General features: G+C 71.7%; 187 protein-coding genes, 1 tRNA gene, 3 rRNA genes, 1 pseudogene and 2 riboswitches (1 of these 194 cut by a window edge). Of the genes and pseudogenes, 71 read left to right on the top strand and 121 right to left on the bottom strand.

Translation table 11 applies throughout. The features are described 5' to 3' along the window. On the bottom strand, nucleotides 1-148 hold the 5' portion of the coding sequence (locus ACG83_RS14635) for a response regulator transcription factor (RefSeq protein ID WP_054566777.1). Its footprint begins 497 nt before the window's first position; 148 of the gene's 645 nt are visible here — the first part of the coding sequence; the start codon lies at nucleotides 146-148; its stop codon lies beyond the left edge, outside the window. Continuing rightward, nucleotides 145-1,386, bottom strand: a complete 1,242-nt coding sequence (locus ACG83_RS14630; protein ID WP_054566776.1) for a GAF domain-containing protein — start codon at nucleotides 1,384-1,386, stop codon at nucleotides 145-147. The genes ACG83_RS14635 and ACG83_RS14630 overlap by 4 nt, the downstream gene beginning before the upstream one ends. A gap of 208 nt (nucleotides 1,387-1,594) precedes the next feature. Here ACG83_RS14630 and ACG83_RS14625 point away from each other — a divergent pair, with 208 nt between their 5' ends. Then, the gene (locus ACG83_RS14625; RefSeq protein ID WP_054566775.1) at nucleotides 1,595-3,130 is read left to right on the top strand and encodes an alpha/beta hydrolase domain-containing protein; all 1,536 of its coding nucleotides are present in this window, start codon (nucleotides 1,595-1,597) and stop codon (nucleotides 3,128-3,130) included. A gap of 3 nt (nucleotides 3,131-3,133) precedes the next feature. Here the strand turns inward: ACG83_RS14625 and ACG83_RS14620 are convergent, their stop codons facing one another. The 3 genes from ACG83_RS14620 to ACG83_RS14610 form a co-directional block, all read right to left on the bottom strand. After that, complete coding sequence (locus ACG83_RS14620; protein WP_235497905.1) at nucleotides 3,134-3,625, bottom strand: TspO/MBR family protein; 492 nt, start codon at nucleotides 3,623-3,625, stop codon at nucleotides 3,134-3,136. Nucleotides 3,626-3,731: 106 nt separating this feature from the next. After that, nucleotides 3,732-4,148 (bottom strand): hypothetical protein, encoded by a 417-nt coding sequence (locus ACG83_RS14615; protein ID WP_054566773.1) that lies wholly within the window; start codon nucleotides 4,146-4,148, stop codon nucleotides 3,732-3,734. A 197-nt stretch (nucleotides 4,149-4,345) separates the two neighbouring features. Further along, nucleotides 4,346-6,763, bottom strand: a complete 2,418-nt coding sequence (locus ACG83_RS14610) for an efflux RND transporter permease subunit (protein ID WP_054566772.1) — start codon at nucleotides 6,761-6,763, stop codon at nucleotides 4,346-4,348. 253 nt (nucleotides 6,764-7,016) lie between these two features. Between ACG83_RS14610 and ACG83_RS14605 the strand changes: the two genes are divergently transcribed. Continuing rightward, complete coding sequence (locus tag ACG83_RS14605; protein ID WP_054566771.1) at nucleotides 7,017-7,895, top strand: dienelactone hydrolase family protein; 879 nt, start codon at nucleotides 7,017-7,019, stop codon at nucleotides 7,893-7,895. A 118-nt stretch (nucleotides 7,896-8,013) separates the two neighbouring features. On the opposite strand, the gene ACG83_RS14600 is transcribed toward ACG83_RS14605, so the two are convergent. Next, nucleotides 8,014-8,898 carry a helix-turn-helix transcriptional regulator gene (locus ACG83_RS14600; RefSeq protein ID WP_054566770.1) on the bottom strand — a complete coding sequence of 295 codons (885 nt, stop codon included), beginning with the start codon at nucleotides 8,896-8,898 and terminating at the stop codon, nucleotides 8,014-8,016. Nucleotides 8,899-9,074: 176 nt separating this feature from the next. On the opposite strand from ACG83_RS14600, the gene ACG83_RS14595 reads away from it, so the two are divergent. Beyond that, on the top strand, nucleotides 9,075-10,502 hold the full coding sequence (locus tag ACG83_RS14595) for an MFS transporter (protein ID WP_054567230.1): 1,428 nt from the start codon (nucleotides 9,075-9,077) through the stop codon (nucleotides 10,500-10,502). 141 nt (nucleotides 10,503-10,643) lie between these two features. On the opposite strand, the gene ACG83_RS14590 is transcribed toward ACG83_RS14595, so the two are convergent. Continuing rightward, the gene (locus ACG83_RS14590) at nucleotides 10,644-11,036 is read right to left on the bottom strand and encodes a nuclear transport factor 2 family protein (RefSeq protein ID WP_054566769.1); all 393 of its coding nucleotides are present in this window, start codon (nucleotides 11,034-11,036) and stop codon (nucleotides 10,644-10,646) included. Between the two features lie 190 nt (nucleotides 11,037-11,226). Between ACG83_RS14590 and ACG83_RS14585 the strand changes: the two genes are divergently transcribed. Continuing rightward, nucleotides 11,227-12,036, top strand: coding sequence for a helix-turn-helix domain-containing protein (locus ACG83_RS14585; RefSeq protein ID WP_054566768.1), 810 nt, complete (start codon nucleotides 11,227-11,229; stop codon nucleotides 12,034-12,036). A 64-nt stretch (nucleotides 12,037-12,100) separates the two neighbouring features. Here the strand turns inward: ACG83_RS14585 and ACG83_RS14580 are convergent, their stop codons facing one another. Continuing rightward, nucleotides 12,101-12,631 (bottom strand): DUF4232 domain-containing protein, encoded by a 531-nt coding sequence (locus ACG83_RS14580; protein WP_083473256.1) that lies wholly within the window; start codon nucleotides 12,629-12,631, stop codon nucleotides 12,101-12,103. A 1,309-nt stretch (nucleotides 12,632-13,940) separates the two neighbouring features. Between ACG83_RS14580 and ACG83_RS14575 the strand changes: the two genes are divergently transcribed. The 5 genes from ACG83_RS14575 (at nucleotide 13,941) to ACG83_RS14555 (ending at nucleotide 17,992) form a co-directional block, all read left to right on the top strand. Next, a complete protein-coding gene (locus ACG83_RS14575; protein ID WP_083473255.1) occupies nucleotides 13,941-14,996 on the top strand; it encodes a peptidoglycan-binding protein in 1,056 nt (351 codons plus the stop codon). A gap of 123 nt (nucleotides 14,997-15,119) precedes the next feature. Then, nucleotides 15,120-16,076 carry a hypothetical protein gene (locus tag ACG83_RS14570; protein WP_054566765.1) on the top strand — a complete coding sequence of 319 codons (957 nt, stop codon included), beginning with the start codon at nucleotides 15,120-15,122 and terminating at the stop codon, nucleotides 16,074-16,076. A gap of 87 nt (nucleotides 16,077-16,163) precedes the next feature. Then, complete coding sequence (locus ACG83_RS14565; protein ID WP_235497903.1) at nucleotides 16,164-16,493, top strand: PadR family transcriptional regulator; 330 nt, start codon at nucleotides 16,164-16,166, stop codon at nucleotides 16,491-16,493. Then, on the top strand, nucleotides 16,490-17,545 hold the full coding sequence (locus tag ACG83_RS14560) for a hypothetical protein (protein WP_054566763.1): 1,056 nt from the start codon (nucleotides 16,490-16,492) through the stop codon (nucleotides 17,543-17,545). The genes ACG83_RS14565 and ACG83_RS14560 overlap by 4 nt, the downstream gene beginning before the upstream one ends. Before the next feature lie 93 nt (nucleotides 17,546-17,638). Continuing rightward, nucleotides 17,639-17,992, top strand: coding sequence for a hypothetical protein (locus tag ACG83_RS14555; RefSeq protein WP_235497902.1), 354 nt, complete (start codon nucleotides 17,639-17,641; stop codon nucleotides 17,990-17,992). 19 nt (nucleotides 17,993-18,011) lie between these two features. On the opposite strand, the gene ACG83_RS45390 is transcribed toward ACG83_RS14555, so the two are convergent. The 6 genes and pseudogenes from ACG83_RS45390 to ACG83_RS45380 all read right to left on the bottom strand — a co-directional run bounded on the left by ACG83_RS45390 (nucleotide 18,012) and on the right by ACG83_RS45380 (nucleotide 24,223). Beyond that, a complete protein-coding gene (locus ACG83_RS45390) occupies nucleotides 18,012-18,503 on the bottom strand; it encodes a hypothetical protein (RefSeq protein WP_054566761.1) in 492 nt (163 codons plus the stop codon). Next, entirely contained in the window at nucleotides 18,463-19,740 is a 1,278-nt protein-coding gene (locus ACG83_RS45385; protein ID WP_054566760.1) for a hypothetical protein, read from the bottom strand. The genes ACG83_RS45390 and ACG83_RS45385 overlap by 41 nt, the downstream gene beginning before the upstream one ends. Before the next feature lie 35 nt (nucleotides 19,741-19,775). Then, a pseudogene (locus tag ACG83_RS47940) lies at nucleotides 19,776-19,871 on the bottom strand (hypothetical protein); the annotation flags it as partial. Nucleotides 19,872-20,850: 979 nt separating this feature from the next. Continuing rightward, nucleotides 20,851-23,121: an NACHT domain-containing NTPase gene (locus tag ACG83_RS46670; protein ID WP_235497900.1), complete on the bottom strand. Its 2,271-nt coding sequence runs from the start codon at nucleotides 23,119-23,121 to the stop codon at nucleotides 20,851-20,853. Nucleotides 23,122-23,551: 430 nt separating this feature from the next. Then, entirely contained in the window at nucleotides 23,552-23,929 is a 378-nt protein-coding gene (locus ACG83_RS44185; protein ID WP_152991384.1) for a hypothetical protein, read from the bottom strand. Nucleotides 23,930-24,085: 156 nt separating this feature from the next. Next, nucleotides 24,086-24,223, bottom strand: a complete 138-nt coding sequence (locus tag ACG83_RS45380; RefSeq protein ID WP_161934757.1) for a hypothetical protein — start codon at nucleotides 24,221-24,223, stop codon at nucleotides 24,086-24,088. 804 nt (nucleotides 24,224-25,027) lie between these two features. On the opposite strand from ACG83_RS45380, the gene ACG83_RS14535 reads away from it, so the two are divergent. The 3 genes from ACG83_RS14535 (at nucleotide 25,028) to ACG83_RS14525 (ending at nucleotide 30,210) form a co-directional block, all read left to right on the top strand. After that, the gene (locus ACG83_RS14535) at nucleotides 25,028-28,243 is read left to right on the top strand and encodes a tetratricopeptide repeat protein (protein WP_152991383.1); all 3,216 of its coding nucleotides are present in this window, start codon (nucleotides 25,028-25,030) and stop codon (nucleotides 28,241-28,243) included. A 497-nt stretch (nucleotides 28,244-28,740) separates the two neighbouring features. After that, nucleotides 28,741-29,181: a hypothetical protein gene (locus ACG83_RS14530; protein WP_200931323.1), complete on the top strand. Its 441-nt coding sequence runs from the start codon at nucleotides 28,741-28,743 to the stop codon at nucleotides 29,179-29,181. A gap of 102 nt (nucleotides 29,182-29,283) precedes the next feature. After that, the gene (locus ACG83_RS14525; RefSeq protein WP_235497899.1) at nucleotides 29,284-30,210 is read left to right on the top strand and encodes a phosphotransferase enzyme family protein; all 927 of its coding nucleotides are present in this window, start codon (nucleotides 29,284-29,286) and stop codon (nucleotides 30,208-30,210) included. Between the two features lie 13 nt (nucleotides 30,211-30,223). Here ACG83_RS14525 and ACG83_RS14520 read toward each other — a convergent pair whose 3' ends face one another. Continuing rightward, a complete protein-coding gene (locus ACG83_RS14520; protein ID WP_235497898.1) occupies nucleotides 30,224-31,663 on the bottom strand; it encodes a helix-turn-helix transcriptional regulator in 1,440 nt (479 codons plus the stop codon). A gap of 206 nt (nucleotides 31,664-31,869) precedes the next feature. Here ACG83_RS14520 and ACG83_RS14515 point away from each other — a divergent pair, with 206 nt between their 5' ends. Further along, a complete protein-coding gene (locus ACG83_RS14515) occupies nucleotides 31,870-32,154 on the top strand; it encodes a hypothetical protein (RefSeq protein WP_054566755.1) in 285 nt (94 codons plus the stop codon). 86 nt (nucleotides 32,155-32,240) lie between these two features. After that, entirely contained in the window at nucleotides 32,241-32,606 is a 366-nt protein-coding gene (locus tag ACG83_RS14510; protein WP_235497970.1) for a hypothetical protein, read from the top strand. 31 nt (nucleotides 32,607-32,637) lie between these two features. On the opposite strand, the gene ACG83_RS14505 is transcribed toward ACG83_RS14510, so the two are convergent. After that, nucleotides 32,638-33,063 (bottom strand): helix-turn-helix domain-containing protein, encoded by a 426-nt coding sequence (locus ACG83_RS14505; protein ID WP_054566753.1) that lies wholly within the window; start codon nucleotides 33,061-33,063, stop codon nucleotides 32,638-32,640. Between the two features lie 221 nt (nucleotides 33,064-33,284). Here ACG83_RS14505 and ACG83_RS14500 point away from each other — a divergent pair, with 221 nt between their 5' ends. The 8 genes from ACG83_RS14500 (at nucleotide 33,285) to ACG83_RS14465 (ending at nucleotide 39,718) form a co-directional block, all read left to right on the top strand. Beyond that, a complete protein-coding gene (locus tag ACG83_RS14500; protein ID WP_054566752.1) occupies nucleotides 33,285-33,689 on the top strand; it encodes a hypothetical protein in 405 nt (134 codons plus the stop codon). Next, entirely contained in the window at nucleotides 33,686-33,973 is a 288-nt protein-coding gene (locus ACG83_RS14495; RefSeq protein WP_054566751.1) for a hypothetical protein, read from the top strand. The genes ACG83_RS14500 and ACG83_RS14495 overlap by 4 nt, the downstream gene beginning before the upstream one ends. An 82-nt stretch (nucleotides 33,974-34,055) precedes the next feature. Further along, nucleotides 34,056-35,615: an FtsK/SpoIIIE domain-containing protein gene (locus ACG83_RS14490; RefSeq protein ID WP_054566750.1), complete on the top strand. Its 1,560-nt coding sequence runs from the start codon at nucleotides 34,056-34,058 to the stop codon at nucleotides 35,613-35,615. Next, on the top strand, nucleotides 35,612-35,845 hold the full coding sequence (locus ACG83_RS14485) for a hypothetical protein (RefSeq protein WP_054566749.1): 234 nt from the start codon (nucleotides 35,612-35,614) through the stop codon (nucleotides 35,843-35,845). The genes ACG83_RS14490 and ACG83_RS14485 overlap by 4 nt, the downstream gene beginning before the upstream one ends. Further along, nucleotides 35,842-37,563 (top strand): replication initiator, encoded by a 1,722-nt coding sequence (locus ACG83_RS14480; RefSeq protein ID WP_054566748.1) that lies wholly within the window; start codon nucleotides 35,842-35,844, stop codon nucleotides 37,561-37,563. Before ACG83_RS14485 ends, ACG83_RS14480 begins: the two co-directional genes overlap by 4 nt. Before the next feature lie 30 nt (nucleotides 37,564-37,593). Continuing rightward, a complete protein-coding gene (locus tag ACG83_RS14475) occupies nucleotides 37,594-37,779 on the top strand; it encodes a helix-turn-helix domain-containing protein (protein ID WP_054567228.1) in 186 nt (61 codons plus the stop codon). A gap of 135 nt (nucleotides 37,780-37,914) precedes the next feature. Continuing rightward, the gene (locus tag ACG83_RS14470; RefSeq protein ID WP_054566747.1) at nucleotides 37,915-38,214 is read left to right on the top strand and encodes a hypothetical protein; all 300 of its coding nucleotides are present in this window, start codon (nucleotides 37,915-37,917) and stop codon (nucleotides 38,212-38,214) included. 241 nt (nucleotides 38,215-38,455) lie between these two features. Then, nucleotides 38,456-39,718: a site-specific integrase gene (locus ACG83_RS14465; protein WP_054566746.1), complete on the top strand. Its 1,263-nt coding sequence runs from the start codon at nucleotides 38,456-38,458 to the stop codon at nucleotides 39,716-39,718. A 188-nt stretch (nucleotides 39,719-39,906) separates the two neighbouring features. On the opposite strand, the gene ACG83_RS14460 is transcribed toward ACG83_RS14465, so the two are convergent. After that, nucleotides 39,907-39,978: transfer RNA gene (locus ACG83_RS14460), tRNA-Val, on the bottom strand. Between the two features lie 836 nt (nucleotides 39,979-40,814). Next, entirely contained in the window at nucleotides 40,815-41,273 is a 459-nt protein-coding gene (locus tag ACG83_RS14450; protein ID WP_054566744.1) for a peroxiredoxin, read from the bottom strand. Nucleotides 41,274-41,972: 699 nt separating this feature from the next. On the opposite strand from ACG83_RS14450, the gene ACG83_RS14445 reads away from it, so the two are divergent. After that, on the top strand, nucleotides 41,973-42,665 hold the full coding sequence (locus ACG83_RS14445; RefSeq protein WP_235497896.1) for a DUF4234 domain-containing protein: 693 nt from the start codon (nucleotides 41,973-41,975) through the stop codon (nucleotides 42,663-42,665). A 329-nt stretch (nucleotides 42,666-42,994) separates the two neighbouring features. Here ACG83_RS14445 and ACG83_RS14440 read toward each other — a convergent pair whose 3' ends face one another. Together ACG83_RS14440 and ACG83_RS14435 are read right to left on the bottom strand one after the other, a co-directional pair. Then, nucleotides 42,995-43,432 carry a DUF3052 domain-containing protein gene (locus ACG83_RS14440; RefSeq protein ID WP_006543704.1) on the bottom strand — a complete coding sequence of 146 codons (438 nt, stop codon included), beginning with the start codon at nucleotides 43,430-43,432 and terminating at the stop codon, nucleotides 42,995-42,997. Between the two features lie 369 nt (nucleotides 43,433-43,801). Then, on the bottom strand, nucleotides 43,802-44,191 hold the full coding sequence (locus ACG83_RS14435) for a secondary thiamine-phosphate synthase enzyme YjbQ (protein ID WP_054566742.1): 390 nt from the start codon (nucleotides 44,189-44,191) through the stop codon (nucleotides 43,802-43,804). 633 nt (nucleotides 44,192-44,824) lie between these two features. Between ACG83_RS14435 and aceE the strand changes: the two genes are divergently transcribed. Together aceE and ACG83_RS14425 are read left to right on the top strand one after the other, a co-directional pair. Continuing rightward, nucleotides 44,825-47,641, top strand: a complete 2,817-nt coding sequence (gene aceE / locus ACG83_RS14430) for a pyruvate dehydrogenase (acetyl-transferring), homodimeric type (RefSeq protein WP_054566741.1) — start codon at nucleotides 44,825-44,827, stop codon at nucleotides 47,639-47,641. Between the two features lie 681 nt (nucleotides 47,642-48,322). Then, nucleotides 48,323-49,162, top strand: coding sequence for a hypothetical protein (locus ACG83_RS14425; RefSeq protein WP_054566740.1), 840 nt, complete (start codon nucleotides 48,323-48,325; stop codon nucleotides 49,160-49,162). A 23-nt stretch (nucleotides 49,163-49,185) separates the two neighbouring features. Here the strand turns inward: ACG83_RS14425 and ACG83_RS14420 are convergent, their stop codons facing one another. Together ACG83_RS14420 and ACG83_RS47600 are read right to left on the bottom strand one after the other, a co-directional pair. After that, a complete protein-coding gene (locus ACG83_RS14420; RefSeq protein ID WP_054566739.1) occupies nucleotides 49,186-50,760 on the bottom strand; it encodes a bifunctional phosphatase PAP2/diacylglycerol kinase family protein in 1,575 nt (524 codons plus the stop codon). 97 nt (nucleotides 50,761-50,857) lie between these two features. Continuing rightward, nucleotides 50,858-51,211, bottom strand: a complete 354-nt coding sequence (locus tag ACG83_RS47600; protein ID WP_255354748.1) for a DUF5999 family protein — start codon at nucleotides 51,209-51,211, stop codon at nucleotides 50,858-50,860. Nucleotides 51,212-51,554: 343 nt separating this feature from the next. Between ACG83_RS47600 and ACG83_RS14410 the strand changes: the two genes are divergently transcribed. Both ACG83_RS14410 and ACG83_RS14405 read left to right on the top strand, forming a co-directional pair. Beyond that, entirely contained in the window at nucleotides 51,555-53,126 is a 1,572-nt protein-coding gene (locus tag ACG83_RS14410) for a glycosyltransferase family 2 protein (RefSeq protein WP_054566738.1), read from the top strand. A gap of 568 nt (nucleotides 53,127-53,694) precedes the next feature. Further along, the gene (locus tag ACG83_RS14405) at nucleotides 53,695-55,845 is read left to right on the top strand and encodes a hypothetical protein (protein ID WP_054567226.1); all 2,151 of its coding nucleotides are present in this window, start codon (nucleotides 53,695-53,697) and stop codon (nucleotides 55,843-55,845) included. A 19-nt stretch (nucleotides 55,846-55,864) separates the two neighbouring features. Here the strand turns inward: ACG83_RS14405 and ACG83_RS14400 are convergent, their stop codons facing one another. Both ACG83_RS14400 and ACG83_RS14395 read right to left on the bottom strand, forming a co-directional pair. Then, the gene (locus ACG83_RS14400; RefSeq protein WP_054566737.1) at nucleotides 55,865-56,281 is read right to left on the bottom strand and encodes a CoA-binding protein; all 417 of its coding nucleotides are present in this window, start codon (nucleotides 56,279-56,281) and stop codon (nucleotides 55,865-55,867) included. 55 nt (nucleotides 56,282-56,336) lie between these two features. Further along, on the bottom strand, nucleotides 56,337-57,026 hold the full coding sequence (locus ACG83_RS14395) for an HAD family phosphatase (protein WP_054566736.1): 690 nt from the start codon (nucleotides 57,024-57,026) through the stop codon (nucleotides 56,337-56,339). Nucleotides 57,027-57,234: 208 nt separating this feature from the next. Here ACG83_RS14395 and ACG83_RS14390 point away from each other — a divergent pair, with 208 nt between their 5' ends. Continuing rightward, nucleotides 57,235-57,540 (top strand): type II toxin-antitoxin system RelE/ParE family toxin, encoded by a 306-nt coding sequence (locus ACG83_RS14390; protein WP_006543694.1) that lies wholly within the window; start codon nucleotides 57,235-57,237, stop codon nucleotides 57,538-57,540. 68 nt (nucleotides 57,541-57,608) lie between these two features. Here ACG83_RS14390 and ACG83_RS14385 read toward each other — a convergent pair whose 3' ends face one another. Both ACG83_RS14385 and ACG83_RS14380 read right to left on the bottom strand, forming a co-directional pair. Then, a complete protein-coding gene (locus ACG83_RS14385; RefSeq protein ID WP_054566735.1) occupies nucleotides 57,609-58,298 on the bottom strand; it encodes a sulfotransferase family protein in 690 nt (229 codons plus the stop codon). Between the two features lie 832 nt (nucleotides 58,299-59,130). After that, a complete protein-coding gene (locus tag ACG83_RS14380; protein WP_054566734.1) occupies nucleotides 59,131-59,712 on the bottom strand; it encodes a TerD family protein in 582 nt (193 codons plus the stop codon). Between the two features lie 276 nt (nucleotides 59,713-59,988). On the opposite strand from ACG83_RS14380, the gene ACG83_RS14375 reads away from it, so the two are divergent. From ACG83_RS14375 to ACG83_RS14365, 3 genes are all read left to right on the top strand, one after another. Next, nucleotides 59,989-61,497 (top strand): hypothetical protein, encoded by a 1,509-nt coding sequence (locus ACG83_RS14375; protein WP_054566733.1) that lies wholly within the window; start codon nucleotides 59,989-59,991, stop codon nucleotides 61,495-61,497. A 293-nt stretch (nucleotides 61,498-61,790) separates the two neighbouring features. Further along, a complete protein-coding gene (locus ACG83_RS14370; protein WP_235497969.1) occupies nucleotides 61,791-62,693 on the top strand; it encodes a hypothetical protein in 903 nt (300 codons plus the stop codon). Further along, nucleotides 62,686-67,899 (top strand): hypothetical protein, encoded by a 5,214-nt coding sequence (locus ACG83_RS14365; RefSeq protein ID WP_063793087.1) that lies wholly within the window; start codon nucleotides 62,686-62,688, stop codon nucleotides 67,897-67,899. The genes ACG83_RS14370 and ACG83_RS14365 overlap by 8 nt, the downstream gene beginning before the upstream one ends. Nucleotides 67,900-67,913: 14 nt before the next feature. Here the strand turns inward: ACG83_RS14365 and ACG83_RS14360 are convergent, their stop codons facing one another. The 10 genes from ACG83_RS14360 to ACG83_RS14315 all read right to left on the bottom strand — a co-directional run bounded on the left by ACG83_RS14360 (nucleotide 67,914) and on the right by ACG83_RS14315 (nucleotide 76,540). Continuing rightward, nucleotides 67,914-69,014 carry a hypothetical protein gene (locus ACG83_RS14360; RefSeq protein ID WP_054566732.1) on the bottom strand — a complete coding sequence of 367 codons (1,101 nt, stop codon included), beginning with the start codon at nucleotides 69,012-69,014 and terminating at the stop codon, nucleotides 67,914-67,916. A gap of 42 nt (nucleotides 69,015-69,056) precedes the next feature. Continuing rightward, complete coding sequence (locus ACG83_RS14355) at nucleotides 69,057-69,359, bottom strand: lycopene cyclase domain-containing protein (RefSeq protein ID WP_054566731.1); 303 nt, start codon at nucleotides 69,357-69,359, stop codon at nucleotides 69,057-69,059. Beyond that, complete coding sequence (locus tag ACG83_RS14350) at nucleotides 69,356-69,745, bottom strand: lycopene cyclase domain-containing protein (RefSeq protein ID WP_054566730.1); 390 nt, start codon at nucleotides 69,743-69,745, stop codon at nucleotides 69,356-69,358. Before ACG83_RS14350 ends, ACG83_RS14355 begins: the two co-directional genes overlap by 4 nt. Nucleotides 69,746-69,768: 23 nt before the next feature. After that, nucleotides 69,769-70,473 carry a thiamine phosphate synthase gene (locus ACG83_RS14345; RefSeq protein ID WP_054566729.1) on the bottom strand — a complete coding sequence of 235 codons (705 nt, stop codon included), beginning with the start codon at nucleotides 70,471-70,473 and terminating at the stop codon, nucleotides 69,769-69,771. Between the two features lie 4 nt (nucleotides 70,474-70,477). Then, nucleotides 70,478-70,705 (bottom strand): sulfur carrier protein ThiS, encoded by a 228-nt coding sequence (gene thiS, locus ACG83_RS14340; RefSeq protein ID WP_006545313.1) that lies wholly within the window; start codon nucleotides 70,703-70,705, stop codon nucleotides 70,478-70,480. Between the two features lie 140 nt (nucleotides 70,706-70,845). After that, nucleotides 70,846-71,169 carry an Rv2175c family DNA-binding protein gene (locus ACG83_RS14335; protein WP_054566728.1) on the bottom strand — a complete coding sequence of 108 codons (324 nt, stop codon included), beginning with the start codon at nucleotides 71,167-71,169 and terminating at the stop codon, nucleotides 70,846-70,848. A gap of 31 nt (nucleotides 71,170-71,200) precedes the next feature. Further along, nucleotides 71,201-72,733, bottom strand: a complete 1,533-nt coding sequence (locus tag ACG83_RS14330) for a Gfo/Idh/MocA family protein (protein WP_054566727.1) — start codon at nucleotides 72,731-72,733, stop codon at nucleotides 71,201-71,203. 189 nt (nucleotides 72,734-72,922) lie between these two features. Beyond that, nucleotides 72,923-74,185 carry an NAD(P)/FAD-dependent oxidoreductase gene (locus tag ACG83_RS14325; RefSeq protein ID WP_054566726.1) on the bottom strand — a complete coding sequence of 421 codons (1,263 nt, stop codon included), beginning with the start codon at nucleotides 74,183-74,185 and terminating at the stop codon, nucleotides 72,923-72,925. 127 nt (nucleotides 74,186-74,312) lie between these two features. Continuing rightward, nucleotides 74,313-75,494 (bottom strand): 2-iminoacetate synthase ThiH, encoded by a 1,182-nt coding sequence (thiH, locus tag ACG83_RS14320; protein WP_054566725.1) that lies wholly within the window; start codon nucleotides 75,492-75,494, stop codon nucleotides 74,313-74,315. Further along, nucleotides 75,494-76,540 carry a thiazole synthase gene (locus tag ACG83_RS14315; RefSeq protein ID WP_054566724.1) on the bottom strand — a complete coding sequence of 349 codons (1,047 nt, stop codon included), beginning with the start codon at nucleotides 76,538-76,540 and terminating at the stop codon, nucleotides 75,494-75,496. Before ACG83_RS14315 ends, thiH begins: the two co-directional genes overlap by 1 nt. After that, nucleotides 76,535-76,648: riboswitch (TPP riboswitch) on the bottom strand. It overlaps the preceding gene by 6 nt. A gap of 293 nt (nucleotides 76,649-76,941) precedes the next feature. Between ACG83_RS14315 and pknB the strand changes: the two genes are divergently transcribed. Then, nucleotides 76,942-78,933 (top strand): Stk1 family PASTA domain-containing Ser/Thr kinase, encoded by a 1,992-nt coding sequence (pknB, locus tag ACG83_RS14310; RefSeq protein WP_054566723.1) that lies wholly within the window; start codon nucleotides 76,942-76,944, stop codon nucleotides 78,931-78,933. A gap of 150 nt (nucleotides 78,934-79,083) precedes the next feature. Further along, on the top strand, nucleotides 79,084-81,156 hold the full coding sequence (locus ACG83_RS14305) for a DUF5667 domain-containing protein (protein ID WP_152991382.1): 2,073 nt from the start codon (nucleotides 79,084-79,086) through the stop codon (nucleotides 81,154-81,156). 51 nt (nucleotides 81,157-81,207) lie between these two features. Here the strand turns inward: ACG83_RS14305 and ACG83_RS14300 are convergent, their stop codons facing one another. The 5 genes from ACG83_RS14300 to ACG83_RS14280 form a co-directional block, all read right to left on the bottom strand. Next, nucleotides 81,208-82,569, bottom strand: coding sequence for a class II 3-deoxy-7-phosphoheptulonate synthase (locus ACG83_RS14300; RefSeq protein ID WP_054566721.1), 1,362 nt, complete (start codon nucleotides 82,567-82,569; stop codon nucleotides 81,208-81,210). Nucleotides 82,570-82,755: 186 nt separating this feature from the next. Continuing rightward, a complete protein-coding gene (locus ACG83_RS14295; RefSeq protein ID WP_054566720.1) occupies nucleotides 82,756-83,781 on the bottom strand; it encodes a 6-phosphofructokinase in 1,026 nt (341 codons plus the stop codon). A 307-nt stretch (nucleotides 83,782-84,088) separates the two neighbouring features. Next, nucleotides 84,089-84,616: a polyadenylate-specific 3'-exoribonuclease AS gene (locus ACG83_RS14290; RefSeq protein ID WP_054566719.1), complete on the bottom strand. Its 528-nt coding sequence runs from the start codon at nucleotides 84,614-84,616 to the stop codon at nucleotides 84,089-84,091. An 80-nt stretch (nucleotides 84,617-84,696) separates the two neighbouring features. After that, on the bottom strand, nucleotides 84,697-86,088 hold the full coding sequence (locus tag ACG83_RS14285) for a hypothetical protein (RefSeq protein WP_054566718.1): 1,392 nt from the start codon (nucleotides 86,086-86,088) through the stop codon (nucleotides 84,697-84,699). A gap of 178 nt (nucleotides 86,089-86,266) precedes the next feature. Then, nucleotides 86,267-87,097 carry a 1-acyl-sn-glycerol-3-phosphate acyltransferase gene (locus ACG83_RS14280; RefSeq protein WP_054566717.1) on the bottom strand — a complete coding sequence of 277 codons (831 nt, stop codon included), beginning with the start codon at nucleotides 87,095-87,097 and terminating at the stop codon, nucleotides 86,267-86,269. Between the two features lie 580 nt (nucleotides 87,098-87,677). Between ACG83_RS14280 and ACG83_RS14275 the strand changes: the two genes are divergently transcribed. The 3 genes from ACG83_RS14275 to ACG83_RS14265 all read left to right on the top strand — a co-directional run bounded on the left by ACG83_RS14275 (nucleotide 87,678) and on the right by ACG83_RS14265 (nucleotide 90,796). After that, nucleotides 87,678-88,502, top strand: coding sequence for a carboxylesterase (locus ACG83_RS14275; RefSeq protein WP_054566716.1), 825 nt, complete (start codon nucleotides 87,678-87,680; stop codon nucleotides 88,500-88,502). Continuing rightward, the gene (locus ACG83_RS14270) at nucleotides 88,499-89,416 is read left to right on the top strand and encodes a hypothetical protein (RefSeq protein ID WP_054566715.1); all 918 of its coding nucleotides are present in this window, start codon (nucleotides 88,499-88,501) and stop codon (nucleotides 89,414-89,416) included. Before ACG83_RS14275 ends, ACG83_RS14270 begins: the two co-directional genes overlap by 4 nt. 147 nt (nucleotides 89,417-89,563) lie before the next feature. Continuing rightward, nucleotides 89,564-90,796, top strand: a complete 1,233-nt coding sequence (locus ACG83_RS14265) for a hypothetical protein (protein WP_054566714.1) — start codon at nucleotides 89,564-89,566, stop codon at nucleotides 90,794-90,796. Nucleotides 90,797-90,926: 130 nt separating this feature from the next. On the opposite strand, the gene ACG83_RS14260 is transcribed toward ACG83_RS14265, so the two are convergent. The 5 genes from ACG83_RS14260 to ACG83_RS14240 all read right to left on the bottom strand — a co-directional run bounded on the left by ACG83_RS14260 (nucleotide 90,927) and on the right by ACG83_RS14240 (nucleotide 95,180). Beyond that, complete coding sequence (locus ACG83_RS14260) at nucleotides 90,927-91,898, bottom strand: ROK family glucokinase (protein ID WP_054566713.1); 972 nt, start codon at nucleotides 91,896-91,898, stop codon at nucleotides 90,927-90,929. A 7-nt stretch (nucleotides 91,899-91,905) separates the two neighbouring features. After that, entirely contained in the window at nucleotides 91,906-92,565 is a 660-nt protein-coding gene (locus ACG83_RS42325) for a hypothetical protein (protein WP_152991381.1), read from the bottom strand. After that, complete coding sequence (locus ACG83_RS14250) at nucleotides 92,562-93,794, bottom strand: ArsA family ATPase (protein ID WP_277872692.1); 1,233 nt, start codon at nucleotides 93,792-93,794, stop codon at nucleotides 92,562-92,564. Before ACG83_RS14250 ends, ACG83_RS42325 begins: the two co-directional genes overlap by 4 nt. Before the next feature lie 6 nt (nucleotides 93,795-93,800). Then, nucleotides 93,801-94,247 carry an SRPBCC family protein gene (locus ACG83_RS14245; protein WP_054566710.1) on the bottom strand — a complete coding sequence of 149 codons (447 nt, stop codon included), beginning with the start codon at nucleotides 94,245-94,247 and terminating at the stop codon, nucleotides 93,801-93,803. A gap of 165 nt (nucleotides 94,248-94,412) precedes the next feature. Continuing rightward, nucleotides 94,413-95,180: a metallophosphoesterase gene (locus tag ACG83_RS14240; protein WP_035956038.1), complete on the bottom strand. Its 768-nt coding sequence runs from the start codon at nucleotides 95,178-95,180 to the stop codon at nucleotides 94,413-94,415. 333 nt (nucleotides 95,181-95,513) lie between these two features. Between ACG83_RS14240 and ACG83_RS14235 the strand changes: the two genes are divergently transcribed. Next, nucleotides 95,514-97,328, top strand: coding sequence for a long-chain fatty acid--CoA ligase (locus tag ACG83_RS14235; protein WP_054566709.1), 1,815 nt, complete (start codon nucleotides 95,514-95,516; stop codon nucleotides 97,326-97,328). A gap of 82 nt (nucleotides 97,329-97,410) precedes the next feature. On the opposite strand, the gene ACG83_RS14230 is transcribed toward ACG83_RS14235, so the two are convergent. The 3 genes from ACG83_RS14230 to ACG83_RS14220 form a co-directional block, all read right to left on the bottom strand. Beyond that, nucleotides 97,411-98,532 (bottom strand): glycosyltransferase family 4 protein, encoded by a 1,122-nt coding sequence (locus ACG83_RS14230; protein ID WP_054567225.1) that lies wholly within the window; start codon nucleotides 98,530-98,532, stop codon nucleotides 97,411-97,413. 205 nt (nucleotides 98,533-98,737) lie between these two features. Next, nucleotides 98,738-98,917 (bottom strand): hypothetical protein, encoded by a 180-nt coding sequence (locus ACG83_RS14225; RefSeq protein WP_054566708.1) that lies wholly within the window; start codon nucleotides 98,915-98,917, stop codon nucleotides 98,738-98,740. Nucleotides 98,918-99,089: 172 nt separating this feature from the next. Beyond that, nucleotides 99,090-100,403: an NYN domain-containing protein gene (locus ACG83_RS14220; protein ID WP_054566707.1), complete on the bottom strand. Its 1,314-nt coding sequence runs from the start codon at nucleotides 100,401-100,403 to the stop codon at nucleotides 99,090-99,092. Nucleotides 100,404-101,158: 755 nt separating this feature from the next. On the opposite strand from ACG83_RS14220, the gene ACG83_RS14215 reads away from it, so the two are divergent. Beyond that, a complete protein-coding gene (locus tag ACG83_RS14215) occupies nucleotides 101,159-102,475 on the top strand; it encodes a DUF4352 domain-containing protein (RefSeq protein ID WP_054566706.1) in 1,317 nt (438 codons plus the stop codon). 340 nt (nucleotides 102,476-102,815) lie between these two features. Here the strand turns inward: ACG83_RS14215 and ACG83_RS14210 are convergent, their stop codons facing one another. Continuing rightward, entirely contained in the window at nucleotides 102,816-103,232 is a 417-nt protein-coding gene (locus tag ACG83_RS14210; RefSeq protein WP_054566705.1) for an HIT family protein, read from the bottom strand. Nucleotides 103,233-103,392: 160 nt separating this feature from the next. Here ACG83_RS14210 and ACG83_RS14205 point away from each other — a divergent pair, with 160 nt between their 5' ends. Next, a complete protein-coding gene (locus ACG83_RS14205; RefSeq protein ID WP_054566704.1) occupies nucleotides 103,393-103,860 on the top strand; it encodes a VOC family protein in 468 nt (155 codons plus the stop codon). 102 nt (nucleotides 103,861-103,962) lie between these two features. Next, nucleotides 103,963-105,660, top strand: coding sequence for a DEDD exonuclease domain-containing protein (locus tag ACG83_RS14200; RefSeq protein WP_054566703.1), 1,698 nt, complete (start codon nucleotides 103,963-103,965; stop codon nucleotides 105,658-105,660). Between the two features lie 169 nt (nucleotides 105,661-105,829). On the opposite strand, the gene ACG83_RS14195 is transcribed toward ACG83_RS14200, so the two are convergent. From ACG83_RS14195 to ACG83_RS14160, 8 genes are all read right to left on the bottom strand, one after another. Then, nucleotides 105,830-107,449: a ubiquinol-cytochrome c reductase cytochrome b subunit gene (locus ACG83_RS14195; RefSeq protein ID WP_054566702.1), complete on the bottom strand. Its 1,620-nt coding sequence runs from the start codon at nucleotides 107,447-107,449 to the stop codon at nucleotides 105,830-105,832. Further along, nucleotides 107,446-108,777: a ubiquinol-cytochrome c reductase iron-sulfur subunit gene (locus ACG83_RS14190; RefSeq protein WP_054566701.1), complete on the bottom strand. Its 1,332-nt coding sequence runs from the start codon at nucleotides 108,775-108,777 to the stop codon at nucleotides 107,446-107,448. The genes ACG83_RS14195 and ACG83_RS14190 overlap by 4 nt, the downstream gene beginning before the upstream one ends. Then, complete coding sequence (locus ACG83_RS14185) at nucleotides 108,774-109,652, bottom strand: c-type cytochrome (RefSeq protein ID WP_076825285.1); 879 nt, start codon at nucleotides 109,650-109,652, stop codon at nucleotides 108,774-108,776. The genes ACG83_RS14190 and ACG83_RS14185 overlap by 4 nt, the downstream gene beginning before the upstream one ends. Before the next feature lie 5 nt (nucleotides 109,653-109,657). Continuing rightward, the gene (locus ACG83_RS14180; protein WP_006543969.1) at nucleotides 109,658-110,296 is read right to left on the bottom strand and encodes a heme-copper oxidase subunit III; all 639 of its coding nucleotides are present in this window, start codon (nucleotides 110,294-110,296) and stop codon (nucleotides 109,658-109,660) included. Between the two features lie 247 nt (nucleotides 110,297-110,543). Beyond that, nucleotides 110,544-111,008 carry an SseB family protein gene (locus tag ACG83_RS14175; RefSeq protein WP_235497894.1) on the bottom strand — a complete coding sequence of 155 codons (465 nt, stop codon included), beginning with the start codon at nucleotides 111,006-111,008 and terminating at the stop codon, nucleotides 110,544-110,546. A 152-nt stretch (nucleotides 111,009-111,160) separates the two neighbouring features. Further along, the gene (locus tag ACG83_RS14170; protein WP_054566700.1) at nucleotides 111,161-111,760 is read right to left on the bottom strand and encodes a DUF3501 family protein; all 600 of its coding nucleotides are present in this window, start codon (nucleotides 111,758-111,760) and stop codon (nucleotides 111,161-111,163) included. 182 nt (nucleotides 111,761-111,942) lie between these two features. Beyond that, nucleotides 111,943-112,383 carry a rubrerythrin family protein gene (locus ACG83_RS14165; protein WP_054566699.1) on the bottom strand — a complete coding sequence of 147 codons (441 nt, stop codon included), beginning with the start codon at nucleotides 112,381-112,383 and terminating at the stop codon, nucleotides 111,943-111,945. Nucleotides 112,384-112,419: 36 nt separating this feature from the next. Next, the gene (locus ACG83_RS14160; RefSeq protein ID WP_006543965.1) at nucleotides 112,420-112,848 is read right to left on the bottom strand and encodes a Fur family transcriptional regulator; all 429 of its coding nucleotides are present in this window, start codon (nucleotides 112,846-112,848) and stop codon (nucleotides 112,420-112,422) included. 518 nt (nucleotides 112,849-113,366) lie between these two features. Here ACG83_RS14160 and ACG83_RS14155 point away from each other — a divergent pair. Both ACG83_RS14155 and trpD read left to right on the top strand, forming a co-directional pair. Beyond that, nucleotides 113,367-113,792, top strand: a complete 426-nt coding sequence (locus tag ACG83_RS14155; RefSeq protein ID WP_054567222.1) for a hypothetical protein — start codon at nucleotides 113,367-113,369, stop codon at nucleotides 113,790-113,792. A gap of 108 nt (nucleotides 113,793-113,900) precedes the next feature. Beyond that, the gene (gene trpD / locus ACG83_RS14150; protein WP_054566698.1) at nucleotides 113,901-115,094 is read left to right on the top strand and encodes an anthranilate phosphoribosyltransferase; all 1,194 of its coding nucleotides are present in this window, start codon (nucleotides 113,901-113,903) and stop codon (nucleotides 115,092-115,094) included. Between the two features lie 344 nt (nucleotides 115,095-115,438). On the opposite strand, the gene ACG83_RS14145 is transcribed toward trpD, so the two are convergent. The 3 genes from ACG83_RS14145 to coxB are packed head-to-tail and all read right to left on the bottom strand — an operon-like array spanning nucleotide 115,439 to nucleotide 118,391. Then, the gene (locus tag ACG83_RS14145) at nucleotides 115,439-115,840 is read right to left on the bottom strand and encodes a cytochrome c oxidase subunit 4 (RefSeq protein WP_054566697.1); all 402 of its coding nucleotides are present in this window, start codon (nucleotides 115,838-115,840) and stop codon (nucleotides 115,439-115,441) included. Then, nucleotides 115,837-117,534, bottom strand: coding sequence for a cytochrome c oxidase subunit I (ctaD, locus tag ACG83_RS14140; protein WP_054566696.1), 1,698 nt, complete (start codon nucleotides 117,532-117,534; stop codon nucleotides 115,837-115,839). Before ctaD ends, ACG83_RS14145 begins: the two co-directional genes overlap by 4 nt. Beyond that, the gene (coxB, locus tag ACG83_RS14135; RefSeq protein ID WP_050796092.1) at nucleotides 117,531-118,391 is read right to left on the bottom strand and encodes a cytochrome c oxidase subunit II; all 861 of its coding nucleotides are present in this window, start codon (nucleotides 118,389-118,391) and stop codon (nucleotides 117,531-117,533) included. The genes ctaD and coxB overlap by 4 nt, the downstream gene beginning before the upstream one ends. 483 nt (nucleotides 118,392-118,874) lie before the next feature. Here coxB and ACG83_RS14130 point away from each other — a divergent pair, with 483 nt between their 5' ends. Both ACG83_RS14130 and ACG83_RS14125 read left to right on the top strand, forming a co-directional pair. Then, a complete protein-coding gene (locus tag ACG83_RS14130) occupies nucleotides 118,875-120,041 on the top strand; it encodes a cysteine desulfurase family protein (protein WP_054566695.1) in 1,167 nt (388 codons plus the stop codon). Then, the gene (locus tag ACG83_RS14125; protein ID WP_054566694.1) at nucleotides 120,041-120,301 is read left to right on the top strand and encodes a sulfurtransferase TusA family protein; all 261 of its coding nucleotides are present in this window, start codon (nucleotides 120,041-120,043) and stop codon (nucleotides 120,299-120,301) included. Before ACG83_RS14130 ends, ACG83_RS14125 begins: the two co-directional genes overlap by 1 nt. Nucleotides 120,302-120,400: 99 nt before the next feature. On the opposite strand, the gene ACG83_RS14120 is transcribed toward ACG83_RS14125, so the two are convergent. Both ACG83_RS14120 and erpA read right to left on the bottom strand, forming a co-directional pair. After that, nucleotides 120,401-121,381, bottom strand: coding sequence for a carbohydrate kinase family protein (locus tag ACG83_RS14120; RefSeq protein ID WP_054566693.1), 981 nt, complete (start codon nucleotides 121,379-121,381; stop codon nucleotides 120,401-120,403). 252 nt (nucleotides 121,382-121,633) lie between these two features. Continuing rightward, entirely contained in the window at nucleotides 121,634-121,996 is a 363-nt protein-coding gene (gene erpA / locus ACG83_RS14115) for an iron-sulfur cluster insertion protein ErpA (protein ID WP_054566692.1), read from the bottom strand. A gap of 661 nt (nucleotides 121,997-122,657) precedes the next feature. Here erpA and nadA point away from each other — a divergent pair. From nadA to ACG83_RS14100, 3 genes are all read left to right on the top strand, one after another. After that, nucleotides 122,658-123,845, top strand: coding sequence for a quinolinate synthase NadA (nadA, locus tag ACG83_RS14110; protein WP_054567221.1), 1,188 nt, complete (start codon nucleotides 122,658-122,660; stop codon nucleotides 123,843-123,845). Next, complete coding sequence (locus tag ACG83_RS14105) at nucleotides 123,845-124,486, top strand: DUF3043 domain-containing protein (protein WP_083473246.1); 642 nt, start codon at nucleotides 123,845-123,847, stop codon at nucleotides 124,484-124,486. Before nadA ends, ACG83_RS14105 begins: the two co-directional genes overlap by 1 nt. Before the next feature lie 113 nt (nucleotides 124,487-124,599). Beyond that, a complete protein-coding gene (locus tag ACG83_RS14100; protein WP_054566691.1) occupies nucleotides 124,600-125,577 on the top strand; it encodes an aldo/keto reductase family protein in 978 nt (325 codons plus the stop codon). A 68-nt stretch (nucleotides 125,578-125,645) separates the two neighbouring features. Here the strand turns inward: ACG83_RS14100 and ACG83_RS14095 are convergent, their stop codons facing one another. The 3 genes from ACG83_RS14095 to ACG83_RS14085 form a co-directional block, all read right to left on the bottom strand. Then, nucleotides 125,646-126,290 carry a TetR/AcrR family transcriptional regulator gene (locus tag ACG83_RS14095; RefSeq protein ID WP_369812887.1) on the bottom strand — a complete coding sequence of 215 codons (645 nt, stop codon included), beginning with the start codon at nucleotides 126,288-126,290 and terminating at the stop codon, nucleotides 125,646-125,648. A gap of 44 nt (nucleotides 126,291-126,334) precedes the next feature. Further along, nucleotides 126,335-126,823 carry a nitroreductase/quinone reductase family protein gene (locus ACG83_RS14090; RefSeq protein ID WP_054567219.1) on the bottom strand — a complete coding sequence of 163 codons (489 nt, stop codon included), beginning with the start codon at nucleotides 126,821-126,823 and terminating at the stop codon, nucleotides 126,335-126,337. A 180-nt stretch (nucleotides 126,824-127,003) separates the two neighbouring features. Then, nucleotides 127,004-127,216, bottom strand: coding sequence for a hypothetical protein (locus ACG83_RS14085; protein WP_054566689.1), 213 nt, complete (start codon nucleotides 127,214-127,216; stop codon nucleotides 127,004-127,006). Between the two features lie 352 nt (nucleotides 127,217-127,568). On the opposite strand from ACG83_RS14085, the gene ACG83_RS46020 reads away from it, so the two are divergent. Together ACG83_RS46020 and ACG83_RS14080 are read left to right on the top strand one after the other, a co-directional pair. Then, nucleotides 127,569-127,745 (top strand): hypothetical protein, encoded by a 177-nt coding sequence (locus ACG83_RS46020; protein ID WP_198955462.1) that lies wholly within the window; start codon nucleotides 127,569-127,571, stop codon nucleotides 127,743-127,745. A gap of 35 nt (nucleotides 127,746-127,780) precedes the next feature. Next, nucleotides 127,781-129,277, top strand: coding sequence for a bifunctional adenosylcobinamide kinase/adenosylcobinamide-phosphate guanylyltransferase (locus tag ACG83_RS14080; RefSeq protein WP_054566688.1), 1,497 nt, complete (start codon nucleotides 127,781-127,783; stop codon nucleotides 129,275-129,277). Nucleotides 129,278-129,380: 103 nt separating this feature from the next. Here ACG83_RS14080 and ACG83_RS47745 read toward each other — a convergent pair whose 3' ends face one another. Then, nucleotides 129,381-131,738: a WD40 repeat domain-containing protein gene (locus tag ACG83_RS47745; protein WP_054566687.1), complete on the bottom strand. Its 2,358-nt coding sequence runs from the start codon at nucleotides 131,736-131,738 to the stop codon at nucleotides 129,381-129,383. A gap of 130 nt (nucleotides 131,739-131,868) precedes the next feature. Between ACG83_RS47745 and cobT the strand changes: the two genes are divergently transcribed. Beyond that, on the top strand, nucleotides 131,869-133,059 hold the full coding sequence (cobT, locus tag ACG83_RS14070) for a nicotinate-nucleotide--dimethylbenzimidazole phosphoribosyltransferase (protein WP_054566686.1): 1,191 nt from the start codon (nucleotides 131,869-131,871) through the stop codon (nucleotides 133,057-133,059). Next, nucleotides 133,056-133,895 (top strand): adenosylcobinamide-GDP ribazoletransferase, encoded by an 840-nt coding sequence (gene cobS, locus ACG83_RS14065; RefSeq protein WP_083473244.1) that lies wholly within the window; start codon nucleotides 133,056-133,058, stop codon nucleotides 133,893-133,895. The genes cobT and cobS overlap by 4 nt, the downstream gene beginning before the upstream one ends. A gap of 39 nt (nucleotides 133,896-133,934) precedes the next feature. On the opposite strand, the gene gcvT is transcribed toward cobS, so the two are convergent. Further along, a complete protein-coding gene (gene gcvT / locus ACG83_RS14060) occupies nucleotides 133,935-135,047 on the bottom strand; it encodes a glycine cleavage system aminomethyltransferase GcvT (RefSeq protein ID WP_054566685.1) in 1,113 nt (370 codons plus the stop codon). Nucleotides 135,048-135,264: 217 nt separating this feature from the next. On the opposite strand from gcvT, the gene ACG83_RS14055 reads away from it, so the two are divergent. From ACG83_RS14055 to ACG83_RS14040, 4 genes are all read left to right on the top strand, one after another. After that, nucleotides 135,265-136,854 carry a leucyl aminopeptidase gene (locus ACG83_RS14055; RefSeq protein ID WP_054566684.1) on the top strand — a complete coding sequence of 530 codons (1,590 nt, stop codon included), beginning with the start codon at nucleotides 135,265-135,267 and terminating at the stop codon, nucleotides 136,852-136,854. A 329-nt stretch (nucleotides 136,855-137,183) separates the two neighbouring features. Then, nucleotides 137,184-138,566 carry a dihydrolipoyl dehydrogenase gene (lpdA, locus tag ACG83_RS14050; protein WP_054566683.1) on the top strand — a complete coding sequence of 461 codons (1,383 nt, stop codon included), beginning with the start codon at nucleotides 137,184-137,186 and terminating at the stop codon, nucleotides 138,564-138,566. Between the two features lie 84 nt (nucleotides 138,567-138,650). Next, on the top strand, nucleotides 138,651-140,087 hold the full coding sequence (gene sucB / locus ACG83_RS14045; RefSeq protein WP_054566682.1) for a 2-oxoglutarate dehydrogenase, E2 component, dihydrolipoamide succinyltransferase: 1,437 nt from the start codon (nucleotides 138,651-138,653) through the stop codon (nucleotides 140,085-140,087). A 91-nt stretch (nucleotides 140,088-140,178) separates the two neighbouring features. Further along, nucleotides 140,179-141,090, top strand: a complete 912-nt coding sequence (locus ACG83_RS14040; protein WP_054566681.1) for a TIGR01777 family oxidoreductase — start codon at nucleotides 140,179-140,181, stop codon at nucleotides 141,088-141,090. 10 nt (nucleotides 141,091-141,100) lie between these two features. Here the strand turns inward: ACG83_RS14040 and ACG83_RS14035 are convergent, their stop codons facing one another. Beyond that, nucleotides 141,101-142,966 (bottom strand): protein kinase, encoded by a 1,866-nt coding sequence (locus ACG83_RS14035; RefSeq protein WP_161934756.1) that lies wholly within the window; start codon nucleotides 142,964-142,966, stop codon nucleotides 141,101-141,103. A 193-nt stretch (nucleotides 142,967-143,159) separates the two neighbouring features. Here ACG83_RS14035 and ACG83_RS14030 point away from each other — a divergent pair, with 193 nt between their 5' ends. The 5 genes from ACG83_RS14030 (at nucleotide 143,160) to ACG83_RS14010 (ending at nucleotide 147,437) form a co-directional block, all read left to right on the top strand. Next, nucleotides 143,160-143,882 (top strand): peptidase E, encoded by a 723-nt coding sequence (locus ACG83_RS14030; RefSeq protein WP_054566679.1) that lies wholly within the window; start codon nucleotides 143,160-143,162, stop codon nucleotides 143,880-143,882. A 111-nt stretch (nucleotides 143,883-143,993) separates the two neighbouring features. Further along, nucleotides 143,994-144,680 carry a lipoyl(octanoyl) transferase LipB gene (gene lipB, locus ACG83_RS14025; protein ID WP_235497893.1) on the top strand — a complete coding sequence of 229 codons (687 nt, stop codon included), beginning with the start codon at nucleotides 143,994-143,996 and terminating at the stop codon, nucleotides 144,678-144,680. Beyond that, nucleotides 144,677-145,669, top strand: coding sequence for a lipoyl synthase (gene lipA / locus ACG83_RS14020; RefSeq protein ID WP_054566677.1), 993 nt, complete (start codon nucleotides 144,677-144,679; stop codon nucleotides 145,667-145,669). The genes lipB and lipA overlap by 4 nt, the downstream gene beginning before the upstream one ends. Nucleotides 145,670-145,887: 218 nt before the next feature. Beyond that, nucleotides 145,888-146,331 (top strand): hypothetical protein, encoded by a 444-nt coding sequence (locus ACG83_RS45795; protein ID WP_054566676.1) that lies wholly within the window; start codon nucleotides 145,888-145,890, stop codon nucleotides 146,329-146,331. Nucleotides 146,332-146,387: 56 nt separating this feature from the next. Next, the gene (locus ACG83_RS14010) at nucleotides 146,388-147,437 is read left to right on the top strand and encodes a DUF4191 domain-containing protein (protein WP_054566675.1); all 1,050 of its coding nucleotides are present in this window, start codon (nucleotides 146,388-146,390) and stop codon (nucleotides 147,435-147,437) included. 138 nt (nucleotides 147,438-147,575) lie between these two features. Here ACG83_RS14010 and ACG83_RS14005 read toward each other — a convergent pair whose 3' ends face one another. Further along, nucleotides 147,576-148,052, bottom strand: a complete 477-nt coding sequence (locus tag ACG83_RS14005) for an RDD family protein (protein WP_235497891.1) — start codon at nucleotides 148,050-148,052, stop codon at nucleotides 147,576-147,578. Between the two features lie 181 nt (nucleotides 148,053-148,233). Between ACG83_RS14005 and glnA the strand changes: the two genes are divergently transcribed. Together glnA and glnII are read left to right on the top strand one after the other, a co-directional pair. Further along, nucleotides 148,234-149,658 (top strand): type I glutamate--ammonia ligase, encoded by a 1,425-nt coding sequence (gene glnA / locus ACG83_RS14000; protein WP_006542203.1) that lies wholly within the window; start codon nucleotides 148,234-148,236, stop codon nucleotides 149,656-149,658. Between the two features lie 519 nt (nucleotides 149,659-150,177). Next, nucleotides 150,178-151,233 carry a glutamine synthetase GlnII gene (glnII, locus tag ACG83_RS13995; RefSeq protein WP_054566673.1) on the top strand — a complete coding sequence of 352 codons (1,056 nt, stop codon included), beginning with the start codon at nucleotides 150,178-150,180 and terminating at the stop codon, nucleotides 151,231-151,233. 149 nt (nucleotides 151,234-151,382) lie between these two features. Here the strand turns inward: glnII and ACG83_RS13990 are convergent, their stop codons facing one another. Beyond that, nucleotides 151,383-154,676, bottom strand: a complete 3,294-nt coding sequence (locus ACG83_RS13990) for a bifunctional [glutamine synthetase] adenylyltransferase/[glutamine synthetase]-adenylyl-L-tyrosine phosphorylase (RefSeq protein ID WP_369812886.1) — start codon at nucleotides 154,674-154,676, stop codon at nucleotides 151,383-151,385. After that, nucleotides 154,613-155,971, bottom strand: a complete 1,359-nt coding sequence (locus ACG83_RS13985) for a glutamine synthetase family protein (RefSeq protein ID WP_006542200.1) — start codon at nucleotides 155,969-155,971, stop codon at nucleotides 154,613-154,615. The genes ACG83_RS13990 and ACG83_RS13985 overlap by 64 nt, the downstream gene beginning before the upstream one ends. 239 nt (nucleotides 155,972-156,210) lie before the next feature. On the opposite strand from ACG83_RS13985, the gene ACG83_RS13980 reads away from it, so the two are divergent. Together ACG83_RS13980 and ACG83_RS13975 are read left to right on the top strand one after the other, a co-directional pair. Further along, the gene (locus ACG83_RS13980) at nucleotides 156,211-158,004 is read left to right on the top strand and encodes an NAD+ synthase (RefSeq protein WP_054566671.1); all 1,794 of its coding nucleotides are present in this window, start codon (nucleotides 156,211-156,213) and stop codon (nucleotides 158,002-158,004) included. Between the two features lie 276 nt (nucleotides 158,005-158,280). Further along, entirely contained in the window at nucleotides 158,281-159,012 is a 732-nt protein-coding gene (locus ACG83_RS13975; RefSeq protein WP_235497890.1) for a hypothetical protein, read from the top strand. A 79-nt stretch (nucleotides 159,013-159,091) separates the two neighbouring features. On the opposite strand, the gene thrS is transcribed toward ACG83_RS13975, so the two are convergent. Then, complete coding sequence (gene thrS, locus ACG83_RS13970; protein ID WP_054566669.1) at nucleotides 159,092-161,068, bottom strand: threonine--tRNA ligase; 1,977 nt, start codon at nucleotides 161,066-161,068, stop codon at nucleotides 159,092-159,094. A gap of 263 nt (nucleotides 161,069-161,331) precedes the next feature. Then, entirely contained in the window at nucleotides 161,332-161,976 is a 645-nt protein-coding gene (locus ACG83_RS13965; protein WP_054566668.1) for a TetR-like C-terminal domain-containing protein, read from the bottom strand. A gap of 501 nt (nucleotides 161,977-162,477) precedes the next feature. Here ACG83_RS13965 and panB point away from each other — a divergent pair. Continuing rightward, the gene (gene panB / locus ACG83_RS13960) at nucleotides 162,478-163,527 is read left to right on the top strand and encodes a 3-methyl-2-oxobutanoate hydroxymethyltransferase (protein ID WP_054566667.1); all 1,050 of its coding nucleotides are present in this window, start codon (nucleotides 162,478-162,480) and stop codon (nucleotides 163,525-163,527) included. Nucleotides 163,528-163,615: 88 nt separating this feature from the next. Here panB and ACG83_RS13955 read toward each other — a convergent pair whose 3' ends face one another. After that, entirely contained in the window at nucleotides 163,616-164,536 is a 921-nt protein-coding gene (locus ACG83_RS13955; RefSeq protein ID WP_235497889.1) for a helical backbone metal receptor, read from the bottom strand. Between the two features lie 58 nt (nucleotides 164,537-164,594). Next, nucleotides 164,595-165,278 (bottom strand): NADPH-dependent F420 reductase, encoded by a 684-nt coding sequence (gene npdG / locus ACG83_RS13950; RefSeq protein WP_054566665.1) that lies wholly within the window; start codon nucleotides 165,276-165,278, stop codon nucleotides 164,595-164,597. A gap of 564 nt (nucleotides 165,279-165,842) precedes the next feature. Here npdG and ACG83_RS13945 point away from each other — a divergent pair. Continuing rightward, nucleotides 165,843-166,061 (top strand): hypothetical protein, encoded by a 219-nt coding sequence (locus ACG83_RS13945; protein WP_006542192.1) that lies wholly within the window; start codon nucleotides 165,843-165,845, stop codon nucleotides 166,059-166,061. A gap of 35 nt (nucleotides 166,062-166,096) precedes the next feature. On the opposite strand, the gene ACG83_RS13940 is transcribed toward ACG83_RS13945, so the two are convergent. Then, nucleotides 166,097-167,341 carry a tyrosine recombinase gene (locus tag ACG83_RS13940; RefSeq protein ID WP_083473242.1) on the bottom strand — a complete coding sequence of 415 codons (1,245 nt, stop codon included), beginning with the start codon at nucleotides 167,339-167,341 and terminating at the stop codon, nucleotides 166,097-166,099. An 82-nt stretch (nucleotides 167,342-167,423) separates the two neighbouring features. On the opposite strand from ACG83_RS13940, the gene ACG83_RS13935 reads away from it, so the two are divergent. The 3 genes from ACG83_RS13935 to ACG83_RS13925 all read left to right on the top strand — a co-directional run bounded on the left by ACG83_RS13935 (nucleotide 167,424) and on the right by ACG83_RS13925 (nucleotide 174,025). Next, nucleotides 167,424-168,191 carry a hypothetical protein gene (locus ACG83_RS13935; RefSeq protein WP_054566664.1) on the top strand — a complete coding sequence of 256 codons (768 nt, stop codon included), beginning with the start codon at nucleotides 167,424-167,426 and terminating at the stop codon, nucleotides 168,189-168,191. Next, a complete protein-coding gene (locus ACG83_RS13930) occupies nucleotides 168,188-169,102 on the top strand; it encodes a PKD domain-containing protein (RefSeq protein WP_054566663.1) in 915 nt (304 codons plus the stop codon). The genes ACG83_RS13935 and ACG83_RS13930 overlap by 4 nt, the downstream gene beginning before the upstream one ends. A 108-nt stretch (nucleotides 169,103-169,210) precedes the next feature. Beyond that, nucleotides 169,211-174,025, top strand: a complete 4,815-nt coding sequence (locus ACG83_RS13925) for a TIR domain-containing protein (protein ID WP_054566662.1) — start codon at nucleotides 169,211-169,213, stop codon at nucleotides 174,023-174,025. Nucleotides 174,026-174,131: 106 nt separating this feature from the next. On the opposite strand, the gene ACG83_RS13920 is transcribed toward ACG83_RS13925, so the two are convergent. The 6 genes from ACG83_RS13920 to ACG83_RS45790 form a co-directional block, all read right to left on the bottom strand. After that, a complete protein-coding gene (locus ACG83_RS13920) occupies nucleotides 174,132-174,773 on the bottom strand; it encodes an NUDIX domain-containing protein (RefSeq protein WP_083473240.1) in 642 nt (213 codons plus the stop codon). After that, nucleotides 174,770-176,635: a CTP synthase gene (locus ACG83_RS13915; protein WP_054566661.1), complete on the bottom strand. Its 1,866-nt coding sequence runs from the start codon at nucleotides 176,633-176,635 to the stop codon at nucleotides 174,770-174,772. Before ACG83_RS13915 ends, ACG83_RS13920 begins: the two co-directional genes overlap by 4 nt. A 141-nt stretch (nucleotides 176,636-176,776) precedes the next feature. After that, on the bottom strand, nucleotides 176,777-178,528 hold the full coding sequence (gene recN / locus ACG83_RS13910) for a DNA repair protein RecN (protein WP_054566660.1): 1,752 nt from the start codon (nucleotides 178,526-178,528) through the stop codon (nucleotides 176,777-176,779). A gap of 138 nt (nucleotides 178,529-178,666) precedes the next feature. Continuing rightward, on the bottom strand, nucleotides 178,667-179,554 hold the full coding sequence (locus ACG83_RS13905; protein WP_054566659.1) for an NAD kinase: 888 nt from the start codon (nucleotides 179,552-179,554) through the stop codon (nucleotides 178,667-178,669). After that, entirely contained in the window at nucleotides 179,551-180,708 is a 1,158-nt protein-coding gene (locus tag ACG83_RS13900; protein WP_054566658.1) for a TlyA family RNA methyltransferase, read from the bottom strand. Before ACG83_RS13900 ends, ACG83_RS13905 begins: the two co-directional genes overlap by 4 nt. Before the next feature lie 26 nt (nucleotides 180,709-180,734). After that, nucleotides 180,735-180,914 carry a hypothetical protein gene (locus tag ACG83_RS45790; RefSeq protein ID WP_006542181.1) on the bottom strand — a complete coding sequence of 60 codons (180 nt, stop codon included), beginning with the start codon at nucleotides 180,912-180,914 and terminating at the stop codon, nucleotides 180,735-180,737. A 159-nt stretch (nucleotides 180,915-181,073) separates the two neighbouring features. On the opposite strand from ACG83_RS45790, the gene ACG83_RS13890 reads away from it, so the two are divergent. Then, entirely contained in the window at nucleotides 181,074-181,412 is a 339-nt protein-coding gene (locus ACG83_RS13890; RefSeq protein WP_054566657.1) for an alkyl sulfatase C-terminal domain-containing protein, read from the top strand. 83 nt (nucleotides 181,413-181,495) lie between these two features. On the opposite strand, the gene ACG83_RS13885 is transcribed toward ACG83_RS13890, so the two are convergent. Together ACG83_RS13885 and ACG83_RS13880 are read right to left on the bottom strand one after the other, a co-directional pair. Then, nucleotides 181,496-182,554 carry an HAD hydrolase-like protein gene (locus ACG83_RS13885; RefSeq protein WP_152991377.1) on the bottom strand — a complete coding sequence of 353 codons (1,059 nt, stop codon included), beginning with the start codon at nucleotides 182,552-182,554 and terminating at the stop codon, nucleotides 181,496-181,498. A 128-nt stretch (nucleotides 182,555-182,682) separates the two neighbouring features. Then, entirely contained in the window at nucleotides 182,683-183,117 is a 435-nt protein-coding gene (locus tag ACG83_RS13880; RefSeq protein ID WP_054566655.1) for a M48 family metallopeptidase, read from the bottom strand. Between the two features lie 294 nt (nucleotides 183,118-183,411). Between ACG83_RS13880 and ACG83_RS13875 the strand changes: the two genes are divergently transcribed. Further along, nucleotides 183,412-184,920 (top strand): DUF1015 family protein, encoded by a 1,509-nt coding sequence (locus ACG83_RS13875; RefSeq protein ID WP_054566654.1) that lies wholly within the window; start codon nucleotides 183,412-183,414, stop codon nucleotides 184,918-184,920. A 206-nt stretch (nucleotides 184,921-185,126) separates the two neighbouring features. Here the strand turns inward: ACG83_RS13875 and ACG83_RS13870 are convergent, their stop codons facing one another. The 36 genes from ACG83_RS13870 to mihF form a co-directional block, all read right to left on the bottom strand. After that, nucleotides 185,127-186,707, bottom strand: a complete 1,581-nt coding sequence (locus tag ACG83_RS13870; protein WP_083473239.1) for a hypothetical protein — start codon at nucleotides 186,705-186,707, stop codon at nucleotides 185,127-185,129. Nucleotides 186,708-188,807: 2,100 nt separating this feature from the next. Beyond that, nucleotides 188,808-188,924, bottom strand: a 5S ribosomal RNA gene (gene rrf, locus ACG83_RS13865). Nucleotides 188,925-188,995: 71 nt separating this feature from the next. Next, nucleotides 188,996-192,077, bottom strand: a 23S ribosomal RNA gene (locus ACG83_RS13860). A gap of 381 nt (nucleotides 192,078-192,458) precedes the next feature. After that, nucleotides 192,459-193,966 (bottom strand): 16S ribosomal RNA (locus tag ACG83_RS13855). Together the 16S, 23S and 5S rRNA genes form the textbook arrangement of a ribosomal RNA operon. Nucleotides 193,967-194,677: 711 nt before the next feature. After that, the gene (locus ACG83_RS13850) at nucleotides 194,678-195,388 is read right to left on the bottom strand and encodes a DNA-3-methyladenine glycosylase (RefSeq protein WP_054566653.1); all 711 of its coding nucleotides are present in this window, start codon (nucleotides 195,386-195,388) and stop codon (nucleotides 194,678-194,680) included. Continuing rightward, nucleotides 195,373-196,911 carry an argininosuccinate lyase gene (argH, locus tag ACG83_RS13845; protein WP_152991376.1) on the bottom strand — a complete coding sequence of 513 codons (1,539 nt, stop codon included), beginning with the start codon at nucleotides 196,909-196,911 and terminating at the stop codon, nucleotides 195,373-195,375. The genes ACG83_RS13850 and argH overlap by 16 nt, the downstream gene beginning before the upstream one ends. Continuing rightward, a complete protein-coding gene (locus ACG83_RS13840; RefSeq protein ID WP_006545426.1) occupies nucleotides 196,908-198,110 on the bottom strand; it encodes an argininosuccinate synthase in 1,203 nt (400 codons plus the stop codon). Before ACG83_RS13840 ends, argH begins: the two co-directional genes overlap by 4 nt. A gap of 94 nt (nucleotides 198,111-198,204) precedes the next feature. Then, nucleotides 198,205-198,780 (bottom strand): arginine repressor, encoded by a 576-nt coding sequence (gene argR / locus ACG83_RS13835; RefSeq protein ID WP_054566652.1) that lies wholly within the window; start codon nucleotides 198,778-198,780, stop codon nucleotides 198,205-198,207. After that, entirely contained in the window at nucleotides 198,777-199,730 is a 954-nt protein-coding gene (gene argF / locus ACG83_RS13830) for an ornithine carbamoyltransferase (RefSeq protein WP_054566651.1), read from the bottom strand. Before argF ends, argR begins: the two co-directional genes overlap by 4 nt. Then, on the bottom strand, nucleotides 199,727-200,956 hold the full coding sequence (locus ACG83_RS13825) for an acetylornithine transaminase (RefSeq protein ID WP_054566650.1): 1,230 nt from the start codon (nucleotides 200,954-200,956) through the stop codon (nucleotides 199,727-199,729). Before ACG83_RS13825 ends, argF begins: the two co-directional genes overlap by 4 nt. Further along, nucleotides 200,953-201,924: an acetylglutamate kinase gene (argB, locus tag ACG83_RS13820; protein WP_054566649.1), complete on the bottom strand. Its 972-nt coding sequence runs from the start codon at nucleotides 201,922-201,924 to the stop codon at nucleotides 200,953-200,955. Before argB ends, ACG83_RS13825 begins: the two co-directional genes overlap by 4 nt. Continuing rightward, nucleotides 201,921-203,084 carry a bifunctional glutamate N-acetyltransferase/amino-acid acetyltransferase ArgJ gene (gene argJ, locus ACG83_RS13815; protein WP_054566648.1) on the bottom strand — a complete coding sequence of 388 codons (1,164 nt, stop codon included), beginning with the start codon at nucleotides 203,082-203,084 and terminating at the stop codon, nucleotides 201,921-201,923. The genes argB and argJ overlap by 4 nt, the downstream gene beginning before the upstream one ends. Before the next feature lie 163 nt (nucleotides 203,085-203,247). After that, nucleotides 203,248-204,312 carry an N-acetyl-gamma-glutamyl-phosphate reductase gene (argC, locus tag ACG83_RS13810; RefSeq protein WP_054566647.1) on the bottom strand — a complete coding sequence of 355 codons (1,065 nt, stop codon included), beginning with the start codon at nucleotides 204,310-204,312 and terminating at the stop codon, nucleotides 203,248-203,250. A gap of 344 nt (nucleotides 204,313-204,656) precedes the next feature. Continuing rightward, nucleotides 204,657-207,302 (bottom strand): phenylalanine--tRNA ligase subunit beta, encoded by a 2,646-nt coding sequence (gene pheT, locus ACG83_RS13805; RefSeq protein ID WP_063793085.1) that lies wholly within the window; start codon nucleotides 207,300-207,302, stop codon nucleotides 204,657-204,659. 16 nt (nucleotides 207,303-207,318) lie between these two features. Then, nucleotides 207,319-208,431 (bottom strand): phenylalanine--tRNA ligase subunit alpha, encoded by a 1,113-nt coding sequence (gene pheS, locus ACG83_RS13800; protein ID WP_369812885.1) that lies wholly within the window; start codon nucleotides 208,429-208,431, stop codon nucleotides 207,319-207,321. Between the two features lie 88 nt (nucleotides 208,432-208,519). Then, the gene (locus tag ACG83_RS13795; protein WP_235497965.1) at nucleotides 208,520-209,650 is read right to left on the bottom strand and encodes a HAMP domain-containing sensor histidine kinase; all 1,131 of its coding nucleotides are present in this window, start codon (nucleotides 209,648-209,650) and stop codon (nucleotides 208,520-208,522) included. A gap of 5 nt (nucleotides 209,651-209,655) precedes the next feature. Further along, complete coding sequence (locus tag ACG83_RS13790; RefSeq protein WP_076833133.1) at nucleotides 209,656-210,618, bottom strand: RNA methyltransferase; 963 nt, start codon at nucleotides 210,616-210,618, stop codon at nucleotides 209,656-209,658. A 23-nt stretch (nucleotides 210,619-210,641) separates the two neighbouring features. Next, nucleotides 210,642-211,022 carry a 50S ribosomal protein L20 gene (gene rplT / locus ACG83_RS13785; RefSeq protein WP_006540134.1) on the bottom strand — a complete coding sequence of 127 codons (381 nt, stop codon included), beginning with the start codon at nucleotides 211,020-211,022 and terminating at the stop codon, nucleotides 210,642-210,644. An 84-nt stretch (nucleotides 211,023-211,106) separates the two neighbouring features. Beyond that, nucleotides 211,107-211,301: a 50S ribosomal protein L35 gene (rpmI, locus tag ACG83_RS13780; RefSeq protein WP_054566644.1), complete on the bottom strand. Its 195-nt coding sequence runs from the start codon at nucleotides 211,299-211,301 to the stop codon at nucleotides 211,107-211,109. Nucleotides 211,302-211,413: 112 nt separating this feature from the next. Then, nucleotides 211,414-211,914, bottom strand: a complete 501-nt coding sequence (infC, locus tag ACG83_RS13775) for a translation initiation factor IF-3 (RefSeq protein ID WP_369812884.1) — start codon at nucleotides 211,912-211,914, stop codon at nucleotides 211,414-211,416. Nucleotides 211,915-212,555: 641 nt separating this feature from the next. Continuing rightward, complete coding sequence (locus ACG83_RS13770) at nucleotides 212,556-213,644, bottom strand: SseB family protein (protein WP_054566643.1); 1,089 nt, start codon at nucleotides 213,642-213,644, stop codon at nucleotides 212,556-212,558. Nucleotides 213,645-213,690: 46 nt separating this feature from the next. Next, nucleotides 213,691-214,521: a cellulose synthase operon protein YhjQ/BcsQ gene (locus ACG83_RS42320; RefSeq protein ID WP_083473237.1), complete on the bottom strand. Its 831-nt coding sequence runs from the start codon at nucleotides 214,519-214,521 to the stop codon at nucleotides 213,691-213,693. A 1,203-nt stretch (nucleotides 214,522-215,724) separates the two neighbouring features. Continuing rightward, nucleotides 215,725-216,207 (bottom strand): 6,7-dimethyl-8-ribityllumazine synthase, encoded by a 483-nt coding sequence (ribH, locus tag ACG83_RS13760; protein ID WP_054566642.1) that lies wholly within the window; start codon nucleotides 216,205-216,207, stop codon nucleotides 215,725-215,727. After that, nucleotides 216,204-217,733 carry a bifunctional 3,4-dihydroxy-2-butanone-4-phosphate synthase/GTP cyclohydrolase II gene (locus ACG83_RS13755; protein ID WP_054566641.1) on the bottom strand — a complete coding sequence of 510 codons (1,530 nt, stop codon included), beginning with the start codon at nucleotides 217,731-217,733 and terminating at the stop codon, nucleotides 216,204-216,206. The genes ribH and ACG83_RS13755 overlap by 4 nt, the downstream gene beginning before the upstream one ends. Then, on the bottom strand, nucleotides 217,733-218,404 hold the full coding sequence (locus ACG83_RS13750) for a riboflavin synthase (protein ID WP_054566640.1): 672 nt from the start codon (nucleotides 218,402-218,404) through the stop codon (nucleotides 217,733-217,735). The genes ACG83_RS13755 and ACG83_RS13750 overlap by 1 nt, the downstream gene beginning before the upstream one ends. A 132-nt stretch (nucleotides 218,405-218,536) precedes the next feature. Continuing rightward, a riboswitch (FMN riboswitch) is annotated at nucleotides 218,537-218,667 on the bottom strand. A gap of 226 nt (nucleotides 218,668-218,893) precedes the next feature. Next, nucleotides 218,894-219,601, bottom strand: coding sequence for a ribulose-phosphate 3-epimerase (gene rpe, locus ACG83_RS13745; protein WP_054566639.1), 708 nt, complete (start codon nucleotides 219,599-219,601; stop codon nucleotides 218,894-218,896). A 145-nt stretch (nucleotides 219,602-219,746) separates the two neighbouring features. After that, the gene (locus ACG83_RS13740) at nucleotides 219,747-221,177 is read right to left on the bottom strand and encodes an RsmB/NOP family class I SAM-dependent RNA methyltransferase (RefSeq protein WP_054566638.1); all 1,431 of its coding nucleotides are present in this window, start codon (nucleotides 221,175-221,177) and stop codon (nucleotides 219,747-219,749) included. Beyond that, complete coding sequence (gene fmt / locus ACG83_RS13735; protein WP_054566637.1) at nucleotides 221,174-222,232, bottom strand: methionyl-tRNA formyltransferase; 1,059 nt, start codon at nucleotides 222,230-222,232, stop codon at nucleotides 221,174-221,176. The genes ACG83_RS13740 and fmt overlap by 4 nt, the downstream gene beginning before the upstream one ends. A gap of 15 nt (nucleotides 222,233-222,247) precedes the next feature. Further along, nucleotides 222,248-222,400, bottom strand: a complete 153-nt coding sequence (locus ACG83_RS46015) for a hypothetical protein (RefSeq protein WP_198955709.1) — start codon at nucleotides 222,398-222,400, stop codon at nucleotides 222,248-222,250. A 20-nt stretch (nucleotides 222,401-222,420) separates the two neighbouring features. Further along, nucleotides 222,421-222,972, bottom strand: a complete 552-nt coding sequence (gene def / locus ACG83_RS13730; protein ID WP_006540122.1) for a peptide deformylase — start codon at nucleotides 222,970-222,972, stop codon at nucleotides 222,421-222,423. Nucleotides 222,973-223,147: 175 nt separating this feature from the next. Further along, a complete protein-coding gene (locus tag ACG83_RS13725; protein WP_054566636.1) occupies nucleotides 223,148-225,661 on the bottom strand; it encodes a primosomal protein N' in 2,514 nt (837 codons plus the stop codon). Nucleotides 225,662-226,103: 442 nt separating this feature from the next. Further along, nucleotides 226,104-227,300, bottom strand: coding sequence for a methionine adenosyltransferase (gene metK, locus ACG83_RS13720; RefSeq protein WP_054566635.1), 1,197 nt, complete (start codon nucleotides 227,298-227,300; stop codon nucleotides 226,104-226,106). An 86-nt stretch (nucleotides 227,301-227,386) separates the two neighbouring features. Then, nucleotides 227,387-228,619 (bottom strand): bifunctional phosphopantothenoylcysteine decarboxylase/phosphopantothenate--cysteine ligase CoaBC, encoded by a 1,233-nt coding sequence (gene coaBC, locus ACG83_RS13715; RefSeq protein WP_076833155.1) that lies wholly within the window; start codon nucleotides 228,617-228,619, stop codon nucleotides 227,387-227,389. A gap of 140 nt (nucleotides 228,620-228,759) precedes the next feature. Beyond that, a complete protein-coding gene (gene rpoZ / locus ACG83_RS13710) occupies nucleotides 228,760-229,044 on the bottom strand; it encodes a DNA-directed RNA polymerase subunit omega (RefSeq protein WP_018503033.1) in 285 nt (94 codons plus the stop codon). 152 nt (nucleotides 229,045-229,196) lie between these two features. Then, nucleotides 229,197-229,748 carry a guanylate kinase gene (gmk, locus tag ACG83_RS13705; protein WP_054566633.1) on the bottom strand — a complete coding sequence of 184 codons (552 nt, stop codon included), beginning with the start codon at nucleotides 229,746-229,748 and terminating at the stop codon, nucleotides 229,197-229,199. 473 nt (nucleotides 229,749-230,221) lie between these two features. Next, nucleotides 230,222-230,542 carry an integration host factor, actinobacterial type gene (mihF, locus tag ACG83_RS13700; protein WP_006540116.1) on the bottom strand — a complete coding sequence of 107 codons (321 nt, stop codon included), beginning with the start codon at nucleotides 230,540-230,542 and terminating at the stop codon, nucleotides 230,222-230,224. Nucleotides 230,543-230,686 lie beyond the last annotated feature (144 nt).

The following is a 230,686-nucleotide window of genomic DNA, read 5'->3' as shown; positions in this document are numbered from 1 at the left end:
CGGCCGCGATGGCGTCCCGGCCGGTGCGGGCGTACCCGACGACATCCAGCCACGAGGTGCGCTGGAGTGCGAGGGTGACGCCATCCAGGACGACGGGATGGTCGTCGGCGACGAGCACCTTCACCGTCCGGGCCGTTCCCGTCGTCATGTCGGCAGCCAGGCGTGGACCATCGTCCCGCCATCGGAGCTCGGTTCGATCCGCATGGTCCCGCCGACCCGACCCATGCGTTCGCTCATGCTGGCCAGGCCCAGCCCTCGGGGTGCGACCGGCGGGGCGCCGGGGAGCGTGCCGGCCAGTGCACCCGGCCGTGCCTCCGATGGCGCGTCCGGTGGTGCGTCCGACCGCGCGCCGGCAGCGGACGGATCGACGCCGACGCCGTCGTCGGCGATCACGACCGTGACTCCCCCCGCGGCCGCGAAGACGGACACGACGACGGACGACGCGCCCGCGTGCTTCTCGGCGTTCACCAGGGCCTCGCGGGTCACGTCCGCGAGTGCTCCGGTCTGGGCGGTGGACAGCTCGGGAAGGTCGGTCAGGGTGAGCACCCGGGCGGGGATGGCGGTCCGCTCGCTGAACGCACGGCAGTGCTCGCGTAACGCCACATCGAGCGCGAGGCGCCGCGGCGCGGCGGACAGGACCCGCATCGACCCGCGCAGAGCAGCCGCGGCCTGCGCGGTCTGGGCCTCGATCGTGGCGAGGCGGGAACGGACCTCCGGGTCGAGACCAGGGTCCGCGGCCAGCCGCTGGATGCCGGCGCCGATCGTGAACAGCAGCGCGCCGACCCCGTCGTGCATCTCCAGCGCCAGACGGCGCCGCTCCTCGTGCACCGCGACCTCGGCGGCGTGCCGGGCACGTTCCGCGACGATCTGCGCGGTGGCCAGGGTGCTGGCCGCGCCTTCCAACCGACCGACGGTGAGATCGCTGTACTCGGTCTCCCGCCGGCTGGCGCCGTACAGCACGCCCAGCAGCCGGCCCTCGGCGACGACCGGCACGGCGACCATGGAGACGAGCCGCTCCCGGGAGACATGCCAGGCGAAATCGCTCGTGATCTCCCGCGCACCGACGTAGTCACGGACCCACATCGGCCGGCCCGAAGCCATCACGACGCCCCCGAGGCCCACGCCACGGGGCACGATCAGGCCACGCAGGACGTTCGTCCTGAGGTTCACCGGGTTCCCGAGCGCGAGCACGTCGCTGCCGGCCGGCAGGCCCACCCAGGCCACATCGACGCCGTCGGCGTCGGGGACGGTGGTGACCACCCGGCGAATGGCCGTGTCACGGTCGAGCGACGCGACGATCTCCATGTACTCCCGCTCGGCGGCGGCCAACCGCTGCCTCGGCGAGGTGTGCGGAGACAGCGGAGACCTGCGCTCGCTGACCACCACGCCCCTGTCCTCCGATCATGTCGGCTGGGGCGGATTATCGACTCCGAACCGTGCCACCCGCACCCGTTGGGCGGCCTGCCTCCCACGGTCTCCGTCTGGAGACCTCCATCCGGGCGTCTCCGGATGCCGATAGCGCCCCCGCGGCGTTGATCGCCAGACTGCCGGAATCACGTTGGAGGCGTTTCGCCCCGGTACGAGGTGGTTACCGATGAAGGTTCGCGACAGAGCCGATCAGGGCACGTTATCCGGAACCCGATCCCGCTCGGCACCACGCTGGCGCCGGTCGCTGACGCTGGCCCTCACCTGCATCGTCATGGTGTCGCTCGCGGCCTGCCTGCCGCCCGGCGAGCCCGGTGGTCCCGGTGGGCCCGCACCCGGTCCGGCGGCGGACCTGTCGCAGGAGCTGACCGGCGGCAACGGCGCGTTCATCGGCACCGCGATCCCGGTCGATCTCGCACCGGCCGGTTACGTGCAGCACGAGTACGCCGCCACGGGCACCGCGACGTCGTACCAGGCAGTCGGCGGGCTGAGCGCGGACGGCCGGTGGACCTTCCAGCCGGACACGACCGCGCCGTACCGCACGCGGGTGCTGGTGCGCGAGCCGGCGGACGCCACACGGCTCAGCGGCACGGTCGTCGTGGAATGGCTCAACGTCAGTGGCGGTGTCGACGCCGACGCCGAGTGGGCGAACCTCCACGAGGAGATCATCCGGGCAGGGCACATCTGGGTCGGCGTGTCGGCCCAACGGCTCGGCATCGAGGGCGGGCAGGTGCTCGTCACGCTTCCCGCGGCCGGGTCGGAGCTGGCCGGCAAGGGTCTGAAGGTCATCGACCCGGCCCGCTACGGCTCGCTGAACCACCCCGGTGACGGCTTCGCGTACGACATCTTCACCCAGGTCGCGCGCGGTCTGCGGGCCGGCGCCGCGATCGGCGGAACCCAGCCGCGGAAGATCATCGCCGCGGGCCAGTCACAGTCGGCGTTCGCGATGGTCACCTACTACAACGGCGTCCAGCCGCTGACCGGCGCGTTCGACGGCTTCTACGTGCACAGCCGGGGGGCGTCCAGCCTGCCCCTCGTCGGGGCCGGGCAGAACGCGGAACTGACCAGCGCGCTGCTCGCCGGATCGACCGCCACGTTCCGCACCGACCAGGCCGCGCCGGTGATGGACGTCCAGGCCGAGTCGGACCTGACCAGCATCCTCGGGTCCGCCAAGGCACGGCAGCCCGACAGCGACCGTTTCCGCCTCTGGGAGGTCGCCGGCACCGCGCACGCCGACGCCCACCTGCTCGGCGCCAACGCGCAGAACGTCGACTGCGGCGCGCTGATCAATGACGGCCCACTGCACGTCGTCGTCAAGGCTGCCCTGCACGCGCTCGACGGCTGGCTGACAACCGGCCAGCCGCCGGCCGCCGCACCGCGGATCACCACCGACGACGGGCTGTTCCCCTCCGTCCGCCGCGACGCGGACGGCATCGCCCTCGGCGGGGTCCGTACACCGCCCGTCGACGTGCCAGCCGTCGTCCTGTCCGGTGATCCCGGACCGAAGCTGTCCCCGATCTGCCTGCTGATCGGCTCGACGAAGCCACTGGACGCATCCCGCCTCGCGGCGCTGTATCCGTCCCGGGCGGACTACGAGCAGCGTTACGCCGCCGGTATCGAGGCCGCCATCGGCGCCGGGTTCGTTCTCACCGACGACCGCGGCGCCCTGGCCGCCTACGCCAGGCCGGATCTCGTCGCCGGCTGACCGTCAACCGGAACCGGCTTCCTGCGCCGATGGGTTGCGGGCCGCGATCGCGGCGTTGAGCGCGGTCGCGAAGCCCGTCCAGGTCAGGTAAGGCAACAGGGCAACCCCGGCGGAGCGGTCCGCGTGCCAGGCCCGGCGCAGAAGATCGACGTTGGAGGCGTCGAGGGCGAGAATCTCCGCGAACGCGAGGCCTGGGCTTCGGACCCGGAAGAACAGCGGAGTCCAGGCGGCGTTCAGGAGCAGGTTGATCCCGAAGGCACGGCGCAGGCGGCGCCGGTGGTCGTCGCCGGCCGTGCCGTCGAGCGCCCGGGCGCCGGCGAACGCGATCAACAGGTAGATCGGTGTCCAGACCGCGGGGAAGGCCGACCGCGGCGGCTGCCAGGCGGGTTTGTCCAACGACAGGTACCAGGAGGAGTCGGGTCTGGTCGCGACCGCGCCGACGCCAGCCGCGACCGCTGTGGCGATACTCGTCCTGGCCAGGGTCCACCTACTCACCCAGGTCAGGTACCCGCGACCGGCCCGGTCCGACACTCCGGCGTGCTGTCCCAGCAACCGCTGGCGAGAGTCCGGGCGCGTGCCAGCCGCTCCCGGGGTTTCCTGCTCAGGGCAGCGGTCGGTCGACGAGCGGGATCAGCCGTGAATCCGCCAGTGCGGCCGTGCGGTGGCCGACACCGGCGAGATAGCCCTCGTTCGAGGCGAACGCGAGGAAGTCGGCCACACCGCCCTGGCGGATCAGCATGACGAGGTCCCACCGCTCGTCTGTCGGGCCGACGAACGGGTGGCCGCCGACACCGAAGAACTCGACCGAGCCTCCGCTGGCCGCCAGGTACGGCAGGGTGTGCCGCACGTAGCGGTCGTAGGCGAGGTGGCCCGGGATCGGCTCCGGCGGCGCGAGGTCCGGGTGAGCCGAGTAGTCGGCCCAGTCACGGAACCGGAGCAGGTTCAACATCGTGAACGGCCCCTCGATACCGCGGGCGAAGAACAGCCGGGCGTTCTCGTCCGACGGGTCCAGGTACACAGGCGAACAGTAACAGCGCGGCGGCGGCGCTCAGGCCGCCGGATCGCGCTGCGGTCAAGCCGCGATCGGGGCAGCCCTCACGGCTCTGGCCGTCGGGCGCCCCCTCGGACTGCGGCCGTTGGTCCACCAGACAGAGCCCTGGGTGGGGGCGGCCGAAGGGGCTCGTCCGCCAGCCAGTGGCGGACGAGCCCCTTCGGTCAGGAGCGCGCCGGTTCCCGTGCCGGTTCCGGCCCCTGGGTGGGAACCGCTCCGAGGCCGGGTCCAGCTTCGGGCCCGGGTTCGGGCCGGCCCTCGCCGCCGGACCCGCCGTCGCCGGTGCCACCGTCGCCATCAGTACCGCCGCTGCCGCCGTCGGCGCCGCTGTCACCGTCGCCGTCACCGCCGGCGGTGTCACCGGCGACGAGGTGGGTGGCTGCGCCGACGGTGACCGGCTCGTCGGCGGGTTCGACCGAGACGTGCGGGACGACCCGTTCCAGCCACTTCGGCAGGTACCAGTTGGCCTTGCCGATGAGGTGCATCAGCGACGGCACGAGCGCCGTCCGCAGGATGAAGGCGTCGAGGAAGACAGCGGAGGCAAGGCCGACACCGAAGATCTTGATCGGCCGGCCCGGGGTGAGCACGAAGCCGAGGAACACGGCGATCATGATGATGGCCGCGGCGGTGATGATGCCGCCGGTCTCAGCCTGCCCGACGACCACCGAACGCTTGTTGTCGCGGGTGTGCAGCCATTCCTCGTGCATCCGGCTGACCAGGAACACCTGGTAGTCCATCGACAGGCCGAACAGGATGGCGAACAGCATGACCGGCATCCAGGCGTCGATCGGCCCACCGGGCCCGGCACCCATCGGCTCGGAGAGCCAGCCGTACTGGAAGATCGCCACGGACAGGCCGAACGAGCCGCCCGCCGCCAGCAGGTTCATCAGCGCGGCGGTCAACGGGATCAGCAGGCTGCGGAACGCGATGAGCAGCAGGACGAAGGACAGGCCGACCACGACCGCGATGAACAGCGGCATCTTCCGGGACAGCACCGAGGCGAAGTCGACGTTGATCGCCGTGTCACCGTAGGTGTAGATGTGGTTGGCCGTGCCTTCGTACAGCGGCGGCAGGATGTCCGAGCGAAGGTGGCGGACCAGCTTGTAGGTCTCCTCCGACTGCGGTGACGTGGTCGTCTTGAACGTCACGAACGCGACGTCCTTGGCCAGCGGCATCGTGCCCAGGCTGGCCGGGTCGACCCCCGGGACGTCGGACAGCGTCTCCGACACCCGCTGCAGGTAGGCCTCGTCGGAGGCACCCGGGCCGCTCACGACGGCTTCCAGCGCGGAGTTGTAGCCGACTCCGAACTCGGAGGCGATCAGGTCGTAGCCCGCGCGGGTCGTGGCGCTCTTGGGGTCGCTGCCCTGGTCGCTGGCGCCCAGCTGGAGCGAGAAGAACGGCAGGGTGATCAGGATCATCAGCGCACCCGAGACCACCGCGACACCGATGCGCTGGCGGGCGACGAACTGCGACCAACGCGCCCAGAATCCCACCTGGCGGCCGTCGATGAACTCCCCGGCGCGCACCGCCGCCCGCTGCTTGCGGGTCAGCACCTTCAGCCCGAACAGGCTGAGCAGCGCGGGCAGCAGCGTCAGTGACGCAATCATCGTGAATCCGACCGCGAGCGCGGTCGCCACCGCCATGCCGTTGAAGAAGCTCACGCCGAGCGCGATGAGACCGAGAATGGCGATACAGACGGTTGTGCCGGCAAACAACACCGCCCGGCCCGAGGTGTTGACCGCGTTCACGATCGATTCCGCGACGGGCACGCCCCGCCGCAGATTTCGGCGGTGCCGGGTGACGATGAACAGCGCGTAGTCAACACCGACACCGATCACCATCAGCTCGGCGAGGACGGGAGTGATGTTCGACACGTTGATGGCGTGGCTGAGAATGTAGATCACACCAAGGCCACCGACGAGGGCGAACAAGGCGCTGGCCAACGGCAGCACCGTGGCGGCCACGGTGCGGAACACCAGCGCCAGGATGACGAACGCCGCGGCGAAGCCGATGAAGATCGACGACCCCGAGCCCTCACTCTGCCCGATGCCGGAGAATGCGGGCCCGGTGAACTCGACCTGCAGCGAGTCACTGCGCAGGGTCTTCAGCTCGTCGTAGACGCCCTTGAAGAACTCCGGCTCGTAGTGGTCGTTCTCCCAGGTCACGGCGATCAGCGCCGCGGTGGAACCGCGCGCGCTGTTGAGCAGCTTCGGGTTCCCCTCCCCGCTGGCCCCGCTGTTCGAGCAGTCGACCAGATCCCAGGGAGATGTGATAAACGCCACATGGTTACCGGAGGCGCACACGTCGGTAAAGGCCGACTTCAGCTCCGGCGGCGACGAGGTGAACTTCCCGTCCTTGTTCTTGAGCACGACGGTGCCCGTAGCGCCGCTCTGATTGTTCAGCCCAGCGCCCTCGAGCAGCTTTGTCACCGACGCGGTCTCGGTGTGCGGCAGGCTGAAGGTGTCGCGGTACGAGGCCCCGCCCATCGCCCCGGCGATCACCTGCACGGCAACGATAAAGCCGACCCAGCCGACGACGACGAGCCATCGGCGACGGACGGCGAGTTCGGCGATCCGTTTCATCAGTTCTCCTGCTCAACCTCTGGCAACCGGCGAACATCCAGGCATCGCGACGGCGACCGCATCCAAGTCGCCCACAGCTTCGCACATACATGCGGACCATCGACAACCAGTTAAGCCAGAGCAATCAGATGCCGAAGCGATCAGTTACCGACGTGACATGGTCTACAGATCTCGAGTCGCCCGGCCGACAGCACCGGCCTGCAATCCGTAGTAAAAGAGCCACCCTTCGACGCGTGGGGTATCGTCCGGCGGGATGCATCGCGACGAGATCGTCACCGCTGCCGGACCAGATGTCACAGCGACCGCCGAGCCCCGCGAGGATGACGCCTCCGCGCCGCTGACGGCGATGCGCCGCCCACATCCTTCCCCGACCAGGGTGGAGATCGAGGCCGGGCGGGCCATGACCGGCGAGCTGACCAGGCCGGCAGGTGATCCGCCGCCCGCGGGCTGGCCAGCGGTGGTGGTGCTGTCGGAGGCCTTCGGGAACACGCCGGAGATCCGTGAGGTCGCCGGCCGGTTCGCAGGCCGCGGCTGGGTGGCGCTCACCCCCGACCTTCTCTCCCCCGGCCTTGCGCCGGTCTGCCTGGTGCGGGCCATGCGGGAGGTTTTCAGCGGCCGGCCGGGGCCGGTGGTCCGCGATCTGGACGCCGCCCGTCGGTGGCTGGCCGGCCGGCCCGAGGTGGATGGCCGCCGGATCGCGGTGATCGGCTTCTGCCTGGGTGGCGGGCTGGCGATGCTGCTCGGCGGGCAGGCCGGCTCCGGGGTGCGTGCGGTTTCCGCCAACTACGGCGCCCCGCCGCGGGTCGAGGCGTTGCGCGGATGTGGCCCGGTGCTCGCCGCCTACGGTGGGCGCGACCTGGTCTTCGCCAGAACGGCACCGCTGCTGCGGGAACGCCTCGGCGCGGCCGGGGTGCCGGGTGAGGTGACGGTGTACCCCACAGCGGGCCATTCGTTCCTGACCGGGCGCCCCAGCAGACGCAGCCATCGACTTTCCATGCTGATGACCGGGCCGCTGTTGCGTCCCGGCCCGGAACCCCACGCGGCGGCGGAGGCATGGGACCGGATCTGGGCCTGGTTCGACGAGCACACCGCGGCCGACCCCCGTTCAGCACCGGACGCCGAACCCGCCTGACATCGTCAGCGATCTGAGCGGGTCGGGCGCGGTGAGGCCGACCCGCTCAGATCACGGCGGGAACTCAGGCCACCGCAGGTGCTCAGGCCACCGCAGGTGCTCAGGCCACCGCAGGTGCTCAGGCCACCGCAGGTTCTCCTGTCACGGTCGGCGGAGCGGCCAGCAGGCGGAGCGCGGCGTCGGAGCCCGAGCCGGGGGCGGCGGTGTGGGTGAGGATGCGCTGCCCGTTGCTGTCCGGCAGGTGGAGAACCTCGTAGTGGAGTTCGAGGTCCCCGACCGCCGGGTGGTGCAGGCGCTTGGTGCCGCGTGAGCAGAGCCGGACGTCGTGCCTGGCCCAGAGCCGCGCGAATTCGGGGCTGTTGATGCTCAGGTCACCGATGAGCTCGGCGAGCGAACGATCGTCCGGGTACTGCGCCGTGATGTAGCGCAGGGATGAGACGGCCAGCGCCGACTCGTCGTCCCAGTCGCGGTAGAGCTCCCGTGTGTGCGGGTCGAGGAAGAGCAGCCGCAGCAGGTTGGGCCGCTGGGGTGACCGGGGGGCCGCGGCGTCGAGATGACCGGCGAGCAGCGCATGGCCGAGACGGTTCCAGGCCAGGATGTCGTTGCGGCGCCCGAGCAGCATGGCCGGAACGGCGTGCATTGCGTCCAGCAGGGCGGCCGCGCCGGCGGCCGGCAGTTCCGGCCGGGCGGGACGACGGCGCTTGGCCGGTGCCGGCCGAGCGAGGGCGTACAGGTGGGCCCGTTCGTCCTCGTCGAGGCGCAGGGCGCGGGCCAGCGACTCGATGATCGAGTCCGAGGCGTTGGTCGACTGCCCCTGCTCCAGCCGGGTGTAATAGTTGATCGAGATGCCGGCGAGTTGGGCGAGCTCCTCGCGGCGCAGGCCCGGAACACGGCGGGTGCCCCAGGTCGGGAGCCCCACGCTGGCAGGCGCGACCGCGGCCCGACGGGTGCGCAGGAAATCTCCGAGCTCTCGGGTTCCGGTCTTCGGGTCGGCGGGGCGCATGCATCCCAGTGTCAGGCACGTTCGCGGTCGTTGGGTGCCCCTGCGAGTGGTACCAGGCACGGGGGGATCGCAGTGCGGCGTTCCGCGCCGCAGGGTCCACAACCGTGACCACCGAATCCCTGGCCGACCGGCCGGCGCCGGACCACGCGCCGACAGTGACACCGACGGCGACACCGATGCCCCCGCGGGTCGGCGGCCGCGAGCGGCTCGCCCTCGTGGTGCTGTTGACCGCAAGCTTCACCCTTGCCGTGGACTTCTCGATCCTCAATGTCGCGCTGCCCCGGATCGGCGGCGACGTGGGCTTCAGCCTGGCGAACCTGCAGTGGATCTCGACCACGTTCGCGGTCTGCGCGGCCGGGTTCACCCTGTCGTTCGGCCGCGTCGCCGACCTGTTCGGACGTCGCCGGCTGTTCCTGGCCGGGATCGCCGTGCTCGGCGTCTCCTCGCTGGCCGGCGGGCTCGCGACCGTCCCGTGGGTGCTCCTCACCGCGCGGGTCGCCCAGGGGCTGGCGACCGCGGCGGTGACACCGGCGGCACTGTCCCTGCTGACCACGTCGTTCCCCGAAGGCCCGCTGCGGGAGCGGGTGCTCGGGCTCAACGGAGCACTGATGGCCTCGGGCTTCACCGCCGGCGCCGTCCTCGGCGGGCTGCTGACGGACCTGGTGAGCTGGCGCTGGGCCTTCTTCATCAACGTCATCGTCGCCGTCGTGGTGCTGTCCGTCGGGCCGGCCGTGCTCACCGAGAACAAGGCGGCCGACCCGCCCCGGCTCGACGTTCCCGGCGCCGTCACCGTGACGGCCGCGCTGGTCACCGGCGTCTACGGGCTGACCCAGGCCGGTGAGCGCTCATGGAGCGACCCGCACTGCTGGGGATTTCTCGCCGCCGCGACGATCCTGCTCGCGGTCTTCGCCGCCATCGAGCGCTCCGTGACGGAGCCGCTGGTACCACCGTCGATCCTGGCTCGTCCGAGCGTGCGGTGGGGCAACCTCGCCGGCCTGCTCGCCTTCGCCACCGAGACGTCGGTGGTGTTCCTGCTGACCCTCTACCTGCAGAAGGTCCGGAACCGCACGCCGTTGCAGTCCGGTCTCGCGTTCGCGGTCCTCGGCCTCGGCACCGTCGTCGGAGGCCTCCTGGGCCCGCGGGTCATCGCCCGCCTCGGCGGCAGGCAGGCCGTCGTGCTCGGTTTCGTGGCACAGTGCGCCGCGACCGTGCCGCTGGTCTTCCTCGGGGACGCACCGGGCTGGCTCGCCGACCTGCTCGCGGCGACGTTCGTCGGCGGTGTCGCCAACCTGGTCGCGATCGTCGGGTTCATGGTCACGGCGACGTCAGGTCTGGCCGGCGGCGAGCAGGGACTCGCCACCGGTCTGGCCACGATGAGCCAGCAGGTCGGGATCGCCCTCGGCACACCGGTCATGTCGGCGATCGCGACCGCGTCCGGGGCGGAGACGCCGCACGGCATCCTGCACGGGGTAACCACCGCGCTGGCTGTCAACGCCGCCCTCTGCCTGGCCGCTGCGATCCTGCTCGCCATCACCCTGCCCACCGACACCTCGTCCACCGACACCTCGCCCACCGGCCGGCGCAACAGCGAGTCCGCGGCATGACCGCCCGCCGACAGGTGCTGCTCCTCGGCTGCCCGATACGTCCCGTAACGGGGCTCAACGCGGCAGCCCCGGACCCCGGACCGTGCCGGGGCCCCGTCCGGCACGGTCCGGTCTGTCCACTCCCCTACGCCGGAGCTGGCGTCAGGTTCCGGCTCCGGCTCCGGCCGGGACCTTGTCGAGGAAGCCGAGCACCTTGGTGATGCGGCCGTCGGCGCCGCGTTCGATCACGTCGAAACCGACGACCAGCGGCTCGGCGCCCGCCGGGCCGAGCCCCCAGGTGAACCGGGCCTGGTCGTGGTGGCCGTCAACCGGCCCGGCCAGGGTCATCGTCAGGCCGGGAAACTGTCCCTGCACCGCGCCGATCACCGCGTCGACGGCGTCACGGCCCTCGGCCACGGCGATCGGGTCGATGTATCGGATTTCGGGGGCCAGAATCCGCTCGACAGCGGCCCGCCGCGCGACGGAATCGGTCTCGTTCCACACCTCGACATAGCTCAGTGCCAGGCTTTCGAAATCGTCGTTACCGTCGTTCACGGGTGGTCCTCACTCTCGGAGACGGTGTCGGATGTGCCACCGCTGCCTGCCGCATGAGAAGGCTCGGACGACCGCGGAGAACTCGGGATGTTCCGGCGGTGACAGGCTCGATGTTCGCGGCCACGGTGCGGCCCGTCGATTACCTCGGAGGTCATGGCCGGCCCGCCCGCACAGCCCTTAGGGTCGCGGCATGGCCCTCCCCCGCGCGCACGAGCCGTCCGTGGGTGCGCTGCTGCGTGGCTGGCGGGAACAGCGCCGACTCACCCAGCTGGACCTGGCGGAACGAACGAACGTCTCGACCCGCCACATCAGCTTCGTGGAAAACGGCCGATCGCGGCCCACCAGCGAAATGATCCTCACCCTGGCCGAACACCTGGACGTACCGCTGCGGGAACGCAACCAGTTGCTGCTCGCCGGCGGCTACGCACCGGCCTATTCGCAGCATGATCTCGCGTCACCGTCGATGTCGGCGGTCAGCGAGGCGATCAACCGGGTGCTCGCCGGCCTCGCCCCGCTGCCCGCGGTGGTCGTCGACCGGCACTGGGAGCTCGTCGCCGCGAACGACGCGATCGGCCTGTTCACCGCGGGCGTGGCGCCGCGCCTTCTGGAGCCCCCGGTCAACGTGCTCCGCCTCAGCCTGCACCCGGACGGGATGGCCCCGCGCATCCTGAACCTGCCCGAGTGGAAAGCGCATCTGCTCGACCGGCTGGCACGGCAGGCAGCGGCAGCCAGGGACAACGCCCTCGATGACCTGCATGCCGAACTGAGCGCCTACTCCGCGCACTCCACGCGTGGCCCGTGCTCCCAGGCGGAAACGCACCCGGCGAACACGCTCGTCGTCCCGATGCGCTACCAGTCACCGCGAGGCGAGCTCGCGCTGTTCACCGCCACCACGGTGTTCGGCACACCCACCGATGTCACCGTGTCGGAACTCGCGATCGAGACCTTCTACCCGGCAGACCCCGCCAGCGCCGCCGCGCTCACGGCTTCTCGGCCCTGATGCATCCCCGGCCCCGTGCCAGTGCCAGGGGCCGGGGATGGCCCTGGGGCTGCCGCGGCTCAGTTCAGCTGCCGGGGCGAACGTGCCCGACAGCGGTGACAGAGAGCGTGCTGAGCCCGGGTGCGACGCAGGCGTCCTGTGTGAGCGGGATGAACCGGGAGCGACCGCCGCCGGGTGGGGTGACACGCGCGCCCACGGCGGGCCGGTAGCTGCCCGGTTCCGTACACCCTTCGATCGACCCCGCCATATCCGAGGCGATCAGGGTGAACTCCGTCACGCCGCCCGGCCGCAGCGTCACGGGCACGCCGACGGCGCCCGAGTGACCCGACGGACCCCCCAGCACACGGCCACGCTTGTCGACGAGTTCCACGGTGGGGAAGCCGGATATCACGCAGGCCTGGGCACCGGAGTTTCGGTACTCGATGGTTCGGTAGACGGTACCGGCCGCGCCGTCCTCCCGGACCACGGCTGGGACGAGGGCGGCCGATGCGCACCGGCTGACCGTTCGAGCCGCTGCTGTCGCCGCGCCGGCGTCGACAGCGAGGGCACCGGCTGTCAGAGCGCCCATGAGAAACGCACCAGTCATCCGTCTCATGCTCTTCCGCCCTTCTTTGTGCCTTACTTGCGTCTTCGCCACCCGCCGCTCGCGAACCGCGCGCCGGTAGGCGGGAAGCCAGCCGAACCACGTTCAGGACCCGTCGCCTGAACCACAGTGCAGGCCAACATTCATCAGCGGCGCGGGCATCGGCCAGGTCACCGCCCGGACGTCGAGCAGGGGGATTACGGGGATCCAGACGGCGTGACCGGGCATTGGTCGGCGCCCGCAGCCTCCGCCGTATCCGCCGCGAAACCCACGCCGCCTCCAGCCTGGGTGACCGCCAGGATGAGATCGGCAGCTCTTCGCATGCTCACCAGCCCCCCGCGCTCGGCGTACCGTGATCCGGCGCGCCTCAGCGTTCCCGCCCACCCCGGAAGAAAACGCGGACAGTGCAATGCCGGGGACATCGGCCCTTCCCCCAAGCCCTTTGGCCTTCCCGCCCCGGAGAGCTTGGGCAGGCGAAGCCCTCCAGCAGAATCCGATCGCGGTACCGCCATATCCGGACCGAGCACACATCCGGACCGAGCAGATGTGGTCAAACAGGCCTCGACCGGTCAAGAACGTGATCACGGGAATGCTCAGTCAGCTGATCCGCAAGGCTCGCCATACCTGGCTCCACGACCTGGCTCCACGTCGCCTTCTTGTGGGTGTATCGAACGTTTTCTTCCGGTGTGAGACCGCGGATCCGAGGGCTCCATTCGAAAATCCCAGGTTTCACGGGATCCCAAGCGAGCACGGAACACGAAGTCAGGCCAACGGAACACGAAGTCAGACCAGGAGACATACAACGCCCAGCTTGCCGCCGGGTTCGATGTCAGCTCCGTCTCCCCCGCCTGTTGGCTGGCTCGGCCCAGCAGTAACCCAGGGCCTGGTACCGCTGTTGCCGGGGGCCGGCGGCCACAACACAGGACAGCGCATGGAATCACTACGTTGGTGCCTGCGGCGCTCCTCGGGCCAGGAGAGCGTTCGCGACAGCGCGACAGCGAGGGCGCGGCCCCCCGAAAGGCCGCGGGCGACCGCCTGGATGCATCCTGTCCCAGAGGCAGGGGTTCGCCCGTTCCCGGGCATCTCGGACTACGAGGCGCACAGCGACCCAGCCGACAACAGGCGTAATACTGGGAGAAACCCTCGAACCCCGGAGTTCCGGCGGTGGAGCTCCGGTGGCCGAGCGATCGCCAATGATGATCAGAAGCGGGTTCTGAGCCCGCCGGCGCTCACCGGCCCCCGGTGATCCCATGGCGACCGCCATGACCCGCCGAGGAATCCTTCCGATGACCTTGCAGGGCCACCACGACCGAACGGATCGATGTCGTATTTCCCGGTCTCAGCGATGTGGTGCTCCGCGCCAGATTCCGGCCTGATTCCGATGCCCCGCACGGTGGATTTCGGTCTGGAAAAAATCGTTCGAGATATTTCGAAACCGAGGGTGCCGACGAGGAAAACCGCAGTCTCGCTCCGTCGTCTTGGCACCCGGCAAGGAGGCCTCGGCATGACTTTGAGATCGGAAGAAGAATCGAACCAAGGTCAACCTACGATCAGAAGGGGCGCGTCCGGGCCGGCGGTGAAATGGTTCCAGCGTGCGTTCAACAGATCGGACACCGGCGGGAGGATTTCCCCGGACGGGGAGTTCGGCCCGGCGACGGAAGCCGCCGCACGGGACTTCCAGCGGGCCCATGGCCTGAATCCTGACGGGGTCGTCGGGCCAGCGACCTGGGCGGCTCTCCCAGATGGGCGGCCGATGCCGCTGCTGGCACAGGGGGCGCAGGGTGAGGTGGTTGCTCGGCTCGAGGAGGTGCTGAACAGCTGCGGCTACTCACCCGGTTACATCGACGGAGTCTTCGACGCGCGCACCAGATCGGCAGTGACCGAATTCCAGCGAGCGGAAGGGATCAGCGCGGATGGTGACGTCGGTGATCTTACTTGGCAGGCACAGGTGAACATAGCCGGTCAGACGCTCGAGAATGCCGTCGGCCTTTGGTTCGCCGGAGACTCCGGCGGGCACGGAAATGAAAATGGAGGAGTAATGGAAACGACCTACACCGTCGCCGAGCACGACACGTTGTCCGGGATCGCGCAGCGATTCTACGGGAACGCGAGCCTCTACACGCTCATCGCCAGCGCCAACAACATACCCGACCCGAACAAGATCCGGGTGGGTCAGGTGCTGAAGATTCCGCCGCAGTCGTACACCGTCGCAGCGGGTGACACGCTGTCCGAGATCGCGCAGCGATTCTACGGGAACGCGAGCCTCTACACGCTCATCGCCAGCGCCAACAACATACCCGACCCGAACAAGATCCGGGTGGGTCAGGTGCTGAAGATCCCGCCGCGTCCGCTGGTGGGCGCCGCGTACGGATCATAGGGAAATTTAGAAGAATGATGGAACTGGGTCACGCTCCGTCGCGCCGTGCGCGTGACGGAGCGGCCCACGTCCAACCGCTTCACCGGCACAAGCGGAAGAATGACAGGTGAGGGGTGCCGTCGGATGCGAAGCGCGCCTTGGCGGGGACATATCAAGAACAAGGTAATCCGTGACCGCGCGGACCTGGCCGCCGCGCTCGATGGCGATGAGAACAGCACCCAGTACGTGTCGATCTGTGGGCTGTTGGAAGCTGCCGAGGAGGCTGCCGAGGAACGGGCAACGCTGCTGAGCTGGTGGAATGGGAACCCTCAAGAGTACGCCTACCGAAGTCTCCACGAGGCCGAGGCGCAGATCCATCGGTTACTGAGCGGCCCTGAGCTGGTGGCCCACGCAAACGATCTGCTCGTCGCGGCGTCGGTCTATCTCAAGGCTGACGACCTCAGGCTGCGGGCCGTCGCGGATGGCGACACCGATGCTGTCAGGTTGAGAAATCCACCGGATCCGGCAGCGGTCGCGACTCTTGCCCGTGCGGTGAACGAGGCATCGGACGAGAAGTACGCGGAAAGTCGAGGATTCAGAAATCGACTGATCCGGCTGACACTGATCAGTGCAGTTGCGGTCGCCCTGGTAATGGTTGCCCTGGCCGTCGGCACTGTCCCGCTATCAGCTGAGGACACGGGCACGTCCGGTCTGAGAACCGCGATGTCCGTGTCGTTGTTCGGCGCCATCGGCGCCCTGATCAGCGCCGTTCCGCCGCTCGCACATGCTGCCGGCACCTGGAATCCGTTCTCGCTGCCGGTGTACCAGATGCTGCTGAAGATCGTCCTGGGCCCTTTGTTCGCTGTCGTCGGTGTGATCCTGCTGAAGGCCGGAATCATCCCTGGCACACGTCCTTCGCTGTCACTCGCGGACCTGCTTGTCTGGTCGGTCGTGTTCGGCGCGGCGCAGCAGGCGGTAACGCGCTCGGTTGACAGCCGGGTCGCCGGGCTCGTCGCCGGCGACCCGGCCGAGGACACGCCGGTTCCGGGCGAAGCGGCGTACGGGCAGACCGGCCCCTCGGATCGGCGCGGTCGTCCGTGAGTACGTATCGCTGCCGCACCAGGCCACCGCAACCGGCCCCCAATACACCGACGATCGATATATCCTGCTGATGTGGGTATCGAGGAGATGCGCGAGCCGACCTTTCTGGTGCTCGCGGCGCTCGCTGACGGCGCCAAGCACGGGTACGCGTTGATTCGGGAGGTCGAAGCCATCTCCGACGGCCGGGTAACACTACGAGCCGGCACCCTCTACGCCGCCCTCGGCCGACTGGCCGACCAGAAGCTGGTACGCCCCAGCGGTGAGGAGGTGGTCGACGGTCGGCTTCGGCGCTACTACGACCTCACCGACGCTGGTGTCGAAACGCTCGCCACACAGACCGCCCGCCTGCGGAGGAACGCCGCCGAGGCCGATCGCCGACTCCACTCACGGACTCGTCCAGGGACGGCGACGGCATGACGCCACCACAGCTTGAGATCGCCTACCGCCGACTCCTGAGGTGCTACCCGCCCAGGTGGCGGCAGGAGCACGGAGACGAAGTCCTCTCCACCCTGCTGGACATGGCCGACGCCGGTGCACGTACCAGACCGAGCCCCGGCGAGGCCGTGAACCTGATCGTGCACGGCTTCGCCGCACGGTTCGAGGCTTCACGCGGTGTCGTGCCGGCGGCGATATGGCGCCGCGTAGCGGTCATGGCGCTCACCTCCGTGGCCACGTTGTCGTCCGCCCTGTTCGTCGTGGCGGAGGTGCTGCCCGACCCGTTCCCGTCACTCGACTGGGGCGCGCGGGCGAACACCAACCCGAGCTTCGGCCCCTTCATGACCGTCGGTGCCGCCATCTATCCGCTGCCGATTCTGGCCTTCGCCGCCGCCGCGGCCGGTTACACGCGCGTCGCCCGTACGCTGCTGGGCCTTACCTGCCTCGCGGTGTGTGCCGCGATACCAGTCGCCGGGTGGTGGGACACCGAACGACCTCAGCTGTATCTCCTCGTGGCGCTGGGCTTGCTGGCCGGGATGGCGGCGGGCGGCATGCCGGCGGCGATCCGCCGCCGCGACCTGTTCGCGGCGACGGCGCTGTTCGGCCTTTTTCTCACGGCGGCGGCCGCCCGCAGCGTGTCACTTTTCCACCAGGCCTATTCCGGTATCGACTACTGGAACTATCCGCTGCTCGCCTATCGCGGCCCCACCGGGTTTCTCGACACCGTCGAGATGACGGTGCCGGCCGCCGTCGCCCTCGGCTCACTCGTCGCGACCGCGGCGAGCGTGCGGAATCCCGGCTGGATCGTGGCGACCTTCACCGTCGGCGGCACATGGGCACTGCTGCCGATCGCAGATTCGGTCCGCTACGGCCGTTGGGGGTGGGAGGACAACTACGCCGGGGCAGGCCTCATCCTCCTGGTCAGCATCATGGCCCTGGCGGCCGTGATCGACCTGTTCCGCGCGGTCGGGCTGAAAATCGTGCGGGTCTCGGATCTGCCCGCCGGCAGCGCCGATGCCACCGACCCAAAATGAGGCGACGACACGCTTCCTCCCGACGATGATGAGCGGGTGCAGCGAACCCCGTTCTCCGCCGGGAGCCCCGGTATGGTGTCCGATACGAGCCCGGTGGGCTGGACCCCGGATGAAGCCCGGATGTTCCACGTCAGTTCGATCGCCAACCGCGGCTCCATCACGCGCCACGGCCTCGACTGGTCGCGGATGGGGGCCGCACGAGGAATCGCCGGCAGTCGCGGTCCGGAGGTTGCGGGCGTCTTCCTCTGCACCGACGAATTTCAGGTCGACTTCTTCCTGCGCATCAACAACACCGGCGGTCCGGTGGACGTGTGGTCCGTCCGTTTCGACACGCCGCCCGATCTCGAGACCTCCCCTGAGGGATTCTGCTACCTGCCTCAGCGCGTCCCACCAGAAATGCTGACGCTCCCGTGCCAGGCCGTACCGCCCGAGTCGACCTACGACTGACGCAGGTGCCGGTGGACGGTCAGCCAGCCGGCCGCTGGTCGCCGCACGTATCGCGGTAGGGATCAACATTCGTTCTGGACACGAACTGGCGCCATTCCGATTCGGTCAGGCCTCGACCGGCCAGCCGGCACGCCTCCTCATAGGCATGTGCCCGCAGCCATAGCAGTTTCCTGACATCCCATACGCGCACCGTTCCCTTTCCGCTGCCGGAAGCCGGCAAACCGTCTGGCCCCCACGCCACCTCGTTCACCACGCCGTCGTGGCCCGACAGGGGCTGCCCGATCACGCGGGCATGCTCCTGATCCGACACATCCCACACCCGCACCGTCCCGTCGTCACCGCCGGAAGCCGGCAGCCCGTCCGAACCCCACGCCGCCGACCACACGGGGTCCTTGTGACCGGTCAGGAGCCGCCCGACCTCGTGGGCGCGCCCCTGGTCCGACGCTTCCCACACCCGCACCGTCCCGTCGTCACCTCCGGTGGCCAGCAGCCCATCCGAATGCCACGCCACCACGTTCACCGAGCCCTCGTGGCCAGCAGAGTGGCCTGGAGCGCGGAAGGCAGGGACGCGAGGTCTCGAGAAGGTTGCCCCGGACCCGGTCCGTCGTGTCCCTCTCGGGAGCGACGGTGCCCGCAGCCATCGCGTACCGCAACGCCGCGGTCGGAATGTCGACACGGCTGGTGTCGGCGAGAGTGAGCAGCCGATCCGCGACCGCGGTGCGGCGACGGCTCTCCGCGACCTGGCTTTGCAGGTCGGCGACATCACGCTGCCCGTAAGCGCTGTGACGTTGCAGACTGGCAACGATCCCAAGGCTCGTCGCCACCACCAGCAACACGGTGACGATGCCGAACGCACCGACCAGTCGTTGCTGTGCGCGTCGGCGACTGGCAGTCAGAAACAGCCGGGTGGTGGGGCCCAGCTCGCCGGAGTCGAGGACGTTCAGCGCGGCGCCGGCCAAACCCCGACTCCACAAGCGATTCGCAGGCCGGCCGTGGTGCTCCCACTCGGCGGCCGCAGCCTCCGCCTGGCCGCGTTGCCGTAGCCGGTCGGACGCCTCGCGGATCGCTTCGTGGAGCGTGGGCCAGGCGATCAGAAGCCGTTCGTGGGCGACCTCGATCGTCGCCGGCCCACCGCCAGCGGCGTTGACGGTCAGCAGCCGTCTGGTGACGAACGGGGTCAACACGGCGCGGACCGCGTCGGTGAGATCCTCCAACGGAACCTGGCGGCGGGTCGGTCGGCCTTCCCCGTCGACGGTGACCAGACGCAGCATCGCAGCCAGTACCCGCTGCTCACCAACACCGGCACGGCTGTCACCAGCACCACGCTCACCGACACTCCCATCGCCAGCACCACGCTCACCGGCAATCCCATCGCCGGCACCGCGATGGTCACCGGCGCTGCGGTCACCTGCACCACCTGCGGCGGCGGCCAAGGCGGCGTTGGCGTGATCGACCAGCGCGCCCTGCACCCCACCGATGCTGTCGTAGGGCACCCCTGAAACCAGCGCGGTCCGCGCGTCCCGGGCCTGCTCGTACAGCCGGGACAGCGTGTACGCCAGCAGCGGCAGACCCCGCCCGTCCCCCGTGTCGTCCACCATCCGCCCGACGACCAGAAGCAGACGCCGCGCCGACGCCGCCCCCAACAGCTCCCCGACCAGGTCGTTCGCCGCCCCCGGCTCACGGAGCCGACCCGCGACCCTCTGCGCCGACCAGTCCAGTCCCAGACCCCGGCCGGCCTGCGCCAACACCCCAGCGAGGGCGACCAGCGGCCGGCCCCCGGCCGCATCGGCGATGTCACCAACCAGTCGGGATCCTCCGCCAACCGCGGTGCGAGTCCCGCAGCGACCAGCGACGACTTTCCACACCCCGACGAACCCATCCGGTCACCAGCCTCGCCAGCCGGCGGGTGGTCAGATGCTGGGTGCGTTCTACATCGTCACTGGTACGCCGCACGCGCTTACGACGTCAGCGCACCGCCCGGCCGGCGAGCGCGAGCATGTGCTCCTGCGCGGCGGCTTCCCGCGGCATCGCGATGATTGACCGTAGCGCCCCAACGCTCGCATCTGCTCGGTAATCGCGGGCATGTCCGCAAGTACGGCCGCTACCAGATCATCCGGCAGTCGGTCATCTCCGCCGACGGCGCGAGCAAGATCCCAGGCGTGGATCGCCACGTCCCGCACGAGCGCGACCAGCAGGAACTCAGCGGAAACCATCTCCTGTCCAATCCGCACCCGCATGTCAGGGTTTCCCCGTGCTTCGAAGGCAGCGAGGTCGGTCAGAGCTTGGTCCCGAGCCAGAACCTATGCTTGTCGTGGATCCAGGCTTGGCGGAGTGTCCGCGACGCGGTAATCGCCGCCCCGCAGAGCCTCCGAGAATCCCAGGAGGTTGCGGGCAACATGCGCCACGACATCCGCACCCGTCCACCCGCGCCCTACCGAATAGCGCGGCTGAAACGCCGCCGTCCACCAGAACATCTGCAAGGGCTGCACCGTTGTGCAGGCGGCAATCTTCCCGACCCCAGAGGCGCCCCGCCGAGGGGCTCGGGGGGTCGTCCCCCCGACTAGCATTGCGACTGCTGGCGCGGCCGATCGAAGATCGACAAGCATGCGGAACCAGCGCGTGGGCGCGGCGGGGATCGAACCTGCGACCACTCGCTTGTAGGCAGTCCTGGGCTACCGATATGCGAAACCCTCTCGCTCCCAGCGGTTCCGCGTGATCCGTCAACCCGACAGGACTGAAGTAGTGCGCTGACTAAACGATCTCCACGGGGAGATCGCCTAATCCGTTCATGACTGCTAGTCATAGATCATGCTCCCGGGCATGTCGTGCGCCAGAGAGCCCGACCCCGTTTTTACAGGTCACAACCGCCCGGCGAGATGTCGTTGCAGTTGCGCGTGGCGGAACTGGTACGCCGCGCCGGACTGCCGTAGTACTCCCCGCTGTTGATGAGCATCAGCGAGGAAACGCATCAGCCGCCATGGCAGTCGGCCCCGCAACGCCAGCCAGCACCGGGCGACAGCGAACCATCCCCACGCTGTCTGGGAAAGCCCGATAATGAGCCCCTGCGCGAGGCCGGTAGCCAATCCGCCTACAAACCCGCCCGAGAGCCCGTCCGCGGCCCCATCCGCGGCCCCATCCATAGCCCCGCCCTCGAACCCGCTCGTGAGCCCACCTGCGAATCCGGCTACAAGCCCCGTGGCGAATCCGGCGGCGAGCCCGGCGGCGAGCCCCGCGGCGAGCCCGGCCGCCGACCCGGCGATGATCCCGGCCGTCAGCCCGGCCATGAGTCCCATGAGGAGCCCGCCCGCCAGGCCGCCTACGACCCTGTCTCCGGAGAGTCTGTCAGCCCTGTCCGTTAGCACGGCCACGAGCACCCCGACAGTGACACTCGCGAGCACGAACGCAAGCACGATGCGGTGGAAGGCGCCACGGTCACGGCCCAGAAGCGTGTGCGGATCGGCGGCCTCTGCCGGCTCCACCGGGCGAGGTCCGAGCCCGGTTGTGAGCCCGGTCCCGAACGCGAACGTGATTCCGGACGCGATCCCGAATCCGAGCCCGGCAGCGGGCATGCCCCCAAGCCCGGCCACGAGCCCGACCACGAGCCCACGCCAGAGCCCGCCCAGGGTAGGTGACCAGCGCAGTCCCTGTGCGGGCCGCTCTGGTTCCGCCACGAGTCCGCCCGGGAGCCCGGCCGGGATGCCGAACGCGAGTCCGAACACAAGCCAGGCCAGAAGCCCGGCCAGAAGTCCGAACATGGGCCCGACCAGAAGCATCACCAGAAGCCCGCTGAGAAGCCCGACCACAAGCCCGCCCGCGACGCCGGCCGCCAGCCCGGTGAGGGCGCGGGGCGCCGCGGTGTGCAGTTGCCACCAGGCCAGGTCGGTGGTGCCGCCCAGACGGTGTTCAAGATGGCCGGCGAGGAAGATCAGCCAGCGCTGCGCGTCGGCGGGCTTCCACCGGCAGCGGAACGCGGGGTCGGGGTGGGGCCGATAGGCCGCCGGAAGGAACCCGTCGAACAGGTGGCGCTCAACCGCATCCCGGCTGTCAAGCCCGGGGCCGAGGAGGTTGGCGGGGTCGGGCAGGTCGGTGGCCAGCTCTCCGGGCCGCGGGGCGTAGATCGCCCGCATCAGGGTGGCCATCAGTGGAGTGACCAGTGCCTGGCCTACCGGGTGCGTGGGATCAGTCAGGGCGTCCAGCACCCGACCCCACCGGGCGCGGCCGGCCGGGCCGCCGGCTGAGGCTCGGAGGTAGTCGGCGACCACATCGGCATCCAGCGGGCACAGCTGGATGCCGGCGGCGCTGGACAGCTGCGCTCTCGGCGCACTGTTGTCCGGGTTAACCGCCGCCTGGTACGAGCCGGTGCGGGCTGTGAGTACCAGCCCAACCCCAGGGCGCAGCGTCTCGTTCACCCCGGCGATCGCCCGGGCATGGGCCGGCTCGACGATCTCGTCCAAGCCATCGAGGACGGGCAGGAGGAGGCCGGCGTCCCACAGCGCCCGCGCCCAGCTCACCCCTCGCCCGCCGGCGCTCCGCGCTCGCAGTGCGGGGTGATCCAGGTACAACCGGCGTTCCAACCAGTCCCACAGGTGTTCCCGGGTCGGATCCCACGACACCAGTGGCACCAGCACCGGCACCGGTCCACCCGGGGCACGGTGGGCCAGCAGATCGAGTACCAGCCGGACAACCAGGATGGTCTTACCCGCCCCCGGTTCACCGAGCACCACCAGCCGGCCAGTCGGCACCCGACCGAGCGCTTCGGCAATACCGTCCCCACTGTTCCCACCGCCGGCCAACGCGGCCGGTCCAGCCCCCCATCGGGTTCGGTCCGCGTGTGGCCAGCCCACCGAACATGCCGCTCGTTGAAGGGTTGCCCAGTCCACGACCAGGGACTCCTCGGCCGGCTCCCAGCGCACCGGGATCGTGTACGGGTCGTTGACCCGCCGCAGCTGCACCTCCGCCTCCCAGCGACGGCGCACCGCCTCGGCGATCTGATCCGCCATCGCTGTCGGTGTCAGCTCCGCCGGCCCACCCAGGCCTGGCAATGCCGCCCAGGCCAGCCACACCGCCACTATCCCGGCCATCATGGACGCCACACCGGCAACAGTCCCGGCCGTCTCGCTACCCGACATCCGCCAGGCCATAGCAGTGATCACCGTTGAAGCGCCGGTCAACCCCGCCAACGCCCAGGCCCACCCGGTACGCCGACCACCCCCAGATCCACGCATGTCGCCATCATCGTTGTTCTGGTAGCGCTTTGTTAGGTGACTCCAGAATGTCCTCCTCTTCCGCCGGTTGTTTGCGGCCCGCAAGCCAGGCGCGGGTCCGGCGGGATGGGCACCGGGAGTGATGGCGTCGAGTGAAACGACCCCCAGAAAAGGGGATCGTGACGCGTAGCAGCTGTTAGGCGCCACGCGGACCGTCCGGAAGCCGACCTGTCCGCTCCGTGCACCCCGACCGATAAATCACCTTCATTTTTGCAGGTCAGACACATCACCCCAGGAACAATGGACCCAACGCACTACAGCAGGAGCCGCTTGATCCTGGTCAAGCGTGAAATCATCATCCGCCCGGTCGGCGAATTTGACGTTCACCTTCGCGTTCGGAAGCGCCGTGACGGTCGGAGAACCCGCCGCCGCTGAACACCCATCCGGTTGGGTCAGGAAGTCCAGCCGCGATCCGGAGACGTGTGGCCTGACGCGCTTCGACACCACGCCGCGGAAGGTCCGCCATGTGGGCACGGTGCAAGTGACCGGCACGGCGGTTCACTTCCGCCTCGGGAAGCTCCGGAAATTCGGTCGCCATCTTGCGCGCCCAGTAATCGACGGAGGCAGGCGAAGCCGCACGCGCTTTCGCGGTCCGTTCGATCGGGTCACGAAAGACGTGCGACAGATGCGCGGCTTTTCGCGCCTTCAAACTCTGCTGCGTCGAATTGGTCACAGTCCCTCCTCTGTGACCGGTGCCGTATTACCGGTACGGATCGACCGTAGCACGCTTTCCCGGTGATACCTAGATAGCTTTTCGTCGGATGGATTTATGTATTCACGCCTCCGGTAGGAACACCCTCGCCCGGTCCCGTTGGGTCGTCAGGAGCCGCTACAGCCTGTCGCCGAGCCTGAGGCGCCGGTGTGCCTCCCGGGCGTGTTCGTCCGCCACCGACGCGCCGTACCGGCGGACCATCGCGGACGACTTCCACCCCATGTTGCGCATCAGGTAGGACTCACGACCCCCCACGTTCAACCAGGTGTGCGCGGCGTATGCCGGAACTGGTGCGGGTCCAGCCTCTCGATACCGACCGCATCACCGCGACGCCACAGCAGAGGAAGCCCGCGACGGCGGCACGGTCCAGCTCGACAGGGTCATCGGGCCCGTCAGTGGCGCAGCGCCGGGCGAGAGCCTCAGCAGCGCCGCTGTAGATCGCCAGCGTCCGGGCCGACTTGTTCTCTGCGGTGAGGGTCTGGCGCCATGATCGGATCATCGCGGCCCACGCCGGGGGCGACGCTGGCAGGCGGAGCGAGGGGGCTGTCATGTGGCGAAACTGTGCGCTGTCTCAGCCGATGTGCGCCGGTGCGTTAGCCGTCACAGGGCCCGAAACCGCCTGCAAATGAAGGGTTTGTGGGCGCGGCAGGGATCGAACCTGCGACCACTCGCTTGTAAGGCGCGGCTCGATCATTGCCACGGCGGGAGGTGCACCGGTCGCGATGTCCACCGGCATCCATGGTCGTCCGCCGATGTCCACAGTCGTTGCTACACGCGCTGCTACACCTGGCCGAGCGGACCCCTGCCTTGCAAAGTCGGTCCGGCTCGTCCGCCGGGGTTCGTCACGTCGGCACGTCCTTGGCGCCAATTCCGCCGGTGACCACCGCGGTCCGTAGTCGTCCGTCAGCTGGGCTACACGGCTGGCCACACGTCACCAGGCGTCGTTCCACGGGAGGGTTGGCTTCGTGGCGTGACAGCCGTGCGCGTAGTCGGAAACCGGTGTTGTACCTCGGGGTGGGATGATGTTCGTCTGGGTGACAGTTCGCGTGGGGGTGGCCGGTGGGCGAGGGCCTGAGCGGCAAGCAGGTGCACGCGTTGGCTGACCTGTTCTCTGATGAGCGGTCAGCGCGGCGGGTCTTGGAGCAGGCGGAGTTCCCGGCGGGTCGGTTTCCGTGGGGTGCGCCGAACGCGGTGCTGTTCTGGTGGTCGGTGTCGAGGGAGCTGCGGGCGGGCGCGGTTCGGGACGGGACGAGTCGGCTACTGATGGCCATTCAGGCGGACTACCCGGGGAACCCGGCTTTTACGGGTGGCGCGGGGGCTGCCGGGGTTGAGGGGCGGTTGGCCTGGAAAGTGCCTGGCCGGCCAGTGCAGTTCGTCGGGCGGGAGCAGCTCCTGACCGATGTGGACATCGCGTTGTCGGGGTCGGCGCGGGTGGCGTTGGTGGCGTTGGACGGGATGGGTGGCGTGGGAAAGACATCGGTGGCGTTGGAGTACGCGCACCGGTATGCGGAGGGGTTCGACGTGGTGTGGTGGGTGCCCTCGGAGCGCGTGGAACTCATCGGCCAGCATGTGGCCGCGTTGGCGGGGCCGCTGGGTCTGCCGGTCGGCTCGGAGCCCGGGGTGGTGTGGTCGGCGCTCGGCCAGTTGGGATCGTGGCTGGTGGTGTTCGACAATGTCGACGACGACGAGAGCGTCCGTGCAGTCGCGGGGTTCGCTCCGTCGGGGGGTGGCCGGGTGCTGGTGACGTCGCGGCATCGGGCGGTGCGGGGGCTGGGTACATCGGTGTCGGTGCCGGTGTTGGACCGGGCGGCCTCCGTCGAGCTGATCGTCGGCCGGGTGCCGGGAGTGGACACCACGGCGGCGGGTCGGCTCGCGGAGCTGATGGGGGATCTCCCGCTGGGGGTAGAGGCGGCCGCGGGTTTCCTCGACGAGACCGACACCCCGGCCGAGGAGTACGCGGCGCTGTTGGCGGAGGCGCCGGGTGGTGCGGTTGAGGATGTGTGGGGGCGGTCGGTGGAGCGGCTGCGGGTGGGGATGCCGGCGGCGGCGGAGCTGTTGGAGTTGTGCGCGTGGTGTGACGCGGAACCGATCCCGCTGGACCTGTTCACCGGCCATCCTGACCGGCTCGGAGGGACGCTCGGCGGGGTGGATCGGCGGGGGTGGGCTGAGGCGGCCGGGGCGCTGGTCCGGTTTAGTCTGGCCCGTCGGGACGGTGACCGGCTGATCGTGCACCGTCTGGTGGGTGCCGCGGTCCGCACCGCGATGTCTGACCTGCGTGCCGCAGATGCTGTGGAGATCGTCGCCGGACTACTCGCCGCAGAACTCCTACTTGACGTGCGGGGAAACCCGGCATCCTGGCCGCGGTGGGATGCCCTCCTCGCGCATGTTCTCACCGTGACCGATCGTGGCCGGCACCGATCGGCGGCGGCGTTCGGCGACCTGTGCTGGCTGACAGACCGGGCCGCCACCTACCTTGAAGGACGTGGCCAGCTCCCTACGGCGATTGGTCTGTTCGAGCGGGTGTTGGTGGATCGGCATCGGCTGCTAGGCGCGGACCATCCGGACACGCTGGAGTCGCGGAACAGCCTCGCTGGCGCGTACGAGACGGCGGGGCGGGTGAGTGAGGCGATCGACCTGTACGAGCAGGTCCTGACCGACCGGCTGCGGGTCCTGGGCGCCGACCACCCGAACACCCTGGCGTCGCGGAACAACCTCGCTGGCGCGTACGAGACGGCGGGGCGGGTGAGTGAGGCGATCGACCTGTACGAGCAGGTCGTCACCGACCGGCTGCGGATCCTGGCCGCCGACCACCCGAATATGCTGGCGTCGCGGAACAACCTCGCCTACGCCTACCGAACGGCGGGGCGGGTGAGTGAGGCGATCGACCTGTACGAGCAGGTCCTGACCGACAGCCTTCGGGTCCTGGGCCCCGACCACCCCGACACGCTGGCGTCGCGGAACAACCTCGCCTCCGCGTACGAGACGGCGGGGCGGGTGGGTAAGGCGATCGACGTGTTCGAGCAGGTCCTGACCGACCGGCTGCGGGTCCTTGGCGCCGACCACCCGAGAACGCTGGTGTCGCGGAACAACCTCGCTGGCGCCTACCTGGCGGCGGGGCGGGTGGGTAAGGCGATCGACGTGTTCGAGCAGGTCCTGACCGACAGCCTTCGGGTCCTGGGCCCCGACCACCCGGACACGCTGGCGTCGCGGAACAACCTCGCCTCCGCGTACGAGACGGCGGGGCGGGTGAGTGAGGCGATCGACGTGTTCGAGCAGGTCCTGACCGACCGGCTGCGGGTCCTGGGCCCCGACCACCCCGACACGCTGGCGTCGCGGAACAACCTCGCCTCCGCGTACGAGACGGCGGGGCGGGTGGGTAAGGCGATCGACGTGTTCGAGCAGGTCCTGACCGACAGCCTGCGGGTGCTGGGCCCCGACCACCCGGACACGCTGATGTCGCGGAACAACATCGCCTACGCCTACCTGGCGGCCGGGCGGGTGAGTGAGGCGATCGACCTGTACGAGCAGGTCCTGACCGACAGCCTGCGGGTCCTGGCCCCCGACCACCCGGACACGCTGGCGTCGCGGAACAACCTCGCCTCCGCGTACGAGACGGCGGGGCGGGTGAGTGAGGCGATCGACCTGTACGAGCAGGTCCTGACCGACCGGCTGCGGGTCCTGGGCCCCGACCACCCGGACACACTGATGTCGCGGAACAACGTCGCCTACACCCACCAGACAGCGGGACGGGTGGGTAAGGCGATCGACCTGTACGAGCAGGTCCTGACCGACAACCTTCGGGTCCTGGGCCCCGACCACCCGGACACGCTGGCGTCGCGGAACAACCTCGCCTACGCCTACCAAGCTGCGGGGCGGGTAGGTGAGGCGATCGACCTGTACGAGCAGGTCCTGACCGACAACCTTCGGGTCCTGGGCCCCGACCACCCGAGAACGCTGGTGTCGCGGAACAACCTCGCCTACACCCACCAGACAGCGGGACGGGTAGGTGAGGCGATCGACCTGTACGAGCAGGTCCTGACCGACCGGCTGCGGGTCCTGGGCGCCGACCACCCGGACACACTGGTGTCGCGGAACAACCTCGCCGGCGCCTACCAAGCTGCGGGGCGGGTAGGTGAGGCGATCGACCTGTACGAGCAGGCCCTGGCCGACAGTCTGCGGGTCCTTGGCGACGACCACCGAATGACACGCACCGTCAGCGCCAACCTGACCACCGCCCGCAAGCCCGACAACCGTTCCTCCCCCACCGCACGGTGACCGCAGAGGGGCGCCTCGGCTAGTCAGTGGGCGGGTCGGGCTGCCCGCCCGGTGAGCGAAGCGACCTGGAATACCTGCGTGGGCTGTGTGCCGGTGTCCGCTACTCGTCCTTCAAGCCACCCGGCGTGCGCCGCGCCAGGCATGCTGTCCAAATAGTCGCACCGCTGCTGGTACACGAAGAGCCGCGTCGGCCGCCGTTCCTCTGCTCAGTAAGGCATGGCGGTGGGGGACGGCGACGGGCCGGCGAGCATGGCGCGCCAGCGCCACGCGCAGCCGTCGCACGGCACCGACACCCACCGCTCTTGATCTCAAAACGAAGGATTCGGCAACGGCGCGGCTCGTTGCCTGTCCGATCCCGGGTGATGCTTGACGACTGCCTGCCGTGCGGGTGGACGGCGGTGCCTTGCCCCCGGATTCGGACCGCGTGGGCACAGGGCGGCCTACGTCAGACTTGGCCTGTGTCGACTCGACCGCGAATCAGCGAGGTTCGTTTCCACGTGCGTCCGTGGGGCGAACGGCCGGAGCCTGCGCGTGAGCTGCTGCCGTACGTTGACGATGTGAGCCTGGTGGACCTGGTTTCGGATTTCGAACATGCCGCCGGCCACGACGTACCTGGCGCATACGCCGGGATCGTCATGGACTTCTTCAACTTCGGCGACCTGGCTAGCTACCTCACCGGGCGACCAGACTCCCCCTACTGGGCCGAGAGAGGCGTGGTCGCGTTACTCGGTTGCGACTGCGGCGAAGTGGGCTGCTGGCCGCTCGAGGCCCACGTGGTTACCGACGGGGACCTGGTGACGTGGCGCGGCTTCATCCAGCCGTACCGCCCTGGCCGCGACTACGGGGGCTTCGGGCCCTTCGTGTTCCACCAGCACCAGTACCAGCGCGCGGTCCGCGAGGCCGTCGCCGCGGCTCGTCGCCTGTCGTGTCCCAGGTGATGCTTGACGTAGCCGGTCCCGCGTGATGGTGCACTGCGGCCCGCTCTCTGCCGGCTCTGCGCTTCGGCGTACGGGCGGCGAGCGCTCGGCTAGCGTTCTGGTGTGGCGGACGGTAGCGGGGACGGCGTGGACTCCGTGGGCTTCGGGGTGGTTGAGGCTCGATCTGTGCTGGCCGCTGCCTGTGCTGCGGCGGGCCTCGATCCTGCTGGCGCTCGGATGCTGCGGCTCGGTGAGCATGCCGTGTTCCGTCTGGCCTCGGCGTCGTTGGTCGTGCGGATCGGTCGTTCGGCTGACTATCTGGACGCGGCACGGCAGGAACTCGCGGTGTCGGCCTGGTTGAACTCGTCTGGTGTTCCGACAGTCCGCGTGGCTGAGGTGGATGCGGATCAGCCGTTGATCGTCGATGACCGGGTGGTCGTGTTCTGGCGAACCGCTGGCAGTGGGGACGAGTACGGCACCACCGGGGAACTCGCGACGGCGCTGCGGCGGATGCACGCGCTGGTTCCACCGGTCGGACTGGTCCTGCCCGCGTTCGTTCCGTTCGGGAGGTCATCGCGGCGGCTCGACGACGCGGCCGACCTCGACCCGGCGGACCGGAGCTTCCTCCAGCACCGGGTCGAGGTCCTGGACGACGCCTACCGGAGCCTGCGTTTCGCACTGCCACCGGGTCCGATCCATGGGGATGCGAACGTCGGGAACCTGCTGCATGACGACGATGGGACCCCGGTCCTGATCGACCTGGATGGGTTCGCCACCGGTCCGCGGGAGTGGGATCTGATCCTGACCGCGATGTACCACGACCTGTACGGCTGGCATTCGGCGGACGAGTACGCCGCGTTCGTCGACGGGTACGGCTTCGACGTCATGGCCTGGGACGGTTACCCGGTCCTGCGGGACATCCGGGAGACGATGATGGTCGTCTGGATGGCGCAGAACATCGGCAACGATGACCGGACGGCGGCGGAGTTCGGCAAGCGGATGCGGGCGCTGCGGACGGGGGCGAGTCGGCGGGACTGGTCGCCGTTCTGACCTGCGCCGGCGGTTACGCGGCGGCCGTCCAGAGTCGGTAGGTCTCGGCCTGCTCGGTGAACTCCCGCGCGACGCTGCTGGTGCCCACCTTGGTGAGGCGGGTGCGGAACTCCTGGACGTAGGCGGCGCACCGGGCGGACTTCAACTGCTCGCCGATCTGCAGTGCCTTCAACGCGACCCGGCAGGCGGGTTCGGGGTCGCCGTGGTCCAGGTGGGCGTCGGCAAGGACCATGGCGGCGAAGAAGTCGCTGCGCGGGAACGCACCCTCGGCGTTGGCGCCGACTGAACGGCCGGCCCACGTCCGGGCTCCAGCTGCGCGGCCAAGGTCGCGGAAGCAGTGGCCGAACTCGGCGGAGAGCTCGGCCTCGTCGAAGTAGCTGATGAACGCCGGGTCGTCGGCGGGGTTGCGGCGGTTGAACGCACGCTCGGTCGCGGTCAGGGCGGCGTCGCAAGCGGTCGCGTCGCCGAGACGGGCGTAGGAGCGGGCCTCCATGACATGGAACTGGGCGGTCAGGGTCGGGGTGGCCACCGCGGCGGTTCCACTGGCGGCGGCGCGGGCGAGGTTCGCGGCGTGCTGGTACTCGCCGAGGAACGATGCCTGGTGGCTCATGGCGGATAGGACGCTGCCGGCGAGCATGCGGTCTCCGCCGGTCTGCGCGACGTGCAGGGCGGGAAGGAAGTACCGCTGGGCCAGTCCGTGCAGGCCGCTGTCATAAGCCATCCACGCGGCGAGCAGCAGCGCTTCGGCGACGGCGGAGTACAGGCAGGGCCCGACGGCGGCGGTGTACTGGCCGCGCATCATCGCCTCGACGTCGCTGGACAGGAAGCTCACGAAGGCGGTGCGTGCGTGTCCTCCGCCGTAGCGGTTGTCCAGGTCGGCGAACATTCCGGTGGTGGTCTGCAGCGCTTCGACGTCGGCGATGCCGACCCTGCGGCCGGTGGATGGTTCGCGGGTGGTCCGGTCGGTGGAGTGCAGGAGCCAGTCAAGTGCCGCCTCGGTCCAGATCCCGGGGTCGACGGGTGCGCCGTGGGCCTGGCGGGGCTGTTCCTGGTCGGCCTGCCAGAGCCGGACCAGGGAGTCGACCCCGGCGTCGACGCTGCGGGGGCGGGAGGCGGGCACGTCGAGAACGGCACTGCGCCTGGTGGCGGGCTTTCCGGGCTGGGCGGTGTCGTCGTCCTCGGCAAGCCCGAGCAGCGCGCGGGGAATGTCGAGTCCCGCGGCGAACTTCTCGAAGATCTCGATGCTGCTGACGTGGCGTTTCCCGCTGAGAATCGTGCTGATCGCGGGCTGCGCGACACCGGTCATGTGCGCTATCTGCGGCTGGGACGCTCCGGTCCAACGCCGGTAGATCGTGAGAATCGTGCGCATGTCGCGGTTGGCGAGTGCCTGGGCCATGTCCGGGCGGTCCCAGAGTCCGGGCGGCGCGGTGGGCGTGGGGCTGCGTCGGGGCATGGCGGGCTCCCATCCCGGAAGGGTGGCTGCCGGCACGTGGCGGCCTGCGTACCGTGAGCAAGTCTATCCACTCTCGGTATTCGGTTGCATATCTATTCCGGACGATGAGGGCGCGTCAGCGTACGTCCAGAGCTGTCCCGCTTGCGCACGGACAATCTCCGTCGCGGGCGGCTCGGACGATGACGACGATGCGGAAGGGCGGCCCAATGACGGCGACTACCGAAGCGACCTGCGGACCGACACACGATGCGGTTCTGTTCGGCGTGGTCCGCTTCGAGGAGGACGGTTCTGGACGGGTTCGGGACACGGTGATCACGTTCCGGTCCGCGCGGGATGCTGAGGCGTTCGCGCGGGATCGGTGCTGGACGCGGTTCCAGGTGACGCCGTTGCGGTTCTTCGTGGAGGAGAAGCCGGCGGAGCTGGGTGACTGGATGGTGCTCGGCGGGCATCTGGATCATCTGGTCACCCGGCGGGCAGGGCGTTACCGGTGAACGCGGATGACGCTCAGGGGCTGTGTACCGATGCGGTTCGGGATCGGTCGCGTCCGGCGGTGGTGATGCTGCCGTGGGGTGCGGGGATGTGGGCGGTGGTGATCCAGCCCGGATCGGATCTGGCGGATCTGCACCGGGCGCTGGCGGAGATGCCGGCCGGTCTGGAGTTCCACTCGGTCCACGGAGATGAGGCCGTGGTCCTCGCGTATCAGGTGCCGGCGGGGCAGGTGTCCCGGCGGGATCTGCTGCGGCTGACCGGCTCGGCGCTCGACATCCCGACGGGGTTCCCTGACCGGTCGCGGTGGATCACCCGTGAGGAGCAACAGGCGTATCGGGCGGGGCACGCGGATGCGTTCGACGCGATCCGGGTCTTCCTGAGCCGCCCCGCCGGCGGCACCCCGGACGACTCAGGAGCGGACGCGGCTGATCCTCGGGGGGTTAACCGAGTCTGAGCCTGGGCCTGTGAGGGGCCGGATCTGGTGGCTATCGCGCCACCGGGTCCGGCCTTTTCACGTCCGCGGCCGGCGCGGCCGATGCCTCGCCGTGGGGTTCGGTGAGGGGGCGGAGCTGGGCGCCGATGGCGGCAACGCTGCGTTCGATGCGGAGCAGGGCGTCCAGGATCTGCCGATCGACGGGCAGGGCCAGTGTCGGCACCTCGTCGGGCTGGCGACCGAGCAGGACGGCCAGCAGGTGACCGTCAGCCCATCCGAGTGCGTGGGAGATGGCGATGAGCGTGGCGTCCTGGGCGCGGCGGCTGCTGGTTCCCCGCGCCAACTCCCGCAGCGTCGCGACCGAAACCCCGGACGCGGCTGCGAGAGCCTGCTGACTCATCCGCTGCTGCCGCATCCGGTCTGTGATCGCTGTGCCGACTGCCGGCCAGTCCTCGCGTGTCGACGCATCGCGGATCATCACGACTCACCACCCCGTTGATTGCTTTTCGTCAAACCATAGCCTGCCTTCTGAGGTTGGCCGGAAGACTGCCATGGCGGCGGGCCCGGTTCTTATATCAAGGCGTTATCCCATGGCGTATATACGCTTGGCGAGCGCTCGGTGAGCGGTGCATGGTGGGTGTGCCCGACAAACCCCGGACTTCCCCGGGGGCGGGCTGACCCTCGGAGGCTGACGAATCCATGGCGGTTCCGCGACGTATTCCCGTGCGCTTTGAGGACGTGTTCCCGGCGGGCGCTTTCGTGCTCGGCGTGGAACCGGCGAACGACTACGAGAAAGTGAAGGCGAACGCCCCGGACCCGCAGGAACGCGACCCGAACACCGGCGAACGGATCTGGGCGGTGCGGGTACTCGACCCGGACCCGGCGGCCCGCCAGGCCGAACTGAAGGTGAAGGTTCCCGGCGAGGTTCAGCCGGTCCTGCCCGAAGCGATGCCCGGTACGCCGTTCCGGCCGGCACTGTTCGAAGGGCTGACGATCACGGCCTGGGTCGACACCAACGGCCGGTTCCCCAAGCAGGCCTACGCCCTGCGGGCCCTGCGCCTGCGGCACATCGGCCCGATGCGGCGGACCGGGGCGGCGGCATGACCGGCCACGACGGCGAGCTGCACCGGTCCGTGACGCACCTGGCGCTGCATGTCGGCACGGACTGGCACACGATGTGCCACACCTACCCGCACCGATCCCCGATCCTGTCCGTCGACGCGGGCCCGTCTCTGTTCAGCCTGTCCGTGGCCGGTGGCACGGTCACCGCGGACCATCTGCGGTTTGCCCGGACGTTGCAGCAGGCGGTTAGCACCTACCTCGCCGAGTGCGAACCCATCGCCAGCGCGGTACAGAACGACAATTTCCCGGCGGAAAACGCGGCGTAGAAACGCCCCTTTTCTCGCGGAAACGTCACTCCCCTTTCTCCCTCCCTGTGGTTTAGCGCGCTCGGAAACAGGTGGTATTTCCATGTCCAGAATCTACGGCGACCAGCGGATGCCGCGTATCCCGTCCCGCGCGGACAGGATCCGGGTGCCGGTATGGATGCTGCTGCTGGCGGTGGCCGGTAAAGGGCTGGTCCTCGGGGTGCGCTGGTGCTGGCGGCACCGGATCGCCGTCCCGGCCACGGTCGTCCTGCTGATGTTCGTCCACCGGTTCGGGCTGCTGAGCCTGCTCGTCCTTCTCGCCGCTCTCACGCTGTATGCGGTGGCCTGGCGGCAGGTGCATCCGGCATCGTTCGGGTGGCTGGCCCGGTGGGCGTGGGGACGGGTCCGGCTGACGCTCGTCTACCGGCGGCGGTGGCGCCCGGCGATGATCCATACGGATCTCGCGATCCGGGTCCCCACGTCCAACGCCGACCAGGTGACCTTCGACGAGTACTTCCCGCGGATCCGGTCGATCCGCTCTACCCGCGCGGTGGATGTGCTGCGGGTGGAGCTGCTACCCGGGCAGACCCCGCAGCAGTGGGCGGAGCAGGCTGAAGCGCTGCGGCACGTGTTCCGGGCCCGGCGCTGCCAGGTGCAGGCCGAGCAGCATCGGTTCGTCCGGCTGTACTTCCACCACCGTGACACCCTCGTTCGCCCCGTCACCGTCGGTGACCTCGACGGGGGTCGTCCCGGCCGGGTGAACCGGAACAGTGCGGACGGTGCTGGGGCTGGGTCTGGCCTCGCCGTGGCGGAGTTGGGCGCGGTCCCGGTCGGGCGCTGTGAGGACGGATCCCCCTGGACCCTGCCCGTGCGGGGGACGCATGTCCTCGTCGCGGGGGCGACCGGGGCGGGCAAGAGTTCGGTGCTGTGGTCGATCATCCGCGGCCTCGGCCCAGCGCTGCGTGCCGGGCTGGTGGAGCTGTGGGTGTGTGACCCGAAAGGCGGGATGGAACTCGCGTTCGGGGAACCGTTGTTCACCCGGTTCGCGACCACCACCGGTGAAGCCGCGGAGCTTCTCGACGACGCGGTGGCGGTCATGCAACGACGCACCGCCCTGCTGCGTGGGCAGACCCGGCTGCACACCCCGACCGTCGACGATCCGCTGATCGTGGTGGTGGTCGATGAGATCGCCTCCCTCACGTCGTATGTCACCGATCGGGAGTTGAAGAAGCGGATCGGGGCGGCGTTGCCGCTGCTGCTGTCCCAGGGCCGTGCGGCCGGGGTCGTGGTCCTGGCGGCGGTGCAGGACCCGCGTAAGGAGGTGCTGCCGTTCCGGGACCTGTTCCCGGTCCGGATCGCGATGCGCATGACCGAGGTCGAACAGGCCGATCTCGTCTTCGGTTCCGGTGCCCGCGACCGTGGTGCGCGGGCGGATGAGATCCCGGTCTCGCTGCCCGGGGTCGGCTATGTGCTGGTGGAAGGCCAGCCCGAACCGGTCCGGGTCCGTGCCGCGCACATCGACGACACCGAGATCAGCCGCACCGTCTGGGCCTACCGGCCCACCCGCGCGACCGGTGACGGCTGGATCCCGCAGATCCCCGCCTACCCCACCGACCATCCGACCGGCGGGGCCGCTCCGGCGGGGTGGGGTGAGGTCGCATGACCAGCCCAAGCAGCAACCCACCGGTACCGGACCTGGGTGCGCCGCTGGTGGTGCTGCCGGTGTGCGCCAACTGCTCCCACCTGTACGTCGCGCACCGCCGGGGCCGCTGCCGTGGCCACACCGGTAGCCGGACCCGCTGCGGCTGCACCCGCTTCACCGAACCCGTCGCTGCCACCGCTGTCGGCCTCGACCGTCCGGACCTCGATGTCACGGAGGACCAGCCCGCGTGACCCACCCGTCTCCCGTAGGCCCTGACCCGGCCGTCCCCCTCACCCCTGCCGCCGGTGACGATCGTGACGACCGGCCCGGTTCTCGGATGGCGCGGATGCGGATGCCGCTCGCCCGCCACGTCGTCGAAGCCGTCGCCGTGGAGAACGGCGTGTGTGTCCGGCCGATGGCGATGCGGCGCACGAACCTCGACACCGGCGAAACAGAGATCATCCCCGTGCCCTGCGGCGCCACCCTGGCGAGCAAGTGCCCGCCGTGTGCGGAGAAGACGCGGCGCCTGCGGATGGCGCAGTGCAAGGCCGGCTGGCACCTCGACGACGAACCCCTTCCCGACCCGGACCCCCCGACGGACGAAGCGAAGATTCTGGCCGGATTCCGCGCGGACCTCGAAGTCGTCCGCCACGATGCCGAACGTGACAGCGACCCGGCCGGCGTCGCGGAGATCGACGCGCTTATCGGCCAGGTGGACGACGAACTCAACGCCCTGGGCGTGCGGGGCAAGGCTGCCCCTGACGATCGGGACCGGGCTCGCCGTGCCCGCTCGACCCGCCGGCGGCAGGACGCTCCCGACCTGCCTCGGCTCCCGGTGGACAAGCGAACCGTCGGCCGGACGTATGAGGCGGCGGACGGTAAGACCTGGCGGCCGTCGATGTTCCTGACGCTCACCTGCGACACGTACGGCCGGGTGAACTCCGACGGGACTCCAGTCGATCCGGGCTCGTACGACTACCAGCGGGCGGCGCGGGACGCGATCCACTTCCCGAAGCTGATCGACCGGTTCTGGCAGAACCTGCGCCGCGCGGTCGGCTGGGATGTGCAGTACTTCGCCGCGCTCGAACCCCAACGGCGGCTCGCCCCGCACCTGCACGCGGCCATCCGCGGCACGATCCCGCGGCTGCTGCTGCGCCAGGTCGCGGCGGCCACGTACCACCAGGTCTGGTGGCCTGCGGTCGACCAGCCCGTCTACGGCGACGGTCACCTTCCCGTGTGGGACGGCGGCTCCGGGGCCTACCTCGACCCGGACTCGGCTCGTCCGCTGCCCAGCTGGGATGAGGCCCTCGACGCCATCGGGGACGAGGACGAACCGTCCCACGTCGTCCGCTTCGGCCCGCAACTGCGCGCGGACGGCGTCACCGCGAACTCGGCGAACACCGGCCGGATGATCGGCTACCTGACCAAGTACCTGACGAAGAGCCTCGATGGCTGCCACGCGGCCACGACCGACGTGCAACGGCGCCACGTCGACCGGCTTGCGGCGGCGCTGCGCTACGAACCGTGCTCGCCCACCTGCGCGAACTGGCTACGATTCGGGGTCCAGCCGAAGAACCCGAAGCCAGGTCTCGTTCCTGGGCGGTGCCGCGGAAAGGCACACCGGCGGGAGACGCTCGGGTTCGGCGGACGGCGGGTCCTGGTCAGCCGCAAATGGTCCGGCAAGACCCTGACCGACCACAAGCAGGATCGGGTCGTGTTCATCCGGGAGCAGCTCGAAGCGCTCGGTCACACGGCTACCGGTCCGGCTGCGGCCGAGACCGACCCGGCTCGGACCGCGTGGACACTGCTCCGGCCCGGCGACCCGGCGGCACCCCGACGCGAACACCTGCTCCTGCAGGCCGTCGCGCAACGTCACGCCTGGCGCGCACAGCTCGACGCGGCCCGCCGTGCCCTGACCGGCGAACTTCCGGCAACCGGCCCACCCGAGGCTCCGGCCCGCGCTGCCTGATCTTTCCGCCCTGAACTCGTGGAGATCACCGTGACCAGCAAGCTTCTGCTGACGGTCGACGAAGCCGGCGAACTGCTCGGTGTCGGTCGGAGCACCGTGTACGACCTGATCCGCGGCCACCGGCTCGAATCCGTCCGCATCGGCCGCTCCCGCCGCGTTCCCCGCGCCGCGGTTCTCGCCTACGTCGACCGGCTGCGCGGCGAGGAAGCGGCATGAAGGCCCATCCGACCAGCGGCTCGGCGCGCGGGCCTCCGGGTTGTCCGGAGTTTCGGAAAGGCGGTCCCGGTGGGTGCTGGAACACCCGACCGGGACCTGAGACCCCACCCCTGCCTGTGACAGGAGCGAAGCCCTATGAACATCTTCTCGTCCAACGGATTCGGCGCGTGGCGCACCCCCGGCGGAGACTCCCCGCTCGTCGCGTCCCACACCACGAGCACCGGTGACCACGAGCTGACCATCCGTCCTGGCGCGGACGTCGGCGACCTAGTGGCGATCCTCGCGACCCTGCCGGCGGATGCCTTCTTCACCGAACACTTCGGCGACGTGGACGCGGTTCTCGTGTTCCGCCAGGTGCCCGGACTTCCGGCAATGGTCCCCGCGAACGGGAATCCCGCGGCGGACCCGGCAGCGGCCAGCCTCCCGCGCCCATAGCGGCAATCCCGCCTGCCCCTCCCCCATTTTTCTTCCGTTCTCTGGTGGCGTTCAAAGCTGTCGGGGTGTCGGACGTGTCCAGGGTCGGCCGCAGGCCGATGGCGGAGCCACGCGAAGCGCCCTGGACGCGGCCGGCGCCCCGACAGACCATCCCCACGCCAGAGAACGGAATCCCACCGGCACCGGGCAGCGCACCCGACCCCGTGCCCACCCGTCCCGTTCTTTCGGCAAGGAGAAACCCATGCCCAGCAGCACCGACGGTCCGTCGAACGGTCGACGCAAGGGGCGCAGCAAGCGCGCCAACGGCCAAGGCTCGATCTACCAGCGCGCGGACGGTCTGTGGGTCGGCGCGGCCTACGTCCTCATGCCCGACGGCACCAGCAAGCGGCGCCCGGTCTACGGCAAGTCGGAAGAAATCGTCCGCAGCAAGCTCACGGAACTTCAGGCCAATTCGGATCAGGGAATTCCGGCGGAGGCGACCGGCTGGACGGTCGAACGGTTCCTGAATTACTGGCTGGAGCAGACCGTCAAGCCGAACAACAAGCCGGCGACCTACCACGGTTACGAGATGATGGTCCGGGTTCACATCTGCCCGGCGATCGGCAAGAAGCGGCTGAACAGGCTGACCGCGGCGGACGTCCGGCTCTTCGTCCGGCAGATGGAGAACTCCTGCCTGTGCTGCCGGCGCGGCCTCGACACCCGGCGGCGTGAGGAGAACCGGCGGTGCTGCGCGATCGGCCAGTGCTGCAGGTCACTCCCATCCCGGCGGCTGGTGCAGCAGGCGCACTCGGTGCTGCGCAACGGCCTTCAGGCGGCCGTCCGCGAGGAACTGCTCCGCCGCAATGTCGCGAAGCTGGTGAAGATCACGCCACCGCAGTACGGCATCAACCGCGGCCTGACTGTCGAACAGTCGCGGGCCCTGCTCGACGCGGCGGCCGGTGACCGGCTCTACGCGCTCGTGGTCCTGGCGCTCTTCCTCGGCCTACGCCGCGGGGAACTCCTCGGTCTCCAGTGGTCGGACATCGACACCGACCGCGGCACCCTCACGATCCGCCGCACCCTCCAGCGCACCGGCCGTGCCCTCCGCCTGGTCACCCCCAAGACGGACACATCGTTTCGCACGCTGCCACTGATCGGCTTCGTCGCAGAAGCGCTGACCGAACACCGCAAGCTCCAGGACGCCGAACGGGACGCGACCGGTGATCGCTGGGTGCACACCGATCACATCTTCACCACGAAGATCGGAACGATGATCGACCCCGGCAACCTACGTCGAACCTGGGACCCACTACGCCGCGCGGCCGGCATAGACGACGTGGTCTTCCACGGGCTGCGGCACACCTGCGTGACACTGCTCCTGAACCTCGGCGTCCCACCCCACACCGTCCGCGAGATCGCCGGCCACTCCGCCATCGAAGTCACGATGACGATCTACGCCCACTCATCAATGGCGGAGAAGCGCACCGCCCTGGCCCGACTCGACGATCACCTGATCGGCAACTGATCACCGACTCCCCCGACGGGCGGCCACCATGCGCGTTGCTACAGGCGTTGCTACAAACGCCCAGATTTCCCGGCCCCAGAGGCGCCACAGGCGCCCCGTCGGGGGGTCTCGGGGGGTCACCCCCCGGCAGACATTGCGGCTGTGCCGCAGGCGATCCGCAGGATCGACAAGCATGCGGAACCAGCGCGTGGGCGCGGCAGGGATCGAACCTGCGACCACTCGCTTGTAAGGCGAGCGCTCTCCCGCTGAGCTACGCGCCCGGGAGGATGCCAGCCTACGCAACACAGGGCCTGCGTCGGCAACATACGTCCGGCTGCACGGTGTCCCTTCCGTCAGGAGAGTCACCGTGCCAGGTCGAAACGTTAGCGGATGATCGCGAGTTTTGGGTCAGGAGACCGGCCGTGGCCGCCCGAACATGCGGGAGAGGGCGGCGTCAACGTCGGCGGCGAGGGCTCCGTCGCGGTCTGGGAGGCTCGCGGGCGCGCCCGTGTCCGGCGACGCGAAGGAGTGTTCGGTCTCCGCCTGCGCCGCCTCAGAGCGCGTGTGGGCGTCTGTCGCCGCGGGTTGGCCCATGGCCCCGGGTTTGTCTCTTGCGGCTGCGAACGGTCGCACCAGCGGCCTCGGCGGTTCGCCGGCGGGCGAAGGGGGCTCGGCTGGCGGCGGCTGCAGTTGCAGTTGCGCCGGTGGGCGCTGACTGGCGATATCCGTGAGCTCGGGTGCGTGGCGGTCGGGCTCCTTGCGAGCGCCGCAGTCGCGGCACAGGACTGTTCCGAGCGCCTTCGCCAGGCGGGTCGAGGCGCACCTGTTGCACCGGTCGAGGATCGCGTCCCAGTCCGGGGCGGGGCGGCAGGTCGGGCAGACCAGAACCTGCTCACCGCTGATCACGACGCGGTGCCAGGGACTTGATCCCCGGACCGGGTCGGTCTGACGCTCGCTGCAACGGAAACACGGCATGAGGTTCACCGTCCTCACGAGACCGGCGGAGCACGTCGACCGTGGCGCGCCTCGTTGGGCTCCCCCGCGGGTTCCTGGCTGGCCAGGTGTGCCGGCAAGGAGCCCGACGGGGCGGGATCACCCGCCCGTCGGCTCCTGCGGACTACAGCGAGGCGAGCGCCTTGAGGTACTCGGCCTGGTCACGTGCGTCCGGAATGTTGTTCACAACCTTCCAGCGCACCTTGCCCTCCTTGTCGATGATGAAGGTCCCGCGCAGGGAGATGCCCTTCTCCTCGTTGAAGACCCCGTAGGCCTTGGCCACCTCGCCGTGCGGCCAGAAGTCCGCGAGCAGGGGGAACTCGTAGCTCTGCTGGTCCGCCCACACCTTGTGCGCGAAGGCGGAGTCGACGGAGATGGCGAGCACCTGCACGTCGTCGTTCTGGAAGGAACCGAGGTCATCCCGGACGGAGCACAGCTCGCCCTGGCAGACCCCGGTGAAGGTCAGCGGGTAGAACAGGAGCACAACGTTGCGACGGCCCCGGAAGTCGGACAGGGTGACGACCTCGTTGTTCTGGTCCTTCAACGAGAAGTCGGGGGCGACGGCTCCGACGTCGACGGTCACGAGCTGTTCCTCTCGATTGCGGTTGGTTTCGCGTTCTTGGGTGCTGCTCGACCTCGCGGTCTTCGCGACCAGTCAGTCCTCTCCGCCAGCATGCCACCGCCGGCCACGCCCTTGGCGTCCGGCCACTACCGGTGTGCCGGATCGGGTGTGCCGCTCCGGCGCCCTGCGCCCTGCGCCACGACCCGCTCTCCCGCTCTTCCCCGAGGTGGGACGTCCCACGTGGGCCCTCGGGACGCGACGCAGGGCACGCCGGGCACTGTGGGGCTCCACAACGCCTTGGCCGCCAGGAGATCACAGCGACGACCACATCGTCAGGGCTGCCTGGCACCACACGGGAAACGAACGGTCCTGCAGGGCAGGGCAGGGACAGTAGGCGCGTGATCCCGCGCGGGACGGTGGTCTTCAGGTCGGCGGCAGCAGGAGCACCCGGAGAGCCCACTCCGACTCCGAAACGTACAAATCCAGATACGGAGAGCATACTTACGCTCAACGATCCCACAGGAAAGCGCCGGAACAGGTTTCCAGCACTCCGGTGTCCTAGTCTGACCGGTCAACGGCCTCGATAACAATCGAGCCGGACAACTACAGAAGACTACTGGGGCGGTATCCGCTTCCAGCCGGTCACTGCTCGCGGCCAGGCCGGGAGCGAAACCGCATGACGGCGCGTCGGGCGCCTGCGGTCCGAACAGCAGGGAGGTCGTGTCCACCTTGACCAATCAGATGCCGCCGCCCGGCCCGCCTGGCTGGGGGCAGGGCAGCCAGGGAGGGCCCGGCGGCCCGCCGCCCGGGTTCGGCGGCCCGCAGGGCTATTCCAACCCACCCGGCCCGTTCGGCGCTCCGGGCCCAGGTAACGCCCCGCCGTACTCGGACCGGACGGAGCCGTACGCACCGAGCCCGTACCCGCCGAATCCGTACCCGCCACAGCCCTACCCGGGAAACCAGACCTATCCGGTGCCTCCCGGCTACGGGCCGCCACCCGCCGGCGCCTCGCCGGTCGGCGCCGGGGTTCTGGGTAAGCGACGCAACCCGTTCGCCGTGTGGCTCGGGCTGCCGATCATCACGCTCGGCATCTACAGCCTTGTCTGGGTCTACAAGACCAACAAGGAGCTCTCCGCGTACAACCCCCGCATCCAGGTCAACCCGGCGTTGTCGGTGCTGGCGTATGTGATCGGCTGGGTGTTGATCGTCCCGCCCTTCGTGGCCACGTGGCGGCTGGGTACCCGCACCCGGGATGCCCAGCGCGCGGCCGGGCTCCCGGAGCTCAGCCCCGGGGTGGCCTTCGTGCTGTGGCTGGTCGGCGGAGGTGCCCTGTACCTCCAGTACGAGATCAACAAGATCTGGGCCCGTTACCCGGGCGCAGTCGAGGGCCAGCAGGTCCCGCTGAGCTTCTGAGGGGCCGGCGACAGACGGCTCAGAAGCGGTACTTCAGCGCTTCGGTTCCCAGATCGGGCCGGGGCGCTGAAGGCCATCGGGCCAGGGCGGCTGACGGGCGTTGTGAGGTGGCCTGGCGTTCTTGTGTGCCCGATGTTTCTTGTGTGCCCGGCGTCTCTCGTGTGCCCGGCGTCTCTCGTGCGCCCGGCGTCTCTCGTGCGCCCGGCGTCTCTCGTGCGGCCACAGCACGGCGGCAGCCCTCTCCGCCTCAGGCAGCCTCTGGGCGCACGCGAACAGCCGGGTTGGCGGCACCTGGAGCCGCCAACCCGGTCACTGCCGGCACCGGGCCGTCAGCGGTGGCGTACCCGCTGCGACTTGGGGGCCGCCAGCCGCATCCCGGCCCATTCGGCCGCGACGCTGACTGTGCTGGTCTGAACGAGGCCCGCGGTGGGCACAGCGTCGAGGACGTCGCTGGGCTCGACGTGACCTTCGCGACCCGCCTTGGGGGTGAGCAGCCAGATCACGCCCTCCTCGGACAACTGCCTGCGCGCGTCGATGAGGGCGTTGGCCAGATCGCCATCGTCCTCACGCCACCACAGGAGGACGACGTCGACCACGTCGTCGGAGTCCTCCGGCACAAGCTCGGTGCCACTCGCCGTGGTGACCGCATCAAGCAGGTCCTGGGCGATGTCGTCGTCCTCGTTGAGCGACTGGACCAATGTGCCGGCCGCGACTCCCAGACGTTCCGCACGGCGCTGACCCTCGGCGTTCGCCGCGGTCGGACTCACCCTCCGCTACCTCCTGCTCGTCTACATAACGCCTCGCTGTGGCGAGGCGCCCGGTCGTGGGCGGACCGGTCGGCGACGATCCGCTCGCGCGACCCGCCGTAGGCCTAGTCCACCGGACCATCCGGTGGGTGCGCAAGTGCCACGCCGGGGGTTGTGGACAAGCAGGGGGATGCCGGCCGTTCCACAACGATCTCCGCTGACACAATCTCGCTACCCACGGGCCGTCACGTCAACCCGTCACGGCAAACCCGCCGACACGATGTCACCATCGTTCCAACCTGCGGGAATGTGATGTGGGACGCCTTGGCGGCCGAACCCTGCCCGGCTCCTGGGCCGGACCGGCGGTCAGGCCGGTCACCGGGCGTGTGGTCAGCCTGCGAGGAAGGACAGCCGAACCGTCCGATCCGGGTTGTCCACGTTCAGGTCGACGAGTGCGACCGACTGCCAGGTGCCCAGCGCGAGCCGGCCGTCGAGAACGGGAACGGTCACCGACGGTGGCACGATGGCGGGCATCACGTGTGACCGGCCGTGCCCGCGCGAACCGTGGGCATGGCGCCAGCGGTCGTCCGCGGGGAGCAGTGTCGCCAACGCGGCGAGCAGGTCCTCGTCGCTGCCGGAGCCGAGCTCCAGAATCGCGACGCCGGCGGTGGCGTGCGGAACGAAGACGGACAGCAGCCCGTCCCCACGGCCGGCGACGAACTCCGCGGCCCGGTCGGTGAGATCGACGACCCGGTCATGACGGCCCGTATGCACCGTCATTGTTCTCGTCTCCACCTTCGACGTCCTTCCTCCGTTACCCACCGACGCTCCAGTGTCGCCGCGGCGACGTCCGGGGTCCGCCCTGACCCACGCATGCCGGCCCGCCAGCGCCGCTCTGTGGTCCGCGCCGTGGTCCGTGAAGCGCGGGCCGCGCGCGGGGCCCAGCCAGCCACCCAGGCCGTCGCACGGCCGCCCGCACGGACGGTCTCGCATACCGCCGGCCGCGCCGTCGGCGCGGGCCACCGTCCGGGTCGTTGTGCCGCCTGTCACCGGGCGCTGACAGCCGGCCCGTTTTGGACCGGTTGGGTTTGTCACACGGCTGTGCGGGCGCTCGCGCGGGCCCCGGGCACGGTCGGCCCGAGAGCCAGCCCGCGCGCACACGGTGCGCAGCCGGACGAAGCATGACGTCTTCCACGATCCGCGACCTGAGCCGAACCCGGCACAGCAATCACGACAACCGGTTGCTGGATGCTGACTGATGGTCATAGCACCACGATGCATCCGGTGATATCGGGCCCTGTCGATCCAGTTTTGTTACCAATCAGTAGGCAGGGCGTGCGTGACGGCGGTGTCGAGACGGAGCACGATAGTGAGGAGGCATCGGCCAGGAGCTACGGAGAGCAGGAGTTAGGCGTGGCGCAGGACACAACACGGAAGTTCTCGGTGATCACCGACGGGCTCCCGAGCCAGTTGCCGGACATCGATCCGTCCGAAACCAGCGAATGGCTTGAGTCCCTGGATGCTGTCATCGAGGAGTCGGGGCGGGGCCGCGCGCGGTTCCTCATGCTCAAACTCCTCGAGCGAGCACGTGAGAAGGCTGTAGGCGTACCGGCTCTGACGAGTACGGACTTCATCAACACGATCCCACCCGAGCAGGAACCCTGGTTCCCGGGTGACGAGCACGTGGAACGACGCATCCGCGCCTACATCCGCTGGAACGCCGCCATCATGGTGAGCCGCGCCAACCGTCCCGAATACAACGTCGGCGGGCATATCGCGACCTATGCGTCGAGTGCCAGCCTTTACGAGGTCGGTTTCAACCACTTCTTCCGCGGCAAGGACCACCTGACCTCCTCGCCCGGCAGCGACTCCGGCGACCAGATCTTCATCCAGGGCCACGCCTCGCCCGGTATCTACGCACGCGCCTTCCTGGAAGGGCGCCTCACCGAGGCACAGCTGGACGCCTTCCGGCGGGAGGGCGAGCCGGGCGGGCTGTCGTCCTACCCTCATCCGCGCCTGATGCCGGACTTCTGGGAATTCCCCACCGTCTCCATGGGCCTCGGCCCGATCGATGCCATCTACCAGGCTCGATTCAACCGCTACCTGCTCAACCGGCAGATCAAGGACACGTCCCGCAGCAAGGTGTGGGCGTTCCTCGGCGACGGTGAGATGGACGAGCCGGAGTCGATCGGCGCACTCGGTGTCGCCGCCCGCGAGGAGCTCGACAACCTCATCTTCGTCGTCAACTGCAACCTGCAGCGCCTCGACGGTCCCGTCCGCGGCAACGGCAAGATCATGCAGGAGCTGGAGTCGACGTTCCGCGGCGCCGGCTGGAACGTCATCAAGGTCGTCTGGGGCCGTGACTGGGACCCGCTGCTCGCCCAGGACACCGACGGCGTTCTCGTGCACCGGATGAACACCACGCCCGACGGCCAGTTCCAGACGTACTCGACGTCGGCCGGCGACTACATCCGGGAGAACTTCTTCGGCGCGGACGCCCGGCTGCGCCGCATGGTCGCCGGCCTCACCGACGACGACCTGCGCAAGCTCTCCCGCGGCGGCCACGACTACCGCAAGCTCTACGCGGCCTACAAGGCGGCCACCGAGCACACCGGCCAGCCCACCGTGATCCTCGCCCACACGATCAAGGGCTGGACGCTGGGCAAGGACTTCGAAGGCCGCAACGCCACGCACCAGATGAAGAAGCTCACCAAGTCGGAGCTGAAGGAGCTGCGCGACCGGCTCTACCTGGACATCCCCGACGCGGCGCTCGACGGCCACCTGCCGCCGTACTACCGCCCCAGCGCGGACTCCGAGGAGATCCAGTACATGCGGGAGCGCCGGGCGGCGCTCGGCGGTTCCATCCCCCGCCGGGTCGTCCGGGCCCGCCCGCTCGCCCAGCCGCCGGCGTCGATCTTCGACGAGCTGCGTCGCGGTTCGGGCAAGCAGCCGGTGGCGACGACGATGGCCTTCGTCCGGCTCCTCAAGGATCTGATGAAGACCAAGGAGATGGGCGCCCGGTTCGTGCCCGTCATCCCGGACGAGGCTCGCACGTTCGGGATGGACGCGATGTTCCCCACGGCGAAGATCTACTCGCCGCACGGGCAGCGCTATGAGGCCGTCGACCGTGAGCTGCTGCTGTCGTACCGGGAGTCCGAGGCCGGTCAGATGCTGCACGAGGGCATCAGTGAGGCCGGCTCGATGGGCTCGGTGATCGCGGCGGCCACGGCCTACTCCACCCACGGCCAGTACATGATCCCCGTCTACGTCTTCTACTCGATGTTCGGGTTCCAGCGGACCGGCGACCAGATGTGGGCGCTGGGCGACCAGCTCGGCCGTGGCTTCCTGCTCGGTGCCACCGCCGGGCGCACCACGCTCAACGGTGAGGGCCTGCAGCACCAGGACGGGCACTCGCTGCTGCTGGCGTCCACCAACCCGGCGTGCGTGTCGTACGACCCGGCGTTCGCGTTCGAGGTCTCGCACATCGTCCGGGACGCACTCGACCGGATGTACGGCGAGCGGGACGAGAACGTCTTCTACTACCTGACCGTCTACAACGAGCCTGTTCCGCAGCCGGCGGAGCCGGCCGGGCTCGACCCGGCGCAGATCCTCGCGGGCATGTACCGCTTCCGCACCGCCGACGAGCTCACCGGTGGCGACGGCGCGGCCCCGGGCGCGGCGGGCGACTCGTCCACGCCGCGGGCGCAGATCCTCGCCAGTGGCACCGGCATGCGCTGGGCGCTGTCAGCCCAGGAGATGCTGGCCGCCGACTACGGCGTCGCCGCCGACGTGTGGTCGGTCACGTCCTGGAACGAACTGCGCCGCGAGGCCCTCGTCTGCGAGCGGCACAACCTGCTCCACCCGGAGGAGGCTGCCGCGGTGCCCTACGTCAGCCAGATCCTCGCCGGTGCGCCTGGCCCGGCCGTCGCGGTCTCCGACTGGATGCGCGCCGTTCCGGACCAGATCTCGCGGTGGGTGCCGCAGGCGTACACCTCGCTGGGCACCGACGGCTTCGGCCGCTCCGACACCCGGGCCGCCCTGCGTCGCCACTTCAACGTGGACGCCGAGTCGGTGGTCGTCGCGACGCTGGAGGCGTTGGCCCGCTCCGGCGAGGTCGAGCAGGCCGTCGTCGACGACGCCATCCGCCGGTATGGGCTACGCAAGGATGGCGTGGGCGAGGTCACTCTCAGCTCCGCCGTGGAGGTGTCCGAGCCGGCCGTCTCCGGCTGACAACCTCCCGGGCGGCCGACCTGGCCGCCCATCGGAGCCGCAGGCACCGCCCGCGGGTGAGTCTCCGTATGGCCACCTGCGCAACCGGGCGGCACCTGACCGTGCACCTGCCGGGTCCACGGGCCCCCTCCCCCCGGGGGTCCGTGGACCGCGGGTGGCGAACCGGGCCACCCGCGACACTGAGTGACGACACTCGCGGCACCCAATGGCACGCAGCGTAACCAAACATGGTCGCTACCCTCCGCGTTCACCGTGCTCCAGCCGCGCACCGGCTAGCATCTGTACTCCAACGATGCCACCAGCCCAGCGCTCCTTGTGACAAGCAGTCACCGACAATCGGTCCCTGATCGTCACCGGCGACACTATTGTCTCGGGAGTGACATCAAGGCCAACGGCCACGCGCGGCAGTCACGCGCGGGCCCGCGGTTCGCGACCACCGCGGAGCCCGCTCCGCGGAACCGGATCCGTCGCGCCACGGCACCGGCCCGCAGGGGTTCCGGGTGACCGACCGGCGTGTCGTGCCCCTGTATCCGGCGCACCGCCCCGCGCACTACCCAGCGCGGGGTGGGACCTGTCGCGGCCCGGCAGCCACGAGATCGAGGAGGAGCACGTGACGCGTGTCCCGAGGACCACCGGTCCGTCCGCCCATCGGGCGGCAACCCGCCAGCCGGGCCGGCAGGCATGATCCTCCGGGCGCGCCGCATCGACCGGCTGGAGGAGCACCCGAACCTCCGCGGAATCCTCGGGATCCTCGCGCAGCTCGTGCACACCACCGACAGCGAGCTGGTCTCGCTGGCCGCGCTGTGGCGCAACTCCGGGCAGCTCGCCTCCGCACGGGACAAGGCGCTGGCACCCGACTCCCCGCTCATCGTCGAGGTCCTCGCCGCGTTCGACGCGCTGTCCGCGATCTACGCTGACGATCTCACCGGCGCCGAGTTCGTCACCCTCGACCCCGCGATCACCTCGACGGCGCTGCGGGCCATGCGCGACGCCCTCGCCGGCGCCTACGCCAAGCCGATCCTCAACCGATCCGAGTACACGGCGCTGCTGCGTCCATGGCGGACGGTCTACCCGCGGGTCCGCTCGCACGAACCGGATCTGGGCCCCGCCGCCGCCGACGTCAAGCGAGTCCTGGCGACCCTGCCCAGGCTGGCGCGCCGCTGCCACGACCCGGCCAGCCTCGAGGTGTTCGACGGCCTGCTGACGACCGTGATGACCCGCGACGACGAGGCCCACCAGGCCGCGATGGAACGGGCCTTCGACAGCGCCGTGCTGACCGGGCGGCGGCGGGTGTGGACGCTGGTCCGCCGCAGTGCCGCCGAGGGCTTCTGGCGGCTGTGCCCGGCCTGCCGCAGGCTCGCCACCGCGCCCGACTCCTCGTCGGACGAGCGGGTCATGGAACTGTGCGCCGACCTGGCCTGTGCGCTGCTCGTCGAGGACCTGCTCGAGCCGGACGTCTACGCGACGCTCACCATGCCCCTGCGTGCGCTGATCCCGCTGCAGGGCGCCGCCGGGGCCTGAACATCGCCGCCGGGGCCTGAACGTCAGGCTGGCCGGTAGACAACCAGGCGGGCAGGGCTCGTGGTGACCGCGATCCGGCGGATACCCTCGCTGACCTCACCGTCGCCGGCGAAAGGCAACGGTGCCGCCTGGTTGGACGCGATGCGCACCCGCTCGACGGTGCGCTGCTCGTAGACCCGTGAGCGGCCCAGCCGGCCGGTCAGCACCGCACCGACGAGCCGCAGCCGGGCCCACGGCGCCGCCGCATCGACGACCCGCAGGTCGAGCAGGCTCTCGTCCAGACGGGTTCGGTAAGTCGGCGCGAAGCCGTCGGGCAGATAGCGACCATTCCCGACGAAGATCAGCCAGATCCGGCGGGCCTCGCCGTCGATCTCGGCGTCGAACGGCGGCTCGTTCCACAGCACCCAGCTCAGCGCGAGCAGCATGGCGGGCCATTTGCCGATCCGGTGCTCGAAACGCTCCCGGATGCGGACCATGTCCGGATAGCCGCCGAAGCTGGCGGTGTTGACGAAGTTCCGGGTGAACCGCGCACCGGTCGCGCCGATCCCGTCCACCTGCCCGACGTCCACCGCGACGGCCGTGCCGTCACGGACCGCCTTGATGGTGTCGCCGGGCCCGCTCAGGCCGATGTCGGCGGCGAAGTGGTTCAGTGTCCCGGCGGGAAAGACCGCGAGCGGCACGCCGCGTGCGAGGGACACCACCGCCGCGGTGTTGATCGTTCCGTCGCCGCCGGCGACACCGAGCACCCGGCTGCGCGCCGCCATCCGGGTGAGGGCCGCGGTGATGTCCTCGCCGGGACCGACCTCGACGATCTCCGCTCGTGGCAGGTCGGCCCGCAGCACGTCGATCAGATCGGTATGGTGCCCGGCACCCGAGCGGGCGTTCACGACCACACCGAGCCCCGCCCCGTCCGGCAACGCCGGGGCCCAGGCGGACGCGGGCCGGGCCCGGGCGGGCGTCCCGGGCCGCCGGGGCATCACCTTCGTCGTGAGCAGGCCGGCACCGACACCGAGCGCGACCCCCGCCACGACGTCCCCCGGGAAGTGGGCGCCGACATAGACCCGGGAGAAGGCGACCGTCGCTGCCAGCGCCGCGACGGGAACAGCCGCGACCGGCGCGTCGAGCGCGACCCCCGTGGCGAACGCCGCGGCCGACGCCGAATGCCCGGACGGGAACGAGAAAGTCGTCAGATCACGGCCAAGCCGACGCAGCGGCGGAACGCCGTGGGTCGGCGGCCGATCCCGACGGAACAGCAGCTTAGCCGGGCCGTTGGCGGCGGTGCTGGCGACACCCAGCGCGAGCAGGCCACGCAGCGCCGCGGAACGGCGACGGCCCTTGCTGGCACCGAGCACGCCCGCCACGCCCCACCAGAGCATCCCGTGGTCGGCGGCGTGCGAAAGCCGTGGCAGCAGCGGATCCAGCAGCGGCCTGGCGTCGGCGAGCGAGGAGAACATCGCCCGGTCGAGGGCCGTGCCGCTCCGCAGCAGCCGCCGGCCGATCTCGACGTCATGGCGAACCAGCAGCCGTGCCAGTCGCGGAGGTCGCGGAGGTCGCCGCGTGGATGTCACGCCGGAACGGTACCCGTTCGCCGGGTACATGCAGGCATTTCCGGACGTCAAAGGCGCCTTCGGTGGCCGGCCGCCTGGCCGAGGCGGACCAACCAACCGAGGCGGTCGGTCAGACCGGGACCAGCGGTCAGACCGGGGTCGGCGTCGCGGCGGCCGCGCGGCGCGGCAGCGGCGGCCGCGGTACGCACCCTGGCCTGGGCAGCGGCCGGCGCGGCTCCACGGTGCGACCCGTGGGCAGGATCTCGCCGGTGTCCTCGAAGAGGATCACGCCGTTGCAGAGGAGGCTCCAGCCCTGGTCGCAGTGCCGGCTGGTGACCACCGCCGCATCACGGTCCGCGCCTTCCGCGGCCGGGCACGGCGGGTCGTGCGGGCAGCGCCGCCGGGACGTGGGAGAGACGGAGGAGGGATCGCTGGACGGCTCTGCGCCCAGTGACGGCGCCGCCGTGGCAGGCGCCTGGCCAAAAACACTTCCTTGGTGCACGAGCACCAGAGGTTACGCCTCTCCGTTAGGCACGTCACACGCGGGCGCCTGTGGGGCCACCGGCGTGTCTCGTCGTACCGGCCCGCTCTGATGTCGCCGTGGTCGCCGGGCGCGCCTGGGCGTATCTCCGTGTGGCCGCCGCCGGTGATGATCTCTCAGCACGCCGCCAATCGGTAGATTGCAGCCTTACGCAGAGCGTCGGGCCGGTTCGGGATCCGAGGATTGGCTGGTGTGAGGTTGCCGGCCACCCTGGGCAGACTGCCATCACCAGGGAATTCGGGATTCCTGCCAGAAACGGGTTCGACCGGAGCCACGTCAGGGCCAGGCCTGTGGGGGGTCATGCATGGTGAACGACTCGCGCGCGATCGGCGGTCCGGCGCCCGGCACCACGCGCCCGTTCCTCCGGGCGGGCCAGCCAGCCAGTCCCGACGGCGCGGCCAGGCCCGAGAGCACCGCCCGGCCCGAGAGCACAGCCGGGCCGGAGGACAGCTCTGACGGTGGTCTCCAGGTGTCCGTCGTGATGCCCTGCCTCAACGAGGCGGAGTCCGTCGGCGTGTGCGTCGGCAAGGCGCTGGCAGGCCTCGCGGCCGCCGGGGTCGCGGGCGAGGTCGTCGTCGTGGACAACGGTTCCACCGACGACTCGGCCGCTGTCGCCACCGCCGCGGGCGCGCGGGTGGTGCGTGAGGCGCGGCGCGGCTACGGCAACGCGTACCTCGCCGGTTTCGCGGCCGCCCGGGGCCGTTTCCTGGTCATGGGCGATTCGGATGACACCTACGACTTCTCCGACCTCGGCGCGCTGCTCGCCCCCCTGCGCGCCGGGCGGGCCGACTACGTGCTGGGTTCCCGTTTCGCTGGCGAGATCCTGCCCGGCGCGATGCCGTGGCTGCACCGGTACGTCGGAAACCCGGTCCTCACCGGCATCCTCAACCGCCTGTTCGACGTCCGTTCCTCGGACGCGCACTCGGGGATGCGCGCGTTCACCAGCGACGCGTACCGGCGCATGCGGCTGCGCTGCGAGGGAATGGAGCTCGCCTCCGAGCTGGTCATCGCGGCCGGGCGGGCCGAGCTTCGCATGGAGGAGGTGCCGATCACCTATCACCCGCGAGTCGGTGCCTCCAAGCTCCACTCGCTGCGCGATGGCTGGCGTCACCTGCGTTTCATGCTCCTCCTGGCACCGCGCCACCTGTTCGTGCTTCCGGGGCTCGTGCTGCTGGGGGTGGGCGCGGCCGGGCAGCTCGCGCTCCTGCCCGGCGCGCTCGACCTCGGCTTCCACCGCCTCGACCTGCATTTCTCCGTGCTGTTCGCGCTGTTCACCATCCTTGGGTGGCAACTGGTGCTCCTGGGTGTCTTCGCGGACGTCCACAACCATGCGGCGGGGTGGCCCGAGCGCCGGCGCTGGCCGCTCACATCGATTCACCGCCGCTTCTCCCTCGAACGCGGCCTGGCCCTGGGCGGCGTGCTGTTCGCGGCGGGTCTCGCCATCGACGGCGTCGTCCTCATCCGATGGCTGGCGAACGACATGGGGCCGCTCAACGAGCTGCGACCGGCCCTGCTGGCGATGTCGCTGATGGTGCTGGGTACGCAGACCGCCTTCGGCTCGTTCTTCCTGCGGCTGGTGACCACCGGGCCCAGCGGTGGCCATGGCCGCGCCGGCTGGGCTCCGCTCTCCGCTGCGGCCCCCTCCAGAGCCGGAGTGGTCGGCGAGGCGCCGACTCCCGGCCCCCCGCCGGTCGACGACGGCTCGTCCGCCCTGCCTGCCTCGCCGGACACGCCCCGGCCTGGGGCGGCAGCGGTGCCAGACCCCGCACCGCGGAACGCCGACAACGGATCCTCCGGGCACGGCAGCAGCGAGGAGACAGCCTTGCCTGTGGACCCTCCGAGCGCGCACCGCGGAATTCCCGCCCACCAGCACTGACCCACTGCGATCGGGAAAGACAGTGAGCCTTCTTCATCTCACGGTGCGTGGTCGCGGACGGGGGGTCCGAGTCGACGCCGATAAAGGCTCAGTGATCCACCCACACAATCGGGGGCCCAAAGGGGACCATTCAGGCAATTTCTCGGATCGATCGTGGACCATGGTTCCTGTGAAGGCACCAGGACAGGCCGACGCCGTCGCCGGCTCCCTCGACGCCCCCGATGCCCCGGGCAGCACTGGACCGGGTAGCACCGCACCGCGGGGCGACCAGCAGGGCGGCCACCGGAGCGGTCCCACGGACCACACGCCGGTGAGCCTCGCGCCGGTGAGCCTCGCTGATGCGCTCGGGCCCAGTCCGGACCACGGCTTCGAGACGCTGCCACCGCACCCGACACGGCCGGCGACCGGCGCGGGCAGGTCCGGAGCAGGCAGGTCCGGAGCAGGCGCTGGCGGTTCGGCTCGTCCTGCCGGCAGGGAAGGCACTGGAGGCGCGGGAGACAGCAGGCCGGCATCGGGTCCTGGGTTGGCCGCCCGAGCCGACACACGGCGGCGCACCGCCGCCACGCGCGTGGCCACCGCCCCCTCCGGCGACGTCCCCTCCGCCGGCAGACGGTTCTCCTTCCTCGCCCGGCACTCCGTGTTCGGAGTCCTCCTTCTCGTCGGGGTCGCGCTTCGGCTGGCCGCGGCGGTCGGCTATCAGCCCGCCTTCGAGTTCAACGGCGACTCATACGCCTACATACGGCTGTCAGCGCTGTCAGAACCCGATCAGATGCGCCCCGCCGGTTATCCGGCCTTCCTGCGGTTGCTGAGCGAGACGGGCGCGGACCTGTGGGTCGTGCCGACCGTCCAGCACGTGCTGGCGATCGCCGTGGCGACCGCCCTTTACGCGTTGCTCGTCCACCGCCGGGTCGCCGCCCCGATCGCCGCGCTCGCGGCGGCTCCCCTGCTGCTCGACGCGTACCAGATCGTCATCGAGCATTTCGTGATGGCCGAGACGTTGTTCGCGGTCGCCCTCGTGGCCGCAATGGTCGCGCTGATGTGGTCCCGACGTCCCTCGGTGTGGGCGCTGGCGCTCGCCGGCCTGCTGCTGGGCGCCTCCGGGCTGGTACGCACGATCGGTGTCGCCATCGGCCTGCTGGCGTTCGGCTACGTCGTGCTGCGGCGGCTCGGCTGGCTCCGGATCTCGGTGTTCGGCGTCTTCCTCGCCGCGCCGCTGATCGCCTACGCGAGCTGGTTCAACTCCGCGCACGGCAAGATCGGCCTCACCGGCGGCGACGCGGCCTGGCTGTACGGCAGGGTCGCGCCCATAGCCGACTGCGACCAGCTCGACCTGAAGCCCGAACAGCTCTCCCTGTGCTCACCGCATCCGGTCGGGGAACGTCCCGATCCGAGCTACTACGTGTGGGATCGCAACAGTCCCGCCAACAACCTCGACGTCTCCGCCGACGAACGCGACGAGCTGCTCAGGGACTTCGCCTGGCAGGTCATCACCAGGCAGCCGGCCGACTACCTGCGCGCCGTCGGCACGGACCTCGGGCACTTCTTCAAGCCGGGACGTCCTGTCGGCCCCCAGGACTGGCCGGACGCCACGTGGCGGTTCCCGACCAGCGACGAGCCCCGCTACCTGCACAACAGCGAGCCGCTGCTCGGGCTGCAGGGCGACGACCACCCCACGCGGACGATCACCGAGCCCTGGGCCGGTCTCCTGCGCTCGTACCAGACACGGGGCTTCACTCCCGGGCCGGCGCTCGCCGTGATTGCCGGGCTGGGGCTGCTGGCCTGCCTCGCGGCACTGCCCCGCATCGTGCCGGCGGGCCTGCGCGGCGGTGACGGACGCACCCGCTGGCATGAGCTGACCGCCGAGCGCCGGCGCATCGGCGTGGACTGCCTGTTCCTGGTCTGCGCCGGGGCGGCGGTGACCGTCGTACCGGCCGCCACCGTCTGCTTCGACTACCGGTACATGCTGCCGCTGCTGTTCCTGCTGCCCCCGGCGGCGGCGCTGGCGACGCGGCAGGGCCACCTGCTGGTGGTCGCCTGGCGGGAACGACGCGACGCCGCCGAGACGTCCTGGCGTTTCGCATCGGGAACCGGCGACGCCGACGCGCACAGGCCGTTCGAGCTCCTCGAGCCGGTGAGCGCGACCAGGCCCCTGCCCCCGGTGGTGGACGTCGACCTGCCGACGCTTCCCGGCGAGGTCGTGGGCGGCGGCGGGACGCCCGGCGGTCATGCCGGGGATCGGCCCCGAGACAGCACAGACGCCAGGAGCACAGACGCCAGCTCGGCTGGCGCCGGAACAAACACCGGCCGCAGCGCCACCACTGGCAGCGGCGGCAGTGGCAGCGGCGGCAGTGGCAGCGAACCAACCGACGGCGCGCCCAGGCCCTCCGCCGGGGGTGCTCCCCTGCCGAAACGGCCTCCCGGCGCCACTTTCGAGACACGTGAGAGGCGACGGCGGCCACCCGTGAGCCTCGGCCCCGACGCCCGGATGCCGACCCCCGGCACATTGCCAGCCGCCAGCAGCGGGCCCACCGCCAGCACCGGGACGGGCGCCGGGCGGACCACGCCTGGCGGACGGACGGGCAGCCCGGCGGTGACCGGCGGCGAAGGCCAGGAGAACCGACCCTCGCGGGGCAACCCGAGCGAAGCACAGGAAGCCGACTGGGACCCGCCGACCATGCCGCCTGGGCGCACCGGTTCCGGCGAGCCGACGACTGGCTGACTGACCGCCGGCCGGAGCCTCAGCGCCAGTCGAGCAGGCGTGGGCCCTCGATCCGGGGGCAGGCGTCCACAACCACGTCCAGCCCGGCATCGCGTGCCCGCGACTGCGCGTCCTCGTCGCGGACGCCCAGCTGCGTCCACACCGCACCCGCGCCGATCTTCACCGCCTCGTCGATCACCGGGCCGGCGAGATCAGAGCGAACGAACAGGTCCACGACATCCACCGCGAAGGGGATGTCACTCAACGTCGGATAGCCCTGCTCACCGTCGATGACCGGTGCCGACGGATGGACCGGGATCGTCCGCTTGCCCTGCTGGCGCAGGTAGGCGGCGACGCCGTAGGCCGCACGTGAGGTGTTCTCCGACAGGCCGACCACCGCCCAGACCCCGGTGTCGGCGAGGACCTTGCGGATGACCGCGTCCGAGTTCTGCGTCATGCAGGTTCCAACCCCCTGCCGCGTACGGACAATCCCGATCAACGGCAGTCCCGGCTCACCGCGGTGCGGCCGCGGCGAGCACGACCTCGGCGGTCAGCTCCGCGACGCCGGTCACCCGAGCCGAGGCCAGCTCGAGGGCCGCGGCACCGGGTGGGAAGTGCTCGTTGGGGACCGCGACGACGGCGAGCCCGGCAGCGGCAGCCGCCCGCAGCCCGTTCTCCGAATCCTCCACGGCCACCGCGGCCCCGGCGGGCACCCCGAGGCGCCGAACGGCCTCCAGGTAGACGTCAGGCGCTGGCTTGCCGCGGGCGACCTCCTCGGAGGAGACGGTCTCCCGGAAGTACCTGACGAGCCCGGAACGATCCAGCACCAGGTCGATGAGTGCACGCGGTGACGAGCTGGCGAGAGCGAGCGGCCACCGGTCCGCCAGCGCGCGCACCGCCGCGACCGCTCCGGGCAGCAGGGGCGGTGCGTCCCCGTAACGCGCGGCGACCCGACCCCGTACCTCGGCGGCGATCTCCGCCGGACTGTCACCGGCACCGAGCTCAGCCAGGTAGGCGGACCACTCGGCGGTCGACATGCCCATCATCATCGCGGTGCTGTCCGCGGCCCACCGGCCGCCGCGCTCGGCCACGAACGCCCGGCGCACCTCGTCCCACACCTGCTCGGAGTCGATCAGAACGCCATCGAGATCGAAGATCACAGCCTGGACGGGACCGGGCGTGGGAACGCCGGAGAAAGCCACCGGCCCATCCTCGCCCACGCCCGCGCGGGACGGAACCGGGCGCCGCGAACACTGGACGGTGCTCACATGAGCCGAGCCTGGCGCCGCGCAAGCGGGCGGAAGGCTACGATCAAGCGGTGCACAACGCGCGCCGCGGTCCGGCGCCGGCCTCGGGCCTGCGGTCCGCTCCGTCGGTGTCCTTCTGCCGCCCGACCAGTGGTCCCCGCCGGTGAGCGACAACAAGCATGAGGTGACGCTTTCCAGCTCGGCGGAACGAGATCTGGCGAAGCTGCCCGAGCTGCTGGGCGCCGAGGTGCGCCGGTTCCTCGACGGCCCGCTGCGCAACGATCCGCGCAAGGCCGGCACGCCGCTCGTCGGCGAGCAGCAGGTCGGGATGTTCGAGGCGGCCGCGCGAAGCTGGCGGATGCTCTACCGGGTAGACGCCAACACCAGAACCGTGCGGGTCATGGTGGTCGGCCGACGCCAGAGCCCCTCCCGTCTGCCCTTCCGAGGAGGCGGCCTCCCGAGCCGGTGACGGTTCACCTGGCGGCCGCTCCGGCCGGCGTGTCGCCCGGCGGAGAGTAGTTCAGGGCGGAATGCAGTTCAGGGTGTCGCCGGAGCCGGCTGCGCCCGCCCGCCCGCCTGGGCCATCGCCGCGGCCAGCCGTGCGCGGTGCTTCTCTGCGTAGGCTGTGCGGTCATTCAGCCGCGGGAACTCCTCGGCCGGCACCGGTACGCCGAGAAACTCACACAGCGGACCCCAGCCCTCCGCGACGTCGAAGACAAGGAGCCGGTCGGCCGGAATCTCCCGCCGTACCGCCTCGCTGTGTTCGGCGAAAATCCTGAGCGCGTGGTCCCGGTCCGCGAATCTGCCCTTGAACACACCGTCCCAGACGATCAGATTCATCATCGTCATCACGCGCATCGCCTCCGGGTTCACCGCCACGCCGCTGGGCGGAGCCGAACCGGCGGCCTTGAACAGTGTGTTGGCGACACTGTCGTACCACTTCTCGGGATCGCGTACGGTGAGAATCACCCGGGATGACGAGTAGTGGTCGGCGAGCTGCCGCCAGAAGAATGCGCCGGGCCAGTCGACGGTCGACCGATATCCACGGAACAGCGCATCCCAGTCAGCAGTACCCCTCTGGGCTGCGTCGATCCAGTCCGGCACGGTCTCCCGATGCGAGAGCACCTCGTCCATGTGATGACAGGGTCCGCAGCCGAGACGTTCGAGGGCGGCCTGTAGTGAGAGCGTTCCGGTCCGACCAAAGCCCACACCAAGGACATCGATCAAGATTTCCTCCTTCGTAGACCCCCCGCGCAACAGTAGCGAACAATCAGAGGAAAGGTCCAACAACCCGAAAGAAAAGGAGGGAGGCTTCATTTCGAAGCCATTCAATTACCCGAATTTCGAGCGACAATCCGGAAATTTGAACAACCGGATGGAACTGACAGAAAAACACGCCTCGACACGCGCCGGAATGTCGGCGGAAATCGACATCACGACAACGACGATAATGCGATGAAAGCCCGAGAAAAGCGCCTGGGGTCGAGCACCCGGGGCCGGGAACCGGCCTGTGGCGGCCAGTCGGGCCCAAGAACAGGATGGGCGCTGCGACGCGTCGCGGACTGCCGGGTCGCTCCGGCCGCGAGCCTACGCGGATCGCCTCGAGCCCGCGCGGATCGCGACGCCAGGTAACGACAAGGCCGATCCGCACCGCTGTCGAACCCGCCATCTGCCGTCCGAAGCGGGGGACACGCCCGGCCTGACCAGGCCGCGGCACGTCATCCGACGAAACCGTCCGGGTATCACACTCCGGGTATCACGCAAAGGGCATCTCCCGATCACCATCGACATCCGTACGCCTATGGTGTCAGAGATCATGGTCGCCGATGTTGCTTTTCAGCAATCAACAACCGGCCAGAGCCCCGTACCGCCCCGGTCAAAATATGCCACCGAACCTGGTTACCCCGGACGGCCTCGCCCGCGGAGCGCGCACTCCATGCACTCGACCGCCGGCACACGCGGATCCTCGGTGTAGCAGCGGCCAACGAGCACCGCCCCGCGGCTCCGGCCGGGTGTGGGAACTCGGCGTCGAGCGCGGGGCGGGTTCGAGCGGGAACCGTCAGGACACGTTCACGCCGAAGTCGAGGGCGATGCCTCGCAGGCCATTGGCATACCCCTGACCCACGGCCCGGAACTTCCACTCGCTGCCGTAGCGGTACAGTTCCCCGAAGATCATCGCGGTCTCTGTCGACGCGTCCTCGGTGAGGTCGTAACGGGCGACCTCGGCGCCAGTCACCGCATCAGCGACCCGAATGAAGGCGTCACGGACCTGACCGAAGGTCTGCCGGCGCGTCTCGGCGTCATAGATGGAAACCGCGAACACGACCTTCGCCGCCTGTGGCGACAGGAGCCGCAGGTCGACGTTGATCTGTTCGTCATCCCCACCTCCCCCACCGACGAGGTTGTCGCCCAGATGTTGGACGGCACCGTCCGGGCTGACCAGGTTGTTGAAGAAGATGAAGTGGCCGTCCGACAGCACGTGCCCCGCGTCGCCCACCACCAACGCGGAGGCATCGAGATCGTACGGAGCGCCCGTCGTCTGCCGGACCTGCCAACCAAGCCCAATGGTCACCGCCGTCAGGTTCGGCGCGACCTTGCTGAGCGAAACATTGGCGCCTTTGGATAGCGACACCGAGGTCATACCGAAAGCCTAGCCCTGTCTGGGCAGGTTACGCAGCCCACCCACCCGACTCCAATCACCGCAACCGTACCACTACGCAGGGTGAAGGAAGCCCGTGACGGACCACACCGGCACGCATCGAACCCAACCCGCCCAGGCTAGGCTGCCAGAAGTGGAGATCCGCCTGTTGCCGCCCGGGAAGGCTGACGTCACAGCACCCACTACCGCGCTCGCCCGCGATCTGCCCGCCCGCACGCTGTCAGGCCGGCTGCTGCCCGCCCGGCGACGGGCCGATCGATGACAGCCGCGGCGGCGGGGTCGGCCGACAGCGGGATGATCCGGCGGCGGAAGGCACTCGCACTCACGCAGCCTCTCCACGACCTGGATGCCCGCAAGTCGTACCTGGACGGCGGCGACTTCGACGTCTACGCGATGGCGGAGCTCGCCCTGCACGCCATCGACCTGGTCACGGTCGCGATGGACTTCGACCGCGGAGCGGACCACGAGCAGGTGCTGCGCAGACTCATCCCGCTCGTTGCCGCGCAGGCACCCGAGCGGCGGCGCGCCGAGCACGAGCGGGTGGCCCGTTGGGTCCTGAGCAATCTGATCAATGTCGGAAGCGTGGACCGCGGCTTCGACGTCATCTACGGCACATACCGGGCAGACGGTCGGTACGTGCGCCGCCGGTTCGACTTCAAGCTGCTGGTCGAGCTGACCGACGGCGAGGGCGAGGTGTACCTGCGCGCCACCGACGAGGCGGTCACCGTTCTCATCGGGGCGCTGGACACGGATGTGACCTCGGCGCAGATCGCCGCGGAGGTCACGCTGGACAACCTCATCCGGCGGGGCCGGCTGGCGGATGCCCGAGCGGCCGCGGAGGCGGCGCGGTACCGCACCGTCCAGTACGCCGAGCAGCTTCGCAGGCAGCTCGACGCGACTCGGCGCAACGTGCTGGCAGTGGACTGGCTACGTGCGGTGCCGGCTCTGCTCGACGAGGCGCTTGGCCACGTCGAGCAACGATATCGACACGAGAATGCCATCCTCACCCACATCCGGCGTTACCGCGACGCGGCCGACGACGCCGATCACAAACGGCAGGCCGCCGAGCTCGTCGCCATCGTGACCGACTGCGTGCGGCGCCACACCCAGCTTCAGGCGAGGCTGCTCGAGGCGGGCGCCGTGTTCCGCGCGGAGCAGGACCGCCAGCAGTTCGCGGACGTGCCCGCACGCGGCGGGATCGATCTCTACACACAGTTGCTCATGCCGGTGCTGACCCTGCCCGGGGCGACGGCTTTGACGCCGGCCGCGGTCTTCTTCCCCGGAGCGGTCGGCGTGCGCTCGCCGCGTGCGATGCGCCTCGCCTATCTGGTGGACGGACTCCTCACACCGCCGGTGGAACACGAGCCGCTCGGATCTCCGGTCGTCGAGGCGGACCTTGTCCCGATTCGGGAACCGGACAGGTTCGACGACGAGGCCTGGGCTCACGCCACGGCGGTCATGGAGATCGCGCCGGACGCTCCTCGACGCCTGTCGGACCTGCTGGAACAGGCGAGGCGCAGGGGCGGCCCGGACGCCGCGGACCTGGTGGCGCTGCTCGCCACCCATGCGCTGAGCCCACGGATCGCGGCCGCCGCACGGCAGGGCGACCCTCTGCTGACGGTTGCCTGCGACGACGGCACGGAACTCGATGATCCCTGGTTCGGCGGGGCGGACCTCCTCGTCGGCCGAGTCCTCATCTCCGCGCCGGACGCCGCGGACGACGACGTTTCCACTCTCCCACCTGCCATGATCGGTACAGCACCTTGACCTTCATCGACGCGAGCCCTGCCGGGCCCGGTACCGTCGCCGAGACGGACAGCAGGACCGAGACGGACAGCGAGACCGAGGCCGGCCTCGACACGTTCGTCGATCTCGACGCTGACACCGACGTTGACACGTTCACGGACACCGCCGCCGTGGCGGGCCACGACACCACCACGGTCGCGGACGACAGCGTTCTCGTCGGCGACGACGCTGCTGACCTCGGCTTCACCGCCGGTGGTCAGCCAGGCCGGGACACCCGCCGGCAGCACGCGGACGCCTTCGAGGCGGGCCGGCTCATCGCCTACGGCCTGCGGCCGAAGCTGGTGCCCGCCCGCGATGGCAGGTACGCCGAACTCGTCCGCCGTTACCTGCGGGAGCCGCAGTTCGCCGCGCTGACGCAGGCCACCGCGGCCGGCCTGGGGCTGGTCGTGCTCGACGTGGCCGAACGGGCCGGTTTCGTCGTCGGTGGTGCCGAGGACTCGGCGTTCACCGTCCGGATGGGCGACTACGCGCGCCGGGCGGGCGGGGAGCACCGGTCCGCCGAGCGGCTGCTGCACGCGATCGCGCAGCTCGCGGTCGCCGCACTCGCGTTCCCACGGCCGGCGGACCTGGTGGACGACTCCTACATCGGACGCGTCAGTGTCGACGGCGTGGACGCCTTCGTCCGTGAGGCCTGCCGGCTGCTGGAGCAGCGGACCGCCGGCGACCAGAGCGACGAGGTGGCGTCGCCCGGCGACGGACGCACGCTCGAGGCGGCGTGGCGGCTGTACTCGCGGCGCCCGGCTACCGGGACGACCCGGGACTCCCGGCGCCTGGCCGGGTCGACGTCCGGGATCGTCGCCCGGGCGATGAGCTTCCTGACCGAATCGGGGTGCCTGGTGCCGGTCAGCGAGCAGGCGGGCGGCACCTACCGGACGACGGCGCGCTACCAGATCCAGGTACGGGAGCTCGCCGCCGACGCCGCACTGGAGGAGCTGCTCGGCCTCGGGGTGGTGACGGTCGCGGACGGCGGCGGCGGGGTACGGGTTCTCTCCGCCGCGCCTGTGCTGCCCGGCTATGACACGCCGGGCGCCGCGGCGGAGGACCCCGCAGGCCATGTTCCGGACATCCCGGCACCAGACAGCCAGAGCCAGGTAATGGGCAGCCAGGTAGCGGGCAGCCAGATGGCGGGTTCGGGCCCGGAGGTGGGCGATGTTTGAGCTTTCCAAGGTTCGGCTCCATGCGATCGGACCGCCCGGTGCGCGGTTCGGCGACGTCCTGCTCGACTTCTCCGGGGTCGGCGCGCCGGTCGCCGGCCACCGTCAGGATGGGCTCTTCGGCACCGATGTGGTCCAGGACGCGGCGGACAGTGACAGTCAGGACACAGCCCCTTCGGAGGTCGACCTGCCGGGCGCGGTAGCCGGCAACGCCGTTCCCGGGACAACCTCGGCCACAGTGCCCCCCGCCACAACGCACCCGGCCACATCACACCCAGCCACGCCGCCCGCGGTGACGACGGCGGCGATGCTCCCGTTGCCGGCACCGGTGACGGCGGTGACGGCACAGCCGTCGCCAGCGGTGCCGACACAGCCGCTGCGGCCGTCCCCGGCCTCCGTGCTGTTCCTGGAGAACGGCGGCGGCAAGAGCGTCCTGATGAAGTTGATCTTCTCAGTCGTGTTGCCCGGACGTCGCCAGGTCGTGGGCACGTCCAACGGGCGGGTCCTCGACAACTTCGTCCTGCCGCGCGACTGCGGGCATGTGGTCTGCGAGTGGCAGCATGCCGTCACCGGCGAACGGGTGGTCACCGGCAAGGTCAGCGAATGGCGGGGCCGGACCACCACGGACCCGTCCCGCCTGGCCGAGGCCTGGTACTCGTTCCGCCCCCGCCCGGGTCTGGACATCACCAACCTGCCCTTCGTCCAGGACGGACGGCAGGTCACGTTCGCCGGCTTCCGTTCCCGGCTCGCCGACGCCGGCGCGGCCGACCAGCAGCTGGATCTCGGCTGGGAGACCAACCAGGGGGCCTGGAGCGAACGGCTCGACGCGCTGGGCCTGGACCCCGAGCTCTTCCGCTACCAGCGCGCGATGAACGCCGGCGAGGGTGAGGCCGCGGAGGCCTTCGCGTTCAACAGTGACGAGCAGTTCGTCGACTTCCTCCTGCGGGCCGTCACGCCGCCGGAGGATCCGGCCGGCGTCGCCGACGTCGTCGAGGGCTACGCGGCGAAGCTCGCCGAACGGGCCGCGCTGGAGGCGGAGCGCGAGTTCGTCGCCGGGGCGCTCGAACGGCTCACCCCACTGGTACAGACCGTCCAGGCCCGCGCCGGTGCGGCGGGCCGGCTGCGGGAGCTGCACGGGACGGTCCGGGAGGCGGCCGCCGCGGTCGACGCGAGGATCGCTCTCGCCGATTCCGGGACGTCGGCGCTGGACGAACGCGGCCGACGTGTGCGCACCGCAGTCGAGGAGGCGGAACGCGCCCGGGCGCAGGCGGCGGGTGTCGAGCTGGCCGCACGCCTGCGGGTGGCCGAGCTGCGGCTCACCGAGGCGGAGGCGACCCGCGACGAGCTCGTCGGACGCCACGGCGACGTCGTGGAGGAGCTCGAGGCGTGGCGGGCGGCCGAGGACGTCCTGCGGCTCACCGCGGCCGACGACGAGACCGAGCGGCTCACCCGGCTGGTGGCGGACGCCGAGTCACGGTCCGCTCCCGCCCTCACCGAACGCAACTCCGCGGCCCGTGCGTTCGTCGCCGGTCTGGCTCGCCTCGCGGCCGCGTCTCGGGCGGAGGAGACCCGGGCGCGGGCGGCTGCCGCGGCGCACAACCTGGCGGCCGAGTCGTCCGCGGCCGCGGACCGTGCCGCCGCGGACGCGGCGGCCACCACCCGGGCGGGTGCCGCCGGGCTGCGGGAGCGACGTGAGCGCGCTGACCGGCTGCAGGCCGAGGCCGTCCGCGACGGGCTGCTGGACCAGCCCGGGAGTGAGCCCCGCCAGGTGGCGGCCGAGGCCGCGAGGCTGGCGGACGACGCCCGGGCCGCCGTCCGGGACGCACTGGCCACCGCGGCCCGTTCCGCCGACCATCGGCAGGCACAGGACGCCCAGCGGGACGCCGAGCGCGGCCTGGACCACGCGAACGCCGAGCTCGCCCGGCTGGCCGCCGACCTGGACGCGACGCTCGGCGCCGCCGGCGCGCTGACCGCGGACGGCCGGATCGCCGCTCTGCTCGGGCTCGACGCGGGCCACCCGTCCCAGCCCGGCGCTGGCGCTGGAGCTGGAGCTGGAGCTGCCGTTGGCGCCGCGGAACCGGTTGATCTCGACGTCGACGCCGAGGCCGCGCTGGACGCCCTGGCCGCCGCGGTGCTGACGGCCGAGGAGCGCCAGCTCGCGCTGTCCGTCGACACCGAGGCGGACCAGCGTGTCCTGCGCGCGCTGGGCGACGGTGACCTGCGCCCGGCCCGGGCCGCCGTCGGCGAGGTCGTCGCCGAGCTCGAACGCGCCGGCATCCCGGCCACCGCCGGCTGGCACCACCTGGCGAACAAGGTCGACGAGGGCTCCCGCGAGCGGGTGCTGCGGGCCCGTCCCGACCTTGTCGACGGTGTCGTCATCCAGGCTGGCTGGGACGTCGACACCGCACGGGCGGTCCTGGACCGGGCACGGATCCGGCCCGACTGCGCGATCGTCGTCGGTCCCGCGCGGCTGCTCGAGCCGACACCGCTTGAGCCAACACCGCTCGAGCCCACCGCGCCCGGCCTCGAGAGCACCGTCGGCGCCGACGGCACCTTCCTCGTCCCGCCCAATCCGGCGTTGTACGACAGCGCCGCCGCCGCGGCCGAACGCGCGTCGATCCGCCGCCGGCACGACGAACGCTGCGCCGAGGCCGCCGAGCTGAGCGCCCGCGCGCGTGGCGACCGCGACCTCGCCGCGGCTGTCGCCGGCTGGCGCCGGACGAACCCCCCGGGCCGGATTCCGGGCCTGCGCGCCGCCGTGAGCGACGCCGCGGGCACCGTGGACGTCGCCGCCCGGGCGCTGGCCGAGGCGCAGGAGCGGGTCGCCGCGGCCGCCCGGGCCGCGGAACGCGCGGTGGCGGAGGTCGAACGCCTGCGGGTCGTCGAGCAGGAGTGCTCCGCGCGGGCCGCCGCGCTGGACCAGCTGGTCAATGTGATCGATGAGGCGGCCGGCCTGACGGACGAGATCGCCCGTCTGGAAGCGACGGCCGCCGAGATGTCGGCCGAGGCGGAACAGCATCGGGCCAGCTGCGCCGCCTCCCGTCTGGCGGCGCAGGAAGCCCTGCGCCGGGCCGACGACGCCGCCCGCAACACCCAGGCCGCGCTGACCGAGTCCGCCTCGGTGGTCGGCGCGGGTGATCTCGTGCTCGACGACATCGCGGTGGACGACAGCCCGGTGGACGACAGCCACGGCGACCTCGGCACCGACACCGACGGCGGCACCGACATCGACGGCGGCGGTGGCGGCGGCGGCGGGCCGGTGTCGCCCGGCGCGCCACCGGTGCAGGTACCCGTGCTGCGGGCGGCGTACGAGGCCGCCGAACGCGCCTACGCGCAGGTGGAGGTCGGCGCGGACCTGCGCGGCGAGCTCGATCGCGCGTGGCGGGCGCACGCGGCCGCCCGCGCGGGCGTCGAAGGTCTGTCGGCGGCCATCCGGGCTCGTTGCGAGGTTCTGCTCGCCGGTCCCGACGGTGGGGACGCCACCGCGCGGGCCACGGCCCAGGCCGCCGCCCGGCGCACGGCAGCCGAGCTCGGACGAGCCCTCGACGCCACCCGCGAACGGCTCGGCGGTCTGCGTCAGGAGCTGCACCACACCGCGGCCAGGGTCGGTGCTGCTGGCGCGCGCCCGATGCCACCCGAGGACGGACCTCAGACCCTCGAGCAGGCGCTGCACTGGCAGCAGGCCCGCGCCGACGCCTGCCGGGAGGCCGACGCCAATGCCCAGACCGCTCAGGCGGCACTGGACGACCTGATCCGCGACACCGCGGATCATGAACGTGAGCGGGATGCGTTCGGGCTGGTCGCCGGGACGTTGTCCGACCTGCTCGCCGACGCCGAGTCGACCGGCACGACCGCGGACGGGGCCGTCAGCACGACGGCCGGCCCCGGCAACCCGGCCGACCCTGGCAACCACACCGGCCCCGGCGACCACACCGGGCCAGGCAGCCTCACCGGACCAGGCCGCCTGGTCGTAACCGACGGCCAGGCCGGCGCGACGATCGCGCCGTTCGACGGCGATGCCGCCGCGGCGGCGGCGATGACCCGCGAGCTGCGGGCGACCTGGCGGCAGGCGGTCGCGGCGCACGTCGAGGCGGCCGGCCGGGTCCGGGCGGCGGCGGACGCCGTCGCCTCCTGGGCCGCCGGCGGGCGGTTCGAGGCGGTGCGCACGCCGGCCCGCAGGCAGATGGTGCGGGCCGGCCGGGACGCGGTGGCCGCGAACGCCGCGGGCTGGGCCGCCGCGTTGGCACCCCGGCTGCGCAGCCTCGACGACGACCTCGCGCACATCGGACGCAACCGGGCCGCGATCGTCGCGCGGCTGGAGGGAATGGTCCGGGCTTCCCTCGGCACCCTGCGCTCCGCCCAGCGGCTGTCCCGGCTGCCCGATCAGCTCGGCGACTGGTCCGGGCAGGAGTTCCTGCGCATCACCTTCGCCGAACCCGATCCGGTCGCGCTGACCGAGGCGCTCGGCGAGGTCGTGGATGCCGCCGCGAGCGGCGCGGCCACCGGCACCGGTACGGGCACCGGCGGTTCGGCGACCAGGACGAGCGCCCCACCCCGAACGCCCGGCGCCGGCGGGCCGCTGCCGGCCGGGGTCCGCCGGGACGGCATGACGCTGCTGGTGCGCGGTGTGCGGGCGGCGCTCCCGGGCGGGGTCCGGGTGGAGATCCTCAAGCCGGACGCGGTGCTGCGCACCGAGCGCGTCCGGATCTCCCAGCTCGGCGACGTCTTCTCTGGCGGCCAGCAGCTGACCGCGGCGATCATCCTCTACTGCACGATGGCCGCCCTGCGCGCGAACGACCGCGGCCGGCTGCGGGCCCGGCACGCCGGCGTGCTGTTCCTCGACAATCCGATCGGGCGGGCCAGCGCGAGCTACCTGCTGGACCTGCAGCTGGCGGTGGCGGACCGGCTCGGCGTCCAGCTGATCTACACCACGGGCCTGTTCGACACCACGGCGCTGAGTGCGTTCCGGCTGGTCATCCGGCTGCGTAACGATGCCGACCTGCGGGCCGGCATGAAGTACCTGCGGGTGCAGGAACGGCTGTTCGCGGGGCTCGTGCCGCCGCGGATCGCGGGCGGGACCGACGCCGCCGGAATGATCAGCGCCGCCAGGGTCTTCCGCAGGAACCTACCCGGCTCACCCACCGCCACCGCCCTCGCCAGCGCCGCCGGAGCCGGAGCCGGAGCCGCCGGAGCCGCCGGAGTCAACTGAACACGAACGCGCCGCTACCCGCCGGAGCAGGCGCGTACCTCGACCGATCCGGTGACCTCGGACCGCCGCCCGTCGAGGTCCGTCGCCACGACGGTGTAGCTCATCGTGCCCGCCGTCGGCACCGGCCCGATCGGGCCGGACCAGGTCGAACGGTCGTCGGTGGCGGTGACGAGCCCCAGGGCGCTGGTCGACGCGGCGCCGTCCGGTGCGCGGGTTCGGACCTCGACGCCGAAGACACCGGTCGGGTCGACGACCGTGGCGCTCACGATCGCCTGGGTGCTGCCCCGGTCCGCGGGGCAGTTCGCCGTGACGATCTCGGCCGGGGCAAGCGAGGCTCGCAGCTCCGGGGCGCCGGACACGTTCGCGGTGACATGCAGTTTCCCGCCGCCGGAACCGTCGACCGCGGCCACCGGGACGAACACGTCGACCGGGCCCGGCGGTGCGGTCGCCCGGTTCAGGGTGATCACGAGCGGCACCCGGGCGCCCGGGTCGACCACGCCCTCGTGGGGAACGGCGCTCAGCCAGGCGGGCGTGGCGCCCACGCTCACCCGGGCCGGGGCCGTCCCGACGCCGATCAGCTCGACGCTGATCGTCGACTCCACGTCACCGAACGCGACATCGCTGCTGCTCAGTCCCAGCGCCGGGCCGGCGGGACGACTGGCGGGTGTGGTGGACGCCCCCGCACGCGGCGTCGCCGCCGGACGGGATGTGGCCGGCGTGGTTCCCGCCCGCGGCGGGGAGCCCGCGTCTGTCGCCCGGGCATCCGCCCCCACGGCGCCGGCCGCCCCGGCGGCGCCGGATGGCCCGGTCGATCCCACGGCACCGGCGGACGGCCCGACGGTTGAGCCGGGCGAGGTCTGGCCGGGCGCGTCGGGGGTGGGCTCGCCGGGTGCCGGCGTGACCATCGTCGTGGCCGCGCCCGCAGGCTCCGCCGTCGGCGACGGCCGGCCGGGACCGAGGCCGCGCACCAGGATGAGGCCCGACACCACCGCGGCGGCCGCGATGACGGCGGCGATGATCCGCCCCCAGCGGATCGGCAGGATCCGGTTCGAGCGGCCCCAGGGCGAGCGATGCCGCCCGGCCGACTCGGCCTCGGCCGCCCTCCGTTGTCTCATTGAGTCGAAGCGTAGGCCCGAAAGTGGACCCGGAGGCCGAATTCACTCGTTTCCGTGACGTAGTCCCCACCAAACCCACCAGACCAGGGTCTGGGTCACCAACGCGAACCCGAACAGCAGGTCCTCGACCGGCGCGAACACGAGCCGCGGCCCGGCGATGGCCTCCGGGTCGTACCGGACGATGTCGAAGCCGGTCAGGATGCCGTTCGTGATGAGCTGGAAGAAGACGATGATCGCGTAGGCGGTCCAGAACAGCTTGCGGGTGACCAGCCTGGTCCGCAGGATCCACAGGTCGAGCACCAGGGTTGCCACGACCCCGACGACCGCCAGCGCGGTGTAGCTCACCGCCGGCCCCGGGGATGCCGGCCCCGGGGATGTCCGGCCTGCCCGGGACCGCGCCCGTCGCCCTCGTCACCGGCCGGCCACCGGGTCACGGCCCGGACCGCCTCCAGCGCGAGCACCGCGCACACCGGCACAACGACGAAGAAGAGCACCTCGTCGAGAGGAAGGCCACCGGGCAGGACGATGCCGGTGGTGCGGCGCGGGTCGAAGTCCCAGTGGCCGCGGGCGATCGCATACAGATCCCAGCCGACGAACACGACCAGCACGGGCGCGATCGCCAGCGCGAGGCGCCGTGGCCGGGCGTACACCCTGGTCCGCAGCAGGAGCTCCAGCGGCGCCGTCGCGACCAGGCAGCCCAGCAGCACCGCCAGATAGCTCAGGTGACCCACGGTCGCGCCCGCCCCGCCAGGCGTCAGGCCGCGCGCAGCCGGCCCGCGAGCGCGGCCGCGGCCGCCCCCGGATCGGTCGCCTGGGTGATGCCCCGCACCACCACGACGCGGCGCGCACCCGTCTCCAGGATGGCGTCCAGGGTGTGCGGGGCCACTCCCCCGGTGACGAACCACGGCTTCGCGCCCGGTTCGAACGGCGGCGCGTGCCGGGCCGCGAGCCGGGGCAGCTCCAGCCCGACCGGCGCCCGGCCCTCCTTCGTCGGGGTCGCGTGCACCGGCCCGACGCACACGTAGTCGACGTCCGGATCGGCCAGCGCGGTGAGGAACTGGTCGGGGTCGTGCGTGGACTTCCCGATCAGCACGTCCGGCCCGAGCAGCTCACGCGCCAGCCGCGGCGGGATGTCGTCCTGGCCGACGTGCAGGATGTCCACCCCGGCGAAGCGGGCGACGTCCGCCCGGTCGTTTGCGCTGACCAGCGCACCGGACGGCACGGCCGCGGCCGCCATCGCGGCCAGCCCCGCCAGCTCGTCGCGCCACTCCAGCCCCTTCTCCCGAAGCTGGATGAGGTCCACACCCGGCACCCGGCCGTCGCCCAGCACCTTCTCGTAGAAGGCGGCGTCGGCCTGGTGGCGGGGCGTGCACAGGTACAGCCGGGCGTCGAGCAGCCGGGCGAGCCGGCGGGCACGCGGCGCCGAGGCTGACGCCGGGACGTTCTCTGACAGTGGCACCGGCTCAGCCTCCCGCTACAGCGCGAACGATCTCCAGGACGTCGCCGTCGGCCAGGTGCGCCGCGGCCGTCTCCGAGGGCGTCAGCGCCTCCCCGCGCAGCTCGACGACGACCGAGCCCGGCCGCAGGCCCAGTTGGACGAGCAGGTCCGCCACGGCGAGCCCGACCGGCACCTCCCTCGCCTCCCCGTTGACCACGATCCGCGCCTGGGCGCCGGTAGGACGATCAGCCATACCGACGACCCTACGGGAGCGGACGCCCGGCTCCGGCGGTTCACCGACAGCGCAAGCAGGCCGACCCGGGCCCGAGCGCTGGCTCGGACCCGGGTCGGAAGGTTGGTGGGTGGAGGAACAGGCGCTCGGAGCGCGGGCGCTCAGAAGCCCAGTGCCTGAGCGCGCCGCCGCACCTCCTTGCCCCGGTTCTCGACCATCGCGCTGACCGGCGTTCCAGGCAGGCTCGGATCCTCGCGGAACAGCCAGTCCAGTGCCTCGTCGTCGCTGTATCGGGCATCGAAGAGCACGGTGAGCAGGCCGGGCAGGCCCTTGAGCACCGCGCCGTCCTGGATGAACAGGGCGGGCACCTTCAGGACACCGTCGAACCGCTTCGCCAGAAGTGTGCGGTCGCGGACCATCTGGCGCACCCGCGTGACGGGCACGTCGAGTGCGTCAGCCACGTCGGGCAAGGTCAGCCAATCCATGGTCAAGAGTAAACACCTTGGAAGGGCCAAGTCAGGTCGGTGATACCTGGGTGCCGCCGGACGCCGCCGACCTGCGTGCCGCCTCCAGGAGCGACACCAGCGCCCGGGTCCGCTGCGCGCTGCCGTGCGCCAGCGGCCAGCCGGAGACCAGGTGGTCGGCGAACTCACGGTGGAAGAGCGCGGGGTCGGGGGCGTCGACGGGCAGCGTGACCCGCCGCCCGTCATGGCCGACGAGCACCGGCGAGCCCTTCGGCCGCGCGACCAGCGAGCCGGTCGTGCCGACCAGCTGGGTGCCGGGGCGCAGACCCGCGGCGACGTCCGAGATCGTCACCTGTGCCTCGCAGCCGCCCGCGAACCGCACCAGGATCCGGACATGGTCAGCGTTGGTCACGTGGTGCCAGACCCGCTTGTGCGCCGAGGCGCTGACCCATTCGACCTGGTCGTCGACAAGGTCGAGGATGCGCTCCAGCGGCGCGGCGCCACGGTCGAAGATCAGGCCGCCGCTGATCCGCTCGTCGTCATGCCAGCTGCCGGTGGGCCGCCGCAGCCCACCGGAGAAGATCTCGATCCACAGCAGCCCGCCGAGGTCGCCGCGCCCGACCGCCGCGCGCATCGCCCGGTGCGCCGGGTCGTTGAGGCCTTCGGGATAGCCGGCGAACACGCGGGACCGGCTGGTGGCGAGCGTGGTGAGCTCGTCCAGATCCTGGGTGCTCAGGCAGACCGGCGGGTGCACGAGCACCTGCTTGCCGGCCTCCAGCGCGCGCCGGGCCCACTCGACGTGGGTGTGGGTCGGGGTGGCGACGATCACCAGCCCGAGCTCGGGGTCGTTGACCAGGTCGTCCGGGTCGTCGACCCGCCGGGCGAACCGGTCGACGTCCTGGCCGGGGCCCGGGGACATCCCGCCGTCGCACAGCGCGGCCAGCGTCAGGCCGTCGACCGCGTCCAGAGCAGTGGTGTGCACCCCGAAGACATCCGGGGCACCGATGAGCCCGGCCCTGACCGACGCACCGTCGCGGACGCCGAGCGCGTGCCGCAGCCATCGCCCGACGAGCCGGTGGTAGCGGGGGTCGGCCAGCACCTGCGCGGAGGTGCCCAGGGTGAAGACACCGAGGCCGCTCGCGGGACGCCAGGTGCAGATCGGCTGATCGCTCATCTCGTGGCGGACGGTGAGCAGCCGTTCGACGTCCTCGGCGACCTTCTCGGGGACGATCCACGAGTCGCGCGGTGTGAAGGAGCCCAGCCGGGCGGCGACGGTCGCACCGTCCGGACCGGGGGCAAGCCGCAGCTCGTACGCGGGGGTCACCCGGCCGGGCGTGAGGCCGGACGCCTCGATGAGCGGGCTGTCCGGGGCCAGTGACCGGACCGTCGGCCCGGCCAGCAGCACCGGCACGGACTGCCGCGCGCGGTCGAGCAGGTCCTGTTCGACGTGATCCAGCGGCCGGTCGATCAGGACGAGCAGAGCATCGGCCGAACGCGCGGACGTGGGACCGAGACCGACCGCGCGAAGATGATCACCGAGCGCATTCACGCCAGGGAGGTTCGAAACCAGGTGAATGCTTGGCACGCCGGCACTTTAGTAGAAACTGCCTGGACGAGCACAGTGTGTGCATGTGGTACGCCCAGGCACTCACCGTACCGTCCGGGCACACATCGCATCCATGCACACACTGTCCAGCAGCCACGCCTGCCGGGCGCGCGGCCACGCCGGGCCCGGCAGCTACGCCGGGCCCTCCAGCTGAACCAAGGCCTGCGACTACGCCGGCTGGGGGGCCAGCTCCTTCAGCGCGATTCCGGGGTCGCTGAACCTGGCGACGTCCGGCGCCGCGTCGGCCAGCAGCATCCGCCGGCCGGCGACCATGTCCAGCGGCCGGGCGACGGTGGCCAGGGCGACCAGGCGCCCGTCCGGCGCGAACCAGCCGGCGGACCAGCCGGGAGCCTTCTTGGCCCCGGGCGGGGCGACCGCGGTCGGATCGCCGCGCAGCACCAGGGTGCTGTCCGGGCCGGGCAGACCGGCGAACTGGATCATGCGCCCGAACTGCTGCGACCAGAAGTACGGCACCGGGTTGTAGATGTCGTCCGGCGACTCCGAGCTCGGCTGGCCGCCGGCGAGCGTCCGCAGCAGGGTGGCGACGGCGACCCGGGGCGACTCCTGGGCGCACTCCCAGTGCTCGACCCGCATCCGGCGCTCATAGCGGCGCGACCACCAGGCCGTGCAGTCACCGGCCCCGACGACCGACCCGGGCCGGTAGCCACCCGCGCCGCCGGCGCCGGGTACGGCCGACATCCATTCGTCGACGACGACGCCGCGGTCGAGCGCCAGCCCGGACGACTCCAGCCAGGAGACGTCGGGACGGACACCGACCCCGACGACCACGGCGTCGGCGGGCAGGAACTCACCGCCGGCGAGCTCCACACCGTCCGAACGGATCTGCGCGACAGCGGCACCGAGGCGCAGGTCGATGCCGGCGGCGGAGTACCAGGGCACGGTGTGCCCGCCGACCACCGGCCCGAGTGCCAGCAGCGGGCTGGCGCCGGCCTCGACGACGGTCACCGCCACCTCGTGCGCGGCGGCGTGCGTGGCGACCTCGGCCCCGATCCAGCCGGCGCCGACGACCACCAGCCGCGCCCCCGGGCGCAGCGTCTCCCGCAGCGCCCGGGCGTCGTCGATGGTGCGCAGCACCCGCTGGTCAGCGGAGCCCGGCAGCCGCACCGGGGCCGCACCGGTCGCGAGGACCAGCCCGTCGAACTCGATCGGGCCGCCGTCGGTCTCCAGCACACCCGGGCGCAGGCCCGTCGCGTGCCGGCCCAGCAGCAGCTCGACACCGTCGAGGTCGAACGGCAGGGTCGTGTCATCCGTCCGGCCGGACAGCACCGCCTTGGACAGCGGCGGCCGGTCGTACGGCCTGTGCTCCTCGGCGCCGACCAGTGTGATCGCCCCGGAGAATCCCTGCTCACGCAGCTCGACGACGGTTCGCCCGCCCGCGAGCCCGCCACCGACGACAACGATGCGGTCCATCAGCCCACCTGATCCATGCATCCTGAAGCTATTGGCGCCTTTTCCTGGCGTCGCGCGGTAGTCGTTTCGACCACAGCGACGAGCGGCCCACCCCACCGGGATATAGCATCGCCTGCCCGCCCTGCGGTCACCGGGACGCGTCCACCAGCGGGAAGGCGTCCTTCCAGACCGGCTCGTAACCGGCCGCCACCAGCATCGCCGCGATGTCCGCCGGGGAGCGCTCGTCGGAGATCGAGAACTGTTCCTGGGCGGTGCCGGGCCGGCCGTAGCCGCCGGGCTCGGTGGACGAACCAGCGCTCATCGTCGTGACCGCGATACGGGCCAGCCCGTCGCGCAGCGCCGCCGGCTCCCTCGTCGACAGCGAGATGGCGACATCCGGCTCGAACAGCCGCAGCGCCGCGTGCGCCTGGACGAACTGGGCGTCGGAGACCACCACGGTGGGCGGGAAACCACTGGCACTCGGCTTGATCCTGGGCAGGGCCACGGAGACCTCCGTCCGCCAGAAGCGGCGGCTGAGGAACGAGGCGTGCGCGGCGAGCGCGAGGATGTCGGCCCGCCAGTCCGGTGCGAGCCCGAGCAGCACCCCCAGGCCCAGGCGCCGCACCCCGGCGCGGGCCGCCCGCTCGAACGAGGCCAGCCGGCGGTCGTAGTCGCGTTTCCAGCCGGCGACGTGGACCTCGGCGTAACGCGCCCGGTCGTACGTCTCCTGGTAGTGGATGGCCCCCTCCAGGCCGGCCGCGACCAGCCGGGTGTAGGTGTCGTCCGACCAGGTCTGGGTCTCGATGCTGATCGAGGGGACGAACGGGCGCAGCCGCTCCACGACATCGACCAGGTAGTCGGCGGAGACCTCGATCCGGTGCTCGCCGGAGACCAGCAGGAGATGCCGGAAACCGAGGTCGACCAGCAGGCGCGCCTCGCCGACGGCCTCCTCCGGGGTCAGTGTGCGCCGCGCCACCTCCAGGCCCTTCGCGAAGCCGCAGTACGTGCAGGACGACAGGCAGGCGTTCGACACGTAGAGCGGGGCGAACATCCGCACCGCCCGCCCGAAGCGCCGCAGTGTGGTCGCCTGCGCGAGCTGCGCGAGCTCCTCCAGCCGGCCGGTGGCGGCCGGCGACAGCAGCACGGCGAGATCGGCGAGGCCGAGACGGCCGCCGGTGTCGCCGTGCGCGCCGCCACCCCGGCCGGCGGCGGCCGCCCGGCGCAGCACCGCGTCCACCTCGGCCGGGCCCGCCTCGCGGGCGGAGCAGGCCAGGCCCGGGATGTCCAGCGCGGCGAGCTCGTGGGCGAACAGGCCCGGCGGGCTGGCCATCAGGCGCCCCCGCCAACGCCGCTGCTCACGGTGCCGCTGCCGACCGCACCACTGCTCACGGCGCCGCTGCTCACGGCACCACTGCTCACGGCGCCGCTGCTCACGGCGCCGCTGCTCACGGCGCCGCTGCTCACGGCGCCACTGCCGACCGCGCCACCGGCGCCGTCGTCGGTGAGCGAGCCGAGGAAGCCGGTGAGCGGGGAGGACGCCGCGGCCACCGTCGCGCTACCCGGCCGCGCGCGACCGGCGAGATACCCCAGCCGCCCCGCGGTGGTCGCGAGCGCGAACGCGCGCGCCATCATGACCGGATCGGCGCTGATCGCGATCGCGGTGTTGACCAGCACCGCGTCGGCACCGATCTCCATCGCCTCGGCGGCGTCGGACGGCGCGCCGAGGCCCGCGTCGACCACGACCGGGACGCCGGCGGTCTCGACGATCGCCTCGATCGCGTCCCGGGTCCGCAGGCCGCGGTTGGAGCCGATCCAGCTGCCGAGCGGCATCACCGTGGCACAGCCGGCCTCCTCGAGCCGGCGGGCGAGCACCGGGTCGGCCGAGCAGTACGGGAGCACGGTGAACCCGTCGGCGACCATCAGCTCCGCCGCGCGCAGCGTCTCGATCGGGTCGGGTGCGAGGGTGCGCGGGTCCGGCGTGACCTCCAGCTTCACCAGCGCGGTGCCGGTCGCCGCGCGGCCGAGCCGGGCCAGCCGCAGCGCCTCGGCCGCGTCGACCGCCCCGGAGGTGTTCGGCAGCAGCGTCATCCCGGCCGGGACGAAGTCGAGCACGTCGCCCTCTCCCGCCCGCGACAGGTCCACCCGGCGCAGCGCGATGGTGACGATGTCGGCGCCGGAGGCGACCAGGCTCGCCCGCATCAGCTCGTGGCTGGCGAACTTGCCGGTGCCCACCAGGAGCCGGCTGGCGTAGGCGGTGCCGGCGATCTGGAGGGGGTCCTCCCCGAGGCCGGCCGCAGCGGCCGCACCGGCCGTGCCGGCCAGGCCGGCCGGACCTGCCTTGATGGCAGGACCCGTCGGCGTGATCTGTTGTGTCATCGAGCGATTCCTCCCCACGCGCGCATGACCGCGATCGGGTCTGCGGGTCGCCGACGGCATCCTGATCGGCCTCTCAGCCCGCGTCCGCGGGCTCCCCGGTCACGCCACAGTGTAAGCACCAGAAGTGGAGGTACCCAGCCAGTTCCCGCAGCTGGCGGCGGGGACGGCGGGGAATGGGTGTGAGCCGCGCCGCGCCGGCCGAGGTGGGCCGCCCGCGCGGGCGCCGAGATTTCGCCCGGCCCAGAAGAAAATCCGCGGCTGGTCGTGCCACTCCGGCGCAGATTCACCACTTTGTGACGAAAGTCCCGCCCGTTTGGGCGCCACTCCGACGGATTTGCGAAGTAAGACCACTGTCCGACGGTCGGAACGGCCGATCGTAAACTGTCCCCGTGGATGCCACGGTGACCGACCCTGTCATCGGTCGTCTTCTCGATGGGCGGTACACCGCCCAGGAGCGGCTTGCCGTCGGCGGGATGGCGACGGTGTACGTCGCGCACGACAACCGCCTCGACCGTTTCGTCGCGCTCAAGATCATGCACCCGAACCTCAGCCACGACCCCGAGTTCGTGGCCCGGTTCCACCGGGAGGCGAACGCGGTCGCCCGGCTCAGCACGCCACGCGTCGTGTCGATCCTCGACCAGGGTTCGGACCGGACGGCGGCCGGCGTCCTGCACTACCTGGTCATGGAGCTGGTACGCGGGCGGTCGCTGCGCGAGTACCTGACCACCCGCGGGCGGCTGACCGTGCCCGAGGTCGTCGAGATCTTCGAGCCCGTCGCGGAGGCGCTCGCCGCCGCGCACGCCGCCGGGATCATCCACCGCGACATCAAGCCGGAGAACATCCTGCTCGGTGACGACGGCCAGGTGAAGGTCGCCGACTTCGGGCTCGCCCGGCCGGTGTCCCAGCCGACCCAGGCCGTGACCGGCGGCGTCGTCATGGGCACCGTCGGGTACCTGGCACCCGAGCAGGTCACCCACGGCACCGCCGGCATGCGCAGCGACGTCTACGCCGCCGGCGTCATGCTCTTCGAGATGATCACCGGCCAGCTCCCGCACAACGGTGAGACGCCGATGTCGGTGGCCTACCAGTCCGTCCACGGTGACGTGCCCGCGCCGTCCTCGGTCGTGTTCGACGTCCCCGCCGAGCTGGACGCGCTCACGCTGCGGGCCACCGCACGCGACCCGAACCACCGGCCGGCCGACGGCGCCGCGCTGCTCGCCGAGCTGCGGGCGATCCTGCCCTACCTTCCCGCGCCCGGTGACGACGAGGAGTACCACTCCGGGTTCACCGGCCCGCTGCAGTCGCCTACCCCGCCGCGGGGCCCAGGAGCGGGGGCGTACCCAGGCGCCCAGCCGGCGCAGCCGCCTCGGCCACCGGTCGCGCCGACCAGCATGATCAGCACCGGCTCGGGCCAGGGCCGCCGCCGGCGGCCGCAGGAGGCCCGGTCCGGGCGGCTGCCCGCCGGCCCCGCGGTCATCGCCGGTGTCGTGGTGGTCTGCCTGGTCCTCGGCGTGGTCCTGTTCCGCGCGCTGCTGGGCGGCACCAAGCCCGAGGTGCCGCTGCTGCTCGGGCTGACCAAGGCGGCGGCCGAGAAGAACCTGAACGAGGCCGGCATCAGGTTCAAATACGGCCAGACGCTCGCCAGCGACACGTACGCCGAGGGCCAGGTCGCCGAGCAGGACCCGGAGACCGGCGCCAAGATCAGCGACGACACCGTCGTGACGCTTCGGCTGAGCAGCGGCACACCGAAGGCGGTCGTTCCTGCTCTCGCCGGGAAGACCGCCGAACAGGCCCAGGTCGAGCTGACCCAGGCGAAGCTCACGGTCGGCGGGCGCAACGCGGAGGCCAACGACACCGTCCCCGAGGGCCAGGTCATCCGAACCGAGCCGCAGGCCGGCACGGCGGTCGAGCGGAACACACCGGTGATCCTGTACGTGAGCTCCGGGCCGTCGACGGCGGAGATCCCCGGCGACCTCGTCGGGCTGACCTACGACGAGGCCAAGGCGAAGCTGGACGCGCTGGGCCTCAGCCTCACCGTGAAGCAGTCGCTGATCACCGACGACAGCGTGGAGCCGGGCCAGGTCGCGCGCACCTCGCCGAGCCCCGGCCAACGGGTGAACGCGGGTGCCACCGTCACCCTCTTCGTCGCCAAGGACTCCGACTCCGATTCCGACTCCGGTGGCGGCGACGGCAGCGGGGTCATGGTGACCGTGCCCAACGTCGTGGGCAAGTCCTGGTCGGACGCCGAGCGCATCCTGAACCGCGTCGGGCTCAAGGCTGCCCGGCAGGACTGGATCGCCAACAAGGTGAAGTCCCAGAAGCCGAAGGCCGGCAGCAAGATCGAGCGGGGAAGCACGGTCCAGCTTCAGATGGAGTGGGGCGTGACCAACTGACCCGGCCGGGCTGACCTGCCAGGCCGGGCGCCGCGCCGTCGGGAAACAATCGGCGTCACCGCCTCCGCGACGCCGATCGGGTACATTCGATCTTCACTCGGGCCGTGAGCCGCGGTCCCGGAGTACCGGAGCCAGAACGCGGGGGGCGGCGTGGTGGCGAGTGGTGGGCCGCGCCGGCGGAGCGCGCGGGCAGACCGTGCCGCCGCGTTGCTCGACGGTGGGCGTCCCCCTCGCGACGAGTACGAACAGCAGCTGGCTCGAACCATCTCCACCCTGCGGGCGCTGCCCGTCCCGGCGATGTCACCCAGCACCCGCGCGGAGACCCGCGCCATGCTGCTCGCCCGCCTGAGCATCGCCGGTCTCACCGACGCCGCCGGCCCGGCCGTGACGACCGGCCCGATCAGCGCGCCCGAGCCGGTCAGCGCGACCAGCCCAACCGGCGCGCCTGGCCCGGCCGACGCGGCTGACACGGCCGACCCGGCTGACACAGCGGGTACGGCCGACACAGCGGGTACCGCCGGAACGGGGGGCACCGGCGCCGCTCCGGCCCACCGGGCCACGATCGTCACCCGCCCCGACCGGGCACCTCTGCGCAGAGCGGTGCGCTCCGCCCGCCCCGCGCTGGTCGGAGCGCTGGCCGCGTCCGTCGCGGCGGTCGGTGTCGGGGTGAGCTCCACGAACGCACTGCCCGGCGAGTTCCTGTACGGCGTGAAGCGCCATGTGGAGCAGCTCCAGGTCAGCCTCGCGGCCAGCCGGGTGGAACGGGCCAAGGCCCAGCTGGCGGTGGCCCGGACGAGGATGGACGAGCTCACCGCCGTCCTCGGTCAGGCCACCTCGGCCACGGGGGGCGCCGCCACCGGCGCGGGTAGCCGAACCGGTTCGGGTCACGGCGACGCCGCGCGGCCCGGCTCCGCCGACGACCCGGTTGCGGCTTCGGAGGATGACCCGCTGGCCCGTCCTGGTGCCGGCGAGGCGGGGCTCGGCCCGGCGCTCGGGCAGCCCTGGCCGACCGGCACACCGGCGGCGCGGCCAGCCTCCCCCACGGCGTGGCCAGGCGCCGGCTCCGGCGCTGCCGGCGCACCGACGTCGGGCGGGCAGACCGCCGCCACGCCCCCGGCGGCACACGCCACGGCCGGCGGCGGGTCCGTCCGGGCGCGCGACCTGACCACGGCGGCCGCGTTGCTGCACGACTGGTGCACCGACGCGGCCGCCGGCAGCGAGGTCCTCATCGAGGAGATCCGTTCCGGGAACACGGACGCTTGGAAGACGCTCAACGAATTCAACACAGACCAGTCGACGCGCCTCGACGCACTGCTGGGCGTGCTCGGGAGCAACGCCGGCCCTGACGCGACCGAGGCACGCCGCATCATCAGCGACGTCGGCTCGGTACTGACCTTCACCTCCGCGCATTCCGGAGGGGCTCCGGCATCGGTCGGCTCCGGGAGCGGATCCGCCCTCGGGCCGGGCACCGCCACCGCGGGCGACGGGAACACCTCGGCGGGAACAGCGACGGCGGACCCCGGGCCAGCTCCCCGTCCCCCACGGGCGAGCACGGTCGGGCCGCCCCAGTCGCAGGCCGCCACACAGCCGGCACAGACTTCCCCGGAAGCGCCGGCGGTCGACGCCGCGGCCAGCGGCATCGCTCCCAGCCTGCCGCTGCCGGCACCGCCGTCAAGCTCAGCCGCTGACGCCGGTGCCGACGCCCGTACCGGTGCCGACGCCGGTGCCGCCGGAGCAGAAGCGTCGTCCGGATCGGAGCCGGCGGCGCAGGCGAGCACCGACCCGGTGACGCCGCAGAGCGCCACCGCCACCCCACAGGCTTCCGCCGGCCTCGACGCCGCGGCCTGGGCGGGAGCGCTGGAGACCGCCGGCCTCCTCGACGCCTCCAGGGACCTGGTGTCCTACGTCGGCGTCGGGTTCGGCGTCAGCTCCGACCCCGACGCGGGCTCCACGGGGGCCTCCGCCGACGGCACCGTGCAGACGGCCTCGCCGCATTCCGTCGCGTCCGACGGCGCCGCGGCTCAGGCGGGCGGCAACATGGCGGGCAACGTCGCGGCAGGCAGCGCGGAACCGGCGCCCACCACTGAACCGGCGCCCGCCACTGAACCGGCGCCTGCCACGGAGTCGGGGACCACCGTGCTCGGAGCTACGACCTCATCCGCCGACGCACCGGGCCAGCCGCAGACGACCCCCGCCGAGACGCAGACGACCCCCGCCGAATAGTCGTCGGCAGGGGTCGTCGTCGGCCGGCACCGCCGCGCGGGCCGGCGCCGCTCAGCGGTGGTGGCGGGCGTCCCGATCGGCACGGGTCTGCTGGAGCATCTCCGCCACCAGGAAGGCCAGCTCAAGTGCCTGCCCGGTGTTCAGCCGCGGGTCACAGGCGGTCTCGTAGCGGCCACCGAGATCAGCCTCGCCGATCTGCTCGGCACCGCCGAGGCACTCGGTCACGTTCTCCCCGGTCAGCTCGATGTGCAGCCCACCCGGGTGGGTGCCCAGGCCCCGGTGCACCTCGAAGAACCCGAAGACCTCGTCCAGGACGTCGTCGAAGTGCCGGGTCTTGACCCCACTGACGTCCTGGGTGTTGCCGTGCATCGGGTCGCAGGACCACACCACGGGATGCCCGGCGGCGTTCACCTTGTCGATGATCGGGGGCAGCACGTCGCGGACGCGCTTGGCGCCCATCCGCGCGATCAGCGTGAGCCGCCCGGGGATGTGCTCCGGGTTGAGCCGCTCGGTGAGGGCCAGGACGTCGTCCGGTGAGGCGGTGGGGCCGACCTTGCAGCCGATCGGGTTGCCGACCCGGGACAGGAAGTCGACGTGCGCGCCGTCGAGGTCACGGGTGCGCTCGCCGATCCAGATCATGTGCGCCGACAGGTCGTAGACCTCGCCGGTCGACTCCTCGGTACGGGTCAGCGCACGCTCGTACTCCATGAGGAGGCCCTCGTGGCTGGTGAAGATCTCCACGCCGGTCAGCGCCGCGGTCCGCTCGAGGTCGATCCCGCAGGCCGCCATGAACGCCAGCGCACGCTCGATGTCGACAGCCATCAGCTCGTACCGGCGGCCGGCGGCCGAGTCACGGACGAAGGCCTTGTTCCACTCGTGCACCTTGGACAGATCCGCGAAGCCGCCGGTCGCGAAGGCCCGGACCAGGTTCAGCGCGGCGGCGCTCTGGTGGTAGGCAGCGACCATCCGCTTCGGGTCCGGGCGGCGGGCCTCCGGCGTAGCCGCGATGTCGTTCACCGCGTCGCCCCGGTAGGAGGGCAGCCCGGTCGACGACTCGATGTCGGCCGAACGCGGCTTGGCGTACTGCCCGGCGATACGCGCGACCTTCACCACCGGGGTGCTCGCGCCGTAGGTCAGCGCGACCGCCATCTGCAGCAGCGTCTTGACCTTGTCACGGATCTTGTTGGCCGTGTTGGCGGCGAACGTCTCCGCGCAGTCGCCGCCCTGGAGCAGGAACGCCTCGCCGCGGGCGACCATCGCGAGCCGGTCGGTCAGCGAACGCACCTCGGGCGCCGTGACCAGCGGAGGCAGCCCTGACAGCTCGGCGAACGCCGCCGCAAGCTCGCCCTGGTCGGGCCAGGAGGGCTGCTGCTTGGCCGGAAGGGTCCGCCAGATGTCCAGGTCATTGCTCACGAGTCACCAGGGTACGGGTCTGGCGGCGAGAACTCCCGTGCTTTCGTCCGTCGCCCGCCGGACCGTCGCCCGTCAGACAGCCGAACCACCCGGACCGCCCGCCAGGCCGGCGGTCCGGATGATTCAGGTGGTCTGGGTGGATCGGGTGGATCTGCGCGGTACGGGCGCCGCGGCGCTGGTGCGCTGTCAGCCGAAGAAGACCTCGGCCTCCTCGTACAGGTGCTCAGGCACGGTCTTGAGCTCGCCGGTGGCCTCCGCGAGGGGCACCCGCTCCACCCTGGTCCCGTGCAGGGCGACCATCACGCCGAAGTCGCCGTCGTGCGCGGCGTCGACGGCGTGCAGCCCGAACCGGGTCGCCAGCCAGCGGTCGAAGGCGGTCGGCGTCCCGCCCCGCTGGACGTGGCCGAGGACCGTCGCCCGGGTCTCGCGGCCCGTCCGCCCCCGGATCTCGGTCTCCAGCAGCGCGGAGATCCCCTGCAGCCGCACATGGCCGAAGGCGTCCAGCTCGCCCTCCTTCACCATCATGGTCCCGGCGATCGGAGTGGCGCCCTCCGCCACCACGATGATCGGTGCGTAGCTGGTGGCGAACCGCTGTTCGACGAAGGCGCAGACCTTGTCGATGTCGAACGGCCGCTCCGGGATCAGGATGACGTTCGCCCCCGCGGCCATGCCGCTGTGCAGCGCGATCCAGCCGGCGTGCCGGCCCATGACCTCCACCACGAGGACACGGTGGTGGCTTTCGGCCGTCGTGTGCAGCCGGTCGATCGCCTCCGTGGCGATGTTCACCGCCGTGTCGAAACCGAACGTGTAGTCGGTGGCGGACAGGTCGTTGTCGATCGTCTTCGGTACCCCGATCACCGGGATACCCTCCGCGTGCAGGCGGGCCGCGGCGCCCAGGGTGTCCTCACCGCCGATGGCGATCAGGGCGTCGACGCCCGTGCGCCGCATCGTCTCCCGGACGCGGGCCGGACCGTCCGCCGAGGCGAACGGATTCGTCCGGCTGGAGCCCAGGATGGTGCCGCCGCGGGGCAGGATTCCGCGCACGGCGGCGATGTCCAGGGGCATCGTGTCGTTCTCCAGCGGGCCGCGCCACCCGTCCCGGAATCCGACGAAGCTGTGGCCGTAAAGGCCGACTCCTTTGCGGACGACGCCGCGGATGACCGCGTTCAGTCCGGGGCAGTCGCCACCACCGGTCAGCACACCGATCTTCACAGCCAGGGCCCTCTCTTCCCGAGTCGCCCCCGATCCCTCGCACTTCCGGCGGCAGCCTAGCCCGCAGCCGCCCAACCTCGACGCCATTCAGAAACTCGGCGTGGCATGTCAAACACTCTCAGTAATATTGGACGTCCGGCGGCAGGCAGGTCGAGGCAAACACGGGACGTCGAGGCGAGCGCGGGGACGGCCCGAGCACGCGAAGACACGTCCGAGCGCGCGAAGGGACGTCCGCGGGAGCGCGGGGCCTGGTGGAGCGGGGCCTGGTGCAGCGGGGCCTGGTGCAGCGGGGCGGGGCCCTGGGCGGCTACCCGGACGGCGCGTCGGCGACGATCCGCTGGCGCAACGCGCTGAGGACCTGCCAGCGGGCGAGGTTGTGCCGCGCGTCCGCGAGCGCGTCGTGCGCGTCGGGCGGCGGCGGCGGGAGCGTCGGGCTGCCGACGTCCTCCCACAGCTGCCGCAGGTCGTGGGTGAACCGCGGCAGCCGCCGCGGCAGGGCCGGCATCTTCCCGAAGAGCTGGCAGAGGACCACATGATCGTAGGCGGCGTACCAGGCCCACAGCTCCGGCGCACCGTCCGCGGTCAGGAAGCGGACCACCTCGTCCCGGATCCGCTCCCGCGACATCCAGCTCGGGCTCGCCGGCGGAGGCAGCCGGTCGAGGACGTTGCGCCGCACCCAGGGGACGGCGTGGGCCGGATCGAACTCGGTGGAGACGGCGTAGAACTCACGCTCGCCGTCCTCGCTGACGATCCCGATGCTCACCAGGTCAAGCCAGTGATGGCCGGAATCGTCGCGTTCGATGAACTCGGTGTCGTAGAAGAATCGGCCGCCCACTCGTCCAGTGTGCCCCGCGGGTCGAAGGGCGCCGCCGCGGGCATCCCCGCCGGCCGGGGGCACCCGCGCGGACCGTCCGGTCAGCGGCGCCGAAGGCGCAGGAAGAGCGGCCCGAGCACGGCCGCGGTCAGCGCCGCACCGAGCAGCGGAAGGACCAGCAGCAACAGCGGGGAGTCGGCATCGTCGCCACCGCCACTGCCGACGCCGGCGCCACCGCCTCCGCCGGCTGCGGCCTCGCCGGCCGCGGCGTCGTCGGCCGCGGCGTCGTCGGCCGCCCGCGACCCCTGCGTGGCCTGTGCCGAGTGCGCCGCGCCCGACGAGCAGTTCACCGCACCCGCCCGGGCCGGCGCGACGGGAGCGGCACCGGCTGCCGGTGCGACCTCCACGCTGACCTCGGCCGCGCCGGCCGAGGCGACGACGCACAGAACGCCCGCGCCGGGCGCCGAGGTGACCTGGCCACCGGTCACCCGGACCTGGTAGCCCGACGAGTAGCTCCACCCCGGCACGACGATCGCGGTCGCCGTGCCGGCCGGGAAGGCGCCGCGCACCGCCGAGGAGGTGCGGTAGGTGAGGCGGAACACTCCCGAGGCGTCGCTCCCGTACGACTCCGGAATGCCCGCCACCGCGGCCGGGTAGGGCCGGACGACCTCCGCCGGAGGGGTGGCCGCGGCCCGCACCTGGCCGGCGCCGATGCCGGTCCTGGGACGGCCGGTGACCGGCTCGTCGTAGAACCAGCCCAGGTTGAACACGTCGCCGGCGTCGGCCAGCGCCCCGACCCGGGCCCGGGAGCCGTCCGCCCAGCCGGTGATGTACCCGGCCGCGCCGTTCGCGGCGACCCTGGCCGCCGGGTCGAACGGTGCCGCCTGGGCGACCCACAGCGTGTGGTTGGGATCACTGGAGCGCAGGGTGGCGGCAAGGTCCTCGGCGGCCGTCGAGGTCGGCACCTCGAAGCCGATCAGCCCGCCGACCGCACCGAACCGGCCCGCGAGCCGACGCAGCCCGGCCGCCAGATCGGACGTCGAGGGCGTGTAGCCCGCACTGCCGGGAACGATGCCGATCACGACGAACAGGCCGTGGTCGGTGAGGTCACGCACGACGGCCCCGACCTGCTCCAGCCCGCCCTGTTCGGGGTCACCCGCCGGCGGCCGCTCACCGTTGGGCGGGAACCGGCCGCCGGCCGTCATCGGCACCTCGATGCGGCTGCCGGTGAAGCCGTAGTCGATCCACCGGGCCATGTCGGCGGCGGTCGGCACCGTCCCCGCGGGCACGGTGACGCCGCGGGGCAGCACCACCCGCCCGGCGGTGTCGGTGAGGAAGCTGCCTGTTCGCGACACGGTGCCGGCGGGCGGCTGGGCCGCACCGGCCGCCTGCGCGGTGCCCGGCGCGGAGGTCGCCTCAGCGCGCCCGACCGGCCCGGCGCCGACAGCAGGGATGATCGGGACGGCAAGCAGCAGCAGTGCCAGCAGCGGCACCGCCGCGACCGACCGGCCGGTCCGACGCCCGGCCCGACGGCTGGATCTCCTCGGCAAAAACCCCGTCACGCCACGCACGGTGCAATCTTGCCGTGCCCTCCCCAAACGGGTCAGACCGGCCTGGGGCAGCGGCCTGGGAGCCGCCTGGGGCAGCGGATTCGGGCGCGGTTGTGCGTGGTCAGGAACCGGAGACCGGTGCCCGCTCGGGGTCCTTCCCCGCACGGGTGGCCGGCCCCTCCCCGACAACCGGCGGCTCGGCCGCGGCCGAGGGCTCGACCACGGCCGAGGGCTCCGCCTGGCCCCGGCCCGCCTCCCTGGCCTGGGCCTCACGGGCCGCGGCGAGCTCCTCCTTGCGCCGCTGCGCGTACATGTCGACGTACTCCTGGCCGGACAGCGACATCAGCTCGTACATGATCTCGTCCGTCATCGACCGGAGCACGAAGCGGTCGTCGGCCATCCCGGCGTACCGGCTGAAGTCGAGCGGACGCCCGATCCGGATTCCGACCCGGCGGATGCGCGGCATGAACTGGCCCGGCGGCTGGACCTCGAACGTCCCGATCATCGCCACCGGAATCACGGGCACACCGGCCTCCAGAGCCATCCGCGCGACGCCGATCTTCCCGCGGTAGAGCCGGCCGTCCGGCGAACGCGTGCCCTCCGGGTAGATCCCGAGCAGCTCGCCGGAGCCGAGCACCCGCACACCGGTACGCAGCGCGCCCTCACTGGCCCGGCCGCCACTGCGGTCGATCGGGACCTGACCGACCCCCTTGAAGAACTTCCGCTTGCTCCAGCCCTTGAAGCCGACCCCGGTGAAGTAGTCACTCTTCGCGAGGAAGGTGATCCGCCGAGGCACCACCAGCGGCAGGAAGAAGGAGTCCAGAAAACTCAGGTGGTTACTGGCGAGGATCGCCGGCCCCCGGGTGGGCACCTGGTCGAGACCCTCCACCCACGGCCGCCAGAACAGCCGCAGCACCGGCGTCAGGATGGCCTTGACGACCCAGTACAACACGCAAGCTCCCCGCTTCGTCGCACCGCCGCCCGCCGGCGGCATTCCCGGACGCTCGCGCCCGGCCTCACCCATACCCAACGGGGAACGGGTGGAACGGGTTGCCCGGGGTGACCATATGGACCCCTCACGACATCGTCCACCACACGGCATCGTCCACCGACGGTGCCGATGTCGGAGTGTCATTCTCCGGCCGCCTCGCGGAGCTGGGAGGCCGGGTCCGTCCGAACATCGGGCGGGGACCACGCCCGGCGGCAGAGGAGTCACGCACGGAACACACCGGACGATCAGTGGCCCGGCCGAGAAGTCAGGAAAAGCACGCGACCATGGCCAGTCGGGCCCTGGCATGCGAGCATGCAATTGTCGGTGTCGGTTCTCCCGCAGCCAGAGGGCGCGCCGGGCCACCCCTGACCACCCCTGTGCTGGGGCCGACCGGCGGCATGTCGGGCTCAGCAGCCATGGTTCGGTCGGCCGGCCCTCACGCGACTCCGGGTGCGCTGCCCGTACCGTCACCGGGAGTGCCCACCCCATGATCTGCGGCGGGTGCGTCGTGGGCACTCGACGCGGAGGGAGTGGATAGCCAATGGCGGGAGTCCCGGAGTCGGCGGTCCTGCCTGGCGCCGAGCCTTTCGATCTTCGCGGTGCGGGCCCGGCCGATGCGGGCGCGGGCCCGGGAGCTGCCGGCGGCGACGGCGGAACCGGTGTGCTGCTCGTGCACGGCTTCACCGGCTCGCCGCACAGCATGCGCCCGTGGGGTGAGCACCTCGCCGCCGCCGGTCTGCGGGTGAGCTGCCCGCGACTGCCCGGCCACGGCACCCGCTGGCAGGACATGGCCCGCACCACCTGGCATGACTGGTTCGGCGCCGCCGACGAGGCCTTCGGCGAGCTGAGCCGTACCTGCGAGCGGGTCTTCGTCATGGGGCTGTCGATGGGCGGCACCCTCACGCTCCGCCTCGCCGAGGTGCACGGGGCCCGTGTCGCCGGCGCGGTGACCGTCAACGCGAGCCTCGGGACGGACCGGCGGATCGCCGCGCTGGCGCCGCTGCTCTGGCGGGTCATGCCGACCGTCCCCGGCGTCGCGGGTGACATCCGCGCGTCCGGTGTCCGGGAGGTCGGCTACACACGGGTACCGACGAGGGCGTTCGCCTCCCTGCGCGAGCTGTGGGCCGTCACCCGTGCGGATCTCGGGCGCATCGTGTGCCCGGTGGTGGCCTATCGCAGCGTCGTCGACCACGTGGTCGAGCCGACGTCCGGCCGGCTGCTGCTCGAGGGGATCACGTCGGCACCCGTGGAGGAACGGCTCCTGCACGACAGCTACCACGTGGCGACGCTCGACAACGACAAGGAAACGATCTTCAAAGGAAGTGTGGAGTTCGTCACCACCCAGCCCGAGGCCGCGGCGCGATGACCGACCACGTCTCCGGTCCCGGGCCGCAGGACGCGGACCCCGACCGCGTTCCCACGGAGCCCGGCAGCCCCACCGCCCCGGCGGGGGACGGCCCGACCAGCCTGGGCGACACCCCCTCGTCTGCTGCCGCCGCGGACACCGGCGACGCCGACACCCGCAGCACGGACACCGGCAGCACGGACAGCGGCGCCGGCGAGCGGCGTTCCCCGGCCACCGACGAGGCGGCCTTCCTCGACCTGGTCGCTCGTTTCCACGAGGAGCCGGCGGGCAGCGAGCAGTCGTGGCCGGCCGCCGAGGACCTCGACGAGCCCCGGCGGTCACCGATCATCATCATCAGGCCGTCCGGCCGGCGCCCGGACGGGATGCCGCCGGACGGGCGTCACCTCGCCGAGGACGACCCGGGCGAGCGGACCATCCCCCCGTCCCCGGCGGCACCGTCCTCGTCCACGTCCCCGTCCCCGTTCACCGGTGGCGACGTCGATCGCGCTCCGACCGGCGAAGCGGACCGCGACCGGGACGGCGACCGGGACCGGGACCGGGACGGCGACACGCCGCCGAGCGGCTCCAGGCCCGGCGACATCGACCGGCTTGACGAGGCCGTGCGGGCGGCGTTGCGGCCCGCCGGCGGCGCGGACCCGTTCTCCGCCGGCGAGGACTCGGACGAAGACCACTACATTCCGCCGCCGGCGCCGCCGATCCCGCGGATGCGGCCGGGCACCCGCTGGGCGCTCGGCTCCATCGCGCTCGGCGTGGCGATCCTGGTGGTGCCGTCCCTGATCGGGATGGTGCAGGCTCGATCGCGGGACGTCGCAGGCGTCCTGCTCATTCTCGGCGGCGTCGGGACGCTGGTCGCCCGCCTGGGTGACCGGCCCCCGACGGACTTCGACGGACCGGACGACGGCGCGGTCGTCTGATCACGCCGGTGGAACACCGGGCGGTCCCGCGGGCCGCCCGGTCCATCGGCATTTGCACGACCGGCATTTGCACGACCGGCGCAGCCTTCCGCAGTGGCGTGAGGCAGCGCGACTGGCGGACCGGCAGGACAGGCGAAGGGCGGCTGCGTGCGTTTTCATGAGCAGGTCGAGGTGCACGGGCACCTCATGGACACCGGCGTGCTGGCACGGGTGTTGGACGACGTCCTCGCCTACGGCGGCGACTACCGGGTCGACAAGATCGACCTTGGGCGGACCCACGACGACGAGTCCCACGCCGTCATCACCGTCGGGGCCGACTCCGCGTCCACCCTCGCGCGGATCCTGATGCGCGTCCAGGTCCACGGGGTGAACAAACTGGTCTCCGGCGAAGCCGTGACCCGGCCCGCCGAAGCCGACGGTGTCTTCCCGGAGGACTTCTACTCGACGACGAACCTCGAGACCGTCGTGCACCTCGGCGGCCAGTGGGTACCCGTCGAGCACCCGGAGATGGACTGTGGGCTCATCGTCTCCGGCGGCCGGGTGCGCACCGTTCCGGTGGCCGACGTCCGCGCCGGTGACATGATCGTCTGCGGTGCCGACGGGGTGAAGGTCGTGCTGCCCGTCGCCGACCACTCGACCCGGGTGCACGGCGAGTTCGCGTCGATGTCGTTCAGCTCCAGCGCGGCACGCCCGCAGGCGGTGCTGGTCAAGACCGTCGCCCGCCAGATCCGCGAGATCAAGGCGGAGGGCTACCAGGTCCTGTGGGTCGCCGGGCGGGCCGTGGTGAGCACCGGGGCGTCCCGGGCGATGACCGCCCTGGTCGAGGCGGGCTTCGTCGACGTGCTGTTCGGCGGGAACGCGCTTGCCACCCTCGACCTCGAACGCGCGCTGTTCGGCAGCTCGTTCGGCCTCGGCAGCCCGCACAGCCGGCGGGTGCAGCGCGGCAACGAGCAGCACATCCGCACCGTGAACACGATCCGCCGTGCCGGGTCGATCCGGGCGGCGGTCGAGAGCGGGCTGGTCACCGAGGGGATCATGCACGCGATGGTGAAGGCCGGGAAGTCGTTCGTCCTGGTCGGCTCGGTCCGGGACGACGGCCCGCTGCCCGACGTGCACACCGACATCCTCGCCGGTCAGCGGGCGATGCGGGCCGCGCTGCGTGGCGTCGGCTTCACCGTGATGGTCGCGACCACCCTGCACTCGGTCGCGACCGGGAACATCCTGCCGGCGTCGGTGCCGGTGGCCTGCGTCGACATGAACCCGTCGACGGTGACCGGGCTGACGGACCGGACATCGGCCCACGCCCTCGGCGTGGTCGCCGACGCGGGCCTGTTCCTCGAGCAGCTCGCCACCGAGCTCGTCCCCGACTACCACGCCTGACGCGAACGATCTCGCCGTAGCCGCAGCTGGAAGATCTGAGGATTCTGATCGTTCTGACGACCACGATCCTCATATCCTGCCCGGCAGCGGCGGCGTCTCGGACGTAACGCCGGTCGCCGCGGCGACGCGGCTAGCTTCGGGCGAGGTCGGCGGCACCGACGATGCCGGCCGCGGAGCCGAGCGTGGCGACCACCACGTCGGCCTCCGGCCGGTGACCGCGGCCGGACAGCACCGAGCGGAACCGGGTGCGTGCCGGGCCGACCAGCAGCTCGCCCGCGTCCGAGACGCCACCGCCGACGACGAAGCGGCTCGGATCAAGGACCGCGGCCAGGTTCGCGAGACCCTGGCCGAGCCAGTGACCGACCTGCTCCAGGCAGGCCAGCGCGGCCGGGTCACCCTGCTGCGCGGCGGCCGTGACATCCGGGCCGGTCAGATCCGCGGCCTGGCGCCCGCCCAGCATCGGCAGAGCCGCCTCGGGCGACTCCGCCGCGATCTCACGAGCCGCCCGGACGACCGCCCGGCCGCTGGCGTACTGCTCCCAGCAACCGGTGTTCCCGCAGCCGCACTCGTGCCCACCGGGAACCATCTGCATGTGGCCCATCTCCGCGCCGATCCCGAACGCGCCGCGGTGCAGCAGCCCGTTCAGGACGATGCCACCGCCGATGCCCGTCCCGACCGTGACGCAGACCAGGTCGGAATGGCCGCGGCCCGCGCCGAAGCGGTACTCGGCCCAGGCCATGGCGTTCGCGTCGTTCTCGACCACCACGGGCAGGCCGACACGGTCCGCCAGCACCTGCCGCAGCGGCTCGTCCCGCCACGCCAGGTTGGGCGCGAAGAGCACGGTGGAGCGATCCCGGTCGATCCAGCCCGCGGCGCCGACACCGACCGCGCGGATCTCGAAGCTCTGCCGCAGCTCGGCCACCAGCTCGACGACGGTTCCGGCGACCTCGGCCGGATCATGGCTCGGGGTCGGTCGCCGCGTGGAGGCCAGCACCGTCCCCTGGGCGTCGATGACACCGGCGGCGACCTTGGTCCCGCCGATGTCCACCCCGATCGCCAGGTCCCTGTCCCCCATGGGGGCGGCCGCCGACCCGGTGGTCACTGGGCGCTCACCTCACATTTATCTTCTGCACGCGGGGTCGGGCCGACCCCTGGGATGTTGGCTGGGATGTCGCTGTCGTCCGGCTCTCGGCCGGTTCGTCACGGTGATCAGCATTCCAGGCCCCCCAGGCCGCGCGGACGGCGGCACCGAGCGACGTCGCGGCGGAGAGCAGGTGGCCGGCGACCTCGACGACCTCGGCGTGCTCGCCGCGCAGACCGGCCAGGAGCCGACAGACCGGGCACACACAACACGGCCAGTCGTGGCCCTGCTGCGCCGGGCCCGATCCGGCGTCCGCACCCGCTTTCGCGCCCGAGCCCGCCGCCTCGGCATCCAGGCCGGGCTCCGCGCCCGGGCCGTCCTCCGCAGCTTGGTCGGTCTCCGCGCCTTGGTCGGCTTCGGCGGCAACCTCGGAGACGTCCTCCGACGAGCGGGGTCCGTCCTGTGCGCGGGGTCCGTCCTGCGCACGCGGATCGCGGTCCGCGGCCATCCATTTCTGGACCGCCGCCGCCAACAGGGCGGCCTCCTGCGCGAGCGAGCCGACAACCTCTCGCGCGGTTCCCTCGCCCGGACCGCCACCGGGCCGCTCACCCGCGGGTTCGCCCGCTGATCCACCCGAACCCGGGCGAGCACCCGCGCCCGCGGGGCCGCGCAGCGTCGACTCGCTCACGCGCGGACCCACTGTGCCGGGTCGGGCACGAACGACACCGTCAGCCTGTCCTCGGCGAGATGAGCGCCGAGGACGTCGCACCGGCGCAGCGCGGCCGGCAGCGAGACATGCCGGCGATCCGCTCCGACGCTGACGACGAGATCGTCCCCGACGCGGGCGAGATCCACCTCCGACCGGTGGACGAACGGCAGCTCGAACGACATCTCGTAGCCGGACTCGGTGCGTTCCACCCGTGGGGTGGCACCGTCCTCACCGCGGTGCGTGCCGAGCACAGCGGCCGGGTCCCGCCCGTCGTAGGCCGCGGCGCCGAACGCCGCCAGCTCCTCAAGCCCGAGCGGCTCACCGGCCCGGTAGGCCGCGGCCAGCACCGGCAGCGGGGCGACCAGCTCCGCGATCTCGGCGAGCTGGTCGCGGTGCGCCGCCGCCCATCCCGCGCGCCACGCGTCGCCACCGTCCTGGCCGATCACCCGGTTCACGATCACCGCGTCCACCCCGATGCCATGCAGGGACAGCCCGCCCAGGGTGCGACGGGTCTGCGCGAGCGCGGACGTCTCGGGAGTCAGCACGAGCCGCACGCTGGTCACCGCCGGGTCCGCGAGCAGGGCGCGCATCTCGTGCGCGAGCGCCGCCAACCCGGAGACAGCCTCGTAGGCGGGCCCGGCCATGGCGGCGAGGCGCCCGACGAACCGGCCCGACAGTGGCACGGGCAGCGGCAGCCCCGGTCGCATCCAGCGGGCGAGCGCCCCGTCGGGCGGGCCCAGCCGCCGGCAGCCCCAGGCGAGCGTCTCCGGGCTGGCGAGCAGCCGCAGGGCGGCACTCGCCGGTCCCGCGTCGACGACGACGACGTCATAGCGGTCGGCCCTGATCCGGTCGCGCAGCTCCAGCAGCGTCAGCGCCTCCAGGGCACCGGGCAGCCGCAGGAGCTCCTCGACCTCAAGCGGGTCGAGGTCGGGGCCGGAGTCGGGCAGCCCGGCGGCGATCAGCGCGCGGACCCGCGGCCACCGCTCGGCGAACGCGTGCCGCAGATCGGTCTGGAGGGCGAACAGCCCGGATTCGAGCTCGACCTCGGCCGGCCCCAGCGGATGGTCCAGGACACCGGCGAGGCCGGCGGCCGGGTCCACGGAGACGACGAGAGTCCGATAGCCGCGCTGGGCCGCGAGGGTGGCGGTCGCCGCGGCGACCGTCGTGGTCCCGCCCCCGCCCTTGCCCGTAAGGAGCACACACCGCACCGGTGGTCAGCTCTCCGCGAGCTTCTCGACGTGCTTCTTCAGGTCCTTCAGCGCCGCGTCGACGATGCCGGTCTGGACCTTGCGCCGCAGAATGCCGGGGATCTTGACCTTCAGCTCCACCGTGAGCTCGTAGGTCACCTCGGTGCGACCGTCGCCGAGATCACGCAGGGTGTAGCCGCCGTCCTGGGCGGACATCGTCTGGCCGGAGACGAGGCTCCAGCTGACCTGCTCGTCGCCCTTCCAGACGTACTCGTTGACGAACTCGTCCTTCACCACGACCGCGTTGATCCGGAACCGGGCCTGCTGCGGACGGCCTTCCGGCCCCACCGCGAGGATCTCGGCCTCCTCGATCTGCCCCACCCAGGTCGGGTAGGCGGCGATGTCCGCGATGGCCCCCATGACGACAGCCGGCCGGGCATCGATGACGATCGACGACTGCGCGTGATCCGCCATAAGCCGTCCGCACCTCCACATCTCATCGCCCCGGCGGAGACAGCGGGCCGGTCGCGAGGCCGCACGCTGTGACCGGCGGTGACTACTGACCCGCGCCGCAGGGCACAGGACGAATGCCCGATCGATCGTTGAGGCTACCGGAATCCCGGCGGCTCGCCGGTCGGCCTACCACTCGAGGACGTACGGCGTGCCCCGCGCGTTGAAGTGGCCCACGTTCACACAGCGGGTGGTACCGATTTCCAGCTCCGCGACCAGCGGCTGGTGCACGTGCCCGAACAGCACATACCGCGGCCGCGTCGCGTGGATCGCCTCCAGCACGGCCTTGCTGCCACGCTCGAAACGCTCGGCGACGGTGTCGTAGACCAGTTCGGGGACATGCGGCGGGATGTGGCAGCACAGGACGTCCACCGCCCCCACGGCGGCCACCTTCGCGGCGTAGGCGTCGTCGTCGATCTCGAACGGGGTGTTCATCGGCGTCCGCAGGCCGCCACCGACGAAACCGAAGGTCAGGCCGCCGATCTCGACGGTCTGGCCGTCCAGCAGGGTCACCCCGTCGCGCAGGAAGTCGGGGTAGAGCTCCGGCAGGTCCACGTTGCCGTAGGTGAGGTAGGTCGGCGTCGGGAAGGCGGCGAACATTGCCGCGTACTGGCGCCGGATGGCGGCTTCCACGACGGCCGACCGGTTGCCGTCGACACTCGCCCACAGTTTGCGGGACCATTCCCGCGCCTCGTCGAACCGCTGCTCGGTCCGCAGCTCGATCATCCGGCGCACCGCCTCGGCGCCGAAGAGGTCGCCCATGATCCCGCGGCTGTGATCCCGGTAGTCGATGAACAGGATCAGATCGCCCAGGCAGATGAAGGCGTCCGCGCCCACGGCGGCGCCCGGGATCGCGTCCGACCGCCCGTGGACGTCGCTCACCACATGCACCCGCACCTCAGAGAGCTTAGGTCAGGGACACTTTCCCGCACCAACCGTCAGCCCGTGGCGCGACGTGACGTCGGCGCCCGAACCGGGCCGCTCGGTGCAACCGGGAAATCGCAACCAGGGAATTGAGGCTGCTCGCCGTGGCGCGACTCACAGGCTAACGTCACTTGACCCGCTGTCGTCACAAAGATGACAGCCACCCCTCAACTTCCCCACCAGCGGCCCCGCCCCGTCGCCGGCCCCGTCGCACCTGCCCAGCACACCTGCCCCGGCCCGACCACGGGCTTGACCACCGGCCTCCGACACCCCCACCGGACGGCCCCGTCATCCTGAGGAGCTCCCGTGCGCGAGTACGCCTCCCCCGCCCAGGTCACCGTGGCGGACGACCTGACGCTGAGCGACGCGATCTTCACCAACGCGCAGCGCGTCCCGAACAAGGTCATCGTCAGGCACAAGGTCAACGACGCCTACGTCGACATGACCGCGAGCGAGTTCCGCGATCTGGTCGTACGCACCGCCGCCGGGCTCGTCGCCCGCGGCCTGCAGCCCGGCGACCGCTTCGCGATCATGAGCCGCACCCGGTACGAGTGGACGGTCCTCGACTACGCGGTGTGGGCGGCGGGTGGCATCACCGTGCCGATCTACGAGACCTCGAGCGCGGCGCAGATCGAATGGATCATGTCCGACTCGGGGACCGTGCTCGCCGTGGTCGAGTCCGACGAGCACGCGGCACTGGTGGCCGAGGTCCGCGACCGGCTGCCCGCCCTGCGGGAGGTCCTGGTCCTCGACCAGGGCGCGCTCGACACCCTGGGCGAGGCCGGGGCGGGCACCGGGGTCGGCGCCGAGGAGCTCGCGGCGGCGCGCTCCGACATCACGGCGGACAGCATCGCCACGATCATCTACACCTCGGGCACCACCGGCCGGCCCAAGGGCTGCGAGCTGTCGCACCGCGCGCTGCTGTTCAACGCCCTGGCCAGCGCGGAGGCGATGCCGAACCACTTCACCGAGGACGCGTCGACGCTGATGTTCCTGCCGTTGGCGCACGTGCTCGCCCGCACCATGCAGTGCACGATCATCAACAACGCCCGCTGCATCGCCTACACACCGGACACCAACACGCTGCTGGCCGACCTCGCCAAGGTCCAGCCGACCTTCATCCTCGCGGTGCCGAGAGTCTTCGAGAAGGTGTACGCCGGAGCCCGGGCGAAGGCGCACGCCGACGGAAAGGGCCGCATCTTCGACGCGGCCGAGGCCACCGCGGTCGCCTACAGCCGCGCCCTCGACCAGGGCGGCCCGGGCCTGCCGCTGCGGCTGAAGCACGCGGTGTTCAGCCGGCTCGTCTACAGCAAGCTGCGGGCCGCGCTGGGCGGCAACATCACCCACGGGATCAGCGGCGGGGCTCCGCTGAACGTCCACCTGTGCCACTTCTTCCGCGGCATCGGCTTCCTCATCCTGGAGGGCTACGGCCTGACCGAGTCCACCGCCGCGGCCACGGTGAACCGGCCGGAGTCGCTGAAGATCGGCACCGTGGGCCTCCCGCTGCCCGGGGTCACGGTCCGCATCGCCGACGACGGCGAGGTGCTGCTGCGCGGCGACCTGGTGCTCAGCGGCTACCGCAACAACGAGACCGCCGGCAAGGAGGCCCTGGACTCCGACGGCTTCCTGCGCACCGGTGACCTCGGCTCGCTCGACGAGACGGGGCATCTGCGGATCACCGGCCGGAAGAAGGAGATCCTGGTGACCGCCGGTGGCAAGAACGTCGCCCCGGCGCCGCTGGAGCAGCGGATCGGCCAGCACCCGCTGGTCGGGCAGGCGGTGCTCGTCGGCGACCAGCGGCCGTTCATCGCCGCCCTCATCACCCTGGACCCCGAGGCGTTCGCCACCTGGCTCAAGGCCAACGGGCGCCCGGCGACCGCCACCCCCAGCGACCTCGCGAACGACCCCACGCTGGTGGCCGAGATCCAGCAGGCCGTGGACGCCGCGAACGCCACGGTCTCCCACGCCGAGGCGATCAAGAAGTTCGTGATCCTCCCGTACGACTTCACCATCGCCAGCGGCGAGCTGACCCCCAGCCTCAAGGTGAAGCGCAACGTGGTGATGGAGCGTTTCGCGGACACGGTGGAAGCCATCTACGCGACCCCCCGCGTCACCACCTGACGCCGCACAACCGACTGCCCGACCGCCCGGGCCGACGGCCAGCCCGACCGGGCGGTGGGCTCGGCCGGGCGGAAACACCTGTTCAGGCGAGCAGCAGCTCACGCAGCTGGCTCGCCAGGACGTCCCATCGCCAGCGCAACTCGACCCACGCGCGCCCCGCCGTGCCCATCGACCGGGCCCGGTCCGGGTCGGCCAGGAGATCACCGACCGCGCGGACCAGCCCGCGCAGGTCCTGGCCGTCGACGACGACTCCGGTGCGCTGGTCGAGGACCGCGTCGGGGGCACCCCCGCTGCGCCCGGCGACGACCGGCAGGCCCGTCGCCGACGCCTCCAGGTAGACGATGCCCAGCCCCTCGACCTCCAGCCCGGCCCGCCGGTTGCGGCACGGCATCGCGAACACGTCGCCGGCCGCGTAGTGGGCCGGCAGCTCCTCCCAGGGCACCGAACCGGTCAGCACCACATGGTCCACCACGTCGTTCTCACGGATGAGCCGGGCGAGCTCCTGCCGGTACGGCCCGCCACCGACAAGCAGCAGCGCGGTGCCCGGGACCCGCCGACGCAACGCCGGCAGCGCCCTGATCAGCATGTCCTGACCCTTGCGAGGCACCAGCCGGCTCACGCACACGACCACCGGACGACCGTCGAGCTGGTAACGGCGGCGGATCTCGTCCCGGCCCTCACCCGGGCGGAACAGCGCGGGATCAACCCCGCTGGGCAGCCTGGCCAGGTCAGGGCGCGCACCGAGGGCCGGCGCGAGGCGCGCCCGGGTGTAGTCGGTGAGATAGGTGACGACGTCGGTGGTCGACCCGATCCGCCGCAGTAACTGCCGCGGCCCGGGCAACGCCGCCCAGCCCACCTCGTGGCCGTGGGTGCTCGCGACGACCCGCCGGGCGTCGATCTCGCGACGCAGCCGGGAGCCCAGCAGGCCGAGCGGCGCGGCCGCACCGAACCACAGGGTGTCGCACTTCTCGGCCCGGGCGATCTCCCGGGCCCGGCGCAGCACATCCGGTGTGGGCAACATCAGGGACGTCGGATGCCGGATGACGGGGAAGGGCGCCGCCGCGTCGAACTCGGCGGCTCCGCGCCAGGCCGGTGCGTACACGACGACCTCGTCCGATGGAAGGCGCGAGGCGAAGTTGTGCACATACGCCTGGATTCCGCCCGGACGCGGCGGAAAATCGTTGGTCACCGTGAGCACCCGCACGCGGTCATGCTCCCGCATCACCCGTGCCAGGGGCCGCGTGGGACGCGCTAGTTCTCGTCCGGCGTCCGAACTTCACCCAGCCCGACGACACCAGGCATCCATCCGCACACGGATCGCTGCCGTTCGGACTGTTGACCTGCCCGGCACACCGCCGCGGACATCAGCCAGAAACCGGACGACCGCGGGGTGACACGCCCGGAACGGATCAGGCCGCCTCGAAGCCGCGCGGCATGCGAATCAGGCCGCCGGCGGCCAGCACCGCCAGCGCCCGGCGCTCGTCGTCATCCCACTCCGGCGCTCCGCTCGGCGTGGCCAGCAGAAAGGTCATCACACAGCCCTCGCAGGCGGCCTTCTGCGCTGTGCACGTGTCGCAGTCGATCAGCATCGCGCTCACCTCTCGCCCTCACGGCGCCGGCCGCGCACCGGCCAGCCCGCACCGGCCTCGCGGCCACGCCGAAATCGGACACCAGTTCGACAGGTGTCACGCTAGAGCGGGGGTACGACAGTTTTCCGCGACGGTTTCCGGCGGCGGTTTCCGGCGGCGCTTGTCGGCGGCGTCAGCGGTCCAGGCGGGAGAGCAGGGCGTCCGAGGAGACCGTGCGCGCCCCCACGGCCGCGCAGTTGTCCGCTACCTCGCGATCGGACGTCACGACCGCGACCGGGCGGCCCTGCGGCTCAGCCCGCACGAGACGCCGGATCTCGTCGTCGGCGAGCTCGCCGGCCTGGCTGAACACAACCCGCACGCCGCGCGGCATGGCCACGCCGACCGGGCGGGCGAGGACAGCCGTCGCGTCGAAGACGACCGTCACCTCCGTGTCCGGCGACCGGCCCGCGAGCGCCCCGAGACCGGCCAGCAGCCGCGCCCGCTGCGCCTGCAACGTCAGGCTGCCGTAGCCGCGCTTGGTGACGTTGTACCCGTCGATGATCAGATGCAGGCCTGGAATCGCGAGGACGTCGTCGATGATGGTCGGGTCGTCCTCGGTGCGCCCCCGCCCGCCGACGCCGGAGAACGGATCGAAGGCCCGCCCGCCCTCGGAGCGCACGAGCAGGTCGGCCGGCCGCGCGACGGTCGTCGGCAACGACAGCTCCCGCCGGACACCGTTCGCCGCGGCCATCAGTGTGTCGAGCAGCACCCGCAACCGTGCCTCGTCCATGCTGCGCGACTCCCGGTTGTCGCGGCGGGTCGCGGAGGCCGCGGCCTCCAGATCAGCGACCTTCGCCCGCAGCCGCCTCGCCTCGGCCTCGGCCTCGCGGGCGGTCTGCAACGCGGCGTCCCGTGCCGCCTCCGCGGCCAGGCTGATCTCCCGCGCCGTCACCTCGGCCCGCCGCACCCGATCGGCGGAGGCCCGCAGCCGGCGACGGCCCTCCTCCACGTCCGCCCGGGCCTGCTCGAGCTGGCCCCGCAGCTGCTCCTGCTCGGCGCGCGCCAGCCGCCGGACGGCCTCGATCTGTTCCTCGAGGCGGCGGATCTCCTGCGCCGCCGCGTCGATCCGCGCCGAGGTGACCTCCTGCGCCGAGGATCGGGCCGCCTCCTCGACGAGCACCGCCCACTCCGCGGTCCGCAGGATGTAGGCGATGGCCGCCACCTGAGCGGGCGGCGCGGCCGGCGGCGGACCGTCCGGGGCGGTCACAGCGGCGACGAGGTCCGGGTTCGTCCGACGCACCCAGTCCGCCACCCGGCCCCGGAAATGGGCGTCGTTCTCCATCGCGGAGGCCAGCGGCACGGCACCGAGACGGGCCCGTCGTGACGGCTTGAAGCGGCGCACGGCGAGCAGGCTGGGCGGGACGACCGACTCCGCGAGGTCGGCCAGCGTGTCGGCGGCGTAGGCGACGACCTGCGCTCGCACATCCGCCGGCAGTGTGTCGTTCATCCGACAGCTCCGGCTCGCCTGGATTGTCCGACCTGTCCAGCCGAAGAAGAAACCAGCACGAATCCCCGCCGGCCCCCCGGCTCAGACACGCCACGGGTCGGGACGCCGACCACCCGCAGCCGGTCTGACGCGCGAGGCGATTCCACGGGCACGGGGACTCCGGAACGAACGACGACAGCGACGGTCCAGAGTATCGGTCGGTGCACCCACGCCTCCCCGACGCCTGAGGTCGCCCGGCCACTGCCGGTATCTCCGCGTTTCCCCGGCCGTGACCTACTCGGGCGCAGCCGGTCCCCCCTCGTTCCCTGCAGGTCCACCCTCGCCCGCCCGCCCACCGCCTGCCCGTCCACCCTGACCTGCCGGCCCTCCCCGACCTCCCCACCCACCCTGACCTGCCTGCCCACCCGGATCGACGTCCACCCGCGCCGCGGGAACACGTACCGAACGACACCCCTCACCGAACGGCGTCCAGGAACAACAGTGCGCGGCGATCAGCAATGAGGCCGGCCGTGAACGCAACGCGCCAGACGCAAACAGCGACGAGTCCGACCAGAAAACGGGCGGCATTGTGCGTCCAGAGTGCGCCGAGCGCGGTCCCTCCGCGTCCCGACCGGAGCAGCAACAGCTTCACCAAGACCGCTAAGGGCGGAAAAGAGGGCCATTGTCCGCGTCGATATACGTCTTATGTAACCTCGCCGTGGTTATTTGTGCTCCGCCTCGTTGGACGCGCGACGGCGGCCGTCGAGAGGACCTGTGTGACCGACCAGAACCCACCCGGCCAGCCTGCTCCCGGCCTGGACAACCAGGAGACCCAGCGGGCTCCCAGCACCTCGTGGCAACAGCCGGCAGGCGCTGGAGGCCCGGCGGCCAACGCCGGTGCGACACCTCCGCCCGCGCCGGTGCCGCAGTGGGGAGGTGGCACCCCGGCTCCCGGTCAGGAGGGCGGCTGGCCGTCGCCGCCGCCCGCCGGCGCCTGGGGGGCGCCGCCGCCCGCCGGTCCGACCCCGGAAAGCTCGTGGCCGGGTGCCGGGCAGTCGCAGCCACAGCAGCAGTGGCCACCGCAGAGCTCTGACACCCCCTGGGGCCAGCAGGCACCGCCCGCCACCGGCTGGCAGCAGCCCGCCGGGCAGGGGCAGCAGGGTGTTCCGGCCGGCGGCTGGCCGCAGCCCGGCGGCTACCCCGGCCAGTACCCACCGGCCGACTACCAGGGTCAGCCCGGCCAGTACCCACCGGCCGGCTTCTCCGGCGCGCCCGACCAGTACGCGCAGGCCAACTACCAGGGCTACCCGCCGCAGGGCCCGCCGTCGGCGCAGCCCGGGCCCGGGCAGTTCCAGGAGCAGCCGGGACAGTGGCCCCAGCCCGCAGGGCCCACGCCGGCTCCGCGGCGGCGCAACCCCGCAGTGATCATCGTTCCGCTGGCGGTTGTCGCCGCGGTCGTTCTGGGCCTGGTCATCGCGTTCGCCGCCAAGGGCGGCGACGATGACTCCGACCAGACCGTCGCGGCGTCCACTCCCGCCACGGTCACGCTACCCAGCCTCGGGGCGAGCGGTGCCGCGGTTCCCGGCGGTGGAGCCGCGCCGGGCACCGCACCGCCCGCGGGCGGTGCCGCCGCGCCGCAGCCGTCGGCGCCCGGAGGCTGCACGCCGCTCACCCCCGCCAACCCGCCCGCGGGCGTGGCCGGGCTGGGTGGCTCGTCGTCGGTCACCGGCAAGGGCACGTCCTCGTACAGCACCTTCGACGCCAAGGCCACGCTGAACTCGGTCTGCACCTCGACGGCGAGGGTCGAGGAGTACGGCGACCCGCCGGTCCAGGGAGCCTTCTACGTCCTGAACGTGACCGTGGAGGTCAGCGCGGGCGACATCTCGGCCGCTCCCGACGACTTCTACATCCAGACCACGGATGGCAGCCGGTACGACGGTGAGTTCAGCTCGCTCGTGCCCAAGCTCTACACCAGCAACGTCAAGGCCGGCCAGAAGGTCACCGGGTTCGTGCTCATCGACGCGCCCCTCGGCCACTTCACGCTCAACTGGGAGCCGCTGTTCGCGGTACAGCCCGCGAAGTTCCAGCTCTGACCCTGAACCTGACCGTCGGCGCACCGGCTCCACCGCCGGTGCGCCGACTCGGCTGCTGAGGCTGGGGCTGGGGCTGCTGCCGAGCCAGCCGTTTCTTCATCTCGAGAGGGACGAAACGGGCGAGAGTTCGCCTGGCAACCCGCAGGAAGTGAGGATTTTGGTCGTTGGAACGACCAAAATCCTTCACTCTTGCGACTCGCCAAACCAGGCCACCGGGACTGCCAGCCAGGACGACCGCCTCCCACCCGGACTCCACCGCCGGTTCAGCACGACACACCGAACACCCAAGGAGGCTTGGTGGACCGCCCCCGAGCCGCAGCGCTTCCGAACTGGCGGATGATCAGGACTGGCTGTGGCCCTGCGCCACGAGCGCCGCGCGCAGCCGCTCGGCCGCGTCGTCCATCACGGCCGGGTCGGGGTCCCGGTCGGCGAGCGCGAAGCTCAGCTGCGCCTCCGACTCGATCGGGATCAGGTGCACGTGGGTGTGCGGAACCTCCAGGCCCGCGAGGATCGCGGCCACCCGGCGCGGCTTGAAGGCCGCGTCCATCGCCCGCCCGATCGTGGCCGCGGCGGACCACACTGACCGCACCACCTCGTCGGGCAGGTCGATCCAGTGGTCGATCTCCAGCCGGGGCACCACGAGCGTGTGACCGGGGCGGACCGGTGCGATCGAGAGGAAGGCGACCGAGACCTCGTCCGAGTAGACGATGCGACCGGGCAGCTCGCCGTTGATGATCCGGGTGAAGACACTGGCCATAGCGGGACCCTACCGAGATCGCCGCCACCGCACGCTCGTCGCGACACGACAACAGCTATCGAATTGCACTTTTGTAACAAAACGGAGAATGCGCACACTGTACTCACGAGTAGGACACGCCGGATCCCCACCGGTGCACCAACTCGCCCGGCCATGCGGAATGATGCTTCAGGTGGCCAGGTTTGAGACGAACGGCATCAAGGTCGGTCGAATCAGTGTCGACTGTAGCGATGTGGGCACTATGGTCCGTTTCTGGTCCGCGGCCCTGGGCTACGAGGTGTCGGAGCAGGCACGCGACGCCGCCCTGCTGCACCACCCCGCGGGAGCCGGGCCCAAGCTCCTGCTCCGGCAGCGGGCCAGGCAACGGTCCGTGCGCTGGCCGGGGCGCCGCGGTGGCCGGCGCGACGAGCACGGCACAGCGCAGGACGAGGACCCCAACCGCCTGCATCTGGAGCTGTTCGCCGCCGACGCCGAGCGGGTCGTCGGCTGGCTGGCCACGCTGGGGGCCCGCAAGCTGTCCCGATACGAGTCGCACGGCGAGACCGGCTACGTGCTGCGCGATCCGGAGGGCAACGAGTTCCGCGTGATGAACGCCGGGCCCACGGCGTTCGCCCGCCCGTTCTCCTGAGGCCGGGGCCGCCCCCTCCCCCGAGGCCCGACCCGAGGCCCGACCCGATGCCCGGGACGGGCCCTGGCGGGAGCTGTCGTACCCGCCGCCTAGGGTGTGCCCGTGTGCCCTGTTCCCGCCCGTTCCGGTGCAGCTCCGCGCCAGGCGAGTCTCGCTGAGCTCGGCCGCCCGCTGTCCGACCTGACCTTCGTCGTCGTCGACCTGGAGACCACCGGTGGTTCCCCGGCGACATCCGAGATCACCGAGATCGGCGCGGTGAAGGTCCGCGGCGGGCAGGTCCTGGGCGAGATGTCGTCCCTGGTCCGGGCGTCCACGCCGATCCCCGCGGTGGTGTCGGTGCTCACCGGGATCACCGACAGCATGCTGGCCACCGCGCCGACCCTCGACGAGGTCGTGCCCACCTTCCTGGAGTTCTCCCGCGGGGCGGTGCTCGTCGCCCACAACGCCGCGTTCGACCTCGGCTTCCTGCGCGCGGCGGCGCAGGCGTGCGGCTATCCCGTCCCGGCCTGGGAGCACCTCGACACGGTGCTCATCGCCCGCCGGGTGGTGACCCGGGATGAGGCCCCGAACTGCCGGCTGGCATCGCTGGCCACGCTGTTCGGCAGCCCGACCGAGCCGAACCACCGGGCCCTGGCCGACGCCCGGGCCACCGTCGCCGTCCTGCACGGGCTGTTCGAGCGGCTGGGCAATCTCGGCGTCACGACGCTGGAGGACGTGCGGGAGTACAGCGCGCGGGTCTCCCCCGCCCAGCGGCGCAAGCGCCACCTCGCCGACGACCTGACGACCGGCCCCGGCGTCTACGTGTTCCGCGACGGTACCGACCGCCCACTCTACGTCGGTACGTCCCGGTCGGTGCGCTCCAGGGTGCGGACCTATTTCACCGCCAGTGAGCCGCGCAGCCGGATGGCCCAGATGGTCGCGCTCGCCGAGCGGGTGGACGCGATCGGGTGCGCGCACGCGCTGGAGGCAGAGGTGCGCGAGCTCCGGCTGATCGCCGAGCACAAGCCGCCGTTCAACCGCCGGTCCCGCCATCCGGAGCGGGCGGTCTACCTGCGCCTCACCGAGGAGCCGTTCCCCCGGCTGTCCCGGGTGCGCTCCGTCGGCGACGGTGTGACCTACCTGGGCCCTTTCGGCAGCACCCAGGCCGCCCAGGAGGCCGAGATCGCCCTGCTGGCGGCGGTGCCGCTGCGCCAGTGCTCGACCCGGCTGTCACCGAGCCGGCCGACGGCCGCCTGCGCGCTGGCCGAGCTGGGCCGGTGCGGGGCGCCCTGCGACGGCCGGCAGGGCGTCGCGGAGTACGCCGAGGTGGTGGGCGCCGCCCGGGAGGCGATGAGCGGTGATCCGGGAGCCGTCCAGGAGGCGCTGGAGGCGCACATCGCGCGGCTGGCGGCCGAGCAGCGGTATGAGCAGGCCGCCGAGGTCCGCGACCGCCTCGCGGGCTATCTGCGCACCGCCGCGCGCCGGCAGCGCCTCGCCGCGCTCACCGGCATCCCGGAGATGGTCGCCGCGGCGCCGACCGCCGAGGCCGGGTGGGATCTCTCGGTGATCCGCCACGGCAGGCTCGTCTCCGCGGCGACGGTGGCACGTGGTGTGGACCCGAGGCCCTGGGTCGACGCGGTCGTCTCGACCGCGGAGACCGTTCGCCCCGTGCCCGGGCCGACGCCGTGTGCCCTGGTGGAGGAGACCGAGCGGATCGGGCGCTGGCTCGCCGCGCCGGGCGTCCGTCTGGTCCGGCTGGAGGGGGAATGGAGCTGGCCGGCGCAGGGGGCGATCCGCGCCGCGCTGCGGTACGCGACCTGACCAATGACCACGGCGGTGCCCAGGCGGAAGCAGGCCCCCGACATGACGAAGGGCCGCCCCTCGTCAGCGACGTGGGGCGGCCCTTCGCAGGCCTCGGCGGGTCTTCGGCTCCTCCAGGCGCCGGAGCTCCGCGCGCGAACGGTGCGCGGAGCTCCGCGATACGCGGCGGTCAGTGCTTGGTCTGGCCACCGCCCCCGTGGGAACCCGTGCCCGGAGCCGCCGGCTTCTCGGACTCCTCGGTGAAGAAGCCACCGACGGCCGCGCCGGCGCGGCGCACCAGGCCCTTGCCGTGCTCGCCCTCGCCGGCCCCGATCGCCACCGGGATCCGGTCCGTCGGAACCTGCGGGTAGTCCGAGACCGGCGGCGGCTTCGGCCGGTGGTCCTCCACGAACTCGCCGTTGGCGAGCTGGCGGATGATGCCGGTCTCGATGCCGTGGTGGTCGATCTCGTGATCCCGCTCGTTCAGCGAGATGCACAGCTTCTTGGTGACGACATAGGCGATCGGCGGGACCACGATGAGCCCGATCCGGCCCGCCCACGTCATCGTGTTCAGCGAGATGCTGAACGTGTGGGCGATGATGTCGTTACCACCGGAGATCCACAGCACCAGGTAGAAGCTGAGGCTCATCGCACCGATCGCGGTGCGGGTCGGAGCCTCCCGCGGGCGCTGCAGCAGGTTGTGCGACTCCTTGTCCCCGGTGAACTTCGTCTCCAGGAACGGCCAGAGCGCCGCCAGCGTGAACAGGATGCCGGGCAGCACCGCCGTCGGCCACAGGACCGCCGGAATCGTGTGCCCGAGCCCGCGGAACTCCCACGGCGGCATGAGCCGGGTCGATCCGTCCAGGAAGCCGATGTACCAGTCGGGCTGGGACGCCGAGCTGACCTTGGCCGGGTCGTACGGCCCGAACGTCCAGATCGGGTTGATCTGGGCGAGACCGCCGAGCAGCGCGAGCACCGCGAAGGTCAGCATGAAGAAGCCACCGGACTTCACCGCGAAGACCGGGAAGACCCGGTGACCGACCACGTTGTGCTCGGTCTTGCCCGGGCCGGGGAAGTCGGTGTGCTTCTGGTGCCACAGGATGCCCATGTGCGCGCCGATCAGCGCGAGCAGAATGCCGGGCACGAGCAGGATGTGCACCACGTAGAGCCGCGGGATGAAGTTCTCACCCGGGAACTCCCCGTTGAACACCAGGAACGACGCCCAGGTCCCGATGACCGGGATGGACTGGGCGATCGACGCCGCGATCCGCAGACCGGTGCCGGAGAGCAGGTCGTCCGGCAGCGAGTAGCCGGCGAAGCCCTCGACCAGCGCCAGGGCCAGCAGGCCGATGCCGATCAGCCAGTTGACCTCACGCGGCTTGCGGTAGGCGCCGGTGAAGAACACCCGCATCATGTGCGCGATGATCGACGCGACGAAGACCAGCGCCGCCCAGTGGTGGATCTGGCGGAACACCAGCCCGGCGCGGGTGTCGAAGCTGATGTCCAGCGTCGACGCGTACGCCCGGCTCATCTCGACGCCCTTGAGCGGGACGTACGAGCCGTTGTAGATGACCTCGACGTTCGACGGGTCGAAGAAGAGGGTCAGGTAGATACCGGTGAGCAGCAGGACGACGAAGCTGTAGAGCGCGATCTCACCGATGAGGAAGGACCAGTGGTCCGGGAACACCTTGTTGAAGTTCCGGCGGATCGCGCTCTGGGTCCCGAACCGCTCGTCGATGGCCCGGTTGACCGCGCGTGCCGGCGTGGGCCGCTTCTGGAACTTCGGCGTGGGTGCGGATGCGGTGGTCATGAGCGCTCCCAGAACGCGGCGCCGACGGGCTCGGTGTAGTCGCCGTTGCGGGCGATGAAGTAGCCCTCGTCATCCACCGCGATGGCGAGCTGCGGCAGCGAGCGGCTCGCCGGCCCGAAGATCGCCCGGCACCCGTCCGGCACGTTGAACACCGACTGGTGGCAGGGGCACAGCAGGTGGTGGGTCTGCTGTTCGTAGAGGCTGACGGGGCACCCGGCGTGGGTGCAGATCTTCGAGTAGGCGACGTGCCCGTCCACGGCCCAGTCCTCGCGGCCCGGGCGCGGCTTGTTCACGCCGGGCTCGAGGCGGATGAGGATCGTGGTGCTGTCCGCCTTGGTGTGGACGTCCAGCTTGGGCTCGTAGGAGATGCTGCCGTCGGCCTCCTTCACCGGGATGGCCGGGAGCACCGTCTCGATACCGCCGATCGCGATGTCACCGATCTTGACGTAGCGACCCTGCAGGTTGACCAGACGGGCGCCCTTGACCCAGTGGGTGTGGTCGAGCTTCTTGCCGGGCTTGCTGTTGGTCAGGTTCAGCAGCGGCACGACGACCAGACCACCGAGGATCGTCCCGGCCGCCAGCAGGCTGCGCCGCAGCAGCGGGTACTTGGCGAGGCCGGAGTCGGCGAAGCCGAGGGCGACCTCCTCCTCGGTGAGGGCGATCTCCTCCTGCGAGGAGGTGAACTCGTGCCGCTCCTGGACCGCGTGCTCGTGCGGCATGAGGCGCTTGGCCCACAGGATCATGCCGACCCCGAGGCCGCCGATCGCGAGCCCGAGCGCCGTGCCCATGGCGGGCGTGTAGTACTGCTCGTGCTTGTCACCGACGAAGTTGGTGACGATGAAACCGACGGTGCCGACGATCGAGATGGTGAACCAGAAGGCGATGAGCCGCTCGGCGCGCCGCGAGGCACGCCGGTCGTACTCCGCGGAGTGCGGCGCGCGGGGAGTGATACCCCCGCCGCCGCCACCGCCCTCGCCCTGCACCGTCGCGGTGGCGGTACCGCCGGATCGCACGACCGACGTCTCCGGGGCACTGGAGGAGTCGGTCGGGTGCGGGGGTGTGCCGAGCACCTCGGGGCCGTCATGTCCCCCGGAGGGGACGTCCGGGCCACCGGCTCGGGGGTCGGCGGGGTCCTTGGGACGCCCGGACGTGTCGACCGGGTGCTTCGTCCGCTTGAAAACGCTGCTCATCGAGTCCTGGTCTGATTTGTCGGCCGACTCTCCCTGATAGCCGGCGTAGTGCATACGACGCTGCGGCGAGTCTGGTGGCAGCTCGCCGCCGGCGTCGGCACCGGACTCCGGCCCGGTCGGACCCTGGTTCGCGCTCACAGCTTCTGCCTCGCGCCGATCCAGAGGCAGACGCCGAGCAGCGCGCCCAGACCGATCACGATCGCGACCAGGCCCTCGGGGACGGGGCCGTACTTGCCGAGCGACGAACCGCCGGGAGCCGGCGAGTCCTGGAGGTGGCGGACGTACGCGGCGACCGCGACGGCCTCCTCATCGGTGATCTGACCGGACCCGAACACCGGCATGGACTCCGGGCCGGTCCGCATCGCCTCGACGACCTGGTCGGGGGTGGCCTGGCTGAGCGACGGCGCGAACTTGCCGTAGGTCAGCGGCGCACCGGCGCCGGCGGCCTGGTGGCACTGCGCGCAGTTCGTCAGGAACAGCTCACCGCCCTCGGCGAGATCGGCGTCGTTGAGGTCCTCATCCGTCAGGTTGGGCTTCTCAGGGCCACCGCCGAGCGACTGGATGTAGGCCGCAAGCTGGTCGATCTGCGTCTGCGAGTAGAGCGGGTCCTTGCGGTCGGCCTGCGCGGCGGGCGCGGCGAGCGGCATGCGCCCGGTCGACACCTGGAAGTCCACCGCGGCCGCGCCCACGCCGATCAGGCTCGGGCCCTCGGTGGAACCCTGGGCGTTCAGGCCGTGGCAGGTCGCGCAGCCCTGCGAGTAGAGGAGCTTGCCCTGGCGCACGGCCTCGTTCGCGCTCGCAGTGTCCGCCGCGTTGCCACCGGGAGCGAGCACCGTCCACAGCACCCCCGTGGCCAGCAGGCCGAAGAGCAGGACGATGGACGACGACCGCCGACGGCGGCGCGCGGAGGCGGACCGGGAGCGTCGACCGAACCTGGCCGAGACGAGCCGGGGTCTGCCGGTCGCGCCCGCGGACGACGACGCCGCGGATTCGGATGCCTTGGATGTGGTCATGTCGCTCACTGGAGGAGGTAGATGGTGGCGAACAGGGCGATCCAGACGACGTCGACGAAGTGCCAGTAGTACGACACGACGATGGCTGACGTCGCCTTCTCAGGCGTGAAACGCCCGTAGGTCGACCTGGCCAGCACCAGAACGAAGGCGACCAGCCCACCGATCACGTGCAGCCCGTGGAACCCGGTGGTCAGGTAGTACACCGACCCGTAGCCGTGCGACGCCAGGGTGAACTCGTTCTCCTTGAAGTACTCCCAGGCCTGCCCGCCGACGAAGACGATTCCCATCAGCAGGGAGATGAGGTACCAGCGGCGCAGCCCGAAGACGTCGCCGCGCTCGGCGGCGAAGACTCCCAGCTGGCAGGTGACGCTGGACAGGACCAGGATCACCGTGAAGAAGAGTGCATACGGGACGTGCAGGTGCACAGGGCCGATCTCGGACCCGGCCGGGTCGCCGGTGACCGGCGGCCAGTTGCCGCTGTTGACCGAGCGGATCGTGTAGTACATCGCGAACAGCGCCGCGAAGAACATCAGCTCCGACGACAGCCACACCACTGTGCCGACCGAGACCATCGAGGGACGGTTGGCCGCCGGGTGCGCTGGAGGAGCCTTCTCGAGGACAGGGGCTGAGGCCACGACGGTCATTCTGGCATGTGACGCCGCACGCGCCACCGTAGGTTCGACAATCGGTAGGACTACAGGGCGTCGATGACGCGCCGAAGCCGCCCGTCGAAGATCGAAAACTGCGCGCAGCACGCTCGAAAGGCCTGCTAATACGCAGGTTCTGGCACGTGATGAGGTGTCGCGCACACCTTGCGCCCGGTTTGGGACCCGCCAGTTGTTGTGTCCCTCACCCGTGGCGGCCCGGCGCGCCGACGGTGGCCCGGACGGCTCAGTCCGCGAGTGCGACGAGCGCCCGGATGCCCTCCGCGGGGAACGTGATCCCCTCGTCCGCACCCGGGTCGACGGCGAGCATGAGGTCTTCGGAGGGCCACATCCGCAGCAGGGCCGCAAGTGGCACCCGCCGGTACCGGCCGACCCCGGGCAGGGCGTCGGTGAGCCGCTGCTCCGAGGTGAACGTCGGCACGAACTGGCTGCCGTCCGGCTGCTCGGCGACCGGGAGCTTCACCACCCGGGCGTCGCCGTTGTCCCGGCCGGGGTCGCTGAGGTCCGGCACGAGGACGTCTGAGGTGGCGAGGGCGCCCAGCGCGGCGGAGTCGTCCTCATCGCGGGCCAGCCGGTGCAGCGCCTCACCGGCCCGCGTCGTCACGCCGTGGCCGGGCGTGCCGGGCTGGCTGAGGTACTGGTTGAAGCGCTGGCTGAAGTCATCGTCGCGGCGGGCGTGGTCATCGGTCACGAAGCCGCTCCCCTCGGGCCGGGAACGAGTCTGTCCTGACTCGCATACCCGGCCCGGGCCAGGATGAACGGGCCACCGGGCCGGCGCCGCCACGAAGGTCTGGCCGGCCGCGAAGCGGTCAGCGGACCGGTCCGCGGCTCGGCAGCGCCAGCTCAGCTGCTGGGCAGCGCGAGGTCCGCGATCAGGCTGCGGCGGGTGGCGCCGGTGATCGGTGTCGAGTCGTTGTAGGCCGGGTGGTCGACCACGAGCTCGGCGGGGACCTCGGGATCACGGAAGGCGTCCCTGGTCTCGTCCGTGAGCGGGAACCGGAACATGTGCACCGAGACCGTCTCGCTCGGGGAGTTCGGGTCCTCGTCGATGCCCGGGATCTCGACCGCGGGCACGGTGACGCCGCCGATCTCCAGCGAGATCCGGCGCTGGACACCGTCCAGGCGGCGCAGCTCGTCGCGCACGGCGTCGAGCTGGTTGAGCTCGATGAACATCGTGGCGGTGAGGACATGGCTGGAGGGCAGCAGCCGCGAGTAGACGTCGATCTCGTGGGCGACCTCGCCCGGCGCGCTGAGCCGCTCGGTGTAGACCATCTCCTGCACCTGGTACTGCAGGGTCTGGGCGTTCTCGAACTCGAACAGCAGGATGTCGCCGACGCGGACCCGCCGTTCGCTGCGGATCGGGATCATCCGGGCCCGGGCCTCGTTGCGTGACGCCGCATAGGACCGATGGTCCGTCGTGATGTCGGCGGTGGTGAACGCCATCGTGCTACCTCCTGCCCCGTCGGGTGGGCGTGTGCGGGTGGGCATGTGGCCCTGGGCGGTGTGACTCCGGACAGGGAACCACCGTGCGGACCGGATCACCGCCGGCCGGGGGCGGACACGGACGTCCGACGCCCGCCCCCTTCCGTGCGACGAGCGGATGCGCCAGCAGGCGCGGGCGCCGATCAGGCGTCCGCGGTCTCCTCGGCGTTCACCGCGTCGAGGGCCTTCTTGAAGCGGCCGGCGTGGGTCTTCTCGGCGCGCGCGAGAGTGGCGAACCAGTCGGCGATCTCCTCGAAGCCCTCCTCGCGGGCGGTCTTCGCGAAGCCCGGGTACATCGCGGTGAACTCGTAGGTCTCTCCGGCGACGGCGCTCGCCAGGTTCTTCGCGGTGGTGCCGACCGGCTCACCCGTGGCCGGGTCGCCGACCTCGGCGAGGAAGTCCATGTGCCCGAACGCGTGGCCGGTCTCGCCCTCGGCGGTGTCACGGAAGAGAGCGGAGGCGTCGGTCAGGCCCTCGATGTCGGCCCGGCGCGCGAAGTACAGGTAACGACGGTTGGCCTGGCTCTCGCCGGCGAAGGCCTCCTTGAGGTTCTCGTGGGTCTTGGTGCCTTCAAGCTTCGGCATGCGAAACTCCTCCAGTTACAGGATTCGGGTGTTCTGTTACGCCCACCGGCCCGGGTCCTGGCCCGCGCCGGTGGTCTGACAATCCGGGCACAGCCCTCGGAACTGCAGGTCGTACCCGGTGATCGTGAAGCCGGACCGGCGCGCGATCTCGGCCACCATCCCGTCCGGGACGGGATGGTCGATATCCGCGGCCCGACCGCACCGCTCGCACACGGCATGGTCGTGCCGGCTGGTGTTGGCGTCGTACCTGGCGGCCGTGCCGTCCCCGAGGCTCAGTTCAAGGGCGTGCCCGGTCGCCACCAGCAACGCGAGCGCGCGGTACACCGTGGCGCTGCCGATCCCAGGGGCAGCGACCCGCACGCGCTCGTAGACCTCGGCCGCCGTGGGATGGTCGTCGGCGGCCTTCAGCACCTCCAGCACGGCACCGCGCTGGGGGGTGAGGCGTAGTTCGGTTCGCTCCGGCATGGATCACGCCCGTCATCGGTTGGCGCCCGCCCGCGCACAGCCCCGGAGGAGAGGACCGCCCGGGCAGGCGCTGGGACAAACTGTCGACCCTTTTCCCTCTCTCGGGGTGCACGGTCACGGGTGCCGCGAGTCCGAGTCCGCGAGAGAAAAGGGTCGTTGAGAACGAGTCTCAGTATCACTCTTCGGGCGGCCTGCTGGCAAACCTCACCGGAGGTGAATCGCCCGGCCACTCCAGGCCATCCGCCCCCGCCGCCGAGTACGTCCGCCGGACGGCCAAGACCGTACCGTTCGGCCCCCCGGGCCCCGGTGCCGGATGGGGTGCGCGACCGCGGGCCCACGAACAGATAGCCTTCGGGACGGATACCGGGATGGTGAGACCCGTGACACCACGGCCGGGGCCTCTCGGCGTGATGTCCGAGGTCCGACGCCGGCAACCGGTGCCCACGCAGTGCCGGTACCGGCAGTCGCCTCCCGATCGCCGCCACAGCGGTCGCCCGCCAGAAAGGCCCGTGGACGCCATGAGCACCGTCCTCGTCTACGCGAGCAAGCCGGACGTCCGAGAGCGCGTCCTGGCCGCGGTCGGGCGTCGCCCCGCAGCCGACCTCGACGAGATCGAGTTCGTCGAGGTGGCGGACGCCGAGACGCTCATCGACGCCGTCGACCACGGCGAGGCCGACCTCTGCATCCTCGACGCCGAGGCGACCCCGTCCGGCGGCATGGGGCTGTCCCGGCAGCTCAAGAACGAGGTCGCCGACTGCCCGCCCACCTTGCTGCTCGTCGCCCGGCGCGACGACCGCTGGCTCGCGACCTGGTCGCAGGCGGACGGGGTCGTGGGCCACCCCGTCGACCCCGGCACGCTCACCGACGAGGTCGTCCGGCTGCTGCGGGCCCGGGCCGCCGGCACGGTCTCGCGTCGGCCGGTGGTCAACACCCGGGCGCACTAGCCCCAGCACGCATCGTGACCGAGCCATTTCCATCGTCGGCTCGAACCTGCGGTATCCCCAACCATGCCTCGTGAGATGGAAATGGCTCACCCACAGACGGAAGTCGTCATGACGAGCACCTCGGCCAGCGAGAACTGGCCGGACCTGATCAGCATGCTGCTCGCCGGCCAGCCGCTCACCACCGACCAGACCGGGTGGGCGATGGAGCAGATCATGGCCGGGCTGGCCACCCCGGCCCAGGTCGCGGGCTTCATCATCGCGCTGCGGGCCAAGGGTGAGACCGCCCAGGAGATCGGTGGGCTGGTCCGCACGATGCTGAGCATCGCCGAGCCGCTCCCCCTCGCCGAGGAGCTGCGGGCAGCGGCCGTCGACACCTGCGGCACCGGCGGGGACCGCTCCAACACGGTGAACCTGTCGACCATGGCCGCAATCGTCACCGCCGGCGCCGGGGTCACCGTCGTCAAGCACGGCAACCGGGCCGCGTCCTCGGCCAGCGGCTCGGCGGACGTCCTCGCCGAGCTCGGTGTGGTGATCGACCTGCCGCCAGCCGGTGTCGAGGCCTGCCTGGCCGCGGCGGGCATCGCGTTCTGCTTCGCCCCGGTCTTCCACCCGGCGATGCGGCACGTGGGGAGCATCCGCAAGGAACTGGGGGTGCAGACGGCGTTCAACATCCTCGGGCCGCTGGCGAACCCGGGCCGGCCCGGCGCGCAGACGATCGGCGTCGCCGACGCGCGCCTCGCCCCGATCGTCGCGGACGTCCTGGCCGACCGGGGCACCCGGGGCCTCGTCTTCCGCGGCGACGACGGACTGGACGAGCTGACCACCGCCACCGCGTCCACCGTCTGGGTCGTAAACGCGCCCACGCCGGCCGCAGCCGGCACGGGCGGCTCCGGCCGGCCCGGGGAGCCCGGCGGACCCACCGGAGCCGGTGGCGCCGAGATCGGGGCCGAGATCGGGGCCGGGGCCGGGGTCCGGTCGCAGGTACGCCGCGACCGTTTCGACCCGCGCGACCTCGGCATCACTCCCCCGGACGCGACCGCCCTGCGCGGCGCCGACGCGACGTACAACGCGGCGGTGGTACACACCGTCCTCGGCGGGGAGACCGGGCCGGTGCGCGACGCCGTCCTGCTCGCCGCGGCGGCGGCGCTGGTCTCGGCGGCCGGCCCGACCGACGCGCCCATCACCGAGCAGATCGCCGCCCAACTCGGCCGCGCCGCCGAGTCCATCGACTCGGGTGCCGCCGCCGAGACCCTGCGCCGCTGGGCCGAGGCGAGCCAGCAGGCGGCCAGGGCCCGGGGCTGACCGGGCCGCCCGGCAACGGGGCGTAGGGGCACTTGACGGTCCGCAGCGCTTGACGGTCGTCCGCAACGCCTGGCGGTCCGCAGCGCCTGGCGGTCCGCAGGAAGGGAGGATTTCGGTTGCTGCAGCAGCCAGAATCCTCCCTTCTTGCTCCGTGACAGCGGGGGCAGCGGCAGGGGAAGCCCGAAGCTCGGGATTTCTGCGGCGGGCTCCAGAACAACCAAGATCCTCCGCTCCTGCACGGAGTGGACGCGGTTTCGCATCTTCCGCGGTAAACGACAGGGGCCGCGGTCCCGGGATGGTCACCCCGGGACCGCGGCCCCTGCGCGGTCGACGATGGAGAAGGATCAGTCCTCAGGCAGCGGCGGGCGCCAGAAGTTCTCCATGACCAGGCAGACGGCGCTGACGAAGGTCATCACCGCGCCCAGGATGGTCATCCAGATGCCGAACGCCAGGCCCATTGCGGCCACGGACGCGCTCGCGGCGAGGAAGAACGGGTAGTAGCTGCCCGGGGTGAAGTGCCCGAGCTCGCCCGCCCCGTCAACGATCTCCGCATCGGGCAGGTCCTGCGGGCGCATGCCGATCCGGCGGCCGGTGAAGACCAGGTAGCCGCCGATCAGCAGGCCCATACCCGCGCACAGGGTGAGTGCGGCGGTCCCGGTCGGGTCCTTCGCCCAGAACCAGTAGACCAGCGCGGCCGCCCCGGCGAAGATGCCGAAGAAGTTGAAGATGAAGCCTTCTACCTTCATCGCGCGGCTCCCTGCCCGAGTTCCGGTGTGGCGTGCCCGACGACACCTGGGTGGTGCGCGTCGAAGGCCGGGCGCTCGGAGCGGATACGCGGCAGCGACCGGAAGTTGTGCCGAGGCGGCGGGCACGAGGTGGCCCACTCCAGCGAGTTCGCGTGCCCCCACGGGTCGTCAGCCGCGGCGATCGGACCCTTGCGGTAGGAGTACCACAGGTTGTAAAGCAGCGGCAACGTGGAGAGGCCCATCAGGAACGAGCCGGCCGTCGCGACGGTGTTCAGCGTGGTGAAGCCGTCATTCGGGCTGTAGTCGGCGAACCGCCGCGGCATGCCCTCGGTGCCCAGCCAGTGGAACACCAGGAAGGTCGCGTTGAAGCCCAGGAACAGCGACCAGAAGTGCAGCTTCGCCAGCTTCTCGTTCATCATCCGGCCGGTGACCTTCGGGAACCAGAAGTAGACGCCGGCGAAGGCGGCGAACATGAGGCCGGCCACGACATAGTGGAAGTGCCCGACCACGAAGTAGCTGTCGCTCACGTGGAAGTCGATCGGCGGGCTGGCCAGCAGCACACCGGTGAGACCACCGAACAGGAACGTCACGAGGAAGCCGACCGCGAAGAGCATCGGAGCCTCGAAGCTGAGCTGCCCACGCCACATCGTGCCGATCCAGTTGAAGAACTTGATGCCGGTCGGCACCGCGATCAGGAACGACAGGAAGGCGAAGAAGGGCAGCAGCACGGCGCCGGTGACGAACATGTGGTGCGCCCAGACCGCGACGGACAGGGCACCGATGCCGATGGTGGCGAACACCAGGCCCTTGTAGCCGAACAGCGGCTTGCGGGAGAACACCGGGATGATCTCACTGATAATCCCGAAGAACGGCAGCGCGATGATGTAGACCTCGGGATGCCCGAAGAACCAGAACAGGTGCTGCCACAGCATCGCGCCGCCGTTCTCGGCGTCGAAGATGTGGGCCCCGAACCTTCGATCCGCGGCCAGTGCCAGCAGCGCGGCCGCCAGCACCGGGAACGCCACCAGCACCAGGATCGAGGTGACCAGCAGGTTCCAGCAGAAGATCGGCATCCGGAACATCGTCATGCCCGGGGCGCGCAGGCACAGGATGGTGGTGATGAAGTTGACGGCACCGAGGATGGTGCCGAGACCCTGCACCGTCAGGCCGAGGACCCACAGGTCGGAGCCGACGCCGGGCGAGTACTGCGCGTTGCTCAGCGGCGCGTACGCGAACCAGCCGAACGACGCCGCGCCCCCGGGGGTCGCGAACCCGGCGAAGACGGTGAGGCTGCCGAACAGGAACAGCCAGTACGACAGCGCGTTCAGCCGCGGGAACGCGACGTCCGGCGAGCCGATCTGCAGCGGCACCAGGTAGTTGGCGAACGCGAACGCCAGCGGCGTCGCGAACATCAGCAGCATGAGCGTGCCGTGCATGGTGAAGTACTGGTTGTACTGCTCGTTCGAGAAGTACTGCAGGCCCGGGCGGGCAAGCTCCGCCCGGATGAAGATCGCGAGAATGCCGGCGATGACGAAGAACGCGAACGACGTCAGGAAGTACATGATCGCGATGTCTTTGTGGGACGTCGTCCGCAGGTAGCCGAGCAGGTTCGAGATCGGCGGCTTGTAGTTCGGGTCCGCCGAGTCGTGAGCGTGCCCGGCCGGCCCGGCGGGCGACTCGTGCAGAAGGGTCACTGGACACTCCCGGTGGTGGCGCCGGAGGACGGTGCCGCGCTGATCGCGGCGGTCTCCCGTTCCTCGATGAAGCGGTCGTACTCGGCACCGGGCACGACCTTGACGTAGAACGTCATCCGGTCATGGTCGGTACCGCACAGCTCGGCGCATCGACCGACAAAGGTTCCGGTCTTCGTCGCGGTGAGCTCGAACTGGTTGACGCGCCCGGGGACGACGTCCCGCTTGAACAGGAACTCGGGCACCCAGAACGAGTGGATCACGTCCGGCGACGTGAGCACGAACCGGACGGACCGGCCCTCGGGCAGCACCAGCACCGGGGCCTCACCGGGCCGGCCGGTGACCTCGACCTGGTTCGTACCCGGCGTCTTGCCGGTGTCGAGGTACTGGAACTGCCAGTTCCACCGGAAACCGATCACGTTCACCGTGACGTCGGGGTCGTCCGAGAGCTTGGTGATCTCGGTCTCGTCACGGGCGGTGTAGTAGAAGAGGCCCGCCACGATCACAACTGGCACGACGGTGTACAGGATCTCGACGGGCAGGTTGTACCGGACCTGGCGCGGCAGGACATCACTGCGCTTCCGGAACACGATGACCGCGTAGAAGATCAGAGCCCATACGAACACACCGACGGCCAGGGCTGCGATCACCGAGCCCTGCCACATGTTCAGGATCCGCGGGGTGTGGTTGGTCACACCATCTGGGAATCCAAAGTTGGGAACGTCGCAGGCGGTCGCCAGCAGGCCTACGGCCGCCAGCGTGGCGCCCATGCGCGCTCCCGCGCGACGCCGGGCCGGCCGTCGGTGTCCAACCCGACGGCTCGCCGGCTCGTCCGCGTCAGCGGTGTCAGCCGGGGCCATCGGCGTGTCCTCGACATCCGCGAGCGACGGCCGGGTCCGACCGAAGGATCTCCTCACCAGGTCCTGCCTCCCACGACTAGCGGCCGCGTCGGCGATGGACGGATCGCAAGCTCCGCCATCGCCTCGCGACCGCATAGAAACGCTTCGCGGGCCGGCCGGTCCAACCGGCCTCGCTGCTTCGTCTTCCGACTGTCTTCGACACGCTGTAGATGGTGCGGCAGCAGCGTATCCCAGCAGCGGTCGAGCTTCTCGCCGCAGGCCCCGTCCGGAGCTGTGAGACGCGACCCGCGGGGCAACGTGGACAGGCCGGAGTGCCCTTGATCCGGACCGCCGGCGGGGCCCGACCGGACCCCCGGCGGTGCTTTCCGCCATCTGCTTTCTTCACGACACCCCGCAAAGCCTTTCCCGTTCCCTGCACGAATGCGGCGACACCGCTGTGCTGGGGGCACCCGGATGCCCCGCAACGGGCGTAGCGTCACTCTCGTGCCGGCATACCTCGACCACGCGTCGACCACGCCGCTGCATCCGGTCGCCCGGGAAGCGCTGCTCGCCGCGATGGACGACGGCTGGGCCGACCCGGCCCGGCTCCACCGCGAGGGGCGTCGCGCGCGGATGTTGCTCGATGCCGCCCGCGAGACCGTGGCCGGCGTGCTGGGTGCCCGCGCCCCCGAAATCAGCTTCACGGCCAGTGGCACCGCCGCGGCCCACCTGGCACTTCTCGGTACCGCGGCGGCTCGCCGCCGGGCCGGCGGGGTGGTCGTGGTCAGTGCCGTGGAACACTCCAGCGTCCTGCACGCCGCCCAGCGCCACGAAGGTGCCGGCGGCGAGGTCGTGACGATCGGGGTGGACCGGCTCGGCCGCGTCGATCCGGCCGCCTTCACCGCCGCGCTCGACGCCCGCCCGGACACGGCGGTGGCGGCACTGCAGCACGCCAACCACGAGGTCGGCACAGTCCAGCCGGTCGCCGAGGTGGCGCAGGCGCTACGGGCGCGGGGCGTGCCGCTGCTCACCGACGCCGCGATGACGCTGGGGCGGGTCCGGGTCGATCTGCCCGAGCTGGGTGCGGACCTGCTGACCGCGAGCGCGCACAAGTTCGGCGGGCCGCCCGGGGTGGGCCTCCTCGTGGTCCGCACGGGAACCAGGTGGGCCGCGCCGGGGCCGGCCGACGAGCGCGAGTACGGGCGGGTCCCCGGTTTCCCCAACGTTCCCGCCGTGGTGGCGACGGCGGCCACGCTGGCCGTGCGCGCCACGGAGATCGACGCCGAGGCACCACGGCTGGCGTCCTACGCGAACCGGCTGCGCGAGCGCCTGCCGGAGCTGGTTGAGGACGTCGAGCTGCTCGGGCCGGGCGGCACCGATCCCACGGTCGCCCTGCCGAATGTGGTGGCCTTCTCGTGTCTGTACGTCGCGGGCGAGGCTCTGCTCGCCGAGCTCGACCAGGCCGGCATCGCGGTCAGCTCCGGATCGAGCTGCACCGCCGACACCCTGACGCCCAGCCACGTGCTGGTCGCGATGGGCGCGCTGACCCACGGCAACCTGCGGGTCTCCTTCGGCCGGGAGTCCACCGAGGCGGACGTCGACGCGCTGTTGGCCGCGCTGCCGGCCGCGGTGCGGGCCGTGCGTGAGCGCGCCGGCGCGGCGGGACTCTGATGAACGCCGTACCCGAGCCACCCAAGCCGACCGCGCCCGAGCCGCCCGCGGTCGTCGTCGACGCCCTGGGGCGGCGGTGCCCGCTGCCGATCATCGAGCTGGCCCGGCGCATCCGCGACGTCGAGGTGGGCCAGCTCGTCGAGCTGCGGGCCGACGACCCGGCGGCCGCGGCGGACGTCGCCGCCTGGTGCCGGATGCGCGGCCACAAGCTGGTCGCCGCCCCCACCGCGGCCGTCTTCCTCATCCGCAGGCAGAGCTGAGCGCACCGGGCGCCTGCCGGCAGGCGCCGCAGGCACCAGGACGGCAGGCACCTCCGCCGGCAGGCACTCGCCCGCCGGCGGAGCCGAGCGCGGCTGTGCTCAGAGCGCGGGCAGGTGCCCGGCGATCTCGTCGGCGGCCGCTGCCCCGTACGCCTCGGTGAGCCGGTTCACGAACGTCTCGCGCTCCACCGTGTACTCCTGGGTGCCGACGGTCTCCAGCACCAGTGTCGCGAGCATGCACCCGGTCTGAGCGGCCCGCTCCAGCGACAGGCCCCAGGAGACACCGGAAAGGAAACCGGCCCGGAACGCGTCGCCCACCCCGGTCGGATCGGCGGTGCTGAGCGCCGGAACAACCGAAACCTTGATCGCTTCTGCGCCGGCGGACTCGATGACGACACCGTCCTTGCCCAGTGTCGTCACCCGCACCTGGACGCGGCCGAGGATTTCCTCGTCGGTCAGGCCGGTCTTGGAGGCCAGCAGCGCCTTCTCGTACTCGTTGCAGAACAGGTAGGCGGCACCGTCGATGAGCGAACGGATGCTCTCGCCGTCCATTGTCGCCAGCTGCTGGGACGGGTCCGCCGCGAAGGCGTAGCCACGCTCCCGGCACTCCTCGGTGTGGCGAATCATCGCCTGCGGGTCGTTGGGGCTGATCACCACGAGGTCGAGCCCACCGAAGCGCTCGGCGACGGGACGCAGCTCGATGCTCGACGCCTCGCTCATCGCGCCGGGGTAGAACGACGCGATCTGGCAGAGGTCGTTGTCCGTGGTGCACACGAACCGGGCGGTGTGCGCGATCTCGCTCACCCAGACCGAGGCGGTGTCGACGCCGTGCCGGTCGAGCCAGGAGCGGTAGTCGGCGAAGTCCTCACCGACCGCGCCGACCAGGATCGGATGAAGCCCCAGACGCCCCAGGCCGAAGCCGATGTTCGCCGCGACCCCACCGCGGCGGATCACCAGCTCGTCCACGAGGAAGGACAGCGAGACCCGCTCGAGCTGGTCCGCGAGCAGCTGCTCGGCGAACCGCCCCGGGAAACGCATGAGGTGGTCAGTGGCGATGGACCCAGTCACGGCGATACGCACGAGGACGCAGCCTACCGCCAGCGCTCACCCGGCCAGCAGGGACATCACCGCACCGTTCGGACGTGTGCCGAACATGCCCGCTTTCGTGCGTGTGTACCCGGAGAAATGACGGAACCCGGCGTGACAGACGGCGTCACGCCGGGTTCCGTTTCTGGCTGTGCTGAGCTACTGACTCCGACCGGAGCCGGCACGGTGCGGGGACCGCCGGGACGCCCCGACCACTCCGGTGCCGATCAGCCGATCATCGGCCGATCAGTGGAAGGAGTCTCCACACGCGCAGGAGCCCTGCGCGTTCGGGTTGTCGATCGTGAAGCCCTGCTTCTCGATGGTGTCGACGAAGTCGATCGTCGCGCCACCGAGGTACGGGAAGCTCATCCGGTCCACCGCGACCTTGACTCCGGAGAAGTCGAGGACGGTGTCACCGTCGAGCTGGCGCTCGTCGAAGAAGAGCTGGTACCGCATGCCCGAGCAGCCGCCTGGCTGCACGGCGATCCGGAGCTGGAGGTCGTCCCTCCCCTCCTGCTCGAGCAGGGTCCTCACCTTGCCGGCGGCCGTGTCGGTGAGAACGACGCTGCTCGGCCTGGTCTCGGTCTCGGTTGTGTCCTGCACGGTCATAGGGGCTGCTCCCTGCCCTTGTGGACGTGCCTGGTTCACCAGGCTTCCTGGTACCCAAGGCGGCCGTACGCGGGAAGTGGCGCCGGGCGACGCCTCCCCACGGGCGACACACCTGCCGTGCCGCCGTTCTTGCTCAACACCGCGAGCAAGGATCCGCTTCCCATCGTAGCCAGCGACCTGGACGTCGGCCACGACGCGCAAGTGACATGCGTCCTTGATCTCGGGGCCGACCGCCCCAAGTTCGCGCAGACCAGGCGATCCGGAGTTAGAGTCTGAACGACCATTAGCACCCGGAGCTGTTCGGCACACTGTTGTGACCGGCACGTTTTCGGCGTCCGGCACGTTTTCCGTGACCAGCCCGGCCCCTGTGGCTGGCCCGGTTCCCGGGCCGGCGTGGTTCCCGGGCCGGTCTCGCGGTCGGCACGGGTTTCGCGGCCCGCGAACAGCCGAGCGGCACGGTCCGGCGATGGCCCGCCAGGCCGGACCCGCCCCCGACCCGACCGACTCGACCGACCGACCCAACCCGATCGACCCCCGCCACCGACCCACCACGACGAACCGGCCACCACGACGAACCGGCCACGACGAAGAACCGGCCACGACGAACCAGCCACGAGCAGCGAGCGGCGGCGGCCCACCGGGCCAGCCCGAAGGAGCGGACATGACTGTCAACCCAGCCCTGGAACGCCTGGGCGTCACCGCCTCACCGCTCGCGCTGCTGCTGCTCGGGCGGGACTCCGACCCCGGCAGCGAGCGGGGTGTGGAGTGCCCCGGCGATCTCCCGCCGGCGGCCGACCCCGGACTGGCCGAGCGGGCCCGGGAGGCCAAGGCGGCCCTCGGCGACGACGTGTTCGTCCTGGGGCACCACTACCAGCGCGACGACGTCATCGCGTTCGCCGACGTCACCGGGGACTCGTTCAAGCTCGCCCAGCAGGCGGCGGCGCGGCCGGCGGCCAGCTCGATCGTGTTCTGCGGCGTGCACTTCATGGCGGAGAGCGCGGACATCCTGACCGCGGACCACCAGCGGGTGATCCTTCCCGACCTCGCCGCCGGCTGCTCGATGGCCGACATGGCCACCGCCGAGCAGGTCGCGCAGGCCTGGGACGACCTGCTCGACGCGGGCGTCGCCGCGGACACCGTTCCGGTCAGCTACATGAACTCCTCCGCCGCGATCAAGGCCTTCACCGGGCGCCACGACGGGACGATCTGCACCTCGTCCAACGCCGAGCGGGCGCTGGACTGGGCGTTCGGCGAGCGGCGCGGGAAGCGGGTGATCTTCCTGCCCGACCAGCACCTGGGGCGCAACACCGCCATCGACAAGCTGGGCATGTCCGAGGCCGACTGCGTGGTCTACGACCCGCGGCGTCCCGGCGGCGGGCTGACCCACGCCCAGCTGCGGGACGCGCGGATGATCCTCTGGCGCGGCCACTGCTCGGTGCACGGCCGTTTCACCCGGGAGTGTGTGGACGAGGTACGCAACCGCGTTCCGGGGGTACAGGTCCTGGTGCACCCCGAGTGCCGGCGTGACGTCGTGGAGGCCGCCGACCTGGTCGGTTCCACCGAATACATCATCAAGGTGGTGGACGAGGCCCCGCCCGGGGCCATGTTCGCGGTGGGAACCGAGCTGAACCTGGTACAACGGCTGGCGAACCGTCATCCTGACAAGAAGATCGTCTTTCTCGACCGTACGGTGTGCTTCTGCTCCACGATGAACCGCATCGACATGCCGCACCTCGTGTGGACGCTCGAGGCACTCGCTCGTGGGGAGACCGTGAACCGCATCACCGTCGACCCCGAGGTCGCGACCTACGCCCGAAAGGCCCTTGACCAGATGTTGGCGCTGCCCTGATGGCCCTGCTGAAGAGGCGGAACACCGAGTCCGAGGCGGACTCGCCGGTCGGCGACGAGCCGGTGCCGGCGTCCGCCCGGGCCGGTGGTGACTCCGCCGAGAACGCCCGGGTCACCGCCGGGAAGGGGCGGCCGACCCCGAAGCGGTCGCAGGCGCGGGCCGCCCGGCCGCGCGGCGGTGCCGGCGGCGCCGGGGCGGTGCGCGCCGCGACCGGCAAGGAGGGCCGGCGGCTGCAGCGCGCCGAGCGGCGCGAGCAGAGCCAGCAGTACCGCTCGGCGATGATGTCCGGGGACGTCAACAAGCTCCCGCCGCGTGAGCGGGCGCCCGAGCGGGTGATCGCCCGTGACTTCGTGGACACCCGGTTCAACATCGGGCCGATCTTCCTGGCCGTCGCCCTGGTCTACTTCATCGGCGGCCTGGTGCCGAACTCCTACGTCCGGCTGACCGCGACCTATCTGATGCTGGTCGGGATCATCGCCGTCGTCGTGGACTCGATCGTGCTGGCGCGGCAGGTGAGCCGGCGGGTGGCGGAGAAGTACCCGGACTCCCGGGTGAAGGTGCGGGCCTACTCGGCACAGCGTGCGCTGCTGCCGCGCCGCTGGCGGATGCCCCGTCCCCGGGTCTCCCGGTCGGACCGCTGACCCGCGCGCCCGCAGCCGCGCCGCTGCACTCGGCCCTGCTCCTGCTCCTGCTCGCAGGCAGAACGCGCCAGGAGACGGCGAGGCGGCGGGCGGTCGTGTGAAAGGGTTCGGCTGTGAAGCATCGACGCCTCGGTAACAGCGGACTGTCGGTCAGCGAGATCTCCTACGGCAACTGGATCACCCATGGTGACCAGATCGAGGCCGACGCCGCGACCGCCTGCGTGCACGCGGCCCTCGACGCGGGGATCACCACCTTCGACACCGCGGACGTCTACGCCCAGACTCGCGCCGAATCCGTCCTCGGTGCGGCCCTCGCCGGTGTGCGGCGAGAGTCCTACGAGCTGTTCACCAAGGTCTTCTGGCCGACCGGGCCTGGTGAGAACGACAAGGGGCTGGGCCGCAAGCACATCATCGAGTCGGCGCACAACTCGCTGCGCCGGCTGGGAACCGACCACATCGATCTCTACCAGGCCCACCGCTACGACCCGACGGTGCCGTTGGAGGAGACGCTGCGCGCCTTCGACGACCTGGTACGCGCCGGCAAGGTGCTCTACGTCGGCGTCTCGGAGTGGACGGCGGCGCAGATCGCCGACGCGGTGCGGATCGCCGGTGAGCTGGGCCTGGACCGGATCATCTCCAACCAGCCGCAGTACTCGATGCTGTACCGGACCATCGAGGCCGAGGTCGTCCCCACCTCGCGGGAGCTGGGCATCTCGCAGATCGTCTGGTCGCCGATCGCCCAGGGTGTGCTGACCGGCAAGTACCTGCCGGGCAGCCCGCCACCGGCCGGCAGCCGTGCGACGGGCGGCACCGGAGCCGGCTTCATCGCGCGTTTCATGACGGACGAGGTCCTGACCGCGGTCCAGGACCTGCGCCCGATCGCGGCGGATGCCGGCCTGACGATGGCGCAGCTCGCGGTCGCCTGGGTCCTGCAGAACGACAACGTGGCCTCGGCCATCGTCGGGGCCACCCGGCCCGAGCAGGTCAAGGACAACGTCGGGGCCAGCGGGGTGGTCCTGGAACCGGCCCTGCTCGCCCGGATCGACAAGGCCCTCGCCTCGGTCGCGACCACGGGGCCCGAGGGCGCCTGAGCCGCGCGATGCCCGCCGCCCGGTGCGGGTTGCCGGGTAGCGCCCGGTGCGGGTGTCTGAGGGCACCCTCACCGGGCGGTGAACGCCCTGGCCAGCGCCGCCCAGGTCCGGTCCAGATCCGACCCGGGCAGGAACCGGCCGGCGAGCTCCAGCAGCACCGTGCCGTGCGCCGCCGCCCACAGCGCCTGGGCCAGGTAGGGCTCTCCGGTGGCTCGGTAGAACGGCTCGCCCGACCAGTCCTCGAGCCCCGGTGTCAGGTCGGTCCGCCCGAGCGGGTCGACCGCCGTCAGCCGGTAGAGGTTCGGCCGTTCCAGCGCGTACCGGCGGTACTCGGCCAGCAGCCGGGCCACGACGTCGCCCGGCCCGGATGCGTCCACCACCCGGTGCATCGCGTCGCCGATCTCCCAGAGCGCGGTCTCGACCAGCGCGGCCTCGACCGCGGGCTTGCCGGGCAGGTGCTTGTACAGCGACGGCGCCCGGATGCCGAGCACCTCCCCGAGGCGGCGCATCGTGAGCGACTGCGCGCCTTCGTCCTCCAGTAGTCGCAGTGCCGCCTGCAGGATCTCGGTGACCCGGGCGGAGCGGGCCGGGGGCACCGGCCGCGGCGCGATCCGCGCCACGGGAAGCGCCGCGCCCGCAGCCCCCGCGCCCGCAGCCGCCGCGCCCGCAGCCGCCGTGCTCGCAACGACAACGCCCACGGCATCTGTGCTCACCGCAGCCCCTTCCCTCGCCCGCCGTCCACAGACCGCCGCCCGGCTCACCGCAGCGGCGTGAGGGCGAACACCGGATGGCGCGGCGCGATGCGGGCGAGCTCCTCGTCCGAGGACTCCGGACCCACGCCTTCGAAGAACGCGCCGACCTCCGCCTTCCACTTCACCAGATAGGCGCGCAGCACCGGGACCTGCTCCGGGCCGGTCAGCTCGACCGCCCGGTAGCTCGACCGCCGGCGCCCCAGTACCAGCGCCAGCTCACCGTCGGCGGCACGCACGTTGCGGACCCACTGGCCGTGGCCCCGCGCCGAGACGAGGTACTGACGCCCGTCCAGGGTCAGGAGGTTCACCGGCACCCGGCGGATCTGGCCCGAGGAACGGCCGCGAACCTCCAGCATCCGGCTGCCCCACACGCTCAGCCCGAGCCCGTTGACCAGCGCCACCGTACGGTTGGCCACGTTCCTGGTGAACCAGCCGGGCTGACGGTCGTGCCGGGCACCGCCTGTGTTCGCCGCACTGTCCGCGTTCGCGCTCATGATCGACGCCTCGTTTCCGGGTGCTTCACCCATCGGTCGGCTAACACTGTTAGCCGATGTCCGAAGCTAACAGTGTTAGCCGACTGGGTGTCAACCCCTTCGGGCCCGATCGTTGTGACTTTCCCGGTGAGCTCTGCTACCTGCCGAGCCCGGGTCCGCGGGAGGCGGGGATACGGCCGCTCAGGTCACCGGCCGCAGGCTCATCGGCCCGTAGACGCGGGTACCCGACTCCATCAGGCTCACCTGCGTCACCCCCTTGTCCAGCAGGTCGTGCCACAGCTCACCGATCCACGTCTCGGCGTCGCCCTGGCTCGTGAACGACTCCGATCCGTTCGCACCGTCCACCGCGACGACCGAGCCATCCTCTGCCTCGTACCGCCAAGTCCAGCTCACGGTCCACGTCCTTCCCGACGTCCGGCGGCGTCGACCGCCCGGCCGGGGCCACCACAGACCCCGGGAGATGCCCATTACCCCATCCAAGCGCGCGCGACCCGCGGATGAGTGCCACATGCCACGTGCACGCCACGGACGCTCCGTGCACCTCTCGGCCTGCGGCGACCGGTGCTCCTTCGGACAAGAGCGGCATCAGTGGCCCGCGGGTCGGTAACGTCGGTTCCGGCCGCGCCCCGACGCGCGCGGCCCCGGCCCGGTGCCGGCTCCACCGAGTGAGACCACACGGTTCGAGCCCGAAGCAGTTCAGCTCGTCAGAGATCGCCAGAAGAGATCGTCAGAGAGGATGGCAGCAGTGACTCCCGCCTACACCGCCGCGGCGGTACTCGCCGAGACAGCCGAGCACCACGAGGAGGGCATGGTGTGGTGGGCCGCCGCCCTGCTCACCTTCGGCGCGATCGCCGCGCTCGCCGTGGTCCTGACCCTGATGACGCTCTGGGAGCGCAAGCGCCACCCGCACGCCCACCACTGATCACTGCCGATCATCGACGAAGGGCCAGGGGCGCGGTGCGGCTCACCCTGCTGGGAACGGGTTCGGCCGACGGATGGCCGAACCCGTGGTGCGAGTGCGCCTCCTGTGTGTGGGCCCGCACGCATCAGCCACGTGGCCAGAGCGCCGTCCTCGTCGACGATCGTCTCCTGATCGACTTCGGGCCGGACGTCCCCCGCGCGGCGGCGCGGTTCGGGGTGAGCCTCGCGGGCCTGCGCCACCTCCTGGTGGGGCATGCCCATCCGGACCATCTCGGCCCGGAGGCGCTGATGTGGCGCTCCTGGTCCACCGTCGCGGACCAGCCGCTCGACGTGCTGGCTCCCCCCGCGGCGCTGGAGGTCTGCCGGGCCTTCATCCGCCGCTGGGAGGGCCGGGAACCCGGCGCGGACGGTTCGCCGCTGCGCCTGCTGACCGCCACCGCCGGCGAGCCCGTCGAACTCGGCCGGGGGGACGAGCCGCGCTACCTGGTGCGTCCGGTGGCCGCCCGGCACGGCGACGCCGACATCGGGCCGGCGGTGCTCTTCGACGTCACCACCCCGGACGGATCACGGCTGCTGTACGGCTGCGACACCGCCGCGCCGCTGCCGCCACAGACACTGACCGCACTCGCCGGCCGCGCGTTCGACGTCGTGCTGCTGGAGGAGAACAACGGCGACCGCCCCGGCTTCGGCGAGCACCTGGACCTGCCCTCGTTCGCCCGGCTCGTCGCCGAGCTGCGCGAGCTCGGGGCCGTCGTCGAGTCCACCAGGGTGCTCGCCGTCCATCTGAGCCACCGCAACCCGCCCGGCGACGAGCTGACGCGGCGGCTGCACGACCTCGGTGCCGAGGCCCCACCCGACGGCACCATCCTGGACGTCCCACCACGCGCGCCCTCGAGGGCACCGTCGGTGGCACGGTCCGTGTCTCAGTCCGTGGCGCCGTCGGGATCGGACCCGGGGCGACCACCCGAACCGTCGAACCGGTCGGTGAGCCGGCCGGCGCCACCGACACCGCCGCGGCGGGTCCTGGTCACCGGCGGCACCCGGTCGGGCAAGTCCGCGCACGCCGAGCACCGGCTGCTCGCCGAGCCGGACGTCCTCTATGTCGCCACCAGCCGGCCCGCGGACGGATCCGACCCCGACTGGGCGGCCCGGATCCAGGCCCACCGCGACCGCCGACCGCCGGGCTGGGGCACCGTGGAGACCCTCGATCTCGAGCCGCTGCTGCGCTCGCCCGGCCCCGCGCTGCTCATCGACAGCGTCTCGCTGTGGGTCGCCGCGCGGCTGGATGAGGACGAACCGGGCTTCGAAGCGTCCGTGCACGGCCTGGTCGAGGCCTGGCGTGACGCGCGGCGGCGGGTGGTGGCGGTGACGGACGAGGCCGGCTCGGGCCCGGTGGCGCCTACCGCGGTGGGGCGCCGGTTCGTCGACCGCCTCGGCGAGGTCAACTCCCGGCTCGCGGCCGAGGCGGACGAGGTCTGGCTGTCCGTGGCCGGCCTGCCCGTCCGGCTACGCCCCGCCGAACCCGCCAGCTGACCAGGCCGGTCGGAGGCAGGCAGGTCGGTCGGCCGGAGGCAGGCCGGCAGAGCACGCGGGCGCGGCCCGCGGGATCTCGGCGGCGTCCGTGGCATCAGCGGCGTCAGTCGTGCAGGAACGAGTAAAGGTAAAGCCCGGACGAGCCGGCCACCACCAGGCCGGTGCCGTCGGGCAGCCAGGCGCAGCCGCGGGCCGTGCCCTCGAACCGCATCATCGCGCCGCAGGTCCACGTCCGCGGATCCCAGATCCGCACCGACCCGTCGCCACCCGCGCTGGCCAGCCAGGACCCGTCCGGCGCGAAGCTCACCTCCCGGACGGCCTGCGTGTGGCCCTCGAGCACGGTCAGCGCCCGGCCGGTCGCGAGGTCCCAGATCCGCACGGTGTGGTCCTGCCCGGCGGAGGCCAGCAGCCGGCCGGCCGCATCGGTCGCGAGCCCGAGCACCGGCCCGTGGTGGCCACGCAGCACCGCCCGCTGCTCGAGGGTCACGACATCCCACACCCGCACGGTCGCGTCGTCGGCGCCGGAGGCGAGCCATGTCCCGTCCGGGCCGGCGACGCAGGCCGGCACCCGCGCGGTGTGGCCGGTGAAGGTCGCCATCCACTCGCCGGACTCGGCGTCCCACAGCCGCACCGAGTCGTCCTCGCAGCCGCCCGCGACCCAGGTTCCGTCCGCGGCCACGGCGAAGCCGAGGATCGCCACGTCCGCGGTGAGCACCGCCCGCACCGTCCCGGTGGCCGGCTCCCAGAGCCGCAGCGCGTTCGGCTGGGCCGGCACGACGGCCCAGCACCCGTCCGGGTCACTGCGGCATCCCCGGGCCGGGCCGGGCAGCCCCGTCATCGCCGCGCCTGGCTCACCGGTCACGAGGTCCCAGGCGGTGACGGTTCCGTCGTCGCTGGACGACACGACGTAGCCAGCCGCGCCCGCCGCGGCACCGCCGAGACAGCCCGCGGCACCGTCGAGGCCGGAACCGCCGTAACCACCGAAACCGCCGGCACCACCGAAACCGCCGGCGCCGCCGTGGCCAGCGCGGTCGCCGCCGGCCGCGGTGGCGCGCACGACGACGGCGCACCCCCGGGTGCCCTCGTTGCGTTCCGCGGTCGGCATCCGAGGCAGCTCTCCCCGGGTGCTCCAGAGCCGGATCGTGCCGTAACGGCCGCCTGAGGCGATCCAGGAGCCGTCCGGGGCGACGACGCAGGCCCTGGTACCGACCGCCCCGGTCAGTTCGGCCCACTGGGTACCGTCGCCGGGGTCGCGCACCGCGATCACATCCCCTTCCGGCGCGACGGCGAAGGCGCCGTCCGGGGCGAGGGCACAGGCGTGGACCGGGCGCCCGCCGTCGCTGATCGTGGCGACCTGTCGGCCGGTGACCGTGTCCCACCGGCGCAGCGTGCCGTCCTCCCCGGCCGAGACCAGCCAGGATCCGTCCGGGCCGTAGGCCAGCGCGAGCACCGGCCCGAGATGACCGGGCAGGCGGCTGCCGGCGGCGCCGGTGCGCAGGTCGACCGGCCAGATGGCTCCGTCGTCACCGGCGACGACGACCGTCGTCGGGTCCGGGCCGACCGCGCAGCAGCGCAACGGTCCCACCGCCACCGGCACGGTCAGCTTCGGGCTGCCCGTGGCGACATCCCAGGTCCGCAGCGTCCCGTCGGAGCCGACCGCCACCACCGAGCGGCCGTCGAGGCTCACCGCGACGCCGTTCACCGGGCCCCGGTGGCCGCGCAGGACGAGGCGGGCGGGGCACCCCGCACCGACCATCCCGTCCACCTCGGCCACCTCGGCCGCGCGGTGCGCGCCGGATGCCCGGGATCCCTCGTCCGGGACGTCCCAGATCCGCACGGTGCCGTCGAGGCCCGCGGAGGCCAGCCAGCCGCCGTCCGGGGCGATGGCACAGCTCAGCACGTTGCCGGTGTGCCCGGTGAACATCGACCGCGCGACGCCCGTGCCGACCGTCCAGGTCCGCAGCGTCCCGTCCGTCCCGGCGGAGGCCAGCCAGGAGCCGTCGGGTGCGACGGCCAGCGCGTGCACCTGCCCGCGGTGGCCGGCCAGCACCCGCCGCAGCGCCGGGTGTGGCTGGTCGGGCAGCGGCCACCGGTTGACCAGCCGCGGACCGGCGAGCTCACGGGCCAGCGCCGCCCGCGCCGGCTCCAGTGCGCGGACGCCGTCCAGCCGACTCAGCACAATCGCGCCGAGCGCTCCGGCCGGCGTGGTCGGGGCGAGCAGATGCGCGTTCTGCCCGAGCGCCCGGGCCAGCGCGGGGGCGAACTCCCGGCACAGCCCGTCGACCTCGTCGCGGTCCAGCTCACCGGTGGCGGACCAGTAGGCCGCCAGGACGTCCCGACCGATCGCGGCATCCTCGCCGACCACCGCACGCTCCAGGTACCGCCGCAGGTCCTCGCCGGTCAGCCGGCCGAGGCCCCCCGCCGAGACGGTCGGCTGACCGGGCGGCGGGGCGGCAGACACATCCGGCAAATTACCGGAACACCCTGCGCCCGGCGGGCCGGACGACACAGTGGGACCACCTGCTGACGCGGACCGGTCCCGGCACCTGGCCGAGGTCGGATGAAGGTGGTCCATCAGGTAATAAGGACCTGTGGACATCACCCCGGCCGGATCCGCCCCGCAGCCGCCGACCTCGACCACCTTTCCGGACGTACCGGAACTCGACCAGGAGGCCATGGCGGCCGCGCGCAGGCGCCACGGCATCCTCACCAAGCCGCCGGGCGCGCTCGGCCGCCTCGAGGACCTGTCGATCTGGCTCGCGGGCGTGCAGGGAACCTGCCCACCCCGGCCACCCGGCCGCATCCGGGTGATCGTCATCGCCGGTGATCACGGCATCGCGGCCGCCGGCGTGTCGGCGTTCCCGTCGGAGGTCACGGCGCAGATGGTGGCGAACTTCGCCGCCGGCGGCGCGGCCGTCAACGTGCTGGCGCGCCAGGTCGGCGCGTCGGTCCGGGTGGTGGACGTCGCCGTCGACACACCGGAGCCGACCGCCCCGGGCGGCGTCGACGGCACAGCACCACCCGAGCGGTACCGGATCCGCCGCGCGAGCGGGCGGATCGACCAGGATGACGCGCTCACCCCGGCCGAGGTCTCCGCGGCGTTCGCCGTGGGCCGGCTGATCGCGGACGAGGAGATCGACGCCGGCGCGGATCTGCTCATCCCCGGTGAGATGGGCATCGGCAACACCACCGCGGCGGCGGCGGTGATCGGCACCCTGCTCGACCTGGAGCCGGCCGAGGTGGTCGGGCGCGGCACCGGCATCGACGACCAGCGATGGATGATCAAGGTCGCCGCGATCCGGGACGCGATGCGGCGAGCCCGGCACGCCGGCAACGCGCTGTCGGTGCTGCGGGTCGCCGGTGGGGCGGATCTCGCCGCGCTCGCCGGCCTCCTCGTCCAGGCGGGGGTCCGGCGCACACCGGTCGTCCTCGACGGAGTGATCGTCTGCGCGGCGGCGCTGGCCGCCGAGACCATCGTTCCGGGCGCGCGGCAGTGGTGGATCGCCGGCAGCCGCTCCCCCGAGCCGGCGCAGCGGTTCGTCCTCGACCGGCTCGGGCTCGAGCCGCTCGTCGACGCCGGACTCCGCCTCGGCGAGGGCACCGGCGCCCTGCTGGCCGTGCCGATGCTGCTGGCGGCGCAGCGCACCCTCGCCGAGATGGCGACCTTCGACCAGGCCGGCGTCAGCAGCGGGAAGAGCGACCCGTCCGGCCCGGCCCCCAGCGAAAGCGAGGGCTCGGGCGACGGGCTGGCCGCCGACGGCACCAGCACCGACGCCCCGTGACCGCCCCGGTGATCGGGGTGCGTGCGGCCGTCACCCTGCTCACCGTGGTGCCGATCCGCGGCCCCGAGCGCCTGGACCGCACCACCGCCAGGCGCGCCATGCTGGCGGCTCCGGCGGTCGGGTTCGCGCTCGGCTTCGTCTGCGCCCTGGTGGTGCTGGGTCTGCGGGTCATGACGAAGCCACCGGGCGAACGCCCGCAGACGCTGCTTCCCGCTGTCGTCGGCCTCGCGCTGATCGCGCTGCTCACCCGCGGCCTGCATCTGGACGGGCTGGCGGACGTGGCCGACTCCTTCGGCGTCCGCGGCGGCCGTGACCGGATGCTCGCCGTCATGCGGGAGTCGACCATCGGTGCCTTCGGCGCGATCACCGTGCTGTTCGTGGTGCTCATCCAGGTCTCGGCGCTGAGCGTCGCGATCAGCGCGCACCGGGGCACCGTGTCGATCCTGGTCGCGGCGATGACCAGCCGGCTCGCCGCGACCTGGTCCTGCGTCGAGCGGACACCGGCGGCCCGGCCGGACGGCCTCGGCGCGCTGGTCGCGGGCACGGTGCGCCGCCGCGACGCGACAGCGGCCACCGCAGGTGTGCTGCTGGTGGCCGCGCTGGCCGGGCGGTTCGACTTCCACGGTGGCGACGACGGCAGGGCCGTCCGCGCCGTGGTGGCCGTGGTGGTCGGGCTCGCCGCGGCGTTGCTGGTCCGCCACCGCCTCGTCCGCCGCTTCGGTGGCATCACCGGCGACACGCTCGGCGCGACGATCGAGATCACCCTCATGGTCTGCCTGCTGACGATGGCCATGACGATCCCGACGTCGATCCTGCGGTTCCTCGGCCTCGCCTAGCGTGCCGCGGCCACCCGTGGGTCGCCGCTGCCGCAACCGCTACCGCGGGGAGGCGGAGACGAACGGGGGGCGGACCACCGTCATCGACGAGACCCGGCCGCGGACGTCCACCGTCACGGTGTCGCCCGCGGTCACCGACCGGTCGAGCAGGGCGAGGCCGATGCCCTGACGCAGCGTCGGCGAGAACGTGCCGCTGGTGACCTCGCCGACCTCGGCGCCACCGGCACCGGTCACCCGCATGTGCGGGCGCGGGATGCCGCGGTCGTTCGAGCGCAGGCCCCACAGCGAGCGGGCCGCGCCGGCCGCGCGCTCGGCGAGCAGCGCCTCGCGGCCCCAGAAGGCCGGCTTGTCCCAGCCGACCGCCCAGCCGGAACGGGCCTGCACGGGCGAGATCGACAGCGACAGGTCCTGGCCGTGCAGCGGGTAGCCCATCTCGGTCCGCAGCGTGTCGCGGGCACCAAGGCCACACGCAAGACCACCGACGCCGGCCGCCGCCGCCAGCACCTCGTCCCACAGCGGCACCGCGTCCTCCCAACGAGGCAGCAGCTCGAAACCGATCTCGCCGGTGTAGCCCGAGCGGCAGACGACGACCGGACGGCCCTTCCAGTCGGCGTCGGCGAAGCTCATGTAGGCGCCGTCGGCCGGCAGCCCCAACGCGGCGAGGACCTGGACCGAGGCCGGGCCCTGCACGGCGAGGACGCCGTGGTCGGTGTGCAGATCCGTCACCGCCACCCCTGACGGCGCGGCCGCGGCCAGCCGCCGGACGACCTCGACGGTGTTCGCGGCGTTCGGGACCAGGAACACGTCGTCATCGGCGTAGAAGTAGGCGATGAGGTCGTCGACGACACCGCCGGTCTCGTCGCAGCACAACGTGTACTGCGCCTGACCGGGACCGATCCGGCGCAGGTCGTTGGTCAGGCACGAGTTGACGAAGTCGACCGCGCCGGCGCCGCGCACACGGGCCTTGCCCAGATGGCTGACGTCGAAGACACCGACGGCGGAACGCACGGCGGCGTGCTCGGCCAGCACCCCGCGGCCCGCGTACTCGATCGGCATCTCCCAGCCGCCGAAGCCGGCCATCTTCGCACCCAGCTCGACGTGCCGCTCGTACAGCGGCGACCGACGCAGCTCTGTTCTGGCGCCCTCTGTCATGGCGGCAGCGTAGCGGTCCGGCGGGCCGCGCCGTCGCCGACGGCGGATGTCCCGGTCGACCACCGACCCCCGACCCGATGCCCGTCACGCCCCGGCAACAGGCCTGTCACGGCCTGGCAACCGGCCTGTCACAGCCCGCGCAGAGGATCCCACCCGCCGCCACACGACGGCCACCGCCACCCGGGGCGCTGCCGGTCGGGCCCAATACGCTCAGGCCATGACCGTCACCTCTGTCGCCGCCACCGCGCTCACCGATCTCGACGTCGACGCGATCGTGGTCGGAATAGCCAAAGGCGCGGACGGCCCGGTGCCTCTCGGCGGGACCGGGCCGCTCGACTCCGCGCTCGGTGGCCGCCTCGCCCGGATCCTCGCCGATCTCGGGGCGACCGGCGCCGCGGGCGACACCGTGCGGTTCGCGACGCTGGGAACGCTGACGGCTCCGACCGTCCTCGCGGTCGGCCTCGGCGATCACAGCACGTTCCTGCGCGACGCGGAAACCGATCACGAGGCCCTGCGGCGCGCGGCCGGCGCGGCTGTCCGGGCACTCGCCGGAACGACCCGGGTCGCCACCACGCTGGCGCTCGCCGGCGGCGAGGCGAGCCCGTCGTCGCTGCGCGCGGCGGCCGAGGGATCGCTGCTGGGTGCCTATGCCTTCGACAGCCTGCGCGCCGCGTCGACCAGGCCGGCCCCCGTCCAGGAGATCGTCCTGGTGGTCGAGGAGCCGGCGGCCGTCGCCGCGGCCGAGGCCGCCCTGGCGCGGGCGGTGATCGTCAGCGAGTCCGTCGCGCTCGTCCGGGACCTGGTGAACACGCCGCCGAGCCACCTCTCCCCCGCCCGGCTGGCCGAGATCGCGGTCGAACGGGCTGGTGCCGTCGGTGTCGAGGTGACGGTCCTGGACGAGGATGCTCTCGCCGACGGGGCCTTCGGCGGCCTGCTCGGCGTCGGTCAGGGTTCGGTCAACCCGCCGCGGCTCATCCGCCTGCGCTACGCGGGCGCCGGCGAGAAGACCGCCGGCGAGGGCGACAGCGAGAGCACGGGCAGCGGTGACGGCGCCGCCGTCGCGGCCACCGACCTCGCCCTGGTCGGCAAGGGCATCACCTTCGACTCCGGCGGCCTCTCGCTGAAGCCGCCGGTGGCCATGGAATGGATGAAGAGCGACATGGCCGGCGCGGCGTCCGTGCTCGCGTCGGTGATCGCCGCGGCCAGGCTGGGCCTTGCGATCAACCTGACCGGCTGGATGCCCTGCGCGGAGAACATGCCCTCCGGCGAGGCCATCCGGCCCTCCGACGTGATCACTCTGCGCGGCGGGAAGCGCGTCGAGGTGCTCAACACCGACGCCGAGGGACGGCTGGTTCTCGGTGATGCGCTCGCCCGCGCCAGCGAGGACCACCCGGCACTCATCGTGGACGTCGCCACGCTCACCGGCGCGCAGATCGTGGCCCTGGGCACCCGCACCAGCGGCGTCATGGGCCGCGGTGACGCACCGGACGCCGTCGTCACCGCCGCCGGGCGTGCGGGCGAGACGGTGTGGCCGATGCCGATGCCGGCGGAGCTGCGCAAGAGCCTCGACTCGGTGGTCGCCGACCTGACGAACGTCGCGCCCGGCGGCAACCGCGACGCCGGGATGCTGCTGGCCGCGCACTTCCTCGCCGCCTTCGTGCCCGAGGAGATCCCCTGGGCGCACGTCGACATCGCCGGCCCGTCCTGGAACGGCGGCGAGGCGTACGGCTACACGCCGAAGGGGGGCACGGGGGCGATCGTGCGCACCCTCGTCCAGCTGGCCGAGGACCGCGCGGCGACCTCCTGACCCCACCGGGTGGCGCTGTGTCACCCCGCTGGTCCGCGTGGTCACCCTGTGGGTTCGCGAGATCCGACCGGGCAGCCAGGTCGGGCCATCGGGGGTGAGCCGCGCCACATCTCGGTGGCGTGATGCGGCACAGTCGGCGTCGTGGAGCCCAGACAGGCCGCCTGCTCGTGAAAGACTGGACCCAGCCGGTACAGCTGTGCATGGGGGGCGTTCGTCCCCCCGATGCGCAGTCGTTCCGGCTGGGCTCACCGGCCATGACGACGGCCACGCTCCTGCCGCCGCCATGCCGGGACCCTGGCGTCCGCAAGTCGTCGAAGAAGGGACCTCGCGTGGCGGACACAGCGGCCGGTCCCGTCGATCTGGTCATCCTCGGTGGTGGCAGCGGCGGGTATGCCGCCGCGCTGCGGGCCGCGGAGCTGGGCCTGCGGGTCGTCCTGATCGAGAAGGACAAGCTCGGCGGCACCTGCCTGCACCGCGGCTGCATTCCGACCAAGGCGCTGCTGCACGCGGCCGAGGTGGCGGACACCGTCGCCGACAGCGCCGCCTTCGGGGTCCACGCGACACTGGGCGGTATCGACCCGGCCGGCGTGGCGCGATACCGCGACTCGGTCGTGGACGGTCTGTACAAGGGGCTCACCGGGCTGGTGCACTCCCGCGGCATCGAGGTCGTCGCCGGAGCCGGCCAGGTGGTGTCCCCGACGGCGGTGGCCGTCGGGGACCGGCTGATCGAAGGCCGACACCTTCTGCTCGCCACCGGTTCGGCGCCGCGGACCCTGCCCGGTCTCGAGATCGACCACCGCACGGTGATCGACAGCGACGACGCGCTGGCGCTGGGGCGGGTACCCGCGTCGGTGGTCGTCCTCGGTGGTGGCGCGATCGGGTGTGAGTTCGCATCGGTCTGGCGCTCGTTCGGCGCCGAGGTGACCATCGTCGAGGCCCTGCCCCATCTGGTGCCGGCCGAGGACGAGGCCAGCTCGAAGCTGCTCGAGCGCGCCTTCGGCCGGCGCGGCATCTCACTACGTCTCGGTGTGCCGTTCGCGGACGCGAAGACCACCGACCGGGGGGTCACGGTCGTCCTCGAGGACGGGGCGACCATCGACGCCGAGCTGCTCCTGGTGGCCGTGGGGCGCGGCCCGGTCTCCGCCGGGCTCGGCCTGGAGCGCATCGGCGTCACCACCGACCGCGGCCACGTCGTCGTCGACCCCCAGCTGCGGACGAACCTGCCGACGGTCTCCGCGCTCGGGGACCTTCGGCCGGGGCTCCAGCTCGCCCACGTGGCGTTCGCCGAGGGAATCCTGGTCGCGGAGCGGCTCGCGGGGCTCGACCCGGTGCCGGTCGACTACGTGAACGTTCCGCGGGTCACGTACTCACACCCCGAGGTGGCATCCGTCGGCCTGACCGTCGCCGCCGCGCGCAAGCGTTTCGGTGAAGTCGACACCGCCACCTATCACCTGGCAGGAAACGGCAAAGCACGGATCCTGCGCTCGTCGGGAGCGGTAACCGTGGTCTCGGCGCAGGACGGGCCCGTCCTCGGCGTCCACATGGTGGGCGACCGGGTGGGCGAGTTGATCGCCGAGGCCCAGCTCATCACCAACTGGGAGGCCTACCCGACCGACGTCGCCCAGCTGATCCACCCGCACCCGACCCTCTCCGAGGCGCTCGGTGAGGCGCACCTCGCTCTCGCCGGCAAGCCACTGCACGTCCACAGTTAGCCTGCGGTGCCCGCCGTTCGTCCCTGACAGCCCGACCGGGCAGCAGGGCACGACGTCGGGCGCGACGAAGGAGTCGTTGTCAGAATGTCAGTTTCCGTCACAATGCCCCGCCTCGGGGAGAGCGTCTCCGAGGGGACGGTCACCCGCTGGCTGAAGAAGGAAGGCGAGCGCGTCGAGGCCGACGAGCCGCTGCTGGAAGTGAGCACGGACAAGGTCGACACCGAGATCCCCGCGCCGGCCTCCGGCATCCTCGGTTCGATCAAGGTTGCCGAGGACGAGACCGTCGAGGTCGGCGTCGAACTGGCCGTGATCGAGGATGGTGCCGCCGCGGCTGCCGCCCCCAGCGCTCCGGCCGCGCAGCCCGCGCCCGCCCCCGAGCCGCCGAAGGCCGTCGCTCCCCCGCCGCCGCCCGCGCCCACCCCGGCTCCGCCGCCCCCGCCGGCCCCGGCACCGGCCCCCGCGCCGACCCCGCCACCGCCGCCGGCCCCCGCTCCGGTTCCGTCGCAGGCTCCGGTCGCGGCGAGCACCGCGGACGCCGGTGCCGACGGCCTCGGCCGGTACGTCACGCCGCTGGTCCGCAAGATGGCCGCCGAGCTGGGTGTCGACCTCGGCATCGTGACCGGCAGTGGGCCGGGGGGGCGCATCACCAAGCAGGACATCCAGGATGCGGCGAAGGCCGCGGCAGCCCCGCCGGCTCCCGCCGCGCACGTGCCCGCTCCCGCTCCCGCTCCCGTGCCCGCTGCCGCTGCCGCTCGCCCGGCGGCCGCGCCGGTGCCGGCCCCCGCGGCCGCCGCAGCCGCCCGTGGGCGCACCGAGAAACTCACCCGCCTGCGCTCGCTCGTCGCCCGCCGGATGGTCGAGTCGCTGCAGATCAGCGCGCAGCTCACGACCGTCGTGGAGGCCGACGTCACGCGCATCGCGAAGCTGCGCGACCGAGCCAAGGCCGCGTTCCTGGCCCGCGAGGGCGTGAAGCTCTCCTTCCTGCCGTTCTTCGCCGTGGCCGCCTGCGAGGCGCTGCGCGAGCACCCGGTGATCAACTCCAGCATCGATCTGGAGGGCGGCACGGTCACCTACCACGACGCGGAGAACCTGGGGATCGCGGTCGACACCGACCGCGGGCTGGTCGTCCCGGTCATCCACAACGCCAGCGACCTGAACCTCAGCGGCATGGCACGCAAGATCGACGAGCTCGCCGCCCGCACCCGCGCCAACCAGGTGTCTCCGGACGACCTGGGCGGTGGCACGTTCACGCTGACGAACACCGGCAGCCGGGGCGCGCTGTTCGACACCCCGATCCTCAACCAGCCTCAGGTGGCGATCCTGGGCACCGGGTCGGTCGTCAAGCGGCCGGCCGTCGTCACGGACCCGGAGCTCGGTGAGGTCATCGCGGTTCGGTCGAAGGTCTACCTGGCCCTGACCTACGACCACCGGATCGTCGACGGTGCCGACGCGGCCCGCTTCCTGACCGCGGTGGCGAGCCGGCTGGAGGAAGGTGCCTTCGAGGCCGAGCTCGGGCTGTAGCCGAGCGGTCAGGCCTGCACGTCAGGCCCGATGAGCAGGCCTGACGAGCAGGCCGAACAAGCAGGCCGAACGAGCCGAGGAGCCCGGACAGATGAAGGTGGCCGTCACCGGATCGTCCGGGCTCATTGGTTCCGCGTTGCTGCCAGCCCTGCGGGCTGACGGCCACGAGGTCGTCCGGATCGTCCGCCGGCCGCCACGGGGCCCGGGCGAGATCCGCTGGGATCCCCTGGCCGGCCAGTTGGATCCAGGCGAGCTCCAGGGCGTCGAAGCGGTGATCAACCTCGCCGGCGCCGGCCTCGGCGATCACCGCTGGACCGCGAGCTACAAGCAGGTCCTGTGCGCCAGCCGCATCGAGGGCACCCGGCTGCTCGCCGAGACGCTCGCCGGTCTCGCCGTACCGCCGCGCGTCCTGCTCTCCGGCAGCGCCATCGGCTGGTACGGCAGCCCCGCCGGGGCGACCGGACCAGCGCTGGACGAGTCCGCCGGTGCGGGCGTCGGATTCCTCGCCGACCTCGTCCGCGGCTGGGAGGGTGCCACCGCGGCGGCCGAGGCGAGCGGAATCCGGGTTGTGCGGCTGCGTACCGGCGTCGTGCTGTCCGGCCGCGGCGGAATGCTCGGCCGGCTGCTCCCGCTGTTCCGCCTGGGTGCCGGCGGCCAGCTCGGCCCGGGGCGGCAGTGGCTCAGCTGGATCAGCCTGCGCGACACCGTCACGGCGGCGCTCTTCCTGCTTGACACCGACGGGGTACGCGGGCCGGTCAACCTCGTCGCCCCGCAGCCCGTGACCAACGCCGAGTTCACCGCCACCCTGGCCCGGGCGCTGCACCGCCCGGCGTTCGCCCGGGTTCCCCGCGCCGCCCTGCGGCTGGCGCTCGGCGAGTTCGCCGACGAGGGGGTGTTCGCCTCCCAGCGCCTCGCACCGGCCGCCCTGCTCGACGCGGGTTTCCGTTTCGCCCACCCGGACCTCGCCGCGGCGCTGGAGGACGCCCTGCACCACGGCGGCTGATCCGACCCGGTCAGCCAGGCGCAACCGACTCGCTGCCCGCGAGCCGCCAGCCTCCGCTGGTCCGCCAGAGCGTCAGGATCTTGATGCTCGCCGGCGAACTCGGTTCGCTTGCCAGAACCGCGCCGCCGGCGTTGATGAAGTTGTACGCCTCGACGCTCTCCGTCACGCGCAGCACGACCTGATCCGCGCGTTCCAGCTGGATCTCCAGGTCGATGATCTGAATCCGTACCGGCGACGAATGTGCGCCTTTCTCCAGCAGCGTGCGGACGGTTGCCTGGTCGGTGCGCAGCGCGGCACTGTCCGGTGCGTCCGCCGCGTCCAGTGCGGTGAGGTCGGCGCGTTCGAAGGCCCTGCTTCGCGCGACGTTCAGCTCCTCGAGGACCGCCCGCCACGCCTGCTCCGGTGACCGCCCGTTCACCGGTGTCGCGCTCGGGTCCTGCCCTCCCCCGCCGCCGGCCGCCGCGGCCTGGCGGGTCTCGGCCCGGTCGGAGCCGCCGTTCATCAGCACGACAGCGATGACGACCGCCACGAGCCCGACACAGCCGATCGCCGGTAGCAGCAGGCGGTTCCGCCCACCACGGCCGGACCGCCCCGAACGCCCCGCCGGGCCCCCACGGGTGCCACCACGGACCCGCCCGGACGCCCGGCCCGCCCGCCGTGCCGCCGACGGTGCCGGGGCCGCCGACCGCCCGCCACGACGCACCGCCTTGCCGCCGCGGCGATCACGGCCCACCGGGTGCAGCGAGCCCACCAGCTCGGACGGATCGGAGGGTGCGGTCCGGCCGTCTCTCGGCTGGGTTCGACCGCTCGCCGCGCCCGCGCCGGGGCCGGCGGGCGTACCCGCGGGTTCGCCCGCCGCCGTGCCCGCCGCGATGCCCTCCGACGGCGGCGAAGCGGGCTCGCCGGGCTCCTGCCAGGCCGCGTCGGCCCCGCCGCCCGCCCAGACGTCCGGAACAGCGACCTCGGAAGGATCGCCGCCGGGGGGTGGCAGCAGCCGCCCGCCGGCCCCGTCCCCACCGACGACCTCGCCGTCGCCACCCTGGGCACGCGCGGTGTGGCGATGGCCGGCCTGCCACTCCGGCCCCGTGGCCCACGGGTCGCGGTCGCGGTCACCATCGAGATCATCACCGGCGTCTGCCGCCGGCTCCGCCTCGTCGATCCACGCGTCGGAGGCGAGCTCGATCTCGCTGCCCACGGAGCCGCCGGGCGAGACGCCCGTCATGCGGATCGGCAGGGGCGTGGCACTGCGTGCGAGGCCGGCAGCCAGCTCGGCCGCGGACGGCCGGCGCAGCGGATCGTCGATCAGCGCCATCGCCACCGCCACCGCGACCGCGGCCGCGTCGGGGCCGGTGGCCTGGCTCATGGCCCCGAGCAGAAGCTCCGCGAGATCATGCACGTCGTCCGCGGGAGACCCGCCGGGGCTGGTCAGGGCGGCGACGCCGACGCCGGCGAGCACCGGCCGGCCGTTCGGTTCCAGCAGGATGTCCAGCGCGGTCAGCTCGCCGTGGACCAGCCCGGCGCCATGTGCCGCCGCGAGTGCCTGCGCCACGGGCAGGCCGATCGTCACGACCTCGCCCGGCTCCAGCCGGCCCCGGGCGGCGAGCAGCCGGGACAGGCTGACGGTCTCGGGCACCGGCTCGGCCACGACGGCCAGCCCGTCCGCCGTCCGGATCGCGTCGGTCACCGAGACCAGGTGCGGATGGCGGACGTCGAGCTGGCGCCGGATCTCCCCCAGCGCTTCGGCACGCACCAGCGGATCCGCCGGCAGCCGCACGTACCGAACCGTGACGTCCGCGCCGAGCTGCTCGACACGACCGGCCCAGACCTCACCGGCCCCGGCGTCGTAGCGCCGGTGGCGCAGGATAATGCCCGGCACCGTGGGATCACCGCCGTGCCGGCCCGGCCGATCGCCGGAATCGTCCGTGAAGGTCACGATCGTCGACGCTAGGCCGAACCGGCAACCCTCGCAGGACACTTTTCGCTGTTGTGGATAACTTCGTTCCGAACGGTGGGAGCGAGCCGGCCGGGCACTCGGCCGACCAGGAGCCGAACTCAACCAGGAGTCAGCTGTGCAGATCCTCGCGACAAGCGGTGGCTTCCAGCCCGACGGCAGGTGGGGGGCCAAGGTCGGGCCGCTGCTGGATCACGCGATCGCCCTCGCGGAGCCGACCGGCCGGCCCCGGCTGTGCCTGCTGCAGACAGCTCTCGGCGACGACCAGTCCGCCTACGCCCGCGGCTACGCGGCGCTGAACCGGGACCGGCCGGACGTCGCCGTCTCCCACCTGGCGCTGTTCCCGATGCCGAACGTCGCCGACCCGCGGGCCCACCTGCTCGCCCAGGACGTCATCTGGGTCGGCGGCGGCAGCGTGGCGAACCTGCTCGCGCTCTGGCGGGTGCACGGCCTCGACGAGATCCTGCGTGAGGCCTGGGAGGCCGGCGTGGTGCTCGGCGGTGTCTCGGCCGGGTCGCTGTGCTGGCATGTCGGCGGCACCACCGACTCCTTCGGCCCGGACCTGCGCCCGGTCACGAACGGCCTGGGCCTGCTGCCGCACAGCAACACCCCGCACTACGACTCCGAGAGCGCCCGCCGCCCGCTCTACCAGCGGCTCGTGGCCGACGGGACGCTCCCCGCCGGCTGGGCCACCGACGACGGCGTCGGCCTGCACTTCCGCGGCACCGAGCTGGTCGAGGCCGTCTCGGACCGGCCGGACGTCCACGCCTGGCGGGTCGAGCCGGGCCCGGGCGCGACCGCGGTCGAGACGCGCGTCTCACCGCGGCGGCTGCCGGACTGACATCCTCCCTGGCCTGAGACCGATCCGAAGGCGGTGGGACGAGCCACTCGTCCGTTGCCGGCCGGGCCGGTCGTCCCACCGGCGTACCCTCGGGACGTGGATGTCCTGCAGTTGGGTGTCGTTCCCTATCACGAAGCCTGGGGCAGGCAGCGCGCGCTGGCCGAGGAGCGCCGTCACGGGCGCGGCGAGGACGCGCTGATCCTCCTCGAGCATCCCGAGGTCTACACGGCGGGCCGGCGCACCGACCCCGCCGACCGCCCGGTGGACGGGGCGGAGGTCGTCGACGTCGACCGCGGCGGCAGCATCACCTGGCATGGTCCCGGGCAGCTCGTGGGCTACCCGATCGTCCGGCTCCCGATGCCGCTGGACGTCGTCGCCTACGTCCGGATGCTGGAAGCCGGCCTGATCGCGGTCTGCGCCGAGTTCGGCGTGGCGACCCGCCGGGTCGAGGGCCGCACCGGGGTCTGGACGGTCGACGGCACCCGCAAGCTCGCCGCCATCGGTGTCCGGGTGAGCTGGAAGGTCACCACACACGGCTTCGCGCTCAACTGCGACCCCGCCCTGGGCTCGTTCGGCCGGATCGTGCCGTGCGGTATCTCCGACGCGGGCGTGACCAGCCTCAGCCTGGAGCTGGGGCGCACGGTGACGGTGGCGGACGCCCGCCCGGTGGTGGAGCGCCACCTGACCGGCGCCATCACCGACTACCTGGCTGCCGGCCGCGAGGCGCAGGCCCGTCGGCAGCCGAAGACCGACGCACTGGTCGGCGCCGGGAACATCGAAGGAGGAGCAGCCGGATGACGGCCACGCCAGTCGTGCCGGAGGGCCGGCCGCTGCTACGCCTCGAGGTCCGCAACGCCCAGACCCCGATCGAGCGCAAACCCCCCTGGATCCGCACCCGCCTGCGCACCGGCCCCGAATACACCGACGTCCGCAGCCTCGTCCACGGCGCCGGCCTGCACACCGTCTGCGAAGAAGCCGGCTGCCCCAACATCTACGAATGCTGGGAAGACCGCGAAGCCACCTTCCTCATCGGCGGCGACACCTGCACCCGCCGCTGCGACTTCTGCCAGATCGACACCGGCCGCCCCACCCCGCTGGACACCGACGAACCACGCCGCGTCGCCGAATCCGTCACCACCATGGGCCTGCGCTACGCCACCGTCACCGGCGTCGCCCGCGACGATCTCCCCGACGGCGGCGCCTGGCTCTACGCCGAAACCGTCCGACAGATCCACACCCACTCCCCCGGCACCGGCGTCGAGGTCCTCATCCCCGACTTCGCCGGCAACCCCGACCAGCTCGACCAGGTCTTCACCGCCACCCCCGAGGTCCTCGCCCACAACCTCGAGACCGTCCCCAGGATCTTCCGCCGCATCCGGCCCGGTTTCCGCTACGAACGTTCCCTCGACGTCCTCACCCGCGCCCGCGCCGCGGGCCTCGTCACCAAGTCCAACCTCATCCTCGGCCTCGGCGAGACCGACGACGAGGTCGAGGACGCGATGACCGCGCTGCACACCGCCGGCTGCGACCTGCTCACCATCACCCAGTACCTGCGCCCCACCCCCCGCCACCACCCCGTCGAACGCTGGGTACACCCCGACGAGTTCATCGCCTGGCAGCAACGCGGCACCGAGATCGGCTTCGCCGGCGTCCTGTCCGGCCCCCTCGTCCGCTCCTCCTACCGCGCCGGCCGCCTCTACCAGCAGGCGATTACATTCCGTAGTGAAACTGCCCGGGGTGAGGCGGTTACCTCCCAAAGTGTGTCGCACGACTCTCACACCGGGTGACGAGTGCGCTGGTGATGACTACCCCGGACGACTAGGCTCGTGCCTGCGTCACGCGGCGGTCACAAGACACGGGGCTCGCCGTGGCGTGGGCACCCCCGTCATCTCCGCCAACTGCGGGAGTGATCGGCGGCGCTCGCGCCCTTCACAGTCAGTGCTGTTCCGGCGGGGCACCGGTCCCGCCTCGGGCTCCACGACCGCGTCGGGAGGTCGTCGACACCGTGTTCCGCTCACTCCTCACCGCCCTTGAGGAACTGACTCTTCTCGTCCTGCCGCACGGCGGCCAGCGCACAGCTCGCCACAACGCCTGGCGGGCCGCCACCGACCTGCACGTCACGACCGGCTACCGCTGGGTTGACCAGATCTCCGTATCCGCCTTCGGCCTGGTTCCCGCCCCGGCGAACGCGTCCGTCCCGTCGCCGGCGGTCCCGCCGGCGACGACCGCCCACGCAGGCATACCCGCGGAGGCGAGGACGGGTGCGCCGCTGGTCACCCGCCCGGTGGCAGCCGCCGCCGGGGGCGACTTCCCGGCGCCGCGCGAGCGGGAGTCGGCGCCGCGGCCAGCGGCCGCCAGGGCCCCGGGAACCCGCGGCTCCACCGGGCGCGCCCCCAAGCCTCGGGTCTCCCCGCCGCGCGCCCGCGCCGCCGCCGCCGCACGTTCCTGACCCGCAGGCGCCGACCGGGCACCAGCCGGGCCCGCGAAGGCCGTAGGCTCGCGCCTATGGCGCTGCGGAGGAAGCCGACCGGTGCCGGCGGGGAGCCGGCGCTCGCGGCCGTGGGTGGGAACGGAACAAGTGGCGGCGGGTCGTCCCGCCGGTCGGGCAAGGCCAGCGCCGCGGGGCGGAACGGACCGGGCGCGGCTGGCGATGGCCCACGTGGCCCGGAGCGGAGCACCATGGCTGGCAGGAGTGACGGGGCTGGCAGGAGTGACGGGGCTGGCAGGAGTGACGGGGCTGGCAGGAGCGGCGGGGCCGCCAAGAACGGTGGGGCCGGCAACGGCGGTGCGAAGTCCGGTGCCAAGGCGGGCTCGAAGGCCGGGTCGGGCAAGGCCGACCAGCCGGAGAAGGCCGGCCGGGCCAGCGGTCCCGCGTCCGGCGGCGATGCCGCGGGCGCCGGTGCGCCGGGCAGGCTCGCCCAGATCCGGATGGTCTACAAGATCACCCGGCAGCGCGATCCGCAGGTGCTCTGGCTGAGCCTGCTCGGGCTGGCCGTGCCGGTGGTGATCGGCGTGCTGCTCGGAGTCTTCGTCGGCCCCCTGTATGTCTGGCTGCCGATCGCGATCCTGCTGGGCATCGTGGTGGCCCTCAACGTCTTCAGCCGCCGGGTCCAGAAGACCGCCTACGCGGAGATGGAAGGCAAGCCCGGCGCGGCGGCCGGCGTGGTGGAGCGCATGCGCGGTGACTGGCGCCTCACCCCCGCCGTCGGGGTCAACCGGCACCAGGATGTGGTCCATCGCGTGGTCTGCCGAGCCGGCGTGGTGCTCATCGCGGAGGGCCGCGGGCGCGGGCCTCGGGAGCTGCTCGCCGCCGAGAAGCGACGCATTCGCAAGATCGTCGGCGAGGCGCCGATGGTCGACTACATCGTCGGCAACGGCGAGGGCGAGATCCCGTTGCCGAAGCTGCAGAGCACCCTCATGCGGCTGCGCCGTGAGCTGCGCAAGCGCGACGTGGACGCCCTCGAGCGCCGGCTGCGGGCCGTGAGCAGCCCCGTCCTGCCGATTCCGAAAGGCCCGATCCCGCGCAACATCCCCCGCGGCGGCCGCCCGCGCTGAACCTGCCCGCCACGCCGCGGCGGCGGCCAGCGGTCGCGGCGGCCCATCAACGTCATGACGCCCACGTCCCCACTCGGGGACGTGGGCGTCGGTGTCTCGCCGTCCGCTCAGGCCGCGGCTGTCTCCACGGCCTGTCAGTCAGGCCTTCGACGGGACGATCTCGTCCCGCACGACGACCGTGCCCGCGGCGCGGTCGTGCGTGCCGCGAAGGTCACGGTCCCAGATGAACGCCGGGACCAGCAGGGCCAACAGCAGCGTCCGGACCAGGATCCACGGCCAGCTCTGCCGTCCGAAGTCCCGCACCCGGATCACCCTGATCCCCGCGAGCCGCATGCCGATCGTCTGCCCGGCCACCGTGACCAGCACCAGTTCCTCCAGGAGGAAGGCACCGTAGATCGCCAGGCCACGGATGTCCGCAGCCGCGTCGACCCCGACCACGAACAGCAGGCCGACCAGCAGGTTCGCCAGCACGCCGTCGACGATGTACGCAATGATCCGGGGCCCGAAGCCCACCACTGAACCGGGCCCGTCCGCCGGAAGCCCGAGCCGGGCTCCGGGCGGCGTGTCCCGGGGCAGACCGGGGCCCTCCAGCCAACCTCCGAGTGCGCGTCCCACCGCGCAAGCCTATGTCGCCCGCTCGCGCCACCAGGGCCATGACAGAACGTCACCAACGCCGTTAACGTAACATCCACGAAACAGTGCGTTGATTCCCTCGACGCGCCACGCGGTGACGCCACGCAACCGATCAGAGCGTACTCTGTCAGTCATTGGAAGCCTGAAGAACGCTGGAGGGTGGATGTTCACGAACGCCGACGACGTACTCCGCTATATCCGTGACGAAAAAGTTCTGTTCATTGATGTACGGTTCTGCGACCTGCCCGGCGTCATGCAGCACTTCACGATCCCGGCGGAGGTCTTCTCCGAGTCGGTCTTCAGTGACGGTCTCATGTTCGACGGGTCGTCGATCCGCGGTTTCCAGGCGATCCACGAATCGGACATGCTGCTGCTGCCGGACCCGCGGACGGCCTTCGTCGACCCCTTCCGCGAGCACTCCACCCTCGCGATGACCTTCTTCATCCACGACCCGATCACCAAGGAACAGTACTCGCGGGATCCCCGCAACATCGCGCGGAAGGCCGAGGAGTACCTGCGCGGCACCGGCATCGCCGACACCGCGTACTTCGGGCCCGAGGCCGAGTTCTACATCTTCGACGACGTGCGGTACGACTACACCCCGTACGGTTCCATGCACGCCGTTGACTCGGTCGAGGCCGCCTGGAACACCGCGCGCAAGGAGGAGGGCGGCAACCTCGGTTACAAGCCCCGCTTCAAGGGCGGCTACTTCCCGGTGCCGCCGACGGACCACTTCACCGACCTGCGCTCGGAGATGAGCCGGGTGCTCTTCGACGTCGGTATCACCGTCGAGATGCAGCACCACGAGGTCGGCACCGCCGGCCAGGCCGAGATCGACATCAGGTTCGACACGCTGCTCAAGACGGCCGACAACCTGATGCTCTACAAGTACGTGATCCGCAACGTGGCCCGTGCCCGGGGCAAGACGGTGACCTTCATGCCCAAGCCGCTGTTCGAGGACAACGGCTCCGGCATGCACACCCACCAGAGCCTCTGGAAGGACGGCGAGCCGCTCTTCTACAGCCCCAACGGCTACGGCGGGCTTTCCGACACCGCCCGGCACTACATCGGCGGGCTGCTGCACCACGCGCCGGCCCTGCTCGCTTTCACCAACCCCACCACGAACTCCTACCGGCGGCTGGTGCCCGGCTACGAGGCCCCGGTCAACCTCGTCTACTCGGCGCGCAACCGGTCGGCCTGCTGCCGGATCCCGCTCGGCGGTGACTCGCCGAAGGCGAAGCGGGTCGAGTTCCGCGTGCCCGACCCGAGTTGCAACCCGTACCTCGCGTTCGCGGCGATGCTGATGGCCGGTCTCGACGGGGTCAAGAACAAGATCGACCCGCCGGACCCCATCGACAAGGACCTCTACGAGCTCCCGCCGGACGAACTGGCCGCCGTCCCGCAGGTGCCCGGCTCCCTGGAGAAGGTCCTGGAGGCGCTGGAGGCCGACAACGACTTCCTCCGCGAGGGGAACGTGTTCACCGGCGATCTCATCGAGACCTGGATCGACTACAAGCGGGTGAACGAGGTCGACGCCATCCGGCTGCGGCCCCACCCCTACGAGTTCAGCCTCTACTACGACATCTGAGTCTCGATTCCGTCCCGGTCCTCCACCGGCGTCACCAATGAGGTTCCGCGGCCTCTCGGCACACCGAGCACGGTGGCCCACGGTGGCTTTCGGCGCCTTTCGGCATGACCTAGGACTGCTCCGCGCCGGACCTCCGCTCCGCACCCGTGGTCCGGACCTCCGACTGGTCGGCGAAGACCTGTGGTCAGACCCGCCGGAATATCCTCGGCAAGGCCGTGGCGGGATCAGCCGATGAGGCGGGGCCCGTGTCCATGAACCCCTGGACACGGGCCTTCTCTCGTTACAGCCGCTTTTCCGTTCCGCATCTGTCGCGGCTCGACCGGTATTCGCTTCGAGGCACGGCTTTGGCCGCCCGGCAACAACCGAGTGACCGAGAATTAACAAGACGGGAACTGATTGGAAACCGGGCCCGACCAAGCTCCGGACGAACCCTCCCGTCAGTCGCGGCCGGGGTCGGCCCTCCCCCGGCCGATCACACAGTCGCTCCGTCACGTGACACGTCAACCACGGGGAGTACTAGTGAGCTATCAGGCCGAATACATCTGGATCGACGGCACCGAGCCGGAGCCGTTGATGCGGAGCAAGACCCGCATCGTCAAGAGCGGCAAGGAGCCGGAGATCTGGGGCTTCGACGGCTCCAGCACCAACCAGGCCCCGGGTTCGAACTCGGACTGCGTGCTGCAGCCCGTCGTCACCGTTCCGGACCCGCTGCGCGGTGGCGACAACGTGCTCGTCCTGTGCGAGGTGCAGCTGACCGACTTCACCCCGCACCCGACGAACACCCGTGCCATCGCCCGCACGGTGGCCGACAAGTACGCCGACATGAAGCCGATGTTCGGCATCGAGCAGGAGTACACGTTCTTCCAGAACGGCCGGCCGCTCGGCTGGCCGGCGGTCGGCTTCCCCGAGCCGCAGGGCCCGTACTACTGCGGCGTCGGCGGCGAGAAGATGCCCGGCCGGGCCATCGTCGAGCGCCACACCCAGGCCTGCCTGGACGCCGGCCTCGCGATCGAGGGCACCAACGCCGAGGTCATGATGGGCCAGTGGGAGTTCCAGATCGGCGTGCTGCCGGCGCCGACCATCGGCGACCACATCTGGCTGGGCCGCTGGCTGCTGCACCGCATCGCCGAGGACTTCAACACCACGGTGTCCTTCGCCGCGAAGCCCGTTCTCGGTGACTGGAACGGCGCCGGCGCGCACACCAACTTCTCCACCAAGCAGACCATGGAGAGCTGGGACGCGATCGTCACCGTCTGCGAGTCGCTCGCGCCCCGCGTCATGGAACACGTCACCCACTATGGGACGGGCATCCAGGACCGCCTCACCGGCAAGCACGAGACCGCCCCGTGGAACAAGTTCTCCTGGGGTGCCTCGGACCGCGGCGCGTCCATCCGGATCCCGTGGGCCGTCGAGAAGGCCAAGAAGGGCTGGATCGAGGACCGCCGTCCGAACGCGAACATGGACCCGTACGTGGTCTCCGCGCTCATGATCGACACCTGCTGCAGCGCGCTGGCCGGCGACAAGCCGACCCTGTTCGTGCCGTCGCAGGGCGCCGAGGCCACCGTCACGGTCTGACGTCAGATCCCGCGGGCGGATACTCGCGGGCGGGTCTCGCCGCCCGCGGGACCGCTCGTCCATCATCGGCTCCGGTTCGGCGCATCCCGTACCGGAGCCGGTGAACCGTCCGTCGGGTGTGCACCGGCCCCGGATGTGATGGAAAAGGCTCACTGCTCGCGGCCGAGCACCTCCAGGGCGACCGCATGCGCACGTGCCGCTGCCCGGCGGTAGTCACCGGGCAGCTGGTCCACCTCGTCGGCGGGGTAGCCGAGCGCGCGGGCGACCCGTTCCAGGCCGGGCGCCACGCCCGGAAGAAGATCACCGCGCTGGCCGGACGTCAGCATGACGCCGTTGCGCACCCGGGAGGCCAGGGTCCAGGCCGCATCCAGCGCGGACAGCTGCGCGGGCGCGAGCAGGCCGGCCATCGCGGCCGCGCGCAGACAGGCGCGGGTCGCGGTCGTGCGCAGCGCCGGGACGCGGTGGGCGTGCCGAAGCTGGAGCACCTGCACGGTCCACTCGACGTCCGTCAGCCCGCCGGGACCGAACTTCACGTGCATCGCCCGGTCGACCCCGCGCGGGACACGCTCACGCTCCATCCGCCCGCGCAACCGCAGGATCTCGGTGATCGTGCCCGCCGGCAGCGCGGACGGGTAGCGGATCCGGTCCGCGAGCGCGCAGAACCGCGCGCCGAGCTCGGCGTCGCCGGCCAGCGGCTCGGCGCGCAGCAGCGCCTGCGCCTCCCACCCCAGTGACCACCGGTCGTAGTACGCCGCGTAGCCCTCGACCGTCCGCGACAGCGGGCCGCCGCGGCCCTCGGGGCGCAGCCCGGCGTCCAGGGTGAGGGGCGGGTCGGGCCCGGGTAGCGCAAGCAGGCGGTGCAGCTCACCGATGACGTCGGCGGCGAGCCGGGCGGCCAGCGGCTGCGGGGTGCCCGGCAGCGCCTCATGGACGAACAGCACATCGGCGTCACTGCCATAGGACAGCTCTCGGCCGCCCAGACGTCCCATCGCGATCACCGCGAGCCGCACCGGCAGCGCCCCATCGCCCCCGCTGGCGTCGTCCCCGCCGGCGACGCGGCGGCGCGCGACGAGCAGCGCCGCCTCCACGGTCGCGGCGGCCGCGTCGGACAGCGCCTGCCCGACGGCGCCGACGTCCAGCAGACCGAGCAGGTCCGCGCAGGCGATGCGGACCAGCTCCACCCGCCGCACCGCCCGCGCCCGGCCGACCGCGTCCGCGGCCTCGGGGTTGCGTCGCGACACCGCGAGCAGGGTGCGCACCATCGCCTCGCGGGAGGTCGGCCGCAGCTCCTCCTCGGTGCGCAGCAGCCGCACCGACTCCGGCGCGCGGGTCATCAGGTCGGCGACGTACCGGCTCGTCGCGAGCACCCGGGCGAGGCGGTCCGCGGCCCCGGCAGAGTCCCGCAGCAGGCGCAGGTACCACGGCGTGCGCCCCAGCGCCTCGCTCACCTGCCGGTAGGCGAGCAGCCCGGCGTCCGGCTCGGGTGCGTCCGCGAACGCGGGCAGCATGGCGGGCAGCAGGCGCCGTTGGATGACGGCGGTGCGGCTCACCCCGTTGGTCAGCGCCTCGATGTGGCGCAGGCAGCGCGCCGGCTGGGCGAAACCGAGCGCGGCGAGCCGGTCCGCGGCCTCCTGCGGGGTCAGCCGCATCTCCTCCGCCGACAGCCGCGCCACCGCCTCCAGCAGCGGCTGGTAGAAGAGCTTCTCGTGCAGGGAGCGGACGGTGCGGGTCACCCGCCGGTGCTCCTCCGCAAGCTCCGCGGCCCCCGGCAGCCCCATGCAGCGCGCCAGCCAGCGCAGCTCGCCGGGATCCCGGGGCAGGGTGTGCAGCCGGCGCAGCCGCTGCAGCTGCAGCCGGTGCTCGGCGACCCGCAGGAACCGGTAGGCGTCGGCGAACCCGGCCGCGTCGCGGCGGCCGACGTAGCCGCCGCGCCGCAGTCCGTCCAGGGCGTCCAGGGTGGCGGCCACCTGCAGCTTGGCGTCCGCCCGGCCGTGGACGAGCTGCAGCAGCTGCACGGCGAACTCGACGTCACGCAGCCCGCCGGGGCCGAGTTTGAGGTTGCGGTCGGCCTCGAAACGGGACAGCGACCGCTCCACCCGGCGCCGCATGGCCCGGACGTCCGTGACGAAGTCGGGGCGCGACGCCGCCGTCCACACCAGCGGTGCGATCATCTCGCCGAAGCGCGCCCCCAGCTCGAGGTCGCCGGCCACCGGGCGGGCCTTGAGCAGCGCCTGGAACTCCCAGGTCCGTGCCCAGCGCCGGTAGTAGGCGCGATGGCTGTCCAGGGTGCGCACGAGCGCGCCGTGCCGGCCTTCGGGCCGCAGGTTGACGTCCACCGGGAACAGCTCGCCGGCCGCGGTGGGCGTGCCGCACACCCGCACGACACCCTCGGCCAGCCTGGTGGCGGCACGCAGCGTCGCCTCCAGGTCGGGCGGGGCGTCGGCGCAGGGAAGGTCTCCCGGCTCTCGCGGCTCTCGCGGCTCTCCGGGCTCTCCGGGCTCTCCGGGCTTCCTCGGCTCTCCGGGCTTCCTCGGCTCTCCTGGCTTCCTCGGTGCCCCCGGCCCGTGGTCGGCGACCGGTTCGGCGACGAACAGCACGTCCACGTCGCTGACGTAGTTCAGCTCACGCCCACCGCACTTGCCCATGCCGATGATCGCCAGGCGGACGGGCACATCCGCCGGGCCCGCTCCGGCCCGGGCGACCGCGAGCGCGGCGTCGAGCGCCGCCCCGGCCAGGTCCGCGAGCTCCGCGGTGGCGTCGTCCAGCGACACGGTGCCGGTGAGGTCCCGCGCGGCGAGCACCAGCAGCGCACGCCGGTAGGCCAGCCGCAGCGCGTCGAGGACCGCCACCCCGTCACCGCGGGCCCGGGGCACCGCGGCAGCCGGATCGGCGCCGACCGCACGCAGCAGGCCGCGCCGGGTGACCGCCGGGTCCGACGGCCCCGCGGTGGCCCCGTCCGGGGCGAGGATCAGCCAGTCCAGCGGATGGGCGACGAGGTGGTCCCCCAGCGCCGAGCTCGCGCCCAGCACGGCGATCAGCCGGCGACGCAGACCGGGGTTGTCGGCCAGCGCCGGCAACAGCAGTGGTTGCGCCCCGGCGGGCTGGGCCTCGACCAGCCGTTCGAGGCAGCGCAGGGCGAGATCGGCGTCCGCCGAGGCGGCGAGCTCGCCGATGATGACATTCACCGCGAGCCCGGCGGCAGGCCCGGCAGGCTCCGCGGCCCCCGAAGGCCCCGCGGGCGCGGCCCCGTCCGGCGGGGGCAGCAGCCCGAGCCGGCGCATCGTGGCCGCGACCCGCTCGACGTCGGAGAAGCCCAGCCGGGCGAGCTGGGCGCCGACGGTGTTCCGGCGGGGGTCGACGCCCCTGGCCGGCCGGTCACTCACAACGTCGGAAGGTACCGGTCGATCTCGAAGGGCGTGACCTGGCGGCGGTACTCGATCCATTCGGACCGCTTGTTCCGCAGGAAGAAGTCGAACAACTCGTCGCCAAGCGTCTCACGGACCAGCGACGAGTTCTCCATCGCGGTGATCGCCTCGGCGAGCGATCCGGGCAGCTCGGTGATGCCACGCTCGCGGCGCTGGGAGTCGGTGAGCGTCCACACGTCGTCCGCCGCGGGCGCCGGCAGCTCGTAACCGCCCTGGACGCCGCGCAGGCCGGCGGCGAGCATCAGCGCGAAGGTCAGGTACGGGTTGCAGGCGCTGTCCGGGGAGCGGAACTCGACCCGGGCCGTGTTCGCCTTGTTCAGCTTGTACAGCGGTACCCGAACCAGGGCCGACCGGTTGTTGTGGCCCCAGCAGACGTAGGCGGGCGCCTCCCGCAGTTCGCCGGCGCGCCCCTCGCCCACCAGCCGCTTGTACGAGTTCACCCACTGGTTCGTCACCGCGGTGATCTCCGCGGCGTGCGTCAGCACCCCGGCGATGAAGGCCTTCCCCACCTTCGACAGCTGGTACTCGTCGGTCGGGTCGTGGAAGGCGTTGCGGTCACCCTCGAACAGGCTCATGTGGGTGTGCATGCCCGAGCCGGCCTGATCGCTGAACGGCTTGGGCATGAACGTCGCGTAGATGCCCTGCCGCAGCGCCACCTCCTTCACCACCTGGCGGAAGGTCATGATGTTGTCGGCGATGGTGAGCGCGTCGGCGTACCGCAGGTCGATCTCCTGCTGGCCCGGCGCGACCTCGTGGTGGCTGAACTCCACCGAGATGCCGAGGCGCTCGAGCACGCTGATGGCCTGCTGGCGGAAGTCATGGCTGATGTCGTTCGGGGTCAGGTCGAAGTAGCCCGACTCGTCCACCGGCGGCGGCACCGGGCCGCCGCGGGTCGGCGGATGCTTGAGCAGGAAGAACTCGATCTCGGGGTGGGTGTAGAAGGTGAAGCCGGCGTCGGCGGCCTTCGCCAGGGTGCGGCGCAGCACCCAGCGGGAGTCCGCGGCGGCCGGCGTGCCGTCCGGCATGATCAGGTCGCAGAACATCCGGGCGGTCATCGGGTGCTCACCGCGCCACGGCAGCACCTGGAAGGTGGACGGGTCGGGCCGGACCAGCATGTCCGCCTCGTGCACCCGGGCGAAGCCCTCGATCGCCGAGCCGTCGAACCCGATGCCCTCCGCCAGCGCGCCCTCCAGCTCGGCGGGCGCGATCTCGACGGACTTCAGCACGCCGAGCACATCCGTGAACCAGAGCCGGACGAACCGGATGTCGCGTTCCTCGAGGGTGCGGAGAACGAATTCCTGCTGCTTGTCCACGGGCCCTCCGCGCGTGAGTGCGGACTCGTCTGCACGGCGAGCCGAGTCGTCTTCCGATGGTGCTGTTCCCCGTCGGGACACGGTGCCACCGGGTGCTTCGACCCGAGAGTAGCGACTGATCGCGCCACAGGTTCCGCACGTTACAGCGAAGTTGCGCCACCGCAATCCCCGGTGTCACCTGCGCCCCAGCAACACACCACCGGCCGCCGGCAGGGCAAACCCGGCCTACGCTTCGGTGTATGGCCCAGCTTCGGATCGCCCTCGCCCAGGTGGACACCACCGTCGGAGATCTGGACGCCAACGCCGACCTGGTGAGCTCCTGGACCAAGCAGGCACTGGCCCAGGGCGCTCATCTGGTCGCCTTCGGCGAGATGACCCTGACCGGCTACCCGGCCGAGGACCTCGTCCTGCGCCGCTCCTTCGTGGCGGCCTCCGCGGCGACACTGGAACGGCTCGCGGCCCGCCTCCACGAGGAGGGAGCGGGCTCCATCGCCGTCGTCGTCGGGTACCTCGACGCCTCCGCCACCCCGGCGCCGGCGGTCGGCCGCCCCGCCGGCGAGCCGCAGAACTGCGTCGCCGTCCTGTGGCAGGGCCGCGTCGCCGCCCGCTCGGCCAAGCACCACCTGCCCAACTACGGTGTCTTCGACGAGTTCCGCTACTTCGTGCCCGGCACGACCTTCCCGGTCTTCCGCCTGCACGGCGTGGACGTCGGCCTCACCGTCTGCGAGGACCTCTGGCAGGCCGGCGGCCCCGTCGCCGTGGCCCGCAAGGTCGGGGTCGGGCTGCTGCTGTGCATCAACGGCTCGCCCTACGAGCAGGGCAAGTCCTTCCACCGGGACGAGCTGTGCGCACGCCGGGCCCGCGAGGCGGACGCCACCCTCGCCTACATCAACCTGGTCGGCGGCCAGGACGAGCTGGTCTTCGACGGCGACTCGCTCGTCGTCGACCCGGCCGGGGCGGTCCTCGCCCGGGCACCGGTCTTCGAGGAGACCCTGCTCACCGTCGATCTCGACCTGCCCGCCAGCAACACCCCGGGAACGGCCACCGGGATGACCGGGCAGGTCGCCGCCGGCGACGGCACCATGATGGAGGTCAGCCACATCGTGCTGGCCGGCGAGCCGCTGCCGGCCTGGGAGCCGCGGCCGCACCAGATCGCGCAGCGCCCCGACCCCACCGGTGAGCTGTACGCCGCGGTGGTCACGGGCACCCGCGACTACGTCCGCAAGAACGGCTTCCGCTCGGTGGCGCTCGGCCTGTCCGGTGGCATCGACTCGGCCCTGGTCGCCACGATCGCGGTGGACGCCCTCGGCGGCGACGCCGTGCACACGGTCGCGATGCCCTCGGCCCACTCCTCCCAGGGATCGCTGGACGACGCCGCGGAGCTGGCCCGCCGCCAGGGCACCCGGCACAGCGTCGTCCCGATCGAGCCGACCGTCACGGCCTTTCACGCGGCGCTCGCCGCCGCCGGCGGCCTGCACGGCCTGGCCGCGGAGAACCTGCAGGCACGGGTGCGCGGAACACTGCTGATGGCGCTGTCGAACGAGCACGGCCACCTCGTGCTGACCACCGGCAACAAGAGTGAGCTGGCCACCGGCTTCTCCACCCTGTACGGCGACAGCGCCGGCGGCTTCGCCCCGATCAAGGACGTCTCGAAGACGATGGTGTGGGCGCTCTCCCGCTGGCGCAACGCGCAGGCGACGGCCCGCGGGGAGGTCCCGCCGATCCCGGAGGAGATCATCGTCAAGCCGCCGTCGGCCGAGCTCGCCCCGGGGCAGCTCGACTCCGACCGGCTGCCCGACTACACCGAACTCGACGCCGTCCTCGACGACTATGTCAGCCACGACCTCGGCCGGGCCGAGCTGACCGCCGCAGGCCACGATCCGGCCACGGTCGACCGGGTGATCCGGCTCGTCGACCTCGCCGAGTACAAGCGGCGGCAGAACCCGCCCGGCCCCAAGGTGACGTCCAAGGCCTTCGGCCGCGACCGCCGCCTGCCGATCACCTCCCGCTGGCGCGAGCGCGAGCGGGATTGAGCCCTTCCCCGTCGGCCTGATCCCCCAGTCGCCGCCGCTACGGGAGGAGTTGCCCCTGGCCCTCCGTCCCGACAAGATCGAGACGGGTGCCGCTGCCCACTGGTGGCAGCCGGCGGCGTTCGCGGGGTCGGGGAGGTTCGGTTGCGCATCGGGTGTACCCGTGGGTCGACGGAACAGCACTCGTCGCGAGTCGACCGCGCAGGCGTTCGGAGATGGTGGCGATCCGCCGGCATCGCCGCTGCGGCCGTCGTCGCACTGGCCGCATGCAGCGATGCAATGAGCGGGGCGGCACCAGCCGCGACACCGGCCCCGCCTTCCGGCACGTCCGGACCCCCGCCTGTCATGCTCCCCGCCGGGCCGGGGGGCGAGCCGGTCACGCTCCGCTTCGTCGGGACCCGGCGGCTGCTCGACCTCGACGCCGCCGCCGAGGCAGCCGTCGTCCACCGCTGCGCCCCGGGAAACATCCGCGGCCCGGTGGCGCCGGGCGGCAGCGCACCGGGCGGCAGCGCACCGGACGCCGGCGCGCCGGACAGCAGTGGCCGGCTGCTCGTCGCGGTCGACGGACCTCTCGTGCTCGTCCAGAACAGCCAGGGTCTGGCCGCCTGCCTGGTCAGCCTGGTCAGCCGCGACGGCCCACCGGACTTCTCCCGGTCCGACGAGCCCATGCTCCGGTGGTGGGCCTCGGACCGCGACCCCGACTTCTCCCAGCCGCCAGTGACACCGATCGAGGTCTTCAGCACGAGCACCAGTGCGGACGGCGCGGTCGACTGGGAGCGCCCGACCTGGTTCTGGCAGGCCTTCGGGCGGGTGTCCCCCGAGGTGAAGGAACTGTTCGCCGTGATCCCGGACGGCGAGGCAGTCAACGTCGCCATCGGCGACACAGGCGCGTTCGCCCTCTACTGGAACAAGACGGTCGACAGCCCGGAGCAGGTGGAGGCCAGACCCCCGCTGTCACTGTTCGCCCGTGACGGCGCAGGTCGGGTGCTGCACTCGATCGCCCTTCCCTGACCGGACGGTCGGCCACGAGGGTGGTCGCTGTTCCGTGGACCCGGTGCGCGGTCGCCGGGTCCACGTTCACCTGCGCGGCTCAGACCTGGGCGCGGCGCTCCACGACGTCGAGGATCTCGGCGACGGCCTCGTCGACCGGCACGCCGTTGCGCTGCGTCCCGTCGCGGAACCGGAAGGAGACCGCGCCCTTCGAGACGTCCTCGTCGCCGGCCAGCAGCATGAAGGGCACCTTCTGCTTCTGCGCGGTGCGGATCTTCTTCTGCATCCGGTCGTCGGAGGAGTCGACCTCCACCCGGATGCCGCGCTCCCGCAGCTTCGCCGCGACGTCGTCCAGGTAGGGCACGTGCTCGTCGGTGATCGGGATGCCGACGACCTGCACCGGGGCCAGCCACGGCGGCAGCGCGCCGGCGTAGTGCTCCAGCAGGATCGCGAAGAAGCGCTCGATCGTGCCGAACAGCGCCCGGTGGATCATGAAGGGGCGCTGGCGGGTGCCGTCGGCCGCCTGGTAGGTCATGTCGAACCGCTGCGGGAGCTGGAAGTCCACCTGGATGGTGGACAGCTGCCAGGTCCGCCCGATCGCGTCCTTGGCCTGCACCGAGATCTTCGGGCCGTAGAAGGCGCCGCCACCCTCGTCCATCACCAGTTCGAGGTCCTGCTTGGAGGCGGCCTCGCGCAGCAGCTCGGTGGCCTGGGCCCACTCCTCGTCCGAGCCGATCGCCTTGCCCTCGGGACGGGTCGACAGCTCCAGGTAGAAGTCCTCCAGGCCGTAGTCGCGCAGCAGCCCGAGGACGAACTTCAGGACGGAGTCGAGCTCTTCCGGGAGCTGCTCACGGGCGCAGAACAGGTGCGCGTCGTCCTGGGTGAGCCCGCGCACCCGGGTCAGGCCGTGCACGACGCCGGACTTCTCGTACCGGTAGACGGTGCCGAACTCGAACAGCCGCAGCGGCAGCTCCCGGTACGACCGGCCGCGTGACCGGAAGATCAGGATGTGCATCGGGCAGTTCATCGGCTTGAGGTAGTAGTCCGCCCCGCCATCGAGCTGCATGGGCGGGTACATGCCGTCGGCGAACCAGTCCAGATGCCCGGAGATCTCGTACAGGTCGGACTTGGTGATGTGCGGGGTGTTCACGAACTCGTACCCGGCCTCGATATGCCGACGGCGCGAGTAGTCCTCCATGACGGTGCGGATCGCACCGCCCTTGGGGTGGAACACGGCCAGCCCCGGGCCGATCTCGGTCGGGAACGAGAACAGGTCCAGCTCGGCGCCCAGCTTGCGGTGGTCGCGCTTCTCCGCCTCGGCGAGACGGTGCTGGTACTCCTTCAGCGCCTCGCGCGACTCCCAGGCGGTGCCGTAGATGCGCTGCAGCTGCGGGTTGCGCTCGCTGCCCCGCCAGTAGGCCGCCGCCGAGCGCTGCACCGCGAACGCGGGGATGTGCCGGGTGGTGGGCACGTGCGGCCCGCGGCACAGGTCCTTCCAGCACAGCTCGCCCGACTTCGGGTCGAGGTTGTCGTAGATGGTGAGCTCGCCCGCTCCGACCTCGACCGAGGCCTCGGCGTCGTCACCCGCGCTCGACTTCAGCCCGATCAGCTCGATCTTGTACGGCTCGTCGGCGAGCTCGGCGCGGGCCTCGTCGTCGGTGACGACCCGGCGGGAGAACCGCTGGCCCGCCTTGATGATCTCCTGGGCGCGCTTCTCGACAGCCTTGAGGTCCTCCGGAGTGAAGGGGCGCTCAACGTCGAAGTCGTAGTAGAAGCCGTCCTGGATCGGCGGGCCGATCCCGAGCTTCGCCTTGGGGAACAGGTCCTGCACGGCCTGGGCGACCACGTGCGCGCACGAGTGGCGCACGATCGCCCGCCCGTCCGGCGAGTCGACGGTGATCGGCTCGACGACGTCCCCTTCAGCCAGTGGATGGGCCAGGTCACGCTGGCGGCCACCGACCCGGGCGGCGATCACCGACCGCTCGCCGTCGAAGAGCTCGGCGGCCGTCGTACCCGCCCGCACCACCCGCTCCTCGGCCTGCTGACCTCGCTGAACGGTAACGCGGACGTCGGACACCGGATTCTCCTGCGGCAGTGAACGGATGGCCGGGCGCACCCACGCGCGCCCTGACCATGGCTGGTGATGAACTCTGGAGGCTGTTCATTTGTCGGGACGACAGCCCACGCCGGCACCTGATGCCCGGCACCCGACGCCGGCCGGAGCCGGGCGGGGCCACGCACGCGCGGCGGGGTGCCTCCCCGATCGCGATGCTACTCGTGCGCACACAGCGTCCCCACGCGATTTTCCGGCGGCGTCGGCCAGCCCGATCGCCCAGCGCGTCAGTCGGCGCGGATGCCACCCAGAACGGTGTCGACGATCTGACTGATCCGCGTCCCGCTCACCTCGTTGCTGCCGGCGGTGTACTGCCGGTACGAGACCGGGCCGACCAGCATGTCCGTCGCCAGGTCGATGTCGAGGTCCGCCTTGAGCTCACCGCTGGCAACCCCGCGGCGCAGCACGTTCGCGACCTGTTCCCGGGCCGGGACGATCACCTGCTGGCGGTAGGTGTCGAACAGGTCGGGGTGAGACTCCTTCTCCGCCAGCACCCGGGGCATGATCCGCCCCGACAGCGTCTGGATGCCGTGCCGGCGCACCGCGTTCACCGCCGCGACCAGGTCGTCGCGCAGGGATCCGGTGTCATGCGGCTCGTGCGAGGTGGCCAGGGTCGCGAGCGCCTCGGCGACCAGGGCGCCCTTCGTCGGCCACCGCCGGTAGACGGTGGCCTTGCCCACGCCCGCCGCGGCCGCGACCGCCTCCATGGACAGGCCCCCGAAGCCGTTGGCCGCGAGCTCCGTCAGGGTGGCCTCGATGATCAGCGGGTCGCGCCGGGTGTCACGGGGCCGCCCCGGTGGGCGGGCCACACCTGACGGTGGCCGGGACGAGTGTTCACGCGGGTCCGTCCCGTTGGCATGTGCCACCGACATCAGACCGCCTTGCCGGGTCGCCCGTGGAAGGCGTCGCGCCTGCGCCGGTCGCCCGGCCGATCCGTCCACATGCCCGCCGCCACCCGCGCCTTCTTCGCACCGTTCACGCGGCCGTGGAGCACGGCCGCGAATGCCTGGCCCGGTCGACACCGGGCTCATCGTGCCGGTGTTTCCCGGCCCCGCGCATTTGTCAAGATCGGAGAGTACGTGCGTTCGACGCCACACGCATCTGATTGCGCGAACAACACGCCTGGGTAACGTCCCTGCGACGGCCGGCCACACCACACCCGGCCGATTCCGCCAGACGTGCATCCGCCAGGGCGTGCATCCGCCAGAACACCGCCCGCAGCCGTTCCGGCGCAGCTGGCGACATCACCGGCACGAATGATGGACCGGTTCGGGCGGGCCCGCGCCAGACCTGTCAGCGACGGCCCTCTCGGTGGCAGCATGGAGACACGCCGGGACGCGATCCCGCGCCCGGACGGCTTACCGGGAGTTTGCATGAACTCGTCGATCGGCAATCCCACCTCCTCCGCCGCGGGCGGCCCCAGCTCCATCCCAGCCGGCTCCACCCCAGCCAGCGCCGCCGACGGCAGCGACGAGGCGGCGACGCTCTACGGCGCGCCGACCACCGCCGCGGCCGCCACCGCACCCGCCGCGACCGATGCATCCGGCACCACCGGCGCCAGCGGCGCGCCCGCCGCGCCCGGCGCCCGGAGCACGACCCGCTCGACCCGTTCGATCCGCCTGGGCCGCAGCGGCCGGACGACGGTGCGCGACATCCGCGCCGCCAAGGAGCGGGGCGAGAAGTGGGCCATGCTCACCTCCTACGACGTCCTCTCGGCCGGAATCTTCGACGAGGTCGGCATCCCGGTCCTGCTCGTCGGTGACTCCGCCGCGAACACGGTCTACGGCTACGAGACCACCGTTCCGATCACGGTCGACGAGATGATCCCGCTGGTGCAGGCGGTGGTGCGCGGCGCGTCGAACGCGATGGTCGTCGCCGACCTGCCCTTCGGCTCCTACCAGTCGAGCCCGCAGCAGGCGCTGGAGACGGCCGCCAGGTTCCTCAAGGAGGGCGGCGCCCAGGCGGTCAAGCTCGAGGGCGGCGCGCGGGTGCTGCCACAGGTCGAGGCGCTCGTCGCCGCCGGCGTCCCGGTCGTCGGCCACCTGGGCCTCACCCCGCAGAGTGTCCACACGCTGGGCGGCTACCGCGTCCAGGGGCGTGACCGCGCCGGTGACGTGCTGCTCGCCGACGCGCTGGGCCTGCAGGAGGCCGGCGCGTTCGCGGTCGTGCTGGAGGTCGTGCCCGCCGATCTGGCCGCCCGGGTTACCAAGGAGCTGACGATCTCCACCGTGGGCATCGGCGCGGGCGCGGACTGCGACGCGCAGGTGCTCGTCTGGCAGGACATGGCCGGGCTCAGCGGCGGCCAGGCACCGCGCTTCGTCAAGCGCTTCGCCGAGCTGCGGACGGCGCTGGCCGACGCGGCCGCGGCGTACAGCGACGAGGTCTCCCGCGGGGTGTACCCGACGGTGGAGCACAGCTACTGACCGCCGGCCCTTACTGACCGCCGGCCATGAGCCGCCGGCGGTTGAGCCGTTGACCGGCGACCCTGCCAGCGACTACTGAGACCAGCGACTACTGAGACGCCAGCGCGTTCGCGAGGTCGGCCCGTGCCTGCACCAGGGACGGGCCGTACCACGTCAGCAGCCGGCCGGACACGCAGACCGCCCGGGCCTCGAACGACTCCGGGCCGTCGGACGGGCTGAACGCGTACGGCTCATCCGGCAGCACCACCAGGTCGTGCGGCGGCAGCGCGGCGATGTCCACCCGCGGATAGCGCTGCTCGGATCCGGCCAGCGCGTTGTCCACTCCGAGCCGGGCCAGCACGTCGCCGGTGAAGGTGTCCCGCCCGACCGCCATCCAGGGCCGCCGCCAGATCGGGATGATCGCGCGGCGGCGCTCGCCGCGGAACGGTTCCGCCCACACCTGCTCCGCGGCGTCCAGCCAGTCCGGGCGCGCCAGGCCGCAGCCCAGCCGCAGCAGCCTGTCGAGGCTGCGCAGCGCCGCGGGGACGGTGGTCGGCGCGGTGACCCAGACCGCGAGACCCGCCGCGCGCAACGCGGCCAGATCCTCCGCGCGGTTCTCCTCCGCGTTGGCGCAGACCAGGTCGGGCGCCAGCGCCCCGATGGCGGCCAGATCCGGGTTCTTCGTCCCACGCACCCTGCGCACCGCGAGGCCTGGCGGGTGGGAGCACCAGTCGGTGGCACCCACCAGCAGCTCCGGCGCGCTCGCCGCGACGGACTCCGTCAGGCTCGGCACCAGGGAGACCACCCGCCGGACCACCGCCGGCACGGGCACCAGATCACCCAGGTCGTCACGGGCACCCGAGTCAGTACGGGCGCCCGAGTCAGTACGGGCGCCCGAGTCAGTACGGGCGCCCGAGTCAGTACGGGCGCCCGAGTCAGTACGGGCGCCCGAGTCGCTACGGGCGCCCAGGTCGTCACGGGCGGGCCCACGGGACGAGCCCGGGAACGGTACCGCCGGCGGGGAGGTCATACCGCCAGTCTCACCCGAGCCCGCGCCGGGACGCGCTTCGGACGTCTCCGCGGACGCCTCAGACGTCGGTGACCCGCAGGCCGGCGTGCGCCTTGTAGCGGCGGTTGACGGAGATGAGGTTCGCGGTGAGCGCCTCGACCTGACCGGCGTTGCGCAGCTTGCCGGCGTAGATGCCCCGCATCCCGGGGATCCGGTTCGCGAGCGCGATCACCGTGTCGGTCGCCGGGCGGTCGTCGCCGACGACCAGGATGTCGGTGTCGATGGACGCGACCGACTCGTCCATGAGCAGGACCGCGGAGACATGGTGGAAGGCACCGACGACGGTGCTGTCCGGCAGCACGGCCGCGGCCTGCTGCGCGGCGCTGCCCTCCTCGACCGGCAGCGCGAAGGCGCCGCCCTTGTCGAAGCCCATCGGGTTGACACAGTCGATGACGATCTTGCCCGTCAGCTGCTTGCGCAGGTCGGCGAGCAGTTCGCCGTGGCCCTCCCAGGGCACCGCGACGATGACCACGTCCGCCTGCTCGGCGACGTCGGCGTTGTCCCCACCCTCGACGAGCCGCCCGGGCCCGGAGAGCTTGGCGGCGGCGTCCCGACCTCGCTCCGCCGAGCGCGAGCCGACGAGCACCCGGTGCCCGGCCAGCGCGAAACGGACCGCGAGCCCGCCACCCTGGGGCCCGGAACCACCCAGGATGCCGATCGCGAGGGAGGAGACGTCAGGAACAGAGGGCGCGGCTGAGGTCACGAGCCCATCCTGCCCGAATCGGCCCGCAGGTGCTGGTGTGCGTCACAGCCTGTGCTGACTGTGACGCCTGTGACTCCGCTCCCAGTTGCCCGGGTCATCCGGCGGGCCCCGGGGCACTCACGTGGACTGGGCGTCAGATCCGACGAAGGCCCACGGCCAGCACAGATGCCACAACGGGAGACGACAGGACATTTTTCCCCACCCCGCCGACGCGGACACTCACCCGATAGTGGACTATGAGGGAACAACGGGGCAGCTACGATCGCGACCGCGACTCCCGGGCCGGCCTGCACCCCAGGCCCGACGAACAGCAGCGCGGACCTCAGGAAAAGCGTCGCGACCGGCGAAGGAGCAGGACCAGTGGCGGATCCGCACAGAACTCTGACCGCGACATGGAGCGCCAACGATCTGACACACCGTGAGGGGCGGCCTGCTTCAGGGAACCCCGAGCGTGCGTTCGTCCGAGATGGGCCGTACCGTTCCCAGTCACACGTACCCCAGTCATACGCACCAGACAGATCTTCGGTAGGTAGACCTTCCGAGTCAGGCGAGAGAGGTCGAGCAATGGCGGACGTATCGGTTCGCTTCGCGATGACGAACGACAGCGAAGTGGTGCTGAACCTGTCGCTGCCGCAGGCACTGCGCCTGATGGAAGCGATCGCGCGCAAGGTGGGCGAAACCCTCGCCGAGCGCAGCAACCAGTCGGTTGGCGGTGTCGGCGGAGTTCCCTCGCCCGCGCCCTCCAACGGCATGCCGAGCCTCGGGCCGTACACCCCGTCCTGAGCCGGCCTCCCGGTCATCCGTCCTGAGGCGGGCGGCTACGCTCCCGCCTCGGGCGACCGGGCACCATCACGATCACCTGCGCCGATCGGATCACCATCACCGATCGGCCGCTCTCCGACCGGCGCCGGCACGGGCAGTCTCGTCACCGCCGGCGCTGTCACTGTTGCGGTAGTTCCCGGGCATGAGCATGGCACCGCCCGCGGATGCGACGACGTGTACACCTCGGGAAGATGGTCCATGGTCGTCAGGTCCGTGTTCGTCAGGGTGTAGATCTGGGTCGTGCTGACCGACGCGTGACCCAGCAGCTCCTGGACGACCCGTACGTCCGCGCCGCGATCGAGCAGGTGCGCCGCGAACGAGTGCCGCAGCACATGCGGTGACGCCCCGGTCACACCGGCCGCGTCCGCCGCCGCCCGCAACGCCGACCAGGCGCTCTGGCGGGACAGCCGGGTACCCCGCCGCGAGACGAACACCGCCGGGCCAGCGCCTCCGACGCCGGCCACCAGCAGCGGTCGGCCGCCGCGCAGATACCGTTCCAGCGCGATCACCGCGTAGCGCCCCAGCGGAACCACCCGGCCCCGCCCGCCCTTGCCGCGCAGCCGGACCACGGATCCGTCCAGGTCGAGATCGTCGAGGTCGAGCCCGACCGCCTCCGAGATCCGCGCGCCGGTCCCGTACAGCAGCTCGAGCAGGGCCGCCGAGCGCAGCCGGCGGGCCAGGCCGGTCTGGTCCTCCCCCGTGGCCGCCCCGGCCTGCAGGATGAGCGCCGTCACCTGGTCGACCGTCAGCGCCCGGGGTGGACGCCGCGGCGGAGCCGCCGGCCGGACCAGCCCGGACACGTCCGCGCTCACATCCCCCTCGCGGGCCGCGTAGCGATGCAGCGACCGCACCGCGACCAGCATCCGGGCGACCGACGCCGCCGCGAGCGGCGGATGCGACTCGTCGCCGGTACGCAACGTGATGGCGAACTGCGCGATCTGCGCCTCGCCGACCGCGCCGAGCGACCTGATTCCCCGCCCCGACAGGTGCTCCTGGTAGCGGCGCAGATCCCGGCGGTAGGCGAGCACCGAGTTACGCGCCAGCCCGCGCTCACCGTCCACATGATCGAGATACCGGGCGATGACCTGGCCCGCGTCGGCCCCCTCACCTGCCCCATCGCCCAGCAGGCCACCACTGGCGGCATCGGCCGAATCATCAGCCGGATCTCCGGCCGCGGTCGGGGTGTAGCCGTGCTCGGGCCCACCGCGGCGGGCGTCGCCGCCTTCCGCCGTGGTCATCATCGAACTGATATTAGGGCGCGACGACGCCGGTTCGTTGATGCCCGTTCCCGACGGCGCCAGCGAACGTCTATCGTGACACCCTGTGCGGACTGACGCTGGATCGTCACGTTTCGCCGCATGCCGGAGGCTTGTCATCGCCACTGTCTCGGCCGGCGCTGTCCCGGTCGCCGCTGTCTCGGTCGTCCTCACCCTCTGCGCGGGCGTGTTGCTCGCCGGGTGCGGCGACGCGCAGGGCCGGTCGGCCGGCGCCCCGCCCCCGGCCCGCCCCGGCTCCGCCACCCCTTCGGCGGCATCGGCCGGCGCTGGCGCCAGGGCCGGAACCGAGGCACCGGCAACCACCACCGCCGCCGGGCCCGCCGCCACGGGCGCCACGGGCGCGGCAGGCCCCGCGGGCACGGGAGGCACAGGCGGCACGGGCGGAGCCGCCGGTGGGCCCGCGGCCAGGGACGACTCCCCCGCCGGCGCCGGCCGGGTCGTCTCCGCCTACTACGGCGAGATCAACGCGGCCGCGCAGGCCGGCCGGGTCGCCGACATCTCCGCGACCGCGCTGCCCGGCTGCCAGACCTGCGCGCTCGACGTCGGCATGACCCGCTACCTCGACCAGACCGGCGCCCGGGCCGCCCAGGCACCCTACGAGATCACCGGCCTGGCCGCGGGAGCACGCCGCGGCACCGTCGTCGACGTCCGGTTCGCCGCGACCACCCGCGCGGTCGGGCTCCTCGACCCGGCCGGGCGCGACGCCGGGCAGGTGCCCGCGGTCCCGACCCGCTCCGCCGTCGCACGGCTCGTCCTGACCGGCCCGGGCTGGCGCATCCAGAACATCACCTACGCGGCGGGACGGCCGTCATGAGCGGCAGCCGCCCCCATCCCCGTCCCCGTCCTCGCCCGCCGACCTCGGCCCGCGCGGCCACCCGCACCATGCTGGTGGGGGCGGCGGTGATCGCCGCGATACTGGCGCCCGGCGGCGGACCGCTGCCCGGCGCCACCCGGCCGGCCCTCGCCGCACCGACCCCGCAGGGCGCCTGCACGGGAGCCGTCTGGGGCAGCTGCGACACCCGCGCCACGGACAACGGCTTCCAGTACCGCTACCGCGGCGGCTACCTCACCAAGGTCCCGCTCGATGACGGCACCGGCACCGGCGGTGGCTGCGGCGACGACTGCCCACCCGACCCGGACGCGAGATGTGCGGCGCTGACCGGTGTCGGCGCCCCCCCGGAGATGACGCCGGCGGAACGCGCCGAGTACGACGCCCTGATCGCCGACTGCGGGCCGGTCCTCTACGACCCCGACGGCATCGCCGTCGACGACCTCGCCGCACAGTTCGCCGACTACCTGCGCGAGGAGCTGCTGCCCACCCCGAAGGTCGTCGTCCAGCCGATCGGGAACAGCTTCGCGAACCTCCCGACGATCATGTACACCGGCGTGCCCGCAGCGTTCACCTTCGACGTCACCCAACCGGTGCTGGCGACGATCAGCGCGGTCCCGCACTACTCCTGGCAGTTCGGCGACGGCGAGACCGGCCCGGACGCCCCCGGCCGCCCCTACGACCCGGCGATCTCCCCCCGCGACCACCCGGATGCCTACGTCACCCACCAGTACCACCGCCCCGGGACGTACCAGGTGACCCTCACCGTGACCTGGGACGGCTACTTCACCGTCCCCGGCGTCGCCCAGGCCTTCCCCCTCGACGCCGTCACCCTCACCGCCACCACCCCGATCACCATCGAGGAAGCCGGCGGCGTCCTCGTCGGCAACGACTGACCCCGCCCCCGACAGATGTCGGGATCGACAGAGCGTCCGTCCGGTCTGTGACGGTACGTGGCAGGCTTGGCACTTATGACGGGGGTCACGGGAGGCCAGAACGGCGATTTGGGCGCGCCTGCGGATCACCGCGCAATCTTCATCAGCTACGCGGCGGCGGACGAGCCCTGGGCGGTGTGGATCGCCTGGCAGCTGGAACAGGCCGGGTACCAGCCCCGGCTGCAGGCCTGGCATGTGGCTCCCGGGCACAACCACGTCGGGTGGACCATTCAGGAGCTGACGGCGGCGTCCTCCGTGGTGGTGATCCTCTCCCCTGCCTATCTCAGATCCGAATTGCCCAGGGCTGAGTTGACCGCGGCGCTGGTGGACGCGGTCTCCGGACGCCAGTTACTCGTTCCCGTACGGGTGGCGGCATGCGAGTCACCGCCGCTGCTGCGTGAGATCGCCCGGATCAGCCTGGTCGACCGTGGCGAGGCCGACGCCCACCGCGTCCTGATCGAGGGGATGCGTGCGGCTGTCGGGGGTGAGCCGATACCGCCCACGGTCGCACCGGTCTTTCCGGGAGGCAACGGCCAGGTCAGGGGCCAGCTGGCACCGCCGTTCCCGGGGCCGGACCGAGAAGCGTTGACCGCCCAGCTGCTGGGGCTGGCCGAGGAAGCCTGCCAACTACGCCACCCCGAGGCGACGATCCGCCGGGGCCGGTTGCGTGGGCCGTTCGGCTACCTCAACGTGGCCGGGCAACGCGACGGTGAACGGCAGCGGTGGCCGGTCGGGGTCAGCATCGACTCCCCCGACGTCGCCGCGGTCGAGGCCTTCTACGAGGCGGTGGTGGAGCCGGTCTTCCTGCCGGTCGACGAGTTCGTGGGTTCCGAGCTGGTCCATCTCGGGAGGCCCGCCGACGAGGAGGCCCACCGACAGGCTCGGCGGCGCCGCATCCGGCTGTTCACCCTGGCCGAGTACGAAGGCCGTTGGGATCCGCGCCGGTATGTGTCCCGGCAGACACAGCGCCTCACCGATGATCCCGCCTACCCACCCGGGTTGTACGTGCCGCAACGTTTCACCGTGGCCGGCAGCGGTACCGACAGCCTCATCGCCGTCCGGGGTGACCAGCCTGACGTGCAGGATGACGTGTTCGCCGCGATGCGCGACTGGCTTGATGTCGAGGAGGCCCGCTTCCTGCTGGTGCTGGGCGCCTTCGGGCACGGCAAGAGCTTCCTGCTCAGGGAGCTTGCCCGGCGGATCCCGAAAGAGCTGCCCCAGGTCGTGCCGATGCTGGTCGAGCTGCGGACCCTGGAAAAGACACATTCGATCGACGAGCTGCTGGCTCTGCACCTGAGCAAGGAGGGCGAGCACGGGGTCGATGTCCGTAAGGTGCGCCGCAGGGTGGAGCAGGGCCAGGTCGTGCTGCTCTTCGACGGGTTCGACGAGCTCGCGCTGCGCGTGACCTACGACAACGCGGCCGAATACCTACGTATGGTCCTGTCGGCGGTCACCGGCCGGGCGAAGGTCGTCCTGACCAGCCGGACCCAGCATTTCCTCACCGACAGCCAGCACCGCACCGAGCTCGGTGCGGCGGTGCGGCTTGGGGCAGGCAGCCGGGAGATCCACCTCGCCGACTTCGACCGCGCCCAGATCCGCCAGTTCCTCATCCGGCTGTTCCGCCGGCAGGTCGCCGCGGAAACCGAGGGCGGCGGGGCCGTCCGCACCGAGGAGGAGACCTGGGCGGAAGCGACCCGGCGTGCCGAGAGCCGACTCGCCCTCATCGGTTCCATCGATGACCTGCTGGGCCTGTCCGCCAATCCCCGCATGCTCGGCTTCATCGCCGACCTCGACGAGCAGGATCTGCTGAACGCCCACGCGGCGGATGGCACCATCACCTCCGCCGATCTGTACGCCAAGCTGTTGGAGCGCTGGCTCCGGCACGAGGTGGCTCGCCGGCGACCGACCCGCGGCGCGCACCAGGCCCTGGACGCCGACCAACTGCGCCTGGCCGTGGACGCGCTCGCGGTCTTCCTGTGGGAAAGCAGGCAGGACACCACCGATCTCGCCGGCCTGTCGATGACCGTGCAGGCGACCCTGACCGGCCTCGGGGCAGCCAAGATCGAAACGGGGCAAGCGGTATTCATGGTCGGCTCCGGCAGCCTGCTCATGCGCACTAACGACAACACATTCAGCTTCGTGCATCGCTCGATCATGGAGTACCTCGTCGCCGCGCAGGCCGCCGCCCAGCTCGCCCGGGCTGACAACGAACCCGATCCGGAGCTGCTCGCCGGCCGGGAGATGTCCGAGCTGATGATCGACTTTCTGCACGGGGTAGCCTCACACACCCCGCTCCAGCGGTGGGCACGTTCCATTCTGGCCGACGGCAGCGATGCCACCGACGCGGCTCGCAACAACGCCCTGCGTATCGCCCGCAGGACGAATCTGACCATCGACGGCGTTCAGCTGGCCGGTCAGGACCTGCGCGGCAAGGACCTGACCGGCCAGAACCTGCGGTTCGCAGACCTGAGCCGGGCGAACCTGAGCGGCACCCGGCTCCACGACTCCGACCTGACCGGCGCCAACCTCACCGGCGCCAACCTCACCGGCGCACTCCTCATCCGGCCCACACTCATCGGAGCACGGCTGACCCGCAGCCTTTGGACGGGCTCCGCCCTCCTCGACCCGCTCCTCGACCCCGAGGCCGAACAGTGCCCCGAACTGGCCCCGGCCGCGATCACGGGACGCGACTCCGTCGACCTCATGGTTCTTCCCGCCTCCCCCGCCATCACCTGTGCCGCAGTCACCCACGACGGTCTCCTCGCCGTCGGTTGGGGCCAGACCGTGGCACTCGTGGAGATGGCGACCCTGCGCCCGCTACGCCTTCTGACCGGCCACCGCGGCGGGGTGCTGACACTGGTGTTCTCCCCAGACGGCGCCACCCTCGCCACCAGCGACCGCGACAGCGGAGTGGTGCACCTCTGGGACGTGGCAACCGGCCAACCAACACGGACGCTGAACGGCCATCACGGCGGGGTGCAGGCAGCGATGTTCTCCCCAGACGGCACCACCCTCGCCACCAGCGACCGCGACAGCGACAGCGACAGCGGCGGGGTGGTGGTGCACCTCTGGGACGTGGCAACCGGCCAACCAACACGAACACTGACACTGACCGGCCACCACAGCCGGGTGACCGCAGTGGTGTTCTCCCCAGACGGCACCACCCTCGCCACCAGCAACCGCGACAGCGACAGCGGCGGGGTGGTGGTGCGCCTCTGGGACGTGGTAACCGGCCAACATTTTGGGAACCTGATCGACGACCACGGCGGGCTGCAGGTCGTGGCGTTCTCCTCAGACGGCACCACCCTCGCCACAAGCAACCGCGACCGCGACGGGGTGGTGGTGCGCCTCTGGGACGTAGCAACCGGCCAACCGATGCGGACACTGACACTGAACGGCCACCACGGCGACATTCAGGCGGCGGTGTTCTCCCCAGACGGCACCACCCTCGCCACCAGCAACCGCGACCGCGACCGCCACCGGGTGGTGGTGCGCCTCTGGGACGTAGCAACCGGCCAACCAACACAAACACTGAACAGCTACCACGGCGACATTCAGGCGGTGGTGTTCTCCCCAGACGGCACCACCCTCGCCACGAGCGACCGCGACAGCGACAGCGACCGGGTGGTGGTGCGCCTCTGGGACGTAGCAACCGGCCAACCGATGCGGACACTGAACGGCCACGACAGCTGGGTCACCGCAGTGGTGTTCTCCCCAGACGGCACCACCCTCGCCACCACCGACCGCGACAGCGACCGGGTGGCGGTGCGCCTCTGGGACGTAGCAACCGGCCAACCGATGCGGACACTGAACGGCCACGACAGCGACATGCAGGCGGTGGTGTTCTCCCCAGACGGTGCCACCCTCGCCACCACCGACCGCGACAGCGACAGCGGCGGGGTGGTGGTGCGCCTCTGGGACGTAGCAACCGGCAAACCAGCACGAACCCTGACCGGCCACCGCGGCGACGTGCAGGCGGTGGTGTTCTCCCCAGACGGCATCACCCTCGCCACCACCGACTATTACTTAGACAGCGACCGCGACCGGGTGGCGGTGCGCCTCTGGGACGTGGCAACCGGCCAACCAACACGAACACTGACACTGAACGGCCACCCCAGCTGGGTGACCGCAATGGTGTTCTCCCCAGACGGCACCACTCTCGCCACCAGCGACCGCGACCGGGTGGCGGTGCGCCTCTGGGACGTGGCAACCGGCCAACCAACACGAACACTGACCGGCCACCACAGCTGGGTGACCGCGGTGGTGTTCTCCCCAGACGGCACCACCCTCGCCACCAGCAACTACTACCACGACAGCGACAGTGGGGAGGTGCGCCTCTGGGACGTGGCAACCGGCCAACCAACACGAACACTGACCGGCCACCACAGCTGGGTGACCGCGGTGGCGTTCTCCCCAGACGGCACCACCCTCGCCACCAGCGACAATGACCGCGACGGGGTGGTGGTGCGCCTCTGGGACGTAGCAACCGGCCAACCAACACGAACACTGACCGGCCACCACGACGGGGTGACCGCGGTGGCGTTCTCCCCAGACGGCACCACCCTCGCCACCAGCGACAGCGCCGGGGCGCGGCTATGGACGGCCGACTCGGGCACTCTTCTCGCGACTCTCATGTCGACGCGGAGCGGGTGGGTGACAGTCCTTCCCGATGGTGCTTACAAGAGCTCCGGCGACACCGACTCCAGGTTGTGGTGGGCGGTGAAGCTGCGCAGATTCGAGATCGATGAACTCGACGGTGTCGCTTCGATTCGGCGGCTCGAGCCGGCCGATCCCATCCCGGGTCTAGAACACGTGCCGCGCAGCACGGTGCTGCCGCGCGACCGCTCCCGGCGTCGTATGTTCCCCTGGTCACGCCGCCGATAGGGCGCAATATCCCGATCGGCGGCGATCCGCTCGTCAACGCGGTCTACGTCTGCGACGGCATCACCGGCGTCCGGGTGGCGCTGGAGGCCGGCGAAGACTCGCTGGGTCAGCCGCTGGCGGCGGGTCTGGCGGGCCAGTGGGAGTCGAGCGGGCGGAGGTTGCGGTAGTCGTCGGCGCGGGCGCGGTAGGTGGCGAGCAGGCCCATCACGGCCAGCCCGTTGGTGATCTCGCCCCGCATGACCTGGTCCACCGCCACGGACAGGTCGATGCGGGTGATGCCCATCTCAGCCTCCTCGTGGACGCCGACATGCCGCTCGGCGGCCGGAATCTCCACCAGATCGCGGGCCAGGAACACCCGGAAGGCTTCGTCGGTCATCCCGGGTGAGGCGTAGACGTCGATGAGCAGGTCGAGGCGGCCGGCGCGCAGGCCGGCCTCCTCCGCCAGCTCCCGGGCGGCGGCGACGGACGCCGGCTCGCCGGGGACGTCCAGGATGCCGGCGGGCAGCTCCCACAGCGGCCCGCCGACGGGGTGGCGGTACTGGCGCACCATCACGACCCGTTCCTGCTCGTCGAGGGCGACGACGCCGACCGCGCCGGGGTGGACGACGACGTCGCGCTGCGAGGTGTCGCCGTCGGGCATGCGCACCATGTCGCGGCGCAGGGAGATGACCCGGCCGCTGTAGACGACGGAGCTGTCCGCCACCTCGTAGCGGTGCGCGGTGGGGCTGCTGTGCACGGTGTCGCTCACGGGGAGACCAGCTCCCCGTCGACACCGGTCACGTCCGCGGTGGCGGTGGAGCCCGCCGCGCGGCTGCCGTTCTTCGAGCCGGCCGCCTTCGAACGGCCCGCCTTCGAGCCACCGGCCGCCGGGCCGCCGCTGTCAGGCGCCACGCCGGCCGGGTCGGCGGCACCGGCAGCGCTGGCGGCGCCGGCCAGGGCCGAGGCCGGCATGTCGACGGGGAGCAGGCCGCGGCGCCGGTCCGCGTGCACGACCGCCGCGCGGGCGAGCCCGCGGAACAGCGGATGCGGGCGAGTCGGCCTGGAGCGGAACTCCGGGTGCGCCTGCGCGCCCACGTAGAACGGGTGGACGTCGGAAGGCAGCTCGACGACCTCGACGAGGCGGCCGTCCGGCGACGTCCCGGAGAAGACCAGGCCGGCGGCGGCGAGCTGGTCGCGGTAGGTGTTGTTCACCTCGTAGCGGTGCCGGTGGCGTTCCATCACCTCGGGTTCGCCGTACTCGCGGCGGGCGACGGTGTCGGGGCCGAGGGCGCACGGGTACAGGCCCAGGCGCATCGTGCCGCCCATGTCACGGCGGCCTTCGACGACGTCGAGCTGGTCGGCCATGGTGGAGATCACCGGGTGTTCGGTCTGCGGGTCGAACTCGGTCGAGTTCGCCTCGGCCAGCCCGGCCAGCGAACGCGCCGCCTCGACCACCATGCACTGCAGGCCCAGGCAGATGCCCAGGGTGGGGATGCCGTGGGTGCGGGCGTGCCGCAGCGCGGTGATCTTCCCTTCGATGCCCCGGACGCCGAACCCGCCCGGCACGATGATCCCGTCGACGCCGTCGAGCAGGTGCGCGGCGGCCTCCGGGGAGGTGAACTCGTCGGAGGCGATCCAGCGGATGTCCGGGCGGGCGTCGGCGGCGAACGCGCCGGCCCGCAGCGCCTCGCTGACCGACAGGTAGGCGTCGGGCAGGTCGATGTACTTGCCGACGATGGCCACCGTCGCCGAGTTCGCGGGATGGTGGACCCGCCGCAGCAGGGTGTCCCATTCGGTCCAGTCGACGTCCCGGAAGCTGAGGCCGAGGCGGCGCACCACGTAGGCATCGAGGCCCTCGCGGTGCAGCACCTTCGGGATGTCGTAGATGGAGTCGGCGTCCGGGGCTCCGACCACCGCCTCGTCGTCGACGTCGCACATCAGCGCGATCTTGCGCTTGAGCGCGTCGGGCAGCGGCCGGTCCGAGCGGCACACCACCGCGTCCGGCTGCAGGCCGATGCTGCGCAGCGCCGCCACCGAATGCTGGGTCGGCTTCGTCTTCAGCTCACCCGACGGGGCGAGGTACGGGACGAGGCTGACGTGCACGGTGAAGGCGTTGTCCCGCCCGACCTCGTGCCGCACCTGGCGGATCGCCTCCAGGTAGGGCAGCGACTCGATGTCACCGACCGTGCCACCCACCTCGGTGATCACCACGTCGACCGCGTCGGTCGCCAGCCGGCGGATGCGGTCCTTGATCTCGTCGGTGATGTGCGGGACGACCTGGACCGTCTGCCCCAGGTACGCACCGCGCCGCTCCCGCGCGATCACCGCCGAGTACACCTGGCCGGTGGTCACGTTGGCGCTGCCGTCCAGATCGACGTCGAGGAACCGCTCGTAGTGGCCGATGTCCAGGTCGGTCTCGGCACCGTCGTCGGTGACGAACACCTCGCCGTGCTGGAACGGATCCATCGTGCCTGGATCGACGTTGAGATACGGGTCGAGTTTCTGCATCGTGACCCGCAGACCGCGGGCCTTCAGCAGACGGCCGAGGCTGGACGCCGTCAGGCCCTTACCCAGACTGGAGGCCACGCCTCCAGTGACGAACACATGCTTGGTCATATGCGCCTGCGCCACGCGGAACTCCCGTGGTCACGCCGCCGGTACCGGCCCCGGCGCCTCCACGGGTCTTCACGGTAACACCGCCCTGAGCAGGGCCGCAGGCCGCCCCGCCGGGGACGGCGTTCAGAACCGGTTCAGGACCGGTTCAGAACCAGCTCAGGAGCGGGTCAGCTCGGCCTTGTCCGCCGCGGCGGCGGCGAGGAGCTCCTCGGCATGCCCGCGGGCCAGCGTGCTCTCCTCCTGGCCGGCCAGCATCCGGGACAGCTCCCGGACCCGCGCCGGGCCGTCCAGCGCCACCACGCCGCTGCGGGTCACCGACCCGTCGCTGGCCTTGTGCACGACCAGATGCTGGTCGGCGAAGGCCGCCACCTGCGGCAGGTGGGTGATGCAGATGACCTGGTGGGTGCGGGCGAGCCGGGCGAGGCGGCGGCCGATCTCGACCGCGGCGCGCCCACCCACACCGGCGTCGACCTCGTCGAAGACCATCGTCGCGCCGGCGTCGGCCGCGGCGAGGACCACCTCGATCGCCAGCATCACCCGGGACAGCTCACCGCCCGACGCGCCCTTCTCCACCGGGCGGGCGGGCGCGCCCGGGTGCGGCACCAGCCGCAGCTCCACATCGTCGACCCCGCTCGGCCCGTAGGCGACCGTACGGCCCCCCACCGGCAGCCCGGCCGGGTCGTCCCGCTGGCCGACCACCGCCAGCACCTTCGCCCTGGGCATCGCCAGGCCCGCCAGCTCCGCCGCCACCGCCGCACCGAAACGCTCCGCGGCGTCGGCGCGCGCGGCGCTGATCCGCTCGGCGAGCCCGGCGAGCTCCGCGGTGAGCTGCTCGCACTCGGCGGTGAGCGCGCCGGACTGGTCGCCGTCGCCGTCGAGCTCCAGCAGCCGGCGCCCCGCCGTCTCGGCCCAGGCGAGCACGCCGTCGACGTCCGTACCGTGCGCGCGGGCCAGGGTGGTGAGCTCGGCCCGGCGGGCCTGGGCGGACGCGAGCCGCGCCGGGTCCGACTCCACCCCGGCCCCGTAGGAGGCCAGGTCGGCGGCGACGTCGGCGAGCAGGGCCACCACCTCGGCCAGCCGGTTCGCGAGCTCGGCGAGCTCCGGGTCCAGCGACGCGTCACCCGCGACGATCCGGCGGGCGGCACCGACCAGGTCGACCGCGCCCGGGGTGTCGTCACCGGACTCCGGATCGCTGACCAGCGCCCCGTGCGCCGACCGCGCCACCTGCGACAGGGTCTCGGCGTGCTCCAGCCGGCTCAGCTCCGCGGCCAGCGCGACGTCCTCCCCGGGCTGCGGGGCGACCCGTTCGACCTCGGCGAGGCCGAGCCGCAGCAGCTCCGCCTCCTGCGCCCGCTCCCGGGCCCGCCCGGTGATCTCGGCGAGCCGGGCCCGGGCCTTCGCCAGCCGGGCGTAGACCCGGGTGTAGTGCGCCAGCGGCTCGGCGACCGCGGACCCGGCGAAACGATCGAGCGCGTCGCGCTGCATCGCCGGTCGCCGCAGGCGCTGCGCCTCGGACTGGCCGTGCACCGCGATGACGTTCTCGGTGATCTCGGCGAGGACACTGGCGGGCACCGAGCGGCCGGCCAGCTGGGCCCGCGACCGGCTTTCGGCGGTCAGCGTGCGCCCCATCAGGATCACGTCGTCGTCGAGCTCGCCGTCGAGCTCGTGCACCCGCTTGACCAGCGGGGAGTCGGCGGCCACGACGAGCCGGGCCTCCACGGACGCCCGGCCGGCCGCCGCGGAGACGAGGGCGTAGTCGGCCCGGCCCCCGGTCAGCAGGCCCAGACCCTGGACGATCATGGTCTTGCCGGCGCCGGTCTCACCGGTGACCACCGTCAGCCCCGGCGCCAGGTCGAGGACAGCGTCATCAATGACACCGAGGCCGCGAATGCGAATCTCCTCGAGCACGCCCCGCACTCTAGCGTCACATCCGCCCCGGCCGGCACCCGGAAATCGGGGAATGGGTGGCGTGCCGCCGATTCCCGGCACGTCCCGGCGCGGGGTGATGCCGATGCTCGCGCCGGTCGGCGCGCTGGTCAGGGCTGGTCAGCGCTCCGATCGCCCCCGCCAGCCGGCGACGGGAAGGTCGAACTTCGCCACCAGGCGATCGGTGAACGGCTGTGGTCTGATCACCGCGAGACGCACCGGCCGCCGCCCACGCACCACCTCGACCCGCGACAGGCTCGGCAGATCGAACATCCGGCGCCCGTCGCAGTAGAGCACCGCCGGGACGTCCGGCAGCACCTCGATGGCCACCACCGCGCCGGGCGCGAGCACCAGCGGCCGCGCGAACAGCGCGTGCGCGCTGATCGGCACCACCAGCAGCGCCTCCACCCCCGGCCACAGCACCGGACCACCCGCGGAGAACGCGTACGCGGTCGAGCCGGTCGGCGTCGAGCAGATCACGCCGTCGCAGCCCCACCGCGACAGCGGCCGGCCGTCGATCTCCACGACGCATTCGAGCATCCGGGCCCGCTCGGTCTTCTCCAACGACATCTCGTTGAGCGCCCAGCCGGTGTAGAGGACCTCGCCCTGGTGACGGACCGTCACCTCGACGGTCATCCGTTCCTCGACCGTGTACTCCTTGCGGACCACGTGCTCGACGGTGGCGCGCAGTGCGTCCGGCTCCGCCTCGGCCAGGAAGCCGACATGGCCGAGGTTGACGCCGAGCAGCGGGACGTCGGCCGAGCGGGCGAACTCGGCGCCCCGCAGCAGGCTGCCGTCGCCGCCGAGGACGAGCACCAGCTCCGTTCCGACGGCGGCGTCGATGTCCGCCGGCACGACGTTCGGCGCCGAGAGGTCCAGCAGCTCCGCCTCGTCCCGCAGCACCCGCGGCGAGACACCGGCCGCCCCGAGCAGCTCCAGCACCTGCTGGGCGCTCTCCCGCACCACGGAACGGCGCGGATGGGTGACGACAAGCACCTCGCGGGTCATCGATCGGTCCTTGGGGAGGAGGGGGCGGAGTGCGAGGAGGGGGGCGCGACCTGCGCAGTGGCCGGTGCAGTCCCGGCCGGTCCGGCGGCGATCGCCGCGGCCGTCATCGCCTCGATCTCCCCGGCGCCACGGACCACATCGGCACGCAGCCAGAGCAGGTACTCGACGTTGCCCGCCGGGCCCGGCAACGGGCTGGCCGTCACGCCGCACACGCCGAGCCCGAGCTCCGCGGCAGCCGCGGCGACGGATCGCACCGCACCAGCATGCAAGGCCACATCACGGACCACACCACCCGCGCCGAGGAACTCCCGGCCCACCTCGAACTGCGGCTTGACCAACAGGACGAAATCCGCGTCGGGCCCGGCGCAGACCCGTAGCGCCGGCAGCACGAGAACCAGCGAGATGAACGAAAGGTCACCGACGACCAGATCCACCGGCTCCCCGACCTGATCGGGCGCCAGGTGCCGGGCGTTCGTCCGGTCCAGCACCCGCACCCGTGGATCCGCGCGCAGCCGCCACACCAGCTGCCCGTAGCCGACGTCGACCGCCACCACCTCCCGGGCGCCGTAACGCAGCAGCACGTCGGTGAACCCCCCGGTGGAGGCACCGACGTCGAGACAGCGCCGCCCGGCCACGACGAGCGCCGGTCGCGCCGGTCGCGCCGGCAGGTCCTGCGGCTCGTGCGCCCCCTGCGGCTGCGCCTCCCGCGGCTCGGTAGGCGGTTCCGCCGAACCGCCGGACACCGGAAGCCGTTCGGCGGAGCCGCCCGGCACCGGACGCGGCTCCGCGGAACCGGCGCGCACCGGAAACGGTTCCGCGGAGCCGCCGGACACCGCACGCGGTTCCGCGCAACCGCCGGACGCCGGGGCGGCACCTCCCGAACCGGGAATCCCCGGCTCAGGAACCTCCGGCGCGGGCACACCGAACGCTTCGAAGGCGCCGACCAGCTTGTGCGCGCCTCGGGAGGCATAGCCCGGATCGTCACCCACCGCCAGGACGATCGACGCCGACGCGTCGACCATCGTCGCCGGCTTCGTCGCCGTGACCCCGCCGACCCGGACCCGGCCGGCGCTGATCGCCTCGGCCGCACGCTCCCGCGACGTCACCAGCTTGCGGCGGACGAGTTCGACGTCCAGCCGCGCACGGCGAGCCACCGATGACCCCGCCCGACCCGACCGACTCACCGAGGCGCCCGGGCGCCGTCCGGACCGGATGTGCCGGCCAGATCCCGCAAGGCGTCCTCCAGAAGGCCGTGCACCTCCTCGAACGCCTTCAGATGCTCGACCGCCGGCCGGCCGGGGAGCATCGCGAGCCGCGCGAGTGCCGCCGTCAGCTCGGCGGACAGTTCGTCGGTGTTCACCGGACAAGCCTCTCGCATTCCGGATGGTGCCGATGCCCGGCCTGGACATCGCCATCCCACACGTGGTCGCACTCACACCGGGCCAGTCCCGCTCCGGCCGTCGGCAGCGCTCTCGCGTTAGTGTCTGACGGCGGTGGGGGAAGGAGGTGGACGTCCGGAATGGCGGACCGTTTGCAGTGTGAGGCCGCACTGCGTGACCTCGCCTCCCGCCTGGACATGCTCGCCCAGACCAACCGTGCGGCCCGCACCCCTGATCGTGTCATCGTCTGCCGCATCCCGGATCTGGAGACCACCTTCTCCGGTCATCTGCGCGGTGGCTGCCTGCATGACATCGGGGAGGGCGAGCGGCCCGGCGCACAGATCACCCTCACCCTCAGCAGCGACGACCTCCTCGCCGTGACCAGCGGGACGCTTTCGGTCACCTCGGCCTGGGCCAGTGGCCGCCTCAAGGTGGACGCGAGCGTCCGCGACCTGCTCCGGGTACGCGCGCTGCTGTGACCTGCGCTGCCTGACCGACCCGCGTTGCGTGACCGACCTGTGCTGCTCGCGCTGACCTGCGCTGCGCCCGGCCGGAGCCGGCATCAGCGGGGTACGCGCAGGTCCTCGCAGCCGGGCGGCCGCTCGTCGGCGAGCGCGGTCAGCGTGCGTCCCGCGTCGGCAGCCGCCCAGGCCAGGGCGCAGGCGGCGCGAAGCGCGTCGAGGCCGTCATCTCCGGCGCCGGCGCCGGTGTTGGTGTTGGTGTTGGTGTTGGTGCTGCGACCAGCTCTCCCGTCGTCCGCCGCCGGGTGCCAGCGCAGGGTGGTTCCGTCCAGAACGCAGGCCCAGGCACCGCACCGGGACGAATCGTCCCGTACCTCGACCGCCGGCTGGGTACGGCGCAGCCCGCGCAGGTCGGCCGCGACGAAGGTGGGCCGGTGCCACGGCGGCGCCGCGAACAGCTCGGCGGGCCCGGTGACACCGGTGAACACGAGCAACGTCGGTGTCGCCGACCGCGTGCCCGCCTCGATGTCGGTGTCCAGCCGGTCGCCGACGATGATCGGGTTGCGCGCACCGCTGCGCCGCACCGATTCGGCGTGCATCGCCAGCTCCGGCTTCCCGGTCACGACGGGCTCGGCCTCGGTCGCGGCCCGGACGAAGGCCACCAGCGCCCCGTTACCGGGCGCCAGCCCACGCTCCGTCGGCACCGTCAGATCCGTGTTGCTCGCGACCCACCAGGCACCCGCCCGGACGGCCAGCACGGCCTCGACCAGCCGGGCGTACGTCATCTCCGGGTCGAAACCCTGGACGACGGCGGCCGGCTCGTCGGCAGCCGACGACGTCGGCGACAGCCCCTCGGCCCGCACCGCCTCCCACAGCCCCGCCCCGCCGGCCACCAGCACCTTCGCCCCCGCCGGGAGACGCTCGGCCAGCACGTGCGCGGCGGCCTGCGCCGACGTCACCACATCGGTGGGACCGGCCGCAACCCCGAAGCCGGTCAGCCGGGCGGCGACCGTCTCCGGGGTCCGCAGCGCGTTGTTCGTCACGTAGACCGTGCGCATTCCGTCGACGGCCGCGGCCTCGATCACGGCCGCGGCGTGTGGCACGGCCCGCTCGCCCCGGTTCACGACACCGTCGAGATCCATCAGGGCGACGTCGAACATCGACGCGGGCGTCCGAGACGAACCGGAAAGCGGCGCCCATGTCGCCACCGCCGTCGCGGCCGCCGCGGCCATCACAGGCGTGGCAGGGGACGCGGTTGGCGCAGCCGTTACTGGCGCGGTCGAGGGCCTCATGCGCGGTTCAGCGCCGCGCGCGCGCCGCGCAACGCGACACCGTAGTGGGCCAGGTCCGGCCGCATCGCCACGGCGAGCGCCAGGTGCTCGATGGCGACCCGCAGGTCCCCCGCCCGACGGGCCGCCATTCCCAACCCGAACTGGGCGTAGTCGTCCGTGGGATGCCTGTCGACGATCCAGGCGAAGGTGCGTGCGGCGTCATCGAACTGACCGGCCTCGAACTGGGCCCGGGCCAGTGCCTCCCGCACGCTCGGCGACGCCGGCTCCGCCGCCACCGCGTGCGCGAGAAGCTGCACAGCGGCGTTCGCGTCGCCGTGCCCCAGCAGGGCCATCCCACGTGTGTACCAGTCGTAGACCTCACCGGCAGGCGAGCGCGCCGGCTCCGGCCCCTGCCGACCGCCCCCGCCCCCTGTGCCGAACTCCTCCGTCATGGCACCTCCACGTCGTCCGGACCACCGCGGTCGCGGCAACCACGGCAGCGGAACAGCACCGCCCGGCCGACGCCCTCGGCGACACAGATGGGAGGGAGGTGTCCCACCCTCCCAACCAGTTTCACCGTAAGCGGCACTCACATGCCCCAACATCGGAATAACGGCCTGTCTTCCACGCCACCCGGATCCGTCCCGCCGGGACCGCCGCGCCGGGAACGCGGCGTCGCCGCGGTGGGGCAGCCAGCGGGAGCCGGGCCTCGCGGCGGATGAGGGCACGCGGTCGGAGCACCTACGATGCGCCTCATGGTTGCCCCTGATGCCGCCGCGCCCGTTCCCCCGGTGTCCGTCCCGGTGCCAGTCCCCGCCGGACTCGTGCTGGCGCCCTTCCGCGCGGCCCGTTTCGCGGCCACCGGCGCGGATCTCGCCACGCTCACGTCGCCGCCCTACGACGTCATCGACGAGGACGAGCGCACGGCGCTGGAGGCCTCCGCCGCGCACAACGTCGTCCGGCTGATCCTGCCGCGTGACGTTCCCGGCGATGTGCCCGGCGATGCTCCTGGCGCCCTTCCCGGGCCCGGCGCACCGGGCGGGGCGGACGAGGTCGGCAACCGTTATGAGCAGGCGGAGCGAACCCTGCGCGCGTGGCTGGACAGCGGCGTGCTGGTCCGCGACGACGTCCCCACGCTCTACGTGTACGAACAGCGACAGGGAGACCACGTCCAGCGCGGCCTCGTCGGAGCGCTGGCACTCGCGGACCCCGACGCCCAGATCGTCCTGCCGCACGAGAACACCATGGCCGGCCCGGTCTCCGACCGGCTCTCCCTGACCCGCGCCACCGCGGCCAACCTGGAACCGATCTTCCTGCTCTACGACGGCGGCGGCCCGGCCAGCGCCGCCGTGGCCGAGGCCGTCGCCAGCCCTCCGATCATCGACGTCGACACCGACGTCGACACGGCGGACCGCGTGACGCACCGGCTCTGGGCGATCGACGACCCGGCCACCCTGGAAGTCATCGCGGCGGATCTGCTCCCCCGCCGCGCGGTGATCGCGGACGGCCATCACCGGTATGCGACCTATCGCCAGTACCAGGCGGAGCGACACGCCGCCGGCGACGGCGACGGCCCGTGGGACCTCGGGCTCACCTTCCTGGTCGACGCCACCGCCAGCGGCCCGCAGGTACACGCCATCCACCGCGCCGTGCGGGGCCTCACCCTCGCCGACGCGGTCAGCCGGGCCCGGGAGTCCTTCACCGTCCGCCAGCTCACCACCACGAATGCCGACGACACAGCCGCCACCGCTGCCGGAACCGGCACCATCGCGACCGGCGCGACCGGCACTTCCGGCGCTGCCGCGGGCACGGCGACCGCGCCGGTGCCCGTCCCCGTCGACCCCGCGACGCTGCTCGACGAGCTCGCCACGGCCGGACGGGCGGGCCATGCCTTCGTGATCACCGATGGGTCGGCGGCCTACCTGCTCACCCAGCCCTCGGCCGACCTGCTGCGACAGGCGCTGCCGGCCGAGCGGTCGGAGGCGTTTCGGCGCCTCGACGTCACCGTGGCGCACCTCGCGCTGATCTCGCAGGTGTGGAAGCTGGAGGACGCCGTCGGGGTCGTCGACTACTACCACGACGCGCCGGCCGCACTGGCTGCCGCGCGCGCCTCCGGCGGGGTCGCACTCCTGCTGAACCCGACTCCGGTCGCGGACGTGATCGCCGTCGCCGGCGCTGCTGAGCGGATGCCCCGCAAGTCCACCCTTTTCACGCCCAAGCCCCGCACCGGGCTGCTGATGCGTCCGCTGGACTGAGGATCCGCGCCGGCGCCAGTTCATCTCAAGAGGTGCGAAAGGGGCATAGAGCACCTGGCGGGTCGCAAGAAAGAAGGATTCTGGTCGTGCCGACGACCAAAATCGTTCAGTCTTGCGGCTCGCCAAACCGGGCCACCGGGCCGCGGCGCTGAGTCTTGCCTCGGGATGGCCATCCGGCGCGCCTGGGCGCGCCGGATGGCGCACCGTCAACCGGCCGGCTCGTCCTCGTCCCGGCTTCCCGCCTCGGCCGGCTTCACACCGCCCGGGGCATCCGAGAAGACGATCTCCGGGATCGGGGCCGCGCTGTCCGCGGCGACGGCCGACGCCGTGCTCTCCGGGGCCGCCGAGAAGTCGACGGCAGGCTCAGCCACAGGCACCGGCTCACCGGCGCCTGTGGCTGCCGAGGCCGAGGCGGCATCGACCAGCTCAGCCGCATCCACCTCGCTCGTCTCCCCACTCGGCTCGTCCGCCGGCTCGTCCGACGCGAGATCCTCCGCGTTCTCCGCCGCGAGATCCTCGGTGTTCGCCGCGTTTCCCTCGGCGCGGGACTCCTCACCCGATACCCCGGGAAGGACCCCCTCGTCTGCGTCCTCGGAGCGCGGCTCCTGCGCGAGTGCCGTCTGCGCGAGTGGCTCCGCGCCGACCGGCGCGGTCACGCCGTCCGGCCCGGACTCAGGGCCTGCGTCGTCGTTCAGATCCGCGACGATCGGGGTGGCGTCAGACCCGGCCGAGCCCACCTCGTCCTCGTCGTCCTCGTCGCCCTCGTCCTCGTCGTCCTCGTCCGCCTGATCGACGGCATCGATGCCGTCAACGTCGTCGACGACCTGGTCGGCATCGTCGGCCTCGTCGTCGATGACCGTCAGCTCGTAGATCCGCTCCGCCGCGTCGGTCTCGTCCTCGTCGATCGCCGCGGTGGCCGTGAACCAACGCAGGGCCTCCACCGGACGATCCGCGGCGAGCAGCGCCTCCGCGTAGGCGTACCAGAGCCGTGGCGTCCACGGACGCGGTTCGCTCCTGGCCATCGCCGCGTCGCGCAGCAGCACCACCGCAGCCTCGGGCTGGCCCATGTCGCGCCGGGCACCGGACACCACGATCAGCAGCTCCACCCGCGCCGCCTCGTCCAACTCGGCGACACCGGGATCGGACAGGCAGTCGACAGCACGCTCGGGTCGGCCGAGACCGCGCTCCGCGTCGGCCATCAGTGGCAGGTTGTGCGGCGACCCGTCGATGCGCCGCGCCGCACGCAGCTCCAGCAGCGCGGCCGCGTACTCACCGGCATGGTAGGCGGCTACGCCGACCGCCTCACGCACAGCTGCCATGCGGGGCAGCCGCGCCGCCGCCGCTCGGGCGTGCTCCAACGCCAGCGCGGGATCGGTGTCGACGAGCATCGCCGCAGCGACGAGATGCCGGGCGATCGTCTCCGCCAACGGCGCCGGCACACTGCGCAGGTCCCGCCGGACGTCCCGGTCGAGCAGCTCGGCCCGCGCCTCGTCCGGCAGCGCGGGCGCGGCCGGGCGACGACGCGGGACGGTGCCGTCCCCCGGACCACCCGACCGGCTGGGGCTGTCGGTGGGACGGCGTGCGGGCCTCCCGGCCGAGGGGCCGCCGCGGGAGGCGGGCCGACCACCATCCGAACGGCGCGGGCCCGAGCGGTTCGCGTCCGGACGCGAACCCGACGACGGACGCTCCCATCGTGGCTTCGTCTCGCCACCACGGTAGGTATCGCCCCTGCCGACCTGCGGGCCCGCGGGCGCGGCGCCGTTGTCGGCCGCGCCGCCACGGGCCACCGGCTCGTGGTCCGGCCGCGTGCCCGGCTCCGGCTTTGTTTCCTGCGCCGGCCTTGAGCCCGGCTCCGGTCGCGTGCCGGGCCCGAAGCGTCGCGGCCGGTCGGCGCCGTCGGACCGAGGCGCGTCGGATCGAGGTCCGTCGGACCGAGGTCCGTCGGACCGAGGTCCAGACGCACTCCAGCGGCCGGGCCGCTCCCCGCCGTCGCGGCGGAAATCCCGGCGGCCGTCGCGACCGCCGGCACCGGTTGGACGTCCGCGGTATCCCGTGGATGACGGCCCGGACTCGCCACGTGGGGTGTTGCCCTCACCGTGCGGTCGCGCCGGCCGGCGCTCGGTGCTGTCGAAGCGCCTTTGGTCGGTACGGCGCTCGGGCCCTCGATCCGCGCCCGCGAAACGCCGCTGGTCGGTGCCACGCTCAGCCCGGGGCCAGCGGTCACCGCTGGGCGCGGAGGAGCGGTCGGGGCGCTGCTCACGGTCAGGGCGCTGCTCACGGGGACCGCCGTGGCGGGCGTCCCCGCGGGAGAAGCCCCGACCGGCGCCACCACCGTCACCGGAACGCCGGTCGCCGGCGGCGAACCGCTCGGGGGCACGTCCACGGCCCCCGTCGCGACGCGTATCGTCCCGGCGGGTCTCGCCGCGATCACGCCGGTCGCTGTCACGGCGGTCGGCGTCTCCGCGGCTGTCCTCTCGGCGGTACCCCTCACGGGTGGCACCACCGCGTGCAGGTCCGCCCCGCCAGCCGTCAGAACCCGGAGCACCGCCGCGCCGAGCCGCGTCATCGCGTGGAGCACCATCACGGCCAGTGGACCAGGGCCGGTTCGTGGAGACACGCGCAGGCCCGTCGGAACGCGCACGGTTCACCGGTGCGCCGGCGGACGGCTTCCCAGCCCCGCCACCAGGCCGCCGTGCCGCCCGGTCACCGACATAGCGACCGGAACGCGCACCGTATCCGGAGCTGTCGCCTTCTCCGCCGTCGCTCGGCCGGGACCAGCGTCCGCCGCCGGCCGGACCGCCATCAGGTCGACCCGTACCAGGGGGCCTGCCGTAACTCTCGCGCCGGCCAGAGCTCTCCGTCCGGCCAGGCCTCTCCTGCCAGCCGGAGCTCTCGGTGCGGCCCGCACCCTCACCGCGACCCGCGCCCGTGCCCGCGCTGTCGCCTCTCCCCGCACGCTGCCACTGCGGACGCGGCCCCGAGCCCGAACCTCCACCCGATCCGCCGGTCTGGTTGTCGCGCCAACGGCCGCCACCGGCCCGCGGTGCAGGGCCAGCACGCCCGGACGACGCCCGCCCGGACGAAGGCGTCCAGCCGGAGGAGGCGGCGCCCGCTCCCCGCGCCGGGCCGGCGCCACGCGAACCGCCGCCTGCGGCACCGCCGCCACCACCGCCAGCCGACGAACCGCTCGAACCGGCGTGGCCGCGGGGGGCAGCCGAACCCGCCGGGCCGCGGCCGCCCTCGGTGCGGCGAGCGGGCCGGTCCTGTGACCACCCGCCGTCGCCCTTCACCACGCGCCCGGATCGCCTGACCTCGCTGCCGCCTGCGCGGCCGCCCTCCGACGAGGTGCGGCGCGGTCCCTGACCGTCGCGTCGGTCCCCACCGCTTCTCACTGGTCGCGCCGGCCGGCCCTGCTGGCCGGCGCGCCGCTCCCGCGGAGGCCCTCCAGACCCGGACGGCTGGGACCTCGACGACTCGTCGTTCGGCATAACGGAAAGCATTCCCTTCGTTCCGGGGTGCCGGAACGCGGCCTTCCCCAGGTACATCTCATTCTCTGCGGCAGGCCCGGCAGGCACCCGCCGGGCCTGCCGGAGAGCCAACTGATACCGGACGTCCCACCAGCTCCGGTCCGCCGCGCCCTCCAGGTCGGCCCCGGGCCCAGGGACACCGACGAACCTGTGGGACACGCTCGGAGCCTCATCAGCGCCTCATCAGCGCCTGGCCACTGGTGATACGCCCAGCGGACCAGTACCCCTGGCGCGGCCGGCGACCGGGAGGCCACGAGAGCCTCCGGGGCGATCCGAAAAGGCACTACAAACCAAAAGGCACTACAAATACAGGTAGGGGCTGTCTCCGGCACCAACCAGAGACAGCCCCTACCTAAAGAAGTCCGGCGGCGTCCTACTCTCCCACGCGGTCCCCCACGCAGTACCATCGGCGCTGAAGGGCTTAGCTACCGGGTTCGGAATGGAACCGGGCGTTTCCCCTTCGCCAAAGCCACCGAAACACCATCAGACCCGACCCTCCGGTCGCAGCCCGAGAACCGCACAGTGGACGCAAAACAGCAGAATCATATGTAGTCAAGCCCTCGGCCTATTAGTACCGGTCAGCTCCATGCGTCACCGCACTTCCACCTCCGGCCTATCAACCCGATCATCTAGTCGGGGGCCTTACCAGGCTACCCTGTGGGAGACCTCATCTTGAAGCGAGCTTCCCGCTTAGATGCTTTCAGCGGTTATCCCTTCCGAACGTAGCCAACCAGCCATGCCCTTGGCAGAACAACTGGCACACCAGAGGTTCGTCCGTCCCGGTCCTCTCGTACTAGGGACAGCCCTTCTCAAGTCTCCTGCGCGCGCGGCGGATAGGGACCGAACTGTCTCACGACGTTCTAAACCCAGCTCGCGTACCGCTTTAATGGGCGAACAGCCCAACCCTTGGGACCTACTCCAGCCCCAGGATGCGACGAGCCGACATCGAGGTGCCAAACCTTGCCGTCGATATGGACTCTTGGGCAAGATCAGCCTGTTATCCCCGGGGTACCTTTTATCCGTTGAGCGACGGCGCTTCCACAAGCCACCGCCGGATCACTAGTCCCTGCTTTCGCACCTGCTCGACATGTCTGTCTCACAGTCAAGCTCCCTTGTGCACTTGCACTCAACACCTGATTGCCAACCAGGCTGAGGGAACCTTTGGGCGCCTCCGTTACCCTTTAGGAGGCAACCGCCCCAGTTAAACTACCCACCTGACACTGTCCCTGATCCGGATCACGGACCGAGGTTAGACATCCAGTACGACCAGAGTGGTATTTCAACAACGACTCCACCGGAACTGGCGTCCCAGCTTCACAGTCTCCCACCTATCCTACACAAACCGAACCGAACACCAATATCAAGCTGTAGTAAAGGTCCCGGGGTCTTTCCGTCCTGCCGCGCGTAACGAGCATCTTTACTCGTAGTGCAATTTCGCCGAGTCTGTGGTTGAGACAGTAGGAAAGTCGTTACGCCATTCGTGCAGGTCGGAACTTACCCGACAAGGAATTTCGCTACCTTAGGATGGTTATAGTTACCACCGCCGTTTACTGGCGCTTAAGTTCTGAGCTTCGCCCCGAAGAGCTAACCCGTCCCCTTAACGTTCCAGCACCGGGCAGGCGTCACTCCGTATACATCGTCTTACGACTTCGCACGGAGCTGTGTTTTTAGTAAACAGTCGCTTTCCCCTGGTCTCTGCGGCCCCTCCCCGCTTCGGAGGCAAAGCTCCTACACAGGAAGTGGCCCCCCTTCTCCCGAAGTTACGGGGGCATTTTGCCGAGTTCCTTAACCACAGTTCACTCGCACGCCTCGGTATTCTCTACCTGACCACCTGTGTCGGTTTAGGGTACGGGCGGCCCTGACACTCGCTAGAGGCTTTTCTCGGCAGCATGGAATCACCCACTTCGCCACAATCGGCTCGGCATCAGGTCTCAGGCACACAAGACGCGGATTTGCCTACGTCTCGCCCTACACCCTTGCCCCAGGAAAACCACCTCCTGGGTTGGACTATCCTCCTGCGTCACCCCATCGCTTGCCTACTACTGGCCAGGATCCCGACCAGCCCAAGCCCCACCCGAAAGCAGAACAAGAACCAGAACGGTTAGCACAACCAGGTTCAGCATGGGCGCGTCAGCGCCGGTACGGGAATATCAACCCGTTGTCCATCGACTACGCCTGTCGGCCTCGCCTTAGGTCCCGACTCACCCTGGGCGGAAAAGCCTGCCCCAGGAACCCTTGGTCATTCGGCGGACGGGATTCTCACCCGTCATTCGCTACTCATGCCTGCATTCTCACTCGTGTAGCGTCCACGACTGGGTCACCCCGCCGCTTCACTCGCCACACGACGCTCCCCTACCCATACACAACGTGTATGCCGCAGCTTCGGCGGTGCGCTTGAGCCCCGCTACATTGTCGGCGCGGAATCACTTGACCAGTGAGCTATTACGCACTCTTTCAAGGGTGGCTGCTTCTAAGCCAACCTCCTGGTTGTCTATGCGACTCCACATCCTTTTCCACTTAGCGCACGCTTAGGGGCCTTAGCTGGCGATCTGGGCTGTTTCCCTCTCGACTACGAAGCTTATCCCCCGCAGTCTCACTGCCACGCTTCACTTACCGGCATTCGGAGTTTGGCTGACTTCAGTAAGCTTGTGGGCCCCCTAGGCCATCCAGTGCTCTACCTCCGGCAAGAAACACGCAACGCTGCACCTAAATGCATTTCGGGGAGAACCAGCTATCACCGAGTTTGATTGGCCTTTCACCCCTACCCACAGCTCATCCCCCAGGTTTTCAACCCTGGTGGGTTCGGTCCTCCACACGGTCTTACCCGCGCTTCAACCTGGCCATGGGTAGATCACTCGGCTTCGGGTCTTGGACATGCGACTCAACGCCCTATTCGGACTCGCTTTCGCTACGGCTACCCCACACGGGTTAACCTCGCCACACACCGCAAACTCGCAGGCTCATTCTTCAAAAGGCACGCGGTCACCAGGCTCCGAAAAGCCCAGCCCCCACGGATTGTAGGCACACGGTTTCAGGTACTATTTCACTCCCCTCCCGGGGTACTTTTCACCTTTCCCTCACGGTACTAGTCCGCTATCGGTCACCAGGGAGTATTTAGGCTTAGCGGGTGGTCCCGCCAGATTCACACGGAATTTCACGGGCTCCGTGCTACTTGGGAAACTGTTCAGGAGACGTGCCGTTTTCACCTACAGGGCTGTTACCCTCTATGGCGGTCCATTCGCATGACCTTCGGCTAACAACACGCTTTCTTACTCCTCGACAGGACGGCAGCCCTGCCCGAACAGTCCCACAACCCCAGCCACGCAACGCCTGCCGGCTATCACACGAAACTGGTTTAGCCTCATCCGCTTTCGCTCACCACTACTCGCGGAATCACGGTTGTTTTCTCTTCCTGTGGGTAATGAGATGTTTCACTTCCCCACGTTCCCTCCACATGCCCTATGTGTTCAGGCACGGGTGACAGGATTTAAAGCCCTGCCGGGTTTCCCCATTCGGAAATCCTCGGATCACAGCTCGGTTGACAGCTCCCCGAGGCATATCGCAGCCTCCCACGTCCTTCATCGGCTCCTGGTGCCAAGGCATCCACCGTGCGCCCTTAATAACTTGGCCACAAAGATAAAGATGCTCGCGTCCACTGTGCAGTTCTCAAACTACGAACGGAAACCAGTCGCGCCCGTGAGACCAACCACCCAACACGGATAGCGGTATCCCACACGAACCAGCCCGCACACCCACCCCGGCAGCCACAGGCCAACCAGGGCGGGGACGTACACGAGGGCATCTCACTCCCTCAAAACCCAACAGCGTACCGATCCTTCAGGAAGACCCAGCCCCAGGAACACACAGGAACCCAGAACACCAGACCAACCCGGCAGAACAAGTCAGCGTTCCACACCCATGAGCACACCAGACCAGCCATCCGACCGGCCTTCGCTCTGCGCCAGGCACCCACCCACTACAGGCAAAGCACCCAACCAGAAAGCTCCTTAGAAAGGAGGTGATCCAGCCGCACCTTCCGGTACGGCTACCTTGTTACGACTTCGTCCCAATCGCCGGTCCCACCTTCGACGGCTCCCCCCACAAGGGTTGGGCCACCGGCTTCGGGTGTTACCGACTTTCGTGACGTGACGGGCGGTGTGTACAAGGCCCGGGAACGTATTCACCGCAGCATTGCTGATCTGCGATTACTAGCGACTCCGACTTCACGGGGTCGAGTTGCAGACCCCGATCCGAACTGAGACCGGCTTTTTGGGATTCGCTCCACCTCACGGTATCGCAGCCCTTTGTACCGGCCATTGTAGCATGTGTGCAGCCCAGGACGTAAGGGGCATGATGACTTGACGTCATCCCCACCTTCCTCCGAGTTGACCCCGGCAGTCTCCTATGAGTCCCCGCCATGACGCGCTGGCAACATAGGACAAGGGTTGCGCTCGTTGCGGGACTTAACCCAACATCTCACGACACGAGCTGACGACAGCCATGCACCACCTGTGCAGAGCCCCTAAGGACCCCATATCTCTACAGGATTTCTCTGCATGTCAAGCCCTGGTAAGGTTCTTCGCGTTGCATCGAATTAAGCCACATGCTCCGCCGCTTGTGCGGGCCCCCGTCAATTCCTTTGAGTTTTAGCCTTGCGGCCGTACTCCCCAGGCGGGGCGCTTAATGCGTTAGCTGCGGCACGGAGGCCGTGGAAGGTCCCCCACACCTAGCGCCCAACGTTTACGGCGTGGACTACCAGGGTATCTAATCCTGTTCGCTCCCCACGCTTTCGCTCCTTAGCGTCAGTTCCGGCCCAGAGACCCGCCTTCGCCACCGGTGTTCCTCCTGATATCTGCGCATTTCACCGCTACACCAGGAATTCCAGTCTCCCCTACCGGACTCTAGCCTGCCCGTATCGACTGCAGGCCCGGGGTTGAGCCCCGGGTTTTCACAGCCGACGCGACAGGCCGCCTACGAGCTCTTTACGCCCAATAATTCCGGACAACGCTTGCACCCTACGTATTACCGCGGCTGCTGGCACGTAGTTGGCCGGTGCTTCTTCTGCAGGTACCGTCACTCTCGCTTCGTCCCTGCTGAAAGAGGTTTACAACCCGAAGGCCGTCATCCCTCACGCGGCGTCGCTGCGTCAGGCTTTCGCCCATTGCGCAATATTCCCCACTGCTGCCTCCCGTAGGAGTCTGGGCCGTGTCTCAGTCCCAGTGTGGCCGATCGCCCTCTCAGGCCGGCTACCCGTCGTCGCCTTGGTAGGCCATTACCCCACCAACAAGCTGATAGGCCGCGGGCCCATCCCAAGCCAATAAATCTTTCCACACCACCAGATGCCCAGCAGTGTCATATCCGGCATTAGCCCCGGTTTCCCGGAGTTATTCCAGAGCTTGGGGCAGGTTGCCCACGTGTTACTCACCCGTTCGCCGCTAGGAGCAAGCTCCTCGCTCGACTTGCATGTGTTAAGCACGCCGCCAGCGTTCGTCCTGAGCCAGGATCAAACTCTCCATCAATGCTTGAAAGAGATGGCCAGGCCGCCAAGCCCAACCGATCCTGGCAAGACAGATCCTCGTAAGATCGTCTGTCATTGCCAAAGGAATTTCCCACCACAACCAGAACATCAAGCCCTGGCCATGGACGGGGGTTTAAAACTAAATGGCACTGACTATTCGGTACGCTGTTGAGTTCTCAAGGAGCAGATGCTGCTGGGATCACGCCGCGAAGCGTACATACCCAGGCAATTTGCTTTTCAAAGTTCTTTTCGGTCAGGTGCGTCGCAAATGCCTCGAAGGCTGCGATCCCGCCCGAAGACCCGACCTTGCGGTCCGATCCCGCGTCCCGAGTGGAGCCACCCTGTTCGGTGTCTGCCGTGTCTCGCTGACAGAGAGAACATTACGGGGGGATGTCCGGGGGCGTCAAATCAATCGGGTCTCAAGATGTGTGACGTATGTCACAGCTACCCAATCGGAGCTTGACGGTGCTGTCTGGTATGCGAGGCTTAGGGTTCTGCGCTCGAACAGGTGATCGGCCTCCGGGCCTGCTCCCAGGCCATCCGGCACCGCTCGGGCACCCCCGTCGGCGTGGGCCGCGAAGCTCCGGCGCCGGCAGCGCGCCGCTGCACGGCACCGGGGCCCCTGCATCCGGTCTGGGCATCGGCACCGGAGCATCGGCACCGGGGCATCCGCAGAGTCAGTCATCCCGGGCTTCCGCGCAACGCGCGCAGCTCACCGCTGCACCCGACGTACCGGTGGCACTCGGCTCACCGATGGCTCGCCCAGGAGCCAGAACCGGTTCGGCAGGTGAGCTCCGGCTCTGATCCCGATGCGCGGTCCACGGCCCACCTCCTCATCCGCGACCGGCGTGCCTCGGTGCACGGTCACGGGCCCACCGCCCGTCAGGTCCGTCCCGGTGCACGTGCCGTCGACGCCCAGCACCCGGGCGAAGCGCCCGGGGCCGGAGGCCACCCGCCGGGCCGCGAGGCTGCCGGCGGCCCGCCCGGAACCAGGCCCCCGGTCACCACGGCCCCGATCCGCGGCCGCCAGGCCCACCTCCGGGCCGAACCGCTCCGAACCAGGCGTGACACCGCCGAGCGCCTGCGGATCGGCACCGGCCGCGCAGACGCTCCCGGCCCGGACGAGAACCGCCGCCGCCGTTCCCTCCGGGCCACACACGACGTTGAAACACCAGTGCATGCCGTACACGAAGTAGACGTAGGCATATCCCGGTGGCCCGAACATCACCGCGCTGCGTGGAGTCGGACCGCGCCGAGCGTGGGAGGCGGGATCATCCGTCCCGCCGTAGGCCTCGACCTCGGTCACCCGCAACGCGACCGGCCCGTGCCGGATCGTCGTCCCGAGCAGATCTCGGGCGACGACCAGCACGGGCCGGTCGTAGAAGTCTCGGTCGAGGACGGGTCCGCTCAGTTCCCCGCCCAGGCCCGGTCACGGTCCAGTACCGGAGCCAGGTCGCGGATCTGGTCCCGCACCCGATCCGGGGCCGTGCCGCCTGGCGCCGAGCGTGCCTCCAGCGCCCCGCGCACCGACAGAACCGAGCGGACGTCCGCGGTGAGCAGCGGGTTGATCGCCGCCAGGTCCTCCGCGGAGACGTCGTCGAGCTCGGCGTCGTGGGCCACGCACCAGGCGACCAGCTGGCCGACCGCCTCATGCGCCTCCCGGAAGACGACGCCGTTGCGAACCAGGTACTCGGCGACGTCGGTCGCGAGCGCGAATCCGTCGGGCGCGGCCCGTTCGAGCCGCTCCCGGCGCACCCGCATCGTGGCGACCATGCCGGTCATCGCGGGCAGCACGACCAGCAGGGTGTCGACCGCGTCGAAGACCGGCTCCTTGTCCTCCTGCAGGTCGCGGTCATACGCGAGCGGCAGGCCCTTGAGAGTCGTCAGGAGAGCGGTCAGCGCACCGATGAGCCGGCCGGACTTGCCCCGCGCGAGCTCGGCGATGTCCGGGTTCTTCTTCTGCGGCATGATCGAGCTGCCGGTCGCGAAGGCGTCATCCAGCTCGACCCAGCCGAACTCGCGGGTCGTCCACAGGACGATCTCCTCGCCGAGGCGGGACAGATGCACGCCCGTGAGCGCCGCCGCGAAGAGGAACTCCGCCGCGAAGTCCCGATCCGACACCGCGTCCAGCGAGTTCGCGAAGGCCCGGTCGAACCCGAGCTCCGCGGCCACCCCCGCCGGGTCGAGCGGCAGGGAGGAGCCGGCGAGGGCGCCTGCTCCCAGCGCGCTCACCGAGGCCCGGCGGTCCCAGTCACGCAGCCGGTCGACGTCCCGGACGAACGCCTGGACGTGCGCGAGCAGCTGGTGACCGAACGAGATCGGCTGCGCGTGCTGCAGGTGGGTCATTCCCGGTGCCGGGGTGTCGACGTGCTGCTCGGCGAGGGTGACGAGCGCACTCGACAGCTCGGTGAGCCGGCCCGCGACCTGCCGAGCGTGGTCGCGGAGGTAAAGGCGCAGATCGGTGGCGACCTGGTCGTTGCGGCTGCGCCCGGCGCGCAGCTTGCCGCCGAGGGCGCCGAGGTTCTCCAGCAGCCCCCGCTCCAGCGCCGTGTGGACGTCCTCGTCCTCGACGGTGGGACGGAACCGGCCCTGGGTGACGGCATCCGACAGGTCGTCGAGTGCCTTCAGCATCGCAGCCAGCTCGCCGGCGTCGAGCAGCCCCGCCCGGTGCAGCACCCGGGCGTGGGAGCGGGAGGCGAGCAGGTCGTAGGGCGCCAGCCGCCAGTCGAACTGCACGCTGACCGACAGCCGGGCCAGCGCCTCGGCCGGCCCGCCGGCGAACCGCCCGCCCCACAGCCGCAGCGGCGCGGATCCGTCCGCACCGGGCACCGAGCCCACGTCGTTCGTCGGGCCCGCGTCGTCATGCGCCCGTTCGGGATCCATCGTCACTCGCTCCTCGTCGACCGACGGGTACTCCCCCGTCGCCACCGGACCGACCGACGTCATGGGTGCAGCCGCTGCTCGCGGGCCGCCCAGACCTTGGTGGGCAGGCCCCACAGCTCGATGAACCCGCGAGCGTCGCTCTGGTCGAACTGGTCGCCGGCATCGTAGGTCGCCAGCGCGTGGTCGTAGAGGCTCCCCGGGCTGCGACGCCCGACGACCTGGGCCACACCGCCAGACAGCCGGATGCGCACATCACCGGAGACGCCGGCGCTGGACGAGTCCACGAAGGCGTCCAGCGCGGCCTTGAGCGGCGAGTACCACAGCCCGTCGTAGACGATCTCGCCCCAACGCTGGTCGACACCGCGCTTGAACCGGGCGATGTCGCGCTCGAGGGTGAGGTCCTCGAGGTCCCGGTGCGCCGTCAGCAGGGTGATCGCACCCGGGCACTCGTAGATCTCGCGGCTCTTGATACCGACGAGCCGGTCCTCGATCATGTCGATCCGGCCGACCCCCTGAGCCCCGGCCCGGGTGTTGAGCTCGGCGACCAGCTCGACCAGCGACAGGGCACGGCCGTCGAGCGCGGTCGGCACACCGTCGGTGAACGAGATCGTGACCTCGTCGGCCGGGCGCGGGACGGTCGGGTCGGCGGTGTAGACGAAGACGTCCTCCGGCGGCTGCGCCCACGGGTCCTCGAGGATGCCGCACTCGGCCGTGCGGCCGAACAGGTTCTGGTCGATCGAGTACGGCGACTTCTTCGAGACGTCGATCGGCAGGCCGCGCTCCTCCGCGAAGGCGATCGCCTTGTCCCTCGTCATCCCGGAGTCACGGACCGGGGCCAGCACCCGCAGGCCGGGAGCCAGCGCCATCACGCCGACCTCGAAACGGACCTGGTCGTTGCCCTTGCCCGTGCAGCCGTGCGCGATCGCGTCCGCGCCGTGCTGGCGGGCGGCCTCGACGAGGTGCCTGACGATGATCGGCCGCGACAGCGAGGAGATGAGCGGGTAGCGGTCCATGTAGAGCGCGTTCGCCCGGATCGCCGGGGCGACGAAGTCCGCCGCGAACTCCTCGCGTGCATCGACCACGATCGATTCGACGGCGCCGCAGGTGAGGGCACGCTGGCGGATCGCCTCCAGGTCCTCACCGCCCTGGCCGACGTCGACGGCCAGGGCGATGACCTCGGCGCCGGTCTCGGCGCCGATCCAGCCGATGGCCACGGACGTGTCGAGGCCGCCCGAGTAGGCAAGCACGACGCGTTCGGTCACTGGGTATCTCCTTAGTTCTGGCTCAGGTTCTCTGGTACTGGCTGAGGTTCTGGCTCAGGTTTCGTCGACGCGGTTGTCGTGGACACGGGCTGGCTCAGCCCGTGTCGTCATCCGGGCCCGGCGGCTCGCCGACACCGTCCCGGGGCGTCGGTGCGGCGGGCCTGGCCCGGCCGTCGGCAAGGGACAGCAGCCGGCCGGCGAACTCCGGGCCGGCCGACGAGCCGTTGCGCCCCTGCATCGCCCGACAGACCACGAGAATCGTGTCGTCGCCGGCGATGGTCCCCATCACCTCCGGCAGGGCCGCCCGGTCGAGGGCTGAGGCGAACAGTTGCGCGGCGCCCGGCGGAGTCCGCAGCACGACGAGATCACCGTTGGCCTCCGCCGAGACCAGCAGCTCCTCGCAGAGCCTGGTGAGCGGAATGCGCACGGCCTCGGCCGGGGCCTGGTTGACGTCCACCCGGTAGATGAGGACGCCGTCGGGCCCACGGGCCTTCGTCGCGCCGATGTCCTCCAGATCGCGGGACAGGGTGGCCTGGGTGACCTGCACGCCCTCCGCGAGAAGCAGACGCGCCAGCTCCGCCTGTGACCGTACCGACCTGGCCGCGATCAACCCGGCCAGACGCGCCTGCCGGGCGTGTTTCGTCAGGGGGGCCGCCGCGCGGATCGTCATCGGAGGGCGGCCTCCGACGATGCGTCGTCGAGCAGGACCGACAGCAGTGCCTTCTGGGCGTGCAGCCGGTTCTCCGCCTGGTCGAACACCACCGACCGCGGGCCGTCCAGCACCGCGGCGGAGATCTCCACGTCGCGGTGCGCGGGCAGGCAGTGCATGACGATCGCGTCCGGGCGCGCGGCCTCGACGACCTTCTCGTCCAGGCGGTAGGGTTGGAAGACGAGCGCTCGGGTGTCCGACTCGTCGTCCTGGCCCATCGACGCCCAGACGTCGGTGTAGAGCACGTCCGCGTCGGTCGCGGCCTCCAGCGCGTCGTGCATCACCAACGCCTCGCCGCCGGTGACCGCGCCGATCTCGTTCGCCTGCCGGACGACCTGGTCGAACGGCTCGTAGCCGGGCGGAGACGCCACATGAACCCGCATCCCGGCCATGGCCCCGGCGAGCATCAGCGAGTGCGCGACGTTGTTGCCGTCGCCCAGGTAGGTCAGGGTCAGGCCCGCGAGGCGGCCGCGCAGCTCACGGATGGTCTGCAGGTCGGCGAGCGCCTGGCAGGGATGGGCGTGGTCGGAGAGCGCGTTGATGACGGGCACGGTGGCCGCCGCGGCCATCCGCTCGACCCTTTCCTGCGCGAACGTCCGGATGACGATCGCGTCCACGTAGCGGCTGAGGACGGCGGCTGTGTCCTCGATCGTCTCCCCCCTGCCCAGCTGGGTGGAGGCGGAGTCGATCACGATCGGGTGGCCGCCCAGCTCGGCTACCGCCACGTCGAACGACAGGCGGGTCCGGGTCGACGGCTTCTCGAAGATCAGCGCGACCGATCGGCCCTCGAGTGGACGGGGGGCCGTGCCACGCTCGCGGCGGGTGGCCTTGAGCCGGTCGGCGAGATCCAGCAGTGCGGCCTGCTCGGCCGAGGTCAGGTCCGTGTCGAGCAGGAAGTGTCGGGCCGTCATGGGCTGACCTTAGAGCTTTCGCCCGGCTTCTTCCCGGCCTCGGCCCGGCCACGGCCAGCCAGGACGCCGGCGGTGATTCCGGGCAGCGCCGACACGAACGCGTCCAGGTCGGGCTGGGTGATCACCAGTGGTGGCGCGAGCCGGACGACGTCCGCGGCGACCGCGTTCACCAGGAAACCCGCCTCGCGTGCGGCGGTCTCCAGTTCGGCGGCGTAGGGCCCGTCGAGCTCGATCGCCCGCCACAGCCCGACGCCGCGTACCCCGGTGATGCCGGCGGCACCGGCGGCGAGGATCCCCGCGCGCAGCGACTCGCCCAGCGCGGTCGCGTGGTCGAGCAGGCCGTCGGCCACGATCGTGTCCAGGACCGCGAGGGCGGCCGAGCAGACCAGGGGGCCGCCGCCGAAGGTGCTGCCGTGGTCCCCGGGCTGCAGCAGGCGCCCGGCGGCGCCGATGCCGACGCAGACCCCGATGGGCAGCCCGCCGCCCAGCCCCTTCGCGAGGGTGATCACGTCGGGGACGACTCCCGCGGTCTGGTGGGCGAACCAGGCGCCGGTGCGCCCGATGCCGCTCTGGACCTCGTCGAGCACCAGCAGCGCGCCGTGCTCGTCGCAGGCCGCGCGGGCCGCCGCGAGGTAGCCGGGCGGCGGCGCCACCACTCCGCCCTCACCCAGCGTCGGTTCCAGGAAGACCGCGGCCGTGCGCTCGCTGACCGCCTCGGCCAGCGCCTGCGCGTCGCCGTAGGGAACGAAGCGCACACCGGGCAGCAGCGGCTCGAAGGGCGCCCGCTTCCCGGGCTGGCCGGTGATGGACAGCGCTCCCATGGTCCGCCCGTGGAAGGCGCCCTCGGCCGCGATGATCTCCGACCGGCCGGTCCGACGGCTGATCTTGATGGCGGTCTCGTTCGCCTCGGCGCCCGAGTTGCAGAAGAACGCCCGCCCGTCCACGCCCAGCAGCTCCATCAGCCGCTCGGCCAGCAGCACCTGCGGCGTGTTCACATACAGGTTCGAGGTGTGGCCGAGCGTGTCGAGCTGCGCGACCACAGCGGCCCGCACCGCCGGATGGCAGTGCCCGAGGACGCTCACCGCCACACCGGCGATCAGGTCCACGTACTCGCGGCCGTCGGCGTCCCACACGTGGGCACCGGCGCCACGGGTCAACGCGATCGACGGCCGGCCGTAGGTGGCCATGACGACGGCGTCCCGCCGGTCGAGCAGGTCGGCGTTCACGATTCTCCTTCGGTGATGTCCGTTCCGGGGCCGGCCGTGCCGGGGCCTGCCCCGTCGTCGGCCCGGATCAGGGTGCCGATCCCCTCGTCGGTGAAGACCTCCAGCAGCACGGCATGAGGAACCCGCCCGTCGAGCACGTGGGCCTGGGGAACCCCGCCGGAGACGGCCCGCAGGCAGGCTTCCATCTTCGGGATCATTCCGGACGACAGGGAGGGCAGGAGCCGCTCCAGCTCGCCTACCGTCAGTTCACTGATCACCTCGTCGCTGGCCGGCCAGTCCGCGTAGAGACCTTCGACGTCGGTCAGCACCACGAGCTTCGTCGCTCCCAGCGCCAGGGCCAGCACCGCGGCGGCCGTGTCCGCGTTGACGTTGTACACCCCGCCGTCGAGCCCGCGGGCCACCGAGGCCACGACCGGGACCTTGCCCGAGTCCAGCAGCGCGTTGACGGTCTCGGGCTGGACCTCGACCACGTCACCGACCAGCCCGACGTCCACGGCCTGGCCGTCGACCATCGCCGGGCGGCGACGGGCGGTGAACAGGTTCGCGTCCTCGCCCGAGAGGCCGACCGCGAACGGGCCGTGGTCGTTGACCAGGCCGACGACATCCCGGTTGACCTGGCCGACGAGGACCATCCGGACGACCTCCATCGTCTCGGGCGTGGTCACCCGCAGGCCGCCGACGAACTCCGAGGCCACCCCGAGCCGCTCCAGGTGCGCGGTGATCTGCGGGCCGCCGCCGTGCACGACCACCACCCGGATGCCCGCGTAGCGCAGGAAGACGATGTCGGCCGCGAACGCCTCCCGCAGCTCGGGCCGGGTCATCGCGTTCCCGCCGTACTTGATCACCATCGTCGCCCCGTGGAAGCGGGACAGCCACGGCAGGGCCTCGATGAGGACCTTCGTCTTCGTGAGCGCGGAATGCCCACGTGCCCGCGCGGCCGGGCCGCGCGTCGACGGACTGTCGCTCATGTCGAGTACGCCGAGTTCTCGTAGACGTACCCGTCGGTGAGGTCGTTCGTCCGCACGACCACCTCGGCGGCGCCCGCGTGCAGGTCCGCGACGATGCTGATCTCCCGCCCGGAGAGGTCGACCAGGTCCCGGGACTCACCCGGAGCGCCGGCCCGGCACACCTGGACACCGTTCATGGCCACGTCGAGCTGGTCGGGCTCGAACGCCGCGGCGGTGGTGCCGATCGCCGCGAGCACCCGGCCCCAGTTCGGGTCCTTGCCGTAAAGCGCGCACTTGAGCAGGTTGTTCCGCGCGATCGCCCGGCCGACCTCGAGCGCGTCCGCCTCGGAGGCCGCCCCGGTGACCGTGATAGAGATCGTCTTCGTGGATCCTTCGGCATCGCCGAGCATCTGGCTCGCCAGGTCCTCGCAGACGGCGGTGACCAGCTCGGTCAGCTCGGCCTCGGGCAGCGCCCGCCCCGACGCACCCGACGCGAGCAGCAGCACGGTGTCGTTCGTCGACAGGCAGCCGTCGGAGTCGACCCGCTCGAAGGTCGTGCGGCAGGCCTCCCGCACGGCACGGTCGAGAGTCGCGGCGTCGGCGACGGCGTCGGTCGTGACGACGACGAGCATCGTCGCCAGCGACGGCGCCAGCATGGCCGCGCCCTTGCCCATGCCGCCGACGGTGACGACGCTCCCGCCCTCCCGGCTGTGGCGGACCGCCTCCTTCGCCACGGTGTCGGTGGTGCGGATGGCCTCGGCCGCAGCGCCCCCGCCGCTCGCGGACAGCGCGGCCACCGCCTCGACCACCCCCGGGAGCAGGAGGTCCATGGGCAGCGGGACACCGATCAGGCCGGTCGAGCAGACCGCGACCTCGCCCGCTCCGATGCCGAGCTCGGCGGCGACCCGCTCCGCGGTGGTGTGGGTGTCGGCGAACCCTGCCGGCCCGGTGCAGGCGTTCGCCCCACCGGAGTTGAGCACGACCGCGCGCAGCCGGCCGCCGGTGAGGACCTGGCGGGTCCACAGCACGGGCGCGGCCTGCACCCGGTTGCGGGTGAACACGCCCGCCGCGGCATCGGCGGGACCGTCGTTGACGACGATCGCGACATCTGGACGCCCGGACGGCTTCAGCCCGGCCGCGACTCCGGCGGCCCGGAAGCCCTGGGCTGCGGTGACGCTCATGCCTGTTCCCCTTCCCCACTCACTCCGACTACGGACCGGCTACCCATGGCCCGGCGAGCCGCGACCCGGCGAGCCACGATCCGGCGTGCCATGACCCGGCGTGCCATGACCCGGCGTGCCATGGCCCCGCGCCCCGCGGCCCGGCGACCCGCGGTTGACACGGTCACGGGGCGAGGCCCTGGGCGCTCAGGCCGGTGCCCTCCGGCTGGCCGAGCATGAGGTTGGCGCACTGGAGCGCCTGGCCCGCGGCGCCCTTCGTGAGGTTGTCGATGGCCGCCACGACGACCACCCGGCCGGCCTCGGCGTCCACCGTCGCCTGCAGGTGCACGCAGTTGCTGCCGAGAGTGGACGAGGTGTGCGGCCACCGGCCCGGCGGCAGCACCCGCACGAACGGCTCGCCGTCGTAGAAGGCTCGCAGGATCCCGGTGACCGTCTCGGCGTCCGCGCCGAGGCCGGTGCCCAGATCGTCACCAGCCGCGAGCTCGGCGGACAGGCGGGCGGTGCAGGTCGCCAGAATGCCGCGCGGCATCGGCGCCAGGACCGGGGTGAACGACAACGACACCGGTGACCGCGCGTACCGGGTGAGGGTCTGGACGATCTCGGGCCGGTGCTGGTGACCACCGACCTTGTAGGCGGTCAGGTCACCCATCACCTCACTGCCGAGGAGGTTGACCTTCGCCGACCGCCCGGCACCGGAGGTGCCGCTCGCGGCGACGACGACCAGGTCGGACGGATCCACCGCGCCGGCCGCGATCAGCGGCACCAGCGCCAGGGTGATCGCGGTCGGGTAGCACCCCGGCGCGGCGACCCGGTTGCTGACCCTGATCTCCTCCCGGGCCCCGGGCAGCTCCGGCATGCCGTAGGTCCAGGCGCCGGCGTGTTCGCCACCGTAGGCCCGCCGCCACACCTGCGGGTCGGCCAGGCGGTGGTCGGCCCCGAGATCGACGACCCGCACGCCGGCCGGCAAGGTGGCCGCGACCGCGCCCGACTGCCCATGCGGGAGCGCGAGGAAGACGATGTCGGCGCTCGTGTTTGCCAGGGCCGCGGTGTCGACGAACACCCGCCCGGCGAGATCGGGCAGGTGCGGATGCACCTCGGCCACGTCCACACCGGCGGACGTGTTGGCCGCCAGGTCACCGATGTCGATGCCGGGGTGGCCGAGCAGCAGCCGAAGCAGCTCCCCGCCGCCGTACCCGCTCGCGCCCGCAACCGCCGCAGTCACACCCATGACTGAAAACTTATACACACCCGCCTATGGAAATTCAAGAGGCTGGTCACGCGACCGCACCGGCGACAACCTCCAGAGCGGGGGCACCTATTACCGATTCGTTACGTGAAAGTAAAGGACAGAGCCGACGCCGCCGGGGCACACTTCTACAAAGACCACTCCGGGACAACGAGGTACCGGGGTGGGAAACGGGTCGGGGTGGGTGCCAGCAGCACCCACCCCGACTCATCACCCCGGCATCCGAACCCGAGCATCCGACTCACCCAGGCATCCGACGCCTCCGCACCCGCACCCGCACCCGATCTCCGCCGGGTATGCGCGCGGACGCGGCGGGTCAGCCGCGCTCAGCCACGCAGCACCGCTCCAGTGCGGCTCGCGGCCTCGGCCACCGCCGCGTCGCGGATGTCGTTCGCCTCCCCGGCGGTCAGCGTGCGGTCGGCGGCACGCAGCCGGAGCCCGAACGCGAGCGAACGCCGACCGGGGCCGACCTGACCGCCCTCGTAGACGTCGAACAGCGACAGCGACTCCAGCAGCTCCCCGGCGCCGGCCCGCAGCGCCTCGGTCACCGCGGCGACGGGCACCTCGGCACCGGTCACCAGCGCGACATCCCGGTCAGCCGGCGGGAAGGTGGAGATCGCCGGCGCGGCGACCGCCGGCCGTTCGAGCGCCACGGCGATCAGCGCGTCGAGGTCGAGCTCCATGGCGCACGAGCGGGCCGGCAGCCCGGCGGCGCCCAGCACCCGCGGGTGCAGCTCCCCCGCGTGCCCGACGACCCGGCCGTCGACCGACAGCTCGGCGCAGCGGCCGGGATGCCACGGCAGTACGTCACCGGCGCCGACCGTGAGCTCCACCCCGACCGCCGCCGCGACGCTGTGCGCGCCGGCGACCGCGTCGCCCCAGTCGGCGGCCCGGCCCGGGCCCCACCAGCCGGCCGGCTCGCGCAGACCCGTGAGGATGACCGCCACGTGCCGTGGCTGGTCGGGCAGGACACTGTCCAGCGCGCGGATCTCGGCCTCGTTGGGCCGGCGGTCGACGGGCGGCGTGGCGACCGCGACGGCACCCCCTGCCGGCTCGCGGAAGACCAGTCCGCTCTCGAAGAGGGCGAGATCCGTCTGGCCGCGGCCGAGGTTGCGGCCAGCGGCCTCGATCAGCCCGGACAGCAGCGTCGTGCGCAGGAACGAGGCGTCCTGCGCGATCGGGTTGGTCACCCGGACGGCGGCCCGGCGCGGGTCGCCGTCGGGCAGGCTCAGGACGTCCGCGGCGTCCGCACCGACGAACGGCAGGGTCAGCACCTCGACGAAGCCGTCGGCGGCCAGCGCCCGCCCGACCGCCCGACGCAGCCGCTGCGCCTCGGTCAGCCCGCGGCCCGCGGGAACCAGCGGCAGGGTGACCGGGATCGTGTCGTAGCCCTCCAGGCGCACGACCTCCTCGACGAGGTCCGCCGGGCGCGCCAGGTCGGGACGCCACGAGGGCACCGTGACCTCGACCGTGCCCGAAGCGGCAGCACCCGACGCCGCGACATCCGAGGCCGCGGCATCCCAGGCGGGGCCGGAGACGACGGCGCCGATGTCGGCCAGCCGCCGCCGGATCACGTCGACGGGGTAGGGGCGACCGGCGAGCCGCTCCGGCTCACCCAGCGGGAAGGCGATCGTCACCGGTGCCGGCCGGTGGTCGACGTCGGTGCCGCCTGGCTCGGCGCTGGCACCGGCCAGCTCGCCCAGCAGGTCGACGGCACGCTGCGCGGCCACCGGGGCGAGCGCCGGGTCCACGCCGCGCTCGAACCGCCGTGACGCCTCGGAACCGAGGCGGTGGCGGCGGGCGGTCCGGGCGACCACGATGGCGTCGAAATGCGCCGACTCCAGCACGATGTCGGTCGTCGTCGCGGAGATCTCCGTCGCCGCGCCGCCCATCACGCCGGCGAGCGCGATCGGGCCGGAGTCGTCGGCGATCACCAGGTCCTCGGGGTCGAGCACCCGGTCGACCCCGTCAAGGGTGAGCAGACGCTCGCCGGCCCGGGCCCGACGGACGACGATCGGCCCGGAGAGCTTGGCCCGGTCGAAGGCGTGCAGCGGCTGGCCCAGCCCGAGCATCACGATGTTGGTGACGTCGACCGGGGCGGAGATCGGCCGCATCCCGGCCAGCGACAGCCGCCGGGCCCAGCCCAGCGGGGTGCGGGCGTTCGGGTCGACGCCACTGACGACGCGCGCGACGTACCGGTCGCAGGCGGCCGTGTCCTCCACCCGGACCGGGTAGCCGGCCGCACCGGCTTCCCCGCCATCGCCGGTGTCACCGGGCAGCGGGCCGGCGTCCGACGCCAGGCCACCCCACTGGCCGGGATCCCCGAAGGGCAGCCCGAACGCGGTCGCCGTCTCCCGGGCGATACCGCGCACCGACAGCCCGTACCCACGGTCGGGCGTGACGGCGATGTCGAGCACCTCGTCGCTGACGGCGAGCAGCTCGGCGACATGCGCGCCGATCGGCGTGTCCGGCGGCAGCACCAGGATCCCGCTGTGGTCCTCGCCCAGCCCGAGCTCACGAGCGGAGCAGATCATGCCGTCGCTGACATGCCCGTACGTCTTTCGCGAGCTGATCTCGAAGCCCCCGGGCAGGACGGACCCGGGCAGTGCCACCGGAACCCGGTCACCGACCTCGAAGTTGAACGCGCCGCAGATGACGCCGCGCACGCCCGGCTCGGAGACCTCGGCACCCGCCGCACCAGCCGAACCAGCCGCACCAGCCGCACCAGCCGCATCCGGCGCACCAGACGCGTCCGCCGCGCCCAGCTCCGCGACGCGGACCTGGCACCAGCGGACGTCCTTCTTCTTCGTCGGCACGACCTCGATGGAGACCACCTCGCCGACCACAACCCCGGCCAGGTCCGAACCGACGGTCTCCAGCCCCTCGACCTCGAACCCGGCGCGGATCAGTGCCTCCGCGACCGCCTTCGCCGGCGGCAGCGGGGCGCCGACCACCTCACGCAGCCAGGACATCACGATTCTCACCGGGTCAGCCCTCGATTCCGAACGGCAGGCCGAAGCGGACGTCGCCGTCGACGAAGTCCCGGATCTCACGGACGTCATGCCTGGTCATCGCCGCGCGCTCGAGGCCCATCCCGAACGCGAAGCCGCTGTAGCGGGTGGGGTCGACGCCGCAGGCACGCAGCACGTTCGGGTCGACCATGCCGCAGCCGCCGGCCTCGATCCAGCCCTCGTCCGAACAGACCCGGCACGGCTGGCGGCCCGCGTCGCCACGGCAGGCGAAGCACTGGACGTCCAGCTCGGCGGAGGGCTCGGTGAACGGGAAGAACGACGGCCGCAGCCGGGTGGACAGGCCCGAACCGAACAGGGCCTGGGCGAACACCTCCAGGGTGCCCCGCAGGTCGGCCATGGTGATGCCCTCGTCGACGGCGAGGCACTCCAGCTGGCCGAAGACCGGCGAGTGCGTCGCGTCGATCGTGTCGTTGCGGTAGGTGCGCCCCGGGCACACCACGTACACCGGCAGCGGACGGGACAGCAGCGAGCGGATCTGCACCGGCGAGGTGTGCGTGCGCAGCAGCCGACCCGACGCGGCGGGCTCGACGTAGAGGGTGTCGTGCTCGCTGCGCGCCGGGTGGTCGGGCGCCATGTTGAGCGCCTCGAAGTTGAACCAGTCGTGCTCGACCTCGGGCCCCTCCGCGACCTCGTAGCCCATGGCCACGAAGACGTCGGTGAGCCGGTCGGAGAGCAGGCTCAGCGGGTGGCGTGCGCCGTGGCGCCGGCGGTCGACGGGGAGGGTCACGTCGACGCGCTCGGCGATCAGGATCTCGGCGTCGCGGCGCGCCGTGAGCTCGGTCAGCCGGGACTCGTAGGCGGTGCGGACGGCGGCGGTGGCGGCGTTGTGCGCCCGGCCGGCCGGCGCGCGCCGCTCGCGCGGCAGCGCGCCGAGCTGGCGCCGGGCCAGCGCGAGCGGCGCGGACTGGCCGTCGACGTGCGCGGAACGCACGGCGGACAGCGCGTCCAGGCCGTCGGCCGCGGCGATGGCCGCGAGCGCGGCGGCCACGTCGGCGTCCAGCCTGTTCTGGTCCAGGGCACCGAGATCCACAGGATCAGCGGTCTCGTTGGGGGCGGGCACGATGATCATCCTCATCGGTGGGCGGCGGGCCTGCGCGGCCCGCCGAACGAATGGGTCGGTTCTCCCGGGGCGCCCGCCGGTGGTGCGTCGTGCGGCCTCAGCCGAACACGGGCCCACCAGCGGGCACGGAAAATCGGAACTCCGCCCCGCCGCCCGGCGCCTTGCCGACCGAGATCGTCCCGCCGTGTGCCTCGATCAGCGCCTTGGCGATGTACAGCCCGAGACCCGTGCCGTTGCCACGGCTCGCACCGCGCCAGAACTTGGCGAACACCCGGCTGGCGTTGGCTTCCGGCACACCCTCGCCCTCGTCCGCGACGGTCACCTCGGCACCTGTAGATGTTCCGCTGAGCACGACGGTCACAGTACCCGCGCCGTGGCGCAACGCGTTGTCGATGAGGTTGTGGAGAACCTGGTCGATCTTGTCCGGGTCGACCCACATCTCGGGCAGCTCACCGGTGAACCGGACGTCGAACCGTTCCGCCGGGGCCGAGCCGGCCGCGATCTTGCCTTCGACGACGCGCCGGACGGCCGCACGCATGTCGACGATCTGCTTGCGGATCTGGACCCGGCCGGCGTCGATGCGGGAGACGTCCAACAGCTCGGTCAGCAGCCGGGTGACGCGGTCGGCGTCGGTGTTGACCGTGTTGAGCATCAGTTTCTTCTGCTCGTCGGTGAACCTGTCCCAACGGGCGAGAAGCGTGGCGGTGAAGCCCTTCACGCTGGTCAGCGGCGAGCGCAGCTCATGGGCGACGGTGGCGATGAGGTCCGCGCGGTTGCGTTCGATCCGCTCCCTGCTGACCGTGTCCCGCAGGCAGACCGCCACCCGCACCAGCACCCCGTCGACCCGGGTGAAGCGGGCGGTCACGTTGAAGTCGTGGTCGGAGTCCGGGCCGGCGTAGGTCAGGCGACGTTCCGGCTGCCCGGTGACCCGGGGCAGGTCACGGCTCGGTTGCGAGCACTCCCACCAGTCATTGCCCCGTTCGTCGAGCAGCGGAAGGACCTCGGTGAGATGACGCCCCACCGCCTTGCCCTGCGGCAGGCCGGTCACCTTCGAGGCGGCGCTGTTGAACATCTCCACGACACCCGACGCGTCGGTGACGACCACCGGATCGGGCAGCAGGTCGAGGGTCGCCGGAGTACGCAGGTCCACCGACTCCTCCGCGGTATCGGGACCGGGACCGGGAACCTCGTTCCCGGAGAAGTCCGGCCCGGGAGCGGAAGCGACGATGCGTGTCAACGCGCCCCACCTCCACTGGCACCGGACGTAGCTGACCGCACCGCTCTCTGCGCCCGCGCCGACGCATACATACACAGCGCCGACGCAACCGCAAGATTCAGTGACTCGGCCTGACCGTACACCGGCACCCTCACCGCTGTGTCCGCGGAGGCCGCCGTCGCGGCCGTGAGGCCTCTCGCCTCGTTGCCGAAGACCCACGCGGTGGGGCCGGCAAGCACTCCCGCGGCGGCGAGTTCGTCGAGATCGCGGTCCGCGTGACCGGACGTCGCCAGGACCTGGCAGCCGAGCTCACGCAGCTCCCGCACGACCGTGGGCGCGTCGGCGGCCACGATCACCGGGAGGTGGAACAGGCTGCCCGCGGACGAGCGCACGCACTTGCCGCCGAACGGGTCGACACTGTCACCGACGAACACGACGGCATCGGCGCCGGCCGCGTCCGCCGAGCGGATCACCGTGCCGGCGTTACCCGGATCGTTCGCGCCCTCGCACACCGCGACCAGGCGCGGCCGCCCCAGATCCGCCAGCCGGTGCCCGGGCAGCTCGGCGACGCCGACGAGTCCCTGCGGGGTCACCGTCTCCGAGAGGGCTGCCGCGGCGGCATCGGTCACGAACCGGACCGGCACGCCGGTTCCGGCCATCAGCTGGCCGTGCCGCGCCAGGGCCGACTCACCGACGAACAGCTCGACCAGCGCGTCGGCCTGCAGCGCCGCGGTGACGGCCTGGGCCCCCTCGACGAGGAACAGGCCCTCCTCACGGCGCGCCGCCGCACGCCGCAGCCGCCGGGCGGCGGCGACGTGGGCGGAGCGAAGCCCGTCGAACCGGTCGGGCAACGGGCCGGCGTTCAGAACGCCCCCACCCGTGGACGGGCCGGTGGACGAAGCTTCCGACAGCCCGGTGGACGACCCCGTGAACGACGTCGACCGGCCCGCGGAGGGGCGCTGCGGGCGGCGAGACGACACCGGCGGAGGACGGCGGCGGGCTCTCAGGCGGCCGAGGCCTCGGCGGCCACGGGCAGCGCGGCGCGGGCGACCTCGACGAGCGCCGCGAAGGCGGCCGCGTCGTTGACCGCGAGATCGGCCAGGATCTTGCGGTCGACCTCGACACCGGCCAGGCGCAGGCCCTGCACGAAGCGGTTGTAGGTGAGACCGTTCGCCCGGGCGGCGGCGTTGATACGAGTGATCCACAGCTGCCGGAAGTCGCCCTTGCGCGCGCGACGATCCCGGTAGGAGTAGGTCATCGAGTGGAGCATCTGCTCCTTGGCCTTGCGGTAGAGCCGCGAACGCTGGCCCCGGTATCCGCTGGCGGCCTCGAGGACCTCGCGGCGCTTCTTCTGGGCGTTGACTGCCCGCTTCACGCGTGCCATGAGGGCACCTGTCTCCTTCGTTCGTTCACGTTCGTTCGCGTCCGGTCCGGTCGGCCGCCCTGCACGGCCACCAGACCGGAGATGTCAGCGGCCCAGCAGACGCTTGATGCGGCGGTCGTCCGCGGAGGTCAGCACAACCTCGTCGTAGAGCCGGCGGGTGCGGCGGCTCGACTTGTGCTCGAGGAGGTGGGCGCGGTTGGCGCGACGGCGCATCACCTTGCCGGTGCCGGTGACACGGAACCGCTTGCCGGCACCGGTATGGGTCTTCATCTTGGGCATGATCGCGTCCCTGTGGTGGATTTCGGATGCTCGTCTGGGCGCGCCCGTCTGGTGCCCGTGTTCATGCGCGCCTGGGCCGGTACGACGTCTGGCGACGCCGACCGGTGGTAGCTCACCCCTGGGTCGCGGACTCCGGGATTCGCTGGGGCTTGGCGGGGCCCTTGTGCGGGGCCATGACCATCGTCATGTTCCGCCCGTCCTGCTTGGGCTGGGCCTCGACGTAACCGAGATCGGCGACGTCGGTGGACAGCCGCTGCAGCAGCCGGATGCCGAGCTCGGGCCGTGACTGCTCACGCCCACGGAACATGATGGTGATCTTTACCTTGTCGCCGGCCTTGAGGAAGCGCACGACGTGACCCTTCTTGGTCTCGTAGTCGTGCGGATCGATCTTCGGTCGGAGCTTCATCTCCTTGATGACCGTCTGGACCTGGTTCTTACGAGCCTCACGACGCTTCTGGTCGGACTCGTACTTGAACTTGCCATAGTCCATCAGCTTGCAGACCGGCGGACGGGCGGTCGGCGCCACCTCGACGAGGTCGAGATCCGCCTCCTGCGCGAGGCGCATGGCCTCCCCGATGGAGACGATGCCGATCTGCTCGCCCTCCGCTCCCACGAGGCGAACCTCCGGGACGCGGATCCGGTCGTTGATGCGTGACTCTGTGCTGATGTGCGTTCCTCCGTGGCTCGACGCGCGGGCACGACCTCACCGCAGCGGAGCACCAAGCCCGGGGCAACCCAGGCTCCCGGCCGACATGCCGTGGCAACGGCTCGGCCGACCGGCGACCCGGCCACCGCGCCAGCCGGCGGGCTGGCGACCGGCCGGATCATCTCCGACGGCGGCGACGGGTGGAGGGCGAACCCCCGCTTTGACCTGGTGACGCGGGCACGACGTATGCGACTGCGCCGAAGTGGGACAGTCTGGGTGCGACTGCCGGACACGGCGACCGAAGCATGGCGTCAGTACCTGCCACCAGGTGGTCTGCAGCCCAGCGTAGCAGAGCCCGCGGCGAGGGACGATCAACAAGGGCTTCCGTCCCGATCCGCCCCACGCGCCCGGCCAGGCCAGGCCAGGGGCGACAGCCCCGCTCCGGATCCCGGTCGGTCACCGGCCGGCGTACCGCCACGATCAACGCCGAGCCATTTCCAACCCACCTCTGTCGGACACTGTCTCGGCAGGTCAGAGCCGACAACGGAACAGGTCGGAGTCAGCGACCGAAAGGCCCACTCCTGCTGGTGGCGCCGCCGGCATCCCGGTCACGACCGGGGCCGCGCGCCCAGCAGCCGAAAGCCCCGGCGCCCCGGTGGACGAACCCCCCGCCCGAGATGCGCCCGCACCGCCGGCACCTCGGTGGGGTCGACCACGAGCACCGCGGCCGCCATCTCGTCCGGGCCCTGACCTCCGCCGGTGCCGACGATCGTCGGTGCGGACGGGTCCTCCATGGCCTCCCGCAGCCGGCGCACGATCTCGGTGACCATCGCGTCGAGCTCGGCCTCCGTGTCGCTGCCACCGGACCCCCCGGCCTGCGCGCCACCGGCACGTGCGCGGGCGCCCGTGGCGGCGCCGGCACGGGCCACACCGTGCACCGCCACGGCGAGCACCGGACGTGCCTGGTGATCCGGCCCGACCGACTGCGCGAGCTCCGCCGGCCACACCTCGGTACCGGCGGGCAGACCGGCCAGCGCCGCGCGAATCCGCCGCCGGCCCCGCGCGCCCAGCGGCACCGGGCGCGGGCGCAGCAGCCCGCCGCCGCCGTCGTCAGCCACGATCACCTCGTCGCGCCGGTCGGAAGCAGCCCCGCCAGCACCCCCGCCAGTGGCCTGCGCGGCCCCGTTCGCCGCACCACCGCCGGCGCTCGCCGCCCCGGAGGAGATCCACATGCCCTCGCCGGCCCCGAACGGCCGCGGACCACGCCAGGCGGCACCCCGGGCACCGTCCTCGGTGGACGGGCGCACGTCCAGGGTGACCGGCGCCGGCCCACCGAGATCGATCACCACCGCGGCCAGACCCATGCGGACGGCCTCGGCGCAGGCATCCGGCAGCGTCACCGGCACCGGACGCACGGACGGACGCCAGGCGGCCATGACGTCGACCGAGCTGAAGACCGGCAGCGCACCAGAACCGGACGGCGTGCGCAGGGTCACCAGAACCATGTCGCTCTTCTTGTCCGCGCCGGTCACGGCATCGGTCGCGAGCGCCCTCGCCTCCACCCCGACGAACACCCGGGCCCCCGGCAGCGCCGCCGTCAGCGCGGCCCGGTCGCCAGAGCGCAGGGCGGCCAACAGCGCGGAGTCGGCAAGCCCGTCGTCACCCTGCCCGGGTGGCGTCAGCAGGTCGGGAGGCATCACACCGACTGTAGTGCCTCAATCGGCCCGTCCGGCACGGCGGCTGTCACTGATCGGCGGGGTCGGCCGCCGCGGCCAGCTCCTCGAAGGCCGCCCGGGTCCGCCGGCGCAGCCGGTACCAGTCGACGGGCCGGCAGTCCGTCAGCCCCGGGTCGAAGGGGACGGTGACCAACCGGCGAGCCCGAGCCTCGAGATCGCCCAGGCGTTGACGTGCCACCCGGGTGAGCCGGGTCGGGTAGGTCTCCACGACCGCGACCAGCACCGAGGCCTGCAGATCCGCCCGCCCGGCGGCGGCCAGCGCGGTCAGCGCATGACCCGCCGCGGCCAGCTCCGCCTCACCCGCGCGGCATGAGAGGACGACCTGGTCGCCGCGGGCGAGCAGCGTCGCGGACACCGGCTGGCTCCAGCCCGGCGGGCCATCCGCGATCACCACCTGGAACCAGCGGCCGAGCAGGTTCAGCGCGGCGGCCAGCTCGTGCGCGGTCAGCCCGGGCGCGGTGAGGTCGTGCACCCCGGGAAGCACCTCGAGACCACCGGGGCCGTCCGCCCTCAGGTAAAGCCGCAGCTCCGTGAGCGACTCGACCGGAGGCTGGGCGGTGACCAGCTCCCGCACCCCGCTGGTCCCGGAGCCCAGGCCGACCCGGTGCGTCAGCATCCCGTACTGGTCAGGGCAGGCATCCACGGCGACGACGCGCGCACCGCCGCGGGCCGCGAGCGCCAGGCCGAGCCCGGCGGCGACCGTCGTTCGGCCGCCACCGCCGCCGAATCCCCCGACCAGGACACAGCGGGTTCGGACCGCGGCGCCACGGAAGGGCGCGGGAACGATCTCTGCCCCGGGGCGCGACGGCACCGCGGGCAGGGACGCGCGGGGGGGCACGGTCCCGATCGGGGACGCCGACGGGCGCGGCAACGACAAGGCGGATGCTCGCGTTCCCAGCTGCGGGGACGGTGGCGGTGATGCCGGTGCCGGTGGCGGCGGAGGCGGCGGAGGCGGCGGAGGCGGAGGCGGCGGCGGCGGTGGCACCGGTTGTGGTTGCGGCTGCGCCGTCGGATGCGGCCTCGGTACCGGTGGGAGCGGCGGCAACGGCGCACGCTGACCGAAACCGGGAGCGAGTGCCGGTGGCACCCCGGCCGCGGCGTTCGGGGCTACGACCTGCGGCACCCAGCCGCCCCCCGCGGCGGGCTCGTGAGCACTCGCCGGAGCCGCCGGACCCGCCGACCCGTGGTCAGGTGGCCCGTGGCCAGGTGACCCATGGTCAGGTGGCCCGTGGTCAGGCCGCACCTGGTCGGGGTTCGTGGGAGAAGCCGGGCCGGGCGACACCGGCGGACCCGCGTACGCGGTGACCGGCGGTGGGGCCGCGTGCGGCGCCGGCGCTGGATTGGTCGCCGTGGCCGGCGGGTTCGTCGCCGTGGCACCGCGTTCCGGCTCGGGTCGAGGCGCCCGCGGACGACCCCGGCCCGCGCGGCGGCCGACGGTGGCCAGACCGGGCTGGGAGTCCTGCGTCATCCGCATGCCCAGCAGGGACACCGGGCGGGCATCGCCCTCGGCGTCGTCGCCGGTGTCTCCCGGGCCCGTACCGCCCGCGCCGGCTCCCGGATCCGTGCCGGAGCCGGCGCCGTACCGCTCCCGACCTGCTCCGCCGGGCTCGGACCCCTCGGAGTCGGATCGTGGTGGGAACGTCCCGCCGCCCCCGTCACGTTCGGATCCGCGGCCCGTCTCGTGCATCTGCCCCACCCCATGTGTGTCGACCGTCCGAAAGGCCGGCGCCGGTGGCGGGCCCCCCGCCCACCACCGAACCGGCCTGTCGTACCGGAACCCCGCATGAGGCGACGCGTACGCGGCAGGCCCCCCTCGAACCCGCCACCGCGACCACCGTGCGGCCACGGTACGCCCCCGGCCGCCGCGTGCCTGCGTGGACCCCGCAGCACGCGAGGTCACCGATACGGTTCGAAAACACACTCTCGCGGAAGGTGCGTCCCCACAAGTGTGACGGGCCGACACCATCGTGACGGACCGTCCACACCCGATGACAGGCCACCGACATCCCACAGGGACATGGAGTCGGGCGAGCCGGAGGTGCTACGCGAGCGCCGCGATCCCGCGCAGGACGACAGCCGTGTCCAGCGCGGCCAGCGTGGCCTCGCGCCCCTTGTCCTCCACCGACCCGGGCAGGCCGGCCCGGTCGCGCGCCTGCTCCACGGTGTCGCAGGTCAGCAGGCCGAAGCCGACCGGTACCCCGGAGTCGAGGGTGACCCGGGCCAGGCCGTCGGTGACGAACCGGCAGACATAGTCGAAGTGCGGTGTACCACCACGGATCACCGCACCCAGCGCCACCACCGCGTCGTGGCGGGAGGCCAGCGCGGCCGCCACCACCGGCAGCTCCACCGCGCCGGACACCCTGACCACGGTCGGGCCGACCGCCACCCCCGCGTCCTTGGCGGCCCGCAGCGCGCCGCCGAGCAGCGAGTCGGTGATCTCCGTGTGCCAGCGGGTCGCGACGATCGCCAGCCTGACGTCGCCGGCGTCGGGCAGTTCCTCAGCAGGTGCACCTGCGCCGCTCATCGTGCCTCCTCACACGCTCGGCCCGACCAGTCAACGCCGGCCGGCCCCGTCTTCGACCAGTGGTTCGTCTCGTGAGCGGAGGCCACGGCCTCGTCCGCGCCGACAGCCAGCGGCAGGCCCGGCAGCTCATGGCCCATCCGGTCCCGCTTCGTCGTCAGATAGCGCAGGTTCTCCGGGGTGTGCGCCACCGGCAGCCCGATCTGCTCGACGACCCGCAGGCCGTGCCGCTCCAGCCCCACCCGCTTCGTCGGGTTGTTGGTCAGCAGCCGCAGGCTGCGGACGCCCAGGTCGAGCAGCATCTGGGCGCCGGTGCCGTACTCGCGCGCGTCGGCGGGCAGACCGAGCGCGAGGTTCGCGTCGACGGTGTCATGGCCGATGTCCTGCAGCTGGTAGGCACGCAGCTTGTCGAGCAGGCCGATGCCACGCCCTTCGTGCCCGCGCACATACAGCACGACCCCGCGGCCTTCGGTCGCGACCGCGCGCAGCGACGCGTCCAGCTGGTTGCCGCAGTCGCAGCGCCGCGATCCGAAGACGTCCCCCGTCAGGCATTCGCTGTGCACTCTGACCAGGACGTTCTCTCCCGTCCCGAGATCGCCGCGGACCAGCGCGATGTGCTCGATGCCGTCACGGGTGTCCCGGAAGCCCACGGCCTGGAACAGGCCGTAGCGGGTCGGGATCTGGGCCTCGGCCAGCCGCTCGACCTGCTTCTCCGTCCGGCGGCGATAGTCGATGAGCGCCTCGATCGAGATCAGGGCCAGATTGTGCTCGCGGGCGAACACCGTCAGCTCGGGCAGCCGGGCCATGGTGCCGTCGTCGTTGACGATCTCGCAGATCGCCCCGGCCGGGCGCAGGCCGGCCAGCCGAGCGAGGTCGACCGCGGCCTCGGTGTGCCCGGGCCGGCGCAGCACGCCGCCCTCGCGGGCACGCAGCGGGAAGATGTGCCCGGGCCGGGTGAGGTCGCCGGGCTCGGTGGTCGGGTCGGCCAGCAGGCGGATGGTGCGGGCGCGGTCCGCGGCGGAGATGCCGGTCGTGACGCCGGTACGCGCGTCGACCGTGACCGTGAACGCCGTGCGCATCCGGTCGGTGTTCTGCGGGACCATCTGGTCGAGCTCCAGCCGGTCGACCTCGGCCGGGTCGAGCGGGACGCAGACCACGCCGGCGGTGTGGCGGATCATGAAGGCGAGCAGCTCGGGCGTGGCGGCCTCGGCCGCGAAGATCAGGTCGCCCTCGTTCTCACGGTCCTCGTCGTCGACGACGACCACGGGGCGGCCGGCCGCGATCTCGGCGATCGCCGTCTCGATCGTCGCGAACGGCGACCCTGCGTCGTCCGCGGGCCGAACCGTCTCACCGGCGGGGCGGGCGTGCTCGCCGGCCGCCGCCGGAGCTGCCTGCGTGGCTGGCTGCGCGGCTTCACCGACGGGCCGGCGGGCCACCGGCGCCGCCGCGTCGGGCGTTCCCGCGCCCGACAGGTGGGTGCCGGTCGGCTGGAAGGGGGCCGCGGAGTCGCCGGCCAGGTATGTGGTCATCAGTGTGATCCGTTCAGATCCGCATGCAGCTTTTCGACGTATTTGGCCAGGACGTCGACCTCTATGTTGACCTTGTCGCCGACCGCGCGGACACCCAGCGTGGTGTCGGCGAGAGTGGTCGGGATGAGGCTTACGGTGAAGCTCGCGGGCTCGTCGCCAGCCGCCGGGCGCACGTCGACCACGGTCAGGCTGACACCGTCGACGGTGACCGAGCCCTTCTCCACCAGGTAGCGGTCCAGCCGCGGCGGCAGGGCGATCCGGACGACGTCCCAGTGCTCGGCGGGCGCCCGCTCCAGGACGACGCCGACCCCGTCGACATGGCCCTGCACGAGATGCCCACCGAGGCGGTCGGACAGCCGTACCGGGCGTTCCAGGTTCACCCGGTCACCGACGGACAGCGCGCCGAGCGAGGACCTGCGCAGCGTCTCCAGCATCACGTCGGCGGTGAACACACCGGCCGGGTCCGCGGCGGGCTCGGCCGTGCCGGCGCCCTCCGCGTCCGGAGGACGGGCATAGGAGGTCACGGTGAGACATACGCCGTTGACCGCCACCGAGGCACCATGCGCCACATCGCTCAGGACGTTTCGACACTCGATGGTCAAGGACGCGGCGTCCTGCCGCGGCTCGATCGCGGTAACCACGCCGAGTTCCTCGACGATGCCGGTGAACATCCGATCCCCGCGCCTTCCCGGTCCCGGCACCACGTCCCGAGAACACAGAAAGATCACGCGGGTCAAAGCCGACGCGGCAGCGCCGACCCAACGCCGCGACGACCACACGCATGGTCGGCACGGCGGTGCCCCGCGCGCGTCCTCCCATCCGGACTTTCACCGTCGGTCCCGGAATTCCACCAGGTCCACCGGCCACCACACGGGTGGACGGGTCGCGGACTATCACCGCCGGCTCGGAATTTCACCGACCCCGGAGCGCGCGTGCTGTTGTCAGTACGCGGTCAAGTCTGACATACGACGGCCTCGGACGCTCGGGCCCACGAGCGTAATTCACGTCATTCTCCGAGGGCCCACAATCGGTACGGAGCGGCACCAACGGGCGGTCGACACGCGACCGTCGACATCGTGGCGCGACCATACGGACGCCCACCGTGAAAATCGATCAATCACTCTCGGCGTACTTTACTGAAAGTGATTAATCGATTCCGATCAGAATCCGGTCGCGGTGACGGGAGCAGGGGCGGTGAGTCGCGGGGCGGCGGCAAGCGCGAGCGCTCGCAGCGACTCGACGGCCGCGGCGGGATCCTCGAGGCCGAACACCGCCGTGCCGGCCACGAACACGTCGACACCCGCCTCGGCGGACCGTTCGATGGTCTCCCGGTTGACACCACCGTCGATCTGAAGCCACAGATCCAGCCCCCGGTCGTCGATCAGCCGACGCGCCGCGGCGATCTTCGGCAGGACCTCGTCCATGAACTTCTGACCGCCGAAGCCCGGCTCGATCGTCATCAACAGCAGCAGGTCGAACCGGTGCAGGTCGTCGAGGTAGTGCTCGACCGGGGTCGCCGGCTTCACCGCGAGCCCGGTGCGGGCCCCGGCGGCGCGGATCGCGTCGGTGGTGCGGGCGATGTCGTCGACGGCCTCGGCGTGGATCGTCACGTTCGCCGCGCCACGCTCGGCGAAGCCCGGCGCCCAGCGGTCCGGATCGTCGATCATCAGGTGGCAGTCGAGCGGAGTGTCGGTCACCCGGCGCAGCGCGTCGACGGTGTCGGGCGAGAACGCCAGGTTGGGCACGAAGTGGTAGTCCATGACGTCGACATGCAGCCAGTCCGCGTGCCCGGCCACGGCGCGCGCCGCATCGGCGATTCGCCCGAAGTCGGCGGCGAGCATGCTGGGATAGATCTGCGCGGTTGCCACGCGAGCGAGCGTATCCACTGCGGTCCACCGCTGAACCAGCGCTGTGAGGAGGACCTGATTCCTCCTCGTGCCGGATCAGTGAGCATCTGCCGTCTCGCGCCATGGCCGCCGGATACCGCGAGTCGGAATCGACGGCGGAAAAGGCTCAGTCGCTCCGGCGCCGCAGCAGTGCCAGGAACATCGCGTCGGTCCCGTGCAGATGTGGCCAGAGCTGGACGAACGGGCCCGAGCCGAGGCTGTCCGCCGGCACGTCGGCGAAGGCCGGCGAGCGACGCGCGTCGAGCGTGACGACGTCCGCCCGCTGCCCGACGACGGCGCTGACCACCTCGGACGTCTCCTCCCGGTGCGGTGAGCAGGTCACGTAGGCGACGACCCCACCGGGGCGGACGAGATCCAGCGCGCTGACGAGAAGCTGTCGTTGCAGCGGCGCCAGCACCGCGATGTCGGCGGGGGTGCGCCGCCACCGCGCCTCGGGCCGGCGCCGCAACGCGCCCAGCCCGGAGCAGGGGACGTCCACCAGCACCCGATCCGCGGTACCCGGGCGCACCGGTGGCATCCGGCCGTCCGCACGCACGACGTGGGCGGCCGGGAAACCGGCGAGAGACGCCGCGACCAGCCCGGCACGGGCGGCACGGGGCTCGAGCGCCAGCAGCCCCTCCCCTGGCGACCGCTCGGCGGCGAGAACGGCCGCGAGCAGAGCGGCCTTGCCGCCCGGGCCGGCGCACAGGTCCACGGTCAGCCCGCTGCTCCGGCCTACCATCGGCACCGCGGCGAGAGCGAGGGCCATGAGCTGGCTGCCCTCGTCCTGCACCGCGGCATCGCCGGCCACGACGGCGCCGAGCGCCCCCGGATCACCGTCTTCGAGGTGGACGGCGTACGGCGAACAGGCCCCGCGGTGGGCCTGCAGACCGGCCGCCGTCGCCTGTGCCACCAGCTCGTCGACTCCGATCCGGCCGGGCCGGGCGACGAGATGAACCCCTGGCCGCTGGTCGTTGGCCGCCAGCGCCGCCTGGGCGCCGGCCACGTCGCCGTCCAGCGCCTCCAGCACAACCTCGACGATCCACCGCGGATGCGCCGAGACCACCGAGAGATGACCGACCGGGTCCACGGAGACGTCCGGTGCGGACAGCAGGACCGCCACGTCGCCCGCGGTCTCCTCGACCCGGGCCGCGACCCGGCGCAGCACCGCGTTCGCGAACCGCACCGGGCGCTCCCCGCAGGTGGCGCGGACCAGCTCGACCGTCGACGCGACGGCCGCCCGGGCCGGCACCCGTGTCGAGAGCAGCTGATAGGTGCCCAGGCGCAGCGCGTCCCGCACCGGTGGGTCCACGGTGTCCACCGGGCGGCTCGTCACCGTGCCGAGCACACCGTCGAGCGTGCCCTGCGCGCGCAGCGAGCCGTAGGTCAGCTCGGTCGCGAACCCACGGTCGCGCGGGGAGAGCCGGCGCCGGTTCAGCAGCGCGGGCAGCATGAGGTTCGCGTAGGCGCCACGCTCGTCGACGGCGCGCAGCACCTCCCAGGCGAGCAGGCGGGCCGGATCGGCCGCCCCGCCGCGCCGCGGCGCCGACGTGTTCATGAGAAGGCCTCCTCCAAGCTGGGGCGCAGGCCGCGGATCCAGTCCGCGGCGGGCATCGCGCCCCGCCCTTCGGGACGGACCTCGCCGAGAGCCACCGGAACGGTTCCCGTGCCCACGAGCACGGCACCGTTCCCGGCCATCACGATCCGCCCGGGCGGCAACGACCCGTCGTCGCCCGCGGCGCCGCCGTTCGGGATGCCACCGTTCGGGGTCCCGGGATTCGGGCTGCCGGTGTTCGGGCTGCCGCTGTTCGGGCTGCCGCTGTTCGGGCTGCCGCTGTTCGGGCTGCCGGTGTTCGGGCTGCCGAGCCGCACCGGGCCGAGCTTCACCCGCCGGTCCCGCAGCGTCGTCCAGGCCCCCGGCGCCGGGGTCGCCGCGCGCACCAGCCGGTCGATCGCCACCGCGGGCTGCGACCAGTCGACCCGGACGTCGTCGACCGTGAGCTTCGGGGCCAGCGAGACCCCGTCGGCGGGCTGCGGACGTGCCTCGACCGAACCGTCCTCGATGCCGTCGAGCACTGCCACCAGCAGCCGGGCGCCGGCGATCGCCAGCCGCTCCAGCAGGTCACCGGAGGTGTCGCTGGGACGGATGCGCTCGGTCAGCACCCCGTAGACCGGGCCGGTGTCCATGGCCGGCTCGATCTGGAAGACGCTCGCACCGGTGAGGTCGTCGCCGGCGAGCACGGAACGCTGGACCGGCGCCGCTCCCCGGTAGGCGGGCAGCAGCGAGAAGTGCAGGTTCACCCAGCCGTGCTTGGGGATCTCCAGTGCCGGGGCGGGCAGCAGTGCTCCGTAGGCGACGACCGGGCAGCAGTCCGGGGCGATCTCGCCGAGCCGGCCGAGGAACTCCGGATCCCCGGCCCGGGCCGGGGAGAGCACCTCCAGCCCACGTTCGCCCGCCAGCTCATGCACGGGCGACGGGCGGACACGCCGGCCACGGCCAGCCGGGCGGTCGGGCCGCGTCACCACGGCGACGACCTGGTGGCGCGGGCTGTCCAGCAGCGCGCGCAGGCTCGGGATCGCCACGTCGGGAGTGCCGGCGAAGACAAGACGCATGACCGCAGCAGCTCCTCAGCGCCGGTCCCGGGGCGGATCCGCAGCAGCCGCCGATCCGATCGTCCCCACCATCATCACGATCATCGAACTCGCGGTGGACCCGATCGTGGAACCGATCACCGTGCCCACCACCGAACCACTCGCCGTCGCCGCCAGCAGCGCGGCCATTATGATCTTCGCGTGGAGGCTCAGCGCCCGCGGCCGAACAGCGGGTGCGGCGAGACCTTCACGGTGGGCTTCGGCTCGTTCGCCCACTCCGCCTCGCGGATGGCCTTCATCGCCGCCCGCTTCGTCTCCTTGTCGAGGCGGTCGATGAAGAGGATCCCGTCGAGGTGATCGGTCTCGTGTTGCAGGCACCGGGACAGGATGCCACTGCCCTCGATCGTCACCGGGTCACCGTGAACGTTCTGCCCCACCGCGAGGACGCGTTCCGGGCGACGGAGATCGAACGACAGCCCGGGAAGGGACAGACATCCCTCCTCACCGTCCATCATCTCCTCGCTGAACGGCCCCAGCACCGGGTTGACCAGGTGGCCCACCTCGTCGGAGTCGTCCAGATAGGTGAAGACACGCAGGGAAACCCCGAGCTGTGGGGCGGCGAGCCCGACACCACCGGCCTCGTTCATGGTCTCGGCCAGGTCGTCGACCAGACGGCGCAGCTCCCGGTCGAAGGTCGCCACCGGGTCGGCGACCGTGCGCAGCACCGGATCCCCCAGCAGGCGGATGTCACGGACGGACACGGCCACTCCCTGAATGTCGTCAACTGAACGTCGTCAACTCGCTGGGCAGGGCCACTGGCACCGGCGCCGCCAGGCGTCCCGAACCGGGCTCACCCGGATGACACCGGACAGCGATCGCCGCCGGATCAGTGAGATCGGACAGCCTCATGCTACGGGGTCGGCCATCGACCGCGGATCAGCCGATCATCAGCGGATCGAGCTGGACCCGCACCCGGTCCGCGCGGCGGGCGTCAAGTGTGCCGCGGGCCGCCCGCAACGCCCGGGCCAGCTCAGCGCCCTGATGCCGCCGGACCCGGATGATCAGGCGCTCGACCTCCTCGCCCGGTTCCAGATCGTGCGCGGCGACCGTGTGCTGTTCCTCGGCCGCACCGCCCTCCCCCGCGCCACCGCCTTCCACCCGATCCGGCCCGGTCTGGCGGCCGGGGCGCGCGGGATGCGCGGGGCGGGCGGGCCGGGTGCCGCCGGAGACCCGGCGCGTTACCGGAACCGGTACCGGGCCGAGCACGTCCGCGCCGGCCGGCAGCCTGGCCGCGGCGAGCAGCTCGCCAAGCGCGGCCGGGGTGCCCTCGACGGCCGCGACCCGGCTGGCGGGCGGAAAACCCAGCTCGGCACGTTCATCGGCCTCACGCCCGACGAACTGAGCGGGATCCCACCGCACCAGCGCCTGGACCGGGCCGAGGCCGAGATCGGCCGCGACCACCACGAGACCACCGGCCTCGGCGGGCCGGGCCAGCGCGGCGGCCGCCAGCCATCTGCGCAGGCTCTCCTCCCCCGCGCGCAGATCGGGCCGGCCCAGCAACGCCCAGCCGTCCAGCAGGAGGACGGCCCCGTAGCCGCCGGCCGCGACCGGCTCGGCGCCCGGCGTCGCGATGACCAGCATGGGCTCCCCCGGCACCGTGGCCAGCACGGCTTCCCGCCCCGAGGTGCGAACCGGCACTCCGGGAAACGCCCGGCCCAGCTCCTCCGCCGTGCGGCGATCACCGACAACCGAGGCTCGCAGCTGGTCGCCGCCGCAGTTCCCGCACCGCCAGCCGCCCGTGGGCCGCCCCGCCTGCCCCGCCCGGGTGGGGTCGGCCGGCCGAGGAACCGGCCGGCCGCACCAGCGGCACGCCAGCGCGGCCGCGGACGAGGTACGCCCGAGTGGCCCCGAGCAGGCCCGGCAGCGGGCTGGGCGACGGCAGCGCGCGCAGGCGATCGACGGCTGGTAGCCGCGTCGGGGCACCTGGACGAGCGCCGGCACGCCCGCGGCGAGGGCGGCCCGCACCGCCCGGACCGCGAGCGACGGCAGGCGGGCGGCCCTGGCCGCCGGGTCGATCGACGCCTCGAAGTCGGAGCCGACCGGCTCGACGCGCGGAGCGAGCCGCCGCAGGGCGTCTCGGCCGGGCCCGAGCCGGCCCGCCCAGCCGACCCGGACCAGTGCCTCGGCCTCCACCGACGGGGAGAAGCCGCCGACGAGAACCGCGCAGCCTTCCTCCCGGGCGCGCAGGACCGCGACGTCCCGGGTGTGCGGGTAGGGGGCACGCGGCTCGGCGTGCAGGTCATCGCCGTCGTCCCACACCACCAGCAGGCCGAGGTCCACCACCGGCGCGAAGATCGCCGCCCGGGTACCCACCACCACCCGAGCCTGGCCGCGGCGGACGGCGAGGAAACGCCGGTACCGCTCCTCGGGACCGAGGTCGGCCCGCAGCACCAGCGGTGGTGACGGGTCGACGGCCGAAACGCCCGTCGACACCGAGCCCACCGACACCGAGCCCACCGACACCGAGCCCATCGACGACGAGGCCAGCGAGCCGGCCAGGGCCGCGGCGACCCGGTCGACATCCCGATGGTCCGGGACGACGACGAGCGCGCCACGGCCGGACGCAGCGGTCGCCGCGACGGCGGAGGCGATCATCTCCGGCCAGGACGGGCCGGGGGGCGCCCACCACACGGCGCGCGGCGAGGCGCCGCTCGCGAGCGCGCGCAGGAAGGCGGGGCCGTCCGGGCAGATCGACCAGTCCGCCCGGCCGGGCTCGGGAACGGATTCGGTCACCGCCGGCGGACCCTGCCGGCCAGCCGAACCACCGGCCTGTCCACCGGCCGAACCGTCGGCATGGGACGCGACGGCTCCGCCATCCCGCGGCGGGCCCGCCGTCTCGGCCCGGGCGTGCCGAGGCGGGACCGCGAGCCGCAGCACGTCGGCCATCGTTCCCGCGTATCGGTCGGCGACAGACCGGGCCAGCCTCGCGATCGGCGGCGACAACACGGACACCGGGGACACCGATCGGGCGATCGGAGCCAGCCGCCCCTCGTGGTCGGAGCTGGCGCACCGCTCCAGCACGATTCCGTCCACCAGACGCCCGGCGAACCGGACCCGCACCCGTGAGCCCGCCACCACCGCGGCGGCCAGCGAGGCCGGGACCAGGTAGTCGAACGGCCGGTCGAGATGGACCAGCGGGGTGTCGATCACGACACGGGCGACCGGCAGCTCGTCAGCCACCGCGACGGGGCCCTGCTTACCTTTGGCCGTTCGTCCGCCTGTGCCCGCTCGTGCTCCGCGCCCGGCGCCGGTCGGCCTGGCGGACCGATCCGCGCCCGCGGCGCTGGCAGTGCCCGTGGAACCACCAGCGCCCGTGGAACCACCAGCGCCCGTGGAGCCACCAGTGCTCGGGCCTTCGAGGCCCGGGATCACCGCGCTCCCGTCGTCCACCAAGCATTCGTACCAGCCGGGCCCCACGGAACCAGAGCGCGGCCGGGCCACTTCAGCGACGGATCACCGAACGGCCACGGATCATCGCGCAGCGGGCACACGCATCGCTGAACGCCACCCGCGCGCACCCGAACGCCGCCGGGCCACCCACCACACAACGCCGTCAATCCACCAACAACAAGGGCGCAGAGTCACCTGGCAGTCCGCAAGACTTGAGGATTTTGGTCGTTCTCATAGCCAAAATCCTCAAGTCTTACTCGGCAGCGACCTTGAGGGGGCGGCGGCAACGACGGCGACGAGGGTGGTAGCCCGGGCCACCGCGCTTGTGCCGGAGCCGCCGGTCCGCATCCTGGTAGCCGCGGACCACAGGTCACAACAGCCCGGGGCGGGTCCTGGCCGGCTGGCCCAGGACCCGCCCCGGGGACTTACGAAAGCGTGCTGGTCAGCCCTTGACGGCCGCGGCCAGGGAGTCGGCACGCGAGGTCGACTCCCAGGTGAAGTCGAGCTCGGGACGGCCGAAGTGGCCGTAGGCCGCCGTCTGCGCGTAGATCGGGCGGAGCAGGTCGAGGTCACGGACGATGGCGGCCGGGCGAAGGTCGAAGACCGCGGTGACGGCGTCCTGGATCTGGGCGTCCGGCACCTTGCCCGTCCCGAAGGTCTCCACGAACAGACCGACCGGGTGGGCCTTTCCGATCGCGTAGGCGACCTGCACCTCGCAGCGGCTCGCGAGGCCCGCGGCCACCACGTTCTTGGCGACCCAGCGCATGGCGTAGGCGGCCGACCGGTCGACCTTGGACGGGTCCTTGCCGGAGAACGCGCCGCCGCCGTGCCGGGCGTAGCCGCCGTAGGTGTCGACGATGATCTTGCGCCCGGTGAGGCCGGCGTCGCCCATCGGGCCACCGATCTCGAAACGCCCGGTCGGGTTCACCAGCAGCCGGCGGCCCTCGGTGGCGATCTCCAGCAGCGCCAGCTCGGGCTCGACGACGTACTCGGCGACGTCGGGCGCGAGCAGCGTGTCGAGGTCGATGTCCGCGGCGTGCTGCGAGGAGACGACGACCGTGTCGAGCCGGACCGGCTTGCCGTCCTCGTACTCGATGGTCACCTGGGTCTTGCCGTCCGGACGCAGGTAGCCGACCTGACCGTCCTTGCGGACCGCCGACAGCCGACGAGCGAGGCGGTGCGCCAGCGCGATCGGCAGCGGCATCAGCTCGGGCGTCTCGTCGCAGGCGAAGCCGAACATCAGGCCCTGGTCGCCGGCACCCTGACGGTCGAGGTCGTCCTCGGTCGAGCCACCGACCCGCGCCTCGTGCGCCGTGTCGACACCCTGGGCGATGTCGGGCGACTGGGCGCCGATGGAGACGCTCACGCCGCAGGACGCGCCGTCGAAGCCCTTCTTGGAGGAGTCGTAGCCGATCTCCAGGATCCGCTCACGAACCACCGAGGCGATGTCGACGTAGGTCTTGGTGGTCACCTCACCGGCGACATGCACCTGGCCGGTGGTGATCAGGGTCTCCACGGCGACCCGGCTCTTCGGGTCGTCCTTGAGCATGGCATCGAGAATCGAGTCGCTGATCTGGTCAGCGATCTTGTCCGGGTGCCCCTCCGTGACGGACTCGGACGTGAAAAGGCGCGTCGCCACTGGAATTACCCCCTGGGAGATCAGGACTGATACCGACGCAGTTTACCGAGGTTGAATCAGTAGTAGGCGCACCACCCACGGCGGGCTCATCCGAGCATACCGACAACATGATCGAAAATGCGGTGCGCGAGCAGGTCCTTGCTCATCAGCGGGACGTCCGTCGCTGTGCCGGCCCGGTCCAGCAGCACAGCGCTGTTGTGCTCGACCTCGAAGCCGAGCCCGGCGCCCACCTGGTTGACCACCAGGAGGTCCACCGGTTTGCGGGCGAGCTTGGCCCGGGCGAGCTCCAGCACCCCGCCGTCGGGGCCGCCGGTCTCCGCCGCGAACCCCACCAGGACCTGGCCCGGCCGCCGGTCGCGGACGAGCTCCGCGAGCACGTCGGGATTACGGGTCAGCTCGATGCTCTCCGGCGCCCCGGCATCCTTTTTGATCTTGTACTGATGCTCCGCCGCGGGCCGGAAGTCGGCGACCGCGGCCGCCATGATCACCACATCGGCGCCCGGCGCGCGCTCATGCACCGCGGTCCGCAGCTGCTCCGCCGAACCGACCCGCAGGATGGACGCACCCGCGACGTCGGACAGCGCCACGTTCGCCGCGACGACGGTGACCTCCGCCCCGCGGGCCACCGCGGCCCGGGCCAGCGCGTACCCCTGCCGGCCGCTGGAGGCGTTCCCGAGGAAACGCACGGGGTCGAGGTACTCACGGGTGCCGCCGGCGCTGATGAGAACGCGCCGGCCGGCGAGATCGGGCCGGGCGCCGCCGGCACCACGGGCGAGGACCGCCCGGGCGACCGCGGCGATCTCCACCGGGTCCGGCAGCCGGCCCGGGCCGGAGTCCGCTCCGGTCAGCCGCCCGACCGCCGGCTCCAGCACCAGGACGCCCCGCTCCCGCAGGAGCGCCACGTTCGCCCGGGTCGCCGGGTGCTGCCACATCTCGGTGTGCATCGCCGGAGCGAAGATCACCGGGCAGGTCGCGGTCAGGAGGGTGCCGGTGAGCAGGTCGTCGGCGCGGCCGGCCGCGGCACGTGCCATCAGGTCGGCGGTGGCCGGCACGACCAGCACGAGGTCGGCCTCCCGGCCGACCCGGACATGCGCGACGTCCTCGGCATCGGTGAACAGGTCGGTGCTGACCGGCTGCCCGGACAGCGCCGCCCAGGTGACCTCGCCGACGAACCGCAGTGCGGCCGCCGTCGGGACGACGCGCACCTGGTGCCCGGTCTCGGTCAGCTGGCGCAGAACCTCGACGGCCTTGTACGAGGCGATCCCACCGGACACTCCGAGGACCACCCTGGGCCGCCGGCCGGCGTCACCCGAGGGCACCTCCCCGGGGGGCGGTGGCGGCGACGAAGGCGGTGTGGGTGACACGGGCGGTGTGGGTGACACCGGCGTGTCACCCACCGAGTGCCGCGGGCCGGTGCACGGCCCCGGTCGTCACGGCGAACACCGGCGAGGCTGCCCGGTCAGGAGACCGGAGGCAGCGGGTCGGTGATCGTCTCGTGGGTGAGCAGGCCCGAGTTGATCTCGCGAAGCGCGATCGACAGCGGCTTCTCCTGCGCACTCGTCGTCTCGACGAGGGGGCCGACATACTCCAGGAGGCCCTCACCGAGCTGGGAGTAGTAGGCGTTGATCTGACGAGCCCGCTTGGCGGCGTAGATCACGAGGCTGTACTTGGAGTCGGTGGCCTCGAGCAGCTCGTCGATCGGCGGGTTGGTGATGCCCTCAGGCTGGGCGACGGTACCGGACACGGTGTCCTTCCGGGTGGGGCGATGGGAGGCCGCGCCACGGCGGGCGCGGGCCGGGCCCTTGGGTACAGCGATGCCGTGGGTACAGCGGTGTCGTACGTGCACGCGGTGCCACACGTACACAGCGCCGGACGTACACAGCGTCGCTCGTCACACTAGTGTGACGAGCTGGTCATCAAGCCTACCAACCGCTCCGCGGCGGCTGTGACCTCGTCGTTCACGATGACCTCGTCGAACTCCGTCTCGGCGGCGAGCTCGATGCGGGCTCGGTCGAGACGCCGCCTGATGACGTCGTCCCCCTCCGTGCCCCGCCCGGTGAGACGACGGACGAGCTCGTCCCACGTGGGCGGGGCGAGGAAGACGAAACGGGCCTGCGGCATGGCGGACCTGACCTGCCGTGCGCCCTGCAGCTCGATCTCCAGCAGGCAGGGCGCACCGGCGGCGATCCGCTCCTCCAGTGGCCCGCGGGGGGTGCCGTAGGCGTGCCCGGCGAACATCGCGTGCTCGACGAACTCACCCACCTTGACCATGTGGGCGAACTCCTCGGCGTCGACGAAGTGGTACTCGACGCCGTCGGTCTCACCCGGTCGCGGCGCGCGTGTCGTCACGCTGACGGACACCCAGACCTCCGGGTGCAGCCGGCGGACAGCGGCAACGATCGTGCCCTTGCCCACTCCCGACGGCCCCGACAACACGGTGAGTCCCATTCCGACACCTTAGAGCCCGCCCACCGGGCGGCGCAGGTTCGGTGGTGGGCACGTCGGCGCCCCGGCCGTGGCCGGGGCGCGGCGCCGGCGAACATCCACCGCCGCCCTGCCGTCAGCAGACGGAGGATCGTCATCTAGATGCCATCAAAGTACGGGTTCCCGCACTCACCTCAGTGGTATGCGAGCCCAAAGGGTTCCCGGTCGGGTAGCCCAACGGATGGCACCCGACCGGCGCGCCTAACGGATGCGAGCGTCATCAGCATGCCGGGGGCTTTGGGTCCCGGCATTCGATGAGAACGCATCGGCGTCCCGCCGGCGATTGAGCAACCGAAGCGATTGACGCAACGCAATGAACTGCCGTGACACCGGAACGTGTCGACGCCTCGCGGCATCAACACCAACAGGTGAAGACCGTCACGGGCCGTTACCGGTGTTCCCGGGAACGCAGGTCCATCACGCCGCGCCACGGTCACTCATGCGCCGGCGCCGAACTCCTCCAGGAGCGCGGCACGCTGCTTGGCCCCGAGCCCGCGCAGGCGGCGGGTGGGGCTGATTCCAAGTCGCTCCCGGATCTTCTGGGCCCGAACTCGGCCCACCCCGGGAAGCGACTCCAAGACCGCGGAAACCTTCATCTTGCCGACGACCTCATCGCCATCCGCGAGCTCGAGAACCGCGGCAAGACTGATCTCCCCCTTCTTCAACCGCTCCTTGAGTTCGGCGCGCTGCTTACGAGCCAGCGCAGCTTTCTCGAGGGCGGCGGCCCTCTGCTCGGGCGTCAGGGGCGGCAGGGTCACGGGTACGCCTCCTCAATGAGCCTTTTCAATCTTGGTTTGTCTGATTCTCCCGGCGGTTAAGGGTCACCAATTGACGAATTGAACGGGAACCGGCTCGGGCCGTTCCATCATCTGGCGACGGCAATAGTTGGTCGGGCGGCGGGC

The organism is Frankia sp. R43, assembly GCF_001306465.1.
Classification (GTDB): Bacteria; Actinomycetota; Actinomycetes; order Frankiales; family Frankiaceae; genus Parafrankia; species Parafrankia irregularis.
Note: the sequence above shows the minus strand (reverse complement) of the source record. Positions and strands in the feature narration are given on the sequence as shown.

Coding starts and splice junctions, on each gene's coding strand:
- ACG83_RS13770 (WP_054566643.1), bottom strand. CDS start 213,644: ATGCCTCCCGACCTGCTGACGCCACCCGGGCAGGGTGACGACGGGCTT.
- ACG83_RS14245 (WP_054566710.1), bottom strand. CDS start 94,247: ATGGCGGATCACGCGCAGTCGTCGATCGTCATCGATGCCCGGCCGGCT.
- ACG83_RS14605 (WP_054566771.1), top strand. CDS start 7,017: ATGCATCGCGACGAGATCGTCACCGCTGCCGGACCAGATGTCACAGCG.
- ACG83_RS13965 (WP_054566668.1), bottom strand. CDS start 161,976: ATGTCGGTGGCACATGCCAACGGGACGGACCCGCGTGAACACTCGTCC.
- lipA (WP_054566677.1), top strand. CDS start 144,677: ATGACGGCCACGCCAGTCGTGCCGGAGGGCCGGCCGCTGCTACGCCTC.
- ACG83_RS14165 (WP_054566699.1), bottom strand. CDS start 112,383: ATGCCGAAGCTTGAAGGCACCAAGACCCACGAGAACCTCAAGGAGGCC.
- pheS (WP_369812885.1), bottom strand. CDS start 208,431: ATGATCATCGTGCCCGCCCCCAACGAGACCGCTGATCCTGTGGATCTC.
- ACG83_RS14040 (WP_054566681.1), top strand. CDS start 140,179: ATGAAGGTGGCCGTCACCGGATCGTCCGGGCTCATTGGTTCCGCGTTG.
- nadA (WP_054567221.1), top strand. CDS start 122,658: ATGACTGTCAACCCAGCCCTGGAACGCCTGGGCGTCACCGCCTCACCG.
- ACG83_RS13755 (WP_054566641.1), bottom strand. CDS start 217,733: ATGACCACATACCTGGCCGGCGACTCCGCGGCCCCCTTCCAGCCGACC.
- ACG83_RS14185 (WP_076825285.1), bottom strand. CDS start 109,652: ATGACCACATCCAAGGCATCCGAATCCGCGGCGTCGTCGTCCGCGGGC.
- ACG83_RS14500 (WP_054566752.1), top strand. CDS start 33,285: ATGGCGGTTCCGCGACGTATTCCCGTGCGCTTTGAGGACGTGTTCCCG.
- trpD (WP_054566698.1), top strand. CDS start 113,901: ATGACGAGCACCTCGGCCAGCGAGAACTGGCCGGACCTGATCAGCATG.
- ACG83_RS13875 (WP_054566654.1), top strand. CDS start 183,412: ATGCGCCTCATGGTTGCCCCTGATGCCGCCGCGCCCGTTCCCCCGGTG.
- panB (WP_054566667.1), top strand. CDS start 162,478: ATGAACTCGTCGATCGGCAATCCCACCTCCTCCGCCGCGGGCGGCCCC.
- ACG83_RS14170 (WP_054566700.1), bottom strand. CDS start 111,760: ATGGCGTTCACCACCGCCGACATCACGACGGACCATCGGTCCTATGCG.
- ACG83_RS13905 (WP_054566659.1), bottom strand. CDS start 179,554: ATGACCCGCGAGGTGCTTGTCGTCACCCATCCGCGCCGTTCCGTGGTG.
- ACG83_RS14585 (WP_054566768.1), top strand. CDS start 11,227: ATGGCCCTCCCCCGCGCGCACGAGCCGTCCGTGGGTGCGCTGCTGCGT.
- thiH (WP_054566725.1), bottom strand. CDS start 75,494: ATGGCCAGCCCGCCGGGCCTGTTCGCCCACGAGCTCGCCGCGCTGGAC.
- ACG83_RS14580 (WP_083473256.1), bottom strand. CDS start 12,631: ATGAGACGGATGACTGGTGCGTTTCTCATGGGCGCTCTGACAGCCGGT.
- ACG83_RS13990 (WP_369812886.1), bottom strand. CDS start 154,676: ATGGATCGAGTACCGCCGCCAGGTCACGCCCTTCGAGATCGACCGGTA.
- ACG83_RS14600 (WP_054566770.1), bottom strand. CDS start 8,898: ATGCGCCCCGCCGACCCGAAGACCGGAACCCGAGAGCTCGGAGATTTC.
- ACG83_RS14360 (WP_054566732.1), bottom strand. CDS start 69,014: ATGAGACAACGGAGGGCGGCCGAGGCCGAGTCGGCCGGGCGGCATCGC.
- ACG83_RS14010 (WP_054566675.1), top strand. CDS start 146,388: ATGGCGCTGCGGAGGAAGCCGACCGGTGCCGGCGGGGAGCCGGCGCTC.
- ACG83_RS14465 (WP_054566746.1), top strand. CDS start 38,456: ATGCCCAGCAGCACCGACGGTCCGTCGAACGGTCGACGCAAGGGGCGC.
- ACG83_RS14375 (WP_054566733.1), top strand. CDS start 59,989: ATGACAGCCGCGGCGGCGGGGTCGGCCGACAGCGGGATGATCCGGCGG.
- fmt (WP_054566637.1), bottom strand. CDS start 222,232: ATGCGTCTTGTCTTCGCCGGCACTCCCGACGTGGCGATCCCGAGCCTG.
- rpmI (WP_054566644.1), bottom strand. CDS start 211,301: ATGCCCAAGATGAAGACCCATACCGGTGCCGGCAAGCGGTTCCGTGTC.
- ACG83_RS14315 (WP_054566724.1), bottom strand. CDS start 76,540: ATGACACAACAGATCACGCCGACGGGTCCTGCCATCAAGGCAGGTCCG.
- ACG83_RS14090 (WP_054567219.1), bottom strand. CDS start 126,823: ATGAGCGCGAACGCGGACAGTGCGGCGAACACAGGCGGTGCCCGGCAC.
- ACG83_RS14515 (WP_054566755.1), top strand. CDS start 31,870: ATGACGGCGACTACCGAAGCGACCTGCGGACCGACACACGATGCGGTT.
- ACG83_RS14425 (WP_054566740.1), top strand. CDS start 48,323: ATGATCCTCCGGGCGCGCCGCATCGACCGGCTGGAGGAGCACCCGAAC.
- ACG83_RS13980 (WP_054566671.1), top strand. CDS start 156,211: ATGGCCCAGCTTCGGATCGCCCTCGCCCAGGTGGACACCACCGTCGGA.
- ACG83_RS14365 (WP_063793087.1), top strand. CDS start 62,686: ATGTTTGAGCTTTCCAAGGTTCGGCTCCATGCGATCGGACCGCCCGGT.
- ACG83_RS14505 (WP_054566753.1), bottom strand. CDS start 33,063: ATGATCCGCGATGCGTCGACACGCGAGGACTGGCCGGCAGTCGGCACA.
- ACG83_RS14160 (WP_006543965.1), bottom strand. CDS start 112,848: ATGCCGGAGCGAACCGAACTACGCCTCACCCCCCAGCGCGGTGCCGTG.
- ACG83_RS14105 (WP_083473246.1), top strand. CDS start 123,845: ATGGCCCTGCTGAAGAGGCGGAACACCGAGTCCGAGGCGGACTCGCCG.
- ACG83_RS14400 (WP_054566737.1), bottom strand. CDS start 56,281: ATGACGCAGAACTCGGACGCGGTCATCCGCAAGGTCCTCGCCGACACC.
- ACG83_RS13890 (WP_054566657.1), top strand. CDS start 181,074: ATGGCGGACCGTTTGCAGTGTGAGGCCGCACTGCGTGACCTCGCCTCC.
- ACG83_RS14225 (WP_054566708.1), bottom strand. CDS start 98,917: ATGCTGATCGACTGCGACACGTGCACAGCGCAGAAGGCCGCCTGCGAG.
- ACG83_RS14205 (WP_054566704.1), top strand. CDS start 103,393: ATGATGCTTCAGGTGGCCAGGTTTGAGACGAACGGCATCAAGGTCGGT.
- gmk (WP_054566633.1), bottom strand. CDS start 229,748: ATGGGACTCACCGTGTTGTCGGGGCCGTCGGGAGTGGGCAAGGGCACG.
- coxB (WP_050796092.1), bottom strand. CDS start 118,391: ATGGCCCCGGCTGACACCGCTGACGCGGACGAGCCGGCGAGCCGTCGG.
- ACG83_RS14155 (WP_054567222.1), top strand. CDS start 113,367: ATGAGCACCGTCCTCGTCTACGCGAGCAAGCCGGACGTCCGAGAGCGC.
- ACG83_RS14565 (WP_235497903.1), top strand. CDS start 16,164: ATGCGCGAGCCGACCTTTCTGGTGCTCGCGGCGCTCGCTGACGGCGCC.
- ACG83_RS13945 (WP_006542192.1), top strand. CDS start 165,843: ATGGCGGACGTATCGGTTCGCTTCGCGATGACGAACGACAGCGAAGTG.
- ACG83_RS14485 (WP_054566749.1), top strand. CDS start 35,612: ATGACCAGCCCAAGCAGCAACCCACCGGTACCGGACCTGGGTGCGCCG.
- ribH (WP_054566642.1), bottom strand. CDS start 216,207: ATGAGCGGCGCAGGTGCACCTGCTGAGGAACTGCCCGACGCCGGCGAC.
- ACG83_RS13955 (WP_235497889.1), bottom strand. CDS start 164,536: ATGACCTCCCCGCCGGCGGTACCGTTCCCGGGCTCGTCCCGTGGGCCC.
- ACG83_RS14510 (WP_235497970.1), top strand. CDS start 32,241: ATGTGGGCGGTGGTGATCCAGCCCGGATCGGATCTGGCGGATCTGCAC.
- ACG83_RS14410 (WP_054566738.1), top strand. CDS start 51,555: ATGGTGAACGACTCGCGCGCGATCGGCGGTCCGGCGCCCGGCACCACG.
- rplT (WP_006540134.1), bottom strand. CDS start 211,022: ATGGCACGCGTGAAGCGGGCAGTCAACGCCCAGAAGAAGCGCCGCGAG.
- erpA (WP_054566692.1), bottom strand. CDS start 121,996: ATGACCGTGCAGGACACAACCGAGACCGAGACCAGGCCGAGCAGCGTC.
- ACG83_RS14335 (WP_054566728.1), bottom strand. CDS start 71,169: ATGGATTGGCTGACCTTGCCCGACGTGGCTGACGCACTCGACGTGCCC.
- ACG83_RS14180 (WP_006543969.1), bottom strand. CDS start 110,296: ATGACCGTCGTGGCCTCAGCCCCTGTCCTCGAGAAGGCTCCTCCAGCG.
- argJ (WP_054566648.1), bottom strand. CDS start 203,084: ATGAGCGTCACCGCAGCCCAGGGCTTCCGGGCCGCCGGAGTCGCGGCC.
- ACG83_RS13975 (WP_235497890.1), top strand. CDS start 158,281: ATGAGCGGGGCGGCACCAGCCGCGACACCGGCCCCGCCTTCCGGCACG.
- ACG83_RS14055 (WP_054566684.1), top strand. CDS start 135,265: ATGACCGTCACCTCTGTCGCCGCCACCGCGCTCACCGATCTCGACGTC.
- pheT (WP_063793085.1), bottom strand. CDS start 207,302: ATGTCCTGGCTGCGTGAGGTGGTCGGCGCCCCGCTGCCGCCGGCGAAG.
- ACG83_RS14625 (WP_054566775.1), top strand. CDS start 1,595: ATGAAGGTTCGCGACAGAGCCGATCAGGGCACGTTATCCGGAACCCGA.
- ACG83_RS14210 (WP_054566705.1), bottom strand. CDS start 103,232: ATGGCCAGTGTCTTCACCCGGATCATCAACGGCGAGCTGCCCGGTCGC.
- gcvT (WP_054566685.1), bottom strand. CDS start 135,047: ATGACAGAGGGCGCCAGAACAGAGCTGCGTCGGTCGCCGCTGTACGAG.
- ACG83_RS14495 (WP_054566751.1), top strand. CDS start 33,686: ATGACCGGCCACGACGGCGAGCTGCACCGGTCCGTGACGCACCTGGCG.
- ACG83_RS14560 (WP_054566763.1), top strand. CDS start 16,490: ATGACGCCACCACAGCTTGAGATCGCCTACCGCCGACTCCTGAGGTGC.
- ACG83_RS13750 (WP_054566640.1), bottom strand. CDS start 218,404: ATGTTCACCGGCATCGTCGAGGAACTCGGCGTGGTTACCGCGATCGAG.
- argR (WP_054566652.1), bottom strand. CDS start 198,780: ATGACGATCCGCGCGGCGGCCCCCCTGACGAAACACGCCCGGCAGGCG.
- ACG83_RS14380 (WP_054566734.1), bottom strand. CDS start 59,712: ATGACCTCGGTGTCGCTATCCAAAGGCGCCAATGTTTCGCTCAGCAAG.
- ACG83_RS46015 (WP_198955709.1), bottom strand. CDS start 222,400: ATGGCCGCGCTGCTGGCGGCGACGGCGAGTGGTTCGGTGGTGGGCACG.
- sucB (WP_054566682.1), top strand. CDS start 138,651: ATGTCAGTTTCCGTCACAATGCCCCGCCTCGGGGAGAGCGTCTCCGAG.
- ACG83_RS46670 (WP_235497900.1), bottom strand. CDS start 23,121: ATGTCGGGTAGCGAGACGGCCGGGACTGTTGCCGGTGTGGCGTCCATG.
- ACG83_RS14195 (WP_054566702.1), bottom strand. CDS start 107,449: ATGACCACCGCATCCGCACCCACGCCGAAGTTCCAGAAGCGGCCCACG.
- ACG83_RS14610 (WP_054566772.1), bottom strand. CDS start 6,763: ATGAAACGGATCGCCGAACTCGCCGTCCGTCGCCGATGGCTCGTCGTC.
- ACG83_RS14575 (WP_083473255.1), top strand. CDS start 13,941: ATGTCGTATTTCCCGGTCTCAGCGATGTGGTGCTCCGCGCCAGATTCC.
- ACG83_RS13940 (WP_083473242.1), bottom strand. CDS start 167,341: ATGATGACCACGGCGGAAGGCGGCGACGCCCGCCGCGGTGGGCCCGAG.
- argF (WP_054566651.1), bottom strand. CDS start 199,730: ATGACGGCCCGACACTTCCTGCTCGACACGGACCTGACCTCGGCCGAG.
- ACG83_RS14490 (WP_054566750.1), top strand. CDS start 34,056: ATGTCCAGAATCTACGGCGACCAGCGGATGCCGCGTATCCCGTCCCGC.
- ACG83_RS14435 (WP_054566742.1), bottom strand. CDS start 44,191: ATGACGGTGCATACGGGCCGTCATGACCGGGTCGTCGATCTCACCGAC.
- ACG83_RS14570 (WP_054566765.1), top strand. CDS start 15,120: ATGCGAAGCGCGCCTTGGCGGGGACATATCAAGAACAAGGTAATCCGT.
- glnA (WP_006542203.1), top strand. CDS start 148,234: ATGTTCACGAACGCCGACGACGTACTCCGCTATATCCGTGACGAAAAA.
- ACG83_RS13880 (WP_054566655.1), bottom strand. CDS start 183,117: ATGACGGAGGAGTTCGGCACAGGGGGCGGGGGCGGTCGGCAGGGGCCG.
- argH (WP_152991376.1), bottom strand. CDS start 196,911: ATGACGTCGGTCGGTCCGGTGGCGACGGGGGAGTACCCGTCGGTCGAC.
- ACG83_RS14520 (WP_235497898.1), bottom strand. CDS start 31,663: ATGCCCCGACGCAGCCCCACGCCCACCGCGCCGCCCGGACTCTGGGAC.
- ACG83_RS14220 (WP_054566707.1), bottom strand. CDS start 100,403: ATGAACGACACACTGCCGGCGGATGTGCGAGCGCAGGTCGTCGCCTAC.
- ACG83_RS14420 (WP_054566739.1), bottom strand. CDS start 50,760: ATGTACCCGGCGAACGGGTACCGTTCCGGCGTGACATCCACGCGGCGA.
- ACG83_RS13740 (WP_054566638.1), bottom strand. CDS start 221,177: ATGAACACGTCGGCGCCGCGGCGCGGCGGGGCGGCCGATCCGGCCCGC.
- ACG83_RS13885 (WP_152991377.1), bottom strand. CDS start 182,554: ATGTTCGACGTCGCCCTGATGGATCTCGACGGTGTCGTGAACCGGGGC.
- ACG83_RS13930 (WP_054566663.1), top strand. CDS start 168,188: ATGAGCGGCAGCCGCCCCCATCCCCGTCCCCGTCCTCGCCCGCCGACC.
- ACG83_RS14470 (WP_054566747.1), top strand. CDS start 37,915: ATGAACATCTTCTCGTCCAACGGATTCGGCGCGTGGCGCACCCCCGGC.
- thiS (WP_006545313.1), bottom strand. CDS start 70,705: ATGGCTGATCGTCCTACCGGCGCCCAGGCGCGGATCGTGGTCAACGGG.
- ACG83_RS14595 (WP_054567230.1), top strand. CDS start 9,075: ATGCCCCCGCGGGTCGGCGGCCGCGAGCGGCTCGCCCTCGTGGTGCTG.
- argC (WP_054566647.1), bottom strand. CDS start 204,312: ATGGGTGTGACTGCGGCGGTTGCGGGCGCGAGCGGGTACGGCGGCGGG.
- ACG83_RS14270 (WP_054566715.1), top strand. CDS start 88,499: ATGACCGACCACGTCTCCGGTCCCGGGCCGCAGGACGCGGACCCCGAC.
- ACG83_RS14325 (WP_054566726.1), bottom strand. CDS start 74,185: ATGGACCGCATCGTTGTCGTCGGTGGCGGGCTCGCGGGCGGGCGAACC.
- ACG83_RS14145 (WP_054566697.1), bottom strand. CDS start 115,840: ATGAAGGTAGAAGGCTTCATCTTCAACTTCTTCGGCATCTTCGCCGGG.
- ACG83_RS14125 (WP_054566694.1), top strand. CDS start 120,041: ATGAACGCCGTACCCGAGCCACCCAAGCCGACCGCGCCCGAGCCGCCC.
- ACG83_RS14275 (WP_054566716.1), top strand. CDS start 87,678: ATGGCGGGAGTCCCGGAGTCGGCGGTCCTGCCTGGCGCCGAGCCTTTC.
- argB (WP_054566649.1), bottom strand. CDS start 201,924: ATGAGCGACAGTCCGTCGACGCGCGGCCCGGCCGCGCGGGCACGTGGG.